A 229175-nucleotide genomic window follows, 5' to 3' on the forward strand; every position below is an offset into this window, starting at 1 on the left:
CCAGATGACGATGCTCCTGATCTACGGGCTCGCGGTGCTGGCGCTGAACATCCTGACCGGCGGAAGCGGCCAGTTCTCGCTCGGCCAGAGCGCGTTCTACGCCGTCGGCGCCTATACCTCGGCGGTGCTGATGGAGCATGCCAACGTCAACTACGCGCTGACCATTCCGATCTCCGCCGTAATTTGCTTCGGATTCGGCTACCTGTTCGGCAAGCCGGCGCTGCGGCTGTCGGGCATCTATCTCGCGCTCGCGACCTTTGCGCTCGCGACCGCGATGCCGCAACTGTTGAAGCTGAACGTTCTCGAGCACTGGACCGGCGGCGTGCAGGGCCTCGTCGTCACCAAGCCGGACGCACCGTTCGGCCTGCCGATGTCGCAGGATATGTGGCTGTACTATTTCACGCTCGCCGTGACGGTCGCGATCTACATCTTCGCGGTGAACCTGTTGCGCTCCCGCTCGGGCCGCGCCTTCATGGCGATCCGCGACAACGAGATCGCGGCCTCCGCGATGGGCGTCGACGTCGCACTCTACAAGACCTTGGCCTTCGGAGTGAGCGCCGGCATCACCGGAGTGGCGGGGGGCATGAGCGCCATTGCGGTGCAGTTCGTGGCGCCCGACAGCTATACCTTCCTCCTCGCGATCTCGCTGTTCCTCGGCATGGTGGTCGGCGGCGTCGGCTGGCTGCCCGGCTCGTTCGTCGGCGCGGCCTTCATCATCTTCGTGCCGAATATCGCGGAAAGCATCTCCAAGGGCCTCTCCGGCGCGGTGTTCGGCGTGCTGCTGTTCCTCGTCATCTACCTCGTGCCGCACGGCGCAAGGCAGGTCGCGCTTCTTGCTCAAAGAAAGCCTTCAGAGGGGACGAGCAAAGCGCGCGAGTGCTAGTATCGAAGCAAATCTCTAATCGCAGATCTTTGCTCTTCGGTAAGCGATACCTTCGCTCGCGTTTCGGCGTCGACATAGACGTGCGTGAATTTACAGACGGCCGATGCCTTGTCGGCGGCTTCGCCAAATATCGCGAGCTCGTACGTGATCGAACTGCCCCCCAGTCGACCCAACCGAATGCCGATATCGACCGTTTCCGGAAAGCCGACCGGAGCCAGGAATTCGCATTCACTGGCGATGCAAAGCCCGATCGACGTCTGACCTGGTGCACGGAGAATTCCGCGCTCGATCGCCAGAAGCGTCAAGGCCGTGTCGAACCAGCTATAGTAGGTCGCATTGTTTACGTGTCCGTAGGCATCACAATCGGCCCAACGGCTTGAGATCTTCGTCCACCAAGAGAAGTCTTTGCTCGTCGCGCGCCGGACGCTCAGACATCATAAACGCTCCACTTGCAAGGCGTGCCTGCCGAGGCTTGCCTAGCCGGTCAGACCGAGGGAGACAAGCCACGAAGCAGCGCGCCGGCGGAGATGGGGGTGAAAGGCAAGACGTATCGCAAGAAGCAAATCACCAGGCGAGGCTAACGATTCCCAACTTCGCATTGCGGCGGTCGTCACCGCTGTCGACTACGGCAACCGTGGGCGCCAAGGGGATCACATAAACCGATGTTCCGGAAGCCCCTGCGCAAGCCCGTCGATCGCGAGGAGGTGGCCCGCTTCGGGCTCGCTGCTCAACTGTCCGGTGTCGAGAAATTTGCGTGCGCTGGTGACGAACATGGTCTTGTAGTCGTTGCCGCCGAAACAGACGCAGGTCGGATTGGTCACAGGCAGCGGGACGATCGTGTCGATCCGGCCGTCCGGCCGATAGCGCACCACGCGCCCTCCCGAGAAGAACGCCGTCCAGAGCCCGCCATCGACATCGACGCAGGCGCCGTCCGGGCGTTCTCCAGAGGCCGCGTAATCCGCGAACAGCTTTCTGTCGCCGATCGTGCCGTCGTCGAGATCGAAATCGAAGCTCCAGGTGCGATAGCGCCGCGTATCCGTGAAATAGAGCGTGCGGTTGTCGGGCGAAAACGCAATGCCGTTGGTGACGATGACATCGCCGAACATGCGCGCGACCGCACCGCCGTCGACGCGGTAGAGCGCGCCGTTCGGCCGGTGCAACTCGTTGTCCATCGTCCCGATCCACAGACGCCCTCGCGCATCGACCCGTCCGTCGTTGAGCCGATTGTCGAGCCCGGTTTCGACCTCGCAGAGACGGCTCGTCAGGCCACTCGCCGCATCGCGACGAAACAAGCTCAGATCCTGCGCAAGGATATGCGCGCCGTCGGAGGTCAGCGCCTGGCTGCCGAGAAACCGGCAGTCATGGTGTACCGTCTCGTGGGCGCCAGTCGCGGGGTCGAAGGATTGGTGAAGCTGCCGGTCGATGTCGATCCACCAGAGCTTGCCCGAGCGGCCGCACCAGAGCGGCGTCTCGCCAAGCACGTCGCCGGCTGGCACCGCGATCTCGACCCTGTCGGCCGCGATGATCCGCGCCGTCACCGCAGCGCTCTCTCAGCGCAATGAGCTGTTGGCAAGCGCATGTGCGACACAGTTGTTGACATGTGCCGACAGCACATTGTTCGCCGTCTCGGCGTCGCGCCTCAGCGCGCAGTCGAGCAGCGCTCGGTGTTGTTCGGCCGGCTCGGCGCCGCGGTAGTGGAAGGCCACCATCTGGTAGCGGAAATATTTGTCGAAGGCGAGGCTGTGCGTATCCATCAGCAGGCGCGATCCGCAATTCGAGATCAGCGCCTGGTGGAATTCGCCGTCATAGCGCTTCCACTGCTCCGGCTCGCCGATGCCGGAATCCATCAGCCGCTCCGTCGAGGCGAGCTTGTGATGGGCGGAGACGACGCGTCCCTCCCACTCGACGTCCGCATTGGCGAAAGAGATCGCCATCGCGTGGGACTCGAGTAGCAGCCGCAGGCCGGCGAGCTCACGCAGATTATCGGCGGAGACCGCGGCCACCTCGAAACCCCGTTTGCCTTCGGCCGTCACGAAGCCTTCGGCTGCGAGCCGGGTCAGGATTTCGCGCAGCGTGCTAACGCTCACGCCATAGTTCTCGCGCAGCGCTTCGAGCCTCAGCCGCTGCGCTGGCGCCAGCCGGCCGAAAATGATGTCGGTCCGGATCCGGCGATAGCAGTCCTCGCTGATCGCGGATTCTTCCTTGTCAATCAAAGGCATGGTCTTGGCCTTGGGCAGCTCCTGGGCCTTGCAGCCCGCAAATCGATATCCCAGACGATAGTAGAATCATCGGATAAAATCTATTTCATATTTTGACTCGGCTATTCTCATGTGTCTATCTTTGCGAACCAAAGTCGCGGCGCCAGATCGCGGCAACATCAGGCGAGGGGAGGACGGCATGCGGACAAAGATGCTGGGATTGGCGGTCGTCGCGGTGAGTGCAGTGCTCACCGGGTGGCCTGCCGCAGCCGAAGTGCAGGAGCGGACGATCCGCTGGGGGCACCTCAACAACACGGATCATCCCGTCAGTCTCGGCGTGCAGAAATTCGCCGAAGTGCTTGGCGCCAAGAGCGGCGGCAAGCTCAAGATCCGCGAGTTTCCCGCTTCGCAACTCGGCAACGAGCTGCAGCAGCAATCGGCCGTCCGTGGTGGTACGCAGGAAATCTTCTCGGCGTCGACGACGTCGCTCGCCGGTGTCGTCAAGGACCTCGGCCTGTTCGATTTTCCCTTCATCGTCGCGACGTTCGATCAGGCGACGGCGCTTGCAGACGGCCCGTTCGGCAAGGCGATGATGGATCTCCTGCCCGAGAAGGACCTGATCCCGCTGGGCTATTGGGGGCTCGGCTTCCGCAACGTCACCAACAGCCGGGGGCCGGTCGCGAAGGTTGAGGATCTCGCGGGCCTGAAGCTGCGCGTGATCCCGAACCCGGTTTATCTGGAGACCTTCAAGGCGTTCAAGGCCAACCCGGTGCCGATGGCATTCGGCGAGCTCTATACCGCGCTCGAGAACAAGACGGTCGACGGCCAGGAGAATCCCTACAGCGTCATCCTGTCGAACAAGTTCTACGAGGTGCAGAAATACGTCTCGGCGACCAACCACACCTTCACCCAGAACATCATCATCGTGAGCAAGAAGTTCTGGGACAAGCTCTCGCCCGAGGAGCAAAAGATGTTCCGCGACACCTACGCGGAGACGGTCCAGTACCAGCGCGAGCAGACCAAACGCGCCGCCGATCAGGCACTCGGCGAGCTGAAGGCCAAGGGCATGCAATTCAACGAGATCGCGCCGGCGGAATATGCGCGGATGCAGGACGCGGTGAAGCCCGTGATCGACAAGTTTTCCGCCGAGTACGATCCGAACAAGGTCAAGCTCTTCAACGCCGAGCTCGCGCGCATTCGCAGCACGGTCAAGTGAGCGGAGGGGCAGGGCCGACATGGCAAGGCTCCTCGACGCCTACTGCGAGATCCTCAAGGCGGTGATCGCACTGTGCCTCGCCGCCATGGTGGCGCTGGTCTTCAGCAACGTCGTGCTGCGCTATGCCTTCAACTCCGGCATCGCGGTGTCGGAGGAGTTGTCGCGCTGGCTGCTGGTGTGGTTGACCTTCCTCGGCGCCATCGTCGCGCTGCGGCGGCACGCCCATCTCGGCGTCGACATGCTGGTGCGCGCGCTGCCGCCGGGCGGCAGGCTCCTTTGCTTCGTGATCAGCTATCTCCTGATGCTGTACGCGGACGGGCTGCTGACGCTCGGGAGCTGGAAGCAGGCGGTTCTGACCTTCGGCGACTCCGCGCCCGCGTCGGGAATCTCGGTCGGCCTGTTCTTCTACTCGTCGGGCCTCGTGTTCGGCGTCTCGGCGGCCGTGATCCTCGCTTACGATCTCTATCGCGTTCTGGCAGGGGCCGCCACCGGAGAAGACCTCATCGCAGTCAGGGAAAGCGACGAGCATACCTGAGCGCCGCGGTCGGATGAGATCATGACGATTGCCGTCTTCACATTCTCCCTGCTCGCCGCCATGGCGCTGGGCATGCCGATTGCCTTCGCGCTGATCGTCTGCGGCGTCGCTTTGATGCACTATCTCGACATCTTCGATTCGCAGATCGTCGCGCAGAACATCATCAACGGCGCGGACAGCTTTCCGCTGATGGCGGTGCCGTTCTTCATGCTCGCCGGCGAGATCATGAACAAGGGCGGGCTCGCCAAACGCATCGTCGACATCGCGCTCGCGGTGGTCGGTCATGTCAAGGGCGGCCTCGGCTATGTCGCGATCCTGGCATCCTGCGCGCTCGCGTCGCTGTCCGGCTCGGCCGCCGCGGATGCCGCGGCGCTTGCCGCGCTGATCGTGCCGATGATGGTCGCCGCCGGCCACAAGAAGATGTACGCCGCCGGGCTCGTCGCGGCCGGCGGCATCATTGCCCCCATCATCCCTCCCAGCATCGGTTTCGTGCTGTTCGGCGTCGCCGCCGGCGTCTCGATCTCGAAGCTGTTTCTCGCCGGCATCGTGCCCGGGCTGCTGCTTGGCGTGGGGCTCTGCGTCGCGTGGTGGTGGGTTGCCCGCAATGAGGACATCGAAAGTCCGCCGCGCAAGTCGCTGCGCGAGATCGCGAGAGCGGTGATCGACGGCGTCTGGGCCCTGATGCTCCCGGTGATCATCGTGGTAGGCCTGCGCTTCGGCATCTTCACGCCGACTGAGGCCGCGGTGGTGGTGGCGGTCTATGCGCTGTTCGTGGCGACCTGCATCTATCGCGAACTGAAGCTCTCGCAGCTATACGAGGTCATGGTCTCGGCGGCGCTCAGCACCAGCGTCGTGATGTTCCTGGTGGCGGCGGCGCTGGTCTCGTCCTGGCTGATCACGGTTGCGGAGATCGCGACCCAGGTGGTGGATCTCGTGCGTCCCTTCATGGGTAGTCCGACGCTCTTGATGCTCGCGATCATGATCCTCGTCGTCATCGTCGGCACCGCGCTCGACATGGCCCCGACGATCCTGATTCTGACGCCGATCCTGATGCCCATCGTCAAGCAGGCCGGCATCGATCCCGTCTATTTCGGCGTCCTGTTCATCATCAACAATGCGATCGGCCTGATCACGCCGCCGGTCGGCGTGGTCCTGAACGTGGTGTGCGGCGTCTCGCGGATCAGCATGGAGGAGGTCATCAAGGGCGTGTGGCCCTTCCTGATCGCGCAGCTCGTCGTGCTGCTGCTGATGGTCCTGTTCCCGCAATTGGTCACGGGACCCGCGAAATGGTTGACCGGCTAGTCACGTCTTGCGAAGGAGCGGCCCGATGGCGACGAGGATAATGATCCTGAACGGCCCCAATCTCAACTTCCTTGGCGTTCGGGAGCCGCACATCTACGGCAAGACGACGCTTCGCGAAATCGAGGCCAGCTGTGAGCAGGTGGCGCAGCTCCTCGACGTGTCGCTGTCGTTCCACCAGACCAACATCGAGGGCGAACTCGTCGGCCTGATCCAGCAGGCTCATGGCAGCATGGACGCGATCATCATGAACCCGGCGGCGTTCTCGTTCACCTCGGTCGCCCTGATCGATGCCTTGAAGATCTTCGACGGCCCCAAGTTCGAGGTCCACATCTCCAACATTCACGCCCGCGACGAGTTGCATCGGCATTCGATCACCTCGACCGCGTCGACGGCCGTGATCTGCGGGCTTGGCCCCTACGGCTACATCGCCGCCATGCTCGCGGCCGTGCAACGGCTCGGACGCATGCCCGCCGCCATCCCGGCCGCGCTGCACGGATTTGAGGCGTGACAAAACGGGAGGGGCGAATGCGTGGCTGGGGATTTCTGGCGATCTGGAGTGATATCGAGCCGGCCGATCTCGTCGACTACCGGCACTGGCTGACGCGCGAGCACACGACGGAACGGGTGACGACAAAAGGCTTCCTCGCCTGCCGGGTCTTTCGCGCGGTACGAGCCGACATCGATCGCTTCTTCATTCTCTATGAGCTGGAAACGCCGGAAGTCCTCGATGGCGAAGCCTATCTCGCCCGCCTCAACGCGCCGACCCCGTGGTCGCAGCGCATCATGCCGAAACTCGGCAATTTCATCCGGGGCGGGGGTAGTTTGGTCGCGCGCGCAGGGCGGGGCGAGGGAGCATCGGTCATGGCGCTCCGGATCGAGGTATTGCCCAAAGATCCGCAAGAGCTGGCTCAGGCGCTCGTTGCGTGCGACGGGATTGCCGCCGTGCAGATCGGCGCGACCGACAAGGCGCGCACGTCGGTGCGGACGGCCGAAAAAGGAATGAGGAAGAACGAGGGCTTCTTTGGAGCGCTTTTGCTGATCGAGGCGCTCGACGTCGCGTCATTGCAGGCGGCCTTGAGTCAGGTACGCAAGCTCGCGCCTGACATGCTCGGCGAGGCAAGCGAGCCCGAAGTCTATCAGAGCATGTTTGCGCTGGATGCCCGCATCGCGGATGTCGGCTGATGGCAATGTGCTCGCACGCCGTGTTCACCGTGCGTCGAGGGCCGGAAGGGTAGCTCGGAATGTCGCAGGCCGATCGCTCCTGGGACGTTGAGACCGACCTCCTCGTCATCGGGGCGGGCGCGGGCGGCATGACGACCGCGCTCGTGGCTGCCCTTGAAGGCCTCGACGTGATCCTGTGCGAGAAATCAGACACCGTTGGCGGCACCACCGCGACCTCCGCCGGCACGGTCTGGATTCCCGGCAACCAACAAGGACAGTGTACAGGCACGCCAGACAGAATCGACGCAGCGCGGGTCTATGTCGGCGCCTTGCTCGGCGAACACGCGGCGGACGCGCGCGTGGATGGATTCCTCCAGGCAGGCCCCATGATGCTCGACTATCTCGCGCGGAGGACGAGCGTGTTGTTTGCGGCGCCGCCGGTGCATCCCGACTACAAAGATCTTCCCGGCGCAGCGATCGGCGGTCGAGCGCTTGGGACGGTGCCATTCGACGGCCGCACGCTCGGCAAGGACTTCTGCCGCATCAGGCCGCCGCGGCGAGAGTTCATGGTTCTCGGCGGCATGATGGTGGCCAAGGCTGATATCGCGCCGCTTTTGGCGCCGTTCCGCAGCTGGCGCAACTTCAGGGATGTCATCGCCCTCCTCGGCCGGTACCTGTTCGATCGGCTTTCCCACAGGCGCGGAACGCGCCTGGTCATGGGCAATGCTCTCGTCGCACGACTGCTCGACAGCCTCCTGCGAGCCGGCGTCCATCTGCGATACGGGACGGGACTGAGTGAGCTCGTTCGCGACGGCGATGCGGTGGTGGGCGCTGTCTTCTCGTCACCCGCCGGAGCGTTGGCGATACGAGCGCACAAAGGCGTCGTGCTGGCGACGGGAGGCATTGGCTGGAGCCGCGAGCTTCGCGAGAAGTTCTTTCCGGAGGCCGCGCTCCAATTTTCGCTCACGCCGTCGTCCTGTACCGGGGACGGCTTGCTTGCGGCCGAACGCGTCGATGCGGTCATCGAGCGCGACCTCGATAGCCCGGCCCTGTGGATGCCGAGCTCGGTCATGACGCAGGCCGATGGGCACGTTTCCGTTTTCCCGCACATCATGCTGGATCGTGCCAAGCCGGGACTGCTTGCAGTGAATAGGTCGGGACGCCGTTTCGTGAATGAAGCCGATTCCTATCACGATTTCGCAGCGGCGATGCTGCGGTCGAACGCGTCTTCTGCCGCGACGGTGCCCGCCTTCCTTATCTGCGATCACGCCTTTATCCGCACCTACGGGATCGGTCTGGTTCGTCCTGGAACGAAGGACTTGAGGAAGTTTCTCAGGGCCCAATATCTGCTGGCCGCCGAGAGCATTGAGGCTCTGGCCGAAGAAATCGGCGTGGACAGCGGCGAACTCGCCCAAACGGTGGAGCGATATAATCGCTTTGCCGAGATCGGTGTGGACGAGGACTTCGGCCGCGGTTCGAGCGAGTTGAACCGGTTCAATGGTGATCCACTGGTCAAGCCGAACCCGTGCCTGCGGCGGATCGGTCCCGGGCCATACTATGCCGTCGCAGTGTGGCCGACGGATCTCGCCAGCAGTGCCGGCCTGCGCACGGACGCAACGGCCCGGGTTTTGTCGCGCCGCGGAACGGTGATCCCCGGCCTCTACGCCGTCGGTGCCGATTCCGCGTCGATCTTTCGAGGCACCTATCCGGGGCCGGGGACCATGATCGGGCCTGCAATGACATTCGGCTGGTGCGCGGCGATGCATGCATCGAGCGCTTCACCGGCTCCGGGTCCGGCGGAAAGATAACATCGTGTTAGGTCAGCGTAACAAACCAATAATTGTCTGGGGTCGCTGACGCGCTATCGTTGCACGCCCGCAAATCGAGGGGATATGTCGATGTCGACGCCGCCACGGAAACTCATCTGGTCGCTTCTGCTGCTGGCCGTCTCGAGCCAGTTCACCGCTGCGCTGGCCGAGCCGCTGGCGTGCGACGATGGTATCAAGCAGGCTTTTCATCCTGATGAGAATACCAGCGTCGTCGCCGTTCGCCTGGTAAAGAAGGGCGAGGAATTGCGCGCGCCGGACGCGCCGACGCCGGTCACGGCGGTCGCCGACCTCTGCCTGGTCAAATTGCTGGTCGGCCCCGGCGTCACTGCGGAGAAGGACAAGTCGGCGCGGTCGTATTCTGAAGGCATCGGCATCGAAGTCTGGCTGCCCACACCCGCCAATTGGAATGAGCGCATTCGCAACTATGGCGGCGGCGGCTGGGTCGGTGGCGGCCATCGCTATGCCGACAAGATCGGAAGCAAGGTGCCGGCCATCGTCAATGCCAACGTCGGCTATGCGTCCGGCACCACCGATGCCGGCCAGCCCTGGTACCAGGACGGTTCCTTCACGTTTTTATCCGACGGCAAGGTGAATGCCGAGGCGCTGCGCAGCTTTTCTGTCGGTGCGATGGTCGAGCAGGCGGTCAAGACCAAGGCGCTGGTCAATCTTTATTACGGCAAGGCGCCGAAGTTCGCCTATTACGACGGCCATTCGCAAGGCGGCCGGCAGGGCATGAAGATCGCTCAGGACTTTCCGGAGCTCTATGACGGCTATTTGATCGCCCAGCCTGCGCTCAACATTGCCAGATTCGGCACGGCCTCGATCTATCCGCAGATCGTGATGAAGACCGAGCTCGGCATCACCGCAGTCAACAAGGATCAAGCTGCTGCCTTCGCGTCCAAGGTGGATGCGGCCAACAAGCGCGCGGTGGCGACCTGCGACAAGGCGGGGCTCGGCTTCCTGCTCGATCCCTTTGCGTGCGACTACGATCCCGCACGCGATGCGGCAGCGCTCTGCGCGGGGGAGGCGGGAACCGGCGTCACCGGCAGCAGCAATGATGCTGCGACCTGCATGAGCGCCAGCGAGGCGAGGGCGCTCGGCAAGATTTGGCATGGCGCGACGCGTGATGGCAGCGTCGATACAGCACAGACCCGCGACGCCCGCAGCGGAAAGTCGCTCGGCAACAATCAGCTCTGGTGGACGTTCACACGCGGCACCGCGATCACCAGCCTGATCAAGAGCGCATCGACGGACAGTCTGGCGCTGGCCTTGCAGGACGTGCGCTATGCTGCCGATGCCAGCGCGACCTCGTCGATCCCGATCGCGAACGGCTCCACCAGCGTCCGGAACAAATGGCTCGAGCTCGACTATGCCGGCGTTGCCGATGCCGTCGACAAGAACGTGTCGCTGCAGCCGACGCTGTTCGCGGGTCTCGCCACCGACAAGGCCGATCTTGCCAAGCTGCGCGACCTCGGCCGCAAGGTGATCGTCTGGAGCGGGCTGGCCGACGACGCCATTCCGCCTGCAGGCAACGTCAATTATCATGAGCGTGTGGTGGCGGCGATGGGAGGTCATGCCGAGGTGCAGAAATTCCTGCGCATGTACTTGTTGCCGGGCGTCGCGCATTCCTCTCAGGGACGCGCTTATGCGGCGGGAGGCCGCAACGATGCGGTTCCGTTGCCGAAACTGCCTGGCAATGCCAACCAGAAGCCCGCTCGCGAGCAGGATCAATTCTTCTCCGCGCTCACGGACTGGGTCGAGCGGGGCGTAGCGCCGGAGGAGATCATGCTGGTATCTCGCGATAACACCGTGAGCTATCCGGCGTGTGTCTATCCGCTGATGACGACATGGAACGGCAGCGGGCCGGCAACGCAGCCTTCAAGCTTCAGCTGCCGCTAGTCCTGGCAGGGCGCTGACACGGCAACACCGGCGCTGCTCTAGTGCCGGACACCTTGTCGTCGCCGTCGCCCCGCGCGGCATGGCTGCCGATCGGCATTTCGAGATTGCCGTCACTCCAGGTGACGCGCCGCAATGGTCGATCAGGGGCCTCCAGCTAACTGCTGTTTCAGTCTTCCACATCATCGGCTCTCTGCGGGCGGCTTCTGCTCCGGCTGCCGGGCGCGGCCCTTGATCAGCGCGCTGTGGTCGATCGGCGCCCGAGGAATCGGAAGCCCAGCCGGGGCAACGGCGTGGACCACGCATTCGGGCTTGCGGAGCGGCGGTAGCTTTGCTAATAGTTAAACGGTCAGTCGGATTATTATTCGGTCGAGGGCCAGACGATGAACGTCGTACGACGGATGGCGCAATGGAACGAGCTGATCCGCCCCGATCGGATCCATGGCTCGCTCTACACCGACCGCTCCATCTTCGAGGCGGAGCTGCAGAACATCTGGTACCGGACCTGGGTCTATGTCGGCCACGAAAGCGAGGTCCCGAAGGCCAACGACTACGTCGTCAAGTCGATCGGCCCGCAATCCGTGATCATGACGCGCGACGAGCAGGGTAAGATCAACCTGCTGCTCAACCGCTGTTCCCATCGCGGCAATCAGGTCTGCTCCTATGAGCGCGGCAATGCGCGGTCCTTCACCTGTCCGTTCCACTCATGGACGTTCGCCAATGACGGCCGCCTGGTCGGCTATGCCTTCCCCGACGGCTACGAGGGACAGGACAGGGCCGAGCTCGCGCTCGGTCGGGTGACGCGCGTCGAATCCTATCGCGGTTTTGTCTTCGGATCGTTCGCTGCTGATGGACCGACGCTGAAGGAACACCTCGGGGGCGCCGCCGAGACCATCGACCGGCTGGTACGCACCTCGCCGGAGGGCGAGGTTGAAATCACGGCCGGCTTCCTCAAGCATCGCGTGAAGGCGAACTGGAAGTTCATCCTGGAGAACGAGTGCGACGGCTACCATCCGGCCTTCGTTCATACCTCGATCTTCGGCGTCGCCGACAGCATGATCGGCAAGCTCTATGGCGGTGCCTCGACTGCACTGACCCGCGACTACGGCAACGGCCACACGGAGATCGACCTGCGGCCCGAGTTCCGCAAGCGCGACCTGCCGATGAGCTGGTTCGGCACCAGTGAAGAGCGCTTGCCCGACTACGCGGCGCGGATGAAGGCGGCCTATGGAGACACCGCAGCGCGCCAGATCATGATCGACGGCACGCCGCATGTGATGATCTTCCCGAACCTGTTCATTGCCGAAATCCAGATGTTCGTCATTCAACCGCTCGGTGTCGACGACAGCGTGCAGCACGTCACTGCGCTCCAGTTCAAGGGGGCGCCCGACCTCAACCGCCGCCTGCGCCAGCAGACCATGGGCTCCGTCGGCCCGGCCGGCTTCCTGCTTGCCGATGATTCCGAGATGTACGAGCGCTGCCATCGCGGCGTGCTGGCGCGCAATCCGGAATGGGTCTTTCTCGGCCGCGGCGAAAAGCGCGAGCGACGGGACGAGCTCGGCTTCAAGGTCGGCCACGTCACGGACGAGGTGCCGTCGCGCGGCATCTGGGCTCACTATCGCAAGCTGATGGAGGCCGCCTGATGCTGTCGCGCGAGAGCAGCGTCACGCTGATGAGCGCCGTGACCGCTTTCCTGAATCGCGAGGCGCGCTTGCAGGACGAGCATCAATACGAAGCCTGGGAAAGGCTCTGGACCGATGACGGCGTCTACTGGGTGCCGGCCAACGGCGCCAATATCGATCCGGAGCGGGAGATGTCCATCATCTACGACAATCGCTCGCGGATAGCCCTGCGCGTGCGCCAGCTCATGACAGGCAAGCATTTCACCCAGACGCCGCAATCGAATTTGCGCCGGCTCGTCTCCAACATCGAGCTTATGGACGAGCAGCCGGGCGGCGACATTGCGGTGGCCAGCAACAGCCTGATCTTCGAATCGAGCTTGCGCGACGACACGCTGTGGGCCGCTCGCAACGAATACCGGCTGCGCCATGTCGATGGCGAATTGCGCATGGCTTACAAGAAGGTGGTGCTCGTCAACAACGACAAGGCGATCTACACGCTGTCATTCCTGGTCTAGGAGAGGTCTCGCGCCATGATCGATAGGGGACCTGTTCTGCTCGACATCGACAAGGGCATCGCGCATCTGCGTCTCAACCGGCCCGATGCCGCGAACGGGATGAGCGTCGAGCTTCTCGGCGCGCTCTGCGATGCCATCATGGCGTGTCACGGCCACCCCGATCTGCGCGTGGTGCTGCTGAGCGGCGAGGGCGCGAACTTCTGCGCGGGTGGCGACGTGCGCGCCTTCGCATCCAAGGGCGAGAAATTGCCGGACTATATCCGCCAGGCGACGGCCTATCTGCAGAACGCGGTCACCGGCTTGTTGCGGCTCGAAGCGCCCGTCATCGCCTCGGTGCATGGCTTTGCGGCGGGGGGCGGCGGGTTCGGCCTCGTCTGCGCCTCCGACATCGTCATCGCCGCCGAGTCGGCCAGGTTCCTTGCGGGGGCGACGCGGGTGGCGATGGCGCCGGATGCGGGCGTGTCCGTCACGCTATCCCGCCTGGTGGGCTTGCGGCGCGCGATGTCGATCCTCCTCACCAATCCGGTGATCCCGGCGTCCGAGGCGCTGCAGATGGGAATCGTCACCAAGGTCGTTCCTGACGGCGAACTCACGGAGGCCTCGCTGGCGCTGGCGCGCGAGCTCGCCGCCGGCGCGCCGAAGGCGCTTGCCGCGACCAAGCGCCTGGTCTGGGCCGGCACCGGGACCAGCATCGAGCAATGCCTGTCGGAGGAGGCGCGTACGGTTTCAGAGCTGTCGGGCATGGCCGACGCGCGCGAGGGCCTTGCAGCCGTCATCGAGCGGCGCAAGCCCGTCTTCACGGGACGCTGAGGCGTGGCGGACAGCCTGCCATTCGGACGTCTGGACGGCCGGCGCGCCTTCGTGTCGGGCGGCGCGCGGGGCATTGGCGCTGCGATTGCGAAGAGCTTCGTCGACGCTGGCGCCAACGTCGTGATTGCCGACCTCGATATGACCCAGGCTTCCGAGATCGGGCGGCAGATCCGCGCCATGGCGGTTCGCCTCGACGTCAGCGATGCGGGCGCGGTGCAGGCGGCGATGGCGCAGCACGGGCCGTTCGACATCCTCGTCAACAATGCCGGGATCGACCAGCACGCCTTCTTCACCGAGACCACGCCGCAGGACTGGGCGAAGCTGATCGCGGTCAATCTTACGTCCGTCCTGGCCTGCACCCAGGCCGTCCTGCCGGCAATGCAGGCTGCGAGGTACGGCCGCATCATCAACATCACATCCGAGGCCGCCCGGCTCGGCTCCAAGGGTGGGGCGGTTTACTCAGCCGCCAAGGGCGGGGTCGTCGCCTTCACCAGGAGCATGGCGCGAGAGAACGCGCGCTACGGCATCACGGCGAACGCGGTTGCGCCCGGCCCGATCCGCACGCCAATGCTGGAGCAGGCGGTCGCCCGCGGCGGCGACAAGATCCTCCGGGCGATGACCGACGCAACCTTGCTGGGCCGGCTCGGCGAGCCGGATGAGGTTGCAGCAGCCGCGCTGTTCCTCGCCTCCGACCAGGCCGCTTACATCACGGGTGAAACGCTGGGCGTGTCCGGCGGCATGGGGATCGGCGGCTGAGATGAAGGATGCGACCGGCGATATTGCGGTGACTCCCGTGGATCGTGCCGTCGAGCGGCTGCAGTCGGTCTACCGCAAATGGACGCGCGATACGGGCGTCGAGCAGATGCGGCGCGATTGGGATCGAGCGTTTGCGGGCTGCTCCGTGCCGGTGGCCTGCCGTCAGGTCTCCGCCGGCGGTGTCGATGGCGAATGGATCGTGCCGGCCGCCGCGCCGCAGGAGAAAGTCATCCTCTATCTCCATGGCGGCGGCTTCCGTGTCGGCTCGATCGTTTCGCACCGCGATCTGACCGCGCGCATTGGTCACGCCTGTGGCTGCCGCGTCGTGGCGATCAACTACCGCCTGGCGCCGGAGCATCGCTTTCCAGCCGCGCTGGACGATGCGCTCGCCGCCTATCGATACCTGCTCGACCAGGGTTTTCAGCCGGCCGACATCGCGCTCGCGGGAGACTCGGCCGGCGGCAACCTCGTGCTGGGCGCCATGCTGGCGTTGCGTGATCGCGGCGTGACCCTGCCGGCAGCCGCTGTGCTGATGTCACCCTGGACCGACCTCGCCGCGACAGGTGCAAGCTACGAAAGCCGCGCGAAGGCCGATCCGATCCATCAGCGCGCGATGATCCTCGCGCTTGCGAAAAGCTATCTGGGCCGGGATGGCGATCCGCGTCATCCGCTGGCCTCGCCGCTCTACGCCGATCTGTCCGGCTTGCCGCCGCTTCTGATCCAGGTCGGCGACCGCGAGACGGTGCGCGACGATTCGACCGAGTTCGCTGCCAGGGCCAGGGCTGCCGCCGTCAACGTCGAGCTGCAGGTCTTTGATGGCATGATTCACGTATTCCAGATGTTCCCGGAAATCCCGCAGGCCAGCGAAGCGATCGCGGCGCTCGCAAAATTCCTGCGCGGACATCTTCAAATCGATGATGGGAGGGCGGCACAATGAACGTCATGACTTCAAGTTCCCGCCAGCCTGTTGAAGCCGCATTTCAATTCTCGGAGCAGCCCAATCTGCCCGAAGAGCTTCGCATGCTGCGCGAGCAGGTACGCCGTTTCGTCGAGAAGGAGGTGGTGCCGCGTGGCGAGGCCTGGGAGCGCGACGGCAAGATCCCGCGCGAGATCTTTCGCCGCATGGGCGCGCTCGGATTCCTCGGCATGCGCCACGCGCCCGAGTATGGCGGCACCGACATGGGCCCGCTGGCCTCGATGGTGTTCGCCGAGGAGTTGGGGCGCTCGAGCTTCGGCGGGTTTACCTCGTCGGTCCTGGTGCACACCGACATGTCGGCGGTGCACATCTCGCTGCGCGGCACGCCGGACCAGAAGCAGAAATACCTGCCGGCGATCATCCGCGGCGAGACCATCTGCTCGATCGCGGTGACCGAGCCGGATGCCGGCTCCGACGTTGCGGGCCTGAAGACCCGCGCAACCCGCGATGGCGACGGCTGGGTGATCAACGGCTCCAAGATGTTCATCACCAACGCGGTTTATGGCGACATCCTGATCGTCGCGGCCCGTACCGATCCGCATGCCAAAGGCAGCCGTGGTCTTTCGCTGTTCATCGTCGAGCGCAATTTGCCCGGCATCGCCGTGACCAAGCTCGACAAGCATGGCTGGCTCTGCTCGGACACCGCCGAAATCGCCTTCCAGGACGTCCGTGTACCGGCCAATGCGCTGCTCGGAGAGGAGAACAAGGGCTTCTACGGCATCATGGAGACGTTCCAGAACGAGCGTATCTGCATCGGCGGCATCTGCGCCGGGGAATCCGCCAAGGCGATCGAGCTGACGGCGAACTACGTGAAGACACGGCAGGCGTTCGGCGGACCTCTCTGGAACCAGCAGGCGGTGCGGCTGAAGCTCGCCCAGCTCGCGGCCAAGGCCGCCGCCGCGCGCCAGCTTGCCTATCACGCCGCCGAGCTCGCCGCGGCCGGGCAGCCCTGCTTGCGCGAAGTGTCGATGGTCAAGGCGCTGTCGCCCGAGGTGTTGCACGAGGTCGTGCACGGCTGTCTGCAGTTGCACGGCGGCAGCGGCTTCATGCGTGGCACGCCGATCGAGCGTATGGTTCGGGATGCGCGGGTCCTGACCATCGGCGGCGGCGCCACCGAAGTCATGCTGGAAGAGGTCGCGAAGCGGATGTAGCCGGACACTTGCTGACTGGGGAGCACGAGCATGCAGAACACGCGTTCCGACACTGCGCGGGCGCTCTACGCGGCACTGGCGGCCGGAAACAGGGAGCAGCTCGAGATACTGCTCCATCCGGATTTCGTTGGCGAGATCGCCGAGGGAATGCCCTTCGGCATTGGCGGCCGGCACGAGGGCTCCCCTGCGATGCGCCGCAACGGGTGGGGAGCCATCGCCCGGCACTTTGCCGCACGAGCGGAGCCGGAGCGCTTTCTCGAGGTCGGAGAGGCGTGCCTGCTCGTGACCGGCCGGTATCGCGGCGAGGGCAAGTATGGAGGAACCTCTCTCGACGCCTCCTTTGCGCACCTCATCACGTTCGAGGGCGAGCGCATCACGCGCCTCGAACAATATACCGACACGGCCCGCTGGCATGATGCGGCGAGCCCTTTCAAGACCGTTCTCCTCGACATCGCAGATGGTGTTGCAACGCTTCGGCTAAATCGTCCCGACAAGGGCAATGCCATCAATGAAGACATGGCTGCGGATCTCGAAGAAGCTTCCGTGCGAATTGCCGAGACCACAGCCTTGCGCTCCGTCCTGATTGCGGGAAGCGGATCGAACTTCACCATGGGAGGCGATGTCAATCTCTTCGCCGACACGCCGTCGGCCGAGCTGCCGGGCAAGCTTCGCCGCATGATCGACGGTTATCATCGCGCCATCGATCGCTTGACGAGCATCGATGCACCGGTCGTTGCGGCGGTGCGCGGCGCGGCGGCCGGAGGCGGATTGGGCCTTCTTTACATTGCAGACATCGTGGTCGCATCCACCGACGCGCGCTTTGCGCTCGGATATGGCGCGCTGGGTCTGACGTCCGACGGCGGCAACACTTGGTTCCTGCCGCGGCTGGTCGGGATGCGGCGGGCGCAGGAACTGTTCCTGCTGAACCGCCGCTTGTCCGCGCAGGAAGCCTTGGAATTCGGCCTGGTCTCCCGCCTCGTGCCGGACGATGCGGTGGAAGCGGAAGCCATGGCCGTTGCCCGCGAACTGGCGGCGGGGCCGACGCGGGCCTTTGGCGACATGCGGCGCATGCTACGGCAGTCCTTCGAAACGAGCCTTGGCGCTCAACTCGAAGCCGAAATGCAGTCCATCGTCGGCGCGAGCCGCTCCGACGATGCGCGCGAGGGCATCACCGCCTTCGCGGCCAGGCGTCGGCCCGTCTTTAAAGGCGGATGACCGGGCGCAGCACCGGCCATCCGTCGGAGGTCGTCACTTCACGGGCTTGAAGCTGACCGTCGCCGTGTCGGCCTGCATGATCTGCAGCTTCTGGTTCGAGAAGCGGATGCCGGGTCCGAAGCTGATCGGAGCCATGACCCCTGTCTCGACATTTTTGGTCTTCTCCAGCTCGCCGATCGTACAGGCCCAGGTGGGCTGCTTGCCGCAACGCTCGATCGCCGCGATCAGGACCTTGGCCGCGGCATAGCCGCTCATCGTGTAGCGGTTGATCCCCTTGAACTCGGCTTCCGACACCAGCGGCTTTGCCTTCTCGAGGAATGCCTTGCCGGCTTCGCCGGCAAAAGGCTCGACATAGTCCACCGCGAAGATGCCGTCGCCGGCCGGCCCCATCAGCTTGAGCACCGGTTCGACGCGGCCGGGCCAGAAGATGCCGGTCACCGGCTTGACGTTGAGCTTCTCGAGTTCCTTCATCATCGCGATGTTCTCGGCGATGATACCGCCGGCCAGGAACACTTCGGCGCCGGAATCCTTCAGTTGGAGCATGTCGGACGAGAAATCCTGCTGGCCCTTCTTGTAATTGCCGCTGTAGACGACGTTCAGCTTCTTCGACTTGACCACGGAATCGAAGCCATCGCGCACCGTGATGCCGTAGTCGTCGTCCTGCGTGATGAGACCCCATTTCTTGCCGGGGTTCTTTTCCGCGAGGTAGTTGACGAGATGGATGATTCCTTCCTCGTAGGATTGACCAACCACGAACACGTTCTTGCGCGGCGGCTCCCACAGCAGCTTGACCGGCGCGACGTCGATTACGGTCGGAATGCCTGCCTTCTCCAGCACGGGCATAACGGCGATCGACTGGCCGGAGCCGGACATGCCGAGCATGGCAAAGACCTTGTCGACCTCGATCAGCTTCTTGGCACCCTGGATGGTGCGCGCGGTGACGTAGCCGTCGTCCTCCAGCACGTACTTGATCTTGCGGCCGTTGATGCCGCCGGCATTGTTGGCTTCCGCGATCGCGATCTTGTGCCCGATCGAGGCGGCGACGCCCAGCAGTGCCGGCGGGCCGGTGAGCGGTTCGACGTCGCCGATCAGGATCTCCGTGTCGGTAATACCGGGATCGGCGGCCAGCGCGCCGCCGCCGGCGAGCAGCGTTGCCGTGAGCAACAGGGATGCAGTCCTCAGATGATCTCTCATGTCTCTGTCCTCCCTCCAATATTGGTCTTTGTGTTCAGTACCGCAGCGGCCAGTTCACCCAAGCGCGGCGGATGTCGTGCCAGGCACCGACCAGGCCGCGCGGCTGAAACCGAAGGAACAGGATGATGACGAGGCCGTAGAGCATGCTCTTCAGCTCCTGCGCCCCGGTCGTGAACACCGCGTCGAGCTGCGCGCTGAATAAACTGAAGACGAGGCGCGTCGCCTCGGGAAGCAGCACGATCAGAACGGTCCCGAGCACGGCGCCGAGCGCCGAGCCGAGGCCGCCGACGATCAGGATCGCCAGGGCCTCGATCGACAGCAGGAACGGAAAGCCCTCGACGCTGACGAAGGAGAGGTAGATGCCGTAAAGGGCGCCGGCGAGGCCGGTGATGAGGGCCGAGGTGACGAAGGCGAGCAGCTTGTAGGCATGCAGGTTGATGCCCATGACGCGGGCCGCGGTGTCATTGTCGCGGATCGCGACGAACGCCCGGCCGACCCGGCTGCGCCGAATGTTGAGCGTGGCAAGCAGGGTCAGCGTGGCGATGCCAAGGCAAAGGTAGGTGAAGGCCGCGTCGCTGTCGAAGCTGATGCCGAGAATCTCAGGTCGTTGCACGGAGATGCCGCGAGCGCCATTCGTGAGCCAGCGCATCTCCAGGATCACTGTGTTGATGATGAACGAGAAGGCGAGCGTCGTGATCGCGAGGTAAAGGCCCTTGAGGCGCAGCGACGGCGCACCGACGACCAGGCTCGCCAGCGCCGGAACGAGCCCCGCGCCCAGGAAGCCGACCAGCGGCGGCATATGATATTTCGACACCAGGATGGCGTAGGCATAGGCGCCGGTGACGAGGAAGCCGACGTGGCCCAGCGAGATCAACCCGGTGTACCCGGTCAGGATGTTGAGGCCGAGCGCGCCGGTCACCGTGATCAGGATGATCATCAGGAACGTCAGCGCGTAGGCGTTCAGCACATGGGGCGCGGCGATCAGCGCCAGCATCAGCACCGCCGACCACAGCCAGACCGGTGGTGAATCGATCAGCGCAACGAGTTCGCCGTAGGTCTGCTTGTAGTCGCCGGTGCGCATCGTCCTAGACCCTCTCGATGTCGCGTTCGCCGAATATGCCGAACGGCCGGATCATCAGCACGACGATGATCATCGCGAAGCCGGCGATCTCCTTCATGCCGGAGCCGAGATAGCCGCCGGCGAGATTTTCGGTGATGCCGATGAGCAGGCCGCCAAGGCCGGAGCCGAGCACGGCGTCGAGCCCTCCCAGGATGGTGGCCGGAAACGCTTTGAGCCCGAGCTGGAACATGGCCGGCGACAGATCGTATGAAAGCGCGAAGAACACCCCGCCGATCCCGGCGATGACCGAAGAGGCCGCCCAGGCCAGCGCATGGACGCGGGTGGCGCTGATGCCCATCAGCAACGCGGTGCGGTCGTCGGCCGCAACCGCGCGCATCGCGACCCCCATCTTGCTGTAGCGGAAGAACGCCCAGATTGCCGCCAGCAGCGACAGCAAGGTCGCGATGACGGCGATCTGTCCGGTGCGGACGCCGATGCCGCCGAGGCGGACGATGTCGCGTCCCATGCCGACGTCGAGACCGTGCGGATAGGCGTCCCAGATGAAGTTGATCGCCGAACGCAGGATCACCGCCAGCCCGATGGTCACCATCACGGTCGCGAACACCGGCTCGCCCAGCATCGGCCGCATCACGACGCGCTCGATGACCAGGCCGAGCAGGATCGCGGCGAGGATGGCGCCGAAGGCGACCACGACGACGTTTCCGCTGACAGTGGTCGAGATGGTCCAGGCGATATAGGCCGTGATCATGGTCATCTCGCCCTGCGCGAAATTGACCAGTCCGGTCGATTTGTAGATGACCGCAAAGCCCATCGCGATCAGGCCGTAGATCGCGCCGATCGCAAGGCCAGAGATCAGGAGTTGCAGGAGATACTGCATTCAGTCCTCCGCCGGATAGACGATGGCGAGCTCGCGCGCGAACTTCTTCTCGATCATGGCGCGGCGCACCTTTTGCGTGGCGGTCAGCTCGCCGTCGTCATGGTCGAGCTCCTTCTCCAGGATGGCGAACCGCCTGACGTTCTCGACTCGGGCAAAGCGCGTGTTGGTGTCGGCAACGATGCGCTCCACCAGCTCGTGCACTTCGGGGAGCTGCGACAGCGACTTGTAGTTGGTATAAGCGAGTGCCCGGTCGCGCGCCCAGCGGCCGACATTGTCGTAGTCCACCTGGATGATGGCGCCGAGATACTTCTTGGCCTCGCCGACCACGATCGCTTCCTTGACGAATTCGGAATCCTTCAGCGCGTTCTCGATCTCGGACGGCGCGATGTTCTTGCCGCCCGCGGTGATGATGATGGCCTTCTTGCGGTCGACCACGGCGATTTCGCCATTGTCGAGCACCTCGACGATGTCGCCGGTGCGCAGCCAGCCGCCGGCCTCGAGCGTCGCCGTCGAGGCCTTTTCGTCGAGGAAATAGCCCTTGAAGACACCGGGACTGCGCAGCAGGATCTCGCCGTCGTCATCGAGCTTCCATTCGGTCCGCGGAAGCGGCAGGCCGCAGCCGCCGATCCGGTGGTGGCTCGCCGACTGGACGAAGGCGACGCCGCCGCTTTCGGTGAGCCCGTAGCCCTGCGAGACCGGTCGGCCGATAATGTCGAAGAAGCGCAGGGTCTCCGGCGAGATCGATGCACCTGCGCAGAGCCGATGGCGGCTATAGGCGAAGCCGAGGTGACGCTGCATATTCCGGAACATCAGGACATAGAGCAGGCCGTGAGCGGCACGATCGATGAGACTTTCCTTGCCCGCCTGCCGGCGATCGGAAAGTGTGCGACCCCAGGCGAGGCAAGCCCTGGTCAGGCTTTGCCGCAGCCTGCCGCTTTCGCCGAGCCGGAACAGAAAGCCCTGTTGCAGCTTCTCGTAGATGCGCGGTACGCCGACGAAGAAGGTTGGCGCGATCTCGCGGATATTGGTGGCGACGGTGTCGATCGATTCGGCAAAGCTCACCGTGCCGCCGAGCACCAGATGCGTCACCATGCCGTAGCAACGCTCTGCGACGTGGCACAGCGGCAGATAGCTGACAGCCTCGAACGGCTTATCCGCGATGCCGACAGCTTCTGCGTAGGTGTAGGCGGCGTAGACGAGATTGCGATGTGTCAGCATCGCGCCCTTGGGCGGGCCGGTCGTGCCGGAGGTGTAGACCAGGATGCAGACGTCGTCGGGCGCGCCTTGCGAGATCAGGCGGTCGAGTGCCGCGTTCGCGTCCGGAGTCTCGCGCGCATGGGCAAGGCCGCGCTGGCACAGCGCGTCGAACGACATCAGCGCCGGCTGGCGGTAGTGCCGCAGGCCCTTCATGTCGATGCAGACGATGGCCTCGACGTCGGGCAGTCCACCATTGTTGGCCATGGCGTCGAGCACTTTGTCGGTCTGCTCCTGGTCGCCGGTGACGACGACACGGGCGCCGGAATGCCTGACGATGTATTGCAGCTCGACCCAGGGATTGGTCGGATAAATGCCGACAGTCACGGCCCCGATCATCTGCGCGCCGAGATCGGCGTAGAACCATTCCGGCGTATTCTCCCCGGCGATGGCGATCCGATCTCCGGGCTTGATGCCGAGCGACAGCAGGCCAAGCGCCACCGCACGCGCCGTCTCGTAATAGTGGCGCCAGGAGTAAGGGTTCCAGATGCCGTAATCCTTTTCGCGCAATGCCAGCGCTTCGCCATGCATGGCAGCACGCTGTCGCAGGATTTGCGGAATGGTGATGGCGCCATCCCGGAGCGAGGCGCGGAAGGTCGCCGCGTCGCTCGTGGGCGCGCTGCGGGAGGCGGCGGCCTGGAGCGGCGGCAGCGTGGAGCGGAGGCTGTCGAGCGTCGACATCACGGTCCCGCCTGTGCTCGTGTGCCGGGGCTTTTGCCGCCGAGATAGGCTTCGGCGACGGCGGGGTGGTGTCTGATCGCGTCGGGCGTGCCTTCGGCAATCTTGCGGCCAAAATTGAGCACGTGGACGCGATCGGAGATGTCCATGACGATCCGCATCTCATGCTCGATCATCAGTACGGTGATGCCGAGCTCGTCCCTGATATCGAGCACGAAACGGGCGATGTCCTCCGTCTCCTCCTGGTTCATGCCCGAGACCATCTCGTCGAGCAGCAGGATCTTTGGCTCCGAGGCGAGCGCGCGTGCAAGTTCGACGCGCTTCTGCTGGCCATAGGACAGCGTCCCGACGACAGCGTCTCTGACATGCTCGATCTCGAGGAATTCGATGATGTGCTCGACCCGTTGCCGCGCCGCGATCTCCTCGCTGCGGGTGCGGCCGAAGAAGATGACGGCATCAAGCACGTTGGAACGCAGATGGGTGTGGCGGCCGGTCAGGATGTTCTCGACAACGGTGCCGTGCTTGAACAAGGCGAGGTTCTGGAAGGTGCGGCCGATCCCGGCGGCGGCAAACCGCCAGGGCGAGATGGTTGAAACATCGACCCCGTCGAATACGATTAGGCCGCCGCTCGGACGCAGCACGCCAGAGATCACGTTGAACAGGGTGGTCTTGCCGGCTCCGTTCGGGCCGATCACGCTGCAGATCTCGCCCGGCGCGACCGTGAGGCTGACATCGGCAATGGCCTGGAGGCCGCCGAAACGCTTGCTGAGGTTTTCTACGTGGAGGAGCGCGGTCACGACAGCCACCGCTTGCGGCGCTTGTAGTGCTTGACCTCGCGCAAGCTCTTGCGGCCGGCCGAGGAGACGCCGAGATAGAATTCCCGGACATCCTCATTGGCCGTGAGCTTCTTGGCGGTGCCGTCGAGCACGACGCGCCCCGTTTCGAGAATGTAGCCATAATCGGCGAGATCCAGCGCGCGCTGCGCGTTCTGCTCGACCAACAGCACCGTCATCTTCAGCTCGTCGCGCAGGCGGGCGATCACCTCATAGATGCGGTCGATAATCAGAGGCGCGAGCCCCAGCGAGGGCTCGTCGAGCGCGAGCAGAACCGGATCGGTCATGAGTGCGCGGCCGATCGCGAGCATCTGCTGTTCCCCGCCAGACATGTAGCCGGCGATCTGGTCACGTCGTTCGTAAAGCCGCGGGAATAACGAGAACACCTTGTCGCGACGCTCACGTGCCTCCGTACCGGTCCTCGTGTAGCCTCCCATCTGGAGATTTTCGTCGATCGTCAGCGCAGCAAAGACACGACGGCCCTCGGGTACTTGCACGATTCCGCGACGTACCAGCTCATCAGGGGCGAGCTGATGCACATCATCACCGCGAAAGCGGATGCTGCCGTTTTCGATCACGCCTTCCTCGGTGTAGAGGATGCCGGACATCGCTTTGAGCAGCGTTGACTTGCCGGCCCCGTTGGAGCCGAGCAGGGCGACGATGCCGCCTTCGGGCACCGCGATCGAGACGTCGCGAATGGCCTCGATCGCGTTGTCGTAGACGATGCGGATGTTGCGAAATTCGAGCAGGCAATCCGGCGCGGACATCGCGTGCGGCGCAGGGGAGGCTGTCGGAGTTCGAATCGTGGTCGGCATCGCGTTCAGACCCGGCTCGCCTGGGCCGCGGGCAGCCGCGCGGCGAGGATGGCGTCAGTGACGATCTTCGCCGTCTCCGCACAGGCCTGCGTACCGCCATTGCCATATTGCTTGACCGCATCGCCGACGCACCACAGGCCCTCGATGCCGGTCTCGCGCGGAAGGTCATAACCGGCGCAGCTCCGTTGCGCCGGCCAATCGTCGCGCATCACGCGGATGGAGAGGATCCTGGCCTGACCGAAATTACCGAACTGTTCGTGCAGGTCAGTCAGCGCAAGCGTGGTCTCGGCATCGGAGTCGAACTCGCCGAGCGCAGGAACCGGCACGGCATAGGCGACATAAAGATGCCAGCCTGGCGGCGCGAGCTCGGGGCAGGTGGCCGAGAGGTTCGCCATGTTGCAGAGACGGCGCGTCTTGCCGAACGTCACGATGCCGGGGTGGTTCAGCAGCGGCTCGCGGCTCGCGACATTGATGACGATGTTGGCGGCCGGACGGAGGTCGTTCCTGACCCTCGTGACATAATCGGCCGGGAAGGCGGCTTCGCCGGCAAGCGCGACGGTGGCCTTCGGCCCCGCATTGCTGACGACGAGATCGGTGTCGATCCGCGTCGGCTTGCCGTCCCGGAGCAGGGTCACGCCGCTCACCTGCCCGTTCGTCGTGTGGATCTGGGTCGCCGGGGTGCCGAGCCAGACCTCGCCATTGCGCCTGACCGCGGTCGCAAGGCTGTTCCAGACGCCGACCGTTCCCTCCGGGCAGAAGCCGAACTTCTTGAAGGCGCCCTTGCTGGTGAAATAGGTGAGGAAGGCGCGAGCCGGCAGCTCGGCGGCGTTGCAGGCGAAGATTGCCGCACAGAGATTGCGGAAGAGCGCATGCACGGTGGCGTTGCTGGTGTAGCCCTTCAGCCAGTCCTCGGTGGATTGCCGGCCGTCGGGCAGATTGCCGGAGCGGGCGTCGGCGAATTTCTCGAGGATGCGAGAGGCCTGCTTGGTCAGTTGCCCGAGCAGGAGCGACCAGCCGCCGCGGCCGACGTCGATCAGCTTGCCGTCGATGAAGAAGGAGCTTGCCGGCTCCGGCGCGCGAATGTCGAGCGGGACGCCGACGGTGCGAAACGTCTCCTCGAACACGCCGCCGAACTCGATCGCGATCGCGCCGATATTGACCTTGAAGCCGTCGATCTCCTCGGTGGAGGCACGGCCGCCCAGCCTGTCGTGATCGTCGATCAGGACGGTGTAGAGCCCGGCATGGGCCAGCCGCGCCGCAGCGCACAGGCCGCCGGCGCCGGCACCGATCACGACAGCATCGACCTTCCGACTGTCCACGCACAACCTCCCTGATGCCGCCGGGTTGGTCCCGCGTGCCTGAATTGCTTGCCTGACGAGACCGGAGGATATTATAATCCGACCGGCCGTTCAAATTATTTTTTGATCTGGATCAAATTTTCGGACGCCTTGGCCGGAGTTCTGGTGGACTTGTGTCCGCGAACTGAGCGCGATGGCCGAAGCGGTTGTATAGAGGAGCGGGGGTCGCCGGATTCGGCGGCGTTCGATTCGAGCGAGAGAGGCCGATGGCGCGGACGCGCTCCGAGAACTACGACGACATTCACCGCGGAATCATTGTGGCGGCCCGCGGCCTGTTCGCCGAACACGGCTATATGCGCGCCTCGATCGCCGATCTCGCCGAAGCGTGCAAGCTATCCCGCGGAGCGCTGTATCACTACTTCGAGTCGAAGGAAGCGATTTTGTTCGCAATCCTGGACGAGCACGTGCGCCAGATGATTGCGGATGTCGAGAACGCGATCGCGAAGCATGCCGCGACGGAGGACCAGTTCCGGGCGGCGATCCGCGCCATCGTCGATCTCAATGCGCGTTCGCCGCAGGAACAACGCCTGATCCTCAACGATCTGACGTTCCTCTCCGACGACGATCAGCAGACGATCAAGTCCCTCGAACGCCAGATCGTCGATCTGGTTTCCGGCCTGCTGCTCCAGCTCGACAATCACGGCAAGATCGTCAAGCGGACGCGGAAGGTCTACGCCATGATGCTCTTTGGCACACTGAACTTCAGCCACACCTGGTATGATCCCAAGGGCGGGATTGCGCCGGCCGAGTTCGCGGACATGATCGTGGATCAATTCCTGTATGGGATCGCCAGTCCCGCTGTGTCACGGCATCCCGCGGCGTCCGCGCGCTCTGCCAAATCCTAGCCGATCCGCCGACGCAACGGGTCAACCACTGTAACCGATCGCAACTCTCGGCTCGTGAGGGCTGCGGCACGCGAAGGCCGGGCCACCGTATCGACGCCGGTGAGGTCATCCCATGAACGCCACCTAAGAACGAGAACAACGTCATGCCGCACTTGGTGATCGAATATTCGGAAGGGGCGCTCGCTCGCGACGACGTAACAGGCTTGATGGAAGCGCTCTTTGAAGCCGCTTGGCGAACGGGCATCATGAAGGCGGAGGACGTCAAGGTGCGGGCGTGCGTCTACAACGATTTCCTGGTTGCCGGGAAGCGTGACAGCTTCGTGCATCTGTCTGTCCATTTGCTCGAAGGTCGATCGCCCGACCAGAAGGTCGAGTTGAGTACGAGCCTTCGACGGACGATGACAGAGCGATGCCCGGATGTGGTCAGCATAAGCGTGGATGTCCGTGACATGGACCCGGTCGCCTACAAGAAACGGCTAAAATGACGGGTGCTCGCCAAAAGGCGGCAGCTTCTCAGACGAGCAGGGGCTGCGCGGCGAGGGACATCTCCTTGAGGAGAGGCAGGAAGCGATCGATCATCTCACCGGTCGTGATGCGATCGACATGAGCGCCGATATTTGCGGCCGCGATGACGGCGCCATCGTAGCGGCGAATTGGCACCGATATCGACCGAAACCCCTCTTCGGCTTCCTGATCGACAAGGCTATACCCTTTGGTGCGGTCGGCAATGATCGTCGCAATCACTGCCGATTTGTCGACCAGCGTCGACTGGGTCTGAGCCGCCAGCTTCATGCCGTCGACCGTTCTCGTCAGCTCGTCGTTTGCCAATCTGCCCAGCAGAACGCGTCCCACCGACGTGCAGAAAGCCGGCAGCCGATATCCTATGTCCAGTCCGGTCGAAAATACCCGCGCCGGACTCGAGCGGGCGATAAAAACGACCTCTTCGCCATCCAGGATCGCAAGGGAGCAGACCTCCTTGGCCTTGCCGGCGACCTCGTCCATCAACGGCTGCATCACGGTGCTGATTTGGTTCGACGTCAAATAGGCCGAAGCCAAAAGCAGCACTCTGGGCGTTAGCGAAAACAACCGCTCGTTGCCCACGACGAATCCGGATTTTACGAGGGTCATCAGAATCCGGCGCACCGTCGCCCGCGGAAGATTCGCGCTCTTGGAGAGGTCGCTGAGGGTCATTGGACGGCGATCGATACCGAACGACTGTATCACGCGAAGACCCCGATCCAGGGTCTCGATGAACTCGCTGCCCTCCCGCGCCTTTTCCTCTTCTTCCGTACGCTTCAGCCTCGGCATTCTGTTGGGCGGTCCCTGTCGGCGGCCTCTCGAAAGCGAGAACCATCACAAATCCGCGCGCTAGGCGCCAGCCTTGTCTCCGGCTGTCACCAGGGATTTGAGGTCAAAGGAAGGGTCTGCGGCTTGCTCCGGTGCGGGGGAGATCCCCGCGGCAATCAGGCGTCGGGCTGCCATTTGCTCGCCTGGCCGGTTGACGCTGTCCACCGCGACCAATCGGCCCTGGCGATAGTAGAAGACCGAGAATCTTCCGCCGTCGACACAACCTCGGACCGCCTGCCGATCATATTGTCCGGCCAGCCCGACGATCTGCAGCTTGACGTCGTATTGGTCGGACCAGGACCTCGGCACATTCTCATAGGGCGCTCGAGCGCCGGCGATCGCCAATCCAGCGGCCTTCGCTTGATCCTGGGCGTTCTGCACCGATTCCAATCTCACCCAGCTTTCGCAAAAGCGGTTGAAGTGGTTGGCGCAGTCACCGGCCGCGAAAATGTCCGATGTTTCGCATTGTCCGTGCTCGTCAACGACATTTCCATTCGTGCATCTGAGCCCCGCCGAGCGCGCGATCTCGTCATTGGCGACACCACCAATCCCCACCAGCACCAGGTCGGCGTGGACAACGGCACCGTTGTCCAGCACGACAGCGGAAACTTTTCGATCGTTTCCTTTGAAGGAAGCGACCGTTTCGTCCAGCATCACGTCGACGCCAGCCCGCAAATGCGTATCAAGAAGAAAGGTCGACAAGACCGGCGAGACGGCACGTTCAAGCAGGCGGCTGCTCGCTTCCACGACGGTGACCTTCTTGCCCAGCTTTGCCGCGGAGGCCGCAACTTCCAGCCCTATGAAGCCGCCCCCGACGATGACAATCTCCGCAGCATCGGTCAGACGTGCCTTCAGGTCGACCGCATCGGTCACCGAACGCAGATAGCAAACTCCATCGAAGTCCGCGCCCTCAACCGCGATGCGCCGCGCGCGCGAGCCTGTGGCGATGAGGAGTTTTTCAAACTCCAGCGCGTTGTCGCCGGCCAGAGTGACCTGTCGCGCGCGCAAATCGAGCAGCGTGGCGCGCTGCCCAAGAACGAGATTGATCTGCTTGCCTTCGAAGAAAGCCTCGTCGCGCAAGATCAGATTTTGCTCGCTGATGCGCCCGAGAAGGAAGTCCTTGGATAGCGGCGGCCTCTGATAGGGCAGCCACCCTTCGTCGCACACGATGGTGATGGGCTGAGAATAGCCGGCGTCACGAGCCGTGAGAGCGGCTTGAACCCCCGCATATGATGCGCCGATGATGACCAGTCCCGTCATGATTGCCTCGCCGGCACATGGACCACCAGCTCGTCGAGAGGGGCGGGCACCTTCAGCTGGCAACTCAGCCGACTGTTCGGCTTTCGCTCTCCCGAGACGGCGGACAGCAACTCGAGCTCTTCTTCGCTCGGCTGAGGGACAGAGCTTGCTTGTTCTTCATCGACGTAGACGTGACAGGTCGCGCAATCGAGGCAGCCGCCGCATTCGCCGTCGATGCCGTGAATACCGTTGCGGACGGCCGCGAGCATCACGCTCACGTCGCGTCCGACCTCGATGGATTTTCCGCTGCCGTCCTGCTGGACAAATCTCACTCGCGGCATCCGACCTCCGTCCCTTACGCTTGTTCGATCTAAGAACATAAGTTCGTTAAACGGTTACAGCAATGCTAGCGGCGCCTCCATCCCGACCTGTTTGCCGCCAGTGCGGCGCCATTGGGCAGGTTCTGCGGAAATATTTTGCTTGATTGCGCGTCACACTAGAGTCATTCTGAAAAAATATCGAACGTACGTTCGTTTACCGAACAAGCGGGCAAGGTACAATGAAGCTGACGACAGCGATCGTGGGAGTCGTGCTCACATCAAGCGCGGCGTTTGCCCAGCAGCAGGAGGCCAATGCTCCCTCGCTTGCCTTGATCAACGGCAAGATTCTCACCATGGACGGTCAGTCAAAGGTTGCGGAAGCGCTTGCCGTTCGTGACGGAAGAATCCTGGCCGTAGGAGACACGGCCACGATCAAGGCGTTGACCGGAAATCGCACCCGCACGATCGACTTGCAGGGCAAGACGGTCGTTCCCGGGCTGATCGACACGCACGCGCATTTCAAGGCTGCCGGTCTGTCCGACTACGTCGTCAACATGAGCGGCGCCAAGACTGTTGCGGATGCCCTCGCAAGCATCAAGCAGTTCGCGGCGAAGAAAAAGCCCGGCGAGTGGATCATCGGAAGCGCCTGGCATCCCCCGTCACAGCTCGCGGAAAAGCGTTACCTGACACGCCAGGAAATCGACGGCGTCGCGCCGAACAATCCGGTCTATCTCCGGACCGTTGGCCACTTCTCGATGGCCAATTCGATGGCGCTCGAGAAGGCCGGCGTAACCAAGGCCACGCCAAACCCAAGCGGCGGATCGTTTGAGCGCGACAGTGCCGGTGACCTGACCGGCGTTCTGGTCGAGACGGCGATCGATAAGGTCGAAAAGACCGTTCCGGAGTGGACGGCGGACGACGAGTTTCGCCAATTCAAGCTCGCGCAAGGTGTGCTGAACTCGTTCGGGATCACCAGCGCCGTAGAAGGGGCCACCTCGCCCAGGGACATCGCGGCCCTGCAGCGCGTGGCGCAGGCCGGTGAAGCAACGCTACAGGTCGGTCTCATGTGGCGCCCGGAGCCTCCCGCCGAGAACGCGGCCTGGGAGGCCATCATGCGAGGCAACGGCGCCTCCTCGGGCTTTGGCGATGACTGGCTGAAGTTCGCCGGAATCAAGATCCTTTACGATGGCGGCATGACGCTCAAGACGGCGCTCATGCGCGAGGCCTATCCAGACTCGCATGATGACTACCACGGCATTGCCCAGCAATCGCCGCAACGCCTCAAGGAGCTGGTGTCCATTTGCAATCGCCACAATTGGCGCGTGGGTGTCCATGCCGTCGGCGACAAGGGCATCGACCACGTCCTTGATGCATTCGAAGCGGCCGACAAGGAGAAATCGATCAAGGACCGGCGTTTCGTCCTGATCCATGGAAGCTTGATAGTGCCCGAGCAAATGGAGCGCGCAAAACGCCTCGGTGTCAGGGTCGACCTCCAGAACGTGTTCATGTGGGACAAGGCGGCCACCGTCGAGCGCTTCCTGGGTGCGGCGGTCGCCAATCGGGCCGTGCCCACGAAAACTCTGATCGAGAAGGTGGGGCTGAACAGCCTCGGCGCAGGCACCGACTTCCCGGTGAACACGATCAATCCCTTCATCAACATCTACGTCATGGTAACCCGCAAGGATCTCGCCGGACGCGTTTATGGAGCGAACGAAGCCGTCAGCCGCGAGCAGGCGCTGCGCCTCTACACCAGCGCGGCATCGCACTATATGCTCGAAGAGAACGAGAAGGGGACGATCGAGGCCGGGAAACTTGCGGATCTGACCGCGTTGTCGGCGGACCTCATGACGGTCCCCGAGGAGCAGATCAAAGACATCAAAGCCGACCTGACGATCGTCGGCGGCAAGATCGTGTTTCAGCGTTAGTCCGCGTCCCGATAGCATGAGGACGCATCTAGAAGCCGGGAGAGGAGATCCAAGTCATGATGAGCCAAGAGCAGAACGACCTCATTACCCGCGTCGGACCGAAGGCGCCTGCGGGAAAGCTGATGCGGATGTATTGGCAGCCTGCTGCGCTCGTCGACGAACTCGCGGAGGGGCGCCCCATCAAGGCCGTCAAGCTTCTCGGTGAGAACTTCGTTCTGTTCAGGGACGAAACGGGGCGCTATGGCCTGCTCGATCGCGACTGCCCGCATCGGGGCGCCGACCTTGCCTTTGGCCGGCTCGAGAACGGAGGCCTGCGTTGCGCCTTCCACGGGTGGCTGTTCGACGCCACGGGGCAATGTCTCGAGACGCCCGCCGAACCTGCAAACTCCTCGCTCTGCAAAAACATCAAGCAGCGATCCTACCCCGTCCTGGAGAAGGGTGGAATCCTGTGGGCATATTTGGGTGAAGGCGAGCCGCCCGCGTTTCCGGAGATCGACTGCTTCGCGGCGCCGGACGAATACACCTTCGCCTTCAAGGGCCTGATCGAATGCAATTGGCTGCAGGCCCTGGAAGTCGGCATCGACCCGGCCCACGCATCGTTCCTTCACCGGTTCTTCGAGGATGAGGATACATCGGCGGCCTACGGCAAGCAGTTTCGCGGTGCGTCGGCCGACTCGGAGATGCCCATGACGAAGGTCCTGCGCGAGTACGACCGGCCGATCATCAACGTCGAGCACACCGAATACGGCCTGCGGCTCATCGCCTTGCGAGAAATCGACGAGCAGCGCACCCACGTTCGCGTCACCAACCAGCTATTCCCGCATGCGTTCGTCATTCCGATGAGCACGGAGATGACGATTACCCAGTGGCACGTGCCTGTCGACGACGTGAATTGCTATTGGTATGCGATTTTCACCAGCTACGCCGCGCCCGTCGACAAGGCGAAAATGCGCGCGCAGCGCCTCGAGCTTTACGAATTGCCGGAATACCGCTCGCGGAAGAACAAGTCGAACGACTACGGCTTCGATCCGCACGAGCAGGCGACCGAGACGTACACCGGCATGGGCGCGGACATCAACGTCCACGACCAGTGGGCCGTCGAGTCGATGGGCGCTATTCAGGACCGGACGCGTGAGCATCTCGGGCAATCCGACAAGGCGATCATTCAGTACCGCCGGCTGCTTCGCCAGGAGATCGAGAAGGTGGCCTCCGGGGGTAAGCCGCTGTTGTTCCTCGACGCTGCCAGCGCGCGCAGCATCCAGGGGCCGGCCACAATGGACGGCATCGGTCCGACGAAGGGCTGGGAAACCTACTGGATGGAAGTGGATGTCAAGCGTCGTCGGGGCGCTCCCTGGGCCGCGCCGGTGCCCGCCGAGCTCGCCAAGAAGGTGCCTCATCTGACCGCCGCCGAATAACCCAGGCCCGGCCCAGCTCAGCAAAGGAGATGTCGTTGAGTTTCGTCGAAAAGCACGGTCTCTGGTCGGCCGAACAGAAGGAGGCTGCCACCCGCATGCGGCGGATGGCGGAGGAGCAGGAGTTGCATACGATCCGGCTCTCCTTTCCGGACCAGCACGGCATCTTGCGCGGCAAGGCGCTGGTCGCTTCCGAGGCGCCCTCGTCGATCGAGAGCGGCTGCTCGATAACGACGACATTGCTCGCGAAAGATACCTCTCATCGCACGGTGTTCCCCGTCTTCACCGCCGGGGGCGGGTTCGGGATGCACGAGATGCAGGGGGGAGGCGACATCTTGATGGTCGCTGATCCCACCACCTTCAAGGTTCTGCCCTGGGCACCAAAAACCGGGTGGGTGCTTTGCGACCTCTACTTCTCCGACGGACGACCCGTGCCCTTCGCCTCCAGGGGCCTGTACCAATCCGTGCTGGGGCAGCTCAAAGACCGGGGCTATGATTTCAAAGCGGGCCTCGAGGTCGAATGCCACATCTTCAGAGTCGAGAATCCCCGACTGGCGCCTTGGGACGCCGGCAGTCCCGGCCAACCGGGCGAGCCTCCGGAGGTCAGCCTGCTTTCGCAGGGCTATCAGTACCTGACGGAGCAACGTTACGACCAGATGGAGCCTGCGCTCGAGCTGATCAGGCAAAACATCGTGGCGCTGGGCTTGCCGCTTCGGTCGATCGAGTTGGAATACGGGCCGAGCCAGTGCGAGTTCGTGTTCCAGCCCACCGTCGGCATTGAGCCGGCGGACACCATGGTGCTGTTTCGTACGGCAGTGAAGCAGATCTGCAACCGCCACGGCTATCACGCGACCTTCATGTGCCGGCCGCGGATACCGAACGTGATGTCATCGGGGTGGCACCTTCACCAATCGCTGGTCTCCCGAACAGACGGCGTCAACGCGTTCATGACCAGCGAACCGGCCGGCCTGTCGAAACTTGGCAAGCACTATATGGCCGGGCTGCTGGAGCATGCCAGGGCATCCGCGGTCTTCTCGACGCCGACGATCAATGGCTACAAGCGCTACCGTTCCTATTCGCTGGCTCCGGATCGGGCGATCTGGGGACGCGACAACAGGGGCGTCATGATCCGCGTGCTGGGCGGTCCCGACGATAAAGCCACCCGGCTCGAAAACAGGATCGGCGAGCCGGCCGCAAACCCCTATCTTTACATGGCGTCGCAGATTCTGGCCGGCCTCAACGGCATTGATCGCCAGCTCGATCCCGGTCCGTCGGCGGACACTCCCTACGAGACCAAGGCCAACCTCCTACCGACCTCCTTGCGCGAGGCGGTGTTCGCGTTGCGCGATGACCCCTTCTTCCGCGAGGCTCTGGGAGAGAAATTCGTCGACTACTACGTTTTCATCAAGAACGCGGAAATCGAGCGCTTCCAATCGACGGTCACCGAGTGGGAGCAGCGAGAATATTTCGAAATGTTCTGAAACAGCATCACCGAAGCGGGAGAAGAGAGATATGAGCTTGAGGTTTGGACTTGTTGGGGCCGTCGCGATTGCCACTGCCTGGATGTCGCCGGCGCAGTGCGACACGATCAAGGTGGGGATCATCGGCACCATGTCCGGTCCGTATGCCTTGTTCGGCCAGAACTTCAAGCACGGCATTGACGCCTGGGTGGCCAAGCGTGGATCGAAAGTCGGCGATCATCAGATCGAGTTTGTCTATCGCGACGAAGAATCGCCGAACCCCGCCAAGTCGAAATCATTGGCTCAGGAGTTGATCGTCAAGGAGAAGGTTCAGTACATCGCGGGACTGTACTTCACTCCGGACGCCCTGGCCGTCGCTCCACTTCTCGAGGAAGCGAAGGTGCCTATGATCGTCATGAACGCCGCGACGTCCGCGATCGTGGAGAAGAGCCCCTACATCGTGCGGACGTCCTTTACGATGTGGCAGAATACGGTCCCCGCGGCGAAGGTGGCGAAGGCCAGAGCGGCCAAGAAGGTGGCGATCGCCGTCAGCGATTACGGCCCCGGCATCGATGCCGAAGCAGCCTTCAAAAAGACGTTCGAGGCAGATGGAGGCACCATCGTCCAATCGATCAGGATGCCGCTCAATACGACCGACTTCGGCCCGATCATGCAAAGGATCAAGGATTCCGGCGCAGACATGATCTTCACGTTCTTGCCGGCCGGTCCGCCAACCCTGGGGTTCGTCAAGGCCTATATCGACAACGGGCTGAAAGCGTCCGGCGTGAAGTTGTTGTCCACGGGTGATGTCGTGACCGAGCCCGATCTTCCGACTATCGGTGACAGCGGCGTAGGCATCTTGTCGACTTACCACTACGCGGTCTCGCATGAATCTCCAGAGAACAAAGCCTTCCTGGCCGACTTGATCAAGGCTGGCGCCAAGCCTGACGACATCACCATGGCGTCGGTCGCGGCCTATGACGGTGCCCGGCTCATCTACAAGATGGTTGAGGCCACGAACGGTCAAAAGGACCCGGACAAAGCCCTTGCGGCCGTGAAGGGCATGACATGGGTCAGTCCGCGCGGCCCCGTGTCGATCGACCCGGATACCCGGCATATTCGTCAGAACGTTTATCTGCGCGAAGTCGTGAAGCAGGACGGCAAGCTCCTCAACAAGGAACTGCAAACGTTCGATGCGCAGCCGGACTGGGGCCTGGCGAAGAACTAGAGCGGATCGCTCGCGATGTAAATCTCGCGAGCAATCTCTTCATCGTGTCGGAGAAGGGCCCGGAATGAGTGGTCGGTCGCAGTCTATTCGCTTCGTCAACGGTCGCATCTATCGCGATGCCAGCGACCGGATTCCGGCCGATACGCTGGTGACGCAGAATGGCGCCATTCTTTTTGTCGGCGCTCGGGACGAGGCCCCCTCCGCGGACGTCACCGCGCATGCGATGCGACAGGAGAGCTGGCGGGGCGCTCTCCGCGCCGGCAGCGCCGCGGACCTGATCGCCTTGGAGCAGGACCCGTTCGACTCGTCCGTCGACCTGAGGTCGGTCAAGACCTTGATGACGGTGGTCCGCGGGACCATTCAGCATGACGTGTTGGGGTCGCAACATTTCAAGGCCGCGGAAGCATTCAACTAATGGCGTGGACGGGTCTCAGCATCGGGCTGGATGCCTTCTCGTACGGCATGGTGCTTTTCATCATCTCCATCGGCCTGTCCATCATGATGGGCCTGATGAGGGTCGTGAACCTTGCTCATGGCGCATTTGCGATGATCGGGGGGTATCTCGCATCTTTTGCGCTCAAGAACGCGGGAGTTGGATATCCACTCGCAATTGTCCTGGCGGTCCTCGGCACCATCGCGATCGCCTTTCCGCTCGAGTTTCTTCTCTACCGCCGGATTTATCGCAAGTCCGATGAGCTGACCCAGATATTGCTCACGATCGGCATCGCGTTCGTCATCATCGGCGTTGCCAACTACATTCTTGGCCCGACAACCAAATCCATTCCACTGCCTGCGCTGCTGAGCGGTCCCGTCGATCTCGGCTTCCGAATGATTCCGGCTCATCGGATTTTCGTGATGATTTGCGGAGTGTGCACCGCGGGCTTGCTCTGGCTGCTGATCGACCGCACCGAGTTCGGGATCCGGCTGCGTGCCGCGGTCGACAACGGTGACATGGCCGAGTCGCTCGGAATCAAGACGCAGATCCTTTTTTCCGCGACCTTCGCGCTTGCGGTTGGCCTGGCGGCGTTCGGGGGCGTGGTGGGCGCCGAACTGCTGCCCGTCGAGCCTTTCTACGCGCTCAGATATATGGTGACGTTCCTCGTCGTCGTCTCGGTCGGCGGGGCAGGATCGATCCCGGGCGCCGTGGCGGCATCGATATTGCTTGGCCTTGCGGACACGACCGGCAAGTACCTTGCACCCGAATATGGTGAGTTCTTCTTCTATCTTGCGGTCATCCTGGTCGTGTTTCTGTTCCCGAACGGCCTTTTGGGCAGGAGGCACTGACGTGACCGATCGAGCCATGGTCGATGGCGTGAGCCCGCCGCGTTTTTCCGTGCCGCTTGAGCTGCGCGCTGTCGCAATCACGCTGGCGCTCGGAGCGCTCGGCTACACGCTTTTTCCGGACGACCTCGCGTTTCTGACGCGACTGATCAGCATCACGCTTCTGGTGCTGTCGCTCGATCTGGTCACGGGGTATTGCGGCGTCGCCACCCTTGGACATGCTGCGATCTATGGTGTGAGCGCCTACGTCGTGGGTAACGCCTGCCTTGCCGGACATTCCGACCCCCTGCTGTTGTTGCTCGTGGGGGCGGTGGCCGGTGCCGTGATGGGGCTGGTCTCAGGCGTCCTTGTCACGAGGTTCAAGGGTCTCCCCCAGCTCGTGCTATCCATTGCCGTCGGACAGCTCATCGCGGCGCTAGCCAACAAACTGTCCAGCCTGACGGGCGGAAGCGATGGATTGTCCGGCATTTCGCCTGGACGAATCTTCGGGGTCTATGCGTTCGACATGTACGGTCGCACCGGCTACGTGTTCTCCGTTGCGGTTCTCATGGTCGTGTTCGTGGTGCTGCTTCGAATCGTGCACTCTCCGTTCGGTCTGCTTTGTCAGGCAATCAAGGATGACAGCCTGCGAGCTCGGATGATCGGCGCCCGCGTGTATCCCCGGCTCGTGCTGATGTACGGCGTGTCGGGCGTTGTTGGCGGAATTGGTGGTGCTCTCAATGCGATCAATACGGGCGTCGTGGGACTGGATAGCATCGGATTTGAACGGTCGGCTGAAGCTCTCGTCATGCTGGTCCTGGGTGGCGCAGGCAGTCTGTGGGGCGCGCTGATCGGATCCATCGTCTTCCAAGTGTTCGAGCACTACGTCTCGGCCGCGAATCCATTCCATTGGATGACCATGGTCGGTGCGTTGCTGATCGCGGTCGTTTTGTTCGCCCCGAAAGGCCTGGTGTCCCTGGGAGGCTTGCTTGCCGGTCGCACCGCCTCGGTGCTGAGGAGGCGCCCGTGAGCCAGCCGCTGCTCGAACTGCGAAACGTTTCGATGTCCTTCGGCGGGATGCGGGTCAACGATGATATTTCCTTCAGTATCGGGAAGGGAGAAAGGGTCGCGTTGATTGGCCCGAACGGCGCCGGCAAGACCACGCTCGTCAACGTCATCTCCGGTGACTTGAACCCTTCACAGGGTGCCGTCCACCTCGCTGGGGTTGATGTCACCGCGCTACCGATTTCCGATCGCGTCGACGCCGGCTTGATCCGGACATTTCAGATCACGAGGCTCTTCAAGAGCCTGACGGTCGCACAGAACGTCGCGCTCGCCGTGATGCAGCGAAAGGGGCTCACGAGAAGCATGTTTTCCTCCCCGATGGATCGGCCAGACGTTCGTCGGGAGTGGGAGCGGGCCCTTGGAACGCTCGGTATCGCCCATCTGGCCGACAGGCAGGTCTCGCATCTGGCGTACGGTCAGCAGCGCCTTCTTGACCTGGCAATCGGGCTTGCTCTCGAGCCGAAGGTCCTGCTCCTGGACGAGCCCGCGGCAGGGGTTCCGTCAGAGGAGTCCTCCAAGATCATCGAGGCGATCGACAGATTGCCATCTGATATCGCGGTCTTGATGATCGAGCATGACATGGACCTGGTGTTCAAATTTGCCCGCCGTGTGCTCGTTCTCGCCAACGGAAAGCTGATCTTCCAGGGCGATCCGGCAGAAGTCACGCACCATCAGGAAGTCCGTCGAGCTTATCTAGGTAGCTACGCAGATGCCCGCCACGCGTCTTGAAGTCAAAGGTCTCAGTGCCGGGTATGGCCCCACCCGTATCATCGATCACATGTCGTTCGAGGTCTTGCCCGGAGGCCGTCTCAGCATCCTTGGTCGAAACGGAGTCGGCAAGACGACCTTGCTCGCATCGCTGATGGGTCTGACGACCCATCATGGGGGAAAAGTATTCCTGGGCGAGGCTGATCTCACGGATACCAAGGCATCGACACGCGCTCAACGAGGTCTCGGCTACGTACCGCAGACACGCGACATTTTTCGGTCGCTGACGGTGGAAGAAAACCTGGTCGCGGGTCTCAAGGATCGAGGTCGAGAGGCACTTGAAGAGGTCTACGTGATGTTTCCGAGGTTGGCCGAACGTCGACGCCATTTCGGGACGCAATTATCGGGCGGCGAGCAGCAGATGCTCTCGCTCGCCAGGACGCTGCTGGGAAGGCCTTCAGTTCTCCTCTTGGATGAGCCGCTCGAGGGGCTCGCGCCGGTGATCTGCGATCAGATCATGGAAATCATCACCGCGCTGGCGAGTTCTGGTGAGATGACCATCGTTTTGGTCGAGCAGCAGATCGAACGAGCGCTGCGCTTTGCCGACCATGTCATGGTGGTTGAACGCGGCAAAGCGGTCTGGAGTGGCGAATGCGCGCACTTGCGCGACGACCCCAAGATGGTCGAGCGCCTGCTCGGTGTTGGGGTGCACTGAGGCATTCGGCTTTCTTGTCATTGAGACGATGGGCAAGTTCGTGTGCACGGATTCACCCGCCGCTGCGTGCCGCGCGCTGGCGCAGCAGCTTGGCGAACGCCTCCGCGGGCGGTGAGAGCACGAGCCCGCGTCGTTGATATATATAGTAGCGGCGGCGGATTTCCGGAGCGCGCAGCTTGATGAAACGCACGTCGAAATTCGGCGCGAACAGCCGTCCGTAGTCGGGAACGGCCGCCAGGCCGGTCCCAACGCCCACCAGCGCCAGAGCGGTGGTCAGATATTTGACCTCGACGGCGGTCTGCATGGAGAGCGAGCTGTCGTGCGCATGCAGCAGGCTCTCCAGGTGCCGGTTGAACTCACTGGAATAAATGACCCAGCGTTCGTCGCGCAGTTTTTTCCACGAGACGGCGCGTTGCCGCGCCAGCGGGTGCTGCGCTGAGCAGACCACTCGGATCGGTACATCCATCAGGAATGTGCTGGTGACATCCTCGCCGGTGGCGCGCTCCGGGCCGACGCCCAGTTCGGCCTCGCCCCGGCGGACCGTGCTCACCACATCGTCCGCCATCGCGTCGGTCACGCGCAGGCCGACATCCGGATGGGCTTGCTCGAACTCGCCCAGCACTGCCGCGACCCATGTGCATGCCAGCATCTGCGGCGCTACCACGCGCAACAGGCCGGTGCGAAGGGAGCGAAGGTCCGAAGCGCCGTCTGCGATCTGTTGCACGTCATCCAGGATGCGGCGCGCCAGGGGAAGCAATTGCTGGCCGGCCGCCGTCAACAACACGACCGCGCCGCGGTCGAACAGTTTCAGCCCGAGGGTCTCCTCGAGTTGCTGAACCAGCATGCTGACTGCCGACTGCGTCAGGTTGATCTGTCGCGCCGCCGCCGTGAAGCTGCCCGCTCGAGCGACCGCGGCAAAGGCGCGCATCTGGCGCAGGCTGAGAGTGGAGAGAATGGCGGGCCGCATCACATGTCCTCGCTCGAACGGATCGACTATCAGATTACCTGATGGTGATATTAAAAGAATTGGCTTGTGTGATGGGGGGATTATTTTTCAGAATTCCCGCATGCACATTGTCGTCATCGGAACGGGTATCGTCGGCGCCTGCACTGCGGCGTGGCTGCAGCGCGACGGCCACGCGGTGACCTTCGTCGACCCGCTCGACGCGGGCGAGGCCTGCTCCTTCGGCAATGCCGGCTCGCTTTCGCCCAGCGCCTGCCTGCCGGTGGGCATGCCGGGCATGTGGAAGAAGGTCCCGCGCTGGCTGCTGGACCCATTGGGACCGCTGACGGTGCGTTGGGCCTATGCCCCGCTCGTGGCGCCATGGCTGCTGCGCATGCTGCATCATTCGTCACGCGAAGAGGTGACACGCATCGCCACCGCGTTACGTTCGCTGCTGGCGCCCATCTTCGACTGCTATGATCCGCTGCTCGCCCATGCCGATGCCCGGGAGTTGGTGCGGCGTAGCGGTTGCCTGTACGTCTTTTCCTCTCGCGAGACAGCGGCGCAGTGGGCCTGGGGCATGAATCTGCGGCGATCGCTGGGCGTGCGGATGCAGGACGTGGAGCAGGACGAGCTGGAAAGTCTCGAGCCGGACCTGAAGGGACGTTTCCGTTTCGGCATTCTGGCGCCCGATAACGGCTCCACGTCCGATCCATCCGCCCTCGTCAAGGCGATCTACAATCGCTGCATCGGCGACGGCGCGCGTCACGTCCGCGACCGCGTCCGTGGTTTCGAGCGGCAGGGCCGGCGCGTCACGGCCGTACTGTTGGAGCAGGGCGAGCCGCTGGCGGCGGACGGCGTGGTGGTGGCAGCCGGGGCCTGGTCGGGCGCATTGGCGGCACAGCTCGACAGCCCGGTGATGCTGGAGACGCAGCGCGGCTACCACGTCACCGTGCAGAGCTCGAACCTGGCCCTGCGCCACACGGTGATGGCGGTGGAGCACAATCTGATGGTCAACCCGATGGCCATGGGTCTGCGGCTGGCCGGTACGGTGGAATTTGCCGGCTTGAAAGCGCCACCCAACATGGCGCGTGCCGACGCGCTGCTTCGTCAGGGACAGCAATTATTCCCGCACCTGGACACATCGTCCTTCACGCACTGGATGGGCCATCGTCCCTGTCTTCCCGACAGTCTTCCCGTGGTCGGTCCGGTCCGCGCGGCCGACAATGCCTGGCTCGCCTTCGGCCATGGCCATATGGGCATGTGCATGGGCGCGGCGACCGGCCGCGAGATCGCGCATCTGGTGGCCGGACGACCGACAGAGGTGGACCTGACGCCGTTTTCCCCGGAGCGCTTCCGTTGAGCGCGTCGTGGTCACTCGCAGTGGACATGGGTGGCACCTTCATCGATGCGGTGGCCTTGCGGAGCGACGGACACGTTGCATCGCTCAAGCATCCGCGCGCCGGATGCCGGCTGGCGGAGCCGGTCGTCGAGGCACTCGATCGCTTGTGCGCGCAGGCGGGCATCGGGGCAGATGACGTCGGCCGAGTCGTGCATGGCACCACCGTCATCACCAATCTGCTGCTGGAGCTGAACGAGCCGCCGGTGGCCCTTGTACTGACGCGCGGCATGCGCGACGTACCGGTGCTGGCGCGCCAGGACCGCAAGGAACTGTATGAACCGGTGATCATGCCGGCCGTGCCCGAAGCAAAGCTGTTTCCGGAGCCGCTGCGTTTCGAGATCGGCGGGCGCATCGATGCCGAGGGGCGTGAGGTGGAGCCGCTCGATCTGTCGGCCGTTGACGCTATCGCGGATGCAGTGAGCGACGCCGGCGTGCGCGCGCTGGCGGTCGGTCTGTTGTTCTCGCACCGCAATCCGTCCCATGAGCGCGCGCTGCGTGCGACGCTGCATGCGCGCCTTCCGAGCCTGCACATTTCGCTGTCCAGCGATGTCGATCCGCAGCCGCGGGAGTTCGAACGCTGGCTGACGACGGCGCTGGACGCCTATGCCAAACCGCTGGCAGCGAATTATCTGCACGCGCTGGCCGACGCATTGAAGATACGTGGCTTGCCGCCGCTGCGCCTGATGCGATCGGCCGGCGGCACTGCGCCCTGGCATGATCTCGCCGAGCAGCCGATCGGCCTTGCCATGTCCGGTCCTTCCGCGGCGCTGCAGGGCGTGGCCGCCGGCCTTGCAGCCTCCGGTCCCGCGATCGTTCTGGATATCGGAGGCACCAGCGCCGACATCAGCATTCTGCTCGACGGCAGGCCGACCTTTACCGATGCGCTGGAATGCGGCGGCTTGCCGATCCGTCAGCGCTGCGCAGATATCGCCTCCATCGGCGTCGGGGGTGGCAGCGTGGTGTCGGTGCTGCCGGGCGGCGCGCTTCGCCTGGGGCCGCGCTCGCAGGGAGCCTGGCCAGGACCGGCCGCCTTCGGTCTCGGCGGTGGCTTGCCGACGCTGAGCGATGCGCTGTGCGTACTGGACCGCTTGCCGCCCCGGCTGGCCGGCGGGATTGTGCTGGACCGCACCGCCGCGGAGGCCGCGCTCGGCGGCGTGGCCGGCGCGCTCGGCCTGTCGGTGCTTCGAACCGCTGAAGCCGTCGTGAGCGCGGCCGCCGCCGCGATGGCGGAAGCGCTCAAGACCCACGCCTTTCAACGCAACCTCGATCCGGCGGATGCGGTGCTCGTCGCCATCGGCGGCGGCGGCGCGCAGCATGCGGCCGAGATTGCCGAGCTTGCGGGCATCCGCCGCGTGCTGGTGATGCCGCACGCTGGAGTGATGTCGGCGCTGGGCATGCTCTGCGGTCCGGAAGAGGACGACGTCCGCCTGGCGGCGAGCAATAGTCCGTGGGCTTCGCTGCCGCCGCAAGGCGCAGGGCCGCATTCTCTGTTCGCGCCGATGACCACCGCCTTTGTGCCGGCGGGCTGGTCCTGGCGGCTGACGCCGGATCAGACGCTGGTGCTGGAGGCGAATGCATGATGCCGCGCGCGCGCGCCGTCGCACCTGATCCGGTCATTGCCCTGCGCATGGAGCCGCTGCGTCTGGCGCTGCAAGGCACCGCCGACCGCATGCAGCATGGCATGACGCGCGCCGCCGTGTCGTCCATCGCCCGCGAGAGCGGCGACTGTGCCGCGGCGCTGTTCCTGCCGGACGGACGCTTGCTCGCCCAGGCGCGCTCGCTGCCGTTGTTGCTGGGATCGCTGATTCCGGCAGTTGCCGGTGTGCTCGCACGCTTTCCGCAAGCGACGATGTCAGAGGGCGACGCCTATCTGCTCAACGACCCCTGGTCCGGCGGTACGCATCTGCCGGACCTGGCTCTGGTCCACCCGGTCTTCCACGATGGCGAGGTGATCGCCTTCGCCGCCGCCAATTTGCACCATCAGGATGTCGGGGGCATGGCCGCCGGCTCCATTCCACCCGACGCAACCGAAGTGTACCAGGAGGGCCTGCGCCTGCCGCCGGTGCGCTGGCGCAGCGCCGAAGGCGTGCGGCCCGATATCGACGCCATCCTGGCCGCCAACTCACGCACGCCTGACAATCTGCGCGGCGACCTGGAGGCGCAGTGGACCGCGCTGACGCAAGGCGCGCGCGAACTGAAGCAGATCGCGCGTCACACCGGACCTCGTTTTGCCGAGGTCTGCGATGCCCTGATTGCGCAGACCGAATGCATGACCCGCGCCGCCCTTGCCGCCGCGCCCGACGGCGAATGGACCTGGCGCGATCAACTCGACGGCGACGGCATCGACACCGCGCCGGTTTCCATCGTGGTGAGCTTGCGCAAGCAGCGTGACACACTGGTCATCGACTTCGAGGGGACCGCGCCGCAGGTGAGGGGGCCGCTCAATGCATCGCCGGCGGCGATGCTGTCGGCGGCTCTGTTCTTCATGCGCACGCTGGCACCGGACGCACCCAACAATGCCGGCTGCCTTGCGCCGCTGACGCTGAAGCTTCCACCCGGCAGCCTGGTCAATCCGGTGCTGCCGGCGGCGGTCAATGCGCGCACGGCGACCGTGAAGCTGGCGTGTAACGCGATTCTCGGAGCCTGGTCACAGTCGGCAGGCGGGATGGGCGTGGCGCCGCACGCCGGGGTGGCCACCGTCCTCGCGCTCAGCGGCACGCGGGTGGACGGGCGACGCTGGATGTCGACCGAAATCCTTGCCAGCGGCGCCGGCGCCAGCGTCCACGCGCCCGGCCGCGCCGGTGTCTCCACCGACGTCGGCAATGCGCGCAACACCCCCGTGGAGGTGATCGAGACCGACGCGCCGCTGCGGGTGGAATGCTACGAGATCCGCCGCGGCAGCGGCGGCGCCGGTCTGCAATGTGGCGGCGACGGCGTGCGGCGCACCTATCGGCTGCTCGAAGGCCAGGGGTGGATCGCCTATCGCGGCGAGCGCCATGTCGGCCGTGCGCGCGGTGCTCGAGGCGGCGGGGCCGGCGCAACGTCGATGGCCCGGGTCTTGCGTGTGGACGGAGCGATCGAGCTCTTGCCTGCGCGCGCCCGCATTGCGTGGTCCGCCGGCGACTTGCTGATTATCGAAACCGCGGGCGGCGGCGGCTGGGGATCCCCGGCTCCAGCCGAAGCCGCCAATCCACCCGCAAGGAGTTGCCCATGATCCGCTTCCTGATTTCGCGCCGCGCGATGCTGGCGTTGACCGGTCTCGCGATGCTGCTGCCCGCGCCGGGTCGTTCGCAGGCCAACTACCCGAACAAGGCGATCCATATCGTCGTGCCTTTCGCACCGGGCGGCAGCACCGACGTGCTCGCGCGTCGTGTGGGCGACAAACTCGCCGCGGCCTTGGGCCAGCCCGTCGTGGTCGACAATCGAGCGGGCGCCGGCGGCGCCCTCGGCGCCGATTTCGTGGCTAAATCCGCCCCCGACGGCTACACCCTGCTGGCCGGCGTCACCGGCAGCAACGCCATCGCGCAGGCACTGTACCCCAAACTGCCCTACGACGTGATCAAGGACTTCGCGCCGCTGTCGACGTTGGTGACTGCGCCGCTGGTGCTGGCCGTCACCCCCGACGTGAAGGCGAACACGGCAGCCGAGTTTCTCGCCCTCGCCAAGTCGAAACCGGGCGAGTTGAGTTTCGGCTCGGCCGGCAATGGCACGTCGATGCATCTCACCGGCGAGATGTACAAGCAGGCGGCCGACGTCTCGATGGTGCACGTTCCCTACCGCGGCAGCGCCGCCATGCTCACCGACCTGATGAGCGGTCAGATCCAGGTCGCGTTCGGCGACGTCCTGGTGCTGATGCCGCAGATTCAAGCCGGAAAGATTCGCGCGCTGGCCGTCACATCGAAAGCCAGGCCCCCCCTGCTGCCGGACGTGCCGACGCTGGATGAAGCGGGACTGAAGGGTTTCGAGGCGCTGTCATGGCAAGGCTTGTTTGCGCCGGCCGGCACGCCGCCCGAGGTGGTCGAAAAGCTGAGCGCGGAAGTGAACAAGGCGCTGCAATCTCCTGACATCAGGGACTACTTTGCGGCGCAGGGCTTCATCGTCCAGGGCTCGACCCCTGAGGCCTTCAAGGCCTTTGTCGCGAGCGAGGTGAAGAAGTGGACGCCGATTGTGAAGTATTCGGGTGCCCAGGTGAATTGAGCTGGCGCCGCCGGCGCAAGCGCGATCAGTTCGGCCTTCCAAGCAGCCTTCGGATGATCTTGCGCAGGTTTTCGGCGTACTCGTCGACGACCTGACGCCGCTCGGCCGATGGCGGCAGCTGACGGTCGTCGTTCCCGTCCGGCGACGGAGGATCCGTCTTGGACCTCCCGCGCATGATCGAGGCGATCGGCTTTGTCACTTTCACGGGAAGTCTGACCTCTGATGCACGACGGGCGTCGTTCAGGCTAGGTGCCAATTCCATCTGCGGCCTTCACACACGTTAAGTCGGCGGAGCGGGGTCGATCTGCACTGGCTTCGCGGCGCGCTAGGTGCACGAGGCGGTCGAATCGCACTTCGGGCAGCGACCGTCGGCGGCTGCGCCGAGCTGGCGGCCGAGCTCGGCCCTGAGAGCCTCCTTGTCCCATTCGGCGCCGTCGCATCTGACGATTCGCTTGGCACGTTCGAAGGCGTGGCTCTCGGCGGCGTCATCGCCGATGCGGATGATCACGTCCCAATGGAACGGGCAGGCCGTCGTCGCGCGGGTCGTCTCCAGGGCGTAGCGCACGACCTCGGTGAGATCGTCGGTGTCAATGTCGGCAAGCATGTCCGTTTCTCCTGATCGGCGTCCTCCGTTGCCTAGAAAGCGGCGCCGGCAAGGCCTCGGAATCCGAACGTCGCTCGCTCCGGCAAGGGGACCTCGAAAAGCGTTCCCGACCCCGACACAAGGCTATCGTCGGCGTCGCAAACATGTCTTGATCCAGCTCAAAGGAGGCGGCGGCACTCGACCGAACGCTTCTCGATCGGCACCCGCTCACAAGCGCTGCGCGATGTCTTCACCGCTTCCCGCGTCAATCGTTCAGGACATCTGCGTAAGTATTGGCCCGCAATTTCTAGGTCGCCGCGCCGGGCGCATATCTCCAGCATGGAGCGCAACGTCATCTTCAAATGCCCCCGCACGGGCATGAACGTGCAGCACTGGCTTCCCGGCACAGCCTCCGACGCCGCGGATACGCACGTCCCGGTCCGTTGTCCCGCTTGCGCTTCGCTGCACTTCGTGGGTGTCGCCAGCGGCAAGACGTTGAGCGAGGGCGTCGGTCGGCCTCGCGCGACCACCGCGCCAGCCGGTCTCGACGACCGGCCTGATCCATCGCGTCCTTGAACTCGTGAGCTTCGCGCGGCCGCGCGCGGATCAGCTTTTTCCGACTGATCCTCAAGGCGTCTCAGACCCAGCCGCCATCGACGATGTAATGCTGGGCGGTGCAGGCGGACGCCTCGTCGGAGGCGAGGAAGACGGTGAACTTTGCAACCTCGTCCGGCATGAGCCGCCGCTTCAGGCATTGTCGCTGCTGCAGCTCGATCTCGCCGGCCGGCGTCATCCATTTCTCGAGCTGCCGCTCGGTCATGATCCAGCCTGGCGCGATCGCATTGACGCGGATGTTGTAGGGGCCGTAGTCGCGCGCCAGCGAGCGCGTCAGCCCGATCACGCCTGACTTGCTCGCGGTGTAGGCGGCCATGCCGCCTTGTCCTGCGATCCACGACACCGAGCCGAAATTGATGATGGCGCCTGCATTGGCCGCCTTCATGTCCGGCAACACGGCCTGCGATGCGAAGAACTGGTGCTTCAGGTTCACCGCGATGCGGTCGTCCCAATAGTCCGGCGTCATCTCCTCGGTGTTGTGCCGCTCGTCATGCGCGGCGTTGTTGATCAGGATGTTGATTGGGCCATGAGCCTTGCGTGCCGCGACGACGCCGGCACGCAGCGCAGGGATGTCGGTGAGATCGACGTGCTGGAAATGCGCAGCCAGGCCCTGCTCGGACAGCTCACGCGCCAGGCGCTGTCCCTCGTCGGTCTTGATGTCGAAGAACACCACCTTGGATTTCTGCTCCGCAAAGCGCCGCACGATCGCAGCGCCTATACCGGCTGCGCCGCCGGTGACGAGCACGACCTTGCCGGCGAGGTCGGAATAGATGGCAGCCATTGGGCACCTCGGTTTGTTGCGGCCGGCGCGGCACGCCGCAACCGACTCTTTTCCAAACCTTAGCCATTCTGTTGGTGAGGTGCATAGATCAGAATTTGTGTTGCGCACCTCAAAAATTGAGGGCAGGATTGCGTCAAAGAATAAAAGACGGTCGGGAGGATGTGATGAGATTGCTCGGGAAACTGGGACTCGCCGCTGCCGCATGCCTGCTTTGGGCCAGTTCCGCGTCAGCCGACACCACGGTCAAATGGCTGCACATCGAGGTCAACCCGGCCCAGGTGAAGATCTGGGAGGAGGTCGCACGCAGCTATGAGGCGTCGCACCCAGGTGTGAAGGTCGAGATGCAGTTCCTCGAGAACGAGGCCTACAAGGCCAAGCTGCCGACCATCCTGCAATCGAAGGATCGGCCGCACATCATCTATAGCTGGGCCGGCGGGGTCCTGAAGACCCAGATCGAGGCCAGCGTCCTGGAAGACATCACCGATTCCGTGAAGAGCGGCGGCTACAGCGACACGATCGCACCGGCAGCGCTCGCGGCTTTCACCAGCAACGGCAAGGTCTATGGCCTGCCGACCGCGCTGTCGCAGGTCGGCTTCCTCTACAACAAGGACTTGATGGCCAAGGGGAATGTCGACGCGAGCAAGATCAAGACATGGGACGATCTGCTCGGCGCAGTGAAAACGCTGAGGGCCGCGGGCGTGACGCCGATTGTGGTTGGCGGTGCCGACAAATGGCCGCTGCATTTTTACTGGACGCATCTCGCAGTGCGCATCGGCGGCAAGCCGGCCTTCGATGCAGCGCTGAAGGGTGAGAATGGCGGGTTCACTGGGGAGACCTTCCAGAGATCCGGCGAGCTGTTCAAGCAGCTGGTCGATCTGCAGCCGTTCCAGAACGGCTTCCTCGGCTTCAAGAACCCGCAGGCCGTGGGCTATTTCGGCGACGGCAAGGCCGCGATGATCCTGGCCATCTCGTCGTTCTATCACACCCAGCGCGCCCTTGCCGCCGACAAGGTCGGTCTCAGCGACGACAAGCTCGGCTGGTTCGATTTTCCGACCGTACCCGGCGGCAAGGGTGAGCCGTCGGACACGCTCGGTGGCATCACCGGTTGGCTGATCACCAAGGGGGCGCCGAAGGAGGCCACCGACTTCCTCAAGTTCTTCATCTCCAAGGACGTGCAGGCGCGGCTCGCCGCGGGCAACTTCATCGTGCCCGTCGTCAAGGGCGGCGAGGCCGGTCTCAACAGCGCCTTCATGAAGCAGATCGCGGCCAATCTCGCCAAGTCGAACTATCACCAGAATTTCTACGACCAGAGCCTCGGACCGTCGGTCGGCCGCGTCGTCAACGACGTCACGGCCGAGATCGCCGGCGGCAGCATGAGCCCGAAAGACGCGGCGAAAGCCATCGAGGCGGCGTACAAGCAAGGTAACTGATTGTGGCGCGACGGATCGCGATCACCTCGCCGATCGGCGTTGCCGGTGAGGCGGCGCCCCAGGTCGCGGTTCGCGGCCCGGGCTGGGACGGACGCTTCACGGTCCTGATCCTGTTCCTGCCGCCCGCGCTGCTGCTGTTCACCCTGTTCGTGGTGCTGCCGATCGGCGAGGCCGCCTGGTACTCGGCCTTCAACTGGAACGGGTTCGGCAGGCCGACGAACTGGATCGGCTTCGACAATTACCGTTTCGTGCTGGAGACGCGGGCCTTCTGGCTCGCGCTGCGCAACAACGGGCTGATCATTGCGGTCTCGCTCGCCGTCCAGCTACCGCTCGCGCTCACGCTGGCCTTGATGCTGGCCGAAAAGTTTCGCGGCGCCGTGGCGCTGCGCATGCTGTTCTTCATGCCCTATATCCTCGCCGAGATCGCAACCGGCCTGATCTTCAGCTTCGTCTATGACGGCGACTACGGCCTCGTCGCCTCGATCTGGCGCGCCTTCGGCGCCGAGCCTCCGCATTTATTGGCCTCGACCGACACGGCGATGCTGGCGGTCCTGATCGTGGTGGTCTGGAAGTATTTCGGCTTCCACATGATGCTGTTCATCGCCGCGCTCCAAAGCCTCGACAAGAACCTGGTCGAGGCCGCCCGCATCGACGGCGCGACGCGGACGCAGACGCTGCGCCACGTCGTGATCCCCTTGCTCTATCCGACGATCCGCCTGTCGGTGTTCTTCGCCATCATCGGATCCCTGCAGCTGTTCGATCTCGTCATGCCGCTGACGCGCGGCGGACCGGCCGACTCCTCGAACACGTTGGTGAGCTTTCTCTACAACAACGGCATCTCGCGGATGCGGGTCGGCTATGGCAGCGCCATCGGCGTCATCCTGTTCGCGATCTGCGTGACCTTTGCCTTCACCTACAAGCGATGGTTCATGCGCGATGAATAGTGCCGGGGCTAGACTCGCATTCGATCCCGCCGTGCTGTTCAAGGCGCTGTTCCTCGGCCTGGTCGCGATCTTCGTCCTGGTGCCGCTGCTCGCGACCCTGCTCGGCGGCTTCAAGTCGCTCGGCGAGCTCCGTGTCAATCCGTTCGGCCTGCCCGCACAATGGGAGTGGCAGAACTATGCCGACATCCTGTTCTCGGCGCGCTACTGGCAGCTCCTGCGCAACTCGCTTGTCATCTCGACGCTGGCGGTGGCGCTGACCCTGATCACGGCTTCGATGGCCGCGTTCACCTTCGCCCATGTCAGGTTCTTCGGCTCATCGATGCTGCTCAGCTATCTGACGCTGGGCCTGCTGTTTCCCGCCGCGACCGCCGTGCTGCCTCTGTTCATCAAGGTGCGGGATCTCGGCCTGCTCGACACTTATTTCGGCGTCGCGCTGCCGCAGGTGGCGTTCAGTCTCGCCATGAGCGTGCTGCTGCTGCGCCGCTTCTTCAAGGACATTCCATACGAGCTGCTCGAGGCGGCGCTGGTCGACGGCTGCAGCTACATCAAGTTCTTCCGCTATGTGACGCTGCCCTTGTCGCGTCCGATCCTGGCGACCGTCGGCACCATCACCTTCGTCAACAGCTGGAACGCCTATCTGCTGCCGCTGGTGATGCTGAACACCGACGCGCTGTATCCCTGGCCGCTCGGCATCATGGTCTACCAGGGCGAATACTCGTCCGAATGGCACCTGATCCTGGCCTTCATCACACTCACCATCCTGCCCACGATCATTCTGTTCCTGCTGGCGCAGAAGCACATCGTGGCGGGCCTCACCGCAGGTGCGGTCAAGGGATGAGCCGCATTCTGAGGAGATAACAATGAGAAAAGTCGGCATCGGAATCATCGGCTGTGGTGTGATTAGCACCGCCTATCTCAAGGCCGCCCAGCGCTTTCCGGTCATGGAGGTCAGGGCGCTCGCCGACATGCGCAGCGAGGTTGCGGAGCGCCAGGGCGCGGCCTTCGGCTTGCCGGGAATGCGGGTAGACCAATTGTTGAAGCGCGACGATGTCGAGATCGTCGTCAATCTCACGGTGCCGCTCGCCCACACCGACGTCAGCCTGGCGGTGCTGAACGCCGGCAAGCACGTCCATTCGGAGAAGCCGCTCGGCATCAATGTCACTGAGGCGCGCAAGGTCATGGAGCTCGCCGCGCAGAAGAACCTGCGCGTCGGCTGCGCGCCCGACACGTTCCTCGGCGGCGGCCATCAGACCGCGCGCAAGCTGATCGATGATGGTGCGATCGGCACGCCCGTCGCGGGCAGCGTTTTCTTCGGCTGCCCCGGCCACGAGCGCTGGCACCCGGCGCCCGGCTTCTATTACCTGCGCGGCGGCGGGCCGATGATGGACATGGGGCCGTATTACATCACCGATCTCGTGCAATTGCTCGGTCCGGTCGCCAGCGTGATGGGCTCGACCGCGCGCCCCAAAACCGAGCGCCTCGTCACCAGCCAGCCGATGAACGGCGCGCTGATTCCGGTCGAGGTCGCGACCCATGTCGCGGGGACGCTGGAGTTCGAGAGCGGGGCGGTCGTGTCGATCACGATGAGCTTCGACGTGCCGAAACATCGGCATGCGCCGATCGAGATCTACGGCGACAAGGGCAGCATGCTGGTGCCTGACCCAAATCGTTTCGGCGGCGAGGTTCAGGTGGCCAAGACTGGCGGCGAATGGGAAGCGATGCCGCTGACGCATGGCCACGTCGAGGGCGAGTTTCGCTCCATCGGCGTCGCCGACATGGCTGGCGCGATCCTGAACGACCGACCGCATCGCGCCAGCGGCGCGCTCGCGTTCCACGTGCTGGAGGTGATGGAGGCGTTCCAGACCTCCGCCGACGAGGGCCGCCGTGTCAGGATCGAGAGCCGCGTCGAGCGGCCGGCGATGCTGCCGGCAGGGCGTGAAACCGGACAGATCGATTGAGGGTATGACCATGCGCAAGGCAATGATTGTATGGGGCGGCTGGCCGGGACACGATCCCGATCTCTGCGCGTCGATGATCCGTGGCTGGCTGAAGGCGGAAGGTTTCGAGGTGCGGATCGAAACCACGACGGCAGCCTTCGCCGATCCCGCGATCCACGATCTGTCGCTGATCATACCGATCTACACGATGTCGAAGATCGAGAAGGCGGAAGCGCTCAACCTCTGCGATGCGGTGCGCAGCGGCGTCGGGCTTGCCGGCCATCATGGCGGCATGTGCGATGCTTTCCGCGAATCGGTCGATTACCAATTCCTGTGCGGCGGGCAGTGGGTCGCCCATCCCGGCAACATCATCGACTACAAGGTCGACTTGACGAAACCGGACGATCCGATCATGACGGGTCTGAAAAGCTTCGAGCATCGGTCAGAGCAATATTACATGCATGTCGATCCCGCCATCGAGGTCCTGGCAACGACGACCTTCACCGGTGAGCACGCGCCCTGGATCGAGGGCGTCGTGATGCCCGTGGTGTGGAAAAAGCGCTATGGCGCGGGGCGGGTATTCTATTCCTCGCTGGGCCACCGCGCCTACGAGCTCGACGTGCCGGAGATCCGGACCTTGATGACCCGCGGCATGCTGTGGGCCGCGCGCGAATGACTGAAGGCGCGACCCAGCCGGTGACTCGGGCCACGCTCGAGGACGTCGCGCGCGCGGCAGGCGTTTCGCTCGCCACCGTCGATCGCGTCGTCAACCGGCGCGAGGGTGTCCGCGCCAAGACCGTCGCGCGGGTCGAGGCCGCGGTGGCAAAACTCGGCTATCGCGCCGATCTTGCCGCGGCGCGGCTTGCTCGCGGGCAGACCTTCCGCTTCGCCTTCGTGCTGCCGACCGGCAGCAACAGCTTCATGACCAACCTCACCGAACAGGTCGCGCGCACCGCGGGCTGGCTCGCCGGCCATCGCGGCTTCATCGACATCCACCATGTCGACGTGTTCGACCCCGACGTCCTTGCCGGTGCACTGGAGAACCTCTCGCCGGCCTATCAGGGCGTCGCCGTCATCGCGCTCGATCACCCCAGGGTGCGCGCCGCGATCGACGAACTCGTCGCGCGCGGGGTTGCCGTGGTGACCCTGGTATCGGATGCGCCGAGCTCGTCCCGGGTGCATTATGTCGGGATCGACAATCCGGCCGCGGGCCGCACCGCCGCCACGCTGATGGGGCGCTTCCTCGCCGGGCGCGAGGGCACCGTCGCCGTGATTGCGGGATCGTTGTCGCTGCGCGACCACACCGAACGGCAGTTCGGCTTCCACCAGATCCTGTCCAGCGAGTATGCGAACCTGTCCGCACTGCCTGTCATCGAGGGGCGCGACGACAGCGACCGCACGCGGGACCTCACGGCCGCGCTGCTCGCCCGCCATGCCGATCTCCGTGGCATCTATTGTTGCGGTGCCGGAAACCGCGGCATCGCCGATGCGCTCGAGGCCTCGGGCCGCGCGCGCGAGGTGGTCTGGATCACCCATGAGCTGACCGAACACACCAGACGGTTCCTGGTGCGCGGCACGCTCGATGCCGTCATCAACCAGGATGCCGGCCATGAGGCGCGGTCTGCGGCGCGAGTCCTGCTCGCGCATTGTTCGGGCGAGCCGATCAGCCCCGACCAGGAACGCATCCGCATCGACATTTTCCTGCGGGACAATCTGCCGTAAAATTATCCCTCGTACTGATCCGGCCCCATCGCCCAGGACGACTCGTCGTGGCCGAAGGCGTAGTTGCGATTGTTGAGCGCCGGATTGCGGTTGACCAGCCGCCGCATGAACATCGGATGGGTCGCCGAGCGCACCTCGTGCTCGACCGTGAACAGCTTCCTGCCGCTGTCGAGGTCGACGATGTCGCAGAACCGGTACTGGTATTGATTGTCCTCGCGGGAGATCAGCTTGCGCGCGAGCAGCTTGCGGTAGGGACCGGAGAAATCGGTGATGTACATCTGCACGTGGTGGCCGTCATAGTCCGCTTGCGGCCGGTCGGTCTCGCGGAACAATAGATGCTGGTTGCGGCCCGTCTTCACGGCGGCCACGGTGCCATCGCCGTTCCGCAAGCTCGCGGGCATGCCCATGACTTCAGGATAGAAGGCGCAGATGCCGGCCGCCGATCCCATGGGCACGTCGAACTCGACATAGGGAATGCCGAGCGCGATCCGGCCGAACCGCGGGGCGTCGGGCTCGTAGCAGCGCACGCGATTGCCCCACGGGCAAACCGCCTCGACATGGTCGTTGTGCTCCCTGAATGCGAACGCGGTGCCCTCGAGCTTCTTCGCGACCGACGCAAGCCGCGCCAGCAGCGCCTCGCGGCCTTCGATGACGAGGCCGATGTGTCCGCGCAGCACCTGCGGCCGGCCGCTCGGCAGATGCAACTGGCTCCGCCCGGCGTTGATCCACATGTTGGTGTCCGAGACCATCAGGTAGGGATCGCGGGTAAGCCCGAGCCCGGCGACGTAGAACAGCGTGGCGAGGCGCTGGTCCGGGACCTGGATATTGACGTGCTCGAAATGGATGGCGTTGCCGAGATCTTCTGCGGACCGGTCGAATTGTTGCGGCATGGTTGTGCTCTGCGTCGGGGATTGAAAGCGCCATACTATCGCACAATTTCCGCTCTCCGGAACGCCGGCCGATCACATCTTGCGCGCAGGCCGTTATGCGCACCGCTCGCCTTGCGGTGGCAGCCAGTCCCTGTAATCTGAGCAAAACACTGGGGAAGAAGTCGATGGGAGGAGTCCTGGAGGGCGTGCGCGTGCTCGATTTCGGGCGCTATATCGCCGGGCCCTATTGCGCCACATTGCTGGCCGAGTTCGGGGCCGACGTCATCCGGGTCGAGAAGCGCGACGGCAGCGAGGATCGGTTCGTCGCGCCGGTGGGTGAAGGCGGCGAGGGCGCGCTGTTCCTCCAGATCAACCGCAACAAGAAGGGCATCACGCTCGATCCGATGAAGGCGGAAGGCCAGGAGGTGATGCGCCGCCTGATCGCGACCGCGGACGTCGTCGTCGCCAATCTGCCGCCGCAGACCCTGCGCGCGATGAAGCTCGATTACGACTCGCTGAAAGCAATCAAGCCGGACATCATCCTGACCACGGCGACCGCATTCGGCGGGCCGGGCCCGTGGTCCGACCGCGTCGGCTTCGACGGGGTCGGGCAGGTGATGTCGGGCTCGGTGTACATGACGGGCACCGGCGATCCGCCGTACCGGGCCGCGGTGAATTGGGTCGATTTCGGCACTGCCTTGCACTGCGCGTTCGGCACGCTCGCCGCGCTGATCGAGCGCGGCAAATCCGGGCGCGGCCAGATCGTCGAGGGCGCGCTGCTCGGAACCGCTCTGTCCTTCACCAATGCCACGCTGATCGAGCAGGCCGTCATCGCCGTCAACCGCGTGCCGACGGGCAATCTCGGCCAGACCGCGGCGCCAGCCGACATCTACCGCACCAAAGACGGCTGGGTGCTCTGCCAGGTCACCGGTCATCCGCTGTTCAAGCGCTGGGCGCGGCTGATGGGCGAGGAGGATGTGTGGCTGAACGATGCGCGCTTTGCCGACGACATCAGCCGCGGCAACAACGGCCCGCTCATCAGCGAGCGGATGGCGCGCTGGTGCGCCGAGCGCACCACGCAGGAGGCCGTCGACACGCTCGGCCAGGCGATGATCCCGACCGGGCCCGTGCTCTCGCCGCAGCAGGCGCTGGATCACCCGCACATCCGCGCCGCCGGCTTCATGCAGGATGTCGACTATCCTGGCCTGCCGAAGCAGGCACCGGTTGCCCGCGCCGCGGTGCGGCTGTCGGAAACGCCGGGCGAGATCGCGCACCGCCCGCCGACCCTCGGCGAGCACACCGACCGCGTCCTCGCCGACCTCGGCTATGGTGCGGACGAGATCGCGGCGCTCCGGCAGAGCGGCGTCATCTAACTCACAGCAATTGCTTCAACGCCTTGGCGTCGGCGGGTGCTGCGCTCTTCTGGTCGTTGTCGAAATAGACGTAGACGTCGCAGCCCTGCCGCTTCCACGACTTGATGCGCCCCGCCCATTGCGCCAGCGCCGCCTTGGTATAGTGCCCGTGATAGCGCCCGCCCGGCCCGTGTCCGCGCACATAGACGAAATCCGCGGTGCGCTTCCACGGCGCCGGCGCATCGTGATGGTCGGACAGGCACAGCGAGATGTTCTCCTCAGCCAGCATGCGCAGGATGCGCGGCTGATACCAGCTCGGATGGCGGAATTCGAAGCTGTAGCGCCGCTTCCGCGACAAGAGCTTGAAGAACGAGGCGAGCCGGTCCGCATTCGCCTCGAATTGCGGCGGCAGCTGGAACAGGATCGGGCCGGCCTTGCCGCCGAGCCTGGAGATGCGATCCTCCAGCAGCTCGAGGCTGTTGACGGAGCGGTCCGACAGGCGCTTCCAGTGCGTGATAAATTTGGAGGCCTTCCAGGCGAACACGAAATCGCGGCCGGTCTGCTCCCGCCAACCCTTCACCGCTTCGGGCGTCGGCGTGCGGTAGAACACGCCGTTCAGCTCCGTGGTGTCGAACTGCCCGGCATAGTAGCGAAGCTGCTGCTTCAGCGTCACGCCCTCGGGAAAGAACGGGCCGCGCCAGGAGGCGTAGTGCCAGCCCGAAGTTCCGATCAGAACGCGTGCCATCGATGTGCCATCTCTTGCCTTTCCGGAGGGGAACGTCCTCGCAGCCGATACGTTTCCGGTGCACCAGCCAACGCAAGGACCGGAACCGATGTACGCGCTGTTCGAAGGCAACAAGCAGATCGGCAATCCCTTTCCGACCGAGAAGGAAGTGTGGGAAGCCGCCTTGATCGAGGGCCTCGTGATCGACGTGCCCGTTGCGGACGAGGAGGGCGGCCACATTCTGCCGTCCGGCTATCACGTCGAGCGCATCGAAGAGACGTTCGCGCCGCGGCCGGACTGGAAGCTGCCGCGCGAGATAAGTTAATTCGTCGCCAGCGCCGCCTTGGCCACTTCCGCCATCCAGCTTGATGCCACGGGCAGGATCGCGTCGTTGAAATCGTAGCGCGGGCCGTGCAGCTCGGCGCCCTCGCGCAACTCGCCATTGCCGATCCAGACGAAGGCGCCGGGCCGCTGCTGCAGATAATGGGCAAAATCCTCGCCGGCCATGCTGGGCGCGAGATCGCGCCGCACCGGCGCCCGCACCTTCTCCGCGGCGATGCGCGCGAGGTCGGCCTCATCGGGCGTGTTGATCACGACGCCGACACCCCAGACGATCTCGGGCGTGACCTTGACGCCGAAGCTGGTCGCGATCCCGGCGCAGGTGCGCGCGATGCCGTCGAGGATGACGTCCTTGACGGCCTCGCGGTGGTAGCGCAGCGTGCCGCGGATGGTGACGCGGCCGGCGATCTGGTTCGGCGCGGTGCCGCCTTCGATCGTGCACAGCGACAGCACGGCGGTGTCGAGCGGATCGACGCCGCGCGAGGTGACCGATTGCAGTGCGACGATGAGGTGCCCGGCCGCCACCACGGGATCGCGCGTCAGATGCGGCATGCCGGCGTGCCCGGCGTGGCCCTCGATATTGATGGTGATGCGTCCGCCGGAGGCCATGACGACACCGTCGTGCACGGCGATGGTGCCGGCCGCAAGGCCCGGCCAGTTGTGGAAGCCGAAGATCCGCTCCATCGGAAAACGGTCGAACAGCCCGGCCGCGACCATCGCGCGCGAGCCGCCAAAGCCTTCCTCGGCCGGCTGGAAGATGAAATCGACCGTGCCGCTCCAATCGGTATCAGTGGCGAGCAGCGCTGCTGCGCCCAGCAGCGCGGCGGTATGGCCGTCATGGCCGCACGCATGCATCACGCCCGATGTCTTGGAAGCATAGGGCAGGCCGGTGTCCTCGGTGATCGGCAGCGCATCCATGTCGGCGCGCAGACCGACCCGCCTCTGCGCATGGCTGCGTGTCAAGGTCGCGACGATGCCGTGCCCGCCGATGCCGGCCTCGAAGGGAATGCCGAGTTCGGTGAGCTTGTCCTGCACGAAAGCGGCTGTCTCCTTCTCCTGGAGCGACAGTTCGGGATGCGCATGCAGATGCCGGCGCCACGCGGTCAGTTTCTGGTGCAGTTCGGGGGACAAGGCAGGGGTCTCTCGCAAGGTGTCGTTGCCGTCAGCATAAAGGATTATCACCGCCATGCACCCCGCGCCCTGGAATGCCTCGCGTGCAGCAATGTCGTTTGGTGCAAGCTCCGGAGAAGGTGCGCTCCCTCCCCCGCTTGCGGGGGAGGGTTGGGGAGAGGGTGTCTCCGCGTTGGGATTCCCCCAGAGGAGAGAGCCCTCACCCGGCGCTTCGCGCCGACCTCTCCCGCAAGCGGGAGAGGTTAAGAGCATCCAGCCTAAGGCACCAGCTTCCCCAGCCCCTTCCAATCGAACCCGATCCCATGCCCGGGCCTGTCAGGCGCCAGCGCCAGCCCGTCCTTCAGCACCAGCGGATGCTCGATGTACTTGTCGAGCCCGAAGCCGTGCGCCTCCAGATAGGATCGGTTCGGGCAGGCCGCGAGCAGGTGCACGGTGACGTCGTGCGCGCCGTGGCTCGTGACCGGCAGGTTGAACGCCTCCGCCAGCCGCGCGATCTTCATGAAGGCGCTGACGCCGCCGCAATTGGTGACGTCGGGCTCGGGATAGGACACCGCGCCGGATGCGATGTAGTTCTTGAACTCCCACAGCGATCGCAGGTTCTCGCCGGCCGCGATCGGCACGCCACCGGCCTGCATAATGCGCGCATGGCCGGCGACGTCGTCGGGGATGATCGGCTCCTCGAGCCAGGTGAGGTCGAAAGGAACGAAAGCACGCGCGGCGCGGATTGCCTCCTCGACCGTCCATTTCATGTTGGCATCCGCCATCAGCGCAAAGCCGTCGCCGAGATGCTGCCGCATCGCGGAGATGCGCGCGACATCGGCCTTGAGGTCGGGCCGGCCGACCTTCATCTTGATGGCGCGAAAGCCCTTGGCGAGGTTGCCGTCGGTCTGCCTCAGCAGCGCATCGACGGAGAGATCGAGGTCGATGCCGCCGGCATAGCACGGCACGTGCGCATCGAAGCCGCCGAGCAGGCGGTACAGCGGCAGCTTGGCGCGACGCGCCTTCAGATCCCACAGCGCGATGTCGAGTGCCGAGAGCGCCAGCACCGCCGGCCCGCCGCGCCCGCCATAATGCAGCCCCCACCAGACGTGATGCCAGATCGCCTCGGTATCGTCGGCCTCGCGTCCTTCGACCAGCGGCGGGATCTCGCGCTTGAGAATGTCGGCCACAGCCCCGCCGTTGCGTCCGACCGTGTAGGTGTAGCCGACGCCCTCGGCGCCATCGGCATCGCGGATGCGGCAGGTGATCAGCTCGAACGCCGTCATGTCGCCATGCGTGGAGTCCGACAGCGTGATGGGGAGGGGGATCCGGTAGAGCCCGGTCTCAATGTTTGCGATGCGCGGCATGTGGCCTCCCTTCTTCTTATTGTAGGATGGGTAGAGCGCAGCGAAACCCATCATCATCAACGTTGGGCGATGGGTTTCGCTACGCTCTACCCATCCTACGCCCTACTACACCCTACAGACGCAACTCACCGCATCGTCGCGAGTTGCAGCGCCAGCGCGCAGGCGCGGTCGTATTCGTCGAGATTGATCCATTCGTCGACCGTGTGCGCCTCGTTCTGGCCGGCACCGAAGGTCACGGTCGGAATGCCGTGGCGGACCATCCAGTTGGCGTCCAGGCCGCCATTGGCGGCGCGCACGTTCGCCGTTCCGCCCACCGCGGACACCGCCTCGATCGCGCGTTCGACGACCGGCAGGTTCTCCTTCATGCGGAACGGATAATAGTCGGTCTCGGCCTTGAACTTGACCTTGCCGGACTTGCCTTGCGCGTTGGTGACCTTCTTGGCGGCCTTCTCGAACGCGGCCTTGTAAGCCTTGGTGATCTCCTTGAAGAATTTTCCGTCATGGCTGCGGCTCTCGCCGCGCACATGCACGTAGTCGGTGACGACGTTGGTGGCATCGCCCGCGGGGCGGCCTTCGCCGCCGGTGACCGGGCCGACATTGCTGGTACCTTGCTTCTTGCCCTTCACCACCTTGCCGAACCAGCCGCCGGCCTTCACGTCCGCGAGCGCCAGCGCCATGATCATGGTCGAGGAGATGCCGCGCTCGGGGGCGACGCCGGCATGCGAGGCGCGGCCGAAGATCTCGACGGTCCAGCGATCGGCGCCGACGGCCCCGATCACGACGTTGGAGGCCGAGCCGCCGTCATAGTTGAACGCCATCACCGGCTTGCCGAGCTCGTCGAGCTTGACGTGTCGTGCGCCATAGAGCCCGCTCTCCTCGCGCACGCAGAACAGCAGCGTGATCGGGGGATGATCGAGCTTCTGCTTGGCAAGTTCCGCTGCCAGCGTCACCAGCACGCCGCAGCCGCAGCGATTGTCGCCGCCGAGCGCAGTCTTCGCCTCATTGACAATCTTGCGCCCGGACAATTTCGGCTTGGCGCCGGCGCACAGCGGCACCGTGTCCATATGGGTCATGAACATGATGCGCGGCTGGTTGTGCAGCGCGCCGCGGCCGGGCAGGTCGACGATGAGATTGCCGGTCTCGGTCGGCACCGGAATGCGCGTGTTGGCGTCGTCGAGCCGGATCGCCTTGGCGGGCACGCCGGCCTCCTTCAGCGCGGCCGTGAGCTCCCGCCCGATCGCCGCCTCCTGCCCGGTGACGCCCTCGACAGTGAGGAAGCGCATGAGACGATCGGTGGCGGCTTTGGTGTCGACGGGCATGGACTCGAATTCCCCTGATGCGGATGGCAGCGCAGCATCTCCTGCGCTTCCGCATTTCGCAAGGGGCTCAGACGCGCTGCGTGTAGACCAAGAAAATCAGCACGCCGAGCGCCAGCGCCGCCGCCATGAACAGCAGCACCGCCGGCAGCCCCGCGAGCGCGGCCACCGCGCCGGTGACGGATTGCATCAGCGCGGTGCCGAGAAAGAACGCGAGATTGACGGCCGCAAGGGCCTTGCCGGCAACCTGCGCATCGACCAGTTGCCTGGACATGCCGAACAGCAGCGGCTGCGCCGAGGTGAAGAGCCCGATGAGCACGAACAATGCCAGATCGTAGGAGGGCGGCATGACGTTCACGCCGAACAGCCATGCAACGGCGAAGTGCGGAGCTCCCAGCGCCATCAGCGCGAGCAGCAGCGCCGCGATCGCGTGCGTGCCGGCAACCAGCTCGCGGCGGCGGCCGAGCCTGCGGTCGATCATGCCGACCAGTAGCGGGCCTGCGATCATCGCCAGCGTGAACGCGCCGAGCTGGTTGCCGGCCTCGACCCGCGTCAGTCCCTTGATCTCCATCAGCCAGGGCCCGCCCCACAGGCCGCGCAGCACCAGCGTGCTCGCCAGCGACACCATCGCCAGCGCGATCACGCCGCGCAGCGGCCGCGACAGGCCGAGCCTGACCACATCGATCATCTGCGACAGCGGCGAGGACGAGTCCTTTTGCTCGGCCGGCTGGTGCGGCACCAGCGCAAACACCGCGAGCGCCACCACGACGCCGCCGATCGCGGAAATCCAGAACCCGGCGCGCCAGCCGTAAGCGTCGATCACAAAGGCGAGCGGGCTCGCCGACAGCAGCATGCCGATATTGCCGATCGAGAGAATGGCGCCCGACCACAATCCGAACCGCGCCGCCGACAATTGCTTGGCTGCGAGCGTCATCGGGCACATCAGCATGCCCGAGGTGGCGATGCCGAGCAGCAGTTGCCCGACGGCGAAGCTCTCGGGTCCCGTCGCAAAGCCGGACGCCATCGCGCCGAACACGGTTCCCGCCAGCAGGGCGAGCGCCACCGGCCGCACGCCGAACCGGTCCATCGCCGCCCCGACCGGGATTTGCGAGGCCGCAAAGGCGAAGTGATAGACCGACGTGAGGCTCGCCAGCGCCTGCGGCTCGATGTGGAAATCCGCCGCCATCAAATCGAGGCTCACAGCCGGAATGGTGCGCAGCAATGTGGACAGCATGTGGCCGCAGGCGAGCGCGACCAGCGCGAAGATCAGCGCGCGGGTGGCGGTGCCCGCGTCGTCGGCGGCGGTGGTCATGAGCGTCCCGTCCCGGCAATACTCCGGGTGGGGTACATGATCGGGGAGCGCGTGCCAATGGCCGGATCGGCGCGTCGCCGAAGTGGACCGGTGATATCAGGGTTTATCGGGCGGCAACAGGCCGCGAACGAAGTAATATGCGCTGCACGCGCAAGGCACCGCCAGCGCCGCCCACGAAAGGGCCCACCAGATGCCGCCTTCACCGACCAGGGCGGCGAGCAGACCGAACAGCGTCACGAGCGCCAGCAGCGCCGGGATCGCCCAGGGTGAGTTCCTTGTCCGGCCTGTGTTCATCGGGCAGCCTTGGCCGAGGCTGTTTCCACCAGATCAAGGCGAGCGCCGCCTGCGCGCGATTTGGCAAGCCAGAGGTACAGGCCGCTGATCAGGATGATGATGGTGACGATGTCGAGCAGCGCCCAGATGATCTTCAGCGGCAGCCCCCCATAGTCGCCGAAATGCAGCGGCTGCGACACGAACAGGGCCGTTGCGTACCATGGCATGTCGCGAACCGCGACGACTTCGCCGCTGGCCGCATCGATGATGGCCGGCTTGAGGATGCGGCTCGTCAGCGGCGTATCCCCGGTCAGGAACGCCGCGTAATGGGTGGGGGTGGAGAACGGGGTGCCGGGAAAGGCGAGCGTCATGACGGTCATTCCCGGCACGGCCGCTCGGACATTGGCGAGCACCAGGTCGACCGGAGCCTTGCGATCGTCCGGCGCCTTGCCGCGATTTTGCGCGGCCATCTCGAGCAGCTGGTTCGACTGCCACATCAGCTCGATCGGCGCGGCCAGCGTGTTGATCACGCCCGTCAGCGTGACGATGCCGAACCATGCGAGGGTGATGATGCCGAGCAGATTGTGCAGGTCCAGCCATCGCAGCCGGTTGCTGTGCCGCTTGCGTATCTCGCCGAATCTGAGCCGCCGCGCGAACGGCCCGTACAGCACCATGCCTGACACGATCGAAAGCGTCAGCAAGAGCCCCATGCCGCCGAGGAACAACATGCCCTTCGTGCCAGCAAACAAGTCGGCATGGAGCCGCAGCATGATGTAGAGGAAACCTTCATTGGGCTGATCGGCGGCGAGGGCCTTGCCGGTCCGGATGTCGAACACCTTGTAGAAGAAGGTGTCCGGAGCAGACGTCATGCTGGCGGCCGTCGGTATCTTCAGGATCGGTTTGTCGCGATCGTAGAAGAGATACGGCACGACCTCGCCCGGCCGCCCGGCAAGCGCCTCGGCGATCATCCTGTCGACCGACGCGCGGCCGCCGGGCCCGGCGACCTCGTCGATCGCCGGGTTCGGTCCCAGCTCCTCGTGAAAGATGAGGGGCAGCCCGGTGAGACACAGCAGCAGCGCAAAGATCGTGCAGATCAGGCTGCTCCACCTGTGAATCCAGGACCACCATCGCAGCCCTCTTGCCGTCATGGCCGGCACGATGCGATCACCATCTGTAGCGCAGGCCCGCCAGCACGAGGCGGCCGTTTCCGAACTGGCAGTAGAAGTTCGAGCTGCAGCTCGTGTAGTAGCTCTTGTCGAACAGGTTGGTGACGTTGAGCGTGAGCTCCGCTCCCTTCCAGGCCCGCACCAGATTGACGAGGTCATAGCGCACGGCGGCGTCGACCACGACGTAGCCCGGGGATATCAGGCTGTTGATGTCGTCGCCATAGGAGGAACCGACCGAGCGCACGCCGCCGCCGATGGTGAGCCCGGCAAGGCCCCCGGTGAGAAACCTGTAATTGGCCCAGAGCGATTCGAAATGCGTCGGCACGGCCTGCGGGCGCTTGCCGATCGCCGTGAGATCGGTCGATTTCGTGACCTCCGTATCGAGGAAGGTCGAGGCTGCGATGATCTCGATGTTCTCCGTCAGCTTGCCACGGGCCTCCAGCTCGATGCCGCGCGAGCGGATCTCGCCCTGCTGGACGCTGAAGCCCGGCACGCTGGACGGCGTCAGCGTATTCTGCTGGCGCAGATCGAAGACGGCTGCGGTGAACAACATGTCGGCGAACGCCGGCTTGTACTTCAGGCCGCCTTCATACTGCTCGCCGGTCGTGGGCACGAAGGGCAGGCCGTTGCTGCCGACGCCGATGGTCGGCTCGAACGAGGTCGAATAGCTGACGTAGGGGGCGAGGCCGTTGTCGAAGAGATAGAGGAGGCCGGCGCGATAGGTCTGCTTGTCGCTCTCCTGCGACTGCCTCGTCGCGGAGATCCTGTTGTCGTTGGTCTGCTCGGTCCAGTCGTGCCGTGTGCCCAGGGTCAGGCGGAAGCCGCCGAACTTCATCTGGTCCTGGACGTAGATGCCGGTCTGCGTCAGCGACTGGTCGTTGTTGATGAACGGGAACAGGGTTCCCACGGGCTGGTAATAGGCGGGGTTGACGACATCGAGCGAGGTCGCCCCGCCGAACTGATATTGCCACGAGCTGCGCGCGTTCTGCTGGTCCCAGCCGGCCAGCACGGTATGCTCGACCGCAGCCGTCCTGAAGTCGAACCGCAGACGGTTGTCGGCTGCGATACCTTCGGCGCTCTCGATCGACCGGATCGCCGCGCGCGGGATCGTGCCGGTCGCGGTCAGCGGAGCCGCCATCTGCAGCGACTGGAAGTCGGTGTCGACCTTGGAATAGCGCAGCGCAGAATGGAAGCTCACCACCTCGTTCAGGCGGCGGTCGAACACGTAGCCCACGCCCGCCTGCTCGCGCTCGAAGCGGTCGAAACCGGGATCGCCAATGTTCAGATTGCGGTTGAGATAGGGCTTGTACGCGGCGGGCGCCAGCGATTGCGGATAGAGCGAGTTGAAATAGCCACCCTTCGGATCGCGCTGGTAGAAGCCCGAGACCGTGAGCTGGGTGTCGGCATCCGGGCGCCAGGTGATCGCCGGCGCCACACCGTAGCGCTGCTCCTCCACGTCGTCATAGCGCGTGCCCGACATCCGGCCGATCGCGCTGATGCTGTAGAGCCATTGACGTGCGGCATCCAGCGCTCCCTGGCTCGTGATCCCGCCCTGGACCCGGCCGTGGCTGCCGCCTTCGATGCGCACCTCGTTGTATGGAATGTCGCTCGGCTGACGGCTGACCAGATTGACGAGGCCGCCGGGGCTGATCTGTCCGTACAACACGGCCGACGGACCCTTGATGACCTCGATGCGATCGAGCAGGAACGCGTCGATCGACGTCACCGCAATAGCCTGGCCGCGCGGCAGCTTCAAACCGTCGAGGAAGCTGACGAAATTGGTCGAGGTGCCGAAGCCGCCGATGCCGCGCAGGAACACGCTGTCATAACGCGTGGTCGCGTCGCGTTCGGAGAGGACACCCGCCGTGTATTGCAGGGCGTTGCCGACGGTCTGCGGGTTCTGCGTATCGATCTGCCGGCGGGTCACCGTGGTGACCGATTGCGGTGTCTCCAGCACCGGCGTGGACGTCTTCGTCGCCGTCGACTGGCTGGTGGCAAGCACCTGGTCGCGCGTGTCCTGCCGGGTCGCCGAGCGCGTCGCGCCCGGAGCAGCCGGCGCAGGTGCGCCGGAATTCGCCGTCCGGGCGCTGCGCCGCGCAGCACTTTGCGAGCGCTGCGATGCCGCGGTGCGCGCCGTGCGTTGCGCTTGCGGTGCGTCCACCGTGACCGGCGGCAGCTGGGAGCCCTGTGCAAAGGCCGGCACGTCCAGCGCCAGGAACGTCGTAGAACCAAGCAACAGCGCCACGCCTCGCAGGGTTCGCTGCGATCCGTCGGTCATTCCCATTTCAAAACCCCACCCGATATCTGCAAGGCGGCTTAAAACAAAACGGGACGAAACTGTCCAGTTATGCAATTGGCGTTTTCGCATATTTAGAACTATTAAAAGTCCAGACTGATTCCGGGAGCGCAAAGGGAAGGCATGAAGACGGCATCGAAGACCGGCAAACGCGCCAGGAGGCTCAGCGGCGAAGGGCGCGGCGGACGGCCGACAAGGGAAGAAGCGCAGGCGATCGAGGAGCGGATCCTTGCCGTGGCAGCCGCATTGTTCGCCCGGGACGGCTATGCCGCCACCTCGATGGAGCGCGTCATCGCGGAATGCGGGGCGGGCAAGGACACCATCTACCGAAGATATCCGTCGAAAAGCGCGATCTTCGCCGCGGTGCTCGAGCGAAGCCGCCGCCGGATCATGGAGCGATTGGCCGATCTTCAGGTGAGGCAATCCGGCCACAACAGCCTGGCGCAGCTCAAGGAGCTGGCAAGCCTGCTGCTCGACCTCAATCTCGATCCGGAACTGGTCGCCTTCAAGCGCATCGCCGCGAGCGAAAGCCTCGTGACCGCCGGAAGCCAGGCCAAGCCTGAGCCTGATGCCATCATGTCGCTGTTGCGGACGTCGGTCACGAAAGCTCAAGCCGATCAGCGCCTCGTGCCGGGCGACGTCGATTTCCTGACCGACTTTCTGATCAACAGCATCATCGTCGGTCCGACGACGCTTGCGATGTTCGGCTACAAGCCGCTCGCCTCGGCCAGAGAGCGGAAGCTGTACTTCGAGAAGGCCTGGAAGCTCTTTCTTGGCGGCGCCGCCCGGCGTGACGGGTGAGGGCTGCCGCCGTCCTGTCGCGATGCTCCCGATCGTCGAGATCATGAAGGCGAGATTGGCCTCATCCGGCTTCTGCCCGACCACACTGGCCTTGACCAATTGCCTCAGCATGCCGTGCATCGCGTCAAGGTCGGCGGCGCCGAGCGCCTCGGCCAGCAGCCGCTCGCCGGCCTGCGGGTCGGGATGGGCGCGGCGGTCCTGCAGCCTGACGCGCCCCGAGTCGGTTAAGTTAATCGCAATCTGGCGTGCACCAAATGGTTGATCCGCACCAGGTCAATACCGTCATAGCGGCGACGGTTTGCGCGTTCTTCAAGGACGTTCCCGACATTCAAATCGGAACTGAAGAAGCCAAGCTGCTGGCCAAGCAAATCACTGAAGCGCTGAACGCAGCCGGGCTGCAGATTGTCCCTGAGAATCCGGCGAATACACGGCCCTAGCTCTTTGGCTGCCGGCACGAGCTTTCTGGTTTAGGGCGTGTACTCAGAAATCCGCGATGTCTGCTTATTCCCCAACAGCGGCGCAGGAGCGGACATTGCGCGAGGGCAGTGGGATGTCATCTTGCGCGGCGAGAAGGCTTCCCAGGACGCGCGCGCCCGCGAGCTGGGCGGTAAGAAGCTGCTATGAGTCAGCGCGCGCGCCGGTAATGCATGGCGACCGCGCCGCTGCGGAGCGCCTCGGCCGAGATCAGTTCGAGCCGTCGTGTGCTGGGCAGCCCGCTCTGGTAGAGGGTCGGGCCGTGGCCGGCGATCCTTGGGTGGACGAGGAACTTGTACTCGTCGATTAGATCCAGCCGGTCCAACTCGGTCGCGAGCTTGCTGCTACCGAGGAGCACGCCGGCCGGGGTCGCGTCCTTGAGCCTCAGTACGCCCCTGCGAAGGTCGCCGGCAATGAGGTGGCTGTTGGTCCACAGGAAGGTCTTTCGCGTCGACGACACTACGTACTTCGACTTGGCCTCCAGCTTGACCGCCCACTCGCGTATCGCCGGTGGCACCTCCTCGTCGCCACGGGCGACTGCCGGCCAGTAGCTCTCCATCATCTCGTAGGTGACGCGACCCCACAACATCGCCCCGGTCTCGTCCATAAGGCGGGTGAAGAAGGCGTGCGTCTCGTCGTCGGCAATACCCTCCTGGTGGTCGACGCAGCCATCCAGGGTAACGTTGATGCTGAAGGTCAATAGTCCCATGCGGCGAGTCTAAGCCATACAATGGAGAACGCCTAGGCCAATTGCTCGCCGTTGATGTCGAACTTCCGCAATGGTCAAAATGCGAAAGAACTCAGGTTGAGGAAATCTGGACCGCTCTGCCGCGATGAGCGGACCTCCGACAGACGCGGTTCAACTTCGCAGATGGGCCACAAGCGGAAGCACCAATCATTCGATGACGTCGTCGGCGATAGCAAGCAGCTTTGGTGGTACGACGAGTCCAATGCTGCGGGCCGCGTTGGTGTTGATCGAAAGTTTGAATGATGTGGGTTGCCGGAAGGGCATCTCTGCTGGATTGGTGCCCTTCAGTATCTCACCGACTTGAGCCGCTGCTTGACCGAGCGCCTGAACGAGATCCCGATAGTACGCCATAAGTCCGCCGGCAACGACGATATCCCGGAACGGATACATCGCAGGTACTTGGGCTTTCGTAACAACGCGGGCCAAGATCCCGCCGTTAGATATATGTTGAGGTTCATCGGAAACTAGCAACAAGTCTGCTTGGGCATTTTGAAGGGGAGAAATGGCGGTCTCATAAGCGCTTTCGCTCAAGGTGCTCCCGAGGTCAATCCGAAGCAGCGAGAGGTTTAGAGCCAGAGCCGATCTCTCAACAATAGCTGCTTGGGGTTGCTTCAATGCCGATGAAGACGAAAGATAAGCAAGCCGAGCTGCTCCAGGTTTGATCTCCATCAAGAGCGACAGACGTTTTCCCCAAAGCTCTATGCCGGCATCTACCGTAATGCCGGTGATGTTGGCACCAGGACGGGCCAAACTTGACGCAAGGCCCGCAGCTATCGGATCACCGATGATGGTAACGAGTGGAATAGCGCTTGTTGCTGCCTTGAGGGCCGACGTCATTGGGATCGTGGCGGTCAAAACGACCTCGGGCCGACCCTTAACGACTGAACGCGCGAGTTCCGGATAAGCGTCTATTTCGCCACTGACGCCATAGCGGTCCACAGTGAGATTGCGTCCTTCGACAAAGCCCAGCCGCGCCAACTCATCCATGAATGCAGTGTGGTAAGGGTTGTCTCTAATCTCTTCGCCCCAGTTACGGCCGGGGATTGCTATCGCAATGCGCCGTTGCCGTACCGAGGGTTGAGCATGCGAAAACATTGGCTGACCCATTGCCGCTGTAGCAACAAGCTGTTTAATGAAGCTGCGACGCTGCATGCTCCTCCAGAGGCGCCAGCCTGTCTGGTTCAGCTAGGGCAATTGCCGATCAATTTACAATTTCATCCGCGCCAATTAGGGATGGTGCGATCGTAGCACTTTAAGTCCCAGCTATGACAAGCCGCCTCCGCGGCCAAATGTCCGCAATGGGTCAAAATCGCTCCTGCCATCGTTCGAATTGGACGCAAGTACGTCTTCAATCGTCTAGAAGCGGACGCGGGATAGGAAGGGCTCTGGACTGAAAATGACCAGCTCACTAGCCGAGGAGGTCAACATGACCGTTATCCCAAGCGCCGTCCCCGTCGTCTCGAAGCACGTTCCATGGAACAAGGGGAAGATCGTCGGCGCAAAGCCGCCGCTCCGTCCGAAGCACGTCTGGTCAATCCGAACCAAGCTCCAGGTCGAAGGCCGAACGCGCGATTTGGCAATGTTCAACGTCGCTATCGATAGCAAGCTGCGTGGCTGCGACGTTGTAGCCTTGAAAGTTGATGACCTTGCGCCGGGCGGATATTCGGCCGACCGCGCGGCCGTCCGACAAAAGAAGACTGGCCGGACGGTCAAGTTTGAACTGACGGAATCGACCCGGCAGGCAATCGACGATTACCTGCGGGTTGCGGGCAAGAAGTCGGGGGATTACTTGTTTACGGGCCGGCGGCTGAGTAGACATATGACGACCCGCCAATATGCCCGCCTCCTATCCCGCTGGCTCGCCGACATCGGACTGGATCCGAACCTGTTCGGAACGCATTCCCTTCGCCGGACCAAGGCGACCTTGATCTATCGCCGAACCGGCAATCTGCGAGCCGTACAGCTGCTTCTGGGGCATACTAAGATCGAGAGCACCGTTCGATATCTCGGCATCGAGGTCGACGACGCCCTCGCGATAGCAGAACAAGTCGACGTCTGACTTCGGGGGCAGAGCAGACGCACTCTGCGCTGCCCTCACAGACCGCTCCGGGCCACAAGCGGAAGTCAACAAGCATTGGCGGCTGCGAGCCCTCCTCTTCGACAGATTGGATTCCGTTCAAGAAGCTGTCCGCAACATTGGCGTCATCGTCGGCGAAGAACCATGTTGTATCTCGCCGATGATCTTGAAGCCGTGGCGTTCATAAAGGGAGATGTTTCGCGGATTCGAACTTTCGAGGTAGGCGGCGATGCCCTCCTCGTCGCATCGTCGAAGAGCGTGCTTCATCAACAATGTGCCGAGACCTTGGCCGATCCAGTTCGGATCGGAGGCAAGGAGAGGCAGATACCAATGGGGCTCGTGTGGATGATGTTCGGCCATTCCCTGGAGCATGTGTCCAATATCATCGGCGATCTCCGGACGTAGGGATTGCGCCATGAGTGCGTCCATGGCCATTTCATCGGGCTCGACGCCGGGCGGCAGCCACAGGGCGGCCGCGCGAGCCCCTTCTGTGATGTAAGCTGTGCCATGCTCGAATGCCCGTCCGCCAAATGCCTTGACGAATTGAGGCATAATCCTGAGATATTCGGATGAATCGGGCCAAACCCAACGCGCCATCGGATCGGCTGCAAAGCCAAGTACAATGGTGCTGATAGTGCTTGCCTGAATGTTGGCGCCCGCAGATTTGATTTCCGAGTCTGCGCTCATGATATCCTCCAAGTCGTCGATGGGGTCGGCCACATTCATTCTAAGTTGGAGCGCTACGGCCGCCTCTCGACGCCGTGGCTCGCGTATAGCGGATGAGTAGTCCGACGCATCAAAGCATATCGGGCCGCTGCTGGACTAGGGCCTAATCCCGAGATGGGGCAGGAGCGCCATTTGCAGTCTATTCGCCGGATGTCTGCTTACCCTCCACGGCCGCCGATCGCAGCAGTTTCCCGACACGCGCTTTGGGCCAACAGCGGAAGTCGCGCTAATTTGATCAGCTCGTTGCCGCAGAAGTCCTTGGCTCCGATTTCAGTTCGGCGGCTCGGGCCAATGTGCCAGCCCCCCGTTGATGGAAACGCTGTTCGGGGATGAGAAAAAAGGAGCTTCCGATTTCGCGCAGCGGAGTTGATACTTTCACGGGATCACCACGTGTGCCCTGACCTTCCGCCGCCACTGTGGAGCCAAGTCGCTCGGGCGGTGGTCGCATGATGGTCGGCGCACGAGACGGAAAGTTCCACTCCGGCGGCCTGCCCCTACTGCGCCCGTATAGGCAAATCGCCGAGCGACGCTCCGACGTCGGCTTTCGGGGAGCACAAGTGTCATGGATGAAATCCTGCGTTGGGTGGCGACAGTCGGCACGATCGGCGCCGGGCTGATCCTAGCTGCCCGGGCCCGGCCACTCATTACCGGCTGGGCCTTCGTCGTGCTGAGCGGTGCATCGGTGATCTGGATCGTCGTCGGCTATCTAACAGCGGAATATGCGCTGATGGTGCAAAACGTGGTGGTGACACTTATCAACGTGTTCGGCGTCTACCGATGGCTGATCTGGAAAGGAAATGTATGAAAGCGCTCTGCCTGCGCGCTCTGCCGCCCTCCCGCGCAGTGAGGTCTCGCGCCGGAAATGACTACTTCAGCTCATTCAGAAGCTTCCAAGCATCTTCCAGCAAAGTTTTCATCCTGTGTCGCTCGGCGCGACCATCCGGTGTGCACATTCCATGTCGATATGCATTCCGGTTTCCCTTCGGAGCGCCCGATCTCGGCGCGCCGCCATGCATGCGGCAGCGGGGCTTGCCGCGTATCGCCGGCGCGCGGCAGGCGGTGCCGTCGCGTGTCCGCGCCCCGCAGCGCGGGCTCGTCACCATCGCGCGCGTGCTGCGGAGGTGACCGCCGCTCATGCGCTGGCGCCTTGCGTTGCGCCCGCCCATTCGGCTTCGCCGGCTGCGCCCGACGCGGTGTCCGGACCGGCGCCGATCAGATGTGCATGCTGCGTCACGTTGCCCACGATCGCTCGTCCGCCGTCCTGCACCGACAAATTTTGCACCGTGATCGCGCGCTCGTCGCTGTTGCGATGGCGGTTCAGCGCTTCGACCTGGGCGGCGAAGGTACGGGAGAGCCGGGTCATCGCGCGGGCGATGCCCTCCTGCTGCGCGAGATCGTCGGTGCAGGCGAGCCGGCAGGCACAGCGCATCGCCGCCATGTGCACCGACACCATCTGCGACACCAGCATCGCCTCGACGGAATCCTTCGGCGCGATGCTCCTGATCGTCGAGATCATGAAGGCGAGAGTGGCCTCATCCGGCTTCTGCCCGACCACGCTGGCCTTGACCAATTGCCTCAAGATGCCGTGCATCGCGTCACGGTCGGCGGCGCCGAGCGCCTCGGCCAGCAGCTGCTCGCCGGCGTGCGGGTCGGGATGGCGGATCGCAATGCGCCGCTTGTAGAGTTTTACGCGCGGGTTCGTTGCGGGGGCGCTGCGATCGGATGCCGCGAGCGGCGAAGTGATGGGACGCGAGAGAGCTGTCGTCATGTGCTGTGTCCTATTGGCGGCGCAGGCGCGAACGGCCGTCCGCTGCTGCGCGCGAATGCGGATTTCGGAATGTCGATGAAGGGGTTAGGCGCAACCGCGTCGGCACGGGTCCGGGCTGGCAGGCCGTGACGCTCGCGACTGTTGCGATGATGCCATTATGCCACTGTTTTGCCCGACGCGACAGAGTTTATTTCGTAAATCCGAAAAATTTCGTTCGTCCTCCGCAAGTCGCTGTTCCGACAGGGGCGGTCTACTGTGCATGGGGTTGTTTTCGCACTTTTGTTTTGGAAGCGGCACGCACGTGCCGTGCGGCGGAATGCCGGCGCCCAAACGCGATTGCGAAATCCGGCACGGCCGCTAATCATGATCTTTGACGGCGCTGCACCAACAAGCATGTACAAGCGGCGCCGAGTGGTCTGGGAGAGAACGAATGCAACGAACGGCTCGCGCGCTGGCAGTCATCGCCGGACTATGCGCCCTGGTGCTGGCGACAGAGGCTCTCGCGCAGAAATATCCGTCGCGGCCGGTCAAGGTCATGGTCGGCTTCAGCGCCGGCGGCCCGGTCGACGTCGTCGCGCGCATCATCGGCGATCGCCTCAGCAACAAGCTCGGCCAGCCCTTCGTCGTCGAGAACCGCGCCGGCGCCAACGGCATGATCGCCGCCGAAGCCGTCGCGCGTGCGGACGCGGACGGCTACACCATGCTCGCCTGCAACTCGTCAACGATCACGCTGAACAAGACGCTGTTTAGGGATATCCGCTACGACCCCGAGAAGGATTTCGCGCCGCTCACCACCGTGGTGTCGGCGCCGCTCGTCCTCGTCGTCAACCCCGAGAATCCCAAGACGGCGAACATCAAGTCGGTGGCCGATCTCGTCGCGGCGGCGAAGGCCGCACCCGGCGCGCTCGCCTACGGCTCCGGCGGCAACGGCAATCTCGCCCATCTCGCCATGGAGCTGCTCAGCCAGAAGGCCGGCATCAAGCTGATCCACGTGCCCTATCGCGGCGGTTCGGCCGCCGAGGTCGGCATCCTCGCGCAGGAGGTGCTGGCAGTGTTCGATCCGCTCTCCGCCGTGCCGTTGGTCAAGGCCGGCAAGCTGCGCGCGCTGGCGGTGTCGTCGGCCGAGCGGCTGCCGGCGCTGCCCGACGTGCCGACGGTGGCGGAAGCCGGCTATCCCGGATTCGACATCTCGTTCTGGGTCGGCTTCTTCATGCCCAAGGCAACACCCGCGCCGATCCTCGAAACCCTGCACCGGGAGATCGTCGCCGCAGCCAAGGATCCCGCGGCCGAGGAGAAGCTCGGCGCGCAGGGCGTCGTCAGCGTGCTCAGCCCGGCCGATTACGCCGCGAAGATCGCCAGGGAGACCAAGGAGCTCGCGGAGGTGGTTGCGGCGGCGAACATCAAGGCGGAATAGGGCGCGAAGCGCTATCTGCCGATCAGCAGCTGAAGCCGGTTGAGCAGCGGACGCTGTCCTGCATTGATCTTCTCCTGCGCCGCGTCGAGCGTGAACCATTCGGCGCGGTCGACTTCCGGAAAGGCCTGCCGCTTGCCGCTGCGCGGCGGCCATTCCATCTCGAACGTGTTGCTGCGAATGCTGCGCACGTCGACATCAAGCTCGGCCGCGAAGGCGGTGACGAGCTTGCCCCCGCGCTGCCTCACCTGGCCGAGCGGGGTCAGCGGCATGGAAAGCTCCTGTCCCAGCTCCTCGGCGAACTCCCGTCGCGCCGCGGCCTCTGCATCGTCTCCGTCCGCGTACTCACCCTTCGGGATCGACCATGCGCCGAGATCCTTGTTGCGCCAGAACGGCCCTCCGGGGTGGACGAGGAGCACCTCGATGTTCCCACGCTTGCGATAGGCGATGATCCCGGCGCTCTTCGATGGCATTGCGGGGTTCCGGCACGGGAAAAAGTGGAACTGCGCGTCCTAGCGCAGGTTAGTAGCCAACATTCATTTTGATCAGAGGGAGTGAACCATGATCCGCCTGTTGGCAACCACCGCATTGGGGATGGTGCTGGCGAGCGCCGCGTATGCGCAATCGCCCAGCACGAATCCGCCGTCTCAGCAGACGCCGCAGTCCCAGTCGAACTCCACCGCGCCATCCACCACCGCGCCTTCGAGCGCGACCGACAAGCAGCAGACCACATCGCAACCGCAGCAATCCACGACATCGGGAACGTCGGGTCAGACCACGCAGGCCAACCCACCATCGTCCGGCTCCGGCACCGCCAATACGGGCTCGACCGCGCAGTCGCAGAGCGGATCGGCAAATTCCAATGCGGCGGGCAACCAGCCTGCAACGCAGCAGAGCGCCAACCCGCCTCCTGCGAACACCAACCAGGCACAGGATCGGTCCAATCCGCCGCCGGCCAGCAATCAAGCCCAGCAGGCACCGGCCGCATCTGGAACCAACCAGGCCCAGCAGGCACCGACTGCGCCGACGAGCAACCAGGCGGCCGCCCAGACCGACGTCAACCTCAACAAGCAGCAGGAGACCAAGATCAGCGCGTCGATCTCGCACCTCAACGTGCGGCCGCTGACCAACGTCAATTTCTCGCTGAACGTCGGCACGGTGGTGCCGCGTGACGTGCACCTCTCGACGCTGCCGCCCGACGTCGTCGAGATCGTGCCGCAATATCGCGGCTACAGCTTCGCGCTGGTGAAAGATCAGATCGTCGTGGTCGATCCGGCGACCTACAAGATCGTGACGGTGCTGCCGTATTCAGGCCAGTCCACGGCGACAACGACGACGCGCGAGCGCAGCGCCAGCAAGTTCTCGGATCGCGACCGCGAGGTGATCCGCAAGCACGCGAAGACCCGCACCGAAGGACGCAGAGAGGCGCGGACCACCGGCAGCACGGCACGCACGGAGATGCGCGTCGGTGATCGGATCCCGGAGACTGTCGAGGTCGAGGAATTCCCGACCACGGTCTATCGCGATGCGCCGGGCTTGCGCGAATATCGCTACATCCACCGCGACACCCGGACCTATGTCATCGAGCCGCGCGAGCGGCGGGTGATCGAGGAAATCGACTAGGTCGATTCAGATCGGAGCCGCGCAAGCGAGCGGCTCCGATCGTTAGCCTGACGTCCGTTCGCGCGATGCGAGACGAACGGCGCGCGCCTTCGCGCTCTTTCCGGCAGCGCGTGCCGCGATCATGCTGCGGGCCTTGCCGGGAGCCGTGACATTCTTCCGCAATAGTGTGGCGAGCCGCTTGCGGGCGCGGTTCGTCGTTACGAGCGCCGCGAGTTGCTCACCCTTGCGAATGATGTGCGCAACCGAAGGCGTCAGGTTCACCGGAACCCAGGCGACGTCTTTTGCCTTCGAAAGACTGCCGATGCCTTCGCATGGCGCTTCGCGCGGCAGGTCGATGCGGATCGCGAGTGCCTCCGACCGTTCGGTCCAGTCTTCGGCCTTGGTGCCGGTGATGATCCGGACATAGTCACGCGTTTCGCGCGGCAGCTCGCTCTGCCTGGCAAGCCATTTCTGGATGCGGCCGGGACCGGCATTGTAGGCCGCGGCAGCAAGGCCGAGATTGCCGAAATCGTCGCGCAGCTTGCGCAGGAATTTCGCCGATGCCGGCAGTGCCTTCATCGGATCGAAGGGATCGTCGAGCCCGACCTCGGCGGCTGTCGCCGGCATGAATTGCGCGACACCCTGCGCGCCGGCATGGCTGACCTCGTTGGACTTGAAGCGGCTCTCCTGCCAGATCAGGCGCGCGAAGAACGGCACCGGAATGCCGCTGGATTCGGCGGCCTGGCGCAACGCGTGACAAAATCGTTCGGTCGGCGAGGGCTCCGCCTCTACCGCCGGCCCGGCCGCGCGCGGTGGCTCGATCACCTGCTCGTAGGCCGCGTGCGCATTGGCAAGCTCGATCGCCTGCACGCTGGCGACGAAGAGCTCGACCACCGGAACAAGTGACGAGGCATGATTGTTCTTGAGAACAGTGGTGTCGAAACGTGATGCTTGGCGGGATGCCGACGGATCGAGATCGCACATCAGAAGCAGAAACGCGGCGCAAGCCGCGACGACAAATCGCATTTGCTGGGACAACCTCGAACTGTGTGGATGAACGGCCAGCGATGCGCCGGCGATAGGAAGTTCTTAACCGTCGGATTGCGGCAAAGCTGCGATCTCGTCGGTTCCTTCGGTGTTACTACGGTGTTCCCGAACAGAAACTCTCCGCGGTTTTGCGGGCCGTTTGCGAGTGGGATGCGTGATGACGATACGATGGATGCTTGGCGCATTGATGTCGCTGTGGCTCGCCGCCCCGGCGTTCGCAGGCAATCTCGATCCGGCCGCGGTCAACGAGGCTGCGCGTCCTGCGAAGCCGCCGGCCACCGACAAGCTGAATGCAGCCGTGGTGAAGCTTCAGGTGCTGCTCGATCGCGCGCAATTTTCGCCCGGCGAGATTGACGGCAAGCTCGGCGAGAACGCGCAGAAGGCGCTCAAGGCGTTCGCGGAGCAGAACGGCATCGCATCCGACAAGGTTGTGGCGCCGGAGCTCTGGGACAAGCTGACCGCAGCGAGCGAGGGCCCGATTCTCGTCGACTACAAGATCACCGACGCCGACGTGAAGGGACCGTTCTTAATGAAGCTGCCGGCCAAGCTCGATGACATGAAGTCCCTGGACGCGCTGAGCTACACCAGCCCGCTCGAAGGACTTGCCGAGAAATTCCACATGAGCGCGGATCTGCTCAGGGCGCTCAATCCGGGCAAGACCTTCGACAAGGCCGGAGAGACGATCGTCGTCACAAACATTCCGGCGCGGCGTGAGCTGCCGCGCATCGTCCGCATCGAGGTCGACAAGGCACGCGCGACGTTGAAGGCCTTCGACGGCTCCGATCGCATGATCGCGTTCTATCCGGCGTCGGTCGGCAGTCCGGATCGCCCGACGCCAACGGGAACGCTGAAGGTCACCGCCAGCCACGAGCTGCCGACCTACCGCTACAATCCCGAGTACAAGTTCAAGAGCGTCAAGTCCAAGAGACCGTTCGACATCAAGCCGGGTCCGAACAATCCGGTGGGCGCATACTGGATCGGCCTGTCGGCGCAGGGCTACGGCATCCACGGGACGGCAGAGCCCGACAAGGTCAGCAAGTCGGCGTCGCACGGCTGCGTTCGGCTCACCAATTGGGACGCGCGTGTGCTCGGCGAGAACGTGAAGCGCGGCATGCCCGTCGTCTTCCTCGATGCGCCGACGGAATCCTCATCGAAGCGGCAGGGCACGCCCGCTGCGACGCGTGCCGCAAACTAGTCCTTGGGAAAATCCTTGCGCATCGCGATCTCCGCGGCGTCGCCGGGCGACAGCACGTTCTGATCGAAGGCGGCCTGCGGCGTCGTCATGATGTCGTAGAGCGAGATGCCCTTGATCGGCTTGCCCATGAGCTCGCGGACGCATTCGGCGAGCGTGCCGTTGTAGACGAGATAGGGCGGCCCGCGATCCTTCTGCCGCTCGCCCTTCAGCGACGGCCATTTCTTCAGCTCGGCCGGCGCGTCATAGGCGATCGGCGATCCCTCTTTGAACATGCGATTGGCCCCGGTGGCTTGATGGCCGGGAAGCCTACAGCCGCCGGGTAAACGCCCGTTAAAGAATTGGTTCAAATCAGCCGGCAATGAAGGCGAGCAGGGTGCCGTTGGCCTTGGCCGGCGGCACGCAGATCGCAGCTCCGCTCCGCACCGCGGCCGACCCCAGCGCCTTCTCGGTCGCCGCGAGATCGCCGCTGACCAGCACCAGCGCGGCGCCACCGCGCTCGAAGAGGCCGTTCAGCGGCACGCCGGGATAGCGCTTGGCGAGTTGGTCCAGCGTCAGATAGACGAAATCGGCGCGATCGCCGCCGGAGGGCACGGTGACGGCGCCGTCCGCGTCGGTCTTCGCCTCGCGGTCGATCAGGCGGGCGAGATGCGCGGCCTCCTTGGCGGGCTCCGGCGTTGCGATCAGCGTCTGCTTGATCCGCTTGGCCGCATTGGCGTGGGTCATCAGCTCGGGGATCCACACGGTCTCGCGGGTCTTGTGCTGGCAGGCGAAGATGCGCACGCCGCCCGGAGCTTCCGCCGTCGGCCACATGAAGGTGCGGAATTTCGCCGCCGAGATCGTGCCATCTGGCAGCGTGACGGGGCGTTCGAAATCGGTCGGGCCGACCGGCTCCAGGCCCCGTGCACGGATCTCCTCGGCGCCGGCGGCGCTATCGATTGCGGTGAAAGCGATGCGCTCGATGCCCTCGCCATGGCGCTCGACGAAGGCGCGGGCCGGCGCATTGTGCTCGGTCGCCACGAGCACCCCGAGCAGCTCCATGTAATCGGGGTCGAACATGATGGTGTAGTTGCCGGTGCCCATATGCGCGCTGTGGGTGCCGCGCGGCGAGACCGTGAAGCCGAGTTGCCTGTAGTTCTCGGCGGCCTTGTCGAGGTCCTTCACCATAACGACGGCGTGGTCGATACCGATGACGTTCTTGAGGGCCATTGTTCTTATCCCCGATTGCAAGCTGAATTTGCGCCGCGCCGGCGGCTGCCGGCCATGTCTACGCCGGATGTGCGGTCAAGTCATTTTCAATTCGGCGAGAGAAGCGGAATTTCATTCCGCCCAAGGCATCCTCGTCCGGCGTGCCTCAGCGCGCCTGTTCGATATAGGCCGCGAGCACGGCGCGCTCCTCGCCGGTCATCTCGGTGATGTTGCCCGGCGGCATCGAATTGGACCAGGCCGCGACCCGTCCGATCAGGCGGATGTTGCGATGGATGTGCTCGGGCGTGTCGAGCACAATGCCTTTCGGCGCGGTGACGATGCCGGCCCAGACCGGCTCGGCCGCGTGGCACATGCTGCAGCGGGACATCACGATCTCCTCGACATTGGCGGCCGTGACCGGCGCCGACAATGCGCCCGTCTTCACCTCGCGCGGTCCGGCGGCGGAGAGGAGGAGGATCGCAATCACGCCGGCCGCGGCCACGCCCCACACCCACCAGGGCGATTTGCGCCCGGCATGACGCTCGTTGAAGAAGTGGCGGATCACCGGCCCGAGCGCCAGGACGATCGCGACGATGATCCAGTTGAAGCGCGTGGCGTAGAGCAGGGGATAGTGGTTGCTGATCATCAGCACGACGACGGGAAGCGTCAGGTAATTGTTGTGGACCGAGCGTTCCTTGCTGGCCTTGCCGAGCTTCGGGTCAGGCGCCTGTCCGGCGATCAGGCTGGCCACGATCTTTTTCTGGTTCGGGATGATCAGCGTGAAGACGTTGGCCACCATGATGGTGCCGATGATCGCGCCGATCTGGTTGAAGGCGCCGCGTCCGCTCAGCACATGGGTGAAGGCGTAAGTGAGTGCGACCAGGAACAGATAGCCGCCGATGGCGAAGGGCAGTTCGCGCTGGGCGAGCCCGGTGCGGCAGGCGGCCTCATAGAGCAGCCACGCCAGCGCCAGGCTGCAGAAGCTGAACAATCCAGCCTGGAACGATGTGAGGTCGAGGATCGACTTGTCGACCAGGAACAGGTCGGCCTCGAGATAATACACCACCACCATCAGCGCGAAGCCGGACAGCCAGGTGGTGTAGGCCTCCCATTTGAACCAGGTCAGCTCGTCCGGCATCTGGCTGGGCGCGACCAGGTATTTCATGATCCGGTAGAAGCCGCCGCCATGGACCTGCCAGGCCTCGCCCTGCACGCCGCCCGGCAGGTCAGCCTTCGGCTTCAGGCTGAGGTCGAGGGCGATGAAATAGAAGGAACTGCCGATCCAGGCGATTGCGGCCACCACGTGCAGCCAGCGCAGCAGCAGGCTCGCCCATTCTGATATGACGGATCCCCACATGATCTCCTCATCCGGCGCGACCTGGATGCCGCAGCCTCCATGACCGTAACCGGCGATCGCCGCCCTCACAATGTGTCGCACCGTTCAACCGCATTTTCCAGTATGATGGACTGCGGCTGATGCACATCGTGCGGGCATGAACTGACGTGGGATTCGGCAGGCGCCAAACTCGCCGAGAGACCTTTTGCGGGTGATCGGCGTTGACGCACGACACGCCCAAGGCGGAGGACGACGAATTGAGCGACAGGATAACGTTCGCGGCGATGCTCGCAGCGCTGCTGGCTGCTGCGGCGGCGGCCGGTGCACACGCCGAGCCGGTGTTGCAGGGCAAGGACGCCTATGGCGATTGGCGCGCCGACAAGCCCGGCACGGTCAGGCTGATCCGGCCGCAGGATCTGGTCAGGCCCGGCGCCACGCGATCGGTTGCGACCTCGTCGCGCGTGGTGCCGCGTCCGCCGGAAGCCGAGCTCCAGGTGCCTTCCGGCTTCAAGATCGAGCCGTTCGCCGAAGGCCTGCGCGCGCCGCGCATCATCCGCGTGGCGCCGAATGGCGACGTGTTCGTCGCGGAAATGCGGGCGGGCACCATTCGCGTGCTGCGCGCAGGCGAGGGCGGCAAGGTCGCCACCAACGAGGTGTTCGCGAGCGGCCTGCGGCAGCCGTTCGGCATCGCCTTCTTTCCGAACGGCGACAATCCGCAATGGGTCTATGTCGCCAACACCGACAGCGTCGTTCGCTTTCCTTACAAGGCCGGCGATCTGAAGGCGCGCGGCAAGGCGGAGACGGTTGTCGCAAGCCTGCCGGATGGGGGCCATTCCACCCGGGATATCGTCTTCACGCCCGACAACAAGCGTATGCTGGTGTCGGTGGGTTCGCTCAGCAACGTCGCCGAAGGCATGGGGACGCCGCCCGGCGGGATGGAGGCATGGGCGAAGACGCAGCCGCTCGGCGCCACATGGGCCAGCGAGCTCGAGCGCGGCGCGGTGCTGGCCTTCAACCCTGACGGCAAGGAGAGGAAGATCTACGCCACCGGCCTGCGCAACTGCGTCGGCCTCGCGATCCAGCCGCAGACCGGTCTGCCCTGGTGCTCGACCAATGAGCGCGACGGTCTCGGCGACGACCTCGTGCCCGATTACGTCACGAGCGTGAGGGAAGGCGCGTTCTACGGCTGGCCGTGGTTCTATATCGGTGGCAATGAAGACCCGCGCCATGCCGGCGCGCGGCCGGATCTCAAGGACAAGGTGACGGTGCCCGATGTGCTGATCCAGCCGCACTCGGCCTCACTCGGCATGACCTTCTACCAGGGCGCGCAGTTTCCGCCCGAATACCAGGGCGACGCCTTCGCCGCCCAGCACGGCTCCTGGAACAGGTCGAAACGCACCGGTTACAAGGTGATCCGCATCCGCATGAAGGACGGCAAGCCGACCGGCGAGTACGAGGATTTCGTTACGGGGTTCGTCGTGAACGACACGGAGGTGTGGGGGCGCCCGGTGGGCGTCGCCGCGGCGAAGGATGGATCGCTGCTGATCTCGGAAGATGGCAACGGCACGATCTGGCGGGTGACGCACTGATCTTACCTTCCCCTCTAGGCAGGGCTATCGCATATGACTTGAGGCGGCGGTCTGCGCGCACGCCTCGTCCTTCGAGACGGCGCTGACGCGCCTCCTCAGGATGAGGCTAATCAGCGTCAGTGCCCGTTGAAACTGCTGCCGCGCACTCCGCCCTCATCCTGAGGAGCCCGCCTCCAGCGGGCATCTCGAAGGATGGCCGCAGGGAAAAACTTTCAAATGCGATAGCCCTGCCCCTCTAGGGGAGGGTTAGAGCAGCACGCTCGCCTCGACCTACCCCCGTCTCACGCTCGCACCACCATCCACCGGCAGCGTCACACCGGTGATGAAATTCGCCTCATCGCTCGCCAGAAACAGCGCGGCGTTGGCGACGTCCCAGCCCGTGCCCATCTTTCTGCGCAGCGGCACCTTGCTGTCGCGTTCGGCTTCGACCTCGGCGCGGGTCTTGTGCCATTCGCGGGCGCGGGTGTCGACGGCCATCGGCGTGTTCATCAGGCCGGGCAGGATGACGTTGGCGCGGATGCCGTATTCGGCGTTCTGGTAGGCGAGTTGTTCGGTGAAGGCGATCATCGCCGACTTCGTCGCTTTGTAGGCGACGTAAGGATAGGTGGTGATCGCGGCCATCGACGAGATGTTGATGATGGCGCCGCTTCTCTGCGCGCGCATGATCGGGATCACTTCCTTCGCGGCCAGAATGCAGCTCTTCAGATTGATGGCGACGACGCGATCGAACGCCTCCTCGGTCAATTGCAGCAGCTCGGCATCGCCACCGGCGAGGCTGACGCCGACATTGTTGTGCAGCACGTCGATACGTTCCCAGCGCGATTGCGCGTCCGCAACCATCGCCTTGATGTCCGCAGCCTTGGTCACGTCCGCCTTGAAGGCCGCCGCCATGCCGCCTTTCGCGGCGATCATCGCCACCGTCTCCTGCGCCGATTCCAGATGGTGGTCGACACAGAAGACCTTGGCCCCCTCGCGCGCGAAGGTGAGCGCGGTCGCGCGGCCGTTTCCCATGCCTTCGCCGGGGCTTTGCCCGGCCCCGACGACGATCGCGACCTTGTCTTTCAAGCGCATCTCGGTTCACTCCCGTCCTTGTCATTATTTTCGTGCAGACTAGCAATCGCGCTCCTGGGAGAGAAGAGCGCGCTTTCCGCGTTCATGTCATTGACATCAAACGGAATTGCATGTGGCGGCCGGTCCATCGCGCATGGCTGGCCGTTGCGGTCCAGGAACCGTTCCGGTCTCGCAGCGTTTGTCGCGGAGCCTTTCCCGCGCTAGGCTCAGTCCCCGGGCTTCCCAACCACCAGTGGCTTGCCGATGAATCTGCTCGATCCGCAAGGGCCCGTGGCTGCTGGCAACAGCACCATCCTGGTCGATTCGGTCTTCATCATGCTCGTGATCGTGGTGCCGACCATTTTCGCGATTCTGGCTTTCGCGTTCTGGTTTCGCGCCTCGAATCCGAGGGCACGCTACCAGCCGGAGTTCGTCTATTCCGGCCGCGTCGAGATGGTGGTGTGGTCTATTCCGGCGCTCACCGTGATCCTGCTCGGCGGCGTCGCCTGGATCGGCTCGCACCAGCTCGATCCCGCCGCGCCCGTGCCGGGCACCGGCAGCCCGGTGCGGATCCAGGCGGTCTCGCTCGACTGGAAATGGCTGTTCATCTATCCGGACCAGCGCATCGCCGCCGTCAACACGCTGACGGTGCCGGCCGGCGCCGAGCTGAATTTCCAGCTGACGTCATCGAGCGTGATGAACACATTCTTCATCCCGCAGCTCGGCAGCATGATCTACACCATGAACGGCATGGTGACGAAGCTGAACCTGCGCGCCGACAACGAAGGCAAGCTTCAGGGCCTGTCCGCGCATTTCTCCGGCGACGGTTTCCCGGACATGATGTTCGACGTCAACGTGATCTCGCCGCTCGCCTTCCCGGACTGGGTGGCGAACACGGCGAAGACGGACGCGGTGCTGAACGAGGACAGCTACAAGAAGCTGATGCAGCAGGGCATCGAGAAGGGCAGGCCGGTCTACCGCCTCGAAGATCCGCGCCTGTTCGATTTGATCGCGACCCAGCACATTCCGCCGGGGCCCGGGCCGGCCCTCGCGTCAGAAGCAGGCCGGTCGCACAGTGGAGGCCATGATGCTCGGTAAGCTGAATTGGTCGGCCATCCCGCTGGACCAGCCGATTCCGCTCGTCGCCGGCGCGGTGGTGCTTGTCGCGATCCTCGGCGTGCTGGGCTGGGTCGTGGTGAAGGGACATCTGCCCTATCTCTGGCGCGAATGGATCACAAGCGTCGACCACAAGCGCATCGGTGTCATGTACATCCTGCTCGCCTCGGTCATGCTGCTGCGCGGCGGCAGCGACGCCATCATGATGCGGATCCAGCAGGCTGTGGCGTATCAGTCGCAGGGCTATCTGCCGCCGGAGCACTACAACCAGATCTTCTCCGCGCACGGCACCATCATGATCTTCTTCGTGGCGATGCCGTTCGTGATCGGGCTGATGAACCTCATCGTGCCGCTCCAGCTCGGCGTGCGCGACGTCGCCTTCCCGACGCTCAATTCGGTCGGCTTCTGGCTGACGGCGACCGGCGCGCTCTTGGTCAATATCTCGCTCGTGGTCGGCGAATTCGCGCGCACCGGCTGGCTCGCCTTTCCGCCGCTGTCGGAACTGTCCTATTCGCCCGGCGTCGGCGTCGACTATTACGCCTGGTCGCTGCAGATTTCCGGCGTCGGCACGCTGGTGGCCGGCATCAATCTCGTCACCACCGTGCTTAAGCTGCGCACGAAGGGCATGAATTACCTGCGCATGCCGATGTTCTGCTGGACCACGCTGGCTTCGAACCTTCTCATCGTCGCGGCCTTCCCGATCCTCACCGCCACGCTCGCGATGCTGCTGCTCGACCGCTATCTCGGCTTCCACTTCTTCACCAACGAGGCCGGCGGCAACGTCATGATGTTCATGAACCTGATCTGGGCCTGGGGCCATCCGGAGGTCTACATCCTCGTGCTCCCGGCCTTCGGCATCTTCTCCGAGGTGGTCTCGACCTTCTCCGGCAAGGCGCTGTTCGGCTACCGCTCCATGGTGCTCGCGACCATGGCGATCTGTGTCGTCTCCTTCATGGTCTGGCTGCACCACTTCTTCACGATGGGCGCAGGTCCCAACGTCAATGCCATCTTCGGCATCGCCAGCATGATCATTGCGATACCGACCGGCGTGAAGATCTACAATTGGCTGTTCACGATGTATGGCGGCCGCATCCGTTTTGCGACACCGATGTTGTGGTCGGTCGGCTTCATGGTCACCTTCATCATCGGCGGGTTGACCGGCGTCCTGCTCGCGGTGCCGCCGGCTGACTTCATCCTCCACAACAGCATGTTCCTGGTGGCGCACTTCCACAACGTGATCATCGGCGGCGTGCTGTTCGGCGTGTTCGCCGGCTTCGAGTACTGGTTCCCCAAGGCGTTCGGCTTCCGTCTCGACGAACGCTGGGGCAAGGCCGCGTTCTGGTTCACCTTCATCGGCTTCTTCATAACCTTCATGCCGCTCTACATCGTCGGCTTGCTCGGCATGACCAGACGCATGCAGCACTACGACGTCGCGGCCTGGCGGCCCTGGATGATCGTTGCGGCGGTCGGTGTGGCGGTGCTGACGATCGGGGTGATCTGCCAGATCGTGCAGCTCGTCGTCAGCATCCGCAATCGTGAGGCGTTGCGCGACCGCACCGGCGATCCCTGGGACGGGCGCTCGCTGGAATGGGCAACCTCGTCGCCGCCGCCGGTGTTCAACTTCGCCTTCAATCCTGATGTGCGCGGCGAGGACGCCTATTGGGATATGAAGGCGCGCGCGAAGCAGCAATCGCTCGCGCATGAGACGCCGGATTATCAGGATATCGAGATGCCCCGGAATTCCCCGACCGGATTCGTCTGTGCCTTCTTCGCCACCATCATGGGATTCGCGCTGATCTGGCACATCTGGTGGATGGTGATCCTGGGCGGCTTGGGCGCTTGGGCGACCTTCGTCGTGTTCGCCTGGCGCGACCATGACGAATACGTCATTCCGGCCGAGGAGGTCGCCCGCATCGACCGCAGCAACATCCAGGAACGGCGCAACCTCGTCAGCATGGCGGGAGCAGTCTGATGGCGATGACCGCGACCGCAGGCCACGCGCACGCCGATCCCCATCATATCGGCCTCGTCATCGAGCATCCTGGCCCCGCGCCGAAGCGGATCGTGACCGCCTACGGCTTCTGGATCTTCCTGCTCTCCGACATCGTGATGTTCTCCTGCTTCTTCGCGGCCTATGCGGTGCTGTCGGGCCAGACCGCCGGCGGCCCCAAGGGCGCGGAGATCTTCGAGCAGAGGAACGTGGCGATCGAGACGGTCTGCCTGCTGCTGTCGAGCTTCACCTGCGGCATGGCCAGCATCGCCGCCGACGTGCGCAACCGGTTCTGGTTTTATCTGAGCATGACCGTGACCTGCGTGCTCGGGCTGATATTCCTCGTTCTCGAGTTCCGCGAATTCGCCGACCTCATCGCGCGCGGCTACGGCCCGTCACGAAGTGCGTTCCTGACCGCGTTCTTCTCGCTGGTCGGCTGCCATGGCCTTCACGTCTCCGCCGGCGTGCTGTGGCTGCTCACCATGATGGCCCAGGTGTTCGCAAAGGGCTTTCGCGCCGACATCTTGCGCCGGATGACGTGCTTTGCGCTGTTCTGGCACGCGCTCGACATCGTCTGGGTCGCAGTGTTCTCCGTCGTTTACCTGCTCGGGAGCGCGCCATGAGTGAGCAGACGCATGGGATGGTCAAACGCGACCTCGCGCCGGGCGAGGAAGAAGAGCATAGCGTCGGCGCAAGGATCCTCGGTTACGTCGTCGGGCTCGTGCTCGCGCTGCTGCTCACGGCGACGTCGTTCTTCATCGCCGGCACGGACTTGGTCTGGCAGCCCTCGATTCCCGTCGCGCTGATCGTGCTCGCGATCGCACAGATGGGCGTGCATCTGGTGTTCTTCCTGCACATCACCACCGGCCCCGACAACACCAACAACGTGCTGGCGCTCGCCTTCGGGCTGCTGGTGGTGTTCCTGGTGGTCGGCGGCACGGTCTGGATCATGGCGAATCTCAACGCCAACATGCCGCCGATGGACCATATCATGATGCGACAGTAGCGCGCATCGCAAAGAGTAAGTCGTGAGCTTGATGCGTTGATCTCGCCGCATCGTCATGGCCGGGCTTGACCCGGCCATCCACGCCTTGCTCCATGCACGAAGCACGTGGATGTCCGGGACAAGCCCGGGCATGATGGCCTCGGTTTGGAGCGACGCACAAAAAGAAAGAGCCGCTTGTTTGTGACAAGCGGCCCAAGTCTAGGGAGGAAACGCCCAAGCAAAGACAATCGGCCGAAGCCGGATTGCTGCCAAGGAACGCTCGCGCAAGGCGCTTGCGTAGGCTTACAAATGCAGCAACCGCCGACGAAGTTCAATTCCGGATCAATACGGTCTCGGACTACCACTCACGGGTGCGTGAGGGAGCTTGCTCACCTTGGCCGGCGGCAATTGTAGGCCTTGCGGAAGCCGGCCGCCTGGGCGTCGTCCTCCGAGCAGAACCAGCGATCCGGTGTCGTGGTCGCGGGATAGCTCGGGCATCCGCGCAGATGGTAGATGCCGATATTGCCGGTGACGCGGGCGCGCACCGCGAGCTTGCCCTTGATGCTGCAGTTGGGGGGCATGGTCAGCTCCTCCGGAAACAGCACGGCGCGGATTTCCTTGTCGCGGTCCGGGCGGCAGGCGGTGCCCAGCAGCGCGCCGTCCTTCTTGCCGCTGCGGAAATCTTGCGGCGCAACAAAACAGCCCTTCCAGATCCCGGCCGCCGACGCCTTGGCCTCGGTGGCCGCCGGCTTGACGTTGGCCTTGATCGGCTCGCGTGCGAGGGCAAAGCCGAGCTTGATCAGCTGCTCGTTCAAGCTGGCCTTGTCGCCTTCGGCCGTGCAGATGGCGCGGTGCCGCTTGCCAAAGCTCTTCTCGGGTCCGACATCGTCGCAGCGCACCGTTCGTTTGTTGATGAGCTTCGCGAGCTGGTCGCGGGCCTCGATGCCGCAGGTCCAGGCATCGGCTTTATTGTCGATGCAGACCTGGTCGAGCTCCGGCGCGTCGACGCCGTCGAGCCGATAGGTGACGTCGCCGAGCTGGACCGAGTTGCCGTCACGGGCCGTCGCGGCGCCGGTCAGCGCGGAAACTGGTCCGGACGAGGCCAGAAATCCGGACAAGGCGAGAAACGAAACGAGCGCAAAAGCGCGGGCGGCTGCAAAGAATCTCTGGAAGGACATACGGTCTCGCTATCGATGGCTCGTGCGCCCCGTTCCTAGCATCCGGATGTGGCGAGACCAATGGTCTGCGCCTCGCGAAGTGCAACATTCCGGCCCCGCGGCTTTACTCCGCCGTCGCTCTGCCCGTATCGTTTGCCGGCCTTGCGAGGCGCGAAAGGCCGAATCGCCCGGTAAGCGGCGAGGGGGGAGGACAAGGTTGCGATGAAAGACCCTGTGGATGTCCTGATCATCGGCGCCGGCGCTTCGGGCGCGGCGGTGGCGTGGTCGCTGGCCGAGACCAAGATGCACATCCTCTGCCTGGAGCAAGGCGGCTGGATGAACCCGGCGGAATATCCCAGCACGGGCCGCGACTGGGAGGCCAAGTTCTACGGCGAATGGTCGTCGAGCCCGAACGTGCGCGGCCGGCCCGAGGACTACCCGATCAACGACGACAACTCTCCGATCAAGGTCGTGAACTACAACGCGGTCGGCGGCTCGACGGTGATGTACACCGCGCACTGGCCGCGGCTGCATCCCTCCGATTTCAAGGTGAAGACGCTCGACGGCGTCGCCGACGACTGGCCGATCGACTACGAGGCATTGACTCCGTTCTTCGAAGAGAACGATCGCATGATGGGCACGTCGGGCCTGTCAGGCGATCCGCTGTCGCCGCTGACGCATCCGCCGATGCCGCAGCAGCCGATGGGCCTGTCCGGCGCCATCATCGGCAAGGCCATGAACAAGCTCGGCTGGCACTGGTGGCCGTCGGACACCACGGTCGCGACGATGGACTACGAGGGCCGGGCGCGCTGCATCAATCTCGGCCATTGCACACCGGCCTGCGCGCAAGGCGCAAAATCCTCCACCGACATCACCTATTGGCCGCATGCGATCCGCGCCGGCGTCGAGCTGCGCACGCATTGCCGGGTGCGCGAGATCACCACCGACGAGAACGGCATGGCCTCGGGCGTGGTCTATTACGACAAGGACGGCATCGAGCAGTTCCAGCCCGCGCATGTCGTCGTCATCGCCTGCAACGGCGTCGGCACGCCGCGGCTGCTGCTCAACTCGGCATCGGGCCGCTTCCCCAACGGTCTCGCCAATTCGTCGGGCCTCGTCGGCAAGAACCTGATGTTCCATCCCTATGCGCAGATCTATGGCTATGTGAATGAGCCGACTGACTCCAACCGCGCGCCGCCGACCTGCCTGTGGAGCAAGCAATGGTATGACACCGACCTGTCGCGCGGTTTCGTGCGCGGCTATGGCGTTCAGTTCGTGCGCGGCGCCGGGCCGGTGTTCGAGGCCGTGGTCAGCGAGCAGAAGGGCATCTTGCCGTGGGGCGAGGATCATCACCGCGTGTTCCGCAAGCTCAACGGCCATCGCTTAGGTTTTTCCGCGATTTGCGAGGACCTGCCCGAGGAGCACAATCGCGTCACGCTCGATCCGGTGCTGAAGGACAGCCACGGCATCCCGGCGCCGAAGGTCGACTACACCATCAGCGAAAACAGCCGGAAGATGATGGAGCACGCGCTGGCGCGCGGCCGCGAGTTTCTCGAGACGGCCGGCGCGAGCGACATCTGCGTCAACTCGCCGATCCCCTGGGGCGGCTGGCACCTGCTCGGCACCGCGCGCATGGGCACCGATCCCGAACGCTCCGTCGTCAACGAATGGGGCCGCTCGCACGACGTGAAGAACCTCTTCATCGTCGACGGCAGCATCTTCGTCACCTCGGGCGGCGTGAACCCGACCTCCACCATCCAGGCCCTCGCGCTCTACATTGCCGACCAGATGAAGCAGCGCCTCGCCAATTTGTTCGATTGAGGCTGTAATGTCCGCAGACAACCAACTGACACGCAGGCAGCGCGACGATCTCCGCGCTATCGCCGCGATGATCATCCCGGCCAGTGACGAGTACAAGGTGCCGGGCGCCGATGATCCCGCGATTCAGGCGGACATGCTAGCAACGCTCGGTCGCGATACCAAATTGGTCGCGGCGGCGCTGGATCATTTGGCGCGGCTCGCCGGCGCCCCGCTCGCCGAGCTCGATGCCGCCAGACGCGATGCGGTGGTGCACGAGTTTCGGAAGAGCGGCGGTGCCGCCGCCGCAACCCTCGTTCGTGTCGTGCTGCAATGCTATTACCGCGATGACCGCGTGCTGGGCTCGCTGGGGCTCGAGCTGCGCGCGCCTTTCCCCAAGGGCCATGTGCTTCCGGACGGGGACTGGTCGCTGCTCGATCCGGTCAAGGCGAGAGGCGGCGCGCTGCGGCGGGCGCCCTAGCCATCTGGGCAGTCCGGCCCTGCGCTCCAGGCGGGCCACTTGCGCCGGCGGGAGCAGGCCACCATCTGTGTGAGCCTTCGAGGACTCTTGCCATGTTGGACTTCACCTCAGATATCGCCGATGACACACCGTCATCGCGAACGAATGCGGCCGCCCCGGTCGATGACCGGGCGTTGCTGGACGCCTATTCCAATGCTGTGATCGACGTCACCGATCGCGTCGGCCCTGCGGTCGTGCGCGTCGAGACCGGCCCCAAGGCGCCGAACGGTCGCGAGCGCGGCGGGCTCGGCTCCGGCATCGTGATCTCGCCGGACGGGCTCGTGCTCACCAACAGTCATGTGGTCGGCACGTCGAAGGAGATCCGGCTGCGCGACGTCGAAGGCCATGTCGGCGACGCCCAGGTGCTCGGCGTCGATCCCGATACCGACCTCGCACTGCTGCGCGCCAATGGCGTGCGGCACTTGCCCTATGCCGCGCTCGGCAATTCCAAGAGCCTGCGGCGCGGCCAGCTCGTGATCGCGATCGGCAATCCGCTCGGCTTCGAATCGACCGTGACGGCCGGCGTGGTTTCGGCGCTCGGCCGCTCGATCCGCTCGGTGAGCGGGCGCACCATCGAGGACGTGATCCAGACCGATGCCGCGCTCAATCCCGGCAATTCCGGCGGTCCGCTGGTGTCATCGCATGCCGAGGTGATCGGCATCAACACCGCCATCATCAACGGCGCGCAGGGCATCTGTTTTGCGGTCGCCAGCAACACCGCGCAATTCGTGCTGTCGGAGATCATCCGCCACGGCTATGTCCGCCGCGCCTATATCGGTGTCGCCGGGCAGACCGCGCCGGTCCCGCGGCGGCACGCGGTGCTGGCCGGGGTCGAGAACAAGATGGGCGCGCTTCTGATGCAGATCGAGCCGGATGGACCGGCGGCGAAGGCAGGCCTGTTGCCGGGCGACGTCGTCATCAGGCTCGACGGCGTCGAGATCAATGGCGTCGACGATCTGATCCGCGTGCTGGACCGCGACCGGATCGGCCGCCGGCTACCCATGGACGTGCTGCGCCTCGGCCGCCTGCGGGCGATCGATATCGACCCGATCGAGCGCAAGCCGGCGCGCTGAACTGTACTGAATCGGCAAGTCAAGCGATGATGCAGAATGTGTGGCGAGCGCGTCTCCACGATCTCGTCATTGCGAGCGAAGCGAAGCAATCCAGGCTGTCTCGGCGGAAAGACTCTGGATTGCTTCGTCGCAAGGGCTCCTCGCAATGACGGGGAGAGAGCTGGGGCTTTCCCCCTCTACTCCGCCGCCGCGGCGAAGCGGCTGTTCTCGAGCTCCGCTTCCAGCCGCGCCGTCTCGGCCGCCGCCAGCTTGACGTTGGCCTCCTTGACGTGGCCGAAGCCGCGGATGGTCTCCGGCACGCGCGCAAGCCTTGCCAGCAGCGGGATCTGCTCCGCCTTCAGCCCCGTGATCCGCTGGTCGATCATCGCCAGATAATCCGCGATTAATTTCCGCTCGGTCCGGCGCTCCTCGGTGTGGCCGAACGGATCGAACGCGCTGCCGCGCAGGACCTTGAGCCTGGCGAGCACGCGGAAGGCGTGGATCATCCAGCTGCCGAACTCCTGCTTCTGCAGATGTCCGGTCGCCTTGTCGCGCTTGGCGAAGATCGGCGGCGCCAGATGATACTTCAGCGTGAAGTGACCATCGAATTTTTCGGACACCCTTTTTGCAAAACTGCCGTCGGTGTAGAGCCGGGCGACCTCATATTCGTCCTTGTAGGACATCAGCTTGAACAGGTTCTTTGCGACCGCTTCGGTGAGCTCGGTTGACCCGGGCGAAGCCGCGCTCTCCGCCTTGCGCACCTTGGCGATTGCTGCGAGGTAGCGGTCGGCATACCCCCTGTCCTGATAGGAGGTCAGGAATTCGGCGCGTGTCGCGATGATGTCGTCGAGCGATTTCGCCGGGGCGGACGCTCTCGCCTTGAACTGGAGCACGCTGCGCACGCGCGACATGTCGTGGGCGGCGAGCCGGCCCCAGGTGAAGGCGAGCTTGTTCATCTCGATCGCGGCGCCGTTGATCTCGATGGCGCGAAGCAGCGCCTCCAGCGACAACGGGATCGCGCCCTTCTGGAAGGCAAAGCCGAGCATGAAGGGATTGGTCGCGATGGAATCGCCCATCAGTGCCGCGGCAATGCCTGTCGCATCGATGATGTCGAGGTTGTTGTCGCCGATGGCGTCGCGCAGCACGGTCTGCATCGTGCCCATCTCGAAATCGAGATCGGGGTTTTGCACGAAGCTCGCGGTCGGCTGCAGATCGGCGTTGATGTAGGCCTTGGTCACGCCGCGCTCGGCGCGGCTCAGCGCCGTCGGGCCCGCCGAGACGATCATGTCGCAGCCGAGGATGACGTCGGCGCCGCCGGTGGTGATGCGAACCGCGGAGATGTCTTCCGGCCTCCGTGCGATGCGGACATGGCTCATCACCGCGCCGTTCTTCTGCGACAGGCCGGTGAAGTCGAGCGCCGAGCAACCACGGCCGTCGACATGGGCGGCCATGCCGAGCAGGGCGCCGATTGTAATCACGCCGGTGCCGCCGATGCCGGTGACGAGGATGTTGTAGGGTCCGTCCAGCTCACGTGCGGGCGGGAGCGGCAAATCGGCGAACAGCTGCCCGGAATCGACCGCAGATGTCTTCATGCGTTTCAGGCTGCCACCATGCACGGTTACAAAACTCGGGCAAAAGCCCTCGACGCAGGAAAAGTCCTTGTTGCAGTTCGACTGGTCGATCTGGCGCTTGCGGCCGAACTCGGTCTCCAGCGGCTGCACCGAGACGCAGTTCGAGGCCTGCGAGCAATCGCCGCAACCTTCGCAAACGAGCTCGTTGATGAAGGCGCGCTTGGCGGGATCGGGATAGAGCCCGCGCTTGCGGCGGCGGCGCTTCTCGGCGGCGCAGGTCTGGTCGTAGATGATGACCGTTAGGCCCTTGATATCGCGCAGCTCGCGCTGCACGGCGTCGAGCTCGCGGCGGTGGTGGATGGTCGCGCCCTGCGGGAAGTAATTGCCTTGCGGGTATTTGCTCGGATCGTCGGAGACGATCGCAAGCCGCTTGATGCCTTCGGCCCAGACTTGATGGGCGATCTGCGCGACGTTGAAGGCGCCTTCGGCGGGCTGGCCGCCGGTCATGGCGACGGCGTCGTTGTAGAGGATCTTGTAGGTGATGTTGATGCCGGCGGCCGAAGCTGCGCGAAGGGCGAGAAGCCCGGAATGGGTGTAGGTGCCGTCGCCGAGATTCTGGAAGATGTGGGTTTCGCTGGTGAAGGGCGACTGGCCGATCCAGTTCACGCCCTCGGCGCCCATATGCGAGATCAAGTCGGTGCGGCGGGTCGGCATGCTCAGCGCCATGCCGTGGCAGCCGATGCCGGCCATGGCGCGGCTGCCCTCGGGCACGCGGGTCGAGGTGTTGTGCGGGCAGCCCGAGCAGAAGAACGGCGTCCGCGCGAGCTTGATCGGTGTGCTGGTCGTGACCGGGTTGTCGAAGGCCTCGAGCCGCGCGAGGCGCTGCTCCAGTACCGGGCTGTGATGGCCCAGCTTGCGCAAGCGCGCCACCAGCGCGCCGGCGACGATGGTCGGCGTCAGCTCGCCCTCGCTCGGCAACAGCGGTGCGCCGCGCTCGTCGCGCTTGCCCGTGACCGTCGGACGCCGGGATGCATCGACGTTGTAGAGGATGCGCATCAGCTGGTCTTCGATGAAGCCGCGCTTCTCCTCGACCACCAGCACATCCTGAAGGCCTTCGGCGAAACGCTTGGCGCCGCTCTCCTCCAGCGGCCAGGTCATCGCCACCTTGTAGATGCGAAGTCCGAGATCCTGCGCGTCCTTGTCGGTGATGCCGAGGTCGGCGAGCGCCTGGCGCAGATCGAGATAGGCCTTGCCGGTGGCGACGATGCCGAGCCGGGCGGGCTTGGAATCGAGCACGATGCGGTCAAGCTGGTTGGCGCGGGCGAAGGCCTGCACGGCGGCCATCTTCGGGCCAAACAGGCGCTTCTCCGCCTCCAGCGGCGGGTCGGGCCAGCGGATGTTCAGGCCGCCGGGCGGCATCTCGAAATCATCGGGCAGCCTGATCTGGATGCGTTCAGGATCGCTGTCAATTGACGCCGAGCTCTCGACGGTCTCGCTGATCGCCTTGAAGCCCACCCAGCAGCCGGAGAAGCGCGACAGCGCAAAGCCGTAGAGGCCGAGGTCGAGATAGTCCTGGAGCGTCGCCGGGTTGATCACCGGGATCAGCGCCGCCGCGAACACCTGCTCGCTCTGATGCGCCAGCGTCGAGGATTGGCAGCCATGGTCGTCGCCGGCGAGCGCGAGCACGCCGCCGTTGCGCGAGGTGCCGGCGGCATTGGCGTGCTTGAGGGCGTCGACCGAGCGGTCGACGCCCGGGCCCTTGCCGTACCAGATGCCGAACACGCCATCGACCTTGGCGCCGGGAAACAGGCCGACCTGCTGGCTGCCCCAGACCGCAGTTGCGGCGAGGTCCTCGTTCAAGCCCGGGACGAAAGCGATGTCGTGCTGCTGAAGGTGCGACTTCGCGCGCCACAACGCGTGGTCGTACATGCCGAGCGGGGAACCGCGATAGCCCGAGATGAAGCCGCCGGTGTTGAGGCCCTGAAGCCGGTCGCGTTCGCGCTGCAACATGGGTAGGCGGACCAGGGCCTGCGTGCCGGACAGGAAGATCCGCTTCGATTCGAGCCGGTATTTGTCGTCCAGCTCGACCTGCAACAGCGTCATTTCGGAAGCCCTCGTCTTTCGTTCGGCGGGAGGTTTGCGCTGCGGGAGGGATCGCGGCTGCGCGACGCGAATTGTGACAGTCAAAAGGATGGGCCAGCGAAGTCAATACGGCTAGCCGCATCCGTGGCGCTCCTGCTAGTCATGGCTTGCGCGCGGAGGACTTCATGACTGCAAACGCATTCGACACCGAGATCACGGAGACGGCCGAGGCCCTGATCGGGCCGTGGCGTCGGCCACGCCAGATGCTGCAGGCGCAGACCTACGACGCGCACGCCTCGATCCATGACGACGCCACCGCGCAGAAGCTCGGCTTCAAGGGCGGCACCATCGAGGGCCCGACGCATTTCAGCCAGTTCGCTCCCCTCGGCGAACGGCTGTGGGGGCGCGCCTGGTTCGAGACAGGCTGTCTTTCCGCGCACTACCGCAGCGTCTGTTACGAGGGCGAAGAGGTGCAGGCGACCCTGGCAAAGCCATTGCCCGGCACGCACCAGTGCCAGATCCAGATGGTCAAGCGCGACGGCACCGAGGTGCTGCGCGGCACCGCATCGGTCGGCGATTCGCCGGTTGCGACGGCGCTTGAGGCGCGCCTCGGCGAGCTCAAGCCGCTCGCCGACCCGGTGATCCTTCGCGACGTGCAAGTCGGTGTGACCGGCAAGCGGCAGTCGGTGCGCATGGCGTTCGACCAGAACATGGGCGACCTCTATCCGTTCTCGCTGAGGCAGAAGCTCGCCGTCATCACCGAAAGCTCGCCCTACTATTCGGGCGCGGACAATCCGTGGGGCAAGCCCATCATCCCGATGGAGATGCTGAGCGTGCTGTTCCAGTACCGCTCCAAGGACGATCCGCTGCCGGCCAAGGGCCCGGCCGTCGGCCTGTTCGCCGACCAGGAGATCCGCCTGCTGAAGGGTCCGCTCTTCGAGGGCGAGGAGTACGAGATCGAGCGCGAAGTGGTCGCACTCTCGGGCAGTCGCCGCACCGAAAGCGCCTGGGTCAAGACGCGCGTGTTCGACAAAGCGGGCGCGATGGTCGCAACCATGCTGCTCAACGCGGCAACGCTGAAGGAGTCCTACGCCCCGTATGAGGAAGAGCATCGGCGGCTGTATGGGGCGGGGCGGTAGCGTGAACGTTTCGCCCACTTACTCCGCTCGTCATTCCGGGGCGACGCGAAGCGTCGAGCTATGGTGCGCAATTGCGACTTCGTCGCGCCCCGGAATGACGAACGGAGAGCGCGCGACCGCCGCTTATCCGTTGGGCAAATGCACGCCGCGAAGCCGTCGCACAGGGAATAAGCAGGCGTCGATCGCCGGCGTAACCTTCTGACCAGACAACAAATTCCCTCGCTACCCGCGCTCAACCGCAATTGTACACAATGGCACGGCGCTTGCAGAACTCCCGCTCAGGAGAGTTCTCGCGGGGCCGTCATGTTGAACTCAGCCAAGCCGACAAGGGGCGTCGTCAGCGCCGAGCCTGAGCCGATCACGCTCGACTGGCCCGCCACCGCACTCCTCATCATCGACATGCAGCGCGACTTCATGGAGCCCGGCGGTTTCGGCGAGACGCTGGGTAACGACGTCAGCCAGCTCGCGCGCGCGGTGAAGCCGATCGGCGCGGTGCTGACGGCGGCGCGCGACACCGGCATGCTGGTCATTCACACGCGCGAGGGGCATCTGCCCGATCTCTCCGACGCCCCGCCGGCAAAGATCGAGCGCGGCGCGCCGAGCCTTCGCATCGGCGATCCCGGTCCGATGGGACGCATCCTCATTCGCGGCGAGGCCGGCCACGACATCATTCCCGAGCTCTATCCGCTCGACAGCGAAATCGTGATCGACAAGCCCGGCAAGGGGGCGTTCTACGCGACCGAGCTCGGCGAGGTCCTGGAGAAATACGGCATCGAGAATTTGCTCGTGTGCGGCGTCACCACGGAAGTGTGCGTCAATACCACGGTGCGCGAGGCCAACGACCGCGGCTATCGCTGCGTCGTCATCGCCGACGGCTGCGCGTCCTATTTCCCCGAGTTTCACGAGATGGGCCTGAAGATGATCAAGGCCCAGGGCGGCATCTTCGGCTGGGTGGCGGATTCAGCCGCAGTTCTGGAGGCAATGAAGGTTTCGACCACATAGGGGGTATTATCATGAGCACATTGACGGGGGCGGCCGGCAGTTCTGATCTGAACAAGTCCGACTTCAAGCCGGCGCTATGGACGTCGGGCGACTGGAACGCGTTGTTCGGCTTCGGCACCAACATCCTCGTCAACATGCTGGTGCTCACGGGCCTGTTGCGCTTTGTGCTGAAGATGCCCGACAGCCTCGTGTTCGGCCGCATCCTGCCCGCGCTCGGGCTGATGATGTGTCTTTCCACCTTCTATTACGCCTATCTCGCCTATCGCCTCGCCCAGAAGACCGGCCGCAACGACGTCTGCGCGCTGCCGTCGGGCGTCAGCGTGCCGCACATGTTCATCGTGACCTTCGTGATCATGCTGCCGATCACGCTCAAGACCGGCGATCCGCTCAAGGGCTGGTCGGCGGGTCTCGTCTGGGTGTTCTTCCAGAGCTTCATCCTGATGATTGGCGGCTTCATCGCGCCGTTCATCCGCAAGATCACGCCGCGCGCGGCGCTGCTGGGCACGCTCGCGGGCGTCTCCGTCACCTTCATCTCGATGCGGCCAGCGTTAGAGATGTACATGACGCCGCAGATCGGTCTCGTCTGCTTCGCCATCATCCTGGTGAGCTGGTTCGGCGGCGTGAAATACTGGCGCGGCATTCCCGCAGGCCTCGTCGCCATCGCGGCCGGCATGATCATCGCCTGGGGCTCGAACCTGTTCGGGCTCGGCCTCGGCGGCCTGAGCATCGCGGGTGTCGGCGCGGCCTTCGCCAATTTCGGCTTCTCGGTGCCGATCCCGGCGTTTGGCTACGTCTTCTCCGGCTTTGAATTCCTCGGCATCATCCTGGTCACCGCCATTCCGTTCGGGATCTATGACCTCGTCGAGGCCATGGACAATGTCGAGAGCGCGGAAGCGGCCGGCGACGACTATCCGACCACGCGGGTGCTCACCGCCGACGGCGTCGTCAGCCTGATCGGCTGCCTGATGGGCAATCCCTTCATCAACGCCGTCTATATCGGTCATCCCGGCTGGAAGGCGATGGGCGGCCGGATCGGTTATTCGGCTGCGACCGGCATCATGGTGGTGGTGTTGTCCTGGTTCGGCATCATCTCGGTGCTGCTGGCGCTGGTGCCCGTCGTCGCAATCTCGCCGATCCTGCTCTATATCGGCATGCTGATCGGTGCGCAGGCGTTCCAGACCACGCCGGTCAAGCATGCGCCCGCGATCGTATTGGCACTGACCCCGCACCTTGCCGCCTGGGCCAAGCTCCAGATCGATACGATGCTGGCCTCGACCATGACTGCGGCAGCAACCGTCGGCGGGATGGCGGCGGACAAGGCCGACGCAGTCAAAACGGCTGCGATTGCCGCGCTGCCGCAGCAAGGCGTGTTCTATCACGGCCTCGAGGTGATGGGCGGCGGCTCCATCCTCGGCGGCCTTATCCTCGGCGCCGTCGGTGTCTTCATCATCGAGCGCGATTTCGAGAAGGCCTCCGCCTTTGCGCTGGTCGGCGCGATCCTGACCTATTTCGGCTTCATGCATGGCGAGGCCGTCGGCATCGGCGGCGGCTTTGGCGTGACCCCCGCGGTCGCGCTGGCCTACGCCGTGATGGCCGCCGGCCTGTTCGCCGCCAGCAAGCTCGGCGCCAGCGAGCACTATGCCGCGCATCCGGAGATGTCGGCCGCGCCGGCGGAGTAGGCCCGGCTTTCACTTGAGGAAGCGGCCGGGCGATCGCCCGGCCGCTTCTGTTTCAAGGCCGTACCGCCGGCGTTTCCATCGGCAGGCCGCGCGCCCGCGACATCAGGTACAGTTCGAGCGCAACCAGCTCGGGTGAGCCGTAATCATAGGCCTGGGCGCGGACGCCGCTCATGCAGCTGCGCAGCCGCCGCTCCAGCGACCCCAGCGTCTGCCATTCCAGTCGATACAGCGGATAGCCGGTCGGCTGTCCCTGCGTGATCGGAGCGCCCGCGAGGCGCTTGTCGAAATTGTCGTCATGGCAGTTGGTGCAGGCAAGGTTGAGCTGGCCTTCGCGCTGCATGAAGAGGCCGCGGCCCTGGTCGACAAACGGCTTGAGCTGCGGATCGTCGCCGGCGGTGATCGGACTACTACGCGACTGGTGGCCGACGAAGGCGGACAATGCGAGCAGGTCGCGGCTCTCGTAAGGTAGCGGCGTCGCCTGCTGATGATTGTCCCGGCAGAGATTGATGCGCTGGTCGAGCGTGACGGGGCGGCCGAGGTCCTTGTCGAAAGCGGGATAGCGCGCGGCAACGCCCTTCATGCTGGTGCGCGCATCGCCATGACAATCGGCGCATGCCCTGTCGGCGCTGCCGGTCTTCTTCTTCCACAGCTGCTCGCCGTCGAGCACGAACAGCATGCCGGGGTTGGCGGTGTCGTCATCCTGCATCGCGCGGGTGTCCGGACCCATGAAGGCATAGCCGGACCGGCGCGCATCGGACGGGATCTCTCCGGCGAGCAGGGCGGGGGCCGTGACGAGCAATATCGCCGCCGCTATCGCGCGCCAAGAGATCATCCGACCGTGATCGATGCCGATGCGGTGGACGAATAGCCGTTGTCGCCAATCCACTCGAACTCGAACTTGCCGCTCTCCTTGGCCACCGTGAAGAACGACAGATATGGGTTCGCCGCGATCGCCGGAAACAGGTCGGCACGAAAGATTTCGGCGCCGTTGTAGCGGCAGATGAAGCTCGTGATGATGTCGCGCGGCACGAGCTTGCCGTCCGCGGTATGGCGGAATCCTGTTTCCATGATGTGCGAGGTCAGCGTGCGGATCTCGATGATATCGCCGCGTCTGGCTTTCGAGGGAACGTTGATGAGGGCGGCCATCAGTTCATCTCCTCGGTGCAGGCCGCCAGCGTCACGACGACATCGGCGGCAACCTGCCAGAACGTGTCGTCGGACAGGCGCGCGATCGCGACCACCTTCTGGGTATCGGCGAGCCGGATCCGGGTCGAGACCTGGGCTCGGCCGGCGGATGGACCAAGATAGAAATTGCCGATGTTCGGCTGCGGGTTCTTCTCGTTGAAGACGTGGATGCTCTTGACGTGGTCGTCCGCCGTCATCGGGCTTGCAACGCTGACCGTCATCGGCACCGTGTTGCCGTTCTCGACCAGCGGCGGAATGTCGAGCCTGATCCTGCCGCTGCGAAGCTGGGCTTCGCCTACCACGTTACGGATCGCAGCGTTGAGCATCGCCGGCGTTGCTTGAAGCGGCCGCAGCGTCACGATCGGGACCGTGCCGGCGACTGTCATGCCTCCGGCAAGGTTCAGGAATTGTCGTCGCGTGGTCGGCATGAACCTAGTCCCGAAGCGTTGCAAGAAAGGCCACGATGTCCTCGATCTCCGCAGCCGACAGGATCGGCTTGCCGGCGAAGTTGCGTCCGACGCGGACGAGGCCGTCGTTGCGATAATAGGACGGCATGATGGTGTCCGGATTGAAGCGCGAGGCATCGACCAGTCGAAGCCGCAACTGGCTCGCGGACCACCGGTTCCCGGCACCGGCAAGATCAGGCGCGAGGTCGCCCTGGAACCGCGTTTCCGGAAATGGGCCGGAATGGCAGAGGATACAGGTCGTCGTGCGTGCGAGCACCAGCGCGCGTCCGCGCGCGGCATCGCCGGATGAGCCTGTGAGCGAGACTGCAATGCCGTCGCCGACGATTGTGTAGGGCACGAGCTCGTCCGCGCTCGCGCTGCAGGCGAGGCTGGCAGAGATCAGCACTGCGATATGGATCATTGCTCTAGCCAAAGGTGTCCGCCGTGATGGTTTCAAACCAGCGCTCCGCCTCCGCGGCCTCGCGGGCGCGTAATTCGCGCGGCGCGTCGACCGGGCTTGTGGCGCCGCCCTCGACCTCGGCGAAGATGTCGCCCCTGGGCTCGTAATTGCCGGCCAGCGAGAAGCCGTAACCGGGCGCGACGACGTTGTAACAGACGCCGGTCAGGCGTGGCGTGTCCGGCGCGCGGCCGGCAAGGAGATTTACGATCGCGCCAGCACAGGCCTTGCCTTGCGCGCTCGCAGCGGCTGCCGATTTTGGAATGCCGCCGCCGAGGCAGGCATCGCCAATGACGTGGACGTTCGGAACGAGTTTCGACTCGAACGTGACGGGATCGATCGGGCACCAGCCCGTCGCGTCCGCAGCGCCCGCGATGGCGGCGATGCGCCCCGCGCGTTGCGGCGGGATGACATTGGCGACATCAGGCGTGTAGTTGCCGAACTCCGTGACGATGGTTTGCGTGGTCGGATCGACCGAGGTGACGCGGCCGCCTTGCGACAGTGCGACGCGCTCGATCATGTCGCCATAGAGCTCCTTCCACGCCTTCTCGAACAGCCGCTGCTGCGAGAACGCGTCCTTGGCATCGAGGATCAGAACTTTCGAGCGCGGCTTTCTCGACTTCAGATAATGCGCGATCAGGCTCGCACGCTCGTAGGGCGCTGGCGGGCACCTGGAAGGATTGGCCGGGATTGCAATGGCGACCGTGCCGCCGTCCGCCATCGCCTCCAATTGCCGGCGCAGCAAAAGCGTTTGCGCGCCAGCCTTCCAGCCGTGCGGCATCGTCTCCGGCGCAGCACCGTCGTAGCCGGGCAGGGCCTCGAGGTGGAAGTCGATGCCGGGCGAAAGCACGAGGCGGTCATAGCCGAACGGGGTGTCATCGCCCGTTGTCACACGACGCGTTTGCGTGTCGATGCCCGTCGCAGCCTGGGCGACGATGCTGATGCCCTCGGCGACAAGTTTGTCATAGCCGAACTGCTGCGCCTCGATCTCGCGAAGGCCCGCGATCACCTCGTTGCTGAAGGGACAGGAGATGTAGGTCTTGTTCGGATCGATCAGGGTGACCTGCAATTTAGCATCGGCGCGCTTGAGCGCGCGGGCGCAAGCGGCGCCGCCAAAGCCGCCGCCGACCACGACGATGCGGCCCGCCGATTGCGCGCGCAGGATCGAAGGGGCGGCGAGCGATGTAGCCGCGACGGCGATGCCGAGGGCGACATTCCGCCGCGTCACCGGCGCAGTCATGAGACCTGTCCGGAAAATGCTGCGGCGGCCGATACGGCCGCCGCGATTTGACGTTTGAGCATGATCTTTTCGGACAACCGCTCCACACTTCTCCGGATCATGCTTTACGCTAAGGTGATGTTCTGGTCGCGCAGCGGCACATGGCGGATGCGCTTGCCGGTCGCGGCGAAATACGCGTTCAGCACCGCCGGCGCCGCGATGCCGATGGTCGGCTCGCCGACGCCGCCCCAGAACCCGCCGCTCGGCACCATCACCGTCTCCACCTTCGGCATCTCGTTGATGCGCATCGAATTGTAGGTATCGAAGTTGGTCTGCTCGATCTTGCCGTCCTTCACCGTGCAGCCGCCGTAGAACAGCGCGGAGAGGCCATAGACGAAGGAGCCGGCGACCTGCCGTTCCACTTGCGCCGGATTGACGACGTAGCCCGGATCGGTGGAGGCGACGATGCGATGCACCTTGATCTTGCTGCCCTCTGTCACCGAGATCTCGGCGGCGCCGGCGACATAGCTGCCATAGCCCATCACCTGCGCGATGCCGCGATAGACGCCTTGCGGCGCCGGCGTGTTCCAACCGATCTTCTCGGCAACCGCATTGAGTACCGCGAGGTGCTTGGGGTGGTTGCCCATCAGCTTGCGGCGGAATTCGAGCGGGTCCTGGCCTGCGGCATGGGCGAGCTCGTCCATGAAGCATTCCATGTAGATCGCGTTGTGGTTGACATTGACGCCGCGCCAGAAGCCGGGCGGGACGTGCGGGTTGCGCATCGCATGCTCGACCAGAAGGTTCGGCACCGAATAGCCGAATGCGGCTTCGCCAGATTGGGCGACGCCCTGGAATGCCGCGGGATCCATGCCGTTCTGCAACGCTTCGGGGCGGAGCGAGAACAGGATCGATTGCCCGGACAGGCGGTAGTGCAGCGCGATCAGGTTGTTGTTGGCATCGAACGCGCCAGTCATCTTGCACTGGGTGATCGGGTGATACCTGCCGTGCGCCATGTCCTCTTCGCGCGACCACAGCAGCTTGATCGGCGTGCCCGCCATCTGTTTGGCGATCATGACCGCCTGGCGGACATAGTCGGTCTGGCCGCGACGGCCGAAGCCGCCGCCTGGCATCACCTTGTGCACGTCGCACTTCTCGGCCGGCAGGCCGGACGCTTCCAGCACCGCTGCAAACGCCGCCTCGCCGTTCTGCGTGCCGCACCAGACCTCGCATTTGTCGGCCGTGTAGAGCGCGGTGGCGTTCATCGGCTCCATCGTGGCGTGGTTCTGGTAGGGATAGGAGTAGACGGCCTCGACCTTCTTGGCGGCGCCGGCAATCGCGGCCTTCGCGTCGCCGTTCTTGTTGCCGACATAGGCCGGCTGCGCATTGTCGAGGCCCTCGGCCAGCCACTTCGCGATCGACTCGCTGGAGACTTTTGCGTTGTCGCCTTCGTCCCAGACGATCGGCAGCGCCTCCAGCGCGGTCTTGGCGTGCCACCAGGTGTCGGCGACGACCGCGACCGCGGTATCGCCGACCTTGACGACCTTCTTGACGCCTTTCATGTTGGCGATCTTGGCTTCGTCAAAGCTCTTCAGCTTGCCGCCGAACACGGGGCAGTCCTTGATCGCAGCGTTCAGCATGCCCGGCAGCTTGACGTCGACGCCGTAGATCATCGCGCCGGTGGTCTTGTCGGCGGTGTCGAGCCGATTGACGCCCTTGCCGATCAGCTTCCAGTCCTTCGGATCCTTCAGCTTGACGTCCGCCGGCGGCGTCAGTTTCGCCGCGGCCTCGGCGACCTTGCCGTAGGTCGTGGTCCGGCCCGAGGGCGTATGGGTGATGACGCTGTTCGCGGCCCTGCATTCGGACGCCGGCACTTTCCACGCGTCGGCTGCGGCCTGGATCAGCATCACGCGCGCGGTGGCGCCGCCCTTGCGGACATAGTCCTGCGAGGAGCGGATGCCGCGGCTGCCGCCGGTTGAGAAATCACCCCAGACGCGCTTGCGGGCGACGCTCTGGCCGGGGGTCGGATATTCGGTCGTGACCTTGGTCCAGTCGCATTCGAGCTCCTCGGCAACGAGCTGGGCGAGGCCGGTCAGCGAGCCCTGACCCATCTCCGAGCGGGCGATACGGATCACCACGGTGTCGTCGGGCCTGACCACGACCCAGGCGCCGATCTCCGGCGAGCCGTCGGCGGCGCGGACCACGGCGGGGCCGCCGAAGGGCAGGTCGAGGCCGATGGCAAGGCCGGCACCGACCGCAGCGGTGCCGATGACGAAGGCGCGGCGGTTGAGCCGCGGCGATATATGCTTGTTCATGTGGGGATTTCCTTACGCGCTCGCGATCGTGTGGATCGCCTCGCGCACCTGCTGGAAGGTGCCGCAGCGGCAGATATTCGTGATGGCCTCGTCGATGTCGGCGTCGGTCGGCTTCGGCTTCTCGTTCAAGAGCGCGGCCACCGCCATGATCATGCCGCTCTGGCAATAGCCGCATTGCGGCACGTCCTGGGCGATCCAGGCCTCCTGCACCTTGTGCAGCGTTTTGCCCGAGGCGAGCCCCTCGATGGTGGTGATCTGCTTGCCCTCGGCCTCGCTGACCGAGATGCCGCAGGAGCGCATCGCAACGCCGTCGAGGTGAACCGTGCAGGCACCGCATTGTGCAATGCCGCAACCGTATTTGGTGCCGGTCAGACCGGCATTCTCGCGGATCGCCCAGAGCAGCGGCGTATCCGGCTCGACGTCGAGCGTGAAGGGTTTTCCGTTGATTGTTAGGTTTGCCATCGCAAGTCCCCTGATTGGCCCAATCCACCGATTGAACTCAGGGGCGCAATGTGTGCGGCAAACTGGAACGGTTCAAATCAACAGTCCGAAGTTCAAATCAACAAACCGAGCGCGGCCGGGCGCATGGCCCCCGCTCTGGGGTATGGACCGGGACGCCGTTTTGGCCCATCCCTTCGCCATCGATTCGGGTTGGCGCCTTGTTCCGAGGGCGCCAATCCGCGGCTTGAGGCGACGTCCGGCTGTGAATGCCGGTTCCAGGTCCCCGCGCCGCTTGCCCAGCGGCGACAGTTTGTCCCTATTGCCGGGGTGCAAGTCGCGGGCGCTTTGGTACACTGCGCCGACGCAAAAGGAGTTCCATGAACGTGCCGAGTCCCTGCAACGTACTGATGCTCTACCCGCTGTTCTCGGCAGAGTCCTTCTGGACCTTCGGCGAATCCTGCAAAGTGATGGGCGTCAAGCGCCCGGCCGCCCCCCTGGGCCTGATCACCGTCGCCGCGATGCTGCCCGAGAGCTGGACCGTCCGGCTGATCGATTGCAACACGGCAGCCTTCGGCGAGGAGGATCTCGCCTGGGCCGACGTCGTCTTCACCGGCGGAATGTTGCCCCAGCAGGCCGACACGTTGCGTCTGATCGAGCTCTGCCGCGCGGCCGGCAAGCCGGTCGTGGTCGGCGGTCCTGATCCCACCTCGAGCCCCCACATCTATGAGCGGGCCGACTTCCGGGTGCTCGGCGAGGCCGAGAGCGTCATGAACGAATTCATCGCGGCCTGGGAGAGCGGCGCGCGTTCCGGCCTCTTCACCGCACCGAAGTTCCAGGCCGACGTCACCAAGACGCCGGTGCCGCGTTTCGACCTGCTCAGGTTCGAGGACTATCTCTATCTCGGTGTGCAATATTCGCGCGGCTGTCCGTTCACCTGCGAATTCTGCGACATCATCGAGCTCTACGGGCGCGTGCCGCGGACCAAGACGATCGAGCAGATGTTCGTCGAGCTCGAGACGCTCTACAAGATGGGCTATCGCGGCCATCTCGATTTCGTCGACGACAATTTCATCGGCAACAAGAAGTCGCTGCGGCAATTTCTGCCGAAGCTTGCCGAATGGCAGCGCACGCACGGCTATCCGTTCGAATTCTCCACGGAAGCCTCGGTCAATCTCGCCGACGACCCGGAGCTGTTGGAGCTGATGGGTGCGGCCAATTTCTTCGGCATCTTCGTCGGCATCGAAAGTCCGGACCCGGCGACGCTGGTCGCGATGCGCAAGAAGCAGAACACGCGGCGCAACATCGCAGAGAGCATCCACAAGATCTACGCCGCCGGCATGCTCGTCACCGCGGGCTTCATCGTTGGCTTCGACAACGAGAAGGTCTCGATGGCGGAGGCGATGATCGACTTCATCGAAGAGGCGGCAATCCCCGTCGCCATGGTCGGCCTGCTCTATGCCTTGCCCAACACGCAGCTCACGCGCCGGCTGGAGCGCGAAGGCCGGCTGCATTCCGGGCACGACGTGGCGCCGACGATTGGCGCCGATCAGTGCACGGCGGGCATCAATTTCGATCCGGTCCGCCCGTTGCGCGACATCCTGACGGACTACAAGCGGGTGCTGGAACACATCTACAGCCCGGCGGCCTATGCCGCACGTGTCGACCGCCTGATGACGCTGCTCGACCGGTCCAGGCAGCGTTCCGAGCTTGCCGAAGGCGATATCCGATCCAAGCTCGGAGCCATGGAGACCGTGCACAAGGTGGTGTCCGCGCTTCCCGAGGCGCGGGGGCCGCTCTGGCAGACCTTCATGAACTGCGCCAAGCGCGACACGTCATCGGCGCGCATCGCCGTGCAGATGATCGCGGCCTATGCACATCTCGGCCCGTACTCCCGCAAGGTCATCGCGGCGATCGACCAGCGCCTGGCCGCGCTGGACAACGAGGCCGTCGCTCCGGTGGCCGTCGGCGTGACGGCGGCCTGACGGCTTACTTCACCGCGAGCCGCAGGAAGCTCATCACGCTGCCGAGCGCGGCAAAGCCCGCGCCGAGCGCCAGCGCCAGCGTCGCGCCCTCGTGGCCAGCGAGTGCGAAGCAGGCGGCGGCGAGCGCCGCGCCGGTCGTCTGCCCGGTCAGGCGCGCGGTGGCGACGATGCCGGAGGCGCTGCCGCTGCGATGCGGCGGCGCGCTTGCCATCACCGCCTTCATGTTCGGCGCCTGGAAGAAGCCGAAGCCCATGCCGCAGATCACCATCCGCCAGATGATGTCGGCAATGGCGGGATTGGCCGGCAGCGTCGCCAGCAGCGCCATGCCGAGACCGAGCAGCACGAGCCCGATGCCGCCGAGCAGGCCGACGGCATGGCGGTCGGAGAGGCGGCCCGCGATCGGCGCCATGATGCCGACCACGAGCGGCCAGGGCGTCATGAAGAAGCCGGTCTCGACCTGCGAGCGGCCGAGCACGCCCTCGAAATAGAACGGCAGCGAGACGAAGGCGAGGCCCTGGACCGCGAAGGAGCACACCGCCGTTGCCGCCGACAGCGCGAACATCGGACTGGCGAACAGGTCGATCGGCAGCATCGGTGCGGGATGGTCGGCGTGGCGGCGGGTCAGGATCACGCCAAGCACGAGGGCGGTGACCAGCTCGATGCCCACGACGATTGGCGACAGATTGTGCGCGGCGCTGCCGATGCCGGTGATGAACAGGCCGAGGCAGGCGGTGGCCAGGATCGCGCCGGCTAAGTCGAAGTCGTGATCGGCGCGCGGGGTCTTCGGCAGCATGGCAAAGCCGATGCCGATGGCGATGAGGCCGAATGGGATATTGACGGCGAACAGCCACGGCCACGGTCCGAGCGCGAGGATGGCGGAAGCGATCGAGGGCCCGAAGGTGAAGGCGGTCGCGACCACCAGCGCGTTGTGACCGAAGCCGCGGCCGAGCATGCGGCCGGGATAGACGAAACGCACCAGCGCCGTGTTGACGCTCATGATCCCGCTTGCTCCCAACCCTTGCAGCGTGCGCGCCAGCAACAGGCTGTCGAGCGACCAGGCCACCGCGCAGAACAGCGAGGCGATCGTGAACAGGATCAGGCCGCCGAGATAGATGCGCTGGTGTCCGACGATCTCGCCGAGCGCTCCGAGCGGCAAGAGCGTTGCCACCAGCGCGATCTGGTAGACGTTGACGACCCAGACCGACTGCTCCGGCGTGACGTGCAGGTCGGCTGCGATGGCGGGCAGGGCGATGTTGGCGATCGCGGTGTCGAGCGAGGCCATTGCGAGCGCAGTGAAGATCGCCGCGACCGCCCAGCGCCGCTGCGCGGCCGGCAGGCCGTCGGCGATGGGTTGGTCGGGCTCGCCCGCGGCGGCAGGTAACGTGATCGTCATTTTCGTTGGCGCGCTGCTCCGGCGGCGGGACGTTCGGCATGTACTACGGCGGCGCCGGCTTCCACAGGCGCAAGCTTGCATGCTGTGTATGCGCGAAGGTCAGGCGATGCGGCGGCGCTGCGAGTGCAGGGCGAGGCCAAAACGAAATTCGAAAAACAACCCCATGCACAGTAGGAGGCCCTTTGATCGACAAGGCATTTTCCCGCCGGGTCGCAACGGCGGCCGCGGTCGCGATCAAATTGACACGTCGGGCAAAACACTGGCAGGATTCCAACGTGCCAGGGATCGGCCGGCAGCAGGCCGCATGCGCGCCTGCTCGCCGTTTCCACCACGCCTACGTTGAGGCAGATCAACACTCCGCCCGCGCGGCCGCCCGAGTTTCCATCAGCGCATCGATGGAGGGGCGGCTGCATGCAGACTCTGCTCAGGGAAATCCGGAATACCCCTTTGCTCTGGATGTTGGCCTTCGTGCCCATCGTGCTGGTGGCCGAGGCGGTGGTGCCGCATTCCCATACCCTGCTGTTCGTGCTCGCGGTGCTCGCCATCGTGCCGCTGGCGGCGCTGCTCAGCCACGCCACCGAGGCGGTCGCCGCGAAGACCGGCGATGCCGTGGGCGGATTGCTCAATGCAACGCTCGGTAATCTGACCGAGTTGATCATCGCCATCACGGCACTGCGGGCCGGCCAGTACATGCTGGTGAAGGCCTCGATCGCGGGCGCGATCGTCACCAACGCGGTGTTCATGCTGGGCGCCTGCCTGCTGCTCGGCGGCCTGCGCTATCACGTGCAGGAATACAACCGCGCCGGTGCGCGGCTTTCGTCCGGCCTGCTGCTGATGGCGACCGTCGCCCTGCTTGCGCCGTCGGCGGTCGCCGATCTCGACCACCTGCCGCAGGGCGGGGGCATCCTCAACAGGCTCAGCCTCGGCATTTCGGTCCTGCTCATCACAGCTTATGGGCTCGGCCTGTTGTTCTCGCTGCGAACGCACAAGGAATTGTTCGCAAGCGCCGATCACGGTCACGACGACAAGGAGGCGCATTGGCCGATCGGAACAGCCGTCGGCACGCTGCTGATCGTCACCGTGCTGGTCGCGCTGGTCAGCGAGATCTTCGTGGAATCGGTGCAGAAGGCGGCGGAAACCTTCGGAATGAGTCCGGCCTTCGTCGGCTTCATCGTCGTCTCGCTGGTCGGCGCCGCCGCCGAATTCGCGGTGGCCTTCGCCGCGGCCCGCAAGGACCGGCTCGACATGGCCGTCAGCATCGCGCTCGGCAGCGCCTCGCAGATCGCGCTGTTCGTCGCACCCGCTTTGGTGCTGCTCAGCTATGTCGTGGGGCCGAAGCCGATGGACCTGCAGTTCTGGCCGGGGGCCGTCACCATGATGATGATCGCGACGGTGACGTCGGCCTTCATCACCGCCAGCGGACGCTCGGCCTGGTTCGTCGGCGCGCTGATGATCTTCATCTATGCGGTGTTCGCGCTGACGCTTTACGTCGTGCCGCCGGCGGGCCAGGGATGACGTGCGCAGGCGAGAGACACCGACCATTATAACATCCCGCCGTCAGGGCAGGAGGGTCACAACCAGATAAACAATCACGGCGGCGCCCAGACAGCGCCGCCAGGGGTTCACGCCGCGGATGATCTCGTCGGCGCCCCAGATGATGAGCCCGCCTTTCACGATGATCGTCAAGCCGAGGCTGGCCTTGCCAGCGGACGGCCATATCCAAAGCAGAGCTCCCGCGACGATCACGGCCCAAAGAACAAGGTTGGGCCACTGAGCGATGGTGATCGCGCCGGTTTCGCGGTTACGGAAGAACCAATCAAACAGGCGCCGCAAGCCGCGGGCTGTCAGGGCTTTATCTCGCCTTCTTCGCGGCCCTTCCAATAGGTCACGCGTTTGGCTCTCACCTTGATCAGAACGATGCCTGGCGTATCGATGCCCTGATCGAACCACTTGTCGAGATCGCTCGTCCAGTGCTGCTGGAAGGCGACCTTGTCCCTGATCAGTTCGGCAGTCCCTTCAACGGCGACATAAATTCCTTTGGAGAAAAGGCCAGCTTCCGAGGAGAATCCCAGCGCTACCTTTGGATTTCGTTGGATATCCGATACCGTCCGCGCCTGTTCGTAGGTGAAGTAGTACGAGGTGCCGTCGTAGGCGACGTCGCCGTTGTTGCTCATGGGACGGTTGGCAATCTCGCCGTTCTCGGTGTGCGTCGAGAGAATGGCGATGTCGATGCCGGCCATATCCTTCGCGATCTCGGCAAGTGATGTCTTGGGCATGAACTTTCCTCCATGGAGCGGGAGCAACGACTGGATTGGGCCCATGTTCCCTGAAGCTGGGGACGAAGTGCGCGCCGCGATTCAGCAAAGATTCGCTTATTGCCGGCGGCGGTCTGGCGATTGGCCGCCATGCTCACCGAAGATGGCCGCAGGTGCGGCCCTGCGCTGGTTGTGGCGCTGGCCGGCTCGTCACGATCCGACGTTACGAGCACCTTGACCTCCTCCTCACCGCACGATCGTCGACTCCGGCCAGTTCGGTGCTTGCCAGACCGTCGACCACGGCTGGTCACCCCACAACCGCGCGCCGTGACATCCACGCGGACGAGCACGAAGCTGCTGGTGCCACTGCTAAAGCCTTCGGTCGTTCCCAGGCGGTAGACGTGACGAAGGCGAGAGCTCGGACACATGTCTGTTCCGGTTACGGCCTCGAACACGCCGGTTTCCTTTTGCCAGGTGATGAGGCCCGGCCGCGGCGTAGTGCCGAACCCGAACCGAAGGGCGCTTGATCATCCGTCGAAGCGCTCCAGTTCAGCCGGTTCTTGCCGGTCAGTAGTCCCAGAACACCGGGACCCAGCGGAAGGCATCGCCGGCGGCCGCGACGTGACCGACCGATGGGAGAACGGCATGTGCGTGGCCGCCAGCAGCTCGCCGCTCTGCGCGATCTCCCGCAACAGCCGGATCCGAACGCGCGCCGCCTCCTCTGGGTCGTGCTCGAAGCCGTTGTGCCATTCGGGTTGGTCGAACCCGACGGCAAACACGGCATCGCCGGCGAATGCCAGCGCCTCACCGCCGGACGCCACGCGGACCACGCTTTTGTCCGGGCGTGACCGCCGGTGCGGCGAACGACGACATCGGGTGCAACCTTGTGTCGCGACGGCTTTTGCGGCCGCGATCAAGTTGACCCGTCGGGCAAAACACTGGCAGGACGTCAACGTGCTTGGGCTGTCGACGCGCCTACTGCCAAGATCGACGCCGCCTCGCCAAGGTACCAGTGACTTTTGAACGTCTGCGGATTCGTCTTTCCTCGGCCTTCTCCAGCCGGGTACGAAGGTTCTGAAGCTCTGTCAGTTGAGAGCTGAGCGACAAAACGCGCTGACGCAGAACCGCAATACGGTCGCACTGACCACGAGTACTCATGAAGCGCCCTAAACAGTGAATGTCTGGAAATGATCAACTGGGCGAAAAAAAGAATGGACTTAAACCTATGGGTGTTGATGACCATAGCACAGGTTCATTCACAGGATGTGAAATTTGGACGACACGCGCGGCAGGGACGTCGCCGACGCGATCGGGACACGCCAAGATCAAAGCGTCGTTGGATCGGTGATTTTGCGCGACCGCCCAAGTCGATTCCGAGTTCCTTGCGGAAAACCGCTGCTAGAGCATAAGCCCGAGCACCAACCAGCTGGCAACAGACAAACAGACGACGATTCCCAAATACGGCAATGCAATGCGCATGGTCACTCCTCGATTCCGAGACGCGACGAGAACGTGGTCAGATACGCAGATTCGGGGCGCCAGCCTATATTCCATGCGATGTATCAGCTGTGTAACGGCCTGCGGCGAGCATATTTAATTTGACTTTTGAATATAGTTGAAATTATATGAAATTGATTTAATTATTATATTTAATTTGAGCATCTTGCAGCGTCGCAAAATATCATCATCTGCGCGTGTTCTGATCGAGTTCCGAAATCATGCGAACAAGCTGGGCGATCGCTCCATTGGAGTTGCTCTTGAGAGAGGCGTGATACATGCGCCGATCCATCGATACGGCAGCCAAGGGTCGAGAAAACACCCGGATAGATGATGCGGCGGAGGCCGTCGAGCTCGGTCACGGGTTGCCCGAGACGGGCAGATGGGCCGCAAAGGACGGCTCAGCGCTCTACTCTTCACGGACTCCTTGGTGTGGTGAGACCGAGAATATCGATCCGGAGGAGACGGGTAGTTCGCTCATTTCAGCTGTCGTTCTGGTACCCCTTATCTTCGCTGGGGTAGCCCTGCTCGGTGCTTTCGACCCGTTCAAGGCACAACCGACTGCCGAAATGATTCGAATCGACGGCGGGAGCGCCGCCGGCCTCGACCAGCGGCCTGACATCGCGACTGGATCGCCAGCACTCCTTCAGAGCGAAACGTCCGAGGCTCCGATTCAGGCGGTCTCCGCAAGCACTGCGGGCCCGCCACAACGGCTCGATGCCGACGAGCGCAGTGACGCGCTCTCCGGTGAACTGGCCGGCGCGCGCAGGGAGCTCGAAGAGGCGGTCCAGCGCACGCATGCAGCGGAAACTGCCGCGGAGCAGCTGCGGCAGTCTCTTCAAAACGAGCAAGCCCGCAGCGCCGCCTTCGCGGACGAACTTGCCGGAACCCGCCGCGAAATAGAGGCTCGTATCGCGCAGGCGCGCGAGGCGGACGAGTTGGCCGCGCAGCAGAGGGATGCGGCGGCGTGGGAGATCGCTGAACTGCGGCAGTCCCTGCAGCAGGAGCGGGAAAAAAGCGCCGTCCTGGCGAAGCGAGTGAGCGCCGCGCAGGCGACAGCGGCAAGCGCTGAGCAAGAACGCTACGAGGCGCAGTCACGCGCCGCAGCCCTCGCGAGCGAGCTTGCCGGCATGACTCGCGGATCGGCTACGGCCGACGGTGCGACGGCGGAGCAAAGCGAGGCGGCGGGCGGGGAGATCGCGGAATTGCGGCAGTCCTTGCAGCAGGAGCGCGAAAGGAACACAGCCCTCGCACAAAAGGAGGACGCCGCGCGATCGGCAACGGCGAACGCCGAGCAACAACGCCGTGCCCTCGAAGAGGCACAGGCTCATGTTGCCGCGCTGGAGAGCAAGCTTGCGCAAACGCGCGGCGACATCGAATCCCTGAACGGGCATCTGCGCGAGGCGAACGATGCAGCCTCGCAGCAGAGACAGGCAGCGAACCGGGAGATCGCCGAACTGCGACAGTCGCTGGAACGGGAGCGGAGCAGGACTGAAGCCAGGGAGAGAGAGATCGCCTCGGTATCGCGCCTTACCGATCAGCGCGTCTCGGCGGCGCAAAGAAACGACGGCCCGATCTTGTCGACGGCGCAGAACGTGACGGCAGCGGAGCCGCCGACGAGTCCAGGCCAGGACGAGGTGGAGGCCCGATTGATCCCGCGTGCCAGAGCGTTGCTCGATCAGGGCAATATCGGTGCGGCGCGGATTGTGCTCGAGCTCGCTGCTGAGAAGAACAGTGCGCAGGCAACCTTCATGCTCGCGGAGACATATGATCCCGCGGTTCTGTCGGCTTGGGGTGCCTATGGAACGCGCGGCGAGGCGGCCAAGGCGCGCGAGCTCTACGCGAAGGCACAGAGAAGCGGCATTCGCGGAGCCAAGGAACGACTGGATGCATTGCATCGCTGAGAGTGGGGCTTGCATTCATGCTTGGACGAGTGGTGTGCGGTGGGCAATCCGGAAAGGAACGACATGAACAAGCTGCCAAGGTCGCTCGCGTCGCTCCTGCTCGCCGCGCTGGTGCCCATTGCCGTGCTGCTTCAACCGGCTTGCCTGGAGGCACAAACCGCAAGATCCGCCAAGGCCGATGCACAAATGCTCCGACGGCCGCTCCCTCAGGAGAGCGAAAAGGGCCGGATGAACGCCTGGACCGTCGGGCTCGCCGGCGGCCTGCTCGAGGGCGCGCCGATCCGCCTCGCGGCAGAAATGGCCCGCGTCGTCGACGACGGAGCAGAGCTGCATCTCCTGCCGATCGTCACCCGGGGCGCCACCGACAATCTGAATGCGCTGCTTTATTTGCGTGGTGTCGATACCGCGATCATCAATTCCGACGCGCTCGAGGAGTACAAGCTTCAGGTTCCGCAGATCCAAAGCCGCATCACCTACCTGCTCAATCTGTTTCCGTCCGAGTTGCACATCTTCGTGCGGCCGGAGATCACGAGCCTGCAGGACCTTGCCGGCAAGAAGGTGAACTTCAATACCCAGGGCACCGCAGCCGCCTATTCCGGACCGCTGATCTTCAGCCGCCTCGGCATCGACGTCGACAAGACGTTCATTCCGCATCAGCTTGCCCTGGAACAGATGCGCAAGGGGGAGATGTCGGCCGTCGTGTTCATCACGTCGAAACCCGTGGACGCCTTCGTACGGGGCCGCTGGGAAGCTGGATTCAAGTTCCTGCCGGTCCATTACGACAGGAAGTTCGAGGACTATTATCTGCCGGCGACCTTGAACGCCAACGAGTATCCCAATCTGATTCAACAAGGTGAGCGGGTGTCGACTCTTGCCGTGCCGACGGCTCTCGTTGCATTCAACTGGCCGCCACGCTCAAATCGCTATCAACGCGTAGCGCGCCTCGTCGAGTACCTGTTCTCCCGGATTGACCGCCTGCAGGCACCAGGCTTCGATCCGAAATGGCAGTCCATCAATCTCGCGGCGTCCGTCCCCGGGCTCGCCCGCTTCCCGGCTGCGCAGGACTGGCTGGATCGCAAGGCCCGCAGCGTACAGGCGAGGCCATGAAGAGTGCCGTTCCTCCGTTCGCCGTCGCCTTGAACGTAGCCTGCGGAATCGTTTACGCGCAAGACACGGGCGATGCCGTCGAATCACTTCGGACTTGTTCGGCGATGGAAGGGCAGGGCCGGCTGGAATGCCTGCAAGATCTGTCACGTAAGATTCCGCCGCCCGGGCGGCGGGCGTCAGACGGCGGCTGGCTGATCAGCGAGACCACCTCCCCGGTCGATTATTCGCCGATCGTCACCGCCACCACCTTTTCGGTTGGCGGCTCGGATGGAGCCCCGATGCAGCTCTCAATCCACTGCCGCAAAGGCCGCACGGAAGTCACGGTCGCCGGACCGGCGCTTTCACGGAGCGCCAACGAATACGTCATCTCCTTTCGGCTGAATGCGGACACGCCGATGCAACTCGCGGCAGCATCGCCGTCATTCGGCTCCGGCGTTGCTTTCGGGGGCGACGTCGTAAAGTTGCTGAACGCGCTACCCGAGGACGGTCACATCGTCGTGCGCCTTTTCGCCCGCACCGGTCAGGTGCAAGACGGACAATTCCTGCTCGGCGGATTCGAGAAGGTGCGTAAGAGAATGGCGGCTGCGTGCAAATGGCCACATAGCGTCGCCAGACCAGGAAGGTGATGGTCAGGGAACGGGAGACACGAGATGATCAATCTGAAGTTGGCGACGGCAGTCATCAGCGGCTTTGCGATGCTGTTTCTGGTCGGACCGAGCGCGCAGGCGCAGCAGGACAACCTGCTGATTCCGCAGTCAACCGCGAAGAGCCAGGCGAGCTATCCGAAGCATTCCGTCAGACAGAAGCAGGCGAGCAAACCGGGGCAGGGTCACGCGACCAAGCAGACGGCTGCGAACGAGACGGGGGTGGCCCAGGCGACAAAAACCGGGACTGCGAAGCAGCCGCACCGACTGATCCTGCAGGTCAACGCCAACGAACCTGCGATGATGAATCTCACCCTCAACAATGCCACCAACGTCGCGCAATATTACCGCGACCTCGGTGAACCGGTGTCGATCGAGATTGTCACCTTTGGTCCCGGGCTTCACATGCTCCGCGACGACACCTCGCCGGTGAAGCCACGCATCGAGGTGCTCGCGATGAGCAATCCCGAAATCTCCTTCAAGGCCTGCGGCAACACCCAGGACAACATGCGCAAGGCGGAGAACAAGGACATCAATCTGATTCCGCAGGCGACGGTGGTCAAATCGGGTGTCGTCCGCGTCATGGAGCTGCAGGAACAGGGCTGGAGCTACGTCAAGCCGTGAGGTCCGGCGGCAACGGGGCCGGATGCGCAGCGAGCAGAACATGTCGCCTCCTGTGCCGTGGGCTTGCGATTGCCCGATCAGAACGAGCAGTGGTAACCAAGAGCCTGGGCGAAGAAAGAAAAGGGCTCGAAGCATGGTCTGGGATCCGCAGCAATATCTGAAGTTCTCCGGCCATCGGCTCCGGCCCGCCGTCGACCTGTTGATGCGGATTCCCGATTTTGCCCCGCGCGCGATCGCCGATCTCGGGGCCGGCGCCGGCAACGTCACGAAGTTGATCAGGGAGCGCTGGCCGGAGGCACGTGTGACCGGCATCGAGGGCTCGGCCGAGATGGTCGCCGCAGGACGCAAGGCTGCGCCCGACGTGGATTGGTCACATGAGGATCTCGGCCATTGGAGTCCCGCCGGGCAGTACGATCTGATCTATTCCAATGCCGCACTGCACTGGCTGCCCGATCATGCGGCACTGTTTCCGTCGCTGATGGAGAAGGTGACGCCGGGAGGCATGCTCGCGGTGCAGATGCCGCGCAATTTCCTCGCGCCTTCGCATGTGCTGATCGGCGAGACCGCGCTCGATGGGCCATGGCGGTCCAAGGTGGAGCATCTCGTCACCCCGCCGCCGGTGGAAGGGCCGGCCTTCTATCACGATCTGCTCGCGCCGCTGTCGGCCAACATCGACATCTGGGAGACCGAATATCTGCAGGTGCTCGAAGGCGACAATCCCGTGAAGGAATGGACCAAGGGCACCTGGCTGACGCGCTATCTCGACGTGCTCCAAGGCGAGGAGAAGGCCGCGTTCGAAGCCGCCTACGGCATGCGCGTCGCAAAGGCCTATCCGAAGAATGCGGCGGGGCAGACGCTGTTCCCGTTCCGGCGCCTGTTCATGGTCGCCCAGCGCAAGGGCTGACGGCGCTGCCGCAACGCGGCATAGCACGCGTTGCCTTGGACTCGCGCGGATGCCGGCTTGCGCATCCGGCGGTCGCCACGTTAGCTTGGCAGCGCTTAGCTCTCGTTGTTACCGACGGCTGCGGCCCAATAACAACAATACCGACGGTCGGAAGCCATCGCGCTCCCGGCCGTTGCGCTTGAATGATCCAATCGGGGGGACACAAGTTGCTGCGTGTGCTGAATCGTTTTCTCGATCATCTCGAGGAATGGCTGATCGCGACGATGATCGCGGCTGCGACGTCGCTCATCTTCGTCGCGGTGCTGCACCGCTACGGCGCCGGGCTGTCGATCGACATTGCCAAATGGGCGGAAGCCCGCAACCTGGCCTTCCTCGCCGTGCCCGCGCGCGCGACGTTCGCCTGGCTTGCCGCGCTCGATTTGTCATGGGCGCAGGAGCTCTGCATCTACATGTTCATCTGGATGGCGAAGTTCGGCGCCGCCTATGGCGTGCGGACCGGCATCCATGTCGGCGTCGACGTGCTGGTCAACATCCTGCCCGGCGGCTCGCGCCGCCGCATCATCACTTTCGGCCTGCTGTGCGGCGCGCTGTTCACAGCCATCGTGGGCTATTTCGGTGCCGCCTTCGTCAGCCACATGTGGCACAGCGGCCAACAGTCCAACGATTTGGAAGCGCCGATGTGGATGGTGTATCTCACCATCCCGCTCGGCTCCGCCCTGATGTGCTTCCGCTTCCTGCAGGTCGCCTGGTCGTTCTACCGCACCGGGGAGCTGCCGCATCACGATATGGCGGGCGTCGAGGGCGTCGAGGCGGATCCGGTGCATCCGGCGCCGGTCACGCCCACCCAGGTGGTCCGGGACGAGCGCAGCCCGCTCGGCTGGATCCTGATGCTGCTGCCGGTCCTGATCGTCGCGCTGTGCTTCGCGCATGCGGCCCATGTCATCACCTTGCCGCAGGGCCTGCGCGTCTTCATCGTGTTCGCGCTGCTGATCTCCCTGATGCTGACGGGCATGCCGATCTCGATTGCGCTGGGTCTGACCGTGCTCAGCTTCATGTTCACGCTGACCGACGTGCGAACCGAATCGGTAGCGCTGAAGCTGTTCACCGGCATCGAGAATTTCGAGATCATGGCGATCCCGTTCTTCATTCTGGCCGGCAACTTCCTCACTCATGGCGGCGTGGCGCGGCGGATGATCACCTTCGCAACCTCGCTGGTCGGCCATTGGTACGGCGGGCTCGCGCTGTCGGGCGTGGTCGCCTGCGCGCTGTTCGCCGCGATCTCCGGCTCCTCGCCGGCGACCGTGGTGGCGATCGGCTCGGTGATCCTGCCCGCGATGGTCGCGCAAGGCTTTCCGAAGCGGTTCGGCGCCGGCGTGATCACGACGTCGGGCTCGCTCGGCATTCTGATTCCGCCATCGATCCCGATGGTGCTCTACGCCGTCTCCACCAACAGCTCGGTGGGCAAGCTCTTCATCGCCGGCATCGTGCCGGGGCTTGCGCTCGCCACGCTGCTCGGCATGACGACGTTCTATCGCGCCTGGCGCAATGACTATCCGCGGATGCCGAAGGCGACCTTCATGGAGCGTCTCGATGCGTTCCGCAAGTCGATCTGGGGCATCCTCCTGATCGTGATCGTGATCGGCGGCATCTACAGCGGCCTGTTCACGCCGACTGAAGCGGCCGCCGTCAGCGCGGTCTACGCCTTCATCGTCGCGGTGTTCATCTACAAGGACCTGAAGCTGCGCGACGTGCCGCGCGTGCTGCTGTCGTCGGCCAACCTTTCGGCGATGCTGCTCTACATCATCACCAATGCCGTGCTGTTCTCGTTCCTGATGACCTACGAGAACGTGCCGCAGGCGCTGGCGCAATGGATGATCGACCAAGGCCTGGGATGGATCGGCTTCCTGCTGCTCGTCAACGTCCTGCTGCTGCTCGCGGGCAACGTGATGGAGCCGTCCTCGATCATCCTGATCATGGCGCCGATCCTGTTTCCGGTCGCGGTCAAGCTCGGCATCGACCCGATTCATTTCGGCATCCTGATGACGGTCAACATGGAGGTCGGCCTGTGCCATCCGCCGGTCGGCCTCAATCTCTACGTCGCTTCGGGCATCGCCAAGATGGGGATCACCGAGCTCACGATCGCGGTGTGGCCGTGGCTGCTGACGATGCTGGGCTTCCTCGTGGTGGTGACCTACTGGCCCGGCCTGTCGCTGTGGCTGCCGCGCATGCTGGGGATGTAGCGGGGCGAGCGGTGTACCCTCTCCCCCTGTGGGAGAGGGTGGCTTCGCGCAGCGAAGCCGGGTGAGGGGTCTCTCTCCTCACGAACGGTTTTGCGAATGGAAAGAACCCCTCATCCGGCGCTTCACGCCACCTTCTCCCACAAGGGGAGAAGGGAAGAGAATACCGTCCCGGGAGGAGCAAGCATGACCGAACGCAGCATTGAGCCGAAGGATGCGACGGCCTCCGTCATCGCGCAGCATGATTCCATGCTGAGCGCGTTGCCGTTTTCCGACACACGGGACTTCGACGACGCCGCGCGCGGCTTCCTCGGCACGATCGAGAACGCCGAAATCACGAACCCGCAAGGGCGGACCGTCTGGAGTCTCGCGCCTTATGGTTTTCTCGCAGAAGACCAGGCGCCGCCGACCGTCAATCCGAGTCTGTGGCGGCAGGCGCGGCTCAACATGCAGCACGGCCTGTTCGAGGTGGTGCCCGGCGTCTACCAGGTTCGCGGGCTCGACATCGCCAACATGACGCTGATCGAGGGCGACAGCGGCGTCATTGTCGTCGACACCCTGACCTCGATCGAGGGGGCGCGCGCCGCGCTCGATCTCTACTTCAGACACCGCGGCACGCGGCCGGTCGCGGCGATCATTTTCACCCACACCCACACCGACCATTGGGGCGGCGCGCGCGGCGTGCTGGAGCAGGATGCGCTCGCCGCCGGCAGCGTGCCGATCATCGCGCCGAACCTGTTCATGGAGCACGCCGTCTCCGAGAACATCATCGCGGGACCTGCGATGCTGCGCCGGGCGCAATACCAGTTCGGACCGCTGCTCGCGAAGGGGCCAAGGGGGCAGGTTGATTGCGGGCTCGGCAAGTCGATGGCGGCAGGCTCGGTCGCGCTGCTGCGCCCGACGGACGTGATCATGGCGACCGGCGATACGCGCGTGATCGACGGCGTCGCGTTCGAATTTCAGATGGCACCGAACAGCGAGGCGCCGGCGGAGATGCACTTCTTCATCCCGCGTTACAAGCTTCTGAACCTCGCCGAGAACTGCACCCACAATTTCCACAATCTCTTGCCGTTCCGCGGCGCCGACGTACGCGACGCGCTGGCCTGGTCCAAGTATCTCGGCGAGGCGCTGCGGCTCTGGGACGGCAAGGCCGAGGCGATGTGCGGCCAGCACCACTGGCCGGTGTGGGGACGCGAGCGGATCGGCATGATGATCCGGCAGCAGCGCGATCTCTACAAGTTCGCGCATGACCAGACCATCCGGCTGATGAACCACGGTCTGAACGCCGCCGAGATTGCCGAAACGATCCGGCTGCCGAAGAGCCTGGAGGCCGCCTGGCACGGCCGCGGCTATTACGGCCACATCCGCCACAACGTGAAGGCGATCTACCAGAAATATCTCGGCTGGTACGACGCCAATCCGGTCAATCTTGACCCGCTGCCGCCGGCGGAGTCCGGGAAGAAGTACGTCGAATATATGGGCGGTGCGGACGCCATCCTCGCGCGGGCGGCGGCGGACTTCGAGAAGGGTGAGTTCCGCTTCGTCGCCCAAGTGCTCGGCCATCTCGTCTTCGCCGAACCGGACAATGCGGCAGCGCGGGCGCTGCTGGCCGACACGCTGGAGCAGCTCGGCTACGCCGCCGAAAGTGCGACCTGGCGCAACGCCTATTTGTTCGGCGCACAGGAATTGCGCCAGGGCATGCCGAAGGTGCCGGCACGCCCGCCGATGCCGCGCGAGACGCTGGCCGCGCTGCGCACCTCCCAGCTCTGGGACGTGCTCGGCATCCGCCTCAACGGCCCGAAGTCCGAAGGCAAGCACATCGTCCTGAACTGGCGCTTTTCCGACACCGGCGAAACCTTCGTGCTCAATCTGGAGAATTGCGCGTTGACTTATACCGAGAGCGTGCAGGCGGAAGGTGCCGATGCCGGCTTCACGCTGGAACGCTCCACGCTCGATGAGGTGATCGCCAAGCTGACAAGCTTCCCGGAGGCGGTCGCGGCCGGCAAGATCGAGCTGTCCGGCAATCCGATGAAGCTCGCCGAGCTGATGGGACTGATGGACGAGTTTCCAAGGATGTTCGAAATCGTCGAGCCGAAGCGGGCCGTGGTGGGGTAGGGGACCGTGCCCGCCACATACTCCGTCATTGCGAGCGCAGCGAAGCAATCCAGAATCCCTCCGCGGACAGAATTCTGGATTGCTTCGCTGCGCTCGCTGACGAGTCGATAGATATGGGCAAACAACCATGGCCGGGACAAGCCCGGCCATGACGCCTGTGGCAAGATGTGGCCTTCCTACTCCGCGCTGCTCACCAGCTTGATCCGCGGTGCCTGTGCCTCGGTCAGGCTGCGATAGGCGGCGAGGTAGTCCAGCGCCATGCGCCGCGCGGTGAAGCGCGTCTCGAACTGCTTGCGGATCGCGGTGCGGTCGAGTTGCGGAAGCCGGTTCACCACGCCCGCGGCGCTGATGATATCCTCGACGATGAAGCCGGTGAGGCCCTCGTCGATGATCTCCGGCACCGAGCCGCGGTTGAAGGCGACGACCGGCGTTCCGCACGCCATGGCCTCGATCATGACGAGGCCGAACGGCTCCGGCCAGTCGATCGGCAGCAAGAGGCCGAGCGCGCCGCTGAGGAAATCCGATTTTTCGTGATCGCTGATCTCGCCGATGAACTCCACCAAGGGATTGTTCTCGATCATCGGCCGGATCAGCTCGTCGTAGTAATCCTGGTCAGCACGGTCGACCTTGGCCGCGATCTTGAGCGGAATGCCGCAATGGGTCGCGATCTTGATGGCGCGATCGACGCCCTTCTCGGGCGCGATGCGGCCGAGCACGGCCAGGTATTCCTGTTTCGCCGGCTTCGGCGTCAGCAGCTTCTCCGGCAGGCCGTGGTGGATCGTCGTCACCCAGTTCGCCTGCGGCACCGGCCGCCGCTGCGCATTGGAGATCGAGATGACCGGCATCTTGGTGAAGGTGTTGAAGACCGGCTGATGCTCGGGAAGATCGAGCCGGCCGTGCAACGTCGTCACGAACGGGGTCGGCTGGCGGTGGAACAACGACCAGGGATAATAGTCGAGATGGAAGTGGAGGAAATCGAACTCCTCGTCGTCACATTTTTGCCGCACCCGCTCCAGCAGCACCATGTGCAGCGCGTTGGGATCGCGCACGGAACCGTCGAGCCGAAGCGCCCGCGGCCATAATGCATCGAGCTTGGCCGATGTCCGCGAGTCGCCGCTGGCGAACAGCGTCACGTCATGGCCCAGGGCCACCAGCTCTTCCGTCAACCAATGCACCACCCGCTCGGTGCCGCCATACAGCTTGGGTGGAACAGCCTCCGTCAACGGAGCTACCTGCGCGATGCGCATCTCACCATCTCCTCTGCGATCATGAAGTTGAAACCCCCGCCTGTACGGCACCGGCAAATGCCAGACGAGGGAACGTTCCCGCACCTGCGAAGTTCCTTCTCCCGAACGTTACATATTCGACACGTCGGCGGAGCGTCGCGATGCTGCCACTAGATCTTCGCAGATCGTCCGCATCCGCATGTCGTGATGGGATTGCCCGGGAACCGAGGCGAAGCGGTCGATGTTCACTCGGCCAGTAACGAAACGAAAATCAGCATAACGGGGCGACAGCCATATGGATCAGCTTTCTGGATACGCGCGCAGGCCATTTGCCTTTGTCTTGCGCTATCTCCGGCGTCGTCTCGCGTCGCATTTGGTGATCCTGGCCGCGGTCGTGGGGGCCGTTGCCTGCTCCGTAGGCACCCAGTATGGCGTCAAAGCCCTGGTCGACGCCCTGTCCGCCGGTCCCTCGTATGGCGGTGGCGTATGGCTGGCATTCATTCTGCTCATGTCACTCATTGCCGCCGACAACTTCCTGTGGCGGATCGCGAGCTGGACAGCGAGCTTCACCTTCGTCCGGGTCACGGGCGATTTACGGCGCGACATCTTTCGTCATCTGACCGGGCACGCCCCCAGCTACTTCTCGGACCGGATGCCCGGCATGCTGACGAGCCGCATCACCGCGACCTCGAACGCGGTGTTCACCGTCGAGAACATGTTCGTTTGGAATGTGTTGCCGCCGTGCATTGCCACAATTGCGGCAATCATCCTGATTGGAACCGTCAGCCCCTACATGGCGCTCGGCCTGATCGCGATCGCGGGCGGCATGGTGGTTGCGATGTTTCGTCTGGCCGCGGCCGGCAAGCCGCTGCATGACGATTTCGCCGACAAGGCCGCATTGGTCGACGGCGAGATGATCGACGTCATCAGCAACATGCCGCTGGTGCGCGCCTTCTGCGGCATCAGCCACGAGCACGAGCGATTCGACGCGACGGTGAACCAGGAGCTGACCGCGCGCAGCCGCAGCCTGCGTTATCTGGAGAAGCTGCGGCTGTTGCATGCCGTCATCACCGTGCTTTTGACGATTGCGCTGATGGCCTGGGCGATCTCGCTCTGGCAGAAGGGCCAAGCGACGACCGGCGACGTCGTGCTGGTCTGTACGCTCGGCATCTCCATCCTGAGCGCTACGCGCGATCTCGCGGTGGCGCTGGTCGACGTCACCCAGCACGTCGCGCGTCTGACAGAGGCAATCGCCACGCTGCTGGTGCCGCACGAGCTCCGCGATCACCCCGAGGCCGAGCCCCTGGTCAAGAGCGGCGCGGCCATCGCGTACAACAACGTCACCTTCGGCTATCCCGGCAGCGACAAGATCTTCGAGCGCTTCAGCCTGCGCCTCCAGCCCGGCCAGCGCGTCGGACTGGTCGGCCAGTCCGGCGGCGGCAAGTCGACGCTGTTCACGCTGCTGCAGCGGTTCTACGACGTCGACGAGGGCAGCATCACCATCGACGGCCAGGACATCTCGAAGGTGACGCAGCTGAGCCTGCGCGAGGCGATTTCCGTCGTGCCGCAGGACATTTCCTTGTTTCATCGCTCCATTCGCGAGAACATCCGCTATGGCCGCCCGAACGCGACCGACGACGAGGTGCTGCGCGCGGCGATCGCGGCGCGCTGCGACTTCGTCGAGAGCCTGCCGGAGGGGCTCGACACCATGGTCGGCGACCGCGGCGTCAAGATGTCGGGCGGCCAGCGCCAGCGCATCGCGATCGCGCGCGCCTTCCTGAAGGACGCGCCGATCCTGCTGCTGGACGAGGCGACCGCCGCGCTCGACAGCGAATCCGAAGAGGCGATCCGCGAGGCGCTGTCGCGCCTGATGCGCGGCCGCACCGTGATCGCGATCGCCCATCGCCTCGCGACGCTGCGCAATTTCGACCGTGTGGTGGTGCTGAGGAATGGTAAGATCATCGAGGACGGCTCGCCCGAGCGTCTGATGCAGGGCCATGGGCCGTATCGTGAGCTGGTCACGCAGGAAATAAGCCGGCTCGCGCAAGCCGCCGCGTAAACCAACAGTCGCGTTCTCGAGTCGGTCGCGTTTCGAAACCAGCGCAGGGGAGCAGCTCATGTCGGCCGAAGCCGTAACCAAGTTCGTCTCCGTGACGCGGACCTCGGAACAGGTCGCGGAGCAGCCTTTCTACATTCCGATGACCGGGCCCTCGGCCCGGCCGCGGCGCTCGCTCAAGCACGACGACACCTTCATCGTGCTCGACAGCCACGGCGACATCGGCGCGTCCGCCGGCGGGCCGGACGGGCTGTTCCATCATGATACGCGCTACCTCGCGCGGCTTGAGCTCGTGCTGGACGATCTCCAGCCGTTGCTGCTCGGCTCGAATCTGCGCGACGACAATTCGGCGTTGACCGTCGACCTCACCAATCCGGACATCTACCGGCAGGGCAGCCTCGTTCTGCAAAAGGACCTGCTGCACATCGTGCGCACGATCTTCCTGTGGCGCGGCACCGCCTACCAGCGCATCGGCGTACAGAACCATGGCGACCGGCGCACCAGCTTCAACCTAACGCTGCTGTTCGGCAACGACTTCGCCGACCTGTTCGAGGTCCGCGGCGAGCGGCGACCGCGCCGCGGCATCGGAACGGGCCGGCTGCTCGGACCGACCGACGTCCTGTTCGAATATCGCGGCCTCGATGATGTCGAGCGTACCACCGGACTGCATTTCGATCCGCGTCCGACGCGGCTCTCAGTCAATGCCGCAACCTGGGAGCTCGACCTGGAGCCGCACCAGGCCAAGTCGCTGTTCGTCGCCGTGTCCTGCAACCGGCCGCTCGCGGAAAAGCCGGTGCGGTTCTTCCCGGGCCTGCTGGCACACCGCCGCGAGATGCGGCACCAGACGGCTGGCGCCGCCAGCATCGAGACCTCCAACAACATCTTCAACGAGGTGCTGTGCCAGGCCATGGCCGACCTCAACATGCTGATGACCGAGACGCCGCAGGGACGCTATCCCTATGCCGGCATTCCCTGGTACTCGACAACGTTCGGGCGCGACGGCCTCATCACCGCGCTGCAGATGCTCTGGGTCGATCCGCGCATTGCCAAGGGCGTCCTGCGCCGCCTCGCGCATTTCCAGGCCGCGGCGGTCGATCCGCTCGCGGACGCCGCGCCCGGCAAGATCCTGCACGAGATGCGCGGCGGCGAGATGGCCGCGCTCGGGGAAGTCCCGTTCGCGCATTACTACGGCAGCGTCGATTCGACCGCGCTGTTCGTGCTGCTCGCAGGCAGCTATTTCGAGCGCACCGGCGACGAGGCCACGTTGATCGAGCTGTGGCCCGCGATCGAGGCGGGGCTCGCCTGGATCGACGGCCCCGGCGATCCCGATCAGGACGGCTTCGTCGAATACCAGCGCGCGACCGAGAAAGGGCTGGCGAACCAGGGCTGGAAAGATTCCTATGACGCGATCTTCCATGCCGACGGCCGGCTTGCCGAGGGCAATATCGCGCTCGCGGAGGTCCAGGGCTACGTCTTTGCCGCCAAGCAGCTCGCGGCGCGTTGCGCGCTGCGGCTCGGCAAGCCGGACCGCGTGCGCAAGCTCGAGGCCGAAGCCAGGGCGCTCGCCGAGCGCTTCGAGCAGGCGTTCTGGTGCGAGGAGCTCGGCACCTATGCTGTCGCGCTCGACGGCAAGAAGCGGCCCTGCAAGGTCAGGACCTCGAATGCCGGGCAGGTCCTGTTCAGCGGCATGGTCCGCGAGGACCGCGCGCGTCTCGTCGCCGCGGATCTGATGCGGCCGCATTTCTTCTCGGGCTGGGGCATCCGCACCGTCGCGCAAGGCGAGGTGCGCTACAACCCGATGTCCTACCATGACGGATCGATCTGGCCGCACGACAACGCGCTGATCGCGCTGGGGCTGGCGCGCTACGGCCTCAAGCATTCGGTGGCGCATGTCTTCAAGGGGCTGTTCGATGCCGCGACCTACATGGACCTGCGCCGATTGCCCGAATTGTTCTGCGGCTTCCGGCGCGAGAAGCGGCGCGGGCCGACGCTTTACCCGGTCGCCTGCGCGCCGCAGGCCTGGGCCAGCGCGACGCCGTTCACGCTGCTGGAGGCGGCGCTCGGCCTCGAGTTCGACGTGGCGCGCGGCGAGATTCGCCTGCGCAACCCGCATCTGCCGGCGTTCCTCAACGAGGTGATCCTGCACGATCTGCGCCTTGGCGAATCCGGCGTCGATCTTCGCGTCAGCCGTCACGGCGACGACGTGGCGCTGGAAGTGTTGCGCACGCGCGGTCAGATCCAGGTCTCGATCGTGCTGGCGCGCTAGAGGCGCGAGGAGGAGGTCATGCGTGCGATCGGAAGGTTGGTCCTGGGCATGGCGATCGTCGCGGGCTTGACGGTCGCCGGATCGCGCGCGGCCGAGGAGCCCCCCGCATCCCCGAGCGAAGCAAAGGCACCGGCAAATGTGCAACCGCCGGCTTCCACGGTGCCCGTCACGCCCAAGGACGCCGCGCCGCCGCCATCGGTGACCATCATCGGCGCGAGCGAGGCCCACGGTGTTCTCGGCCGCGACGTTCGCAGCGCCGCCGGCGAGGACATGGGTCGCATCGTCGACGTCATCGTCGATCGCACCGGCCATGTCCGCGCTGCGGCAATCGATTTCGGCGGCTTCCTCGGCGTCGGCAGCCGCAAGATCGTCGTCGACTGGAACGCGCTGCGCTTCGGCAAGATCGCCAACAAGAAGGACAGCATCACGCTGGAATTGACCAAGGCGCAGGTCGCGGCCGCACCGGAATACAAGGAGGACACGCCGATCGTGGTGCTCGGCGCGTCCGGCAGCCTTCAGCCGCTGCAAGCCATTCAGTGAGGTGCAGGGAGGGCTGACCGCCCGTGCTGTTGTCGAGGAAGCCGAACCATGCAGATCGCGGCGGCGTCGTCGAGCAGGACAACGTCGCGGTGCCCGCGGCTGCGGGCATTCCGGCGCCGTCGCGCCAGAGCCTGCGCGGCCTCGACTGGTTCATCTTCTTCCTCGCCGACGTGCAGACCGGATTCGGTCCCTTCATCGCGGTCTATCTGACGACGCAGAAATGGACCCAGGTCGAGATTGGGCTCGTGCTGTCGATCGGCGGCATCGTCGCCCTGATCGGCCAGATGCCGGGCGGCGCGATCATCGATGCCGCGAAATCGGAGCGCCTCGTCGCCGCCCTCGCGATCGCGACCATCGGCGCCTGCGCGCTGGCCTATGCGGTAATGCCGATCTTCCCCGTCGTGATCACGGCCGCCACGCTGCATGCGATGGCGAGCTGCGTGCTCGGGCCCGCGATCGCCGCGATCAGCCTCGGCCTCGTCGGCCCGCTCGCGATCGGCGAGCGGCTCGGCCGCAATGCGCGCTTCGCCTCGCTCGGCAACGGTGTCGCGGCGGCAGTGATGGGCACCGCGGGCTATCTGTTGTCGAGCCACTCGGTCTTCCTGGTCACCTTCCTGCTCGTGATCCCGACCCTGATCGCGCTGTCGCGCATCCGCGAGAATGAGATCGACATCAGGCGCTGTCACGGCGAGATGCCGCCTGAAGCGGCCGACCGCGGCGATCCCAATATCTGGCACCTGATCCGGCAGCGCCCGCTCATCGTGTTCGCGCTCAGCGTGCTGCTGCTGCAGCTCGCAAATGCCGCGATGATGCCGCTGATGGCGAGCGCGGTGACGGCGCGGTCGAGCCAATGGGCGACCGTGCTCGTCGCCTTTTGCATCGTCGTTCCGCAAGCGATCGTGGCGCTGCTGTCGCCGACGGTCGGGCGCAAGGCGCAAGCCTGGGGCCGCCGCCCCCTGCTGCTGATCGGATTCGGCGCACTGGCGATTCGCGGCCTGTTGTTTGCGACCGTGCGCGATCCGTATCTGTTGGTGCTGGTGCAGGTGTTCGACGGCATCACCGCGGCGGTCTTCGCGGTGATGATCCCGCTGATCGTCGCCGACGTCGCCTTCGGGAGCGGGCATTTCAACCTGGCGCAGGGGATCGTCGGCACTGCGACGGGCATCGGCGCGTCGCTGAGCACGGTGCTTGGCGGCTATGTGAGCGACAAGTTCGGCAATGCCACCGCATTCATCGGGCTGTCCGGCGTTGCCGCAGCGGGACTCCTGCTGATCTTCTTTGTGATGCCGGAGACGCGGCGCACGGGTCTGACCGCCACCAAAGAAATGGCCGGCTGAACGAATTCAGCCGGCCAAAGTGGGTGGGGAGGAAGATTGAGGATCAGGCGTCGAGATTGTGCAGGCGCTGGCGGTTGCGCAGCACGATCTGGCGGGCACCGGAGAAACCGAGAATGCCCTGCGCGTGAAGCTGCGACAGCGCGCGCGACACGGTCTCCAAGGTGAGGCCGAGATAGTCGCCGATGTCGCGGCGGCACATCGGCAGCGCCATCATGCCGGCGACGGCCAGACGGCGGTCCATTTCGAGCAGGAAGGTCGCGACGCGCTCCATCGCAGTCTTGCGGCCCAGCAGCAGCATGTGGTCCTCGGCATGGCGAAGCTCGCTGGCGGTCATGGCCCAGAGCCTGCGGGCGACCTGCACGTCGGTGCCGGCGGCCTTTTCGAGGCTGGCGCGCTTCACGAGGCGAACGGTGGTGTCGATGATGGCTTCAGCGGCGAGGCGGTGGGTGGGACCGGATTCGAGGCCGAACACGTCGCCGGGAAGATGGAAGGCGCCGATCTGGCGGCGGCCGTCGGAGAGAAGCTTGTAGCTGCGCACCGCGCCGGTGACGACCTGATAGACATATTCGGCCGCCTCCTCCTCGCCATAGATCTCCTCGTCCTTACCGTAGGAGAACTCGGTAGCGACCAGACCGACATGGCCCGCGATCGCGCCGAACTGGTCGGTAACGGGGTGGGCAGGGGCAATCTTGCCACCGATTTGGGTGTTGATCGCCTGGGTGTTGAGCGTCTGGGTCAGCATCTGCGCCATCTCCGTTGTGATGACGCTTTCCTACGCGGTATCGGGTGCTTCGAAAATTTCGCGAGATATCTTAAGGGGGGCGCCTTACGTAGAATCCCGTAGGTCAGGCGCGGGGGCGGCCCTTGATCGCGTGGCGGATGCATTTGACGAGGTTTTCGTCCAGAAGCGGCTTCAAAACCACGTCCTTGATGCCCGCCGTCGCGGCCCGGGCCGAGATGTTCTCGTCGGGGTAGCCGGTGATCAGGATCACGGGCGCGTCGCGGTGGGATTTGCGCAGCCGGCCGGTCAGGTCGATGCCGTTGATGTCGGGCATCTTGTAGTCGATGACGTAGCAGTCCGGCCCCGGCGCGGCGCCGAGATTGAGCAGCGCCGTGCCACTCCTGAAGGTCCGCACGGCGAAGCCGTCGGTCTCCAGCAGGAACCGCAGGGATCCGAGGACCGCGGCATCATCGTCGACCACAAAGATGGTTGGCTGTGGGGTGGACGATGGCCGCGCACGATGTGGGCTGACCTCAACCATGCTGTCTGGCTAGCACGGCGCCGTGAAGCCGCCTTGACCTGCCTCAATCGTTGAGCATGCCGGCGCGCATCGCCAGGCGAACCAGTTCCGAAAGGCTGCTCGCCTGCATCTTGGTCATGACGTTGGCCCGGTAGACCTCGATGGTTCGCGGGCTGATGTCGTATTCGCGGGCGATCAGCTTGTTGGAGAGGCCCGCGACCAGCCCCTCCATGACCTGGCGCTCCCGCGGGCTCAAGGATGCGACGCGGGCAGCGATGTCCTGCGCGACGGCCTCGTTCCTGGCGGCGGGCTCGGCCTGGCGGAGCGCCGACTCGATCATGGCGGTGAGACGGTCGTCATCGAATGGCTTTTCCAGGAAGTCGACCGCCCCGAGCTTCATCGCTTCGACCGCCAGCGGCACGTCGCCGTGACCGGTCATGATCACGATCGGGAACGGGCTTTGCTGCGCCTTCATCCGCTTCAAGAGCTCGATGCCGTCGAGGCCGGGCATGCGCACGTCGGAGACGATGCAGCCGAAACCGAGGCCGGGCAGGGCTTCGAGAAAGGCGAGCGCGTCGTCGAACAAGGTGACGGCGAAGCCGGCCGAATCCAGCAGGAAGTTCAGCGAGTCCCGCATCGCCGCGTCGTCGTCGATGACGTAAACATGTCCCTTGGTCGTCATGGATCAGCTCTCGTCGGTTGCCGGCAGGGTGAAGCGGAACGTCGCTCCGCCCGCTGCGTTGCTCTCGGCCCACATGCGGCCGCCATGGGCCTCGATGATCGAGCGGCTGATGGAGAGTCCCACGCCCATGCCGGTGTCCTTGGTGGTGAAGAAGGTCTGGAACAGGTTTGGAATGATGTCTTCCCGGAAGCCGATGCCGGTGTCGGAGACCTCCACCTCGATCATGCCGTCGGCGACACGGGTGTTGGCGACGACGAGCTCGCGCCGCTGCGACTGCGCCATCGCCTCGAGCGCGTTGCGGAACAGGTTGACCAGCACCTGCTGAATCTGCACCCGGTCGGCGAGAACGAGGTCGGCGTCGGGATCGAGGCTGAAGCGGAGCTGCACGTTCTGCTCGCGCGCGCCGGCGAGCCCGAGCGCGCCGGCTTCCTCAATCAGCTTGGACAGGCTCTCGACCCGCTTCTCGGATTCGCCGCGGGAGACGAAGTCGCGCAGGCGGCGGATGATCTGGCCGGCGCGCAACGCCTGCTCCGCCGCGCGGTCCAGCGCGCTTTCGACCTTCGGCATGTTGGGATCGGTGCTGCCGGCGAGGAGGCGCCGCGATCCCTTCATGTAATTGCTGATCGCCGCCAGCGGCTGGTTGAGCTCGTGGGCGAGCGCGGAAGCCATCTCGCCCATCGCGGTCAGCCGCGACACGTGCACGAGCTCGGATTGCAGCTCCTGGAGCCGCGCCTGGGTCTGCTGGTGCTCGGTGAGGTCGCGCACGAAGCCGGTGAAATAGGGCTCGCCCGCGCGTTGCGTCTTCCCGACGGACAGGTGCATTGGAAACGTCGTGCCGTCGCGGCGTTTGCCGGTCACGATCCGGCCGATGCCGATGATGTGCGCATCATTGGTTCTGAGATAGCGCGCGAGATAGCTGTCGTGACGCGACTGATCGGGCTCCGGCATGAGAATGCTGACGTTTCGGCCGATCGCTTCCTGCCTGCTGTAGCCGAACAGCCGCTCCGCGGCGCTGCTGAAGAGCTGCATGATGCCGCGTGAATCGATGACGATCATGGCATCGGGCACGGTTTCGAGAATCGAGCGAAGATGATTCTCCTGTGACCGCAGGGCCTCCTCGAGCTGCTTCTCCTCGTTGATGTCGAGGAATATCCCGCTGAGGTGACGCGGCGTGCCCGCATCGTCCCGGATCACCCCGGCCCTGGCCCGGATCCATTGACCGTTCCCGGATGCGCCGCCGATCTTGAAGGACAGGTCGAGGCCGCCGCCGCCTTCCGACGTGCGCCCGATCGCCTTCAGGAGGTGGTCCCGATCGCCCGGCTCCAACAGGGAAAGAAAGAGATCGTAGCTGACAGCCTGGTCCGGCTGCAGGCCGAACAGCCGCCTTGCCGTATCCGACCAGTCGAGCTCGCGGGTCTGCAGGTCGAGGTCCCAGGTGCCGACCCCGAATCCCTCGATGCGGACACGGAAATGCTCGCCCCGACCATCGTCTGCCGGATGGGTCATGCGGGTCGGCGCCAAGCTTTGCTCCTGTGTTCGGCGGGTCGGCAGAACGCCTTTACCGCTCCGGCAATGTCGCCCAAGGCTCGGCCAGAGGCAAGCGCGGCCGTTGAATCCACTGGCAGATTCCCCATTGCGGAGAGCGGGCCACCAGAGGCGTTGGTTTTGATCTAGCTCAGCCTGTTGCGCGGCAGCAGGTCTAAGATTTGAAAGCACTCTGTAATGCTGGAGATTCCCGATGACATACGCGACCATCATGGTCAGCCTGGCGCTCGATCAGCCCAACGAAGCGCGTCTTCAGGTCGCAGGCGAGCTCGCCGAACGATTCGAGGCCGCCATCGTCGGGGTCGCTGCGGCTCAGTTCGCCCCGCCGCTCTATTTCACCGACGGCGCAGAGGCGCAAGCGCTGATCGACGAGGGCGAAGCTTCGATCAAGCGGCGGCTGGCCGGGCTCGAAGCGCAATTCCGCGCGGCCATGACAAATCGCGGGGGACACGCGGAGTGGCGCAGCGCCATGGATTATCCGGCGCGCTTCGTGACGGCGCAGGCGCGTTGCGCCGATATCGTCGTCAGCGGTGGTCAGAGCCCGGCCTTCTCCGATGCTTTCTCGCTGGCCAGCCCCAAGGACCTGGTGATGCAGGCCGGCCGTCCGCTGCTGGTCGTTCCCGATCGGACCAACTGGCTCGACCTGCGCAACGTGCTGGTGGCGTGGAAGGATTCGCCGGAGGCGCGGCGGGCGGTAGCGGGCGCGCTGCCGATGCTGCACAAGGCGAAGGACGTCACCATCGTGGAAATCCCGGAGCGGGGCGACGACCGTTCGGCCGTGATGGCCGGTGTCAGCGACGTCGCCGCCTGGCTCGGCCGCCACGGCATCACCGCGACGGCGCGCGTCCTCGAGGCCGCAGGAAACGAAACCCCTGCTGCGCGGTTGGAGACGGTCGCCGGCGACATCGGCGCGGGCCTGATCGTCGCAGGCGCCTATGGTCATTCGAGGTTCCGCGAACTGATTCTCGGAGGCGTCACCCAATATCTGGTGACGCAAACCGTCCGCAGCGTGCTGCTGTCGCACTGACCATCGGCCGGCCAGTTTGAGGAATCGAGGAGGACGCGCCGTGTACCAATTTCTTGAACAGACCGTCGACGGCTACATGACGCGCAACGTCAAGACGGTGCAGCGCGGCCTCGACTTGTTCCAGCTCAGCGAGATGTTCGAGACCGACGATTTCAATTCCTATCCGGTCGAAGACGATGGGCAGGTGGTCGGCATCGTCACCAAGTTCGACATCCTGAAGTGCTTCGCCTTCACGCCGAGCCAGATGTTGCCGCGCTACGACGACCTGATGAGCCGCAAGATCGGCGACGTCATGACGCCCGAGTTCATCTATGTCAGCCCCGACACGCGGCTTACGCGCGTGCTCCAGATCATGGTCGAGCACCGCATCAGGAGCATCATCGTGCTGGACGGCACACAGAAGCTGGTCGGCATCATCGCGCGCGAGGACGTCATCGCGGCGCTCAAGGCGACGGCGCGGGAGTGAGGTCTGGATCCCTCGGTTCGACCTCCGTGATTTCACGGAGGTCGGACCCTTCGCTAGCGCCTCGTCCTTCGAGACGGCGCTTGCGCGCCTCCTCTGGATGAGGCTAATCGGCGCCGGCGCCTCGTGAAAAACGTTTCCACACACACTGTCCTCATCCTGAGGAGCCCGCCCAAAGCGGGCGTCTCGAAGGATGGCCGCAGGGATAAACTCTTGCGTGCGATGGCCCTGCGCGTGGGAAAGATTGGCCGCACATCGGCTCACATTAACAGAAATCCATCCATCTTGATTTCAATCAATTCCCCGCGAGGGTGGATGTGGTTTTTGGCAGCGTGTTCTTTCAGAGAGAATCCGCATGAGCCAGCCCTCCATCTCAAAATCCATGACCATCGGTGAAAGCGGCTTGGCTGTCGTATTCGCAGTCACCGCTTTCCTCTGCGTGATCGCCTCGGCCAAGGCGCTCGATGCGCCCTTCGCATTCCACGCCGCGCTCAGCGCTGCGGCGAGCGTGGCTTCGGTGTTCTTCATCGTCAACCGCTACTTCGAGCGGCCGGCGGCGTTGCCGCCCCAGGAAATCAACGGCCGCCCGAACTACAACATGGGGCCCATCAAGTTCGCCTCCTTCATGGCGATGTTCTGGGGCATTGCCGGATTCCTCGTCGGCCTCATCATTGCCTCGCAGCTGGCCTGGCCCGCGCTGAACTTCGATCTGCCCTGGATCAGCTTCGGTCGCCTGCGGCCGCTGCACACCTCGGCCGTGATCTTTGCCTTCGGCGGCAACGTGTTGATCGCGACCTCATTCTATGTCGTGCAGAAGTCCTGCCGCGCGCGCCTTGCCGGCGACCTCGCGCCGTGGTTCGTCGTGCTCGGCTACAACTTCTTCATTCTGATCGCCGGCACCGGCTATCTGCTCGGCGTCACCCAGTCGAAGGAATATGCCGAGCCGGAATGGTACGCCGATCTGTGGCTGACCATCGTCTGGGTCGTCTATCTGCTCGTCTTCCTTGCCACCATCTTCAAGCGCAAGGAGCCGCACATCTTCGTCGCAAACTGGTTCTATCTCGCCTTCATCGTGACGATCGCGGTGCTGCATCTCGGCAACAATCCCGCGCTGCCCGTTTCGGTGTTCGGCTCGAAGTCCTACGTCGCCTGGGGCGGCATCCAGGACGCCATGTTCCAGTGGTGGTACGGCCACAACGCGGTCGGCTTCTTCCTGACCGCCGGCTTCCTCGCCATCATGTACTATTTCATCCCGAAGCGCGCCGAGCGGCCGATCTATTCCTACCGGCTCTCGATCATCCACTTCTGGGCGCTGATCTTCCTCTACATCTGGGCAGGTCCCCACCATCTGCACTACACGGCGCTGCCGGACTGGACGCAGACGCTCGGCATGACCTTCTCGATCATGCTGTGGATGCCCTCCTGGGGCGGCATGATCAACGGCCTGATGACGCTGTCGGGCGCCTGGGACAAGCTGCGTACCGATCCCGTGCTGCGCATGCTCGTCGTCTCCGTCGCCTTCTACGGCATGTCGACCTTCGAAGGCCCGATGATGTCGATCAAGGTGGTCAACTCGCTCAGCCACTACACCGACTGGACCATCGGCCACGTGCATTCCGGCGCGCTCGGCTGGGTCGGCTTCGTCTCCTTCGGCGCGCTGTATTGCCTGGTGCCGTGGGCCTGGAATCGCAAAGGCCTCTACAGCCTCAAGCTCGTCAATTGGCACTTCTGGGTCGCCACGCTCGGCATCGTTCTCTACATCTCGGCGATGTGGGTATCCGGCATCCTGCAGGGCCTGATGTGGCGCGCCTACACCTCGCTCGGCTTCCTCGAATATTCCTTCATCGAAACCGTCGAGGCGATGCATCCCTTCTACATCATCCGCGCCGCAGGCGGCGGCCTGTTCCTGATCGGCTCGCTGATCATGGCCTACAATCTCTGGATGACGGTTCGCGTCGGCGAACAGGAAGTCCAGATGCCCGTCGCTCTTCAGCCGGCGGAATGAGGAGCTCAAGCAATGTCGTTCTGGACACGTCACCAAGTCTTCGAAAAGAACTCGATCATCCTGATCGTAGGCATCCTGCTGGTGGTCGCGGTCGGTGGTCTCGTCGAGATCACCCCGCTGTTCTACCTCAAGAGCACGATCGAGAAGGTCGACGGGGTGAGGCCCTACACGCCGCTGGAGCTGGCGGGACGCAACGTCTATGTCCGCGAAGGCTGCTATCTCTGCCACTCGCAGATGGTCCGCCCCCTGCGCGACGAAGTCGAGCGCTACGGCCACTTCTCGCTCGCCGCCGAGAGCATGTACGACCACCCGTTCCAGTGGGGCTCCAAGCGCACCGGCCCGGATCTCGCCCGCGTCGGCGCCAAATATTCCGACGACTGGCACGTCACCCATCTGACCAACCCGCGCGCGATCGTGCCGCAGTCGGTGATGCCCGGCTATCCGTTCCTCGGCAAGGCCGAGGTCGACCCGGATGCGATCGCCGGCGACATGCGCGCGCTCAGGACCGTCGGGGTGCCCTATAGCGACGAGCAGCTCGCCAATGCCGCCGCCGACCTGAAGGCCCAGGCCGATCCGGACAATGCCGGCACCGACGCCTTCACCAAGCGCTACGCCAAGGCGGTCGTACGCAATTTCGACGGCAAGACCGGCACGCCGACCGAGATGGACGCGCTGGTTGCGTACCTGCAGATGCTCGGCACGCTGGTCGACTTCAAGATCTACAACGAGAAAGCCAATCTTCGCTGAGAAGGCATGAACGATGAAAGCCATCCTGACCGTCCATAATCTTGCGTCCGATCTCGTGACCACGATCTGGACACCGGTGTTCGTCGCGATCTTTCTCGCGATCATCGCCTACGCATTTTGGCCCCGTAACAAGGCTGCGTTCGACAAGGCAGCGCACCTGCCCTTGCGGGAGGAGTGAGAAACCATGACCGATCATTCTAGCGACATCGATTCCGTCTCCGGCAAGTCCACGACCGGACACGAGTGGGACGGCATCAAGGAGCTCAACACGCCGCTGCCGCGGTGGTGGGTGATCACCTTCTATCTCACCATCCTCTGGTCGATCGGCTACTGGATCGTCTATCCGGCCTGGCCGCTGATCCAAAGCAACACCACCGGCCTGTTCGGCTACTCCTCGCGCGCCGACGTCGCGGTCGAGCTCGCCAACCTCGAGAAGATACGGGGTGACAAGATGGCGGCGCTGGGCACGGCCTCGCTCGCCGACATCCAGAAGGATCCGGCTCTGCTCGCGCTTGCGCGCGCCAAGGGCAAGACGGTGTTCGGCGACAATTGCGCGCCGTGCCACGGCACGGGTGCGACGGGGTCCAAGGGCTATCCCAACCTGAACGACGACGAATGGCTGTGGGGCGGTTCGCTCGACCAGATCATGCACACCATCCAGTTCGGCGTGCGGTCGGGCCATGCCAAGACCCATGAGGGCCAGATGCTCGCCTTCGGCAAGGACGGTGTGCTGAAGAGCGACGAGATCGTCACGGTCGCCAATTACGTGCGATCGCTGGCGGGCCTGCCGACCCGCAACGGCTACGATGCCGCCAAGGGCCAGAAGATCTTCGCGGAGAACTGCGCCGCCTGCCATGGCGACGCCGGCAAGGGCAACCAGGAGATGGGCGCACCTGATCTGACCGACAAGATCTGGCTCTACGGCTCCGACGAGGCGAGCCTGATCGAGACCATCGCCCAAGGCCGCGCCGGCGTGATGCCGGCCTGGGAAGGCCGGCTCGATCCCGCCACCATCAAGGCGATGGCGGTCTACGTCCACTCGCTTGGCGGCGGCAAATAGGCCGATCCGCGACCGATGACTTCCGGCGGGGGCGAAGAAAAGCGCCCCCGTTTGCGTTGGATCAACCCGCGCGGCGGTGCCGGGTCTAGGTTTAATCGCACCTTTGAAGAAGCTCGAGGCGATGAACAAGACCGTCAATCCGAACGAACTGAAGCCCGCGGACGACGTCGGGCCGCTCTATGCGGCCCGCAAGAAGGTCTATCCCCAGAGCGTCTCGGGCACGTTTCGCCGGATCAAATGGGGCCTGATGGCATTCTGCCTCGGCGTCTACTACTTCCTGCCCTTCGTGCGCTGGAATCGCGGCCTCGGCGCGCCGAGCCAGGCGGTGCTGATCGATCTTCCCAACAGCCGCTTCTATTTCTTCTTCATCGAGCTGTGGCCGCAGGAGGTCTATTACTTCACCGGCCTGTTGATCGTCGCCGCGGTGGCGCTGTTCCTGATGAACTCCGTCGGCGGCCGGATCTGGTGCGGCTATCTCTGTCCGCAGACAGTGTGGACCGACCTGTTCTACGCGGTCGAGCGCCTGATCGAGGGCGACCGGCGCGAGCGCATGAAGAAGGATGCCTCGAGCGATCCGATGAAGCTCGAGCGCATCTCCGAGATCGTGCTCAAGCATTCGATCTGGCTCTTGATCGCCTGGTGGACCGGCGGCGCCTGGGTGCTCTACTTCAACGACGCGCCGACCCTGGTGAAGGAGCTCGTCACCTTCCAGGCGCCGATGATCGCCTATATCTGGATCGGCATCCTCACCGCGACGACCTATCTGCTCGCCGGCTTCATGCGCGAGCAGGTCTGCACCTATATGTGCCCGTGGCCGCGCATCCAGGCCGCGCTCACCGACGAATGGGCGCTCAACGTCACCTATCGCTATGACCGCGGCGAGAAACGCACGTCGGTGAAGAAGGCCGCCGAGCTGCGCGCCCTCGGTCAGCAGGTCGGCGATTGCGTCGACTGCTACCAGTGCGTCGCGGTCTGCCCGACCGGCATCGACATCCGCAACGGACCGCAGATGGAATGCATCCAGTGCGGACTCTGCATCGATGCCTGCGACAACGTCATGACGAAGATCGGCCGGCCGAAGCGGCTGATCGGCTACGACAACGACATCAACATCCACCGCCGCCAGGAAGGCAAGGCGCCGATCTACCGGATCGTCCGCGCCCGCACCATCGTCTACAGCGCGATCATCGCGGCGGTCGGCGGCATCATGTCCTACACACTGGCGACCCGCAGTCTGCTCGACGTCAACGTGCTGCACGACCGCAACCCGGTCGCGGTCAAGCTCAGCGACGGCTCGATCCGCAACGCCTATACGGTGCGGCTCCTGAACAAGAGCGGCTATGACCGCGTCATCGCGATCGATGCCAGCGGCCCGGTCAATTCGACCGTTCACGTCGTCGGCGTCGATTCGGTGACGCCGGACCGGCCGATGATCGTGATCCCGCGCGATGCGACCAGCGAGCTGCGGCTTCTCGTCACCGCGCCGGCCGACAACAATCCGGAGAAGTCGATTCCGGTCCACTTCCACGTCACCGACATCGGGCTCGGTGTCGTCGCTTCCGCCACCGACAATTTCGTTTCGCCTTGAGCGATCAGGAGACTGCCATGGCTTCCAAGCCGCTGACCGGAACCAAAGTCTTCCTGATGCTGGTCGCCTTCTTCGGCCTCGTGATCGGCGTCAACGCGACCATGATGAAGCTCGCGATCGCGACGCTGCCCGGCACCGACGTCGACAGCCCCTATGCCGCGGGCCTGACCTACGAGCGCGAGATCTCGGCAGCGCAGGACCAGGCCGCACGCAAATGGAGGGTCAATGCCCATATCGAGCGCCGCAACGACGGCGGCGCCTTGGTCCAGGTCGAGGCGCGCGACGCCGGCGGCCAGCCGATCTCGGGACTGAAGTTCGGTGGCCGGCTGGAGCGGCCGACCGACAAGCGCGCCGACCTCGCGGTCGAGCTCACCGAAGCCGGCATCGGTCTCTATCGCGGCAACGCGGCGTCCGTCGCGCCGGGCCAATGGGACCTGGTGATCGAGGGCGAGGCGCGGGGGACGCGCGTGTTCATGTCGCGCAACCGCGTGATCTTGAACTGAAGGATTCCGTCATGCAGGTCACGCGCGATTTCTCTCACTACGTCCGCGATGCGGGCGAGGGCCTCCGGCACATCGATCTCGCCGTCGAGGGCGTTCACTGCGCCGGCTGCATGGCCAAGATCGAGCGCGGGCTCTCGGCCATCCCCGACGTCACCCTGGCCCGCGTCAACCTCACCGACCGACGCGTTGCGCTGGAATGGAAGGCGGGCACGCTCGACCCCGGCCGCTTCATCGATCGGCTCGAGGAGCTCGGCTACAAGGCCTATCCGTTCGAGACCGAGAGTGCGGAGGTCGCTGAGGTCGCCGAATCCCGCTTCCTGCTGCGCTGCCTCGGCGTTGCGGCCTTCGCCACCATGAACGTGATGATGCTGTCGATCCCGGTGTGGTCGGGCAACGTCTCGGACATGCTGCCCGAGCAGCGCGATTTCTTCCACTGGCTGTCGGCGCTGATCGCGCTGCCGGCGGCAGCCTATGCCGGCCAGCCGTTCTTCCGCTCGGCCTGGCGCGCGCTGTCGGCCAAGACCACCAACATGGACGTGCCGATCTCGATCGGCGTGATCCTGGCGCTCGGCATGTCCGTGGTCGAGACCATCCACCACGCCGAGCATGCCTATTTCGACGCCGCGATCATGCTGCTGACCTTCCTCTTGGTCGGCCGCTTCCTCGACCAGAACATGCGGCGGCGGACCCGCGCGGTCGCCGGCAATCTCGCCGCGCTGAAGGCGGAGACGGCGGCGAAGTTCATCGGGCCCGACGAGATCTCGCAGGTGCCGGTTGCGGCGATCAATCCGGGCGACATCGTGCTGCTCAGGCCCGGCGAGCGCTGCGCGGTCGACGGCACCGTGATCGAAGGGCGTTCCGAGATTGACCAGAGCCTGATCACCGGCGAGACGCTCTATGTCACGGCCGAGCAGGGCACGCCGGTCTATGCGGGATCGATGAACATCTCCGGCAGCTTGCGGGTGCGGGTCTCGGCCGCCTCCGAGGCGACGCTGCTCGCAGAGATCACGCGGCTGCTCGACAACGCGCTCCAGGCGCGCTCGCGCTACATGCGCCTTGCCGACCGGGCCTCGCGGCTCTATGCGCCGGTGGTGCATGCGACTGCGCTCCTGACCATTCTCGGATGGGTCCTCGCCGGTGCGAGCTGGCACGATGCGATCGTGACCGGCGTCGCCGTGCTGATCATCACCTGTCCCTGCGCGCTCGGGCTCGCAATCCCCACGGTGCAGACGGTGGCCTCGGGCGCGATGTTCAAGGCCGGTGTGCTGCTCAATGCGGGCGATGCGATCGAGCGGCTGGCCGAAGCCGACCATGTCATCTTTGACAAGACCGGTACGCTGACGCTGCCCGAGCTCGAAGTCATGAATGCCGCCGCCATCCCCGCCGACATCTTCGAGCTCGCCGGCCGGCTCGCACTGTCGAGCCATCACCCGGTCGCGGCTGCGGTTGCGCAGGCTGCCGGTGCGAAGTCTCCGATCCTCAGTGCGGTGGAGGAGGCCGGGCAGGGTGTCCGCGCGACCATCGACGGCATCGAGCTTCGGCTCGGCCGTCCCTCCTTCTGCGGTGCCGAGACGCTGGTCGGCAGCGCCGCGCTCGATCCCGAGGCCTCCATCGTGGCTTTCAGCAAGGGCAGCGACAAGTTCATCCTCTCGGTTCGCCAGGGCCTGCGGCCCGATGCCAAGGCGGTGATCGCGGCGCTGAAGGCGCGCAACATCGGCATCGAGATCCTATCAGGCGATCGCGAGCCGGCGGTGAAGGCCGCAGCGCATGCGCTCGACATCCCCGAGTGGCGCGCCGGCGTCACCCCGGCCGACAAGATCGTGCGGATCGAGGAGCTGAAACGGCGCGGCGCGAAGGTGCTGATGGTCGGCGACGGCATGAACGATGCGCCCTCGCTCGCAGCGGCTCACGTCTCGATGTCGCCGATCTCGGCGGCGCATCTCAGCCAGGCCACCGCCGATCTCGTCTTCCTCGGCCGGCCGCTGGCTCCGGTCGTCGCCGCCATCGATGCGTCGCGCAAGGCGCTGCATTTGATGCGGCAGAACCTCTGGCTTGCGATCGGCTACAACGTGCTCGCGGTGCCGGTTGCGATCAGCGGCGTCGTGACGCCCCTGATCGCCGCTGCCGCCATGAGCGGATCGTCGATCCTGGTGATGCTGAACTCGCTGCGCGCGCGCGGCGCCTCGCGGGAGATCGTGTGATGGAGATCCTGGTCATTCTGGTCCCGCTGGCCTTGATGCTCGGAGGTGCCGGCCTCGTCGCTTTCCTGTGGTCGCTCAGAAGCGGCCAGTACGACGATCTCGACGGTGCCGCCTGGCGCGCCATCGCCGACGATGAGCCGCCGCAGGAAGCACCCGCCAAGCGCTAGCGTTTCAGGGCGAAGGTGAGCAGGGCTGCGGCCGCGAGCGCCGCGCCCACGCCGAATATGCACGCCTGCCAGCCGAAAGCGTCGAACAGGCGCCCGAGCACGGCCGTACCGACCAGCCCGCCGCAGAAGTAACACGCAAGATAGATCCCGCTGGCGATGCCGCGGTTGTCGGCTGCGGCCTGCCCGACGAAACCCGTCGCGGCCGCCTGCGCGAAGAATGTGCCGACCCCGACCAGGACCATGCCGGCGAGCACTTCGCGGAGACGCGGCGCCAGCATCAAGGGCAGGCCGAGCCCGGCGACAGTGAGCGCACCCCAGATCGTGGGCCGCGTTCCCAGCCGTGCGGCCACCTTGCCGGCGAGAAGCGTCGTGACGACGGAGGGCAGGAAGACGAAATAGACGAGGCCGAGATCCATCATGCCGAGCGACAGCGGCGGCCGCACCAGCACGAAATTGACGTAGGTGAAGGTGCCGATGAAGGCGAACAGGATGCAGAAGCCGATGCCGAAGGCGGCACGCAGCTGCGGATTGCGCCAATGCGCGAGGGTGGCGGCAAGCGGCGAAGCCGCCGGCATCATCGCATGCATCGGCCGCACCCGGTCGACGGTGAAATAGACCAGCGCCGCCCCGGCGAGGTTGAGCGCCGCGAAGAAATAGAAGTTCCAGGCGAGGCCGAGGCCATCGGCCAATGCGGCCGAGATCAGCCGGCCGACGAGATTGCTCGCGACATTGCCGGTGATGTAGGCGGCAAACGCGCCGCCGGCGTCCATGGCGCTGCATTGCTCGCCGAGATAGGCGAGGGTGAGCGCGAAGGCGGACGCCATGCACAGGCCCTGCGCGACCCGCAAGGCGGTGAAGACGGCAAGATTGGGCGCGACAGCAAGCAGGCTGGTGGGGACCGCAAGCAGGGCCAGGCTGAGCAGGATGCCGGTTCGCCGGTCGATACGCGGGCTGAAGAAGCCGACCACGAGGCTGGCTGCGGCCATGCCGAAGGTGCTGGCGTTGACGGCAAAACCCATTGCCGCGGGTGTGACGCCGTAGTGCCGTGTCAGCGAGGGCAGGATCGCCTGCGTCGCGAAGAGATCGACGACCGTCAGGAATGCGGTGAGGCCGATCACGAGCGAGCGAAACGCGAGACCGGGGGAATGCGCATACTCTGTCATCGCGGTCGGCTTGATCCCGGAAAGATCGGCCATGGCATGATGATCCTGTGAAGGGTGCGGCGCCCGGCATGGGGTCCCGGGCGCCGCATTTCGTAACGAACGCGCTGGGGCTGGAGCGCGCGCGTTACATATGCTTATCGTTGGGATCCTTGCGGACGTCGCCGACATAGAGAATGACGGTCTCCTTGCCGAGGTTCTTCCACCAGTGCGAAGTGCCGTGGACTTCGGGGCGGATGTCGCCGGCCTTGTGCACGATCGGGTCGACGCAGTTGGAGGCGTATTCGACGATCTCGCCCTGCTGCACCAAGATCAGGGCCGGACGGTCGTCATGGCTGTGCCAGGGCACGATGCCGCCGGGCGCGATGGTCAGCTTGCGGAAGCGCAGCTCGCGGCCCTCGATACGGGCGGGCTGCTTGCCGAGATCGATCGCGCCGAGCGTCACGTCGGTGACGCCGACGGGCTTGTAGTCGACCATCGGCTGCGCATTCGGCTTGGTCTTGCCGGCCGGACATTCGCCGGCGAAGACCGGCGTCGCAAATGTCAGCGCGCCGAGAACGGCAACGCCTGTCCAAACCACGCGCGACATTGTGAGATGGCTAGACATGGAAAGTCTCCTCTGTTGGCCGCGAGCCCTGATGGCCGCGGGCTATGGCAGGAGCTTCGTCGAGACCCTCTCCATCTTGAAATGCCGGCTTGCTTTCGATGCGATAGCCCCGCGCTATGCCGATAGGCGGCAGCTATCGAACCGATTGGGCATCGGCATTTCCGCTTTCGCAGCATCCGGCGTCCGATGCCAGCACGCCCGATTGCGGTCGCCCCTTGCGGGCGGGCGAACCGGGAAACTAATATTCGCCCCCAAGGAAGCCGGAGCAGGAAGATGACGTCTCTCTCGCCAGCCGATGCCGAACAGCTCAGGCTCGCGTTCCAGCGCTGCCGCGACATGGACAGCACGCTGAACGAACAGCTCCGCGCCTATGCCGATGCCAGCCGCGAGGTCTTTCCGGCCTATGGCAAGGCGGTCGATCGCCTGGTCGCGCGATTGAGCGACAACGGCGGCGGCGAGACCGCCCCGCGGCCGGGCGATCCGATGCCGCCGTTCATGCTGCCCGACGAGGGTGGGCGTCTCGTGTCGCTGCCCTCGCTGCTGGAGGGCGGCCCCGTCGCGGTGATGTTCTTCCGCGGCCATTGGTGTCCCTATTGCCGGCTCAATGTCCGCGCCGTGGTCCAGGCGCTGGACCGCATCAAGGCGATGGGGGCGCAGGTCGTCGCGATCGTGCCGGAGACGCAGGAATATACCGGGCAGCTCAAGGCCGAATCCGGCGCGCCGTTTCCGATCCTGACGGATCTCGACAACGGCTATGCGCTGTCGCTCAACCTCGCGATCTGGCTGGGTGCCGAGATCCAGCAATTGCTGTCCTATCAGGACATGGCGAAATTCCACGGCAATGACGGCTGGATGCTGCCGATCCCGGCCGTGTTCGTGGTCGGACGCGACGGCATCGTGAAAGCCCGCTTCGTCGATCCGGATTTCCGCAAGCGCATGGAGATCGACGATCTGATCGAAGCGCTGGAGCGCGCCAGCCGGGAGAATTGAGGCGCGCTTTCTTCCCTTCTCCCCTTCTTGTGGGAGAAGGTGGCGCGAAGCGCCGGATGAGGGGGTGTCTATCCGCGTGCACTGATGCTCGCGGAGACATACCCCTCACCCAAGCGAGTCCGGGTCTGCCGGCGTCGCTGCCCTCTCCCACAAGGGGCGAGGGCACAGCAATGCGCATCTCACCAGGGAGAAAGCGCTAGCTCTGCTACCCCGCGATCTCGCGCCAGTCGGCGCCGCGCAGCATGCGCATCACGGCGTTGCCCACCGCGGTGCGTTGCCGGCCGGCGACCCCATAGAGATTGACGGTGCGGCGGGCGTCCAGCCCCGTGACCGCGGCGCGGGTCAGCCGCTCCGGCACTGGCGAGGTGTGCGGCACCATGGCGATGCCCATCTCGGCCTCGACCAGCTCGATCAAGTCGCGCTCGTTCGAGACCTCATGACCCTGTTCGATGTCGATGCCGTGCTCGCGCAGGCTCGCGGAGATGCGACGCGCGTGCTCGCAGAAAGTTCGGCTCAGCAGCAGCTCCGATCGCAGATCGTCCAGTTCGACCGAGCTGCGGCCGGCCAGCCGGTGCCCGTCGCCGACGACGAGCTCGAAGCTCTCGGTGAACAGCGGCCAGACATCCAGCCGGTCCCAGGCCTCGTCGATCTCGGCCGCAATGCCGAGCTCGGCTTCGCCCTTCTTCAGGAAGTCACCGACCTCCCGGGCCGAGCCGCGCAGGAAGCGGAATTCGAGCCGGTTGAACTGCCGCCTGATCTCGTTGAGATGCGGAATCAGTAAAGCGAGGTCGATCGAATGCGTCAGCGCAATGCGGAGCGCGCCGATCTCTCCGCTCCTGAACGAGGAGGCGAGCGAGCGCGCGCCGATGGCCGCGTCATAGCACTGCTTCAGCAGCGGATGCATGCGCTGGCCGAGCTCGGTCAATTGCGCGGCGGGCCGCTCGCGGCGGAACAGGTCGCCGCCAAGCTCGGCCTCGAGCTGCTTGATCGCGCGCGTCAGCGAGGGCTGCGTCACGTTGCATTCCTCGGCCGCGCGCGTGAAGTTCAAGAGCTGCGCCACCGCGAGGAAATAGCGGACCTGGTGCATTTCCATGGATCGGCTCCCAGCAGAAATCGACCGGAAATCTAGCCGATCAGGGCGGGAAATGACATCCCGCCTGCGATAGCGCGAACGTATCGACTCGGAAGCCAACCGGCATTTCCGCAAATCCCGGAGATCCCGCACATTTCGCTCCAGCCTGGCGCGGTGTCGCGCCGAGAAGAGGTCTGGATCATGAATATTCCCATCAAGACGCAGACGTCCGCTTCGTCACGCGTGCTGGCCGGCAAGGTGGCGCTTGTCACCGGGTCGACCAGCGGCATCGGTCTCGGTATCGCACAGGCCCTCGCCGCCTCGGGCGCCGACATCGTGCTCAATGGCCTTGGTGTCGCCAGCGAGATCGGCCGGACGCGCGAGCAGATCGCCGCCGAGTTCGGCGTCAAGGCCAGCTATTCGCCGGCGGACATGACGAGGCCGAAATCGATCGCCGAGATGATCGCGGCGACGGTGGCCCAATCCGGCCGGCTGGACATCCTGGTCAACAACGCCGGCATCCAGCATGTCGCGTCGCTCGACCAGTTTCCGGTCGAGAAATGGGACCAGATCCTCGCGATCAACCTGTCCTCGGCCTTCCACACCACGCGGCTCGCGTTGCCGGCAATGCGGCAGAACGGTTTTGGCCGGATCATCAACATTGCGTCGACGCACGGCCTGGTCGGTTCGCCGTTCAAGGCAGCCTATGTCACCGCCAAGCATGGCATCGTCGGCCTCACCAAGGTGACGGCGCTGGAGACGGCGGAGCAGGGCATCACCTGCAACGCGATCTGCCCTGGTTATGTCCATACGCCGCTGGTCGAGGCGCAGATCGACGGCCAGGCCAAGGCCCATGGCATTTCCCGCGATCAGGTGATCCGCGACGTGCTGCTGGCGCAACAGCCGAACAAGCGTTTTGTTACGGTCGAGGAGCTCGGCGCACTTGCGGTGTTCCTGTCGACGGACGCGGCGGCCTCGATCACCGGCGTTGCGCTGCCGGTCGACGGCGGTTGGACCGCGCATTGACATGGGCCGGCGCAGCAAGTCGAATACTCGAACGGTGCAGGCTCACCAGGAGCGAGACATGGGCACGCAGGACAATTCTCAGCATAAGCAGCACGACCTGCCGGGTCAGGTCGTGCTCGTGCTTCAGGGCGGCGGCGCGCTCGGCTCATACCAGGCCGGGGTCTACCAGGCCTTGCACGAAGCCGGCATCGAGCCGGACTGGATCATCGGCACCTCGATCGGTGCGATCAATGCGAGCCTCATCGCTGGCAACGCGCCCGAGCGCCGCCTCGCGCGCTTGCGGGAGTTCTGGAAGCGGATGGAGCAGCAGCCGGTCTGGACCTGGCGCACCGCGTTTCCCGGCTTCAACGAGAAGCTGGCCTATTGGTCGACGGTGACCCACGGCATTGCCGGTTTCTTCCGGCCCAATCCGCTGGCTCATGCCGGCGATTCCTATCCGCTGGGCGCCGATTACGCCGGCTATTATTCGACCGCGCCGCTGGAGAAGACGCTGAGCGAGCTCGTCGATTTCGATCTCGCCAACCGCTGCGCGCCGCGTCTGACGGTCGGTGCGGCTCATGTCGGCACCAGCGAAATGCGCTATTTCGACAGCCGCGACGGCGAGCTGACGGTGAAGCACGTGATGGCCTCGGGCGCGCTGCCGCCGGCTTTCCCCGCCGTGCGCATCGACGGCGAGCTCTATTGGGACGGCGGCATCCTGTCGAATACGCCGACCGAAGCCGTGTTCGACGACAATCCACGCAGGAACTCGCTGATCTTCTCCGTGCATCTGTGGAATCCGGTCGGGCCGGAGCCGACCACGATGGCGGAGGTGCTGAACCGGCACAAGGACGTGCAATATTCCAGCCGCATCGCCAGTCAGATCGTGCGACAGCAGCAGGCCCATCGTCTGCGCCATGTCATCAATCAGCTCGCGGCGCGGCTGCCCGAGAGCGAGCGCAACGATCCCGCGGTGAGGGAGCTGACGAGCTACGGCTGTCCAACCCGCATGCATGTGGTGCGGCTGCTGGCGCCGCAGCTCGAGCACGAGACCCACACCAAGGATATCGACTTCAGTCCGTCCGGGATCACGCGGCGCTGGCACGCCGGCTATGCGCACACGAAATCGGTGCTGGCGCGCAAGCCCTGGATCGGCGAATTCGATCCGCTCGCCGGCGTCGTGCTGCACGAGCATATGGACGAGATGCCGATGGCGGCGGAGTGAGGGCTCTGTCCGTCGTAGCCTCGCACGACGACGATTTTGCAGGCGCGCGGTCCGGAGTATGGTCGCCGTATCTTCGTCGCGAGGCTTGCAATTGGTCGCTGAGAAAGATCTGGAGGAGTCGCTCGATACGCTGCGTGCCAACGCGGCGGGACCGGTCGCGGGCGTATTCGGTCCGGCCTCACTGACCTGGCAGATCGACCGGGAGGCCGTGCTCTTTCTCGGCGCCGGCCGTGCGCTGCTGCTGCAACTGGCCCATCCCTGGGTGGCGGCGGCGATCGCCGAGCATTCGCGCACCCTTGCCGATCCGATCGGCCGCTTCCATCGCACCTTCGACATCGTTTTTACGATGGTGTTCGGCTCGCTGGACCGGGCGCTGCGGTCGTCCCGGCAGCTGCATCGGCGTCACAGCATGATCGTCGGCGAGATGCCCGAGACCGTGGGGCCGTTTGCGGCCGGCTCGCGCTACTGCGCCAACGACATCCCCGCGCTGCGCTGGGTCCACGCGACGCTGGTCGAGACCGCGCTCATGGCACATGATCTGGTGCTGCCGCCACTCTCGGCGGAGGAGCGCGATCGCTATTGGAGCGAGGCCAGGCTGTACGGCGCCCTGTTCGGATTGACGGGGGATGATTTGCCGGCGGACTGGTCCGGCTTCGTCGCCTACACCAAGGCAATGGCGCAGTCGGAGACGCTGACCGTCAGCCCTGCGGCGCGCGAGATCGCCGCGCAGATATTCAGCGGCGCGCGCCCGTGGCTGCGGCCGCCGCGCTGGTATCGCGCGCTCACCGCGAGCATGCTGCCCGAGCGCTTGCGCGCAGGCTTTGGTTTTGAGCTCGACGCGCGCGGAATCCGATCCGCCGACAACGCGCTGCGATGGATCAGGCGCGTCTATCCGAAATTGCCTGATCGGCTGCGCTATGTCGGCCCCTACCAGGAAGCGCAGGCACGGCTGCGGGGCGAAGCGCGGCCCGACTGGATGACACGATGTCTCAATCGCGCCTGGATCGGCCGTCCGCAGATGGATGTGGGCGGGAAATAGGGTCTTGAGGCAGGCTTTTGCAGCTTGTCATTCCGGGGCGCGCGGAGCGCGAACCCGGAATCCATTTCTCCCAGCATTCCGGCGGAACGATGGATTCCGGGTTCGCGCCAAGCGGCGCGCCCCGGAATGAAGCGGTGCCTCACACCGACGCCAGCTTGCGGTACAGCGCGCTGTAGCTGCCGGCCGAGACGCTCCAGGAGAACGAGCGCCCCATGGCGCTGCGGCGCATCGTGTCGAGCTGGTCGTGGGCCATGAAGGCCGAGAAGGCGCGCCGCACGCCGCCGAGGAAGGACTCGCGCGAGGGTTTCGAGAACAGGAAGCCGGTCTCGCCGTCGCTGATGGTCTCGGCGAGGCCGCCGGTCTGGTGACCGATCGGCAGCGAGCCGAAGCGCTGTGCGTACATCTGGCTGAGCCCGCACGGCTCGAACCGCGACGGCATCAAGGTGAAGTCGCTGCCGGCGAAGATGCGCCGCGCCTGGGCGTCGTTGAAGCCGATCGCAACCCCGATCGCGTCGGGGCGGCGGCGGTGCGCGTCGATCAAGGCCTGCTCGAGCGCCGGCTCGCCGGAGCCGGTGACCACGATCTGCCCGCCGGCATCGACGATCTCGTCAGCCGCCGACAGCACGAGGTCGATGCCCTTCTGGTGCACGAGGCGCGCGACGATGCCGAACATCGGCCCGCGCGAGACCGCCAGCCCGAACTGCTTGCGGACGTAATCCGCATTGGCCTTCTTGCCGACCCAGTCGCCGGCGCCGAATTGCTGGGCGAGCTGGGCGCAGGAGCGCGGGTCCCAGCTCTCGTCGATGCCGTTGAGGATGCCGGTGAGCTCGGCGGCGTCCGAGCGCAGGCGGAGCAGGCCCTCCAGGCCGCAGCCGAATTCGGCCGTGGTGATCTCCCGCGCATAGGTGCCGCTGACCGTGGTCAGGTGGGAGGCGTAGACGAGGCCCGCCTTGAGGAAGGAGACCTGGTCGTAGAACTCGACGCCGTCGATGTGGAAGGAGCTCTCCGGTGCGCCGATCCGCCGCAGCGAGTCCTTCGGGAAGAGGCCCTGATAGGCGAGGTTATGGATGGTCAGGATGGATGGGAGCTTGGCGCCCTGCCAAGCCAGGTAGGCAGGCACGAGCGAGGCCTGCCAGTCGTTGGCATGGATCAGGTCCGCTGCCCAATTCTTGTCCAGCTTGCCCATGGCGAGTTCAGCCGCGGCCGAGGCCAATCGCGCGAAGCGGATGTCGTTGTCGGGCCAATCGCGCCCGAGCTCGTCGCCATAGGGGTTGCCGGGCCGGTCGTAGAGCTGCGAGCACAACAGCACGTAGACAGGCAGCCCGTCCTTGGTCGCGGCACGGCCGAGCGAGCAGGCTGGCATCTCCGCGAATGCAGGACAGCGGCCGACGATCTGAATATGCGTGAGTTGCTCGATGATGTCGCGATAGCCGGGCAGCATGATCCGGATATCGGCGAAGGAGCGAAGTGCGCGGGGAAGGGCGGCGGAAACGGCGCCCAGTCCGCCGACGCGAACGAAGTCGTCCATCTCTGTGGTGACGAACAAGACCCTCAAGAACAGCCGCCCTCTTTCGACCCCCGCTCGCTGCTATGCAAGAACGGGTCCAGTTGTGCTGGAAATCCAAAGCCCGCCCACGCGGCACGTCTGCTCGGTAAACACTTTCCTACTCAGCCGCCGCCCTCTAGGGTCGCCGCATCAACAACAAACAACTTCGATGGTTCCAAAATGTCGAAGGACGCAGGTGGGCATGCAGCTAGCAGATAAGCGTGAGGGGACATTGACAAAGGTCATGGCGGGTTTGCGGGTGCTGGATTTTTCGACCACCATCGCCGGGCCCCATTGCACGCGGATGCTCGCCGACATGGGCGCCGAGGTCATCAAGATCGAGACCGACGGCGGGGAGACGATGCGGACCCGGCCTCCCCTCCGCAACGGCTGCAGCACCGCGTTCGGCCAGCTCAATGTCGGCAAGAAGAGCGTGGTCCTCGACCTCAAGTCCGAGGACGGCAAGGAGGCGGTGCGCCGGCTGGCCGCGACGTCGGACATTCTGGTCGAGAACTTCCGTCCGGGCGTGATGCGCCGCCTTCGGCTCGACTACGACAGCCTGCGCCAGGTCAACCCGAGGCTGATCTACTGCTCGATCTCGGGCTACGGCCAGACCGGCCCTTCGGCCGAGCTGCCGGCCTACGCCCCGGTGATCCACGCGGCCTCGGGCTACGACATGGCCCATCTCGCCTACCAGCCGGGCCGCAACCGTCCCGACTATTGCGGTATCTACCACGCCGACGTCGTCACCGGGACCTATGGTTTTGGCGCGATCGCGTCGGCGCTCTATCAACGCACCGTGACGGGCGCCGGCCAGCACATCGACGTCTCCATGCTGGAAACCATGCTGTCGCTGACGCTGACCGAGCTGCAGAGCTCGCAATTCGCGGTGCCGCCGCCACCGCGCCCGATGTTCGGACCGACCGAGACGGCAAGCGGCTACGTCATGATCACGATCGCCAGCGAGAAGACGTTCCAGGCCCTGATGGGGGTGATCGGCCGTCCGGACTGGGTCTCCGATCCACGTTTCGCCACCTATGCCGCGCGCCGCGAGAACTGGGCCGAGTTGATGGACGGCGTCGAAATCTGGTCGCGGCAGCTTTCGACCGATGCGTGCCTGCGCGTGCTTGGCGCTGCCGGCGTGCCGGCCTCGGCCTATCGCAGCGTGTCCGAGGCCTTGGCCGATCCGCAGCTTGCGCACCGCCAGGCACTCTCCGAGGTGCGGGACGAGGGCGGCTCGTTCCAGGTGCTCAACCTGCCGTTCCGGATGTCGGGGGCTGACACGGCGCCGGCCAAGACCGTGTCCGCGCTCGGCCAGCACACCGACGCGTTGCGCCAGGAGATCGGCCTTGCCGGCGGTCTGTCAATTCCGCCAGGCAAAACAGCCGCGACTTCCTGAGCCTTATCGCCGCCGCATGCGGCGTTCGAACTCTCGCTCGTTCCTCTTGCCGAGGCGGGCATTTGTCGCCAAGCTCGCCTCCGAGTCATTCAACGATCCGAAACATCGGACGAGGGATCCCGGGAGGAACCATGACGAACGCGGCGGCCTTGGCACGCAAGCGCGTGCCTATTTTCCTCGTTGCGGCATTTGCACTGGCAACGCCGGTACAGGCGCAGAAATCGGGCGGCAGCATCACGGTCGGCCAGGAGCTGGATATTCCGGGCTTCGATCCACTCAAGGTCGGTGTCTACGACACGTCGACCAATACGGCCGCGGCCGCGATCTTCGACACGCTCACAACGCTGAATGACAAGGGCGAGCCCGCGCCGAAGCTCGCGGTGTCCTGGACCCATTCCGAGGATTACAAGACCTGGACCTTCAAGCTCCGCGAAGGCGTGACATTTCATGACGGCACGCCATTCAACGCGCAGGCCATGAAGGAGAACTTCGACCGGCAGAAGAATCCCGCCAACAAGTGTCGCTGCGCCTTTTACATCACCAACGTGAAAGAGGTGCTGGCCCCCGACGACTACACCCTCATCTACAATCTCACCGACCCTTCGATCAACTGGCCGGCGGTTATTACCATTCAGAGTTCCAACAACGTCATCCACTCTCCAACCGCCTGGAAGACCAAGGGTGACGATTACAATCGCAACCCCGTCGGCACCGGCCCCTACATCCTGAAATCATGGACCGCTGGCGACCGCATGGTGCTGGAGAAGAACCCGAACTATTGGGACAAGGGCCGTCCCTATCTCGACCGCATCGTCCTGAAGCCGCTGCCCGATGCGCAATCGCGCTTCGCCTCCCTGCAATCGGGCGAGGCCGACATCATCTGGGACGACGAGAACGACGCCGACAACATCATGAAGGCGCAGAAGGACCCCAAGCTCACCGTTCACACCTACAAGGGCTCGGGCGCTGCGGTGTATGCCTTCAACACCAAGGTGACGCCGTTCGACGACGTGCGGGTGCGCCAGGCGCTGGTGATGGCGATCGACCGTCCGAAGATGTCGCAGGCGATCAGCAACGGCCTGAGCCGGCCGGCGAGCAATCCTTACGGCGACGGCTCCTGGGTCAAGTGCAAGGACGACGGGGCGCTGCCGTTCGACGTCGAGAAGGCCAAGGCGCTGATCAAGGATTATGGCAAGCCGGTCGAGTTCAAGATGCTGGTGACGGCAACGCCGCGCGGCCGCATGATCGGTCAGGTGCTGCAGCAGTTCTGGAAGCGCGTCGGCGCCAACATGGAGATCGAGCAGGTCGACCAGGCCACGATTCCGACGCGAGCCTTCACGCGGCAATTCCAGCTGACGCCGTGGCGCATCGTCGATCTCGCCGATCCCGATCCGCAGATGTACGCGAATTTCCGCAGCGGCAGTCCGCTGTCGCTCTCCGGATATTCGAACCCCGAGCTCGACAGGCTGCTGGATCATGCACGCGTGACCGCAGATATGGGCCAACGCAGCGAGGATTACTGCGCCATCAGCCGCCTGATCAACAAGGAGGCGATCTGGTTCTGGACCTTCCAGAACACCTATTACGCGCTGTCGAGTGCCAAGCTGAAAGGCTTTCCGAAGATGTACAACGGCGTGATGGACGTCTCCAGAACCTGGCTGGAATGATGGCGCGATGCTGAACTTCATCGTTCGGCGGCTGCTTGCCATGCTGCCGGTGCTGCTGGCCGTCTCGTTGCTGACGTTCCTGATCGCCTCGCTGCTGCCGGGCGATCTCGCGCTCGTGATCCTCGGCGACCAGGCGACGCCCGAGAACGTCGCGGCGCTGCGCCGCGACATGGGGCTCGACCAGCCGCTGTGGTGGCGTTACCTGAGCTGGCTCGGCCACGTCGTCCAGGGCGATCTCGGCCGCTCGTTCCGCACCGGGCAGACGGTGCTGCAGGCGGTCGCCGAGCGCATTCCGGTCTCGCTGCAGCTGATGCTGATGGCCGAGTTCATCGGGCTCCTGATCGGCGTTCCCGTCGCGATCGCCTGTGCCGCGCGCGCCGGCGGTGCGTTCGACCGCTTCATGACCGGCAGCGCTTTCGCAATGCTGTCGATGCCGTCGTTCCTGACCGCTATCCTGCTGATCTATCTGTTCGCGGTCGAGCTGCGCTGGCTGCCGGCGACCGGTTACGTGCCGTTCACCGAAGAGCCGCTGGCCAATTTGCGCTTCTTCGTGCTGCCGGCGCTGACGCTGGCGCTGGCGGAATGGCCGGGCATCATGCGCGTGCTGCGCTCCGACATGATCGCCACCTTGCAGGAGGATTATATCGCGCTGGCGAAAGCAAAGGGTCTCAAGCCATCGCGCATCCTGTTCGTGCATGCGCTGAAGCCGTCGTCGCTGACCCTGGTGACGGTAACCGGCATCAATATCGGCCGCCTGCTCGGCGGCACGCTGATCGTGGAATCGATCTTCGCGCTGCCCGGCATCGGCCGCCTGCTGGTCGGGGCGATCTACACCCGCGACCTCGTCATTCTCCAGGGCGTCGTGCTGCTGGTCGCCTGCGGCTTCGTTATCGTCAACTTCATCGTCGACATGCTCTATGCCGTGCTCGATCCGAGGATCCGCCATGGCCACGCTTGAGCTGTCGGTTCCGGACGAGGAGGTGGCGGCGCCGGTCGGCCGCCAGCGCAAGCTCGGCCTGTTGTTCTGGATCGCAAGCGCCTGGGTTGCGATCATCCTTTCGCTAGCGATCCTGGCGCCGGTGCTGCCGCTGCAGAATCCTGTCGACATGGACATGCTGGAGCGGCGCGCCGCCTTCTCCGCGGAGCACTGGCTCGGCACCGATGGACTCGGCCGCGACGAGCTCGCCCGGCTGATCTTCGGCGCGCGGGTGTCGCTGACGGTCGGGCTGATCGCGCCGATGATCGGCCTCGTCGTCGGTGGCGCGCTCGGCCTGCTGGCCGGCTATTTCCGCGGCCGGTTCGAGACGCTGGTGGTCGGCAGCATGGACGTGCTGCTGGCCTTTCCGCCGCTGATCTTCGCGCTCGCGGTGGTCGCCTATCTCGGACAGTCGGTCCCCAACCTCACGATCGTCCTCGGCGTGCTCGGCATTCCCGCCTTCATGCGCGTGGCGCGCGCGGCGACGCTGACGCTGGCGCGGCGCGAGTTCGTGATCGCAGCCGAGGCGCTAGGAGCGAGCCATGCGCGCATCCTGCTGCGCGAGCTGCTGCCGAACGTCATCCTGCCGCTGCTCGCCTTCTTCCTGCTCGGCGTCGCCGTCACCATCGTGGTCGAGGGCGCGCTGTCCTTCCTCGGCCTCGGCGTGCCGCCGCCGATGCCGAGCTGGGGCAGCATGATCGGGGAGGGACGTGACAGTCTGGACGTCGCGCCGCGCCTCGCCTTCCTGCCGGCGGCGGCACTGTTCGCGACCGTGTTGGCGTTCAACCTCGTCGGCGACACCTTGCGGGCCCTCACCGACCCACGTCAGGGGGCGCTGTGACCGCGCCGCTCTTGACCATCGAGGATGTCGCGGTCGAGCTGCCGACCCCGCGCGGAAACCTGCGCGCGGTCGATCACGTCGACCTTTCGCTTCAGGCCGGCCGCACGCTCGGGATCGTCGGGGAATCCGGCTGCGGCAAGACCATGCTCTCGCGCGCCGTGCTGCAGCTGCTGCCGAAGAAGGCGAAGCTGACGGGCCGGGTGATGTTCGACGGCGAGGATCTGGTGCGGCTCGAGGCTGAAAGCCTGCGGCGCCTGCGCGGACGCGATCTCGCGGTCGTGTTCCAGGACCCGATGACCTCGCTTAACCCCGTGCTCACCATCGGCACGCAGCTGATGGAGACGATCCAGGAGCATCTCGAGCTTGACGCTCCCGCCGCGAAGGCCCGCAGCATCGAGCTGCTCGCCGCCGTCGGCATTCCCGCCCCGGAGCAGCGGCTCGCGCAATATCCGCATCAATGCTCCGGCGGCATGCGCCAGCGCATCGCGATTGCGATCGCACTGTCCTGCGAGCCGAAGCTCCTGATCGCGGACGAGCCGACCACCGCGCTCGACGTCACCATCCAGGCGCAGATCCTCGATCTGCTCGCGCGCGAGCAGCGCCGCCGCCACATGGCGATGATCATCATCACCCACGATCTCGGCGTCGTCGCCGGCCGGGCCGACGAGGTCGCGGTGATGTATGCCGGCCGGGTGGTGGAGCGCGCGCCGACGCAAGCCTTGTTCAAGCGCATGCACATGCCCTACACCGAGGCGCTGCTGGCGGCGATCCCGAAGCTCGAGACCGCGCCGCATACGCCGCTGCCGGCGATCTCGGGCCGTCCACCCGATCCGACGCGCCCGCTGAAGGGCTGCTCCTTCGCGCCGCGCTGCAATTATGCCGGCGGGCGCTGTCATGAGGCCAAACCGGTCCTGACGAGCGCCGAGATGGCGGAACATCTCTATGCCTGCTTCCATCCGATCCGGATGACGGAGGGGATCGAGGCATGATGCAGCTTGCCGCGCGCCCCGCGCCGCTTCTCAACGTCGACAATCTCGTCGTCGAATACGGCCTCGGCAGCAAGATTGTTCATGCCGTTTCCGGTGTCAGCCTCGAGGTCGCGCGCGGCGAGACGCTTGGGCTGGTCGGCGAATCCGGCTGCGGCAAGTCGACGCTCGGGCGCGCGGTGCTGCAACTGCGCCGCGCCAAGTCCGGCCGCGTGATGTTCGACGGCGAGGACCTCACCGCGATGGAGGGCGAGGCGCTGCGCAGGATGCGCCGCCGCGTGCAGCTGATCTTCCAGGATCCGATTGCTTCGCTCAATCCGCGCCGGCGCATCGGCGACATCGTCGCCGAGCCGCTGATCATCGCCGGGATCAAGGATGCCGCCGAGCGCAAACGGCGCGTTCACGAGGTGCTCTCCGCGGTCGGGCTCGATCCCGATCTCGTGGCGGGCCGCCTGCCGCACGAATTCTCCGGCGGCCAGTGCCAGCGCATCTGCATCGCGCGCTCGCTGGTGCTCAACCCGGAATTCATCGTCTGCGACGAGCCGGTGTCGGCCCTCGACGTCTCCATTCGCGCGCAGATCCTCAACCTGCTGGAGGAGATGAAGGCGCGCTTCGGCCTGACGCTGCTGTTCATCGCGCACGACCTCGCCGTGGTCAAAGCGGTCAGCGACCGCGTCGCGGTGATGTATCTCGGCCGGCTCTGCGAGGTCGCTCCCTCCGAGCAATTGTTCGCGCGGCCTGCGCATCCCTACACCGCGCTGCTGTTGCAGGCGATCCCGGTGCCGGATCCGGACGTGCGTCCCGTCGAAAGTGTGGCGGCCGGCGAGCCGCCATCGCCGATTGCGCCGCCATCCGGCTGCCGCTTCCGCACCCGCTGCCCGCGCGCAGATCAGCGTTGCAGCGGGGAGATACCGGAGTTGCGGCAGGTCGCACCCGGCCAGTTCGCGGCTTGCCACCATCCGCTCGCCTGAACTAAGACCGGTTTGTCTGGTCGCGCCGACCATGGCATGGTGGCGCGACAACAAGAAGCATGCGGGAGGACGCCGATGAAGAGTTTCAAGGTTGCCGATTTCAAGGCACCGCTGTTGGAGGTCGACGAAGCGACGCCGCAGCCCTCGGGCACACAGGTGCTGATCAAGGTGAAGGCCGCCGGCGTCTGCCACAGCGACCTCCACATCTGGGAAGGCGGCTATGATCTCGGCCATGGCCGCAAGCCGCTCTCATTGAAGGACCGCGGCATCAACCTGCCGCTGACCATGGGCCACGAGACGGTCGGCGAAGTCCTCGCCTTCGGCCCCGACGTGAAGCCGACCGATCAAGGCGACCTGAAGGTCGGCGATGTCGGGCTGGTCTATCCCTGGATCGGCTGCGGCAAATGTGCCACGTGCCTCGCCGGTGACGAGAACATGTGCCTGACGCCGCGCTCGCTCGGGGTCTATTGCGACGGCGGCTATTCCGATCACATGCTGGTGCCGCATCCACGCTACCTGCTCAATCTGAAAGGCCTCGATCCTGCAACGACCGCGCCCTATGCCTGCTCGGGGGTCACCACCTACAGTGCGCTGAAGAAGGTCGAGCAGCATTTCGACACGCCGATCGTGATGTTCGGCGCCGGCGGCCTCGGACTGATGGCGTTGTCGCTGCTCAAGGCGATGGGCGGCAAGGGCGCGATCATGGTCGATATCGACGCAAGGAAGCGCGAGGCGGCAGAGAAGGCCGGTGCGCTCGCGACCGTCGATCCCAAGGCGCCGGACGCGCTGGAGCAACTTGCCAAGAAGGCCGGCGGTCCGATCCGCGCCGTGATCGATCTCGTCGGCAATGCCGCCACGACGCAGCTCGGCTTCGACTGCCTGACCAAAGGCGGCAAGCTCGTCATCGTTGGCCTGTTCGGCGGCGGCGCGACCTGGGCACTGCCGCTGATTCCGATCAAGGCGGTGACGATCCAGGGCAGCTATGTCGGAAACTTGCGCGAGACGCAGGAGCTGCTCGACCTCGTGCGGTCGAAGAAGGTGCCGCCGATCCCGGTGACGCAACAACCGCTCGCCAAGGCCAACGACGCCCTGCTGCAATTGCAGCAGGGCGCGGTGGTCGGGCGTACGGTGCTGACGCCGTAGTTCGACGCTCTCTCTTCCGTCATTGCGAGGAGCGAAGCGACGAAGCAATCCAGAATGCTTCTGTGGATGAAGTTCTGGATTGCTTCGCTTCGCTCGCAATGACGACCTGGTTGACACCTTTCCTGAGGCCTTAAATGTCCGCAAACGACGCCTTCCACATTGCCGTGCTCGCCGGTGACGGCATCGGCCCTGAAGTCATGGCGCCGGCGCTGGAGGTGCTGCGCAAGGTCGGCGAGAAGTCCGGCCTCGGCTTCCGCTTCACCGAGGCGCCGGCCGGCGCCAACCATTATCTCACGACCGGCAAGTCGATGCCGGATAGCACCATCAAGCTCTGCGAGGAGGCGGACGCGATCCTGCTCGGGGCCTGCGGCCTGCCGTCGGTGCGCTACCCCGACAACACCGAGATCGCGCCGCAGATCGAGCTGCGCTTCATCTTCGATCTCTATGCCGGCGTGCGTCCGGCGCGCCTCATTCCGGGCGTGCCGAGCCCGATCGTCGGCGCCGACCAGCGCGGCATCGATCTCGTCGTGATCCGCGAGTCCACCGAAGGCCTGTTCGCCTCGATGGGCAAGGGCGTCGTCACCCACGAGGACGCGCGCGAGACCATGGTGATCACGCGCAAAACCTCCGAGCGTCTGTTCGAGTTCTCGTTTCGCCTTGCCGAGCGGCGCAAGGCGCGCGGCAAGCCGGGCGCGCTCACCTGCGTCGACAAGGCGAACGTATTCAAGGCGTTCGCGTTCTTCCGCGGCATCTTCGACGAGATCGAGAAGAAGCATCCTGACGTGAAGACCGACCGGCTCTATGTCGATGCCTGCTCGGCGATGCTGGTCAAGCGTCCCTGGGATTTCGACGTGATGGTGATGGAGAACATGTTCGGCGACATCCTCTCCGACATCACCGCGAGCCTGATCGGCGGCCTCGGCATGGCGCCGTCCGCCGACATCGGCGACAAATACGCTGTGTTCCAGCCGTGCCACGGCACTGCGCCTGACATCATGGGGCAGGGCAAGGCCAACCCCACCGGCATGATCCTGTCCGCCGCGATGATGCTGGATTGGCTCGCCGACAAGCACGGCATCGAGAGCGCTGCGGAGGCCGGCGAGACAATCGAGCGCGCGATCGACCAGGTCTATGCCGGCGGCATCAAGCCGATGGAGTTCGGCGGCGGCAATGGCACGGCTGACATCACGAAAGCGGTGCTGGGAGCGCTGTAGGGGCTGTGCGCCTCGCCTCTCTCCACGACGAGATTACTTCCCCCTAAACCGCGGCTTGCGCTTTTCCATGAAGGCCTGCCGGCCCTCGCGGAAATCCGCGCTGTCCATGCAGGCATTGCCGATCGCCTTGATCGCCTCCATGTCGCGTGCGCTCTCATCCTTCAAGACCTGCGCGATGGTGATCTTGGCCGCCTTGATCGCGAGCGGGGCGTTCTGCGCGATCGTCTCGGCCATCGCCATGGTCTCGCCCCAGAGCTCGCCTTGCGGAAACACGCGCTCGACGAGGCCGATGCGTAGCGCCTCGGCGGAACCGATGCGCATGCCCGTATACATCAGCAGCCGCGCCCAGGACGGGCCGACCAGCGACACCAGATGCCGCAGGCCGTCATAGCCATAGGCGATGCCGAGCTTGGCGGCGGGAATGCCGAACTGGCTTTCATGCGAGGCGAGGCGGATGTCGGCGAGCATCGCGACCTGCATGCCGCCGCCGAGGCAATAGCCGTCGATGCAGGCGATGGTCGGCTTGGGATAATCGGCGAGCAGCGCGCGCTGGGCGGCGCTGCGCCTGGCGTATTGCTCGGACGCCGCCGCATTGTGCCTCACCTTCTCGAACTGGCTGATGTCGGCACCCGAGACGAACGCCTTGCCGCCGGCGCCGCGCAGGATCACGACGCGCACCGTATCGTCGTCGCGCAAGGCCGTCAGCGCCTCGCCAAATCCCTCCCACATCTCCAGCGACATCGCGTTGCGCTTGTCGGGATTGTTGAAGGTGATCACGCCGACGCCATCGGCCGTGTGCGTCAGAATCTTGCCGTCGGCGTAAGGTGTTCCGGTCGTGCTGATATCGTCTGGCATCGCGCGCTCGCTGCTCGGTGGCGAGGCGCAATGTGCGGCGCAGGCACCGCCGCGGTCAACCGGCGCGGGAGAGCAGAGCCTGCATCCGCCCGTGCTGCGATTGCATGGCGCGCCGCGTTCGACGGAGGCCGAAACGTCGAAGGAAGACCGCCAAGAAAAAGGGGCGGCCAGGCCGCCCCGAGACAGGCCGCGCACAGTTGCGCGCAGACATCTTTCGGCCGATCTCGTGCAATCCGGCCGCGCCCCCGTGACGCGGCGGATTGAACGTCGGCCGTGAAGGCCGGACCGTCGACCGGCCTTAGCTCTCGTTGGCCGCGATCGATTCCATCAGCGAGACGAGCTGACGCTGCACCGTCTGGTCCTTGATCTTGCTGTAGGCGCGCAGCAGGCGGAGGCTGAAGGCCGAATCGAGGAAGAGCAGGCTCTCGACTTCGCGGGCCTTGTTGTCGCCGTCGTAGAAGAAGGTCACGGGCACATCGAGGGCGGAGGCGATCTGCTGAAGCCGAGCCGCGCCGACGCGATTGACGCCCTTCTCGTATTTCTGTACCTGCTGGAAGCTGACGCCGAGCTTCTCGCCGAGCTCGGCCTGCGAGATCTTCATCTCGACGCGCCGCAGACGGATCCGCTTGCCAAGCTCGATGTCCGGCTTGCCCGCACTGCGCTGCTTCATTCTTTTCGCCGCTGCTTTCATCTCTGTTTTCACCTTTGTTCTTCGGTTGAAAATCCCCCGAAGAGCTGGGTCAGGGGTTCGCCCATATACGAGTCCTTGAATTCATGCGGGTGCACGAACTCTTCCTTAAACCACGGGAAGCGGGCCGGATTGAAAGCCTCGATCAGCCAGTCAATCATGTGCCGCACGCGCGGGATACGGCCGCTACCGGGGTGGTAGGACAGCCAGATATCCAGCGGTCGGTTCAGCTCGACCTCCAGTGGAATTAGTTTCCCGCCGAGCGCAATGGCGTAGCTCGGGAAGACGCCGATGCCGGCGCCGTTCGCGACCGCCCAATAGTTGGCGCTCGAGACGTTCGTCTTCATGACCAGAAGGTCACGTTCGGACACGCCCGGGAAGAAGCTCTCGAAGGATTCCTTGGCGGCGAGCTGGTCGGCGAACTGCAGCACCAGACGATGCTTGATCAATTCCGCCGCCGAGCGCGGGGCGCCATGCTTTGCGATGTATTTCTCGGAGGCCCAGAACATCAGATGCATGCGGCCGAGCCGCACCAGCTTGATGTCCAGCGCCGAGGGACGGGACAGATGAATGGCGACGTCGGCCTCGTGGCGCGAGACGTCGGCCGAGCGCATCGCGCAATGCAGGTCCACCAGGATCTTCGGATAGGCCTGCTGGAATTCGACGAGGCGGGGGGCAAGCCAGAATGTGCCGAGCCCCTCGGTGACGGCCACGCGGACCTCGCCCGACAGCGCGTTGGCCATCGAATCGCTGGCGCGCAGCACGTCGAAGGTGGCCGCCTCCATGCGCTCGACAGCGGAGACTACCAAGGCGCCCTCATCGGTCAGATGGGTGCCGTGGACGTCGCGCGTGAATAACGTGGTGCCGGTCTGGCGTTCGAAATCGTCAATTCGGCGCCGCACCGCGTTGATCGACAGAGACAGGCGCTCGGCCGCCGAGCGAAAGCTTCCGCATCGGACGACTTCCAAGAATATGCGGGCGGCGTCCCAATCGGAGAGACCGCTGAGGTTTGTCTTCGGGCGTTCCGCCAGAGGAACGCCCCTTTCCGCCAAGGAGTGCATACAATTCCCTTTGGAACGCTAAACTGGCAGAATCTGGCGCAAACCACAACCACGACGGGTTGGGGAACGACGAGTTTTGAACGTCATCCTTACTACCTTAGGGCGGTATTTGGATGCTCCCATGGGCTGGGAATTCGGGCGATGCTATCGGCTCGAGTAAGGGGTATGGCGTGAGTTCCGTTGCGAGCCGCGAGATGGCTGCGGGAGTGCCGGCGCTGACTGCAATGAACGGTCTTGCGCAGGAGTCGGTGCTCTTCGCCGTTGCTGGATCAATCGCACGCGTCAGGCGTTCGCTCCCGGAGCATTGCGGCGGTCGCCAAGGGCGCCGTATGGCGATGCGAGCGGGAACCCCGGTTCCGCAGCAGAATCACACTGAAATCAGGTTCGAAGGCGCAGTCGCCTCATGCTATCTATGGTCTTCCATGGGGGCCGAAGGGGGCGTGACAGATACGTCTCGCAGGCCGAATTAACGGAAAGAACGCCGGTGTCGCATTCAGACGAACAGTTGCAATCGGTGCTGGAAACGCTCGAGGAGTGCCGCAGGGTTCTCAATGCGTGCAACAGCCGCGAGTCGGCCGAGATGCTGTCCATCGTCATCCTCGACGTCAGGATGAAACTGAAAGGAATCGACAGTGCCGATCTCAAGGCACTGTGCGACGAAATGCTGCGGAGCGCTGCCAGCGAGCCGCCGCCCCCCTCCAAGCAGACGCAGGACCAGCCCCGGCGTCCGCTGCTCCGCGTGGTGAAGTAGCCGCGCCGCCGAATCTCGCTTTCCGGCGAGATTTGTGCGCGTCCCGATGCCGCATCTGTGATCACGGAGGGCATCGGGCGGAGCCCTGGTTTTGTGCGCCTCTGTTGCGCATTCTCCGGCATGGGCTACACCAGAGCCGGTTCGGCTCCGGGCCGGGCGCGTTCCCTGCGCGCCCTGACGGGGCCTGAGATGGCTCCGATTGCATCATGCAAAATGTTTCGATTCCGGCGGCACTGATTGCCGGCCTCGTCAGCTTCCTCTCGCCTTGCGTCCTGCCTCTGGTTCCGCCCTATCTAGTCTACCTCACGGGCGCCACGATCGAGCATGTCGAGAGCGACGAGCCGGTCGCGGCCTCCAAGCGCGCGATCATGATGTCGGCGCTCCTGTTCGTGCTCGGCTTCTCCACCATCTTCGTGGCGCTCGGCGCCAGCGCTTCACTGATCGGCGGGCTGATCCGTGCCTGGTCGGCAGAGCTGTCGATCCTCGCCGGCATCGTCATCATCATCATGGGCCTGCACTTCCTCGGCCTGACGCGCATCGGCTTTCTGATGCGGGAAGGACGCCTGCCGATCCCCAAACCGGTCGGCCTGTGGGGCGCCTATATCATGGGCCTCGCATTCGCGTTTGGCTGGACACCCTGCATCGGCCCGATCCTCGCCGCGATCCTCTCGGTCGCCGCGGCGGAAGCCACGGTGACGAGGGGCGCCGGCCTGCTCGCGGTCTATTCCGCTGGTCTCGGCATCCCATTCCTGATCGCCGCGCTGATGATCGAACAGTTCTCCGCGCTGTTCGCGCGCATGAAGGGCCACCTCGTCAACGTCGAGCGCGCCATGGGCGTCTTGATGGTGCTCACCGGCATCGGCTTTCTCACCGGCGCGGTCTCGAATGTGAGCATCTGGCTGCTGGAGACGTTTCCGGTGCTGCAGACGATCGGTTAGGGCGCGCGGGGACCGGGTTTTCACGGACGAAAAAGTAGAGGAACCGTTGAAATCCGTCAGGCATGCTGTCACGGAACGACGATTCCAAACCTTTCCGGTCCCGAGGCGTTGCATCGGGGGACAACTCGCATGGTGGAGATCACGTGACCAAGACACTGCGCTTAGAGCCCCTGTCGGACAACGCGGCGTTGGTTGCCTGGCAATTTTTGGGGCAGCCGTTGCAGGAGTGGCCGAGCTGGGTTCAGTCGAATTGCTCGCTGCAGAAGGATGCCGACGGAAAATTCGAGCTTCGGCACGAGCGGCGCAGCGGCACCCAGATCGTCTATCTCGGCGAGTGGCTGGTGAGAGATCTCGATGGCGGCGTGGACTTCTACACGGACGCTGAGATCTGGTCGCGGTTCGCTGCCAAGCGCTGACGCGCGGAGAGATTCAGTCGACGCGTCGATCGCGCCTTAGTCTTTCCTGCTCGAGCTTCGGACGATCAAAAGCCTGTGTGGCTGGTGGGGCAAAAAGCCTCGCGGTAGGACCCGCCCACAGAATGCAATCTGTAGTAATATTTCATTTTACTGCACCCTGAGGGGCAATTCTTCTGAACGTATACTGAAACGAGAATTTCAGACAATCGACATCTTCGGCGCCCCTCTCCCTTACAGCATATTGAGCAGGAGCAAGCGATGGGAACCGACGTGAATGTTCATCCCGGTCATGGCAAGGCCGGACGTCAACCGACGCGACAATTTCTGGATACGCTTTCCGGACACGACGATCCGGGCATGTTTGGCCGGATGTTTCCGACCCTGGAGCCGCTGGCTGTCGACGACGGTCCGCTGCGCGAGCTCGCCGACGCGATGAAGGATCCCGCCCCCGGCGACGCCGCGGGAAACAACCTCAACGTCCCGGCGGGTTTCACCTATCTCGGCCAATTCGTCGATCATGACATCACGCTCGATCTGACCTCCTTCGGCGAGAAGGAAGCCGATCCAACGGCGGTGACGAATTTCCGCACCCCCGCACTCGATCTCGACAGCGTCTATGGTCTCGGCCCCGACGGAAGCCGTCATCTCTACGCGCGCAATTCGGCGGGCGACAACGGCAAGACACCGGGCCCCAAGCTGCTGATCGGCAAGACCGTCAACGTCGATGACATCACCGGTGATCTTCGCAACGACCTGCCGCGCAATCCCGAGGGGTTTGCCCTGATAGGCGATCATCGCAACGACGAGAACCTGGTCGTCGCGCAAACGCATCTTGCGATGCTGAAGTTTCACAACAAGGTCTGCGATCAGCTCGCGGCGTCCGGCAAGCCGGCGGGCGAGGTCTTCGAGGAAGCGCGCCGGATCGTGACCTGGCACTACCAATGGATGGTCCTGCACGATTTCGTGGAGCGGATCACCGAGAAAGGGATCGTCGCGAAGATCCTCGAGCAGGGGCGACGCTTCTACCGCTTCAAGAAGATCCCCTACATGCCCGTCGAGTTTTCGGGCGCCGTCTATCGTCTCGGCCACAGCATGGTGCGCCAGGTCTATAGCCACAACCGGATCTTCACGCCTGGTGGCCTCGCGCCGGCGACCCTGGACCTGCTGTTCAGGTTCACCGGGCTGTCGGGCGGCATCATCGGCGATCTGGCACCAAACCCGATTCAGCCACCGCTCCCGCTTCCGGTGCTTTCCAGCAACTGGATCATCGACTGGCGGCGCTACTATAAGCTGTTGCCGAACAATCCTGCGGGCGTGGGGTTCAATCCCTCCCGCAAGATCGACCCGTTCATCGTGCCGCAACTCCATACCCTGCCTGGTGACGGCGGCAGCCTGCCGTTCCGCAACCTCAAGCGCGGCGTGTTGCTGGGATTGCCGTCCGGGCAGGACGTCGCCAAGGCCATGAAGATCAAGAATCCGCTGACGCCGGAAGAAATCTCGAAGGGGAGCGACGGCGCCGTGGCGAAAAAGCATGGCCTGCACCAGAATACCCCGCTCTGGTACTACATCCTCAAGGAGGCGGAGCAGCGGGGCAGCGGCGAAAGGCTCGGCCCGGTCGGCGCGACCCTGCTTGCCGAGGTCTTCGTCGGCCTCGTCCATGGCGACCACCAGTCGTATCTTTGGCTGAAGGGCAAGACCTGGAAGCCGACGTTGCCGTCGCAAGTGCCGGGCGAATTCACGATGGCCGACCTGCTGCGTTTCGTCGGGGATATCAGCCCGATCGACGGCATATCGACGGTCTAGACCAGACGCCCGCCAGCGTTGCAGACGATGGGCCAGACCGGCGTGCATGGCGCGCCGGTCTGGACGTTTGCAACAATGCTCAGGGCTTGAACACGTAGCCCGGCGTGATCGCCGCCGTCTCCGGGATCGGCGGCAGGTCGGCGAACAGCTCGGGACGTTCCTTCATGACCTTGAGTATGTGCTTCGGCTCGATATGCGCATTGACGTCGAAGGTCGATTTGAGGATGCCGAGCCGGGTGAGCCGGTCCTGGGCGCTCCACAGCGCGCGGTAGTTGTTCGCCGACAGCCGGCGGTCCGCCTGCTGGATGTTGAACTGCATCGCGGCCTCCGCGACCTCCTGCTTCAGGCCTGGAATCCAGCGCGTGGCGACTTGTGCCGCCAGCTTCGGGTTCTTGCGCATCCATTGGTCGGCCTCGGAGACGGCGGCGAGGAATTTCTCGATGGTCTCGCCGTTGGCCTGCACCCATGGGCGCAGCGCGACGTTGAAGCCGATATAGGAAATCACGTCGCCGCCCCGGATGATCTCGACGGCGCCCGGCACGTCCTTGCCCGCGACGATCGGCCAGGGGTCCCAGCCCGAGAACGCGTCGATGCCCTTGGCCAGCAAGGCGACGGTCATGTCCGGGGGCGGGGTGTTGACCAATGTTACGTCGTCGGGTTTCAGTCCGGCCTTCTCCAGCGTCGCCAGGATGTAGAGATGGTTGATCGTGCCGAACGACGCCGCGATCTTCTTGCCCTTCAACGTCGACAGGTCGCCCTTGACGATGCCCGAGCCTTCGCGCGCGATGATCGCCATCGTGGCATCGGAGCCGGCCTTGGTGGCGTTGCCGCTGTAATTGCCCAGCGCGACGAGGTCCATGCCGCGCAGCACCGCGCCGATCATGGGCACGCCGACCTGCACGATCTCGCTCTCGCCGGCCTGCAACGCGTTCAGCGCGTCGACGCCGGTGGCGTAGGGGCGTGCGATCGTGACGTCGAGCCCGTACTTCTCGAAGAAGCCGCGCTCGAGCGCGATGGGCAGGCCGATCTGGTCGATGCCGGTGACCATGCCGGCCTTGAGTTTCGTCGGGGTTTGGGCGCTTGCCGGCACCATGCCGGCCAGAAGCGCCAATCCAAGCAGCAAGAGTCGTTTCATAGTCTCAGCCTCCCTCTTTTATCGGCCCCACCGCCGTCACCCAATAAGGCCGGGCCACGGCATTGAGGTCCGTTCTTTTGACACCGCGCAATTCGATCGAATGCTCGTCCGTGCCCGAGACGCGTCCGTATTGCTGGAAGGCGAGCACGTGGAAGCGCTCCGGCGTGAACGGCAGCTCGATCTGCACATTCACCTTTTCCGACGTGCCCGTGAGCTCCGGCGAGATCTTTCCGGGGGCTGTGATCGTCAGCCAGAGCTGAAACAATGCCCATGCGGCCACCGCGCCGATCACGACACGGCTCTTGGGCGAGCGAAGAACGTCTGAGGCGATGCTCATGCCGCGCGCACCATCTGCAGAACGCGCGCCGAAAGCTGCTTGAATTGGTCATCCCTGACGAGATCGTCCCAGACGCGGGGACGCGGAAGGTCGATCGCGACCTGATCGAGTACGCGTCCTTTCGACAGCACGACGACGCGGTTGGCGAGAAACACCGCTTCCGGAACGTCATGGGTGATGAAGATCACCGTCGGCTTGCGCTCCTGCCAGATGCGGGTCAGTTCCTCCTGGAGCGTCATCCGCGTCTGCGCGTCGACGCTGGCGAACGGCTCGTCCATCAAGAGGACGTCGGGGTTGTTGGCGAGTGCGCGGACCACGCCGACACGCTGCTGCATGCCCCCGGAGAGCTCGTTGGGATAGCGGTGCGCCGCATGCGAGAGCCCGGCAAGCGCTAGATATTCATGCGCGATGCGGTCGCGCTCGGCCTTCGGCACGCCGCGCATCTTCGGCCCGAAGCCGACATTGTCGAGCACGGTCTTCCAGGGAAACAGCGCGAACGACTGGAACACGACGCCACGCTCGGGGCCGGGCCCGTGCACCGGCTTGCCGTCGAGCAGGATGTCCCCCTTCGAATAGGGGATGAAGCCGGCGATCATGTTCAGGATCGTCGTCTTGCCGCAGCCGGAGGGGCCGACCACCGAGATGAATTCGCCGGGCTCGACGTCGAGCGAGACGTCGTGGACGGCGGTGACATGCGCGCCCGCATAAGGGTCGAAATAGGTCTTGCCGAGATTGCGCAGCGAGAGCGTCTTCATGATGTCACCAATCCCCAACGCTGGCCGGTCGCACGCTCGAGCGGGGCGAGAATCCAGGCGTCCACGATGTACCAGAGCAGTCCGAGAATGATCATGCCGAGGATGATCTCGACGGTCGAGCCGGCGCGGCGCGCATCGAACATCATGAAGCCGATCCCTGAGGTGCCGACGATCATCTCGACGGCGATCAGCGCGCGCCAGCCGTAACCGAGTCCGTTGCGCAGGCCCGTGATGATGTTGGGCAGCGCTCCCGGCAGCGTCACCTCCCAGAGCACGCGCGCCCGCGAAGCCCCGAGGCTCAAGGCGGCGCGCGACAGATCGCGCGGCACCGATTCGACGCCGAGCACGGTGTTGAGCACGACGGGGAACAGCACGGTGTAGACGATGACGAAGGTCATCGTCGTCAGACCGAAGCCGAACCAGATCAGAAGGATCGGCAGCCAGGCGATGTCGCCGATGGCCTGAAAGAACAGCAGCACCGGCCAGCAGATGCGATGCGCCCAGCGGCTGGTGCCGATCAGGATGCCCAAGGGTATGCCGAGCGCCATGCCGACCGCGGCGCCGGTCGCGAGCCGGATCAGGCTGTCCTGGAGATAGTCGGGCAGGATGCCCTTGTAGGTCAGCGTGAAGAATGCGCGGATGACGTCGGCCGGGCCGGGGAAGAACGCGCGTGGAAACAGCCCGGCCTCGCTGACCGCGGTCCACAGCGCCAGCACCGGGATGAAGGGAATGATCGCGGCGATGCCCGGCCAGCGCCGGGTCAGGCGGGCATAGCCGGCCCAGATTTGCAGCAGGACGTTCATGCGCGCCTCACCATGCCCCAGCGCTCGATGGTCGCGCGCTCCAGCGGGACCAGCAACAGACGGTCGATCAGAAGCCAGAGCACGCCGATCACGATCATGCCGAACACGATCACCTCGGTGCGGTAGAAATCGCGCGCGACGAACAGCATGTAGCCGAGCCCGACATTGGTCGCGATCATCTCCGCGGCGATCAGGCCGCGCCAGGCAAAGCCCAGGCCGGTGCGAATGCCCGTGACGATATTGGGCAGGGCGCCCGGCAGCAGCACTTCGGTCAGCAGCGCCCAGCGGCCGGCGCCGAGCGAGGCGGCAGCGTTGCGCAGCGTGTGCGGGATGGTCCTGACGCCGAGAAGCGTGTTGTAGGCGACGACGAAGAACACGGCGTTGAAGATCACGAAGACGATCGCGCCGAAACCGTAACCGAACCACAGCGTCGCGATGGGGATCCAGGCAATGCCGGCGAGCACCGAGAAGAACCGGAACAGCGGCGTGAGAAAGGCCGCGACGGTCGGGCTGACGCCCATGGCGATGCCGAGCGGCACCGCGGTGGCAATGCCGATCAGTGTGCCCAGGCCGACGCGCAAGAGGCTGGCGCCGACATGGGCGAACAACGTGCCGTCGCGAATCGAGTCAAGCGCGGCGCTGCCGACCGCGCCGACCGAGGGAAACACGCGCGGATTGACGTTGAACAGCGGGATCACGGCAGCCCATACCGCGACCAGCGCAAGCAGCGGCGCGACGAACATTGCAGCGCCGGCCAGCGAGTTGACGCTGCGGATCAGCCGCGACGATCGGCCTTTCAGACTGCCGGTCACCTGCATTCGACCTCCCTGACGCTCAGCTATGCCTGTACCGGCATTTCCCGCTGATCATTGCCGGTATCGTAGCCGCGTCTCGCGCAATCGCATATCTGTATCGGTTGCGACCCTCCTCGCGATCCGCGCGGAACGCGGATCCGGGCTGGGCCCTCAAGTCACGGTGCATGGCGCTTTCTCTTGCGGTTTAGGCTCGGCTTCCCGACGGCGCGCAGGGTCGATCCGTCCGCTTTGCGAGCCGCTGCGGCGATAATCGTCTTTCGGTTCGACAGCTTCGATCGGGTGTAGCCCAGCAGCCGTTCCATCGCGGCGCGCGCCTTCTCCGGGTTGCCGCTCTCGATGGCCCGCGCCGCTGTTACGTGGTTCGGCAGATTGTCCTTGAACCAGCCGCCGGGGCCGCCGACGGCAACGGTGAAGACGGTGCCTAGAATGGTGTCGATCGCGCCGCGAAAGCCCTGGAGGACCGGATTGTGGGTCGCGTCCAGGATGGCGAGATGGAAAGCCTTGTCGGCAGCAAGGGCGCTGGCCTGGTCCTTTGCAGTCTGCATCGCCGCCAGGGCCGTGTCGATCCGCCAGCGGTCGTTCCTGGTTGCACGTTCGGCCGCAAGCGCTGCGGCAGCGGGCTCGATGATCGAGCGCACCTCCTGGATTGCCAGCAGAAGGTCCCGATCCGGCTCGTCCTGGCCGACCAGCCAGCTCAGCACGTCGCGGTCGAGCAGACTCCATTCGTGGCGCGGCAGCACGTGCGTGCCGTGGCGCGGCCGCACGCTGACGAGACCTTTTGCGGCGAGCGTCTTGATGGCTTCGCGCACCACGCCGCGCCCGACTCCGAAGCGGGTTTCGAGCTCAGGCTCCGGCGGCAAGGCTGTCCCGACCGGAATGAGATCCTGCGCGATCTCGCGGCCGAGCGTCGTCAGCACGGCGCGAATGCGGCCGGGCTTGATCGGCTTGTCGACGGGGCTCGGGCGCGGTCTTGCCACTCGTACGTTTCTCCCGTCCGGCCTGTCGCGGCTGGTTCGTTTGTCTTTGGCGGCCACGCCCCGGCAGCTGCAATCATCGGATGTTTAACATCGGATGAATGGATGAGGGCAAGCGCAATTGTCGCAGCACACCCCGTGTTGCGCTGCGATATGCGCTGGACCGCGCATCAAAGCGTCTCCTCCAGCGCGCAGGTCACGTGCAGACGACGCCGCGCGGCAGGGGCAAGCCCCCCTGGTCCGCTGCACCTCGGCATCGACCGCCATGCGCATGCTACGTACGTTTCCAGCACACGGCGCATCGCCTCGCTGCGATCCTGACGCTAGTTGTAATAGGCAAGCCCCCAGCGAAAACGATCAGCGGCAGCGTCGTTTCGGCCCCCGCCAGCGCACCCCTGATCGCCGGAGACCTCGCGCCTCCGCCGCGCACCGGATTGGCGAGTTGCAGTGCAGCAGGCGTTTACGTGCAGTCCTGCGACGAAGGGGTTGCTCCAGCGCACGCGAAATGACTTCCGTCCCGCCGAGGTTTTTCATACGCTTGCCTCTCGCAAGCCGCATAACGGCTGCGCTCACGGCCCGGCGACAGGGCCGGAGCATCAAAGGGAGGGGAGACGATGAGGCGAAGGTCATTTCTCGCAGGTGTCGGTGCAACCACTGCGGCAGCTGCCATCGGCATGCCGTCGATCCTGAGGGCGCAAGCCCCGATCACGCTGAACGGTGCCGTGCAGTTCAACGACGACCATGCCTTCAACCGGGCCCTGCTGCGGTTTGAGGAGCTGGTGAAGAAATATTACGGCAAGCCCGTCAACTTCACCCTGCACAGGAACTCCTCGCTCGGCCTCGAGAAGCAGTATTTCGAGTACATGTCGCAGGGCAAGGCAGTCGATTACGGCATCGTCTCGCCGGCTCACATGTCGACCTTCGCCAAGGCCGCTCCGTTCATCGATGCGCCCTTCGTGTTCAAGGGCATCGAGCACATGAACAAGGTGGTCGAAGCCAATATCCTGGCGCCGGTCGCCGACGAGGTCGCCGCCAAGGCGGACGTGGTTCTGATCGGTTATGCCGGCGGCGGCATCCGCAATATCTTCGCCAACAAGCCGCTCAAGAACCTCGCCGACCTCAAGGGCCTCAAGGTGCGCGTGCAGGGCGCGCCGATCTGGTCGAAGACCTTTGCGGCCGTCGGCATGAGCCCCACCGTGATCGCCTACAACGAAGTCTACAACGCGATCCAGAACGGGGTGATATCAGCCGGCGAGAACGAGGCAGCCGGCGTCGAGGCGATGAAGTTCTACGAAGTGGCGCCGCATCTCAACCTGACCCAGCACGCCGTGTCGATTCGGCCGATCTGCTTCTCCGTTAAGACGCTGAAGACCCTGCCGAAGGATCTGCAGGACGCGATCATGAAGGCGGGCAAGGAGGCCGGCGATTACGGCCGTCAGCTCGAGTCGAGCGAAGAGGTCGTCAAGCTCGACACGCTGGAGAAAGCCGGCAAGCTCAAGCGCGTTCCTTTCGAGGAGCGGGATGCCATGAAGAAGCTCGCCGACCCCGTGATGGCCACCTACGCCAAGGAGATCGGCGCGGAGGGCATTTTCGAGAAGATCAACGTCGTCTGAGGCCGCCCCGTCCGCCGACAGCATTCCGGGCAGGCCCCGCTTCCTGCCCGGACATGGCGGATGAGCGCCGTACGGAGCTCCAATGTCCGAAATGCACGTCCCGTCCACACCGTCGCTGTGGCGTCGCGTCACCGCGGCCTATGCGAAATTGTTGGAATTCCTGCTTGCCGCCTGCGTCGGCATCCTGGTCATCCCCGTCACATTGCAGATCGTCTCGCGCTACACGCCGTTCATTCCCTCCTACATCTGGACCGAGGAGATGGCGCGATTCCTGTTCATCTGGACGATCATGATCGGCGCCATGGTGGGTATCCGCGAGGCTCAGCATTTCGAGGTCGACGTCTGGCCCGATTTGTCGCGGCGGTCGGAGGCTGCGGTGCGGATCATCGCGCGGCTCGGCGTGCTGGCACTGGCCCTCGTGTTCGTGTCGGCCGGAATCGAATTCACACGCTTCGCCTGGAACAGGACGTCGGAGCTGGCCGATCTGCCGCTCTGGCTGATCCACGTCGCCTGGCCGGTGGCAGGCGTGACCTGGATCGTGTTTGCGGGCGAACAGATCCTTGATGAAATGCGCGTTCTGGTCGGGGCACAGAGATGAGCGGCAGCGTACTTTCTGCCGGACAGGCCGCCATGGTGCTGTTCGGGGTTTTCATCGGCCTGCTGATCGTTCGCGTGCCGGTTGCCTTCGCGCTCGGCCTTGCCTGCGTGCCGATCCTGCTGATCGAGCCGCGCCTGTCGCTGATGACGCTCGCGCAGGAAACCTTCAACGCCTACAATTCCTTCATCCTGCTCGCGGTGCCGTTCTTCCTCTTGACGGCGAACCTGATGAGCATCGGTGGCATCACCGATCGCCTGGTGGCGCTGTCGCGCTCGATGGTCGGGCACTGGCCGGGGTCGCTGGCGCAGATCAACGTCGTGCTGTCGCTGTTCTTTGCCGGCATCTCCGGCTCCTCCACTGCGGATGCGGCGAGCCAATCGAAGATCTTCATCGATGCGCAGACCAAGGAGGGCTACGATCTCTCGTTCTCCATTGCCATCACGGCGGCCTCCGCGGTTCTTGCGGTCGTCATTCCGCCCTCGATCCTGATGATCGTGTGGGGCGGGCTGATCTCGACCTCGATCGCAGCGATGTATCTGGCCGGTATCGTGCCCGGGCTGCTGATCGCGGGCGCGCAGATGGCGACGGTGCACGTCTATGCGGTGCGCCGCGGCTACCCGACCTATCCGAAGTCGACCTGGGTCGACATGCGATGCGCCATCTGGCGGTCGATACCGGCGCTGATGACGCCGTTCATCATCGTCGGCGGCATTCTGCTCGGCTGGTTCACCGCGACGGAATCCGCCTGCGTTGCCGTGCTCTATTCCGTCGTGCTCTCGGCGTTCTTCTACCGCGAGACGGGAATCCGTGAATTGTACAGAGCCTTGCTCGACACTGGGCGCCTCGCCGGCGTGGCGCTGTTCTGCGTCGGCACCGCCAGTGCGTTCGGCTGGCTGCTGGCCTATTACAAGATCCCGCAAGAACTGCTGGCGAACGTTTCGACATGGGGCATGGGTGCCGTCGCGGCCGGCTTCTTCATCGCCTTCTGCTTTCTGGTGGTGGGCTGCTTTCTCGACGCCATCCCCGCGATCATCATCGTCGGCACCGTGCTGGAGCCGCTCGCCAGGTCCGTCGATCTGCATCCGGTCCAGTTCGCGATCATCTCCATCGTCTCGCTGGCCTTCGGGCTGGTGACGCCGCCCTACGGCCTCTGTCTGATGATCGCCTGTTCGATCGCGGGCGTGCGGCTGCGCTATGCCCTGAAGGACACGCTGATCATGCTGATCCCAATGCTGCTCGTGCTGGCGGCCGTGATCATTTGGCCCAGCGTGTCGCTGTTCCTGCCGCGCCTGATCGTGCCGGAAATGCTCAAGTGAGCGCGATGCGTGATCCCGCGGCCGGCGGCCGCGGGATCGTCGCGGTCGGCTACAGATTGCTTTCAGTGATGGCGGCGTACACCATGCTGCGCAGCTCGCGGCGGATCGGATAGGCGCTCGACGGCAGCACCTGCGTCATGAAGATCGCGATCAGGTCCTCTGCCGGATCGATCCAGAACGAGGTCGTGGCGGCGCCGCCCCAATTGTATTCGCCCGGGCTGCCGGCGATCAGCGTCTCGGCCGGGCGCATGGTCACGGCGAAGCCGAGACCGAAGCCGATGCCGTTATAGGTCGCTTCCGAGAACAGCGAGCGCGAGACTTCCGGCAGTGCACGGCCGCCCGGAATGTGGTTGGTCGTCATCAGCGCCAGCGTCTTCGGCCCAATCAGCCTGACACCGCCGAGCTCGCCGCCATTGAGCAGCGCGCGGCAGAAGGTCAGATAATCGGCGACCGTCGAGCACAGCCCGCCGCCGCCGGAGATGAACGAGGGCGGCGACAGGAACGAGCTCGTCGCCGGGTCGTCCTGCAGCGTCAGCCCCTCGCGGCGCTGGCCCGCATGGAAGGTCATGCCGCCGCCGGGATCGGCGGAATAGCAGGCCGCAAAGCGATGCGCCTTCGAGGCCGGTACGTGGAAATCGGTGTCGATCATGCCGAGCGGATCGAGAATGCGCTGCTTGAGAAACTGCTCGAAAGGCATCCCCGAGATCTTGCCGACGAGATAGCCGATCACGTCGGTTGAGACGGAGTAGTTCCAGGATTCGCCCGGCGAGAATTCCAGCGGGATCTTGGCCAGGCCCTCGATCATGGTCTGCAGCGTGCCTGATTTTTCGACCTCGCCGATCTTTTCGGCGCGATAGGCGGCATCGACGTTGGAGCGTTGCTGGAAGCCATAGGTGAGCCCAGACGTGTGGCGCAAGAGGTCGACGATCAGCATCGGCCGCGACGGCGGCCGGGTCAGGAAGGCCGGGTAGGTGCCGGCGACGAACACGCCGAGGTCCCTCCACTCCGGAATGTATTTGGCGACGGGCTCGTCGATCGCGACGAGGCCCTCCTCGACCAGCATCATGAAGGCGACGCTGGTGAGCGGCTTGGTCATGGAATAGATGCGATAGATCGTATCGTCCTTCACCGGCACCTTGCGCTCGACATCGGCAAAGCCCTGCATCGAGCTGTGCGCGACCTTGCCGCGGCGGTAGACCAGAAGATGCGTGCCCGGGAAACGGCCGGCATCGATGTACCGGCGCTTGAGATGCGCATCGACACGGTCGAGCGCGGCCTTGGACATGCCGACGGATTCAGGTGAGGCGGGGGTGGGGGCGAGCATCAGTTCCTCCGGGCGTTTTGTCGTTGATACCGAAATGGCGGCCGCATTCCAAGCCGGTTGCGCTTAACGAGGCCGGGCCCGCTGGTGTAGACTCGGTCTCGGAACAAGGAGCCCGCCCGGGCCAACGAGAACAACGCGAGGGCAAACGCACCATGACAGAGTTCACCGAGACCGAACTCACCGAAGCCGTCGTCAGGAGCTTCGACCACACGCCCGATCCGCGTGCGAAATTCCTGCTGCAGGAATTGGTGAAGTCGCTGCACGATTACGTGAGCAAGACCGGACTTACCTTCGAGGAATGGGAATACGCCATCGATTTCCTGACCCGGACGGGGCAGAAATGCACCGATACCCGCCAGGAATTCATCCTGCTGTCCGACGTGCTCGGCGTCTCCATGCTGGTCGATGCCGTCAATCACAGGGATCGCGACGGTGCCACGCAGACCACGGTGCTCGGTCCGTTCTATGTCGGCGAGCACAAGGTGACTGCGCACGGCACCGACATCTCGCCGAACAACCAGACCGGCGAGCGGATGTTCGTGCAGAGTCGCGTCACGGATCTGAAGGGCAAGCCGCTCGCCGGCGTTCCCGTCGACGTCTGGCACGCCGATGACGACGGCTTCTACGATTCCCAGAAGCCGAACTACGATGAGGTCGGCGCCTCGGCGCGGGCGCGCTTCATCACCGATGACGATGGCCGCTTCTTCTTCCGCACCATCCTGCCGTGCAGCTATCCGATCCCGACCGATGGTCCGGTCGGCGAGATGATCGTGCAGACCGGCCGCCACCCGATGCGCCCGGCGCATGTGCACTTCCTGGTCAATGCCAGAGGCTATGAGCCGCTGATCACGCACGTCTTCATGGACGGTGACAAATATCTCGACTCCGACGTGGTGTTCGGCGTGAAGGACGACCTCGTCGCCAAGGTCGAGCCGCGCAACGATCCCGCAATGCCGGATGGCACCAAGGCGGACGGGCGGTGGCATCTGATGACTTACGAATTCCACCTCAAGCCCGGCGGCGGCATGGCACCGAAGCCGCTCGGGGTGAAGGCGACCGAGCCGGCGTGAGGGGCAGGAAATCGGCGCGCGCAGCGACTATCTGTCGAGATAGGCGGCAAGCTCCTCGGGGCTGCCCTTTGGAAAGGCCTCCTTCAGGAAGTCGAGGAAGGCGGAAACACGTGCGCTCAGCAGTCGCCGTGACGGGTAGAGCGCCCACAGCTGGATCTCAGGGGCGTCGATGTCACCCCAATGGCTCAACGTGCCAACGGATAGATCGGGACTGATGAGGGAGAGGGGAAGGCATCCCGCACCGACGCCGGCTTTGACCGCGTCACGGACCATCATCAGGGATGCCAGGCTGAGCACTGGATCGACGGCAAAACGCAATAGACCAGTCGGCCCCGTCACGTTCCAGGCGACACTCCGGTCACCCGTCCCGCGGACGACGGCGGGCACGGCGAGTTTGTCCTTTGGTTTTTTCAGGTGGGGGCTCGCCACGACCACCAGCCGGTCGCGCAGGAAGATGCGACCTACGAGGCTCTCATCCGGATCGGGACCGACTCGAATGACGAGGTCATAACCCTCCTCGACCATGTCGACGGCCCGGTCTTCCGTCGTTATTTCCAGGCGGACCTCCGGATATTTCAGGGCGAAGCCGGCGGCCAGCTTTCCCATGGCGATCTGAGAGAACAGCAACGGTGCGCTGATGCGCAACTTGCCGCGCGGCCTGTCGCCTCCGGAAGCGATCGCTGCGGCGGTCTCGTCGAGCTCGGTCAGCAACGTCCCGGTCCGCTCGTAAAGCGCGCGTCCTTCCTGGGTGAGTTTCAAGGTACGCACACCGCGCTCGAACAGGCGCAGGTTGAGCGCCGCCTCCAGCTCCGCGACCCGGCGGGACAAGGTAGCCTTCGGACGACCCGCGGCACGCGCGGCGCGTCCGAACCCGCCATGTCGGGCGACCAGATTGAAATCGGCGAGGGCTAGGAGATCCATGTGTTCCACCAGTGAGACGGTCTGTCCAAATATACCTTCTATCGGTCAGATTGTGGATCACTAGTTTCGGGGTGTCTTCAAACCCAACCGGAGTGACCCCCATGACCATCCTCGTTACCGGCGCCACCGGCACCGTTGGCCGCCACGTCGTCGAACAACTCGTCAAGCGCGGCGCCGACCTGCACGCGCTCGTCCGCGATCCCGCCAAGGCGAACTTGCCTGCAGAGGTCACCGTCGTGCAGGGCGACCTCCTCGACGTCGACGCGCTACGCGGCGCCTTCACGGGAGTCTCGACCCTGTTTCTGCTTAACGGAGTCGTCGCGGATGAATTCACGCAGGCGCTGGTCGCGCTCAACGTCGCCCGGGAGGCAGGCGTCGAGCGGGTCGTATACCTGTCGGTGATCCACAGCGATCGCTACGTCAACGTGCCGCACTTTGCAGGCAAGTTCGGTGTCGAGCGCATGATCGAACAGATGGGCTTCAACGCCACCATCCTGCGCCCGGCCTACTTCATGAACAACGATCTCACGATCAAGGACGTCGTGCTCGGTTATGGCATCTATCCGATGCCCATCGGCAGCAAGGGCCTCGCGATGATCGACGCACGCGACATCGGCGAGATCGCCGCGATCGAGCTCATTCGGCGCGAGCGGGCTGCAACGCCGCTTCCGCTCGCAAGCTTCAATCTCGTCGGTCCCGATGAGCTGACCGGCGCGAAGGTGGCCGCCATCTGGTCCGAGGCGGTGGGCCGTACGATTGCCTTTGGCGGCGACGACACTGCTGGCTTCGAAAAAAATCTGAGGCAGTTCATGCCAAGCTGGATGGCCTTCGACATGCGTCTGATGAGCGAGCGCTTTCTCACGGAGGGAATGATCCCCGAGGCAGGCGATGTCGAGCGCCTGACCAAGATGCTGGGTCGTCCGTTGCGCTCCTATCGCGACTTCGTCTCCGAGCTCACGGCCTCTGCCTGAGGGCAGCGGCACTCCCCGATCACGTCAAGGAATTCCATCATGATCTATTCGACCGCTAACGTGCCGGTGAATCCGCAAGGCGAGACGCCACTGAGCCGCACGCAGGTCTGGCGCGGGCTGGTTCTCAAGGCACGCGATGCCCGCCTGTTCCTTCCGCCCAATCTCTGCACCCACTGTGAGGTCGTGGAGGAGAGCGCGACACACCTCGTGCGCGAAGCCACCATCGCAGGCGACGATCTGCGTGAAATCGTCAGCTTTGAGCCGGAGCGCAAGGTGACTTTCTTCCAGGCCGCCGGTCCGCGCGAAGGCGCGATCATCAACGAACTGTTCGAAGATGAAGCGGGAGCGCTGCGATTGCGGTTCTATTGCTACACCGGCCTGCGCGGCAAGACACCGTTCGGGCCAGAGGAGCAGGCAGAGCAGGCGCAGTTCGACAGCGACAACGGCTACAAGGCCGCTCTGCTCGCGACGCTGAAGCGGACCCGCGAACTGCTCGCGGAAGGCAAGCTCTGATACGACCATCAATCTGCGGGATCGCCTCTTCGGAGGCGTCCCGCAGTCCAAGTGACTACCACTCGAAATCAGGACTCGCAGCTCGCATGCTCGCGGATCTCTCCACGCCTCAGCGCGCGTGCAGCAGCGCCAGCAGCACGACGACGGCGCAGGCGAGCGCGGCCGAGGTCAGCTTCCAGAACATCAGGGGGTTGCGCTCGAGGAGGGGCGTGATGCGCGTGTTCAGATAAGCCGGATTGGGATTTCTGAGCTCGAACACGAACTCGGACATGTCCTCGTGGCGCTTGTAGGGATCGGGATGCAGCGCTTTCCTGAGCGCGCCGTCGATCCAGCCCGGGATGCCGCGCTCGGCATCGATCGCGGGGCGGTATCGCAATTTCCACGCGTCCGATCGTCCGCGGATTTTTGCAAGCTGGGCGCCGTAGGGCAGATGCCCGGTCAGCATCTGGTAGCAGATCGCGGCCAGCGAGAACATGTCGGACCGGGGGGAGCCGCCCTCGCCCAGGAAATATTCCGGCGCCGTGTACTGGACCGTGCCGAGAATTTCCGCGTCGGCCGATCTCGGCGCGGCTTCGGCGACGCCTGCGACCCTCACCGATCCGAAATCGATGATCTTCGCGGTGTCGGTCTTGTCGATCAGGACGTTGTCGGGCCTGAGGTCCTGATGCAGCATCTCCATGCGATGGAAGGCGCGCAGCCCGGTGGCGATCTGCTCGATGATCCTGCGCACCGTCTCCAGATCGGGACGCGGATTGTCGAGCATCCATTGCCGCAACGTCCGCCCCTCGACGAACTCGGTCGCGACGTAGAGGTAGTTGCGTCGCGTCGAACGCGATCGAGGCTTGAGCACGTACGGACTATCGATCCGCCGTGCGATCCACTCTTCCATGAGGAAACGTTTCAGGTAGGCTTGGTTGTCGCGCAGGTCGATCGACGGAATCTTGAGCGCGACCGTTTCCTCGGTCTGCGCATCGACCGCGAGATAGATGTGGCTGCGGCTGCTGCCGTGAATCTCCCGGATGATCCGGTAGCCGTCGAACATCGCGCGCGGCTCCAACAGAGGCGGCAGCGGCAGCGTCGAGGTCCGGTCGAAGACGCCCGTTTCCTCCGGCACCGCATCGATCCGCAGGATCTGCACGGTGATGTTGTCGTCGCTGCCGCGCCGGTAGGCTTCCTCCACGATCGCCTTCGCCGCGCCGTCGAGCCCGGCTGCGTGCTCGTTGATTGCACTGGTGACGAAACGCGCATCGACGAACTCGTACGCGCCGTCGGTCGCCAGCAGGAAGGTGTCGCCGGCCTGAATCTCGACCGTCTGATAGTCGATCTCGAGCTGCGGATTGATGCCGAGCGCGCGGCCGAGATAGGTCTGCTCCGAGGACACGATGATGCGGTGATCGTCGGTCAGCTGCTCGAGCGCCTTGCCGGCCAGACGGTAGATCCGGCAGTCGCCGACATGGAAGATGTGCGCGGTCGCCGCCTTGATGACCATGGCGCTGAGCGTGCAGACATAGCCCTTGTCGCGGTCATAGGCATATTGGCTCTTGCGCGTCTGCGCATGCAGCCAGGAATTGGTCGCCTCCAGCACGCGGCGGGCGGAGGTCTTCACCGTCCACGATTCCGACGTGCAGTAATAGTCCATCAGGAAGCTCTTGACCGCCGACTCGCTGGCGATCTGGCTCACCGTGCTCGAGGAAATTCCGTCGGCGAGAACCGCCGCGATGCCCTTCAGGCTGAGCAGCGGCTCTTCCGGAATCAGGACGCCGTGAAAGTCCTGATTGACGGGCTTGCGGCCCCTGTCCGAGTGCTGGCCGACCGAGATCTGGAGTCCGCGGGGCATCGTCATCACCGGGAGAAGGGGAGCCTCACCGTGCTTGGGCGAGGCTCCCCTGTCGAGACCTATTCGATCACGCGGCGACGCGGGGCTTTGCAAGCTTCTCCGCCTGGCGCTTCGGCAGGGTCATGACGTGAGTGGCATAGAGGGTCATGCCGGTGAAGGCGAGGCCGCCGACGAGGTTGCCGAGCACGGTCGGGATCTCGTTCCAGATCAGATAATCCATGATCGAGAACTTCGCGCCGAGCAGCAGGCCCGACGGGAACAGGAACATGTTCACGACGGAATGCTCGAACACCATGTAGAAGAACACCAGGATCGGCATCCACATCGCGATGACCTTGCCGGGGACGGAAGTCGAGATCATGGCGCCGACGACGCCGGTCGAGACCATCCAGTTGCAGAGCATGCCGCGCAGGAACAGCGTCGCCATGCCGGCAGCACCGTGCGCGGCATAGCCAAGGGTTCGGCCCTCGCCAATATTGCCGATGGCGGCGCCGACCTTGTCGGGCGCCTGCGTGAAGCCGAAGGTCGTGACGAAGGCCATCATGAAGGCGACGGTGAAGGCGCCGGCGAAATTGCCGACGAAGACGAGTCCCCAATTGCGCAGCACGCCGTTGAGCGTAACGCCCGGGCGCTTGTCGATCAGCGCGAGCGGCGAGAGCACGAACACGCCGGTCAGGAGGTCGAAGCCCAGGAGATAGAGCATGACGAAGCCGACCGGGAACAAGAGCGCGCCGACCAGCGGCTGGCCGGTGTTCACGGTGATCGTGACGGCAAACCAGGCTGCGAGGGCCAGGATCGCGCCGGCCATGTAGGCGCGGATGATGGTATCCCGGGTGGACATGAAGATCTTGGACTCGCCCGCATCCACCATCTTGGTGACGAATTCCGAAGGCGCGAGATACGACATCAATGGTTCCTTTTGCTACGTAAGTGAGATCGACACGCCCCGACGAGGGCGCGGCTGAACGTCATCGGCCGTGCGGGCAGCCTGCCGCGCACGAGGGCTATGGAAAGTCTGGAAGCCTTGGGAATCGCGTCACGAGGACTCTGAAGCCGGAGACCGCGAAGCAGGTGAGCTTCCGGGATGCAGCCGCCAGAGGCTGCATCAAATGCGGCCAAGCCGCGGTCGTCGTTGACGGCAATTAGGAAGCAAGTTGCGTGCCGCTGCCGGGCGCCGGAAATATAGAGCAATTTCAACGCGATCCCGCTTTGCTCGATCTGGCTCTGCCGCCTTCACGGCCTTTTGCTTGAGCTTCTGCACAAGATTTGTGCGCCGCACAAAGAATGTGCAAACCGCAAATTTCGCATGCGGAACCGAGCTGCGACAATCTGGCGCAATCGTTCCAATGCTTTGTAAAATCATCTCTTTTTGCGGCGGCAAGCTTGGCATGAAGCTTGAATACTTCCGGCCGACGCCATTGAAGCCGTCCCGCGAGACATCTCATCCGATTTGCTGACGCCACCAGACGGGGGTTCCCCCGTCGCGCGTTCGCATGCGCCAAGGACGGCGCGCCGGACGGACGGGCTGCTCGCGCGCACAGCCGCAAATCATTCCGCAACGACGCCAAAGGACGACACTGCCTATGACCAAGCGCATCCGCCGGCCCTCGGAAACGACCGGCCTCAGCCGCCGGCAATTGTTGAAGGCCACCGGCTCAACCGCCGCACTGCTCGCCGCCGCCAAGCTGAATTTCCCCGCCGGCGCCTTCGCGCAGGACGGAGGCCCCGAGGTCAAGGGGGCCAAGCTCGGCTTCATTGCGCTCTCCGATGCCGGCCCGCTGTTCGTCGCCAAGGACAAGGGCCTCTTCGCCAAGCACGGCGTGCCCGACACCGACGTGCAGAAGCAGGCGTCCTGGGGCACCACGCGCGACAACCTCGTGCTCGGCTCCGAGGGCAACGGCATCGACGGCGCGCACATCCTCACCCCGATGCCGTACCTGATCTCCGCCGGCAAGGTGACGCAGAACAACCAGCCGACGCCGATGTACATCCTGGCGCGGCTCAATCTCGATGCGCAGTGCATCTCGGTCGCCAAGGAATATGCCGACCTCAAGCTCGGCACCGATGCGGCGCCGTTCAAGGCGGCGCTCGAGAAGAAGAAGGCGTCCGGCAAGGCCGTGAAGGCTGCGATGACCTTCCCCGGCGGTACCCACGATCTGTGGATCCGCTACTGGCTCGCCGCCGGCGGCATCGATCCCGACAAGGACATCGAGACCATCGTGGTGCCGCCGCCGCAGATGGTGGCGAACATGAAGGTCGGTACCATGGACTGCTTCTGCGTCGGCGAGCCCTGGAATCTCCAGCTCATCCACCAGGGCATCGGCTACACCGCCGTCAACACCGGCGAGATCTGGAATAAGCATCCGGAGAAGTCCTTCGGTATGCGCGCGGCCTTCGTCGATAAATATCCGAAGGCCAGCAAGGCGATCCTGATGGCCGTGCTGGAAGCCCAGCAATGGGCCGACAAGGCGGAAAACAAGCAGGAGCTGGCCGCCATCATGGCCAAGCGGCAGTGGATCAACTGCCCGGTCGAGGACGTCTACGATCGCACCGCCGGCAAGTTCGACTATGGCATCCCCGGCAAGGTGGTCGAGAACTCGCCGCACGTCATGAAGTACTGGCGCGATCATGCCTCCTATCCGTTCCAGAGCCACGATCTCTGGTTCCTCACCGAGGACATCCGTTGGGGCAAGTATGAGCCGAACTTCGATACCAAGGCGCTGATTGCCAAGGTCAACCGCGAGGACATGTGGCGCGATGCGGCCAAGACCCTCGGCGTCGCCGCTGCCGACATTCCGGCCTCCGCCTCGCGCGGAAAGGAGACCTTCTTCGACGGCAAGGTGTTTGATCCGGAAAATCCGGCTGCCTATCTGAAGTCGCTCGCGATCAAGCGCGTCGAAGTCTGATGGAGCCCTGCGGCCGCCTTTAGGGGCGGCCGCATCGTCCCTGCCACGCCGGAGAGAGATAGCGATGAACATGACTGCCACGAAGATCGAGGTTGAGACCGCGACGCCTGCCGCAACGATTGCGCCGGTCGTCACGCTGACGCCGAAGCGTCCCCCGCGCACCGAGGCTTACGCACGCATGGTACGCGAGACCGCCGTGCGCGTGATCCCGCCGCTGGTCGTGATCGCGCTGCTGACGCTGGTGTGGGAGCTGGTCTGCCGGAGAGCTGGCTCGGCGCTGCCGCCGCCCTCAAAAGTGTTTGCGGATACCAAGGAGCTGATCTTCGATCCGTTCTTCGACCGTGGCGGCATCGACAAGGGCCTGTTCTGGCATCTGTCCGCCAGTCTCCAGCGCGTCGCCTTCGGCTACTCGCTCTCGGCCATCGCCGGCATCGCGCTCGGCGTGCTGGTCGGGCAGTCGGTCTGGGCGATGCGCGGGCTCGATCCGCTGTTTCAGGTACTGCGCACGATTCCGCCGCTCGCTTGGCTGCCGCTCTCGCTCGCGGCCTTCCGCGACGGCCAGCCTAGCGCGATCTTCGTCATCTTCATCACGTCGATCTGGCCGATCATCATCAACACCGCGGTCGGCATCCGCAACATTCCGCAGGACTATCGTAACGTCGCGGCGGTGGTGCAGCTCAATCCGCTGGAATTCTTCGCAAAGATCATGATCCCGGCGGCGGCGCCCTACATCTTCACGGGCCTGCGCATCGGCATCGGCCTGTCGTGGCTTGCGATCGTCGCCGCCGAAATGCTGATCGGCGGCGTCGGCATCGGCTTCTTCATCTGGGACGCCTGGAACTCCTCGCATATCAGCGAGATCATCCTGGCGCTGTTCTATGTCGGCATCATCGGCTTCGTGCTGGACCGCCTGATTGCGGGGCTCGGCAAGGTCGTCACCCGCGGCACCGCGCAGAACTGAGGAGAGGGACATGACCGCCTATCTGAAGCTCGACCACATCGACAAGGTCTTCACCCGCGGCGCCGCCACCACGGAGGTGCTGAAGGACATCAACCTCACCATCGAGAAGGGCGAATACGTCTCGATCATCGGCCATTCCGGCTGCGGCAAGTCGACCCTGCTCAACATCATCGCAGGACTGACCGGCGCCACCACGGGTGGCGTGCTGCTGGAAAACCGCGAGGTGAACTCGCCGGGGCCCGATCGCGCCGTGGTGTTCCAGAACCACAGCCTGCTGCCGTGGCTGACCGTCTACGAGAACGTCAGGCTCGGCGTCGACAAGGTCTTCGCCAAGACCAAGTCCCGCGCCGAGCGCGACGCCTGGGTGATGCACAATCTCAACCTCGTGCAGATGGCCCATGCCAGGGACAAGCGTCCTTCGGAAATCTCCGGCGGCATGAAGCAGCGCGTGGGCATCGCCCGGGCGCTGGCCATGGAGCCAAAGGTGCTGCTGCTGGACGAGCCGTTCGGTGCGCTCGACGCGCTGACCCGCGCGCATCTGCAGGACTCGGTGATGGCGCTGCATCAGAAGCTCGGCAACACCATCCTGATGATTACCCATGACGTCGATGAGGCCGTGCTCCTGTCGGATCGCATCGTGATGATGACCAACGGACCGAGCGCGCGCATCGGCGAGGTGCTGGAGGTGCCGCTGGCGCGGCCGCGCAAGCGGCTCGACCTCGCGACCAACGCGACCTATCTGAAGTGCCGCCAGCGCGTGCTCGAATTCCTCTACGAGCGTCATCGCTTCGTCGAGGCCGCGTAGATCACGCGTTCACGCGAGATATGCCCGCGCCCAATTAATCGACATCAAGCTCAATCCTTGTGCGTCGCACAGGGATTGAGCGAAACGCAAATTTAGCGTGCGGAAAAGCCCTGCAAACAATTCGGGCAATACGAATAACATCCTGAAATCCCTGTGTTTCCTGGGTGCGCGCAATTGGCACGGAAATTGAAGCGTCTTTGCGCGACGCCAACGACGACGTCCCTCAACATCATCAATCAGCATCGTGATCTCGCCACCGGGGGTGAAGCCTCGGAGCGCGCCTCCGTGATCGGAGGCAGAGCCTGCAACGACGCAGCGGTGAGCCTGGAAGGGATACTCAATGTCAAAAAATCCGACCCTGAACTCCAGCTGGATTTCAGACTGGCGCCCCGAGGATGAGGCGTTCTGGAACACGACTGGCAAGTCGATCGCGCGGCGCAACCTGATCTGGTCCATCGTCGCCGAACATATCGGCTTCTCGGTCTGGCTGATCTGGAGCATCGTCACCACCAAGCTGCCGCAGGCCGGCTTCCACTACACCACCGACCAGCTGTTCCAGCTCGTCGCCGTGCCGGGCCTGATCGGCGCCTTCATGCGCTTTCCTTACACCTTCGCAGTGACGACGTTCGGCGGCCGCAACTGGACCATCTTCAGCGCGGCGATCCTGTTCATCCCGACGTTGTCGCTTGCCTATTTCGTCAGCCAGCCCGATACGCCGTTCTGGCTCATGCTGCTGGTCGCCTCGACCGCGGGTCTCGGCGGCGGCAATTTCGCCTCCAGCATGACCAACATCTCCTTCTTCTTTCCCGACCGGATGAAGGGATGGGCGCTCGGCCTCAACGCGGCCGGCGGCAATATCGGTGTCTCCAGCGTGCAGCTCCTGACCCCGATCCTGATGACGCTCGCCGTCTTCAACCTGTTCCAGGCGACGCCCGTCGACGGCATCTTCCTGCAGAATGCCGGCCTGATGTGGGTGCTGCCGATCGGCATCGCGGTGTTCGGCGCGGTGTTCTTCATGAACAACCTCACCACGGCGAAATCGTCGGTGAAGAACCAGCTCGCGATCGTCAAGCGCAAGCACACCTGGATCATGGCGTATCTCTATATCGGCACGTTCGGATCCTTCATCGGCTACTCGGCGGCGTTTCCGCTGCTGCTGAAGACGCAATTCCCGAACGTGACGATCTCGATCGCCTTCCTGGGACCGCTGGTCGGCTCGCTGTCGCGCCCGCTCGGCGGCTGGCTCGCAGACCGGGTCGGCGGCTCCATCATCACGTTCTGGAACTTCATTGTGATGGCGGGCGCCACGGTCGGCGCGCTCTACTTCGTGGGGCACAAGGATTTCATCGGCTTCCTGTCGATGTTCCTGATCCTGTTCGTGACGACGGGCATCGGCAACGGCTCGACCTACCGCATGATCCCCTCGATCTTCCGCGAGGAGAACCTGTTCAAGGTGCGCGGCAAGGGCGATGCGGCACGCGGCGCTGCCCTGAAGACCGCGAGCATCGAGAGCGGCGCGGCGGTCGGCTTCATCGGCGCGGTCGGTGCCGTCGGCGGCTATCTGATCCCGAGCGGCTTCGGCAAGTCGATCGCCATGACCGGCGGGCCGCAGCTCGCGCTCGTGGTCTATCTCGGCTTCTACGCCTCCTGCCTCGCTCTGACCTGGTGGTTCTACCTGCGTCGCAGCCCGCAGGGTGAGGGCGCGCCAAGCCTCGCGGAGGCGCGTGTGTGAGCACGACAAACTGGCACGAATGTCGCTTCTCCCCGTACGCGGGGAGAAGTCTCTCTGATGACGTTTGATCCATGAACTTTGTCCGCAATGGCGCGGACGAAGGCAGACCGAAACAGACAGGAGAACATCATGACGCCCGAGCAGATTACCCTCGTTCAGCAGAGCTTCGCCAAGGTCGCGCCGATTTCGGAAGCCGCCGCGGTGCTGTTCTACGACCGCCTGTTCGAGGTGGCGCCGTCCGTGCGCGCGATGTTTCCCGAGGACATGACCGAGCAGCGCAAGAAGCTGATGGGCATGCTCGCCGCCGTGGTCGGCGGCCTGTCGAACCTGGAGTCGATTCTTCCCGCGGCCTCCGCGCTCGCCAAGCGTCACGTCGACTATGGCGCCAAGGCCGAGCACTACCCCGTGGTCGGCGCGACCTTGCTGTGGACCCTCGAGAAGGGCCTTGGCGAGGCCTGGACGCCCGAACTCGCCACAGCCTGGACCGACGCCTACGGCGTGTTGTCCGGCTACATGATTTCCGAGGCCTACGGCGCGCAAGCGCAGGCCGCCGAATAGGAGATGCGTTGTGAGTGAACCGCTGGTCATCGTCGGCAACGGTATGGCGGCCGCGCGTCTGGTCGACGAGCTCGCCAAGACCGCGCTCGGCCGCTACGCGGTCGCCGTGATCGGCGAAGAGCCACGGCTCGCTTACAATCGCGTGCTCCTCTCCTCCGTGCTGGCGGGCGAGACCGGCTCGCACGAGATCGAACTGCGGCCGGCCGGTTGGTGGCGAGACCGCGGCGTCACGGTGCGCTACGGCTATCGCGTCAGCGAGATCGATGTCGGCCGCCGTGAGCTCAAGATCGCGGGCGAGGAGAGCATGGAATATTCCAAGCTCGTGCTCGCCACGGGATCGACGCCGCTGCGGCTCAACGTGCCAGGCGCCGATCTCTCAGGCGTGCACACGTTCCGCGACACTCGCGACGTCGACCTGCTACTGACACTGGCCGCGGCCAGGAAGCGCGTCGTCGTGGTCGGCGGCGGCCTGCTCGGGCTGGAAGCGGCCTACGGTCTCGCCAAGGCCGGCGCGCCCGTGACGCTGCTGCATCTGATGGATCGGCTGATGGAGCGTCAGCTCGACGCGCCCGCGGCCGATCTGCTCAAGACGCTGGTCGAGCGCAAGGGTATCCGCGTCATGCTCAATGCCGCGACGGCCCGCATCCACGGCGACGGCCACGTCCAGGCGGTCGAGCTCGCCGATGGCAGCCGTATCGAGGCCGATGCGGTGATCTTCGCCGCCGGCATCAAGCCGAACGTCGCGCTGGCGAAAGAGGCGGGGATCGCGGTCAACCGCGGCGTCGTCGTCGACGACGTGATGCAGACCTCTGCGTCCGACATCTTTGCGCTCGGCGAATGCGCCGAGCATCGCGGCACCTGCTATGGCCTGGTCGAGCCCGCCTACGAGCAGGCGCGCGTGCTGGCGCGACATCTGGCCGGCCGGCCCGCCGCCTATCAGGGCAGCGTGGTCTCGACCAATCTGAAGGTCTCCGGCGTCAGCGTGTTCTCCGCCGGCGACTTCATGGGCGGGGAGGGCAGCGAGAGCCTCGTGCTGTCGGATCGCAGGCGCGGCACTTACAAGAAGCTCGTCATCGCCGACGGTCGGCTCACCGGGGCGGTGCTGATCGGCGATACGATCGATGCGCTCTGGTACCTCGAGCTGATCCGCAATCGCGACAAGGTCGCTTCGATCCGCACCGACATGATGTTCGGCCGCGCGCTGGCGCAGCCTTCGAAAGCGGCGTGATATGACGGCGATCGATCCAAATCTCCGCACCACCAAGACCACGTGTCCCTATTGCGGCGTCGGCTGCGGCGTCCTGGCGACGCCCGACGGCAAGGGCGGCGCGGCGATCGCGGGCGACCCCGATCATCCCGCCAATTTCGGCCGGCTGTGCTCAAAGGGCTCCGCGCTCGGCGAGACCGTCGGCCTGGAAGGGCGGCTGCTCTATCCCATGATCCGCTGCAAGGGCGTGCTGGAGCGCGTCGCCTGGAGCGATGCGCTGGACCACGTCGCCCATCGCATGCAGCACATCGTGGCGCGCGACGGAGCCAACGCGGTCGCGTTCTATCTTTCCGGCCAGCTCCTCACCGAAGACTATTACGTCGCCAACAAGCTGATGAAGGGGTTTGTCGGCACCGCCAATGTCGACACCAATTCCCGGCTCTGCATGTCGTCCTCGGTTGCCGGCCATCGACGCGCTTTCGGCGCCGACACGGTGCCTGGCTGCTATGAGGATCTCGATCAGGCCGATCTGCTCGTCTTCGTCGGCTCGAACGCGGCCTGGTGTCATCCGGTGCTGTTCCAGCGCATGGTGAAGAACAGGCAGGAGCGCGGCGCCCGCATGATCGTGATCGATCCGCGCCGCACCGATACCGCCAGCGATGTCGACCTGTTCCTCGGCCTCAAGCCCGGCACCGACACCGCGCTGTTCTCCGGCCTGTTCGTGCATCTCGCCGACAATGGCGTGCTGGACCAGGATTACATCGCGCAGAACACGTCTGGCTTCGATGATGCGCTGGCGCGCGCGCGCAACATCGCCGGCAGCGTCACTGCGACCGCGCTCGCCACGGGCCTCTCCGAGCCGGACGTTGCCGCCTTCTTCAGGATGTTCCGCGACACCGAGAAGGTGGTCACGCTCTATTCGCAAGGCGTCAACCAGTCGGCACAGGGGACCGACAAGGTCAACGCCATCCTGAACTGCCATCTCGCCACGGGGCGCATCGGCAAGCCGGGCGCCTCGCCGTTCTCGCTGACCGGCCAGCCCAACGCGATGGGCGGCCGCGAGGTCGGCGGCCTCGCCAACATGCTCGCCGCCCATATGGGCTTCACGCCGCCCGACATCGACCGCGTCAGACGGTTCTGGAAGGCGCCGCGCATCGCCACCCATGAGGGGCTGAAAGCGGTGCAGCTGTTCGAGGCGATCAACCGCGGCGAGGTCAAGGCGCTCTGGGTGATGGGCACCAACCCCGCGGTGTCGTTGCCCGATGCCGACATGGTGCGCGATGCCCTGAAGAAGCTCGAACTCTTCGTGGTGTCCGAGAACGTGCTCTCCAACGATACGGTCGCGGCCGGCCCGCACGTGCTGCTGCCGGCGCTGGCCTGGGGCGAGAAGTCGGGCACGGTGACCAATTCGGAGCGGCGCATCTCGCGCCAGCGCGCGTTCCTGCCGGCGCCGGGCGAAGCGCGTCCCGACTGGTGGATCCTGAGCGAGACTGCAAAGCGTCTCGGCTTCGGCGACAGCTTCAATTACAAATCGGCCGCCGATATCTTCCGCGAGCATGCCGCGCTCTCGGCGTTCGAGAACAATGGCAGCCGCGATTTCGACATCGGCGCGCTGACCTCGCTGTCGGACGAAGCCTTCGATGGTTTGAAGCCGGTGCAATGGCCGGTGCGCGAAGGCGGGACGCCCGGCGAGCGCTTCTTCGCGCAAGGCGGCTTCTTCACCAATGACGGCAAGGGCCGCTTCGTTGCGCCGGAGGTGCCGGCGCTGCGCGGCGAGACCGGCCCGTCGCGTCCCCTGAGGCTCAACACCGGGCGCATCCGCGACCAGTGGCACACCATGACCCGCACGGGGATGAGCCAGCGCCTGGGCGCGCATCTGCCCGAGCCTTTCGTCGAGATCCATCCCGACGACGCCGGCAAATACGGCATCGTCCATGACGGCTATGCCCGCATCACCACCGATTACGGCCAGTGCATCCTGAAGGTCGTCGTCAGCGATCGGCAGCAGCGCGGCACCCTGTTCGTGCCGATCCATTGGAGCGCAATGAACGCCTCGCACGGCCGCGTCGGTGCGCTGGTAGCACCGTTCACCGATCCGTTCTCGGGACAGCCGGAAGCCAAGGCGACGCCGGCCGCGATCGCGCCTTACGAATTCGTCTTCCGCGGTTTTGCACTGTCGCGCAAGCCGCTCGATCTGCCGCAGAACCTGTTGTGGACGCGCGTGACCGTCAGCGGCGGCTTCGGCTATCTCTTCGCCGACAACGCGGATCTCGCCCGCTGGCCCGCCTGGCTCGAGAACCTCGCCGGCGAGGACGTTGCCGAATATCGCGATTTCGGCGGCGGGGTTTTTCGCGCGGCTTCGTTTGTTGGGGATCGAATCGAGACCTGCCTGTTCGTCGGCCCGGCGCACGATGCCGGCGACTGGGAGGTGGTGAAGAGCCTGTTCGCGGCCGATCAGGTCACCGACGAGCAGCGTCGCATGCTGCTCTCAGGCAAGTCCTGCGAAGGCGCGGCCTCGACCGGCCCCATCGTCTGCGCCTGCTTCGGCGTCGGCCGCGGCACCATCTGCGACAGCATCGCTGGCGGCGCGCGCACGACCGCCGAAATCGGCGCCAAGCTCAAGGCCGGCACCAATTGCGGCTCCTGCATCCCCGAGCTGAAACGCCTGATCGCCACGACGGAAGTGCCTGCACAGCAGGCGAAGGTCGCAGGCGTGGCGGGGTAGGGAGGGCGTTCTCAGTCGTCGCTGCAGCTTCCCCTGTCATCGCTCGGCTTGACCGGGCGATCCAGTATCCCAGAGACGACAGTGATGGAATCGAGAAGCCGCGGCGTACTGGATTCCCCGCTTGCCGCCTACGCTAAAGCTTCGGCGCGCCCAAGAACCGAAACCTCGGCGAAGCCTTGGCGTAGCCGGGTCGCGGGGAATGACAGTGAGGGGGAGGCGCCACGCGCCCACGCCAATCGACGCGCTCGCTATTGTGCCGTATGCTGCCGCGCTGTCCCCTCAACGCGCACAAGAACAACCATGTACCTGGAAACGCCGCCGCGCCTGATCGAGACCAGGCTGTTCACCGCCATGCCCGAAAAGTTTCGCCGCAAGGGCGTGCGAACCGATTGGGCCGATGCCAACCGGCCGAACATACCGACCGAGAGCTTCATCGAGGGGCCGTCCTTCGACAAGGACGGCAATCTCTACATCGTCGACATTCCGTTCGGCCGCATCTTTCGTATCGCGCCCGACGGCGAATGGTTGCTCGTGATCGAATATGAGGGCTGGCCGAACGGGCTGAAGATCGCAGCCGACGGACGCATCCTGATCGCGGACTACAGGCACGGCATCATGGAACTCGATGCCGAAGCCGGCCGCGTCAAGCCGGTCGTGACCGGGCGCAATTCGGAATCGTTTCGCGGCTGCAACGACCTGCATCTCGCCTCCAACGGCGATATCTATTTTACCGACCAGGGGCAGACCGGCCTGCACGATCCGAGTGGCCGGGTTTATCGGCTGGCATCGAACGGCCGCCTCGATTGCCTGCTCGACACCGGGATAAGCCCCAACGGTCTCGTGCTCGACCCGACCGAGACTGTGCTGTTCGTCGCGATGACGCGCGACAACGCGGTGTGGCGGCTGCCGTTCATGAAGGACGGCAGCGTGTCCAAGGTCGGCCGCTTCTGCTCGCTGTTCGGCACGAGCGGTCCTGACGGCATGACCATGGATGCCAAGGGCCGCCTGTTCGTCGGTCATGCCTCGCTCGGCCATGTCTTCGTGTTCGCGCCGAACGGGGAACTGATCGCGCGGATCAAGTCGTGCGCGGGACCGAACTGCACCAATGTCGCGGTCGGTGGCGAAAACAAGGATCGGCTCTATATCACGGAGTCGGCGACGGGCAGCGTGCTGGTTGCCGACATCAGTGATCTCTAGAGCCTCTGAGGGAATAACATGAACACAAAACCCTTTGGCAAGACCGGCGCAAACGTCTCCGTCATCGGACAGGGCACCTGGTATCTCGACCACGGCGACCGCAAGCGCGCGATCGCGGCGCTGCAGCGCGGGCTCGATCTCGGCATGACCCACATCGACACCGCCGAGATGTACGGCGATGCCGAGCTCGTCATTGCGGATGCGATCGCAGGCCGGCGCGATGAACTGTTCCTCGTTTCGAAAGTGCTGCCCAGCAACGCCTCGCGCCGCGGCACCATCACCGCCTGCGAGCGCTCGCTGAAGCGACTGAAGACCGACCGGCTCGACTGTTATCTGTTGCACTGGCGCGGCTCCTATCCGCTGGAGGACACCGTCGCTGCGTTTGAAGAGTTGGTGCAATCAGGCAAGATCAAATCCTGGGGCGTCTCCAATTTCGATGCCGACGATCTCGACGAGATTCTCGAAGTCTCCGGCGAGGGCCGGATCGCCTGCAACCAGGTGCTCTATCATCTGAAGGAGCGCGCGATCGAGCATGCGGTGGTCCCGTGGTGCGAACGGCACAATGTTGCCGTCGTGGCCTACTCGCCGTTCGGCCACGACGATTTCCCCGCAAGCAGCAGCAAGGGCGGTGCCGTGCTGGCGCGCATCGCGGAAGCGCATCGTGCGACGCCGCGTCAGGTCGCGCTGAGCTTCCTCACCCGTGCCACTACGGTGTTCGCGATCCCAAAGGCCTCGTCCGCGGAACATGCCGGCGAGAATGCGGCGGCGGGCGATCTCGTGCTGACGAAAGACGAGGTTGCCGCGCTCGACGCGGTATTTCCGCGCGGGCCGAAGCCGCGCGGCCTGCCCATGCTGTAGTGCACAACGGGCAATATTAACGGAGCATTGACGCGCGCGGCGGCTCGCGCATATCGGCATCCTGTTTTCGGAAGTTGTGAACGCGGGGCATTTGTCATTTTTTACGGCTGTTCTCGATTCGCATTTTGCCCGGGTTCCAGCCGTGACACCGCCGCCCGCCGCAGCCGCAAGGCTCGACAGTATTCCCATGCCTGTGCCGGAGAAGAAGCAGGAGGCTCGCCGCGCCCCTGCGCGCGTCGATCATCCCTTCAAGGGCATCGCGCTGATCCTGCTCTCGACGGTGTTTCTCGGCTGCTCCGACGTCACTGCGAAATATCTTTCGACCAGCCTGCCCTCGATCGAGATCACCTGGATCCGGTTCCTGACCTTCACGCTGCTGTTCACGCCCGTGATGCTGCCCGCCTCGCCGTTCTATGCGATGCGGACCAAGCGTCCCGGCCTGCACGTGATGCGCGGGGCGGCCCTACTCGGCTCCTCGTTGTTCTTCATCACGGGCCTCGGCTTCCTGCCGATCGCGGAGGCGTCCGCCACCGGTTTCGTCGCGCCGCTGTTCGTCACGGCGCTCTCGATCGTGTTTCTCGGCGAGAAAGTCGGCATGCGCCGCTGGCTCGCCACCGCGCTCGGCTTGATCGGCGTGCTGATCATCCTGCGCCCGGGCACCAGCGCGTTTCACCCCGCCGCAGTCTTTCCGTTGGTCTCGGCGGCGTGCTGGGCCGGCACGCTGATCCTGACGCGGATGATGAGCGGACGCGAAGCCGTCGTCACCACCATGGCTTATTCCTCGCTCACCGGCCTTGCCATCCTCACCGCGATCGTGCCGTTCGTCTGGGTGACGCCGTCCTGGACCGCGATCGCGCTCGGTATCTTCATCGGCGTCGCCTCGACCGCGGGCCAGTGGATCGTCGTGCTCGCCTATCGCTACGGCGATGCCTCGGTGCTGGCGCCGTTCTCCTACTCCCAACTGTTGTGGGTCAGCATTCTCGGCTTCTTCATCTTCGGCGAGGTTCCGAGCATCTGGACCGTCGTCGGTGCAGCCTTCATCGTCGCCAGCGGTCTCTACATCGCGCATCGAGAGCGCGTCCGCCGCGCCCAGCTGCTGGTGCTGGAAGAGCGCTCGCCGAACGCCTGACGCAAGTTCGCAGCTGCCGCGTCGTGCTATCGACGGCTCCAACGATCAGGGAGGAGCCGGATGCGCGCCGCGATTTTCAGGAACGGTGAAATTGTCGTAGGCCGGATGGCCGAGCCGACGCCGGCCCCAGGCCAGGTTCTGGTCAAGACGCTCGCCTGCGGCATCTGCGGCTCCGATCTGCACGCGCGCCAGCACGCCCATCGCATGGTGGAGATGGCGCGGAAGACCGGACGCAAGCCGATGGATCTCAGCCGCGACGTCGTGTTCGGCCACGAGTTCTGCTGCGAGATCGTCGACTACGGCGCCGGCACATCGCGCAAGCTGAAGCCGGGAACCCAGGTCTGCTCGCTTCCCGCGCTGGTGACGCCGCAGGGCATCGAAGGGATCGGCTATTCCAACGACAATATCGGCGGCTATGCCGAGGCGATGCTGCTGAGCGAAGCGCTGCTGCTCGAAGTACCCAATGGCCTCGCGCCGGAGCATGCCGCGCTCACCGAGCCGCTCGCCGTCGGCGTTCATGCCGTCGCCAAAGCCAATATCCGTGGCGGCGAGGTGCCGCTCGTGATCGGCTGCGGCCCGGTCGGGCTTGCGGTGATCGCGGCGCTGCGGATCAAGGGCCTGCATCCGATCATCGCGGCCGACTATTCGCCGGCGCGGCGCGCGCTCGCCGCAAAACTCGGCGCCGACATCGTCGTCGATCCCCGCACGTCGCAGCCTTATGCGACCTGGGCCGAGCACGCGCAGATGTCGGAGGCCGAGAAGGCGGCGCGGCCGCCGTTCCAGGCCATGCTGCCCGCGCTGAAGCCCGCCATCATCTTCGAATGCGTCGGCGTGCCCGGCCTGTTGCAGCAGGTATTCGAGGGTGCCCCGCGCTATGCGCGCATCGTCGTGGTCGGCGTCTGCATGGAGAGCGACAGAAGCGAGCCCATGCTCGCCATCATGAAGGAGCTCAACGTCCAATACGTGCTCGGCTACACCCCGGAGGAGTTTGCTGCGTCGCTGCGCCTGATCGCGGAAGGGCAGGTTGACGCGGCCGCGATGGTCACCGCCGAAGTCGGCCTCGACGGCGTCGCCAAGGCCTTCGCCGATCTCGCCAACCCCGAAGCCCACACCAAGATCATCGTGCAGCCGTGGCGGTAGGAGTGTCAATATTTCGCCGGCACGTACATCTCCGGCGGGACCGGGCCTCGCTGATAGTCGGGATGTCGCACGCGCGGCGGCAGCGTCACCGGCGCCCGCACGACCTCCTGGTACGGGATCTGAGTCAATAGATGTGCGATGCAGTTGAGCCGGGCGCGCTTCTTGTCCACGGCGTCGACGATCCACCACGGGCTATCCGGCAGATGCGTGTGCTCCAGCATCGTCTCCTTGGCCTTGGTGTACGCCTCCCAGCGACTGCGGGACTCGACGTCCATCGGGCTCAGCTTCCACTGCTTGAGCGGATCCTTGATCCGCATGGTGAAGCGGAACTGCTGCTCGTCGTCGGTGATCGAGAACCAGTATTTGACCAGGATGATGCCGGAGCGGATCAGCATGCGCTCGAACTCCGGCACCGTCTTGAAGAACTCCTGATACTCGTTCTCCGAGCAGAAGCCCATGACGCGCTCGACGCCGGCGCGGTTGTACCAGCTGCGATCGAACAGCACGATCTCGCCGCCGGCCGGCAGGTGCGCGACGTAGCGCTGGAAATACCATTGCGTGCGCTCGCGCTCGTTCGGCGCCGGAAGCGCCGCGACGCGGCAGATGCGGGGATTGAGGCGCTGGGTGATGCGCTTGATCACGCCGCCCTTGCCGGCGGCGTCGCGGCCTTCGAACAGCACCACGACCTTCTTCCTCTCGCTCTGCACCCAATCCTGGAGCTTGATCAACTCGCCCTGGAGGCGAAGCAGTTCCCGGAAATAGAGCCTGCGATCAACCGTCGGTTTCAGGGTTCCGGTCTCGTCGAGGAGCTCGTCGAGACGGGCATCATCCAGCTCCATCTCAAGTTCCTCGTCGAGATCGTCGGCCATTTCCTGGATGATGCGCTCGCGCTTGGAGATCTCGGATTTGCGATCGGCTGCGGTCATGGGTCCTTCTCTCCGCTAGGATGCCAGTTACCAACGACCATCGGCGGGCTTTGTTGCGCCCATGTGACAACCCGCCAATACCTCGGAGCCAGGTCACACCGGCAGCGCGATCGAGTACTTAACCTGGCTGAGCGCAAAGCTGGACTCGATTGAGGCAATGCCGTCGAGCCGGGTCAGCTTGGTCTTCAGGAACGTCTCGTAGGAGGCGAGGTCGGCGGCGACGACGCGGAGCAAATAGTCGCGATTTCCGGTCATCAGATAGCATTCCAGCACCTCGTCCCATTTCGAGATGGCGCGGGCGAAGCGGTTGAGATCCTCCTCCTTCTGCCGTGCCAGCTTGATCGAGATGAAGACGCTGACGTGCAGTCCCAGCGCCTTCTGGTCGACGGTTGCGACATAGCGCGAGATGACACCGCGCTCCTCCAGGAGCTTGACCCGCCGATGGCAGGGCGAGACCGAGAGCCCGACCTTGTCGGCGAGCTCCTGCATGGTCAGGCGGCTGTCGTTCTGAAGGTGGCTGAGGATCTTGCGGTCGATGGCGTCGAGCTCGGGCATTGGGATGAAACCTGCATTTTGTCCGCTACGTTGGTAAAGTATCCCAATATCGGCGGGTATGGCGCGAAAAATTGAGAAGTTTGACGCACCGCGCAGGCGTATGATCGGTGCATATTTCCCGGAGCATCGCCATGCCCGTTGATCCCGCCCGTCTCGAAATCCTGACCGCCCTCAGCCGCAAGGCGCTGTGGCTGTCGTCCTGGATCATCCACCACGCCAACCACATCCGCTCCAATGCGGATGGCCTCAAGGTCGGCGGCCACCAGGCCTCGTCCGCCTCGCTCGCCACCATCATGTCGGCGCTGTACTTCCACGTGCTGCGCCCTGAGGACCGCGTCGCGGTGAAGCCGCATGCGAGCCCGGTGTTCCACGCCATCCAGTATTTGTTCGGCCGGCAGAGCCGCGAAAAGCTGGAGGATTTTCGCGGCTTCAAGGGCGCCCAGTCCTATCCCTCGCGCACCAAGGACGTCGACGACGTCGATTTCTCCACCGGCTCGGTCGGCCTCGGCGTCGCGCAGACGCTGTTCTCTTCGCTGGTGCAGGACTACGTCAAGGCGCATGGCTGGATGAAGGACCGCCGCGAGGGGCGGATGATCGCGCTCGTCGGCGATGCCGAGATGGACGAGGGCAACATCTTCGAGGCGCTCGCGGAGGGCTGGAAGCACGGCCTGCGCAACACCTGGTGGGTGGTCGACTACAACAGGCAGTCGCTCGACGCCGTCGTGCGCGAAGGTCTATGGGAAAAGTTCGAGACCATGTTCCGCAATTTCGGCTGGGACGTCGTCATCGTGAAATACGGCCGCCTGATGCGCGAAGCCTTCGCGGAGCCCGGCGGCGAGGCGCTGAAGACGTGGATCGACAATTGCCCGAACGCGCTCTATGCGGCGCTGTGCTTCCAGGGCGGCGCGGCCTTTCGAAAGCATCTGCATGACGAGATCGGCGACCAGGGCCCGATCACCAAGTTGATCGAAAAGCGCAGCGACGAGGAGCTCTTGGCGCTGATGTCGAATCTCGGCGGCCACGACATGGCGAGCATGCTGGAGGCGTTCGACGCGATCGATCACGACCGCCCGGTCTGCTTCATCGCCTACACCATCAAGGGCGTCGGCCTGCCGTTTCAGGGCCACAAGGACAACCACGCCGGCCTGATGACTGTTACGCAGATGGAGAAATACCGCGACAGCCAGAACATCCGGCCCGGACACGAATGGGACAAGTTCGAAGGGCTGCCGCAGGATGCAGCCGAGCTCGAGGCTTTCCTCGCGCGGGTGCCGTTCAACCAGGATGGCCGCCGGCTCACGGCGCCCGTCGTCGAGGTGCCGCAACAGCTCGCCTTCAAGCCGTCGCCGCAGATGTCGACCCAGCAGGGCTTTGGCCTCGTGCTGAACGAGATCGCGCGCAGCGACAGCGAGCTGGCCAGGCGCATCGTCACAACCTCGCCGGACGTCACCGTCTCCACCAATCTCGGCCCCTGGGTCAATCGCCGCGGCCTGTTCGCGCGGGCCGAGAAGGCGGATCTATTCCGCAGCGAGAAAATTCCCTCGACCTACAATTGGGATGCTTCGCCGAAGGGCCAGCACCTGGAGCTCGGCATCGCCGAGATGAACCTGTTCATCATGCTCTCGGCGCTCGGCCTGTCGCACCAGATCAACGGCGAGCGGCTCTTGCCGGTCGGCACGCTCTACGATCCCTTCATCGAGCGCGGGCTCGACGCGCTGAACTATGCCTGCTACCAGGACGCCCGCTTCATGGTGGCGGCGACGCCGTCCGGCATCACGCTCGCCCCCGAAGGCGGTGCGCATCAGTCGATCGCGACGCCGCTGATCGGCATGGCGCAGGACGGGCTGGCTTCCTTCGAGCCTGCCTTCGTCGACGAGCTCGCCGTGATCATGGCTTTCGGCTTCGAGCACATGCAGCGCGAGCCGGGCGAGGGCGGCTCGGTCTATCTGCGGCTCTCGACGCGCTCAATCGAGCAGGCGCAGCGGATCATGACACCGGAGCTGCGACAGGGCATCACCGATGGTGCCTATTGGCTGCGCAAGCCGGGGCCGAATGCCGAGGTCGTGATCGCCTATACCGGCGCGGTCGCGCCCGAAGCGATCGAGGCGACCGGCTTCATCGGCGAGAGCCGCCGCGACGTCGGCCTGCTCGCGATCACCTCGGCCGATCGTCTCCATGCGGGGTGGACCGCCGCGCGGAAATTGCGGCGCGACCGCCGCGGCGTGCAGCATCTCAGCCATATCGAGAAGCTGCTGGCGCCGCTGCCTCGCGACTGCGGGATCGTGACCGTGATCGACGGCCATCCCGCCGCGCTCGGCTGGCTCGGCAGCGTCCGTGGCCATCGCGTCGAGGCGCTCGGTGTCGAGCAGTTCGGCCAGACCGGCAGCATCGCGGACCTTTATCGGCACTACGGCATCGACGCCAACGCCATCATCGATGCGGCCGAAAGCCTCACCACCGGCGCGCCGGTGCTGCATCGGAAGATGGCGGTGTAGTCGAGGTAACTGCCTCGTCATTCCGGGGCGGCTCGGAGAGCCGAACCCGGAATGACGGCTGAGAGAATCTTGCCACGTTCCCGCCATCGGCTCATATAACCTCCGCTCGCCGCAACGCTGGCCCCGCATATGGCGGGTTCAATTGCCGGCGCTTTCGTGCAAGGATGCCTGCCGAAACGCCCCCTCCAAGCCCCCAAGAAGAGGTTAATGATGGTCAATCGCATGCAATTCTACATCGACGGCGCCTGGGTCGATCCCGCCGTCAAGAAGTCCACCGCCGTGATCAATCCGGCGACGGAAGAGGCGATGTACGAGGTTGCGCTCGGCTCCAAGGCCGATGTCGACAAGGCGGTCGCCGCCGCCAAGCGCGCTTTCGCGACTTTCTCCCAGACCAGCCGCGAGGAGCGCGTCGCGCTGCTCAGCAAGGTCATCGAGATCTACAAGGGTCGCCTCAAGGAGATCGGCGCCGCCGTCTCCGACGAGATGGGCGCACCGCTGCCGATGGCGGAGAAGCTGCAGGCCGGCGCCGGCCTCGGCCATCTCATGACCACACTCGACGTGCTCAAGAACTATCATTTCGAGGAGCCGGTCGGCACCGCCATGGTGCTGCGCGAGCCGATCGGCGTGGTCGGCATGATCACGCCCTGGAACTGGCCGCTGAACCAGATCGCCTGCAAGGTGGCGCCCGCGCTCGCCGCCGGCTGTACCATGATCCTGAAGCCCAGCGAGTTCACGCCGACCTCGGCGCTGATCTTCGCGGAAATCCTCCATGAGGCCGGCGTGCCCAAGGGCGTGTTCAACCTCGTCAACGGTCTCGGCCCCGAGGTCGGCGCCGCCATGAGCGAGCACCCCGACATCGACATGATCTCCTTCACCGGCTCGACCCGCGCCGGCATCGACGTTGCGAAGCGCGCAGCGCCCACCGTGAAGCGCGTCAGCCAGGAGCTCGGCGGCAAGTCGCCGAACGTCATCCTCGAAGGCGCCGACCTCACGAAGGCGGTGACCGGCGGCGTGATGCACATGTTCAACAATTCCGGCCAGTCCTGCAACGCGCCCTCGCGCATGATCGTGCCGCTCTCGAAGATGAAGGAGGTCGCCGCGATCGCCAAGGCCGTCGCCGACAAGACCAAGGCCGGTGATCCCCGCGCCGAAGGCACCACCATCGGCCCGGTGGTCAATCGCGGCCAGTGGGACAAGATCCAGGGCCTGATCAAGAAGGGCATCGACGAGGGCGCAACCCTCGTCGCCGGCGGCCCGGGCCTGCCCGAGGGCGTCAACAAGGGCTTCTATGTCCGCCCGACCATCTTCGCGGACGTCACCCCTGACATGACGATCGCGCGCGAGGAGATCTTCGGGCCGGTGCTGACCATCATCGGTGCCAAGGACGAAGCCGACGCGGTCAAGATCGCCAACGATACGCCGTATGGCCTCGCCGGCTACGTCACCGGCCCGACGGTCGAGGACGCCAAGCGCGTCGGCCGCCAGATCCGCGCCGGCAACGTCAACCTGCAGGGCGTGCCCAACGACCGCACCGCGCCGTTCGGCGGCTACAAGCAGTCCGGCAACGGCCGCGAATGGGGCAAGTTCGGCCTCGAGGACTTCCTCGAGGTGAAGGCGGTCGCCGGCTTCAACGCGGCGTAAGCGTTAGCCCGAGCAAACCAAACGCCGGAGCGGACAACCGCTCCGGCGTTTTTCGTTTTGCTCCGTCGTCATTCCGGGGCGTCCCGAAGCGACGAACCCGGAATCCATTTGGCCGCAGATTCTGCCGCACGATGGATTCCGGGCTCGCGCCGAAGACGGCGCGCCCCGGAATGACGGCGGAGAGAGGTGCGCGCTATCCCCCAACCGCTCCCTGCGTGTTCACATACAGCGCATAGATCGACTGGCTCGCGGCCATGAACAGGCGGTTGCGCTTGACGCCGCCGAAGCAGACATTGGCGCAGCGCTCGGGCAGGGCGATGCGGCCGATCATGACGCCGTCGGGTGCGAACACCACCACGCCGTCGAGCTCGGGATCGCCCATGCCCCAGCCGCACCAGAGATTGCCGTCGATGTCGCAGCGCATGCCGTCGGGCGTGCCCGGCCCGGCATCGATATGGACGCGCTTTTTTGCGATCGTGGTCCCCTCGGGCGAAACGTCATAGGCGAGGATCTTGCGGTTCGGCACGCCCCGCGATTCCACGACATACAAGATCTTTTCGTCCGGCGAGAAGCACAGCCCGTTCGGCCCGAGCACGCCCTCGGCGACGATGGTCGCCTTGCCGGTCTCGGGATCGAGTCGATAGACGTTGGGCTCGATCTCGGGCTCGGCCTTGTAGCCCTCGTAATTGCCGAGCAGGCCGAAGGTCGGATCGGTAAACCAGATCGAGCCGTCCGATTTAACAACGACATCGTTCGGCGAGTTCAACCGCTTGCCGTTGAATTGATCCATCAGCACGGTGATGCTGCCGTCATACTCGGTGCGCACCACGCGCCGGCCGCCGTGCTCGCAGGTGATGAGCCGGCCTTCCCGGTCGCGCGTGTTGCCGTTGGCAAAATTCGAGGGCTTGCGGAACACGCTGACGGCGCCGGTCTCTTCCTCCCATTTGAGGATGCGCTGGTTCGGGATGTCGCTGCACAGCAGATAACGCCCGTCACCGAACCATACCGGCCCCTCGGCCCAGCGCAGGCCGGTCGCCAGCCGCTCCACCGCCGAAAGCTTCAGCCAGTATTTTTCGAAGCGGGGATCGAATGCCCTGATCGCGGGATCGGGGTAACAGGTCGCCGGCCGCCAGCCTGGCCGTTCCTCCGTGTGGGACGATGCCTCATTCATGCCGGTTCTCTCGTTTCGTTCCCTCTGGACAATCCTGCTATCATTAGGGACACGTGATCGCAAATTCGGTCACCAACGGCGAGGGACGACATGCCGCGTATTCTGATGACGGGAGCTTCGGGCGGGATCGGCACGAGCCTGCGGAAGCTGTTGCCGCCGATCTACCCGGATCTCCTACTGTCCGATATCAAGCCGCCGGCTGATCTCAGCCCCGATGAAAAATTCAAGGCCGCGGACCTCGCCGACCTCGCGCAATGCGAGGCGATCTGCGAGGGCGTCGACGGCATCCTGCATTTCGGCGGCTATTCGGTCGAAGGCACCTGGGATCAGATCCTCCAGGCCAACATCATCGGCGGCTACAATCTGTTCGAGGCGGCGTACCGCAAGGGCGTCAAGCGCGTGGTGTTCGCCTCGTCGAACCACGCCGTCGGCTTCTATCCGCGCCATCACAAGATCGGCACCGACGTCACCCCGCGCCCCGACGGCCGCTATGGTGTCAGCAAGGTGTTCGGCGAGGCCGTCGGCGCGCTCTACGCCGACAAGCATGGGCTGAAGGTGACTTGCCTTCGCATCGGCAATTTCGGCGACATGCCGCTCGACAAGCGCCGGCTCTCGATCTGGCTCAAGCCCGACGATCTCGTGCAGCTCTGCCGCATCGGACTCGAGCATCCCGACATCCATTTCGAGATCTTCTACGGCGCCTCCTTCAACGAGCGCGCCTGGTGGGACAACCACCGCGCCTACGAATTCGGCTATCGCCCGACAGGCCGCGCCGAAGATTTCCGCGAGCACGCCATGGCCGAGCAGGCCAAGCTGAAGCCTGATCCGGTCGGCGATTACTTCCAGGGCGGCACGTTCTGCAGCATGGAGTTCGACGCCGATCCGGGTCGTGTGATCGACTGGAATAAGCGGTAGAGAACGGTGGCAGTTCAGCGCAAGTCGTTCGGGACGTGCTGTAACGACATGAATGATGCGCTTACTCTGCCGCAGAAGCGCTTCTTCTTTGTCCAACAGGATACCGGTGTCCTGTATCTGACTGTGGGAGGCGTCAACACAGATCGAGGAATGGGTTGGTTCGACCAAGCGGTCCTTTTCTGTCCGTTTTGCGGAACGCAGCTTCAAACGCGCGACGAGATCAGGCCAGCAACGATCTAGCGCTTGGTGCTACAGCCCATGCTGTTGCCACGGCGCAGGCACGCCCCCTTGCCCCATTCTTGGAGGCCGCGACGAGCTTCGCTCGCGCTCAGAGGGTTTGGCGGAGGGGATTCTCATCGCGCGAACGCTGAGCGTGGACATGTAGTCTCTCACCACGCGTCATTGCGAGCGCAACGAAGCAATCCAGAATCTTTGCGCGGAGGGATGCTGGATTACTTCGCTGCGCTCGCAACCCCGTGCTGTGGGAGCATTGCTCGCCCATACGCCGGTGACTCGCCGCGCTTCCTTTGACCTGGGTCAACACGCTCCGGAGATCGTCTGGCTCTCGATAAGCTGCGATCCTGTTCGAGAGCCACGACAATGAAACTCAAATTGTCAGTCTTCGCAATGCTCGCGACGATCGTGCCGGGGCCGTCGAAAGCCGCACCCCTCAGCGACGCCGAAGCGACGTTCCTCGATCAACTCGTCACCGCATCCGTGGTGCTCGAACAGCGATGCGACGGTTACGAGGTCGATGGCAGCGGCAGCGTTCAACTCGGCGCCCGACTGCTCGGCAGCCCCGAGGCGGCGATGGCGATCATCGACGCCTATGCTGCGGCCATCAAGGCTCGCGATGGCGACAGCTACGATCCCCGCAAGTTCCGTCCCGAGGTGTCGGACGCGGCGAGCAGAACGTTCAGACGCGTCCGTACGGATTTGATCAGAAACCCGAACAGGGCTTGTGCCGACTATGGTGAGGCGAGCGTGGATCGCGGGCTGTTGAGACGTTACTGAACAATCCTCAGCGTACGGCCGCAGCCCCGCCGATTCCTCTGCGTGCCAGGCGTCAGAAATGCAGGTTGACACGCAACAGTGCCTGGTGCCGCTCGAACTGATCGAGGTTGAGGCTGCGAACCTCGCCGATCGCCTGGCCGGCAACCTGCATCTGCCAGGTGCCGGAGACGCCGACCTCCTTCGAGATGTTGTAGGAGAAGGTTGGGCCAGCAAAGACTGCGTCTCCCAAAAAGCGGTCGAGGCCGCCGCCGTCATAGGCCCGCGCGTAGCGTACGCCGAGGCCGAGCACGAAGTCGGGATGCACTGCATACGAGATCGCGGCCTGGAGCTGCATCTCGGAATCGTGTCGCCAAAGATTGGTTGAAATTTCGCGGGTTCCGCCGGTCCCGTACCAGACGTTGAACGCGGCGAACAGCCTGTCCTTGACCAGCTCGCGATCGAACAGCGCGGCAAACTCTGCGCCATATTGCGCGATGTGCATGCCGCTGCCGTCGTCGATCCGGCTCCAGCCGGGCTGCGCATGGAGGGTCAGCCCAAAGGGCGCGACGGCGCGATCGAGCAGCTTGTAGCGCAGTTCGAGCGCCACCCCGCCGAAAGCGAGGTCGCGATGATCGGCAAGTCCCGGAACGCCATTGATGTGATGTCCGGTCAGCGCGAATCCCGGCGCGATCCGGAAGTTGTCCGAGACCGTATATTTGACCTGATTGAGATTGGCCCAGGCTGCGTAAGTGCCGGAACGCTTGCCGAACGCGCCGACATTCTCGAACTCGACCTCCATTTCGCCGGGCTTGCCGATGTCGGAGCCCATGCTGAACCCGAAGATGTGCTCGGTGTCGATGTCCGAATGAGCCGACGGCAAACCTCCCGCCAGCTTGCTGACGCCGGGGGCCGGTGCTGAGCCGGGCCAGGCAAGGGCGAGGCCGCGTGGACCGTCGTCGGCAGAGGCGGAGACGCAACTCGCCAGATGACCGGCGACGACAATTGCGGCCGCTATTGCGCCCCGGAAGCTCAACTTTCTCAGCACGACATCCACCAACCCGCGCGAACCAAGGACACTGATCGACGCAAGGAGCTTGGTTCACGCGAAGCCCTTGCTATTGCAAGTCATTCGCAACAAAGATTCCACAGAATGGCCGGGCGTGCAACTACTTGCTAATCATTCTTAGTTGCGTTCGATGGAATTCACTTCGGCTGGCGGCGGGTCGGGTCCAGATCCACGCTGGAGAGGCTGGAAACGGGAGATTCCCTGCGCGTTCGGCGCCGTCCCGTGCGGCAATGCCGTGCGGTGCCCAGGAGTGCCAGAAACCAAGCGTCAGGCCTGCAAGTCGAGTTATTGACAATCAGGGCGCTGGCCTTACCACCACGACAAAAGCTGAAGGGAGCGCCCTGATGACGAGTGGCTTGCGCAAGGGTCTGACGAGCTATGGCGATGCCGGTTTCTCGCTGTTCCTGCGCAAGGCGTTCATCAAGGCCATGGGCTATTCTGACGACGCGCTGGAGCGCCCGATCGTCGGCATCACCAACACCTATAGCGACTACAATCCCTGCCACGGCAACGTCCCGCAGATCATCGAAGCTGCCAAGCGCGGCGTGATGCTGTCGGGCGCGATGCCGTTCGTGTTCCCGACCATCTCGATCGCGGAGAGCTTTGCGCATCCGACCTCGATGTACCTGCGCAATCTGATGGCGATGGACACCGAGGAGATGATCCGCGCCCAGCCGATGGATGCGGTGATCGTGATCGGCGGCTGCGACAAGACGCTGCCGGCGCAGGTGATGGCCGCGATCAGCGCCGACCTGCCGACTGTGGTCATCCCCGTCGGGCCGATGGTGGTCGGTCATCACAAGGGCGAGGTGCTGGGGGCCTGCACCGATTGCCGCCGTCTCTGGGCGAAATATCGCGCCGGCGACATGGATGATTCCGAGATCGAGGCGGTGAATGGCCGCCTCGCGCCGTCGGTCGGCACCTGCATGGTGATGGGCACGGCCTCGACCATGGCCTGCATGATCGAGGCGATGGGCCTGTCGCTCCCGATGAGCGCGACGATTCCGGCGCCTCATGCCGAGCGCTTCCGTCTCGCCGAGGCCAGCGGCAAGGTTGCCGCGGAGATGGCCAAGACCAAGGGTCCGAAGCCGAGCGAAGTGTTGACGCCGGCCTCGTTCAAGAACGCGCAAGTCGTGCTGCAGGCGATCGGCGGCTCGACCAACGGCTTGATCCATCTGACCGCGATGGCGCATCGCTCGCCGCACCGGCTCGATCTCGCAGCGTTCGACCAGATCGGCCGCGAGGTGCCGGTCCTGGTCGATCTCAAGCCATCCGGCGAGCACTATATGGAGCACTTCCACCACGCCGGCGGGGTGCCGAAGCTGCTGGCGCAGCTCGGCGATCTCGTCGATCTCGATGCCAGGACCATCAGCGGCCAGACGCTGCGTGAGATCGCGGCGAATGCGGAGGACGTGCCGGGCCAGGATGCCATCCGCCCGCGCGACAATCCGATCAAGAAGGAGGGCGGCCTCGCCATCCTGCACGGCAATCTCGCCCCGCGCGGCGCGGTCATCAAGCAATCGGCCGCGAGCCCGAAGCTGCTGCAGCACACCGGGCGCGCCGTCGTGTTCGAATCCGTCGAGGACATGACCTTGCGGGTCGACGATCCCGATCTCGACGTCAACGCCGACGACGTGCTGGTGCTGCGCAATGCCGGCCCGAAGGGCGCGCCGGGCATGCCGGAAGCCGGCTATCTGCCGATCCCGAAGAAGCTCGCGCGCGGCGGCACCAAGGACATGGTGCGCATCTCGGATGCGCGCATGAGCGGCACCGCGTTCGGCACCATCGTGCTGCACATCACCCCGGAATCCGCCGTCGGCGGACCGCTGGCGCTGGTTGAGAACGGCGACATGATCCGCCTCGATGTGGCCAAGCGCAGCATCGAGCTCCTGGTCGATGCCGCCGAGCTGGAGCGGCGCCGCGCTGCGTTGAAGCCGGTGGCCGCGCCGGAAGAGGCGCGGCGCGGCTACGCCTGGCTGTTCAACGAGACCATCCTGCAGGCCGACGAGGGCTGCGATTTCGACTTCATGCAGAGGACGGGCCCCGCGAAGGGCTGAGCCGCCGCCTCGCTACTTGCTCTTGCTCGTGAACTTCTTCACGGCGGTGCGGAATTCTTCCGTGTTCATCGCCATGATGATCTTGTGCTCCTCGGCGTCTAACTGTTGCTTCACCGGCGTGGTCGCGGCCTGGTAGACCAGCTGCTTGGTGCCGGCGATCGCTGCCGGTGGGTTCTGCGCGAGACGTTCGGCAAGTTTTCGCGTCGCAGCCTTCAGCTCGGCGGCGGGAACGGTCTTGGCGACGAGCCCCCATTCATGGGCCTGCTGGGCGGTAAAATTGTCCTCGGCGAGAAGAATCTGCAGCGCGCGGCGCGATCCCACCGTGCCGACGATGCCGACGGTCGAGCCGCCGTCCGGCGACACGCCGATCTTGGCATAGGCCGGCGTGAACTTGGCGTCATCCGCGGCGATGCAGAGGTCGGTGACGAAGGCGAGGCCCATGCCGGCGCCGGCCGCCGAGCCGTGCACGCTCGACAGCGAGATCTTCGGCATGCGCCTGATGATCTCGATGAAGGCGTGATAGTGCTTCAATAGCTCGCCGACCACGGGCGTCACCGTGCCGGCTTCGGCGGCGGCGCCGATCGTCTGCAGATCACCGCCGGCGCAGAACGCGCGGCCTTCACCTTCGAGCACGACGACGCGGATGTCGTCGGCGCCTTCGAGATAGGCCGCGAGCTGCTCGAGCTTCTGCGCAATCGCAAGGTCGATCGCATTGAACGCGGCAGGGCGGTTCAGCGTGATGGTCGCGATTGGGCCGTCGATCCCCAGCAGGGCGGGATCGTCGGGCTTTGAGACGGGAGCGGTCATCTGGATTTCTCCGGCAGGAGGTCGAGGCTCGAACTAAATCGCAGAAGGGCAGGGGTGACAATCCCCGAACCGCCGCTCTTGCGCCGGGCGGAACGATAGGCTCAAATGGAGCCGCTTTCGCCAAGGGACGGACACGAGCGCCGGCTCCTCGCAAGGCCAGCAACCAAAATCAGCGAGAGAGGAGGCGGCATGGGTCACGCTCGTGTCTTCCGGAAATGGGCTGTCCGATGACCGGCCCGGTGATCATCGTCGGTGCCGGCCATGGCGGCTACCAGATCGCGGCGTCGCTGCGCCAGGCCGGCTTTGCCGAGCGCATCTGCCTGATCAATGACGAGCCGCATCTGCCCTATCAGCGGCCGCCGCTGTCCAAGGCCTACATCAAGGGCTCCGCGGGTCCGGAGAGCCTGATGTTCCGGCCTGAGAAGTTTTACCAGGACCAGACCATCGAGCTGATCGCGGGCCGCGCCGCCTCGATCGACCGCTCCGCGCGTAAGGTGCATCTCGCATCCGGTGAGACGCTGGACTATTGGCACCTCGTGCTGGCGACCGGCGCGCGCAATCGCCTGCTCGATCTACCCAATGCCAATCTGCCCGACGTGAAATACTTGCGCATCCTCGACGACAGCGAGGCGCTGCGCGCGATCATGCCGTCGAAGACGCGCGCCGTGATCATCGGCGCCGGCTTCATCGGCCTCGAATTCGCCGCGACCGCCCGCATCAAGGGCCTCGAGGTCGACGTGCTCGAGCTCGCCCCGCGCGTGATGGCGCGGGCGGTGACGGCGGAGGTCTCCGAATATTTTCAGGCGCGCCACCGCGAGGCCGGCATCCGTATCCATCTCGGTGTGCAGGCGACCTCGATCGAAGCCGAGGCCGGCAAGGTCACCGGCGTGTCCTTGAGCGACGGGCGGCATCTGCCGGCCGACCTCGTCGTGGTCGGCGTCGGTGTGCTGCCGAACATCGAACTCGCGGCCGAGGCAGGGCTGCCGGTTGCCGCCGGCATCATCGTCGATGAATATCTGTCGACGGCTGATCCGAACATTTCGGCCATCGGCGATTGCGCGCTGTTCGCAAGCCCGCGCTTCGGCGGATCGCTGCGGCTGGAATCGGTGCAGAACGCCACCGATCAGGCCCGCTGCCTCGCGGCAAAGCTGACCGGGGATAAGAAACCGTACGACAGCCATCCCTGGTTCTGGAGCGATCAGGGCGACGACAAGCTCCAGATCGCGGGGCTGACGACTGGCTACGACCGCGTCGTGCTGCGCGGCGATCCCGCCAAGAAGGCGTTCTCGGCGTTCTGCTATCACGGCGACAAGCTGCTCGGCATCGAGTCCATCAACCGCGCCGGCGATCACATGTTCGGCCGGAGATTGCAGGCCATGGACCGCACCATCACGCCGGAGCAGGCCGCCGACGAAAGCTTCGACCTCAAGAGTGCGCTGGCGTGATCCCTGTTCTCCCTCTCCCCGTTCTTACGGCGAGCGGGTCGGGGTGAGGGACTTTCTCCGCAGGATGTGATAGTCACGAGACCTGTACCCCCTCACCCGGATTGCATCTGCGATGCAATCCGACCTCTCCCCGCAAGCGGGGCGAGGTGAAGAGAGCGCACCGTCTACAGCACCGCCGCCGCGTCCGCCGCCGTCGGCATCGATGGCCCGGCGCCCATCCGCTGCACGCTGATCGAGGCGGCGGCGTTGGCGAAGACGAGGGCGGTGCGCAAGGCTGCGCCCTCGGCCAGTTGCGCGGCCAGCGCGCCGACGAAACAATCGCCGGCGCCTGTGGTGTCGACCGCTGTCACCGCGCGCCCCTGCACGGCCATCTCCTCGCGTCCGGCGAGCGCGAGCACGCCGCGCTTGCCGAGCGTGACGCAGATGGTCTGGTCCTCGCGCGCCTGAAGTTTTCGCGCGACATCGGTGATGCGGGCGGCCGCGTCGCTCTCGGAGAGCTCTACGCCTGCGAGAAAGCCGAGCTCGGTCTCGTTCAAGACGAGGATGTCGACCAGCGCCAGCAGCTCGACCGGCATCTTCTGCGCCGGTGCCGGGTTCAGCACCGTCACCGCCCCCGCCGCGCGGGCGCGGTGGAAGAAGGCATCGATCGTCGGCAGCGGAATTTCGAACTGGCTGACGGCGACGTCACCCTTCAGCAGCGGCACGACGCTGACGTCGTCAGCGCCGACCAGCCCGTTGGCCCCGGGAACGACGATGGTGTTGTCGGCCTCGGCCACCGTGATGATGGCCGTCCCGGTGTGCGCCTCGGCCGTCTCCACGATATAGCCGAGATCGATGCCCTGCCCGCCGAGAAAGGCCTTCAGCTCGGCGCCGAACGAGTCCCGGCCCAGCCGTCCGATCAGCGTGGTCCGCGCCCCTAACCGCGAGGCGGCCACCGCCTGGTTCGCGCCCTTGCCGCCCGGGAAATACAGCACCTGGCGGCCGGCGACGGTCTCGCCGATTCGTGGATGGCGATCGGCCGTGGCCACCACATCCATGTTGATGCTGCCGGCGACGAAGACGCGCCCCATCTCTTTCTAGACCCTGACCTCGAACTCGTGCCTGACCTTGGCGATGTCGACCAGCGTCGGCAAGCCGGCCTCGTTGCCGAGGCGCTGGATCTTGAAGGTGGACGCGGCGCGGGCAAAGTCGAAATGCTCGCGCCAGCTTTTGCCGGGATGGGCGAGGTAGGAATAGACATAGGCGCCGTGGAAGACGTCGCCGGCGCCGTTGGTGTCGATCACGCGCTCGCGCGGAATCGGCATCGCCGGCATCACCTGCACCGTCCCGGTTTCGTCGTACCAGAACAGGCCCTTCTCGCCCATGGTGACGCCGCCGATCTTGCAGCCGCGGCCCTTGAGGTAGTCGAGCATCTTCTCCGGCGTCAGATCCATCTGCTCGCACAGGCGCTCGGCGACGATGGCGACGTCGATGAATTCCAGCAGCTCATGGGTGTTGGTGCGCAGGCCGCCGCCGTCGAGCGAGGTCAGGATGCCGGCCTCGCGGCACACCTTGGCGTAGTGGATGGCGGCATCCGGCTGGTGGCCGTCGACATGCAGCGCGCGGCAGCCGCCGAGATTGAGCATCGGAAAGGGGTGGATGTGCTCGTCGTCGCGGCAGCGGACGATGGCGCGCTTGCCGTCCTTGGGCATGATGAAGGAGAGCGAGGACTGGTTGACCTTGCGCCCATGCAGCGAGATGCCGTACTTCGCGCACATGTCCTGGAACATGCGCCCCAGCCAGTCATTGGCTGCGGTCGCGATCAGGTCCGGCACGATGCCGAGCTTGGCGCAGCAGAACGCCGCCGTCACCGCATTGCCGCCGAAGGAGACCGCGTAGTCACGCGCCACGTGCTTCTCGTCGCCGGTCGGCATGTGGTCGGTGATGAAGACGACGTCGATATAGGTCTGTCCGATGAAGAGAGCCTGCATTGCTTGTCCGTGATGCGCTTGTGGTCCCGGCCGGCGGATTACTCTAGCACCGGTTCCGCTCCGGAGGGACGCTGAAATTATTCGCAAAACTGCCGCCCGAAGCGCTTGAGGTCAGCATCTTGGGGGAATACGACCATCACTGGCCAATGCCAAGCCCGGACAAACGCCGTCTTTCGCTCCCGGGGTTCCCCGTCCATCAAAAGGGTGCAAAATGATCACCGGCCTCGATCACGTCGTCGTTCTGGTGAGCGATATCGGTGTGGCCAGGGCGGCCTATCAGACGCTGCTCGCCCGCGCGCCGGCCTGGCAGAATTCGGGCGAGGGCGCCGACCGGGTGCTGTTCACCCTCGACAACATGACCGTCGAGCTGATGGCCCCTCACGGCTTCAGCGTCACCGCCGACCGCATGCGCGCACTGCTCGGCGACCAGGAAGGCATCCTCGCCAGCCTGTGCTTTCGTGTCGCCGACATCGGCAAGATGCACCGGCGGCTGGAGCGGGTGGCCCTGAGGCCCGACCCGGTCGCCGAGGTCGAGAGCAGCGACGCCGCCACCGACGCCGTGCTGCACTGGAAGCGCACGCGGGCCGCGACGGAGCTGACGCGCGGCGTGCGCATGTTCTTCCTGGAGCTGGCCGACGAGCGTCCGAAGTCCGCCGTGACCGACATCGCGCCGATCGAGGGGCTCGACCACGTCGTCGTCACCACGGAGGATTCCGAGCGCGCCGCCGCGCTCTACGGCGCCCGGCTCGGCCTTGATCTCGCGCTCGACCGCTCGCACCAGGACTGGGGCCAGCTGATGTTCTTCCGCTGCGGCGACCTCATCGTCGAGGTGGTGCGCCGCCCGGTCGCGGGCGGCGATGCCGCGCATGACCGGCTCTGGGGCCTGAGCTGGCGGGTCGGCGACATAGACGCCACCCGCGCCCGCCTGATCGCGAGCGGACTCGACGTCTCAGAGGTCCGCACCGGCCGCAAGCCGGGGACGCGCATCATGACCGTCCGCAACGGCACCTGCGGAATCCAGACCGTGCTGCTGGAGCGTTCGCCGAAGCCGGCGGAGTGATTCTGTCATTCCGGGGCGATGCGTAGCATCGAACCCGGGCGCCCCGGAATGACGAAACGTTCTCAAACGCTCCCCCGCGTGCTACACGCGTACCGAGAGCACCCAGCGAGCACCCGGTTTGGCGAAGGCAAAGCGAACTCTGAAATGGCAGCGCGACCCCGAGGGGATGCGGCTGCGCATTCTCGAAGCCGCCAAGCAGGAGTTTTCCGCCCATGGCCTTGCCGGCGCGCGCGTCGACCGCATCGCGGCCAAGGCCGGCGCCAACAAGCGCATGCTCTACTATCACGTCGGCAACAAGGACGAGCTCTATCTCGCCGTGCTCGAAGGCGCCTATGACAAGATCCGCAGCGAGGAGCGGGGGCTCGACCTCGAGCATCTCGATCCCCCCGAGGCGATCCGCCGCCTGATCGAGTTCACCTGGAACTACTTCCTGCGCAATCCCGAATTCCTCTCGCTGCTGCAGACCGAGAACCTCGCGCGCGCCAAGCACCTGAAGAAATCGACCAAGGTCAAGTCGATGCACTCGCCCTTCGTCGAGATGATCCGCACCGTGGTGCGCCGCGGCGTCGATAGCGGCGATTTCCAGGTCGCGGTCGATCCGGTGCAGCTCTACATCTCCATCGCGGCGCTCAGCTTCTTCTATCTCTCCAATTCGGCAACGCTCAGCGTGATTTTCGGCCGCGATCTCCTGGACAACAAGGCCAAGGACGAGCGGCTGGCGCACATGATCGGCCTCGTGCTGGCGGCGCTGACGGGCCAATCCGCGGCGCTGTTTGAGGTCGCCAAGGCGCCGAAGTCGCGGGCTGCGGCGGTGCAGACGGTGTAGCCCGTGGCCATGATGGGGCGCCTTGCTCCGTCATTGCGAGCGCAGCGAAGCAATCCAGAATCTTTCCGCGGCGGCAGCCTGGATTGCTTCGCTGCGCTCGCAATGACGACGTGGAGGCGGGCGTGCACCTCACTCCGCTCTCGTGCCCCCGGACGCAGCGCGGCACCGCTTCGCGTTGCAGCGCGTCCGGGACACGGCAGGCGATAGTCCCGTTCCCGAAGCTCCCGGATCCGGCTGGAGGCACAAAACGTCACAGGGAAAGCTCTGGACAGTATTTATCCAACGGGTTAATTTCTCCCCATAGCGAAGAAGACTGCCGGGAGTGAAAATTGGCCGAGCCCAAGCCGCAAAACGCTGTTTCCAAGCTGCTGAATGCAGCCTGGGTTCGGCCGTTCTTGTTCCTGGTCTTCATCGTCGTCGCCTGGGATCTCGCGATCCGGCTGTTCAGAATCCCCGCGTATCAAATCCCGGCGCCGCTCGATGTCGTCGCCGTGCTGCGCACCGAATGGCCGGAACTGCTGCGCCAGTCCTGGCCGACCACCTATGCCACCGTCTGCGGCTTCCTGCTGTCGGCGCTGTTCGGCATTCCCGTCGCGATGCTGATCGCGGGCTCGAAGACGGTGGAGAGCTATATCTATCCGCTGCTGGTGTTCTCGCAATCTGTGCCGAAGATCGCGATCGCACCGCTGTTCGTGGTCTGGTTCGGCTTCGGCATCATTCCCAAGGTGATCTCGGCGTTCCTGCTCGGCTTCTTCCCGGTGGTGGTCTCCGCGGTACAAGGCTTCAAGTCGGTCGATCCCGACATGGTCGATCTCGCTCGTGCCATGCAGGGCAGCCGCCTGCAGGTGTTTCGCGCGGTGAACCTGCCGCATGCGCTGCCGGCGATCTTCTCCGGCCTCAAAGTCTCGGTGACGCTGGCCGTGGTCGGCGCGGTGGTCGGCGAGTTCGTCGGCTCCAATTCCGGCATCGGCTACGTGATGCAACGCTCGATCGGCACCTTCGACCTGCCGACGATGTTTGCAGCGCTCGTGATCCTGGCGCTGCTCGGCGTGGTCCTGTTCTGGATCGTCGACCGGATCGAGAAGCTGGTCATTCCCTGGCATGTCAGCCAGCGCGAAGACGTGATTTTCGCTTCGTAACCAAAGAACGAACGGCCACCAACGGCCGACGCAACAACGACAGGGAGAGTGACGATGAGGAAGTGGATTGGAGCTGCATCCGTGGCACTGATGGCGTTCGCAGCCATGCCGGCGCAGGCAGCCGACAAGGTCGTGCTGATGCTGAACTGGTACGTCTATGGCGAGCACGCGCCGTTCTATTACGGCAAGGCCAAGGGCATCTACGCGGCCGAAGGCATCGAGCTCGAGATCCAGGAAGGCCGCGGCTCGGCTGCAACCACGCAGGCCGTCGCCGCCAAGACCGCGGACTTCGGCTATGTCGACGTCCCCACCATGATGCGCGCCGCGATCAAGGGCGCGCCCGTGGTTGCGACCGGCGTGCTGCTGCAGACCTCCCCGATGTCCGCGATGGGCTTCGCCGAGAAGAACATCAGGAAGCCCGAGGACATCAAGGGCAAGACGGTGGCGATCACGCCGGCCGACTCCATGACCCAGATCTGGCCGCTGTTCCTGAAGAAGACCGGCCTGAAGGAGAGCGACTTCAAGACGGTCGCCGGCGACGGCCAGACCAAGCTCAACGCCGTCATCAACGGCCAGGCCGATCTCCTGCTCGGCTACGTCATGGACCAGTCGATGAAGATCAAGGACGCCACCGGCAAGGAGGTCTATCCGATCAAGTTCGCCGACTACGGCATCAACATGGTGTCCTCGGGTGTCATCGCCAACACCGACTATGTGAAGGCAAATGCCGATCTCGTCCGCCGCTTCATGTCGGCGACGACGAAAGCGGTCGAGGCCGCCGAGAAGGAGCCGAAGGCCGCGGCGCAATCGATCCTCGATGCCAACCCCAAGGGCGGCAAGATCGACACGCTGACGCAGGGTTTTGAGCTGACCATCCCGCTCTACCGGACCGCGGAGACCAAGGGCAAGCGGCCGTTCCAGGTCACTGACCAGAACATGACCGAGACCGTCAATCTGCTGGTCGAATATGGCGGCCTCGATGCCAAGGCCAAGGAGAACCCGAAGGCTTTCTACACCAGCGATTACCTGCCGAAGAGCGGCTCGTGAAACCTGCGACTGTCATGAGTGAAACCGCGCAGCCGGCCGCTCATCTGAGACTGGTGAGCGACCGGGCTGCCGGCGATGCGTCGGGCATCAAGCTGTCGGGCGTGTCGAAGATCTACCGGACGCGCGACGGCGACGTGCCGTCGTTGCGGCCGCTCGACTTTCACATCAACGACGGCGAGTTCTTCGTCGTGGTCGGCCCAAGCGGCTGCGGCAAGTCCACGCTGCTCAAATTGATCTCGGGCCTGCTGGCGCCGACCACGGGCGAGATCCTGGTCGAGGGCCAGAAGGTGACGACGCCGCATGGCAATGTCGGCATCGTGTTCCAGAACGCGCTGCTGCTGCCCTGGCGCAACATCCTGGGCAATGTGATGCTGCCGATCGACATGAAGCGCCTGCCGCGGCAGGAATATCTCGACCGCGCCAAGTCGCTGCTGAAGCTGGTCGGCCTCGAAGGCTTCGAGAAGAAGCTGCCCTGGCAGCTCTCCGGCGGCATGCAGCAGCGCGCCTCGATCTGCCGCGCGCTGGTGCACGACCCGAAGATCATGCTGATGGACGAGCCGTTCGGCGCGCTCGATGCGCTGACGCGCGAGCGCATGAATGTCGAATTGATGCGGATCCAGCGCGAGACGAAGAAGACCGTGCTCCTGATCACGCATTCGATTCCGGAAGCCGTGTTCCTCGCCGACCGCGTGCTGGTCATGACCGAGCGCCCCGGCGCGATCGCCGCGATCTACGACGTCCCGCTGCCGCGCCCGCGCTCGCTCGATGCGATGGCCGATCCGGTGTTTACGGAGCTCGTGCAGCGCATCCGCAAGCATTTCTTCTCGCAGGGTGCATTGGATTAGGGCATGCGATTGGTTTGGGCTGCAACCGCGACGACGGTGCGCTCCCTCCCCCGCTTGCGGGGGAGGGTTGGGGAGAGGGTGTCTCCGCTGGCAAGACTCCCCAAGAGGAGAAAACCCTCACCCGGCACTTCGTGCCGACCTCTCCCGCAAGCGGGAGAGGTGCACCGCCGCCTTGGCCAAATGTTCGGGACCAACTAACACCATGTCCCCCCGCCTGAAGCTGCGAGACATCGCCTTCTTCGAACGTCCCGTGCAGTTCGCGCGGCCGTTCCGCTTTGGTGCGATCACGATCAATGCGACACCGCAGCTGTTCGTGCGGGTGGAGATCGAGGTGGAGGGCAGGGGAACGGCGGTCGGTGCCAGTGCCGAATTGCTGGTGCCGAAATGGTTCGACAAGCGGCCGGAGCTGTCGCCGGCGCAGACGGTGGACGAGTTGCGCCGTTCGCTTCAGATCGCGCGCCAGCTCTATCTGGTGGAGACAGGTTTTCGGCCGGCGTTCGGTCTGCATGCCTCGTGCATCAGTGCCCAAATCAGGGCATGTGCGAACGAGAACATTCCGCCACTTGCGGCGGGCTATGGTCCGGCGGAAATTGACAAAGCGATCCTCGACGCGCTGCTGCGCGCAGTCGGCACCAGCTTCTTCGACGGAATGTCCGGCAACATCGCAGGGATCGATGGGCGCATGTCGCTCGACCTGACTAGTGCCGACATCGCGGCATTTCTGAAAGCGTGCAGCCCCTTGCCGCGCGTCGCCATCAGGCACACCGTCGGCCTCGATGACCAAATCGAGGGCGAGGGTGGCATTGCCGACGCAGGCGAAAATGCCGGCGCTCGCTACTTCAAGCTCAAGCTGTCGGGCAATCCGGAAGCAGACGCGTCGCGATTGACGCGCATCGGCAAGGAGCTCGGCACGCTCGGATACGACTACAGCGTCTCGCTCGACGCCAATGAACAATACGCCGATCTTGTAGCCCTGCGCACACTGATCGATCGGCTTGATCGCGACGCGACGCTAGGCCCAATCGCGACCCGGCTTCTCTACATCGAGCAACCCATGCCGCGCGACATCACGTGGCAGACTGCGCTCGGAGCGCTTGCCGAGCGGGCTTTCATTATCGACGAGGCCGATGATTCCTATGATGCTTTCTTAAAGATGAGGCCTCTCGGCTATCGCGGCATCTCCTCGAAATCCTGCAAGGGTCTCTACAAATCGATCCTCAACGCGACCCGCGCTGCAAAATGGACGACGGGTGCCGAGACATTCTTCGTCACCGGCGAGGATCTCACCTGCCAGGCCGGCCTTGCCGTGCAGCAGGACCTCGCCCTCGGGGCCTTCATCGGCGTCACCCACGCCGAGCGCAACGGCCATCACTACGTCGACGGCTTTGGCGAGACGCCTCTCGCCGAAGCTGCGGCCTTTGCCGCTGCGCATCCGGATCTCTATGCCGACACCGGGCAGGGCATCCGCCTTTCCATTCACGACGGCGATCTCCTGACGGGATCGCTCAACACAGCGGGCTTTGCGACGTCAGTCCATCCGGACTGGTCGGCGCTGCGTCCGCTCGAACAGCCGACATCACTTCAGGAGTATCCGGCATGACCACCCAACGCCTCGGCCTCATCATGAACGGCGTCACCGGCCGCATGGGGCTCAACCAGCATCTGATCCGTTCGATCGTCGCCATCCGCGACCAGGGCGGCGTCCGCCTGAAGAACGGGGACCGCGTCATGCCCGATCCAATCCTGGTCGGCCGCAATGCCGAGAAGGTCGAGGCGCTCGCCAAGCGCTACAACATCACGCGTTGGACCACCGATCTCGATGCCGCGCTCGCCGACAAGAACGACACCATGTTCTTCGATGCCGCGACCACGCAGGCGCGTCCCGGCCTGCTGACCCAGGCCATCAACGCCGGCAAGCATGTCTATTGCGAGAAGCCGATCGCGACCAATTTCGAGGAGGCGGTCGAGGTCGTGAAGCTCGCCAATGCCAAGGGCGTCAAGCACGGCACCGTGCAGGACAAGCTGTTCCTGCCGGGCCTGAAGAAGATCGCCTTCCTCCGTGACTCCGGCTTTTTCGGCCGCATCCTCTCGGTGCGCGGCGAGTTCGGCTATTGGGTATTCGAAGGCGGCTGGCAGGAAGCGCAGCGGCCCTCCTGGAACTACCGCAGCGAAGATGGCGGCGGCATCATCCTCGACATGGTCTGCCATTGGCGCTACGTGCTCGACAACCTCTTCGGCAACGTCCAGAGCGTCAGCTGCATCGGCAGCACCGACATTCCTGAGCGCTATGACGAGCAGGCCCAGAAGTACAAGGCGACCGCGGACGATTCCGCCTACGCCACGTTCCAGCTGGAGGGTGGCATCATCGCCCACATCAACATGTCCTGGGTCACGCGCGTCTACCGCGACGACCTCGTCACCTTCCAGGTCGACGGCACGCTCGGCTCGGCGGTCGCGGGCCTCTCCGACTGCATGATCCAGGCGCGGCAGGCGACCCCGCGGCCGGTATGGAACCCCGACGAGAAGCGGCTGCACGATTTCTACGGCGACTGGCAGAAGCTGCCGGATAACGTCTCCTATGACAACGGCTTCAAGGAACAGTGGGAGATGTTCATCCGACACGTCTACGAGGATGCTCCCTACAAGTTCACCCTGCTCGAAGGCGCCAAGGGCGTGCAGCTCGCCGAATGCGCGCTGAAGAGCTGGAAGGAGCGGCGCTGGATCGACGTCGCACCCATCAAGGTTTGAGGTCAGTCGGATAATCCCGATGTCTACTGAGCCGTCATTGCGAGCGAAGCGAAGCAATCCAGAATCTTTCCGCGGAGGCAGTCTGGATTGCTTCGCTTCGCTCGCAATGACGGAGAGAGGACCAAAATGAACAAGCCTGTCCAACCATTGTCATCCCTGTCGCTGAAGCTCCCCAAGCCCGATCGCTCGATCGAGACCTATCGGTTAGCTGCCTCGCGCACGTTCCCCGCAAAGCTCGAAGGGCCGCTGAACCGCATCGCGTTCTCGGCCGTGCACACCGTCGCCGATCCCCTCGCCGACAACGATCCCTGGCTGTCAGCTGCGGTCGACTGGGACAGGACCATCGCCTTCCGCGAGCACGTCTGGGACCTCGGTCTCGGCGTTGCCGAAGCCATGGACACTGCGCAGCGCGGCATGGGGCTGGACTGGCCGACCTCGCGGGAGCTGATCACGCGCTCGGTCGCCGCCGCCAAGCGGCGCAACGCGCTGGTGTTCTCGGGCGCCGGCACGGATCATCTCGCGGTGGAGGACGCGAGGAGCCTCGACGACGTCATCCGTGCCTATGAGGAGCAGATCTCGGCGGTCGAGAAGGTCGGCGGCCGCATCATCCTGATGGCCTCGCGCGCCCTCGCAAAACTCGGTCGCAACGCCGACGATTACGCCAAAGTCTATGACCGCATGCTCTCGCAGGTCCGTGAACCCGTCATCATTCACTGGCTCGGCGACATGTTCGATCCGGCGCTGGCGGGATATTGGGGCACTGGGGATCTCGAGAAGGCGATGGATACTGCGGTCGCCATCATCAACGGCAACGCCGCCAAGGTCGACGGCGTCAAGGTCTCGCTGCTCGACAAGCAGCGCGAGATCGATATGCGCCGGCGCCTCGACCAGCGCATCAAGATGTATACCGGCGACGATTTCAACTACGCGGAGCTGATCGCCGGCGACAGCGAAGGCTTTTCGCACGCGCTGCTCGGCATCTTCGATGCCATCGCGCCGGCGGCATCCTACGCGCTGTCGCGGCTGGCCTCGGGCGACGAAGCGGGCTTTCACGACGTGCTGGGCCCGACGGTGCCGCTGTCACGCCACATCTTCAAGGCGCCGACGCGGTTCTACAAGACCGGTGTCGTGTTCATGGCCTACCTCAACGGTCACCAGGATCACTTCACTATGGTCGGGGGTCAGGAGAGCACCCGCTCCACGCTGCATCTGGCCGAGCTGTTCCGTCTCGCCGACAAGGCCGGTCTGCTCGCCAACCCCGAACTCGCGACGCAGCGGATGAAGACCGTGCTGGCCTCGCATGGACTTGAATCCTGATGCGCGATTTCTCGTCCGACCATCGCTGGCTGTCGCTGAACACGGCGACGGTCCGCAAGCAGGGGGATCTCATCGAGATCATCGACGCCTGCGCACGTCACGGCATCCGCGCCATCGATCCCTGGCGCGACCAGGTCGCGAACGTCGGGCTCGACCGCGCCGCGCGCGCGGTGCGCGAGGCCGGCCTCGAGCTATCAGGCTATTGCCGCGGCGGCATGTTCACCTCGGATGCCGCGCGCCGGGGCGAGATGCGCGACGATAACAGGCGCTGCGTCGATGAAGCCAAGGCGCTGGGCGCGCCCTGCATCGTCCTCGTCGTCGGCGGCCTGCCGCAATATTCGCGGCCGGGCAGTGAGGCTTCGAAGGATCTGGTGGCAGCGCGCGGACAGGTCGAGGAAGCGCTCGCCGACATGCTCGACTACGCCAAGCAGGCTAAGCTGCCGCTGGCGATCGAGCCGCTGCATCCGGCCTATGCGGCCGACCGCGCCTGCGTGAACACGACCAAGCAGGCGCTCGACATCTGCGACCGGCTCGACCCCGGCCGCACCGGCATGCTCGGCGTTGCGCTCGACGTCTATCACATCTGGTGGGACCCGGAACTGATGGACCAGATCGCACGCGCCGGCCGGGATCGCCTGCTCGCGTTCCACGTCTGCGACTGGCTGGTGCCGACCAAGGACATTCTCAACGACCGCGGCATGATGGGCGACGGCGTCATCGACATCAAATCGGTGCGCCAGGCCGTCGAAGCCCAGGGCTTTGCCGGCTATTCCGAAATCGAGATTTTCTCCAACGATTGGTGGGGCAAGCCGATGGACGAGGTGCTGCGCACTTGCATCGCGCGGCACAGGACGGTGGTGTAGTTGCCTCGAGTGTCTCGTGAAAAGTCAGACGATTGCGCTATCATCGATTTCACCCGTCGAATCCCGGACTATCACTCGTCAATTCGATCTGCGAAACTCTGTAGACACAAATGCGCTTGCGACCAAGCAGGCGCGGAGGGAGGTTCGCAGTGGAGAAAGTGCGACGCTTGCGTGCGATGAGCTCATTGTGCCGTCAACAGGCCGCCTACAACAGCATGAACAAATGGAAGCTGCTCGCAGAAGCAGAATACTGGGATCATCTGGCAGACCTCGAGCTGTCTTCCCATTTCCAACAATGCAACGCCATTGTCTCGGATGAGGGTAGAGCGGTCCCAAGCGATCACAGACGCGAAGTCTGAGCAGAAGACGATTCCGCCGCGTGAGGACAGAAAGGCCGTGTACTCATAAAGGTCCGGCTGATCGTCCGGAGCATTACTGCTTGTGGACCCACAGCGGAATTGCCTCGTGTTCAGACCCAATAACGCAGGTAGAGGGCTGCCGTATCACCCGTGTGCTCGCTGTACGGCAACGTCTGAAGCTTGAAAGGCGCGCGATCATGGTCGGGAAAGCTCCTCTATGAGCGCCTTGGCGGAACGAAGGTCCGGCGTTTCGAAACCTTCCGTAAACCAGCCGTAAACCGAGCCAAGAAGGCGCCGCGCGTCGGCCTTCCTGCCCTGGTCGCGCCAAAGCCGAGCCAAACTCATTGCGGCACGTAATTCAAAGGACTTTGCGCTCTGGCTTTGGGCGACCTTGAGTGCAGTTTGCAAATACCCCTCGACCTCGTCAGCTGGAGCACCACCAATCCGGTGCAGTTCGCCATCGATGCATGCAAGTTCTGCGTCCCACATATGCTCGTCGCTGCGCGCGGCAACGACCTTTGCTTCGGCAAGGGCGGCGACGCCGTTGTCGTAGTCACCTGAGTGGAGGTAGGTGGTCGCGAGCATCCATAAGTACCGAACCTGGTACCAACTGGCTCCGAGCCTGTTCCGCTCGTTCAGACTGAGGCGCATGAGCGCCAGGCCGCCCTCCACGTTGCCCTCTTGCGCCATCGCCCAGCCCCGCAGGATGAGGCCGCTCACGCGCCAATAGTTCAAGCTGTTCTGATCGGCGAGATCGATGATGGCCTCGGCGTGCGCATGGACGGCCGCCACGTTACCCATCAGCTCCGCAATGGCCGCCCCGCCATAGACCTGCACATGCGCGGTAAGGTTCGTCTGATTCAACTCAATAGCGTATTGAGATGCGGCACGGCTAGTCCGCTGAGCCTGTTCGGGATAACCCAGAATCCAAAGCCCAATCGCCAAGTAGGGTAGCGCCGAGGCCTTCGGGTCATGTACGTAGTGCACAGGCGGCGGCCGATGCGCCCCTGGATGATAGCGACTCAAGATCGTTTCGAGCTCCGAGCGTGCGGTTAGAAAATCACCGGCATGCATGGCGGTGAGCGCCGCCAGACGATGCGCAGCCAATTCCAGTGCTGTGTCACCGGTGCGCTCGGCGGAGCGCTGCGCTTCGGCAACGAGACTCTGCATGGCAGCAAAGTCGCCGCGCACGAAGTGGAAAATGAATTTGCCGCTAAGGGTGGAGAACAACGCACTCGTGTCGTCGAGTTCATAGCAGAGCGCATGAGCCCTGCTGAAGGCTGTGCCAAGCTGCGGAGCCGTGTATCCGTGAATGGCAATCAGTGGACCTCCGATTGCTGTTTGCAGAGCGAGTTCCTGACGATCGCGCTCCGGCCCTTGTGGATTGGACTTGAGTGCCTCCAGCCCCCTTGTGAGATGAGTGATCGCTTCGAGATTTGCGGAACGCCCAGCCGCAATGCGGCCGGCCCGCAGCCAATAGTCCACCGCCTTTCCTGCCAGCCCACCCTCGGTGAGATGCAGAGCGATCGTCTCCGGCTCCGCTTCAGCACGGGCAGGGTAATGTTGTTCGAGAGCTGCAGCTATGCGGGCATGGATCTGCTGCCGCTTGCTCTTTAGAAGGCTCTCGTGCGCGATGTCCTGCACCAGCGCATGTTTGAAGCTGTAGCCAACATTCGGAGGCACGCCACGACGGAATATCAGTTCCGCTGCCAATAGATCATTGAGAGCGTGCTGGAGCGTGTGTTCGTCGAGCGCCGTTACGAGGCGGAGAAGATCGTGTCCGAACTCGCGTCCGATGCAAGCTGCAATCTGGGCAACTTCCTTGACCGGCGCCAACCGATCAAGGCGGGCCATCAACGAGTCCTGCAGCGTCGTCGGGATCGCTAGCGGCGGCAGCGGGCCGATCAATTCATAGCGGCTGCCCTGGTCTTTGAGCAGCCCGGATTCGACGATGGCCTTGGTGAGCTCCTCGACGAACAACGGCACGCCATCGGTCTTGGCCAAAATCTGCTCAAGCACCTCCTGGGGGAGTATTTTGCCGCCGGTAATCCGGTCAACGACTGCCGCCCCTTGCCTACGTCCCAATCGGCTTAGAAAGAGCGCTGTCACGTGTCCATGAGCCGTCCAGCGCGGAACGAACTCGGGCCGGAAGGTAACGATCATCAAAATCGGAAGCCACTGCATCTCGTCGACAAGCCGATCGAGAAATTCGAGCATGGTAGGGTCCGCCCAATGGACGTCCTCGTAAATGGCAAGGACCGGCTGTCTTGCCGCCAAGCCTTGTATCTGTTCCAGAAGGGCCTCGAACGTTCGCTCCTTCTTCTGGTGTGGACTGAGTGCAAGGGGCGGGTATCTGTCCCGTGTCGGGATTGCCAAGAGGTCCGCGAGAATGGGCGCGCTCTCCTGCACATCGTCCGTACCAAGAGCGAGCATGGCCTCGAGTTTATCGAGCTGTTCATCGGAAGCGTCCTCCCGCTGTATTGCCGCTGCCCGTTCAAGGAGGCCAACGACGGGATACAAGGCGGTGTTGGTATGAAATGGTGAACAGAAATGTCTCAGTGGCGTGTGGGGCACACCTGCGACCCGCTCACGTAAGGCCCGCACGAGCCGCGATTTGCCAATGCCGGCTTCGCCGCCGAGGAGGACGATCTGTCCTTCCCGCTCTTTCGCCCGCTCCCAGCGATCCAAGAGCAATGCAAGTTCTTCATTCCGCCCGACCAGTGCGGTCGTTGCCATGCCGTGCTGGGCGTCGAACCTGCTCTCTGCTGCGCCTTCACCAATGACAAGCCACGCCTGCACCAGTTCCGGGAAACCCTTAAGAGGCACCGTGCCGAGGTCGTGGTACGTGAAAGCTTCGCCGAGGAGGCGGCGGGTTGACTCGGCAATCACCACATCACTTGGCTTGGCCAAATCTTGCAGTCGGGCGGCCAGGTTTGGTGTTTCGCCGATGACTGCGCGCTCGCGAGCCTCTCCCTCGCCAATCAACTCGCCGACTACGACCAGCCCGGTTGCGATGCCGACCCGAGCGGCGAGCGCTGCACCACCCGGTTCGGTAAGCGATGCGACCGCCTTGGTCACTCGAAGCCCAGCGCGAACGGCGCGCTCCGCCTCATCTTCGTGCGCCCGCGGCCAGCCGAAATAAGCGAGAACGCCATCGCCCAAGAACTTGGCTATGTGGCCTTCGAATCGGTCGATCTCGCCGACCACGGTGTTGTGGTAGGCCTGCAAGAGGTCACGCACCTCCTCGGGATCGCGCCCTGAAGCAAGTGCAGTCGAGCCGACCAGGTCGACGAACATGACTGTGAGCTGTCGACGCTCCGCGTCCGAAGGGATCGATGGCTTCACGTAGTCGGCAGATCGATCGGCCTCGACCGCCACCGGAGTGATCGGTCGAGCGAGTGCATGGATTGCTCTTTGCAGAACCTTGCGCGGGCCGAGTGGCAAGCCAAGCTCCCGCAGGTCGGCTTCGGTCAGTTCTGGCAAAACCTCGGACGTGATTTCAGCGTCACAAAAGGTCTTTATGTAGCGCTCCAGCCCGAGACCGCGAAGCCATTGCGCGATATCCACGAGAAGCCTCCTCGTGCCGGATCAGGCGACGGTCAGCTCAATTGAAAGTATGCAACTTCAGCTTCAGTGAACCATCTTCCTGTCGCTCAAACACGTGGGTTGCGATGCCGCCTGCAGGTTGGCGGCTGCCATCCGCTGTCTTACCGTTGGCACTCCAATGGGCCGTGCCGTAGACGATCTTCTCATCTCCACCGGCGTCTATGACGACCAACCTGTGATCGGTGAACCCGCTTGAAAACAGCCCAGCAAAGAAACTCTCGATCTCTGCCGGACCGGATATCACCTGATGCGTCGGCGGCAACAGTTTGGCGTCTGACACGTAAGTCGCCGCGATGGCCTTGGCATCTGCTTTGTTGAATGCTGAATCCCATGCGGCGTACGCCGCAGCAATGTCGTGTTTTATGGAGGAAGCTAGTGCTGTCATGATCCCTCCCTCAAACTCTGTTTCGAGGTGCAGCCGACCAAGACTTCCGCCGGTCCGATTTTTGGACGGCTCACGGAAGATATTAAATTTAATTGCTGGGAAAGAATCAACTGCAATCGAAAATTGGACCGTGGAACCCCGCATATCAGTAAGCGGATTTCGCGGGCGCAGTTGCAGGAGAGAATTTCCAAGTGTGAATTTGAGGTAGCTCTACCTCTCCATGCGCGGAATTTCCAAATCCAGGAGAGCCGTCTGGCGGAGCGCTCCACCCACTCGAAACGGAAGTGTTGGCTGCTTCCTGCATTCCGAGGCGGCTCGAACTGCTTGGCAAAACGGATACGCATCGGTCGCGAGCTCGCCTTCACATGAGAACGATTGCGTCACCCCGCTTGGTCGACCGATGCGCAACCGAGAGAACGCGACGCCCTCATTGGCCTGCGACCTGTTGCAGCCTGTTGAAGCGCGCCTTCTGCTCGCTGCTCAGCGTGGCATAGAACTCGTCCAGGGCGGGTTCGACCAGCTTGGCGGCCGTCAGCATGGCCTCGAGCCGGTGCTGCATTGCCTCGAGCCGTCCGACAGGTGTCAGCGGCACATCGTTCGGGCAGGCCGCCTGCAGGCTTTCAACGCCCTTCGCCGTCGCTTCACTGAGGCGGTCGAGCGCCTCCTTCTGCTTGCCGGCCGGGTGGAGCACAGCCTCGATCCTCTGGATCGGCAACTGCGTCAGCCCGGACTTCGGATCGCCACAGCCTTCGGTACTGGCTTGCTGCTGCGACGAGCGCTCGCCGACATTGGGGCCGAGCGCGTTGAAGTGGGCCTGCTGCTCGTCACTGAGCGAGTTGTAGAAATTCTCCAGTGCCGGTCGGACGATCTTGACGGCTTCAAGCGTCGCGCTGATGCGGTTCATCATCGCGCGCAAGCGGCCAGGGGGAGTCAGCGCATAAGTCTCCGCGCAGGAATCCTTGAACACATCGGCAGCATTGGCCGCCGCCGTCTTGAGCTCGTCCAACAATACACGTTGCTCCGGCGTCGGCCGCACCGCCCGTGCGATATCGGCAAGCGGCCAGGCGGTCACGCCTTTGTCCGGTGTGGCGCACAATTGCTGAAGCGTCTGCGGGCTCACGCTGGCACGCTGGCGCGCGCGGTAGCTGCTGCCGGCTTGAGGGTAATCATACGGGTTGGTGCTGGCATAAGCGGAGTAAGGGCCGTCACCGCCCCAGAACACGGTGTCGACGAAGTCGTCATAGGCGTAGGCCCAATATCCGGGCTCGTAGCCATAGGACCAGAACGTGTAGTTGAAGATGTCGGAATAGGCGTAAGGCCAGAACACGGGCCCAAGCCAGGCCACGAACACCGCGGGATGACGGTGACGCCAGGCCTGCCGGGGGGCCCAGCCGCTTTCGCGCGTGACGAGAGCCGCTTGGGTCAGCGCAGTAGACTGCTCGCGGAAGCGTTCCGCAAACCGTCCGCGCTCGGCGGCCTGCGCGGCGGCTGCAAGTGCCGGAGCGCGCTCCGCCGGAGCCTGCAACCCAAGCCGCTGCTGGCGCGCCAGGTCAA

General features: G+C 64.5%; 209 protein-coding genes and 2 pseudogenes (1 of these 211 running past the window's edge). 129 read left to right on the forward strand and 82 right to left on the reverse strand.

Annotated elements, in window-relative coordinates; translation table 11 throughout:
- On the forward strand, nt 1–883 hold an 883-nt coding region (locus tag P0R31_RS15995), incomplete at its 5' end, for a branched-chain amino acid ABC transporter permease (RefSeq protein ID WP_275514843.1).
- Here the strand turns inward: P0R31_RS15995 and P0R31_RS16000 are convergent.
- The 3 genes from P0R31_RS16000 to P0R31_RS16010 all read right to left on the reverse strand — a co-directional run bounded on the left by P0R31_RS16000 (nt 880) and on the right by P0R31_RS16010 (nt 3102).
- Nucleotides 880–1314, reverse strand: a complete 435-nt coding sequence (locus tag P0R31_RS16000; RefSeq protein WP_343299323.1) for an acyl-CoA thioesterase — start codon at nt 1312–1314, stop codon at nt 880–882. The genes P0R31_RS15995 and P0R31_RS16000 overlap by 4 nt on opposite strands.
- A gap of 219 nt (nt 1315–1533) precedes the next feature.
- Nucleotides 1534–2421, reverse strand: a complete 888-nt coding sequence (locus tag P0R31_RS16005) for an SMP-30/gluconolactonase/LRE family protein (protein WP_275514844.1) — start codon at nt 2419–2421, stop codon at nt 1534–1536.
- A 12-nt stretch (nt 2422–2433) separates the two neighbouring features.
- Nucleotides 2434–3102: a GntR family transcriptional regulator gene (locus tag P0R31_RS16010; RefSeq protein WP_275514845.1), complete on the reverse strand. Its 669-nt coding sequence runs from the start codon at nt 3100–3102 to the stop codon at nt 2434–2436.
- A gap of 178 nt (nt 3103–3280) precedes the next feature.
- On the opposite strand from P0R31_RS16010, the gene P0R31_RS16015 reads away from it, so the two are divergent.
- The 14 genes from P0R31_RS16015 to P0R31_RS16080 all read left to right on the forward strand — a co-directional run bounded on the left by P0R31_RS16015 (nt 3281) and on the right by P0R31_RS16080 (nt 18065).
- A complete protein-coding gene (locus P0R31_RS16015) occupies nt 3281–4297 on the forward strand; it encodes a TRAP transporter substrate-binding protein (protein WP_157282056.1) in 1017 nt (338 codons plus the stop codon).
- A 19-nt stretch (nt 4298–4316) separates the two neighbouring features.
- Nucleotides 4317–4832 carry a TRAP transporter small permease gene (locus P0R31_RS16020; RefSeq protein WP_275514846.1) on the forward strand — a complete coding sequence of 172 codons (516 nt, stop codon included), beginning with the start codon at nt 4317–4319 and terminating at the stop codon, nt 4830–4832.
- 21 nt (nt 4833–4853) lie between these two features.
- Nucleotides 4854–6134, forward strand: coding sequence for a TRAP transporter large permease subunit (locus P0R31_RS16025; protein WP_275514847.1), 1281 nt, complete (start codon nt 4854–4856; stop codon nt 6132–6134).
- 25 nt (nt 6135–6159) lie between these two features.
- On the forward strand, nt 6160–6642 hold the full coding sequence (locus tag P0R31_RS16030) for a type II 3-dehydroquinate dehydratase (protein ID WP_275514848.1): 483 nt from the start codon (nt 6160–6162) through the stop codon (nt 6640–6642).
- A gap of 17 nt (nt 6643–6659) precedes the next feature.
- The gene (locus P0R31_RS16035; protein WP_275514849.1) at nt 6660–7316 is read left to right on the forward strand and encodes a hypothetical protein; all 657 of its coding nucleotides are present in this window, start codon (nt 6660–6662) and stop codon (nt 7314–7316) included.
- 59 nt (nt 7317–7375) lie between these two features.
- Nucleotides 7376–9103, forward strand: a complete 1728-nt coding sequence (locus P0R31_RS16040; protein WP_275514850.1) for an FAD-dependent oxidoreductase — start codon at nt 7376–7378, stop codon at nt 9101–9103.
- A gap of 90 nt (nt 9104–9193) precedes the next feature.
- Nucleotides 9194–11023 (forward strand): tannase/feruloyl esterase family alpha/beta hydrolase, encoded by a 1830-nt coding sequence (locus P0R31_RS16045; RefSeq protein WP_275514851.1) that lies wholly within the window; start codon nt 9194–9196, stop codon nt 11021–11023.
- 380 nt (nt 11024–11403) lie between these two features.
- Nucleotides 11404–12663, forward strand: coding sequence for an aromatic ring-hydroxylating oxygenase subunit alpha (locus P0R31_RS16050; RefSeq protein WP_275514852.1), 1260 nt, complete (start codon nt 11404–11406; stop codon nt 12661–12663).
- Entirely contained in the window at nt 12663–13157 is a 495-nt protein-coding gene (locus tag P0R31_RS16055) for an aromatic-ring-hydroxylating dioxygenase subunit beta (RefSeq protein ID WP_275514853.1), read from the forward strand. Before P0R31_RS16050 ends, P0R31_RS16055 begins: the two co-directional genes overlap by 1 nt.
- 15 nt (nt 13158–13172) lie before the next feature.
- On the forward strand, nt 13173–13967 hold the full coding sequence (locus P0R31_RS16060) for an enoyl-CoA hydratase/isomerase family protein (RefSeq protein ID WP_275514854.1): 795 nt from the start codon (nt 13173–13175) through the stop codon (nt 13965–13967).
- Nucleotides 13968–13970: 3 nt separating this feature from the next.
- Nucleotides 13971–14723: an SDR family NAD(P)-dependent oxidoreductase gene (locus P0R31_RS16065; RefSeq protein ID WP_275514855.1), complete on the forward strand. Its 753-nt coding sequence runs from the start codon at nt 13971–13973 to the stop codon at nt 14721–14723.
- A 1-nt stretch (nt 14724) separates the two neighbouring features.
- Entirely contained in the window at nt 14725–15660 is a 936-nt protein-coding gene (locus P0R31_RS16070) for an alpha/beta hydrolase (protein ID WP_275514856.1), read from the forward strand.
- A gap of 5 nt (nt 15661–15665) precedes the next feature.
- Entirely contained in the window at nt 15666–16850 is a 1185-nt protein-coding gene (locus P0R31_RS16075) for an acyl-CoA dehydrogenase family protein (protein WP_275514857.1), read from the forward strand.
- A gap of 30 nt (nt 16851–16880) precedes the next feature.
- Nucleotides 16881–18065 carry an enoyl-CoA hydratase-related protein gene (locus tag P0R31_RS16080; RefSeq protein WP_275514858.1) on the forward strand — a complete coding sequence of 395 codons (1185 nt, stop codon included), beginning with the start codon at nt 16881–16883 and terminating at the stop codon, nt 18063–18065.
- A 33-nt stretch (nt 18066–18098) separates the two neighbouring features.
- Here the strand turns inward: P0R31_RS16080 and P0R31_RS16085 are convergent, their stop codons facing one another.
- The 7 genes from P0R31_RS16085 to P0R31_RS16115 are packed head-to-tail and all read right to left on the reverse strand — an operon-like array spanning nt 18099 to nt 26116.
- Nucleotides 18099–19259, reverse strand: a complete 1161-nt coding sequence (locus tag P0R31_RS16085; RefSeq protein WP_275514859.1) for an ABC transporter substrate-binding protein — start codon at nt 19257–19259, stop codon at nt 18099–18101.
- A 34-nt stretch (nt 19260–19293) separates the two neighbouring features.
- Nucleotides 19294–20340: a branched-chain amino acid ABC transporter permease gene (locus P0R31_RS16090; protein ID WP_275514860.1), complete on the reverse strand. Its 1047-nt coding sequence runs from the start codon at nt 20338–20340 to the stop codon at nt 19294–19296.
- Between the two features lie 4 nt (nt 20341–20344).
- Nucleotides 20345–21217, reverse strand: a complete 873-nt coding sequence (locus tag P0R31_RS16095; protein WP_275514861.1) for a branched-chain amino acid ABC transporter permease — start codon at nt 21215–21217, stop codon at nt 20345–20347.
- Entirely contained in the window at nt 21218–23152 is a 1935-nt protein-coding gene (locus tag P0R31_RS16100) for an AMP-dependent synthetase/ligase (RefSeq protein ID WP_275514862.1), read from the reverse strand.
- On the reverse strand, nt 23152–23946 hold the full coding sequence (locus P0R31_RS16105; protein WP_275514863.1) for an ABC transporter ATP-binding protein: 795 nt from the start codon (nt 23944–23946) through the stop codon (nt 23152–23154). The genes P0R31_RS16100 and P0R31_RS16105 overlap by 1 nt, the downstream gene beginning before the upstream one ends.
- Nucleotides 23943–24797 (reverse strand): ABC transporter ATP-binding protein, encoded by an 855-nt coding sequence (locus tag P0R31_RS16110; protein ID WP_275514864.1) that lies wholly within the window; start codon nt 24795–24797, stop codon nt 23943–23945. The genes P0R31_RS16105 and P0R31_RS16110 overlap by 4 nt, the downstream gene beginning before the upstream one ends.
- Nucleotides 24798–24802: 5 nt before the next feature.
- On the reverse strand, nt 24803–26116 hold the full coding sequence (locus P0R31_RS16115) for a phytoene desaturase family protein (protein ID WP_275514865.1): 1314 nt from the start codon (nt 26114–26116) through the stop codon (nt 24803–24805).
- 245 nt (nt 26117–26361) lie between these two features.
- Here P0R31_RS16115 and P0R31_RS16120 point away from each other — a divergent pair, with 245 nt between their 5' ends.
- Nucleotides 26362–27000 carry a TetR/AcrR family transcriptional regulator gene (locus P0R31_RS16120; protein WP_275514866.1) on the forward strand — a complete coding sequence of 213 codons (639 nt, stop codon included), beginning with the start codon at nt 26362–26364 and terminating at the stop codon, nt 26998–27000.
- Between the two features lie 143 nt (nt 27001–27143).
- Nucleotides 27144–27485 (forward strand): 5-carboxymethyl-2-hydroxymuconate Delta-isomerase, encoded by a 342-nt coding sequence (locus tag P0R31_RS16125; protein WP_225123771.1) that lies wholly within the window; start codon nt 27144–27146, stop codon nt 27483–27485.
- A gap of 28 nt (nt 27486–27513) precedes the next feature.
- Here P0R31_RS16125 and P0R31_RS16130 read toward each other — a convergent pair whose 3' ends face one another.
- Genes P0R31_RS16130 through P0R31_RS16140 form a run of 3 tightly spaced genes read right to left on the reverse strand, consistent with a single transcriptional unit; the run spans nt 27514 to nt 29855 of the window.
- Nucleotides 27514–28308, reverse strand: coding sequence for an IclR family transcriptional regulator domain-containing protein (locus tag P0R31_RS16130; RefSeq protein ID WP_275514867.1), 795 nt, complete (start codon nt 28306–28308; stop codon nt 27514–27516).
- A 60-nt stretch (nt 28309–28368) separates the two neighbouring features.
- Nucleotides 28369–29607, reverse strand: a complete 1239-nt coding sequence (locus P0R31_RS16135; protein WP_275514868.1) for an NAD(P)/FAD-dependent oxidoreductase — start codon at nt 29605–29607, stop codon at nt 28369–28371.
- Nucleotides 29604–29855, reverse strand: a complete 252-nt coding sequence (locus tag P0R31_RS16140) for a 2Fe-2S iron-sulfur cluster-binding protein (RefSeq protein WP_249782341.1) — start codon at nt 29853–29855, stop codon at nt 29604–29606. The genes P0R31_RS16135 and P0R31_RS16140 overlap by 4 nt, the downstream gene beginning before the upstream one ends.
- A 290-nt stretch (nt 29856–30145) precedes the next feature.
- Here P0R31_RS16140 and P0R31_RS16145 point away from each other — a divergent pair, with 290 nt between their 5' ends.
- The 9 genes from P0R31_RS16145 (at nt 30146) to P0R31_RS16185 (ending at nt 39679) form a co-directional block, all read left to right on the forward strand.
- Nucleotides 30146–31831: an amidohydrolase gene (locus P0R31_RS16145; protein ID WP_275514869.1), complete on the forward strand. Its 1686-nt coding sequence runs from the start codon at nt 30146–30148 to the stop codon at nt 31829–31831.
- A gap of 56 nt (nt 31832–31887) precedes the next feature.
- Nucleotides 31888–33246, forward strand: coding sequence for an aromatic ring-hydroxylating dioxygenase subunit alpha (locus P0R31_RS16150; RefSeq protein ID WP_275514870.1), 1359 nt, complete (start codon nt 31888–31890; stop codon nt 33244–33246).
- Nucleotides 33247–33281: 35 nt separating this feature from the next.
- The gene (locus P0R31_RS16155) at nt 33282–34724 is read left to right on the forward strand and encodes a glutamine synthetase family protein (RefSeq protein ID WP_275514871.1); all 1443 of its coding nucleotides are present in this window, start codon (nt 33282–33284) and stop codon (nt 34722–34724) included.
- A 31-nt stretch (nt 34725–34755) separates the two neighbouring features.
- Nucleotides 34756–35931 carry an ABC transporter substrate-binding protein gene (locus tag P0R31_RS16160; RefSeq protein ID WP_430516834.1) on the forward strand — a complete coding sequence of 392 codons (1176 nt, stop codon included), beginning with the start codon at nt 34756–34758 and terminating at the stop codon, nt 35929–35931.
- A 64-nt stretch (nt 35932–35995) separates the two neighbouring features.
- Nucleotides 35996–36346 (forward strand): hypothetical protein, encoded by a 351-nt coding sequence (locus tag P0R31_RS16165; RefSeq protein ID WP_275514872.1) that lies wholly within the window; start codon nt 35996–35998, stop codon nt 36344–36346.
- Nucleotides 36346–37215, forward strand: a complete 870-nt coding sequence (locus tag P0R31_RS16170; protein WP_275514873.1) for a branched-chain amino acid ABC transporter permease — start codon at nt 36346–36348, stop codon at nt 37213–37215. The genes P0R31_RS16165 and P0R31_RS16170 overlap by 1 nt, the downstream gene beginning before the upstream one ends.
- A 16-nt stretch (nt 37216–37231) precedes the next feature.
- Nucleotides 37232–38221, forward strand: coding sequence for a branched-chain amino acid ABC transporter permease (locus tag P0R31_RS16175; RefSeq protein WP_275515032.1), 990 nt, complete (start codon nt 37232–37234; stop codon nt 38219–38221).
- A gap of 32 nt (nt 38222–38253) precedes the next feature.
- The gene (locus tag P0R31_RS16180; RefSeq protein WP_275515033.1) at nt 38254–38985 is read left to right on the forward strand and encodes an ABC transporter ATP-binding protein; all 732 of its coding nucleotides are present in this window, start codon (nt 38254–38256) and stop codon (nt 38983–38985) included.
- On the forward strand, nt 38966–39679 hold the full coding sequence (locus P0R31_RS16185; RefSeq protein ID WP_036004155.1) for an ABC transporter ATP-binding protein: 714 nt from the start codon (nt 38966–38968) through the stop codon (nt 39677–39679). The genes P0R31_RS16180 and P0R31_RS16185 overlap by 20 nt, the downstream gene beginning before the upstream one ends.
- A gap of 52 nt (nt 39680–39731) precedes the next feature.
- Here P0R31_RS16185 and P0R31_RS16190 read toward each other — a convergent pair whose 3' ends face one another.
- Entirely contained in the window at nt 39732–40646 is a 915-nt protein-coding gene (locus P0R31_RS16190; protein ID WP_275514874.1) for a LysR family transcriptional regulator, read from the reverse strand.
- A 100-nt stretch (nt 40647–40746) separates the two neighbouring features.
- Between P0R31_RS16190 and P0R31_RS16195 the strand changes: the two genes are divergently transcribed.
- From P0R31_RS16195 to P0R31_RS16210, 4 genes are read left to right on the forward strand one after another with little or no spacing between them, the layout of a single operon-like run.
- Nucleotides 40747–41985 (forward strand): NAD(P)/FAD-dependent oxidoreductase, encoded by a 1239-nt coding sequence (locus P0R31_RS16195; protein WP_275514875.1) that lies wholly within the window; start codon nt 40747–40749, stop codon nt 41983–41985.
- A complete protein-coding gene (locus P0R31_RS16200) occupies nt 41982–43604 on the forward strand; it encodes a hydantoinase/oxoprolinase family protein (RefSeq protein ID WP_275514876.1) in 1623 nt (540 codons plus the stop codon). The genes P0R31_RS16195 and P0R31_RS16200 overlap by 4 nt, the downstream gene beginning before the upstream one ends.
- Entirely contained in the window at nt 43601–45238 is a 1638-nt protein-coding gene (locus tag P0R31_RS16205) for a hydantoinase B/oxoprolinase family protein (protein WP_275514877.1), read from the forward strand. The genes P0R31_RS16200 and P0R31_RS16205 overlap by 4 nt, the downstream gene beginning before the upstream one ends.
- Nucleotides 45235–46221, forward strand: coding sequence for a Bug family tripartite tricarboxylate transporter substrate binding protein (locus P0R31_RS16210; RefSeq protein ID WP_275514878.1), 987 nt, complete (start codon nt 45235–45237; stop codon nt 46219–46221). Before P0R31_RS16205 ends, P0R31_RS16210 begins: the two co-directional genes overlap by 4 nt.
- 25 nt (nt 46222–46246) lie before the next feature.
- On the opposite strand, the gene P0R31_RS16215 is transcribed toward P0R31_RS16210, so the two are convergent.
- From P0R31_RS16215 to P0R31_RS16225, 3 genes are all read right to left on the reverse strand, one after another.
- Nucleotides 46247–46426, reverse strand: coding sequence for a hypothetical protein (locus P0R31_RS16215; RefSeq protein ID WP_275514879.1), 180 nt, complete (start codon nt 46424–46426; stop codon nt 46247–46249).
- A gap of 120 nt (nt 46427–46546) precedes the next feature.
- Nucleotides 46547–46825 carry a hypothetical protein gene (locus tag P0R31_RS16220; RefSeq protein WP_275514880.1) on the reverse strand — a complete coding sequence of 93 codons (279 nt, stop codon included), beginning with the start codon at nt 46823–46825 and terminating at the stop codon, nt 46547–46549.
- A gap of 616 nt (nt 46826–47441) precedes the next feature.
- Nucleotides 47442–48200: an SDR family NAD(P)-dependent oxidoreductase gene (locus tag P0R31_RS16225; protein ID WP_275514881.1), complete on the reverse strand. Its 759-nt coding sequence runs from the start codon at nt 48198–48200 to the stop codon at nt 47442–47444.
- Nucleotides 48201–48364: 164 nt separating this feature from the next.
- Between P0R31_RS16225 and P0R31_RS16230 the strand changes: the two genes are divergently transcribed.
- Genes P0R31_RS16230 through P0R31_RS16255 form a run of 6 tightly spaced genes read left to right on the forward strand, consistent with a single transcriptional unit; the run spans nt 48365 to nt 54233 of the window.
- Nucleotides 48365–49630 carry an extracellular solute-binding protein gene (locus tag P0R31_RS16230; protein WP_275514882.1) on the forward strand — a complete coding sequence of 422 codons (1266 nt, stop codon included), beginning with the start codon at nt 48365–48367 and terminating at the stop codon, nt 49628–49630.
- Nucleotides 49631–49632: 2 nt separating this feature from the next.
- Nucleotides 49633–50574: a carbohydrate ABC transporter permease gene (locus tag P0R31_RS16235; protein ID WP_275514883.1), complete on the forward strand. Its 942-nt coding sequence runs from the start codon at nt 49633–49635 to the stop codon at nt 50572–50574.
- Entirely contained in the window at nt 50567–51412 is an 846-nt protein-coding gene (locus tag P0R31_RS16240) for a carbohydrate ABC transporter permease (protein ID WP_275514884.1), read from the forward strand. Before P0R31_RS16235 ends, P0R31_RS16240 begins: the two co-directional genes overlap by 8 nt.
- Before the next feature lie 22 nt (nt 51413–51434).
- A complete protein-coding gene (locus tag P0R31_RS16245; protein WP_275514885.1) occupies nt 51435–52532 on the forward strand; it encodes a Gfo/Idh/MocA family protein in 1098 nt (365 codons plus the stop codon).
- 10 nt (nt 52533–52542) lie between these two features.
- A complete protein-coding gene (locus P0R31_RS16250; RefSeq protein WP_036004213.1) occupies nt 52543–53187 on the forward strand; it encodes a ThuA domain-containing protein in 645 nt (214 codons plus the stop codon).
- Nucleotides 53184–54233, forward strand: a complete 1050-nt coding sequence (locus P0R31_RS16255; protein ID WP_275514886.1) for a LacI family DNA-binding transcriptional regulator — start codon at nt 53184–53186, stop codon at nt 54231–54233. Before P0R31_RS16250 ends, P0R31_RS16255 begins: the two co-directional genes overlap by 4 nt.
- A 2-nt stretch (nt 54234–54235) precedes the next feature.
- On the opposite strand, the gene P0R31_RS16260 is transcribed toward P0R31_RS16255, so the two are convergent.
- Nucleotides 54236–55123: a VOC family protein gene (locus tag P0R31_RS16260; RefSeq protein ID WP_275514887.1), complete on the reverse strand. Its 888-nt coding sequence runs from the start codon at nt 55121–55123 to the stop codon at nt 54236–54238.
- Between the two features lie 164 nt (nt 55124–55287).
- Between P0R31_RS16260 and P0R31_RS16265 the strand changes: the two genes are divergently transcribed.
- The gene (locus P0R31_RS16265) at nt 55288–56475 is read left to right on the forward strand and encodes a CaiB/BaiF CoA transferase family protein (protein WP_275514888.1); all 1188 of its coding nucleotides are present in this window, start codon (nt 55288–55290) and stop codon (nt 56473–56475) included.
- Nucleotide 56476: 1 nt separating this feature from the next.
- Here the strand turns inward: P0R31_RS16265 and P0R31_RS16270 are convergent, their stop codons facing one another.
- Nucleotides 56477–57199, reverse strand: coding sequence for a DUF72 domain-containing protein (locus tag P0R31_RS16270; protein ID WP_275514889.1), 723 nt, complete (start codon nt 57197–57199; stop codon nt 56477–56479).
- Nucleotides 57200–57287: 88 nt separating this feature from the next.
- Between P0R31_RS16270 and P0R31_RS16275 the strand changes: the two genes are divergently transcribed.
- Complete coding sequence (locus P0R31_RS16275) at nt 57288–57503, forward strand: hypothetical protein (RefSeq protein WP_275514890.1); 216 nt, start codon at nt 57288–57290, stop codon at nt 57501–57503.
- Here P0R31_RS16275 and P0R31_RS16280 read toward each other — a convergent pair.
- The 7 genes from P0R31_RS16280 to P0R31_RS16310 all read right to left on the reverse strand — a co-directional run bounded on the left by P0R31_RS16280 (nt 57500) and on the right by P0R31_RS16310 (nt 66339).
- Complete coding sequence (locus P0R31_RS16280; protein ID WP_275515034.1) at nt 57500–58648, reverse strand: amidohydrolase; 1149 nt, start codon at nt 58646–58648, stop codon at nt 57500–57502. The genes P0R31_RS16275 and P0R31_RS16280 overlap by 4 nt on opposite strands.
- Before the next feature lie 257 nt (nt 58649–58905).
- Nucleotides 58906–59994, reverse strand: a complete 1089-nt coding sequence (locus P0R31_RS16285) for a mandelate racemase/muconate lactonizing enzyme family protein (protein ID WP_275514891.1) — start codon at nt 59992–59994, stop codon at nt 58906–58908.
- Between the two features lie 125 nt (nt 59995–60119).
- Nucleotides 60120–61313, reverse strand: coding sequence for a M20/M25/M40 family metallo-hydrolase (locus tag P0R31_RS16290; RefSeq protein ID WP_275514892.1), 1194 nt, complete (start codon nt 61311–61313; stop codon nt 60120–60122).
- 67 nt (nt 61314–61380) lie between these two features.
- The gene (locus P0R31_RS16295) at nt 61381–62622 is read right to left on the reverse strand and encodes an MFS transporter (RefSeq protein ID WP_275514893.1); all 1242 of its coding nucleotides are present in this window, start codon (nt 62620–62622) and stop codon (nt 61381–61383) included.
- Nucleotides 62623–62718: 96 nt separating this feature from the next.
- A complete protein-coding gene (locus P0R31_RS16300; protein WP_275514894.1) occupies nt 62719–62916 on the reverse strand; it encodes a hypothetical protein in 198 nt (65 codons plus the stop codon).
- The gene (locus P0R31_RS16305; RefSeq protein WP_275514895.1) at nt 62913–64043 is read right to left on the reverse strand and encodes a PepSY-associated TM helix domain-containing protein; all 1131 of its coding nucleotides are present in this window, start codon (nt 64041–64043) and stop codon (nt 62913–62915) included. Before P0R31_RS16305 ends, P0R31_RS16300 begins: the two co-directional genes overlap by 4 nt.
- Nucleotides 64044–64059: 16 nt before the next feature.
- Complete coding sequence (locus tag P0R31_RS16310; protein ID WP_275514896.1) at nt 64060–66339, reverse strand: TonB-dependent siderophore receptor; 2280 nt, start codon at nt 66337–66339, stop codon at nt 64060–64062.
- A 141-nt stretch (nt 66340–66480) separates the two neighbouring features.
- Between P0R31_RS16310 and P0R31_RS16315 the strand changes: the two genes are divergently transcribed.
- The 3 genes from P0R31_RS16315 (at nt 66481) to P0R31_RS16325 (ending at nt 67595) form a co-directional block, all read left to right on the forward strand.
- Nucleotides 66481–67158, forward strand: coding sequence for a TetR/AcrR family transcriptional regulator (locus P0R31_RS16315; RefSeq protein ID WP_275514897.1), 678 nt, complete (start codon nt 66481–66483; stop codon nt 67156–67158).
- A 99-nt stretch (nt 67159–67257) separates the two neighbouring features.
- Complete coding sequence (locus tag P0R31_RS16320) at nt 67258–67386, forward strand: hypothetical protein (RefSeq protein ID WP_275514898.1); 129 nt, start codon at nt 67258–67260, stop codon at nt 67384–67386.
- 26 nt (nt 67387–67412) lie between these two features.
- Nucleotides 67413–67595 (forward strand): hypothetical protein, encoded by a 183-nt coding sequence (locus tag P0R31_RS16325; RefSeq protein ID WP_275514899.1) that lies wholly within the window; start codon nt 67413–67415, stop codon nt 67593–67595.
- Between the two features lie 188 nt (nt 67596–67783).
- Here P0R31_RS16325 and P0R31_RS16330 read toward each other — a convergent pair whose 3' ends face one another.
- Nucleotides 67784–68341, reverse strand: a complete 558-nt coding sequence (locus P0R31_RS16330) for a dihydrofolate reductase family protein (protein ID WP_275514900.1) — start codon at nt 68339–68341, stop codon at nt 67784–67786.
- A 186-nt stretch (nt 68342–68527) separates the two neighbouring features.
- Nucleotides 68528–69532: an ABC transporter substrate-binding protein gene (locus tag P0R31_RS16335; protein WP_275514901.1), complete on the reverse strand. Its 1005-nt coding sequence runs from the start codon at nt 69530–69532 to the stop codon at nt 68528–68530.
- 274 nt (nt 69533–69806) lie between these two features.
- Here P0R31_RS16335 and P0R31_RS16340 point away from each other — a divergent pair, with 274 nt between their 5' ends.
- Nucleotides 69807–70439 (forward strand): tyrosine-type recombinase/integrase, encoded by a 633-nt coding sequence (locus P0R31_RS16340; protein WP_275514902.1) that lies wholly within the window; start codon nt 69807–69809, stop codon nt 70437–70439.
- Nucleotides 70440–70556: 117 nt separating this feature from the next.
- Here the strand turns inward: P0R31_RS16340 and P0R31_RS16345 are convergent, their stop codons facing one another.
- Entirely contained in the window at nt 70557–71144 is a 588-nt protein-coding gene (locus P0R31_RS16345; RefSeq protein ID WP_157287049.1) for a GNAT family N-acetyltransferase, read from the reverse strand.
- Between the two features lie 601 nt (nt 71145–71745).
- Here P0R31_RS16345 and P0R31_RS16350 point away from each other — a divergent pair.
- A complete protein-coding gene (locus tag P0R31_RS16350) occupies nt 71746–71988 on the forward strand; it encodes a hypothetical protein (protein ID WP_051056887.1) in 243 nt (80 codons plus the stop codon).
- Between the two features lie 61 nt (nt 71989–72049).
- Here P0R31_RS16350 and P0R31_RS16355 read toward each other — a convergent pair whose 3' ends face one another.
- Complete coding sequence (locus P0R31_RS16355; RefSeq protein ID WP_343299322.1) at nt 72050–72349, reverse strand: HGGxSTG domain-containing protein; 300 nt, start codon at nt 72347–72349, stop codon at nt 72050–72052.
- Nucleotides 72316–72951 (reverse strand): hypothetical protein, encoded by a 636-nt coding sequence (locus tag P0R31_RS16360; RefSeq protein ID WP_275514903.1) that lies wholly within the window; start codon nt 72949–72951, stop codon nt 72316–72318. Before P0R31_RS16360 ends, P0R31_RS16355 begins: the two co-directional genes overlap by 34 nt.
- Before the next feature lie 430 nt (nt 72952–73381).
- On the opposite strand from P0R31_RS16360, the gene P0R31_RS16365 reads away from it, so the two are divergent.
- Complete coding sequence (locus tag P0R31_RS16365) at nt 73382–74365, forward strand: Bug family tripartite tricarboxylate transporter substrate binding protein (RefSeq protein WP_275514904.1); 984 nt, start codon at nt 73382–73384, stop codon at nt 74363–74365.
- A gap of 11 nt (nt 74366–74376) precedes the next feature.
- Here P0R31_RS16365 and P0R31_RS16370 read toward each other — a convergent pair whose 3' ends face one another.
- A complete protein-coding gene (locus P0R31_RS16370; protein ID WP_275514905.1) occupies nt 74377–74835 on the reverse strand; it encodes an NUDIX domain-containing protein in 459 nt (152 codons plus the stop codon).
- A gap of 88 nt (nt 74836–74923) precedes the next feature.
- On the opposite strand from P0R31_RS16370, the gene P0R31_RS16375 reads away from it, so the two are divergent.
- Nucleotides 74924–75985 carry a DUF1236 domain-containing protein gene (locus tag P0R31_RS16375; protein WP_275514906.1) on the forward strand — a complete coding sequence of 354 codons (1062 nt, stop codon included), beginning with the start codon at nt 74924–74926 and terminating at the stop codon, nt 75983–75985.
- Nucleotides 75986–76027: 42 nt separating this feature from the next.
- On the opposite strand, the gene P0R31_RS16380 is transcribed toward P0R31_RS16375, so the two are convergent.
- Nucleotides 76028–76990, reverse strand: a complete 963-nt coding sequence (locus P0R31_RS16380; protein WP_275514907.1) for a lytic transglycosylase domain-containing protein — start codon at nt 76988–76990, stop codon at nt 76028–76030.
- A 178-nt stretch (nt 76991–77168) separates the two neighbouring features.
- Between P0R31_RS16380 and P0R31_RS16385 the strand changes: the two genes are divergently transcribed.
- Complete coding sequence (locus tag P0R31_RS16385) at nt 77169–78206, forward strand: L,D-transpeptidase family protein (protein ID WP_275514908.1); 1038 nt, start codon at nt 77169–77171, stop codon at nt 78204–78206.
- Here the strand turns inward: P0R31_RS16385 and P0R31_RS16390 are convergent.
- From P0R31_RS16390 to P0R31_RS16400, 3 genes are all read right to left on the reverse strand, one after another.
- Nucleotides 78203–78478 carry a hypothetical protein gene (locus P0R31_RS16390; protein ID WP_036004252.1) on the reverse strand — a complete coding sequence of 92 codons (276 nt, stop codon included), beginning with the start codon at nt 78476–78478 and terminating at the stop codon, nt 78203–78205. The two genes, P0R31_RS16385 and P0R31_RS16390, sit on opposite strands and share 4 nt — an antisense overlap.
- A gap of 76 nt (nt 78479–78554) precedes the next feature.
- The gene (locus tag P0R31_RS16395; RefSeq protein WP_275514909.1) at nt 78555–79412 is read right to left on the reverse strand and encodes a VOC family protein; all 858 of its coding nucleotides are present in this window, start codon (nt 79410–79412) and stop codon (nt 78555–78557) included.
- Nucleotides 79413–79557: 145 nt separating this feature from the next.
- Entirely contained in the window at nt 79558–80748 is a 1191-nt protein-coding gene (locus tag P0R31_RS16400; protein WP_271545631.1) for a urate hydroxylase PuuD, read from the reverse strand.
- A gap of 263 nt (nt 80749–81011) precedes the next feature.
- Here P0R31_RS16400 and P0R31_RS16405 point away from each other — a divergent pair, with 263 nt between their 5' ends.
- Nucleotides 81012–82316, forward strand: a complete 1305-nt coding sequence (locus tag P0R31_RS16405; RefSeq protein ID WP_430516835.1) for a PQQ-dependent sugar dehydrogenase — start codon at nt 81012–81014, stop codon at nt 82314–82316.
- A gap of 270 nt (nt 82317–82586) precedes the next feature.
- Here P0R31_RS16405 and P0R31_RS16410 read toward each other — a convergent pair whose 3' ends face one another.
- Nucleotides 82587–83387: an SDR family NAD(P)-dependent oxidoreductase gene (locus tag P0R31_RS16410; RefSeq protein WP_275514910.1), complete on the reverse strand. Its 801-nt coding sequence runs from the start codon at nt 83385–83387 to the stop codon at nt 82587–82589.
- A gap of 243 nt (nt 83388–83630) precedes the next feature.
- On the opposite strand from P0R31_RS16410, the gene P0R31_RS16415 reads away from it, so the two are divergent.
- From P0R31_RS16415 to cyoD, 4 genes are read left to right on the forward strand one after another with little or no spacing between them, the layout of a single operon-like run.
- Entirely contained in the window at nt 83631–84464 is an 834-nt protein-coding gene (locus P0R31_RS16415) for a cytochrome ubiquinol oxidase subunit II (RefSeq protein ID WP_275514911.1), read from the forward strand.
- Nucleotides 84454–86454, forward strand: a complete 2001-nt coding sequence (gene cyoB / locus P0R31_RS16420) for a cytochrome o ubiquinol oxidase subunit I (RefSeq protein ID WP_275514912.1) — start codon at nt 84454–84456, stop codon at nt 86452–86454. Before P0R31_RS16415 ends, cyoB begins: the two co-directional genes overlap by 11 nt.
- Entirely contained in the window at nt 86454–87095 is a 642-nt protein-coding gene (locus P0R31_RS16425) for a cytochrome (ubi)quinol oxidase subunit III (protein WP_036026017.1), read from the forward strand. The genes cyoB and P0R31_RS16425 overlap by 1 nt, the downstream gene beginning before the upstream one ends.
- Nucleotides 87092–87478: a cytochrome o ubiquinol oxidase subunit IV gene (gene cyoD, locus P0R31_RS16430; RefSeq protein WP_275514913.1), complete on the forward strand. Its 387-nt coding sequence runs from the start codon at nt 87092–87094 to the stop codon at nt 87476–87478. Before P0R31_RS16425 ends, cyoD begins: the two co-directional genes overlap by 4 nt.
- A 368-nt stretch (nt 87479–87846) precedes the next feature.
- Here cyoD and P0R31_RS16435 read toward each other — a convergent pair whose 3' ends face one another.
- Nucleotides 87847–88635, reverse strand: coding sequence for a thermonuclease family protein (locus P0R31_RS16435; protein WP_275514914.1), 789 nt, complete (start codon nt 88633–88635; stop codon nt 87847–87849).
- Between the two features lie 201 nt (nt 88636–88836).
- On the opposite strand from P0R31_RS16435, the gene P0R31_RS16440 reads away from it, so the two are divergent.
- From P0R31_RS16440 to P0R31_RS16450, 3 genes are all read left to right on the forward strand, one after another.
- Complete coding sequence (locus tag P0R31_RS16440) at nt 88837–90435, forward strand: GMC family oxidoreductase (RefSeq protein ID WP_275514915.1); 1599 nt, start codon at nt 88837–88839, stop codon at nt 90433–90435.
- 7 nt (nt 90436–90442) lie between these two features.
- Nucleotides 90443–90892, forward strand: a complete 450-nt coding sequence (locus P0R31_RS16445) for a hypothetical protein (protein WP_275514916.1) — start codon at nt 90443–90445, stop codon at nt 90890–90892.
- 92 nt (nt 90893–90984) lie between these two features.
- Nucleotides 90985–92004, forward strand: coding sequence for a S1C family serine protease (locus tag P0R31_RS16450; protein ID WP_275514917.1), 1020 nt, complete (start codon nt 90985–90987; stop codon nt 92002–92004).
- A gap of 176 nt (nt 92005–92180) precedes the next feature.
- Here the strand turns inward: P0R31_RS16450 and P0R31_RS16455 are convergent, their stop codons facing one another.
- On the reverse strand, nt 92181–95657 hold the full coding sequence (locus tag P0R31_RS16455; RefSeq protein WP_275514918.1) for an indolepyruvate ferredoxin oxidoreductase family protein: 3477 nt from the start codon (nt 95655–95657) through the stop codon (nt 92181–92183).
- A gap of 164 nt (nt 95658–95821) precedes the next feature.
- Here P0R31_RS16455 and P0R31_RS16460 point away from each other — a divergent pair, with 164 nt between their 5' ends.
- From P0R31_RS16460 to P0R31_RS16470, 3 genes are all read left to right on the forward strand, one after another.
- Nucleotides 95822–96775 (forward strand): hypothetical protein, encoded by a 954-nt coding sequence (locus tag P0R31_RS16460; RefSeq protein WP_275514919.1) that lies wholly within the window; start codon nt 95822–95824, stop codon nt 96773–96775.
- Between the two features lie 303 nt (nt 96776–97078).
- Complete coding sequence (locus P0R31_RS16465; protein WP_275514920.1) at nt 97079–97777, forward strand: cysteine hydrolase family protein; 699 nt, start codon at nt 97079–97081, stop codon at nt 97775–97777.
- Nucleotides 97778–97788: 11 nt separating this feature from the next.
- Nucleotides 97789–99456 carry a regulator gene (locus tag P0R31_RS16470; protein ID WP_275514921.1) on the forward strand — a complete coding sequence of 556 codons (1668 nt, stop codon included), beginning with the start codon at nt 97789–97791 and terminating at the stop codon, nt 99454–99456.
- Nucleotides 99457–99508: 52 nt separating this feature from the next.
- Here the strand turns inward: P0R31_RS16470 and soxA are convergent, their stop codons facing one another.
- The 7 genes from soxA to P0R31_RS16505 all read right to left on the reverse strand — a co-directional run bounded on the left by soxA (nt 99509) and on the right by P0R31_RS16505 (nt 105537).
- Nucleotides 99509–100288 carry a sulfur oxidation c-type cytochrome SoxA gene (gene soxA, locus P0R31_RS16475; RefSeq protein WP_275514922.1) on the reverse strand — a complete coding sequence of 260 codons (780 nt, stop codon included), beginning with the start codon at nt 100286–100288 and terminating at the stop codon, nt 99509–99511.
- Nucleotides 100285–100602: a thiosulfate oxidation carrier complex protein SoxZ gene (soxZ, locus tag P0R31_RS16480; protein ID WP_275514923.1), complete on the reverse strand. Its 318-nt coding sequence runs from the start codon at nt 100600–100602 to the stop codon at nt 100285–100287. Before soxZ ends, soxA begins: the two co-directional genes overlap by 4 nt.
- Complete coding sequence (locus P0R31_RS16485; protein WP_275514924.1) at nt 100602–101069, reverse strand: SoxY-related AACIE arm protein; 468 nt, start codon at nt 101067–101069, stop codon at nt 100602–100604. The genes soxZ and P0R31_RS16485 overlap by 1 nt, the downstream gene beginning before the upstream one ends.
- 4 nt (nt 101070–101073) lie before the next feature.
- Nucleotides 101074–101520: a sulfur oxidation c-type cytochrome SoxX gene (gene soxX / locus P0R31_RS16490; RefSeq protein ID WP_275514925.1), complete on the reverse strand. Its 447-nt coding sequence runs from the start codon at nt 101518–101520 to the stop codon at nt 101074–101076.
- Entirely contained in the window at nt 101513–102784 is a 1272-nt protein-coding gene (locus P0R31_RS16495) for an NAD(P)/FAD-dependent oxidoreductase (protein ID WP_275514926.1), read from the reverse strand. The genes soxX and P0R31_RS16495 overlap by 8 nt, the downstream gene beginning before the upstream one ends.
- 104 nt (nt 102785–102888) lie before the next feature.
- A complete protein-coding gene (locus P0R31_RS16500) occupies nt 102889–105075 on the reverse strand; it encodes a xanthine dehydrogenase family protein molybdopterin-binding subunit (RefSeq protein ID WP_275514927.1) in 2187 nt (728 codons plus the stop codon).
- Nucleotides 105076–105087: 12 nt separating this feature from the next.
- Nucleotides 105088–105537, reverse strand: coding sequence for a (2Fe-2S)-binding protein (locus tag P0R31_RS16505; protein WP_275514928.1), 450 nt, complete (start codon nt 105535–105537; stop codon nt 105088–105090).
- Nucleotides 105538–105893: 356 nt separating this feature from the next.
- On the opposite strand from P0R31_RS16505, the gene P0R31_RS16510 reads away from it, so the two are divergent.
- Nucleotides 105894–107498 carry a B12-binding domain-containing radical SAM protein gene (locus P0R31_RS16510; protein WP_275514929.1) on the forward strand — a complete coding sequence of 535 codons (1605 nt, stop codon included), beginning with the start codon at nt 105894–105896 and terminating at the stop codon, nt 107496–107498.
- 4 nt (nt 107499–107502) lie between these two features.
- On the opposite strand, the gene P0R31_RS16515 is transcribed toward P0R31_RS16510, so the two are convergent.
- The gene (locus P0R31_RS16515; RefSeq protein WP_275514930.1) at nt 107503–108891 is read right to left on the reverse strand and encodes an MFS transporter; all 1389 of its coding nucleotides are present in this window, start codon (nt 108889–108891) and stop codon (nt 107503–107505) included.
- Nucleotides 108892–109302: 411 nt separating this feature from the next.
- On the opposite strand from P0R31_RS16515, the gene cax reads away from it, so the two are divergent.
- The gene (gene cax, locus P0R31_RS16520) at nt 109303–110406 is read left to right on the forward strand and encodes a calcium/proton exchanger (protein ID WP_275514931.1); all 1104 of its coding nucleotides are present in this window, start codon (nt 109303–109305) and stop codon (nt 110404–110406) included.
- Between the two features lie 42 nt (nt 110407–110448).
- On the opposite strand, the gene P0R31_RS16525 is transcribed toward cax, so the two are convergent.
- From P0R31_RS16525 to P0R31_RS16535, 3 genes and pseudogenes are all read right to left on the reverse strand, one after another.
- Complete coding sequence (locus tag P0R31_RS16525; protein WP_275514932.1) at nt 110449–110724, reverse strand: hypothetical protein; 276 nt, start codon at nt 110722–110724, stop codon at nt 110449–110451.
- A gap of 11 nt (nt 110725–110735) precedes the next feature.
- Nucleotides 110736–111167 carry a pyridoxamine 5'-phosphate oxidase family protein gene (locus P0R31_RS16530; protein WP_275514933.1) on the reverse strand — a complete coding sequence of 144 codons (432 nt, stop codon included), beginning with the start codon at nt 111165–111167 and terminating at the stop codon, nt 110736–110738.
- Nucleotides 111168–111713: 546 nt separating this feature from the next.
- Nucleotides 111714–112035 (reverse strand): annotated as a pseudogene (locus P0R31_RS16535) (MBL fold metallo-hydrolase); the annotation flags it as partial.
- A gap of 886 nt (nt 112036–112921) precedes the next feature.
- On the opposite strand from P0R31_RS16535, the gene P0R31_RS16540 reads away from it, so the two are divergent.
- From P0R31_RS16540 to P0R31_RS16570, 8 genes and pseudogenes are all read left to right on the forward strand, one after another.
- Complete coding sequence (locus tag P0R31_RS16540; RefSeq protein ID WP_275514934.1) at nt 112922–114547, forward strand: hypothetical protein; 1626 nt, start codon at nt 112922–112924, stop codon at nt 114545–114547.
- Nucleotides 114548–114610: 63 nt separating this feature from the next.
- On the forward strand, nt 114611–115654 hold the full coding sequence (locus tag P0R31_RS16545) for a TAXI family TRAP transporter solute-binding subunit (RefSeq protein WP_275514935.1): 1044 nt from the start codon (nt 114611–114613) through the stop codon (nt 115652–115654).
- A complete protein-coding gene (locus tag P0R31_RS16550; RefSeq protein WP_275514936.1) occupies nt 115651–116280 on the forward strand; it encodes a hypothetical protein in 630 nt (209 codons plus the stop codon). The genes P0R31_RS16545 and P0R31_RS16550 overlap by 4 nt, the downstream gene beginning before the upstream one ends.
- 24 nt (nt 116281–116304) lie before the next feature.
- Nucleotides 116305–116922: a hypothetical protein gene (locus P0R31_RS16555; protein ID WP_275514937.1), complete on the forward strand. Its 618-nt coding sequence runs from the start codon at nt 116305–116307 to the stop codon at nt 116920–116922.
- A 133-nt stretch (nt 116923–117055) separates the two neighbouring features.
- A complete protein-coding gene (locus P0R31_RS16560; protein WP_275514938.1) occupies nt 117056–117826 on the forward strand; it encodes a methyltransferase domain-containing protein in 771 nt (256 codons plus the stop codon).
- A 263-nt stretch (nt 117827–118089) separates the two neighbouring features.
- Nucleotides 118090–118566, forward strand: a pseudogene (locus tag P0R31_RS40860) (TRAP transporter small permease); the annotation flags it as partial.
- A gap of 219 nt (nt 118567–118785) precedes the next feature.
- Nucleotides 118786–120066 carry a TRAP transporter large permease gene (locus P0R31_RS40865; RefSeq protein WP_343299324.1) on the forward strand — a complete coding sequence of 427 codons (1281 nt, stop codon included), beginning with the start codon at nt 118786–118788 and terminating at the stop codon, nt 120064–120066.
- A gap of 183 nt (nt 120067–120249) precedes the next feature.
- Nucleotides 120250–122178: an alkyl/aryl-sulfatase gene (locus P0R31_RS16570; protein ID WP_275514939.1), complete on the forward strand. Its 1929-nt coding sequence runs from the start codon at nt 120250–120252 to the stop codon at nt 122176–122178.
- Nucleotides 122179–122354: 176 nt separating this feature from the next.
- Here P0R31_RS16570 and P0R31_RS16575 read toward each other — a convergent pair whose 3' ends face one another.
- Complete coding sequence (locus tag P0R31_RS16575) at nt 122355–123425, reverse strand: glycosyltransferase family 4 protein (protein WP_275514940.1); 1071 nt, start codon at nt 123423–123425, stop codon at nt 122355–122357.
- A gap of 274 nt (nt 123426–123699) precedes the next feature.
- Here P0R31_RS16575 and P0R31_RS16580 point away from each other — a divergent pair, with 274 nt between their 5' ends.
- From P0R31_RS16580 to P0R31_RS16595, 4 genes are read left to right on the forward strand one after another with little or no spacing between them, the layout of a single operon-like run.
- Nucleotides 123700–125463, forward strand: coding sequence for an ABC transporter ATP-binding protein (locus P0R31_RS16580; protein ID WP_275514941.1), 1764 nt, complete (start codon nt 123700–123702; stop codon nt 125461–125463).
- A gap of 58 nt (nt 125464–125521) precedes the next feature.
- Entirely contained in the window at nt 125522–127726 is a 2205-nt protein-coding gene (locus P0R31_RS16585; RefSeq protein WP_275514942.1) for an amylo-alpha-1,6-glucosidase, read from the forward strand.
- 18 nt (nt 127727–127744) lie between these two features.
- Nucleotides 127745–128266 (forward strand): PRC-barrel domain-containing protein, encoded by a 522-nt coding sequence (locus P0R31_RS16590; protein ID WP_275514943.1) that lies wholly within the window; start codon nt 127745–127747, stop codon nt 128264–128266.
- Nucleotides 128267–128289: 23 nt separating this feature from the next.
- Nucleotides 128290–129603, forward strand: coding sequence for an MFS transporter (locus P0R31_RS16595; protein WP_275514944.1), 1314 nt, complete (start codon nt 128290–128292; stop codon nt 129601–129603).
- Nucleotides 129604–129646: 43 nt separating this feature from the next.
- Here the strand turns inward: P0R31_RS16595 and P0R31_RS16600 are convergent, their stop codons facing one another.
- The 4 genes from P0R31_RS16600 to fixL all read right to left on the reverse strand — a co-directional run bounded on the left by P0R31_RS16600 (nt 129647) and on the right by fixL (nt 133047).
- Complete coding sequence (locus P0R31_RS16600) at nt 129647–130345, reverse strand: helix-turn-helix domain-containing protein (protein ID WP_275514945.1); 699 nt, start codon at nt 130343–130345, stop codon at nt 129647–129649.
- A 103-nt stretch (nt 130346–130448) separates the two neighbouring features.
- A complete protein-coding gene (locus P0R31_RS16605) occupies nt 130449–130865 on the reverse strand; it encodes a response regulator transcription factor (protein ID WP_275514946.1) in 417 nt (138 codons plus the stop codon).
- A 43-nt stretch (nt 130866–130908) separates the two neighbouring features.
- Nucleotides 130909–131526: a response regulator FixJ gene (fixJ, locus tag P0R31_RS16610; protein WP_275514947.1), complete on the reverse strand. Its 618-nt coding sequence runs from the start codon at nt 131524–131526 to the stop codon at nt 130909–130911.
- Between the two features lie 3 nt (nt 131527–131529).
- Complete coding sequence (fixL, locus tag P0R31_RS16615) at nt 131530–133047, reverse strand: sensor protein FixL (RefSeq protein WP_275514948.1); 1518 nt, start codon at nt 133045–133047, stop codon at nt 131530–131532.
- Nucleotides 133048–133264: 217 nt separating this feature from the next.
- Between fixL and P0R31_RS16620 the strand changes: the two genes are divergently transcribed.
- The 10 genes from P0R31_RS16620 to ccoS all read left to right on the forward strand — a co-directional run bounded on the left by P0R31_RS16620 (nt 133265) and on the right by ccoS (nt 142832).
- Entirely contained in the window at nt 133265–134098 is an 834-nt protein-coding gene (locus P0R31_RS16620) for a universal stress protein (protein WP_275514949.1), read from the forward strand.
- 40 nt (nt 134099–134138) lie between these two features.
- Entirely contained in the window at nt 134139–134564 is a 426-nt protein-coding gene (locus P0R31_RS16625; protein ID WP_271545560.1) for a CBS domain-containing protein, read from the forward strand.
- Between the two features lie 352 nt (nt 134565–134916).
- Nucleotides 134917–136566, forward strand: coding sequence for a cytochrome-c oxidase, cbb3-type subunit I (gene ccoN / locus P0R31_RS16630; protein ID WP_275514950.1), 1650 nt, complete (start codon nt 134917–134919; stop codon nt 136564–136566).
- Nucleotides 136567–136578: 12 nt separating this feature from the next.
- On the forward strand, nt 136579–137313 hold the full coding sequence (gene ccoO, locus P0R31_RS16635; RefSeq protein ID WP_275514951.1) for a cytochrome-c oxidase, cbb3-type subunit II: 735 nt from the start codon (nt 136579–136581) through the stop codon (nt 137311–137313).
- 13 nt (nt 137314–137326) lie between these two features.
- Nucleotides 137327–137491: a cbb3-type cytochrome oxidase subunit 3 gene (locus tag P0R31_RS16640; RefSeq protein WP_025034779.1), complete on the forward strand. Its 165-nt coding sequence runs from the start codon at nt 137327–137329 to the stop codon at nt 137489–137491.
- A 6-nt stretch (nt 137492–137497) separates the two neighbouring features.
- Nucleotides 137498–138373 (forward strand): cytochrome-c oxidase, cbb3-type subunit III, encoded by an 876-nt coding sequence (gene ccoP, locus P0R31_RS16645; RefSeq protein ID WP_275514952.1) that lies wholly within the window; start codon nt 137498–137500, stop codon nt 138371–138373.
- Between the two features lie 121 nt (nt 138374–138494).
- Entirely contained in the window at nt 138495–139961 is a 1467-nt protein-coding gene (gene ccoG, locus P0R31_RS16650; protein WP_275514953.1) for a cytochrome c oxidase accessory protein CcoG, read from the forward strand.
- Nucleotides 139962–139978: 17 nt separating this feature from the next.
- Complete coding sequence (locus P0R31_RS16655; RefSeq protein WP_275514954.1) at nt 139979–140464, forward strand: FixH family protein; 486 nt, start codon at nt 139979–139981, stop codon at nt 140462–140464.
- An 11-nt stretch (nt 140465–140475) separates the two neighbouring features.
- Nucleotides 140476–142665 (forward strand): cation-translocating P-type ATPase, encoded by a 2190-nt coding sequence (locus P0R31_RS16660; RefSeq protein WP_275514955.1) that lies wholly within the window; start codon nt 140476–140478, stop codon nt 142663–142665.
- Complete coding sequence (gene ccoS, locus P0R31_RS16665; protein ID WP_008550618.1) at nt 142665–142832, forward strand: cbb3-type cytochrome oxidase assembly protein CcoS; 168 nt, start codon at nt 142665–142667, stop codon at nt 142830–142832. Before P0R31_RS16660 ends, ccoS begins: the two co-directional genes overlap by 1 nt.
- On the opposite strand, the gene P0R31_RS16670 is transcribed toward ccoS, so the two are convergent.
- Entirely contained in the window at nt 142829–144028 is a 1200-nt protein-coding gene (locus P0R31_RS16670) for an MFS transporter (protein WP_275514956.1), read from the reverse strand. The genes ccoS and P0R31_RS16670 overlap by 4 nt on opposite strands.
- A gap of 91 nt (nt 144029–144119) precedes the next feature.
- The gene (locus P0R31_RS16675) at nt 144120–144599 is read right to left on the reverse strand and encodes a cupin domain-containing protein (protein WP_275514957.1); all 480 of its coding nucleotides are present in this window, start codon (nt 144597–144599) and stop codon (nt 144120–144122) included.
- Between the two features lie 273 nt (nt 144600–144872).
- Here P0R31_RS16675 and P0R31_RS16680 point away from each other — a divergent pair, with 273 nt between their 5' ends.
- Complete coding sequence (locus tag P0R31_RS16680) at nt 144873–145589, forward strand: peroxiredoxin-like family protein (RefSeq protein ID WP_275514958.1); 717 nt, start codon at nt 144873–144875, stop codon at nt 145587–145589.
- 205 nt (nt 145590–145794) lie between these two features.
- Here the strand turns inward: P0R31_RS16680 and P0R31_RS16685 are convergent, their stop codons facing one another.
- A complete protein-coding gene (locus P0R31_RS16685) occupies nt 145795–146682 on the reverse strand; it encodes a LysR family transcriptional regulator (protein WP_275514959.1) in 888 nt (295 codons plus the stop codon).
- A 180-nt stretch (nt 146683–146862) separates the two neighbouring features.
- Between P0R31_RS16685 and P0R31_RS16690 the strand changes: the two genes are divergently transcribed.
- From P0R31_RS16690 to P0R31_RS16700, 3 genes are all read left to right on the forward strand, one after another.
- Complete coding sequence (locus tag P0R31_RS16690) at nt 146863–147687, forward strand: 3-hydroxybutyrate dehydrogenase (protein ID WP_275514960.1); 825 nt, start codon at nt 146863–146865, stop codon at nt 147685–147687.
- Between the two features lie 58 nt (nt 147688–147745).
- Nucleotides 147746–148891 (forward strand): patatin-like phospholipase family protein, encoded by a 1146-nt coding sequence (locus P0R31_RS16695; RefSeq protein ID WP_275514961.1) that lies wholly within the window; start codon nt 147746–147748, stop codon nt 148889–148891.
- A 91-nt stretch (nt 148892–148982) separates the two neighbouring features.
- Complete coding sequence (locus tag P0R31_RS16700) at nt 148983–149930, forward strand: oxygenase MpaB family protein (protein ID WP_275514962.1); 948 nt, start codon at nt 148983–148985, stop codon at nt 149928–149930.
- Between the two features lie 139 nt (nt 149931–150069).
- Here the strand turns inward: P0R31_RS16700 and glgA are convergent, their stop codons facing one another.
- Nucleotides 150070–151485, reverse strand: a complete 1416-nt coding sequence (glgA, locus tag P0R31_RS16705; protein WP_275514963.1) for a glycogen synthase GlgA — start codon at nt 151483–151485, stop codon at nt 150070–150072.
- 193 nt (nt 151486–151678) lie between these two features.
- On the opposite strand from glgA, the gene P0R31_RS16710 reads away from it, so the two are divergent.
- From P0R31_RS16710 to P0R31_RS16745, 8 genes are all read left to right on the forward strand, one after another.
- Nucleotides 151679–152875 carry a CaiB/BaiF CoA transferase family protein gene (locus P0R31_RS16710; RefSeq protein WP_275514964.1) on the forward strand — a complete coding sequence of 399 codons (1197 nt, stop codon included), beginning with the start codon at nt 151679–151681 and terminating at the stop codon, nt 152873–152875.
- 131 nt (nt 152876–153006) lie between these two features.
- Nucleotides 153007–154542, forward strand: a complete 1536-nt coding sequence (locus P0R31_RS16715) for an ABC transporter substrate-binding protein (RefSeq protein ID WP_275514965.1) — start codon at nt 153007–153009, stop codon at nt 154540–154542.
- 7 nt (nt 154543–154549) lie between these two features.
- The gene (locus P0R31_RS16720) at nt 154550–155500 is read left to right on the forward strand and encodes an ABC transporter permease (protein ID WP_275514966.1); all 951 of its coding nucleotides are present in this window, start codon (nt 154550–154552) and stop codon (nt 155498–155500) included.
- Nucleotides 155487–156359, forward strand: coding sequence for an ABC transporter permease (locus P0R31_RS16725; RefSeq protein WP_275514967.1), 873 nt, complete (start codon nt 155487–155489; stop codon nt 156357–156359). The genes P0R31_RS16720 and P0R31_RS16725 overlap by 14 nt, the downstream gene beginning before the upstream one ends.
- Nucleotides 156356–157348, forward strand: a complete 993-nt coding sequence (locus P0R31_RS16730; protein ID WP_275514968.1) for an ABC transporter ATP-binding protein — start codon at nt 156356–156358, stop codon at nt 157346–157348. Before P0R31_RS16725 ends, P0R31_RS16730 begins: the two co-directional genes overlap by 4 nt.
- A complete protein-coding gene (locus tag P0R31_RS16735) occupies nt 157345–158316 on the forward strand; it encodes an ABC transporter ATP-binding protein (RefSeq protein ID WP_275514969.1) in 972 nt (323 codons plus the stop codon). The genes P0R31_RS16730 and P0R31_RS16735 overlap by 4 nt, the downstream gene beginning before the upstream one ends.
- 75 nt (nt 158317–158391) lie before the next feature.
- Complete coding sequence (locus tag P0R31_RS16740) at nt 158392–159459, forward strand: alcohol dehydrogenase (RefSeq protein ID WP_036037755.1); 1068 nt, start codon at nt 158392–158394, stop codon at nt 159457–159459.
- 134 nt (nt 159460–159593) lie between these two features.
- Nucleotides 159594–160673: an isocitrate/isopropylmalate dehydrogenase family protein gene (locus P0R31_RS16745; protein ID WP_275514970.1), complete on the forward strand. Its 1080-nt coding sequence runs from the start codon at nt 159594–159596 to the stop codon at nt 160671–160673.
- 33 nt (nt 160674–160706) lie between these two features.
- On the opposite strand, the gene P0R31_RS16750 is transcribed toward P0R31_RS16745, so the two are convergent.
- The 3 genes from P0R31_RS16750 to P0R31_RS16760 all read right to left on the reverse strand — a co-directional run bounded on the left by P0R31_RS16750 (nt 160707) and on the right by P0R31_RS16760 (nt 163277).
- Nucleotides 160707–161528, reverse strand: a complete 822-nt coding sequence (locus tag P0R31_RS16750; protein ID WP_275514971.1) for an enoyl-CoA hydratase — start codon at nt 161526–161528, stop codon at nt 160707–160709.
- 298 nt (nt 161529–161826) lie between these two features.
- Nucleotides 161827–162198: a helix-turn-helix domain-containing protein gene (locus P0R31_RS16755; protein ID WP_020608151.1), complete on the reverse strand. Its 372-nt coding sequence runs from the start codon at nt 162196–162198 to the stop codon at nt 161827–161829.
- A gap of 29 nt (nt 162199–162227) precedes the next feature.
- Entirely contained in the window at nt 162228–163277 is a 1050-nt protein-coding gene (locus tag P0R31_RS16760) for a LysR family transcriptional regulator (protein WP_197961404.1), read from the reverse strand.
- Between the two features lie 484 nt (nt 163278–163761).
- Here P0R31_RS16760 and P0R31_RS16765 point away from each other — a divergent pair, with 484 nt between their 5' ends.
- The 4 genes from P0R31_RS16765 (at nt 163762) to P0R31_RS16780 (ending at nt 167185) form a co-directional block, all read left to right on the forward strand.
- Nucleotides 163762–164028, forward strand: coding sequence for a hypothetical protein (locus tag P0R31_RS16765; RefSeq protein ID WP_025034806.1), 267 nt, complete (start codon nt 163762–163764; stop codon nt 164026–164028).
- A 206-nt stretch (nt 164029–164234) separates the two neighbouring features.
- A complete protein-coding gene (locus tag P0R31_RS16770; protein WP_036004503.1) occupies nt 164235–164966 on the forward strand; it encodes a cytochrome c biogenesis CcdA family protein in 732 nt (243 codons plus the stop codon).
- A 143-nt stretch (nt 164967–165109) separates the two neighbouring features.
- The gene (locus P0R31_RS16775; protein WP_036025895.1) at nt 165110–165382 is read left to right on the forward strand and encodes a hypothetical protein; all 273 of its coding nucleotides are present in this window, start codon (nt 165110–165112) and stop codon (nt 165380–165382) included.
- A 258-nt stretch (nt 165383–165640) separates the two neighbouring features.
- Entirely contained in the window at nt 165641–167185 is a 1545-nt protein-coding gene (locus P0R31_RS16780) for a peroxidase family protein (RefSeq protein ID WP_275514972.1), read from the forward strand.
- A 79-nt stretch (nt 167186–167264) separates the two neighbouring features.
- Here the strand turns inward: P0R31_RS16780 and P0R31_RS16785 are convergent, their stop codons facing one another.
- From P0R31_RS16785 to P0R31_RS16810, 6 genes are all read right to left on the reverse strand, one after another.
- Nucleotides 167265–168320 (reverse strand): ABC transporter substrate-binding protein, encoded by a 1056-nt coding sequence (locus P0R31_RS16785; protein ID WP_275514973.1) that lies wholly within the window; start codon nt 168318–168320, stop codon nt 167265–167267.
- A gap of 4 nt (nt 168321–168324) precedes the next feature.
- Nucleotides 168325–168612 (reverse strand): hypothetical protein, encoded by a 288-nt coding sequence (locus P0R31_RS16790; RefSeq protein WP_275514974.1) that lies wholly within the window; start codon nt 168610–168612, stop codon nt 168325–168327.
- Between the two features lie 41 nt (nt 168613–168653).
- Nucleotides 168654–169412 carry an ABC transporter ATP-binding protein gene (locus P0R31_RS16795; RefSeq protein WP_275514975.1) on the reverse strand — a complete coding sequence of 253 codons (759 nt, stop codon included), beginning with the start codon at nt 169410–169412 and terminating at the stop codon, nt 168654–168656.
- The gene (locus P0R31_RS16800) at nt 169409–170215 is read right to left on the reverse strand and encodes an ABC transporter permease (RefSeq protein WP_036004520.1); all 807 of its coding nucleotides are present in this window, start codon (nt 170213–170215) and stop codon (nt 169409–169411) included. The genes P0R31_RS16795 and P0R31_RS16800 overlap by 4 nt, the downstream gene beginning before the upstream one ends.
- A complete protein-coding gene (locus P0R31_RS16805; RefSeq protein ID WP_275514976.1) occupies nt 170212–171033 on the reverse strand; it encodes an ABC transporter permease in 822 nt (273 codons plus the stop codon). Before P0R31_RS16805 ends, P0R31_RS16800 begins: the two co-directional genes overlap by 4 nt.
- A 152-nt stretch (nt 171034–171185) precedes the next feature.
- Nucleotides 171186–172007: a FadR/GntR family transcriptional regulator gene (locus P0R31_RS16810; protein WP_275514977.1), complete on the reverse strand. Its 822-nt coding sequence runs from the start codon at nt 172005–172007 to the stop codon at nt 171186–171188.
- Between the two features lie 611 nt (nt 172008–172618).
- On the opposite strand from P0R31_RS16810, the gene P0R31_RS16815 reads away from it, so the two are divergent.
- The 3 genes from P0R31_RS16815 to P0R31_RS16825 all read left to right on the forward strand — a co-directional run bounded on the left by P0R31_RS16815 (nt 172619) and on the right by P0R31_RS16825 (nt 175531).
- A complete protein-coding gene (locus P0R31_RS16815; RefSeq protein WP_275514978.1) occupies nt 172619–173617 on the forward strand; it encodes a TRAP transporter substrate-binding protein in 999 nt (332 codons plus the stop codon).
- An 82-nt stretch (nt 173618–173699) separates the two neighbouring features.
- Nucleotides 173700–174215: a TRAP transporter small permease gene (locus P0R31_RS16820; protein ID WP_275514979.1), complete on the forward strand. Its 516-nt coding sequence runs from the start codon at nt 173700–173702 to the stop codon at nt 174213–174215.
- Entirely contained in the window at nt 174212–175531 is a 1320-nt protein-coding gene (locus P0R31_RS16825; protein ID WP_275514980.1) for a TRAP transporter large permease, read from the forward strand. Before P0R31_RS16820 ends, P0R31_RS16825 begins: the two co-directional genes overlap by 4 nt.
- Nucleotides 175532–175580: 49 nt before the next feature.
- Here the strand turns inward: P0R31_RS16825 and P0R31_RS16830 are convergent, their stop codons facing one another.
- Nucleotides 175581–176855, reverse strand: a complete 1275-nt coding sequence (locus P0R31_RS16830) for a serine hydrolase domain-containing protein (protein ID WP_275514981.1) — start codon at nt 176853–176855, stop codon at nt 175581–175583.
- 152 nt (nt 176856–177007) lie between these two features.
- On the opposite strand from P0R31_RS16830, the gene P0R31_RS16835 reads away from it, so the two are divergent.
- Nucleotides 177008–177925: a dioxygenase gene (locus P0R31_RS16835; RefSeq protein ID WP_275514982.1), complete on the forward strand. Its 918-nt coding sequence runs from the start codon at nt 177008–177010 to the stop codon at nt 177923–177925.
- Between the two features lie 27 nt (nt 177926–177952).
- On the opposite strand, the gene P0R31_RS16840 is transcribed toward P0R31_RS16835, so the two are convergent.
- Nucleotides 177953–178846 carry a LysR family transcriptional regulator gene (locus P0R31_RS16840; RefSeq protein WP_275514983.1) on the reverse strand — a complete coding sequence of 298 codons (894 nt, stop codon included), beginning with the start codon at nt 178844–178846 and terminating at the stop codon, nt 177953–177955.
- Between the two features lie 101 nt (nt 178847–178947).
- On the opposite strand from P0R31_RS16840, the gene P0R31_RS16845 reads away from it, so the two are divergent.
- The gene (locus P0R31_RS16845) at nt 178948–179817 is read left to right on the forward strand and encodes an SDR family oxidoreductase (protein ID WP_275514984.1); all 870 of its coding nucleotides are present in this window, start codon (nt 178948–178950) and stop codon (nt 179815–179817) included.
- A 39-nt stretch (nt 179818–179856) separates the two neighbouring features.
- Nucleotides 179857–180330, forward strand: a complete 474-nt coding sequence (locus tag P0R31_RS16850; RefSeq protein ID WP_275514985.1) for an SRPBCC family protein — start codon at nt 179857–179859, stop codon at nt 180328–180330.
- A 109-nt stretch (nt 180331–180439) separates the two neighbouring features.
- Here the strand turns inward: P0R31_RS16850 and P0R31_RS16855 are convergent, their stop codons facing one another.
- Nucleotides 180440–182173 carry a bifunctional protein-serine/threonine kinase/phosphatase gene (locus P0R31_RS16855; protein ID WP_275514986.1) on the reverse strand — a complete coding sequence of 578 codons (1734 nt, stop codon included), beginning with the start codon at nt 182171–182173 and terminating at the stop codon, nt 180440–180442.
- 61 nt (nt 182174–182234) lie between these two features.
- Complete coding sequence (locus P0R31_RS16860) at nt 182235–183074, reverse strand: formate/nitrite transporter family protein (RefSeq protein WP_275514987.1); 840 nt, start codon at nt 183072–183074, stop codon at nt 182235–182237.
- A 676-nt stretch (nt 183075–183750) separates the two neighbouring features.
- On the opposite strand from P0R31_RS16860, the gene P0R31_RS16865 reads away from it, so the two are divergent.
- From P0R31_RS16865 to P0R31_RS16915, 11 genes are all read left to right on the forward strand, one after another.
- Nucleotides 183751–185073, forward strand: coding sequence for a CmpA/NrtA family ABC transporter substrate-binding protein (locus P0R31_RS16865; RefSeq protein WP_275514988.1), 1323 nt, complete (start codon nt 183751–183753; stop codon nt 185071–185073).
- 64 nt (nt 185074–185137) lie between these two features.
- On the forward strand, nt 185138–186034 hold the full coding sequence (gene ntrB / locus P0R31_RS16870; RefSeq protein ID WP_275514989.1) for a nitrate ABC transporter permease: 897 nt from the start codon (nt 185138–185140) through the stop codon (nt 186032–186034).
- Nucleotides 186035–186044: 10 nt separating this feature from the next.
- A complete protein-coding gene (locus tag P0R31_RS16875; RefSeq protein WP_172783961.1) occupies nt 186045–186839 on the forward strand; it encodes an ABC transporter ATP-binding protein in 795 nt (264 codons plus the stop codon).
- A 340-nt stretch (nt 186840–187179) separates the two neighbouring features.
- Nucleotides 187180–188571 (forward strand): MFS transporter, encoded by a 1392-nt coding sequence (locus P0R31_RS16880; RefSeq protein ID WP_275514990.1) that lies wholly within the window; start codon nt 187180–187182, stop codon nt 188569–188571.
- A 129-nt stretch (nt 188572–188700) separates the two neighbouring features.
- Nucleotides 188701–189129: a globin family protein gene (locus tag P0R31_RS16885; RefSeq protein WP_275514991.1), complete on the forward strand. Its 429-nt coding sequence runs from the start codon at nt 188701–188703 to the stop codon at nt 189127–189129.
- A gap of 10 nt (nt 189130–189139) precedes the next feature.
- On the forward strand, nt 189140–190357 hold the full coding sequence (locus P0R31_RS16890) for an NAD(P)/FAD-dependent oxidoreductase (protein ID WP_275514992.1): 1218 nt from the start codon (nt 189140–189142) through the stop codon (nt 190355–190357).
- 1 nt (nt 190358) lies between these two features.
- A complete protein-coding gene (locus tag P0R31_RS16895) occupies nt 190359–193061 on the forward strand; it encodes a nitrate reductase (protein ID WP_275514993.1) in 2703 nt (900 codons plus the stop codon).
- Between the two features lie 300 nt (nt 193062–193361).
- Nucleotides 193362–194258 carry an SMP-30/gluconolactonase/LRE family protein gene (locus tag P0R31_RS16900; RefSeq protein ID WP_275514994.1) on the forward strand — a complete coding sequence of 299 codons (897 nt, stop codon included), beginning with the start codon at nt 193362–193364 and terminating at the stop codon, nt 194256–194258.
- 18 nt (nt 194259–194276) lie between these two features.
- A complete protein-coding gene (locus P0R31_RS16905; protein WP_275514995.1) occupies nt 194277–195116 on the forward strand; it encodes an aldo/keto reductase in 840 nt (279 codons plus the stop codon).
- A 187-nt stretch (nt 195117–195303) separates the two neighbouring features.
- Nucleotides 195304–196245 (forward strand): DMT family transporter, encoded by a 942-nt coding sequence (locus tag P0R31_RS16910; protein ID WP_275515043.1) that lies wholly within the window; start codon nt 195304–195306, stop codon nt 196243–196245.
- A 60-nt stretch (nt 196246–196305) separates the two neighbouring features.
- Nucleotides 196306–197385 carry a zinc-binding dehydrogenase gene (locus P0R31_RS16915; RefSeq protein WP_275514996.1) on the forward strand — a complete coding sequence of 360 codons (1080 nt, stop codon included), beginning with the start codon at nt 196306–196308 and terminating at the stop codon, nt 197383–197385.
- A gap of 5 nt (nt 197386–197390) precedes the next feature.
- On the opposite strand, the gene ppk2 is transcribed toward P0R31_RS16915, so the two are convergent.
- Nucleotides 197391–198311, reverse strand: a complete 921-nt coding sequence (gene ppk2 / locus P0R31_RS16920) for a polyphosphate kinase 2 (protein WP_275514997.1) — start codon at nt 198309–198311, stop codon at nt 197391–197393.
- Between the two features lie 93 nt (nt 198312–198404).
- Entirely contained in the window at nt 198405–198866 is a 462-nt protein-coding gene (locus tag P0R31_RS16925; protein ID WP_027571162.1) for an Lrp/AsnC family transcriptional regulator, read from the reverse strand.
- Between the two features lie 131 nt (nt 198867–198997).
- Here P0R31_RS16925 and P0R31_RS16930 point away from each other — a divergent pair, with 131 nt between their 5' ends.
- Together P0R31_RS16930 and P0R31_RS16935 are read left to right on the forward strand one after the other, a co-directional pair.
- Nucleotides 198998–201361 carry a transketolase gene (locus P0R31_RS16930; RefSeq protein WP_275514998.1) on the forward strand — a complete coding sequence of 788 codons (2364 nt, stop codon included), beginning with the start codon at nt 198998–199000 and terminating at the stop codon, nt 201359–201361.
- Nucleotides 201362–201571: 210 nt separating this feature from the next.
- The gene (locus tag P0R31_RS16935; protein WP_275515045.1) at nt 201572–203002 is read left to right on the forward strand and encodes an aldehyde dehydrogenase family protein; all 1431 of its coding nucleotides are present in this window, start codon (nt 201572–201574) and stop codon (nt 203000–203002) included.
- A gap of 193 nt (nt 203003–203195) precedes the next feature.
- Here P0R31_RS16935 and P0R31_RS16940 read toward each other — a convergent pair whose 3' ends face one another.
- A complete protein-coding gene (locus P0R31_RS16940; protein WP_275514999.1) occupies nt 203196–204173 on the reverse strand; it encodes an SMP-30/gluconolactonase/LRE family protein in 978 nt (325 codons plus the stop codon).
- A 90-nt stretch (nt 204174–204263) separates the two neighbouring features.
- On the opposite strand from P0R31_RS16940, the gene P0R31_RS16945 reads away from it, so the two are divergent.
- Both P0R31_RS16945 and P0R31_RS16950 read left to right on the forward strand, forming a co-directional pair.
- Nucleotides 204264–205088 carry an NAD-dependent epimerase/dehydratase family protein gene (locus tag P0R31_RS16945; RefSeq protein WP_275515000.1) on the forward strand — a complete coding sequence of 275 codons (825 nt, stop codon included), beginning with the start codon at nt 204264–204266 and terminating at the stop codon, nt 205086–205088.
- A gap of 600 nt (nt 205089–205688) precedes the next feature.
- Entirely contained in the window at nt 205689–206102 is a 414-nt protein-coding gene (locus tag P0R31_RS16950; RefSeq protein ID WP_275515001.1) for a hypothetical protein, read from the forward strand.
- 52 nt (nt 206103–206154) lie between these two features.
- Here the strand turns inward: P0R31_RS16950 and P0R31_RS16955 are convergent, their stop codons facing one another.
- Nucleotides 206155–207126: a transporter gene (locus P0R31_RS16955; protein ID WP_275515002.1), complete on the reverse strand. Its 972-nt coding sequence runs from the start codon at nt 207124–207126 to the stop codon at nt 206155–206157.
- A gap of 365 nt (nt 207127–207491) precedes the next feature.
- Here P0R31_RS16955 and P0R31_RS16960 point away from each other — a divergent pair, with 365 nt between their 5' ends.
- A complete protein-coding gene (locus P0R31_RS16960; protein ID WP_275515003.1) occupies nt 207492–209204 on the forward strand; it encodes an IlvD/Edd family dehydratase in 1713 nt (570 codons plus the stop codon).
- Between the two features lie 12 nt (nt 209205–209216).
- Here P0R31_RS16960 and P0R31_RS16965 read toward each other — a convergent pair whose 3' ends face one another.
- Nucleotides 209217–210011 carry an enoyl-CoA hydratase/isomerase family protein gene (locus tag P0R31_RS16965; RefSeq protein ID WP_275515004.1) on the reverse strand — a complete coding sequence of 265 codons (795 nt, stop codon included), beginning with the start codon at nt 210009–210011 and terminating at the stop codon, nt 209217–209219.
- A 227-nt stretch (nt 210012–210238) separates the two neighbouring features.
- Between P0R31_RS16965 and P0R31_RS16970 the strand changes: the two genes are divergently transcribed.
- The gene (locus P0R31_RS16970) at nt 210239–211456 is read left to right on the forward strand and encodes an NAD(P)/FAD-dependent oxidoreductase (RefSeq protein WP_275515005.1); all 1218 of its coding nucleotides are present in this window, start codon (nt 210239–210241) and stop codon (nt 211454–211456) included.
- Nucleotides 211457–211620: 164 nt separating this feature from the next.
- Here the strand turns inward: P0R31_RS16970 and P0R31_RS16975 are convergent, their stop codons facing one another.
- On the reverse strand, nt 211621–212526 hold the full coding sequence (locus P0R31_RS16975; RefSeq protein ID WP_275515006.1) for a ribokinase: 906 nt from the start codon (nt 212524–212526) through the stop codon (nt 211621–211623).
- 6 nt (nt 212527–212532) lie between these two features.
- Complete coding sequence (locus P0R31_RS16980; RefSeq protein ID WP_036043087.1) at nt 212533–213426, reverse strand: sugar kinase; 894 nt, start codon at nt 213424–213426, stop codon at nt 212533–212535.
- A 211-nt stretch (nt 213427–213637) separates the two neighbouring features.
- Here P0R31_RS16980 and P0R31_RS16985 point away from each other — a divergent pair, with 211 nt between their 5' ends.
- The 9 genes from P0R31_RS16985 to P0R31_RS17025 all read left to right on the forward strand — a co-directional run bounded on the left by P0R31_RS16985 (nt 213638) and on the right by P0R31_RS17025 (nt 223271).
- Nucleotides 213638–214486 carry a VOC family protein gene (locus P0R31_RS16985; RefSeq protein WP_275515007.1) on the forward strand — a complete coding sequence of 283 codons (849 nt, stop codon included), beginning with the start codon at nt 213638–213640 and terminating at the stop codon, nt 214484–214486.
- Nucleotides 214487–214604: 118 nt separating this feature from the next.
- Nucleotides 214605–215312 carry a TetR/AcrR family transcriptional regulator gene (locus P0R31_RS16990; protein WP_275515008.1) on the forward strand — a complete coding sequence of 236 codons (708 nt, stop codon included), beginning with the start codon at nt 214605–214607 and terminating at the stop codon, nt 215310–215312.
- Between the two features lie 329 nt (nt 215313–215641).
- Nucleotides 215642–216451 carry an ABC transporter permease gene (locus P0R31_RS16995; protein ID WP_128263494.1) on the forward strand — a complete coding sequence of 270 codons (810 nt, stop codon included), beginning with the start codon at nt 215642–215644 and terminating at the stop codon, nt 216449–216451.
- A 54-nt stretch (nt 216452–216505) separates the two neighbouring features.
- Nucleotides 216506–217498 carry an ABC transporter substrate-binding protein gene (locus P0R31_RS17000; protein ID WP_275515009.1) on the forward strand — a complete coding sequence of 331 codons (993 nt, stop codon included), beginning with the start codon at nt 216506–216508 and terminating at the stop codon, nt 217496–217498.
- A gap of 14 nt (nt 217499–217512) precedes the next feature.
- On the forward strand, nt 217513–218343 hold the full coding sequence (locus P0R31_RS17005) for an ABC transporter ATP-binding protein (RefSeq protein ID WP_275515047.1): 831 nt from the start codon (nt 217513–217515) through the stop codon (nt 218341–218343).
- Between the two features lie 202 nt (nt 218344–218545).
- A complete protein-coding gene (locus P0R31_RS17010; RefSeq protein ID WP_275515010.1) occupies nt 218546–219943 on the forward strand; it encodes a hypothetical protein in 1398 nt (465 codons plus the stop codon).
- Nucleotides 219940–221091: a Gfo/Idh/MocA family protein gene (locus P0R31_RS17015; protein WP_275515011.1), complete on the forward strand. Its 1152-nt coding sequence runs from the start codon at nt 219940–219942 to the stop codon at nt 221089–221091. The genes P0R31_RS17010 and P0R31_RS17015 overlap by 4 nt, the downstream gene beginning before the upstream one ends.
- A gap of 126 nt (nt 221092–221217) precedes the next feature.
- Nucleotides 221218–222408, forward strand: coding sequence for a dihydrodipicolinate synthase family protein (locus P0R31_RS17020; protein ID WP_275515012.1), 1191 nt, complete (start codon nt 221218–221220; stop codon nt 222406–222408).
- Entirely contained in the window at nt 222408–223271 is an 864-nt protein-coding gene (locus P0R31_RS17025; protein WP_275515013.1) for a sugar phosphate isomerase/epimerase family protein, read from the forward strand. The genes P0R31_RS17020 and P0R31_RS17025 overlap by 1 nt, the downstream gene beginning before the upstream one ends.
- Nucleotides 223272–223825: 554 nt before the next feature.
- Here the strand turns inward: P0R31_RS17025 and P0R31_RS17035 are convergent.
- The 3 genes from P0R31_RS17035 to P0R31_RS17045 all read right to left on the reverse strand — a co-directional run.
- Nucleotides 223826–227197 carry an adenylate/guanylate cyclase domain-containing protein gene (locus P0R31_RS17035; protein ID WP_275515015.1) on the reverse strand — a complete coding sequence of 1124 codons (3372 nt, stop codon included), beginning with the start codon at nt 227195–227197 and terminating at the stop codon, nt 223826–223828.
- Between the two features lie 37 nt (nt 227198–227234).
- The gene (locus P0R31_RS17040) at nt 227235–227621 is read right to left on the reverse strand and encodes a YybH family protein (RefSeq protein ID WP_275515016.1); all 387 of its coding nucleotides are present in this window, start codon (nt 227619–227621) and stop codon (nt 227235–227237) included.
- A 427-nt stretch (nt 227622–228048) separates the two neighbouring features.
- Nucleotides 228049–229175: the 3' portion of a Spy/CpxP family protein refolding chaperone gene (locus tag P0R31_RS17045; RefSeq protein ID WP_275515017.1), read on the reverse strand. The gene runs 460 nt beyond the window's last position; the window shows 1127 of its 1587 coding nt (coding positions 461–1587); its start codon lies off the right edge, out of view; its stop codon occupies nt 228049–228051.

Origin of the sequence: Bradyrhizobium yuanmingense (assembly GCF_029167105.1) — a bacterium.
GTDB lineage: Bacteria > Pseudomonadota > Alphaproteobacteria > Rhizobiales > Xanthobacteraceae > Bradyrhizobium > Bradyrhizobium yuanmingense_A.

Coding starts and splice junctions, on each gene's coding strand:
- P0R31_RS16010 (WP_275514845.1), bottom strand. CDS start 3,102: ATGCCTTTGATTGACAAGGAAGAATCCGCGATCAGCGAGGACTGCTAT.
- P0R31_RS16015 (WP_157282056.1), top strand. CDS start 3,281: ATGCGGACAAAGATGCTGGGATTGGCGGTCGTCGCGGTGAGTGCAGTG.
- P0R31_RS16020 (WP_275514846.1), top strand. CDS start 4,317: ATGGCAAGGCTCCTCGACGCCTACTGCGAGATCCTCAAGGCGGTGATC.
- P0R31_RS16025 (WP_275514847.1), top strand. CDS start 4,854: ATGACGATTGCCGTCTTCACATTCTCCCTGCTCGCCGCCATGGCGCTG.
- P0R31_RS16030 (WP_275514848.1), top strand. CDS start 6,160: ATGGCGACGAGGATAATGATCCTGAACGGCCCCAATCTCAACTTCCTT.
- P0R31_RS16035 (WP_275514849.1), top strand. CDS start 6,660: ATGCGTGGCTGGGGATTTCTGGCGATCTGGAGTGATATCGAGCCGGCC.
- P0R31_RS16040 (WP_275514850.1), top strand. CDS start 7,376: ATGTCGCAGGCCGATCGCTCCTGGGACGTTGAGACCGACCTCCTCGTC.
- P0R31_RS16045 (WP_275514851.1), top strand. CDS start 9,194: ATGTCGACGCCGCCACGGAAACTCATCTGGTCGCTTCTGCTGCTGGCC.
- P0R31_RS16050 (WP_275514852.1), top strand. CDS start 11,404: ATGAACGTCGTACGACGGATGGCGCAATGGAACGAGCTGATCCGCCCC.
- P0R31_RS16055 (WP_275514853.1), top strand. CDS start 12,663: ATGCTGTCGCGCGAGAGCAGCGTCACGCTGATGAGCGCCGTGACCGCT.
- P0R31_RS16060 (WP_275514854.1), top strand. CDS start 13,173: ATGATCGATAGGGGACCTGTTCTGCTCGACATCGACAAGGGCATCGCG.
- P0R31_RS16070 (WP_275514856.1), top strand. CDS start 14,725: ATGAAGGATGCGACCGGCGATATTGCGGTGACTCCCGTGGATCGTGCC.
- P0R31_RS16075 (WP_275514857.1), top strand. CDS start 15,666: ATGACTTCAAGTTCCCGCCAGCCTGTTGAAGCCGCATTTCAATTCTCG.
- P0R31_RS16080 (WP_275514858.1), top strand. CDS start 16,881: ATGCAGAACACGCGTTCCGACACTGCGCGGGCGCTCTACGCGGCACTG.
- P0R31_RS16085 (WP_275514859.1), bottom strand. CDS start 19,259: ATGAGAGATCATCTGAGGACTGCATCCCTGTTGCTCACGGCAACGCTG.
- P0R31_RS16090 (WP_275514860.1), bottom strand. CDS start 20,340: ATGCGCACCGGCGACTACAAGCAGACCTACGGCGAACTCGTTGCGCTG.
- P0R31_RS16095 (WP_275514861.1), bottom strand. CDS start 21,217: ATGCAGTATCTCCTGCAACTCCTGATCTCTGGCCTTGCGATCGGCGCG.
- P0R31_RS16100 (WP_275514862.1), bottom strand. CDS start 23,152: ATGTCGACGCTCGACAGCCTCCGCTCCACGCTGCCGCCGCTCCAGGCC.
- P0R31_RS16110 (WP_275514864.1), bottom strand. CDS start 24,797: ATGCCGACCACGATTCGAACTCCGACAGCCTCCCCTGCGCCGCACGCG.
- P0R31_RS16120 (WP_275514866.1), top strand. CDS start 26,362: ATGGCGCGGACGCGCTCCGAGAACTACGACGACATTCACCGCGGAATC.
- P0R31_RS16125 (WP_225123771.1), top strand. CDS start 27,144: ATGCCGCACTTGGTGATCGAATATTCGGAAGGGGCGCTCGCTCGCGAC.
- P0R31_RS16130 (WP_275514867.1), bottom strand. CDS start 28,308: ATGCCGAGGCTGAAGCGTACGGAAGAAGAGGAAAAGGCGCGGGAGGGC.
- P0R31_RS16135 (WP_275514868.1), bottom strand. CDS start 29,607: ATGACGGGACTGGTCATCATCGGCGCATCATATGCGGGGGTTCAAGCC.
- P0R31_RS16140 (WP_249782341.1), bottom strand. CDS start 29,855: ATGCTCGCGGCCGTCCGCAACGGTATTCACGGCATCGACGGCGAATGC.
- P0R31_RS16145 (WP_275514869.1), top strand. CDS start 30,146: ATGAAGCTGACGACAGCGATCGTGGGAGTCGTGCTCACATCAAGCGCG.
- P0R31_RS16150 (WP_275514870.1), top strand. CDS start 31,888: ATGATGAGCCAAGAGCAGAACGACCTCATTACCCGCGTCGGACCGAAG.
- P0R31_RS16160 (WP_430516834.1), top strand. CDS start 34,756: ATGAGCTTGAGGTTTGGACTTGTTGGGGCCGTCGCGATTGCCACTGCC.
- P0R31_RS16165 (WP_275514872.1), top strand. CDS start 35,996: ATGAGTGGTCGGTCGCAGTCTATTCGCTTCGTCAACGGTCGCATCTAT.
- P0R31_RS16170 (WP_275514873.1), top strand. CDS start 36,346: ATGGCGTGGACGGGTCTCAGCATCGGGCTGGATGCCTTCTCGTACGGC.
- P0R31_RS16175 (WP_275515032.1), top strand. CDS start 37,232: ATGGTCGATGGCGTGAGCCCGCCGCGTTTTTCCGTGCCGCTTGAGCTG.
- P0R31_RS16180 (WP_275515033.1), top strand. CDS start 38,254: ATGTCCTTCGGCGGGATGCGGGTCAACGATGATATTTCCTTCAGTATC.
- P0R31_RS16185 (WP_036004155.1), top strand. CDS start 38,966: ATGCCCGCCACGCGTCTTGAAGTCAAAGGTCTCAGTGCCGGGTATGGC.
- P0R31_RS16190 (WP_275514874.1), bottom strand. CDS start 40,646: ATGCGGCCCGCCATTCTCTCCACTCTCAGCCTGCGCCAGATGCGCGCC.
- P0R31_RS16195 (WP_275514875.1), top strand. CDS start 40,747: ATGCACATTGTCGTCATCGGAACGGGTATCGTCGGCGCCTGCACTGCG.
- P0R31_RS16205 (WP_275514877.1), top strand. CDS start 43,601: ATGATGCCGCGCGCGCGCGCCGTCGCACCTGATCCGGTCATTGCCCTG.
- P0R31_RS16210 (WP_275514878.1), top strand. CDS start 45,235: ATGATCCGCTTCCTGATTTCGCGCCGCGCGATGCTGGCGTTGACCGGT.
- P0R31_RS16220 (WP_275514880.1), bottom strand. CDS start 46,825: ATGCTTGCCGACATTGACACCGACGATCTCACCGAGGTCGTGCGCTAC.
- P0R31_RS16225 (WP_275514881.1), bottom strand. CDS start 48,200: ATGGCTGCCATCTATTCCGACCTCGCCGGCAAGGTCGTGCTCGTCACC.
- P0R31_RS16230 (WP_275514882.1), top strand. CDS start 48,365: ATGAGATTGCTCGGGAAACTGGGACTCGCCGCTGCCGCATGCCTGCTT.
- P0R31_RS16240 (WP_275514884.1), top strand. CDS start 50,567: ATGAATAGTGCCGGGGCTAGACTCGCATTCGATCCCGCCGTGCTGTTC.
- P0R31_RS16245 (WP_275514885.1), top strand. CDS start 51,435: ATGAGAAAAGTCGGCATCGGAATCATCGGCTGTGGTGTGATTAGCACC.
- P0R31_RS16250 (WP_036004213.1), top strand. CDS start 52,543: ATGCGCAAGGCAATGATTGTATGGGGCGGCTGGCCGGGACACGATCCC.
- P0R31_RS16255 (WP_275514886.1), top strand. CDS start 53,184: ATGACTGAAGGCGCGACCCAGCCGGTGACTCGGGCCACGCTCGAGGAC.
- P0R31_RS16260 (WP_275514887.1), bottom strand. CDS start 55,123: ATGCCGCAACAATTCGACCGGTCCGCAGAAGATCTCGGCAACGCCATC.
- P0R31_RS16265 (WP_275514888.1), top strand. CDS start 55,288: ATGGGAGGAGTCCTGGAGGGCGTGCGCGTGCTCGATTTCGGGCGCTAT.
- P0R31_RS16270 (WP_275514889.1), bottom strand. CDS start 57,199: ATGGCACGCGTTCTGATCGGAACTTCGGGCTGGCACTACGCCTCCTGG.
- P0R31_RS16275 (WP_275514890.1), top strand. CDS start 57,288: ATGTACGCGCTGTTCGAAGGCAACAAGCAGATCGGCAATCCCTTTCCG.
- P0R31_RS16285 (WP_275514891.1), bottom strand. CDS start 59,994: ATGCCGCGCATCGCAAACATTGAGACCGGGCTCTACCGGATCCCCCTC.
- P0R31_RS16290 (WP_275514892.1), bottom strand. CDS start 61,313: ATGCCCGTCGACACCAAAGCCGCCACCGATCGTCTCATGCGCTTCCTC.
- P0R31_RS16295 (WP_275514893.1), bottom strand. CDS start 62,622: ATGACCACCGCCGCCGACGACGCGGGCACCGCCACCCGCGCGCTGATC.
- P0R31_RS16300 (WP_275514894.1), bottom strand. CDS start 62,916: ATGAACACAGGCCGGACAAGGAACTCACCCTGGGCGATCCCGGCGCTG.
- P0R31_RS16305 (WP_275514895.1), bottom strand. CDS start 64,043: ATGACGGCAAGAGGGCTGCGATGGTGGTCCTGGATTCACAGGTGGAGC.
- P0R31_RS16310 (WP_275514896.1), bottom strand. CDS start 66,339: ATGACCGACGGATCGCAGCGAACCCTGCGAGGCGTGGCGCTGTTGCTT.
- P0R31_RS16315 (WP_275514897.1), top strand. CDS start 66,481: ATGAAGACGGCATCGAAGACCGGCAAACGCGCCAGGAGGCTCAGCGGC.
- P0R31_RS16325 (WP_275514899.1), top strand. CDS start 67,413: ATGGTTGATCCGCACCAGGTCAATACCGTCATAGCGGCGACGGTTTGC.
- P0R31_RS16330 (WP_275514900.1), bottom strand. CDS start 68,341: ATGGGACTATTGACCTTCAGCATCAACGTTACCCTGGATGGCTGCGTC.
- P0R31_RS16335 (WP_275514901.1), bottom strand. CDS start 69,532: ATGCAGCGTCGCAGCTTCATTAAACAGCTTGTTGCTACAGCGGCAATG.
- P0R31_RS16340 (WP_275514902.1), top strand. CDS start 69,807: ATGACCGTTATCCCAAGCGCCGTCCCCGTCGTCTCGAAGCACGTTCCA.
- P0R31_RS16345 (WP_157287049.1), bottom strand. CDS start 71,144: ATGAGCGCAGACTCGGAAATCAAATCTGCGGGCGCCAACATTCAGGCA.
- P0R31_RS16350 (WP_051056887.1), top strand. CDS start 71,746: ATGGATGAAATCCTGCGTTGGGTGGCGACAGTCGGCACGATCGGCGCC.
- P0R31_RS16355 (WP_343299322.1), bottom strand. CDS start 72,349: ATGGGCGGGCGCAACGCAAGGCGCCAGCGCATGAGCGGCGGTCACCTC.
- P0R31_RS16360 (WP_275514903.1), bottom strand. CDS start 72,951: ATGACGACAGCTCTCTCGCGTCCCATCACTTCGCCGCTCGCGGCATCC.
- P0R31_RS16365 (WP_275514904.1), top strand. CDS start 73,382: ATGCAACGAACGGCTCGCGCGCTGGCAGTCATCGCCGGACTATGCGCC.
- P0R31_RS16370 (WP_275514905.1), bottom strand. CDS start 74,835: ATGCCATCGAAGAGCGCCGGGATCATCGCCTATCGCAAGCGTGGGAAC.
- P0R31_RS16375 (WP_275514906.1), top strand. CDS start 74,924: ATGATCCGCCTGTTGGCAACCACCGCATTGGGGATGGTGCTGGCGAGC.
- P0R31_RS16380 (WP_275514907.1), bottom strand. CDS start 76,990: ATGCGATTTGTCGTCGCGGCTTGCGCCGCGTTTCTGCTTCTGATGTGC.
- P0R31_RS16385 (WP_275514908.1), top strand. CDS start 77,169: ATGACGATACGATGGATGCTTGGCGCATTGATGTCGCTGTGGCTCGCC.
- P0R31_RS16390 (WP_036004252.1), bottom strand. CDS start 78,478: ATGTTCAAAGAGGGATCGCCGATCGCCTATGACGCGCCGGCCGAGCTG.
- P0R31_RS16395 (WP_275514909.1), bottom strand. CDS start 79,412: ATGGCCCTCAAGAACGTCATCGGTATCGACCACGCCGTCGTTATGGTG.
- P0R31_RS16400 (WP_271545631.1), bottom strand. CDS start 80,748: ATGTGGGGATCCGTCATATCAGAATGGGCGAGCCTGCTGCTGCGCTGG.
- P0R31_RS16405 (WP_430516835.1), top strand. CDS start 81,012: ATGCTCGCAGCGCTGCTGGCTGCTGCGGCGGCGGCCGGTGCACACGCC.
- P0R31_RS16410 (WP_275514910.1), bottom strand. CDS start 83,387: ATGCGCTTGAAAGACAAGGTCGCGATCGTCGTCGGGGCCGGGCAAAGC.
- P0R31_RS16415 (WP_275514911.1), top strand. CDS start 83,631: ATGAATCTGCTCGATCCGCAAGGGCCCGTGGCTGCTGGCAACAGCACC.
- cyoB (WP_275514912.1), top strand. CDS start 84,454: ATGCTCGGTAAGCTGAATTGGTCGGCCATCCCGCTGGACCAGCCGATT.
- P0R31_RS16425 (WP_036026017.1), top strand. CDS start 86,454: ATGGCGATGACCGCGACCGCAGGCCACGCGCACGCCGATCCCCATCAT.
- cyoD (WP_275514913.1), top strand. CDS start 87,092: ATGAGTGAGCAGACGCATGGGATGGTCAAACGCGACCTCGCGCCGGGC.
- P0R31_RS16435 (WP_275514914.1), bottom strand. CDS start 88,635: ATGTCCTTCCAGAGATTCTTTGCAGCCGCCCGCGCTTTTGCGCTCGTT.
- P0R31_RS16440 (WP_275514915.1), top strand. CDS start 88,837: ATGAAAGACCCTGTGGATGTCCTGATCATCGGCGCCGGCGCTTCGGGC.
- P0R31_RS16445 (WP_275514916.1), top strand. CDS start 90,443: ATGTCCGCAGACAACCAACTGACACGCAGGCAGCGCGACGATCTCCGC.
- P0R31_RS16450 (WP_275514917.1), top strand. CDS start 90,985: ATGTTGGACTTCACCTCAGATATCGCCGATGACACACCGTCATCGCGA.
- P0R31_RS16455 (WP_275514918.1), bottom strand. CDS start 95,657: ATGACGCTGTTGCAGGTCGAGCTGGACGACAAATACCGGCTCGAATCG.
- P0R31_RS16460 (WP_275514919.1), top strand. CDS start 95,822: ATGACTGCAAACGCATTCGACACCGAGATCACGGAGACGGCCGAGGCC.
- P0R31_RS16465 (WP_275514920.1), top strand. CDS start 97,079: ATGTTGAACTCAGCCAAGCCGACAAGGGGCGTCGTCAGCGCCGAGCCT.
- P0R31_RS16470 (WP_275514921.1), top strand. CDS start 97,789: ATGAGCACATTGACGGGGGCGGCCGGCAGTTCTGATCTGAACAAGTCC.
- soxA (WP_275514922.1), bottom strand. CDS start 100,288: ATGATCTCTTGGCGCGCGATAGCGGCGGCGATATTGCTCGTCACGGCC.
- soxZ (WP_275514923.1), bottom strand. CDS start 100,602: ATGGCCGCCCTCATCAACGTTCCCTCGAAAGCCAGACGCGGCGATATC.
- P0R31_RS16485 (WP_275514924.1), bottom strand. CDS start 101,069: ATGCCGACCACGCGACGACAATTCCTGAACCTTGCCGGAGGCATGACA.
- P0R31_RS16495 (WP_275514926.1), bottom strand. CDS start 102,784: ATGACTGCGCCGGTGACGCGGCGGAATGTCGCCCTCGGCATCGCCGTC.
- P0R31_RS16500 (WP_275514927.1), bottom strand. CDS start 105,075: ATGAACAAGCATATATCGCCGCGGCTCAACCGCCGCGCCTTCGTCATC.
- P0R31_RS16505 (WP_275514928.1), bottom strand. CDS start 105,537: ATGGCAAACCTAACAATCAACGGAAAACCCTTCACGCTCGACGTCGAG.
- P0R31_RS16510 (WP_275514929.1), top strand. CDS start 105,894: ATGAACGTGCCGAGTCCCTGCAACGTACTGATGCTCTACCCGCTGTTC.
- P0R31_RS16515 (WP_275514930.1), bottom strand. CDS start 108,891: ATGACGATCACGTTACCTGCCGCCGCGGGCGAGCCCGACCAACCCATC.
- cax (WP_275514931.1), top strand. CDS start 109,303: ATGCAGACTCTGCTCAGGGAAATCCGGAATACCCCTTTGCTCTGGATG.
- P0R31_RS16530 (WP_275514933.1), bottom strand. CDS start 111,167: ATGCCCAAGACATCACTTGCCGAGATCGCGAAGGATATGGCCGGCATC.
- P0R31_RS16540 (WP_275514934.1), top strand. CDS start 112,922: ATGCGCCGATCCATCGATACGGCAGCCAAGGGTCGAGAAAACACCCGG.
- P0R31_RS16545 (WP_275514935.1), top strand. CDS start 114,611: ATGAACAAGCTGCCAAGGTCGCTCGCGTCGCTCCTGCTCGCCGCGCTG.
- P0R31_RS16550 (WP_275514936.1), top strand. CDS start 115,651: ATGAAGAGTGCCGTTCCTCCGTTCGCCGTCGCCTTGAACGTAGCCTGC.
- P0R31_RS16555 (WP_275514937.1), top strand. CDS start 116,305: ATGATCAATCTGAAGTTGGCGACGGCAGTCATCAGCGGCTTTGCGATG.
- P0R31_RS16560 (WP_275514938.1), top strand. CDS start 117,056: ATGGTCTGGGATCCGCAGCAATATCTGAAGTTCTCCGGCCATCGGCTC.
- P0R31_RS16570 (WP_275514939.1), top strand. CDS start 120,250: ATGACCGAACGCAGCATTGAGCCGAAGGATGCGACGGCCTCCGTCATC.
- P0R31_RS16575 (WP_275514940.1), bottom strand. CDS start 123,425: ATGCGCATCGCGCAGGTAGCTCCGTTGACGGAGGCTGTTCCACCCAAG.
- P0R31_RS16580 (WP_275514941.1), top strand. CDS start 123,700: ATGGATCAGCTTTCTGGATACGCGCGCAGGCCATTTGCCTTTGTCTTG.
- P0R31_RS16585 (WP_275514942.1), top strand. CDS start 125,522: ATGTCGGCCGAAGCCGTAACCAAGTTCGTCTCCGTGACGCGGACCTCG.
- P0R31_RS16590 (WP_275514943.1), top strand. CDS start 127,745: ATGCGTGCGATCGGAAGGTTGGTCCTGGGCATGGCGATCGTCGCGGGC.
- P0R31_RS16600 (WP_275514945.1), bottom strand. CDS start 130,345: ATGCTGACCCAGACGCTCAACACCCAGGCGATCAACACCCAAATCGGT.
- P0R31_RS16605 (WP_275514946.1), bottom strand. CDS start 130,865: ATGGTTGAGGTCAGCCCACATCGTGCGCGGCCATCGTCCACCCCACAG.
- fixJ (WP_275514947.1), bottom strand. CDS start 131,526: ATGACGACCAAGGGACATGTTTACGTCATCGACGACGACGCGGCGATG.
- P0R31_RS16620 (WP_275514949.1), top strand. CDS start 133,265: ATGACATACGCGACCATCATGGTCAGCCTGGCGCTCGATCAGCCCAAC.
- ccoN (WP_275514950.1), top strand. CDS start 134,917: ATGAGCCAGCCCTCCATCTCAAAATCCATGACCATCGGTGAAAGCGGC.
- ccoO (WP_275514951.1), top strand. CDS start 136,579: ATGTCGTTCTGGACACGTCACCAAGTCTTCGAAAAGAACTCGATCATC.
- P0R31_RS16640 (WP_025034779.1), top strand. CDS start 137,327: ATGAAAGCCATCCTGACCGTCCATAATCTTGCGTCCGATCTCGTGACC.
- ccoP (WP_275514952.1), top strand. CDS start 137,498: ATGACCGATCATTCTAGCGACATCGATTCCGTCTCCGGCAAGTCCACG.
- ccoG (WP_275514953.1), top strand. CDS start 138,495: ATGAACAAGACCGTCAATCCGAACGAACTGAAGCCCGCGGACGACGTC.
- P0R31_RS16655 (WP_275514954.1), top strand. CDS start 139,979: ATGGCTTCCAAGCCGCTGACCGGAACCAAAGTCTTCCTGATGCTGGTC.
- P0R31_RS16660 (WP_275514955.1), top strand. CDS start 140,476: ATGCAGGTCACGCGCGATTTCTCTCACTACGTCCGCGATGCGGGCGAG.
- ccoS (WP_008550618.1), top strand. CDS start 142,665: ATGGAGATCCTGGTCATTCTGGTCCCGCTGGCCTTGATGCTCGGAGGT.
- P0R31_RS16670 (WP_275514956.1), bottom strand. CDS start 144,028: ATGGCCGATCTTTCCGGGATCAAGCCGACCGCGATGACAGAGTATGCG.
- P0R31_RS16675 (WP_275514957.1), bottom strand. CDS start 144,599: ATGTCTAGCCATCTCACAATGTCGCGCGTGGTTTGGACAGGCGTTGCC.
- P0R31_RS16680 (WP_275514958.1), top strand. CDS start 144,873: ATGACGTCTCTCTCGCCAGCCGATGCCGAACAGCTCAGGCTCGCGTTC.
- P0R31_RS16685 (WP_275514959.1), bottom strand. CDS start 146,682: ATGGAAATGCACCAGGTCCGCTATTTCCTCGCGGTGGCGCAGCTCTTG.
- P0R31_RS16690 (WP_275514960.1), top strand. CDS start 146,863: ATGAATATTCCCATCAAGACGCAGACGTCCGCTTCGTCACGCGTGCTG.
- P0R31_RS16695 (WP_275514961.1), top strand. CDS start 147,746: ATGGGCACGCAGGACAATTCTCAGCATAAGCAGCACGACCTGCCGGGT.
- P0R31_RS16710 (WP_275514964.1), top strand. CDS start 151,679: ATGCAGCTAGCAGATAAGCGTGAGGGGACATTGACAAAGGTCATGGCG.
- P0R31_RS16715 (WP_275514965.1), top strand. CDS start 153,007: ATGACGAACGCGGCGGCCTTGGCACGCAAGCGCGTGCCTATTTTCCTC.
- P0R31_RS16720 (WP_275514966.1), top strand. CDS start 154,550: ATGCTGAACTTCATCGTTCGGCGGCTGCTTGCCATGCTGCCGGTGCTG.
- P0R31_RS16725 (WP_275514967.1), top strand. CDS start 155,487: ATGGCCACGCTTGAGCTGTCGGTTCCGGACGAGGAGGTGGCGGCGCCG.
- P0R31_RS16735 (WP_275514969.1), top strand. CDS start 157,345: ATGATGCAGCTTGCCGCGCGCCCCGCGCCGCTTCTCAACGTCGACAAT.
- P0R31_RS16740 (WP_036037755.1), top strand. CDS start 158,392: ATGAAGAGTTTCAAGGTTGCCGATTTCAAGGCACCGCTGTTGGAGGTC.
- P0R31_RS16745 (WP_275514970.1), top strand. CDS start 159,594: ATGTCCGCAAACGACGCCTTCCACATTGCCGTGCTCGCCGGTGACGGC.
- P0R31_RS16750 (WP_275514971.1), bottom strand. CDS start 161,528: ATGCCAGACGATATCAGCACGACCGGAACACCTTACGCCGACGGCAAG.
- P0R31_RS16755 (WP_020608151.1), bottom strand. CDS start 162,198: ATGAAGCAGCGCAGTGCGGGCAAGCCGGACATCGAGCTTGGCAAGCGG.
- P0R31_RS16760 (WP_197961404.1), bottom strand. CDS start 163,277: ATGCACTCCTTGGCGGAAAGGGGCGTTCCTCTGGCGGAACGCCCGAAG.
- P0R31_RS16770 (WP_036004503.1), top strand. CDS start 164,235: ATGCAAAATGTTTCGATTCCGGCGGCACTGATTGCCGGCCTCGTCAGC.
- P0R31_RS16780 (WP_275514972.1), top strand. CDS start 165,641: ATGGGAACCGACGTGAATGTTCATCCCGGTCATGGCAAGGCCGGACGT.
- P0R31_RS16785 (WP_275514973.1), bottom strand. CDS start 168,320: ATGAAACGACTCTTGCTGCTTGGATTGGCGCTTCTGGCCGGCATGGTG.
- P0R31_RS16795 (WP_275514975.1), bottom strand. CDS start 169,412: ATGAAGACGCTCTCGCTGCGCAATCTCGGCAAGACCTATTTCGACCCT.
- P0R31_RS16800 (WP_036004520.1), bottom strand. CDS start 170,215: ATGAACGTCCTGCTGCAAATCTGGGCCGGCTATGCCCGCCTGACCCGG.
- P0R31_RS16805 (WP_275514976.1), bottom strand. CDS start 171,033: ATGCAGGTGACCGGCAGTCTGAAAGGCCGATCGTCGCGGCTGATCCGC.
- P0R31_RS16815 (WP_275514978.1), top strand. CDS start 172,619: ATGAGGCGAAGGTCATTTCTCGCAGGTGTCGGTGCAACCACTGCGGCA.
- P0R31_RS16820 (WP_275514979.1), top strand. CDS start 173,700: ATGTCCGAAATGCACGTCCCGTCCACACCGTCGCTGTGGCGTCGCGTC.
- P0R31_RS16825 (WP_275514980.1), top strand. CDS start 174,212: ATGAGCGGCAGCGTACTTTCTGCCGGACAGGCCGCCATGGTGCTGTTC.
- P0R31_RS16830 (WP_275514981.1), bottom strand. CDS start 176,855: ATGCTCGCCCCCACCCCCGCCTCACCTGAATCCGTCGGCATGTCCAAG.
- P0R31_RS16835 (WP_275514982.1), top strand. CDS start 177,008: ATGACAGAGTTCACCGAGACCGAACTCACCGAAGCCGTCGTCAGGAGC.
- P0R31_RS16840 (WP_275514983.1), bottom strand. CDS start 178,846: ATGGATCTCCTAGCCCTCGCCGATTTCAATCTGGTCGCCCGACATGGC.
- P0R31_RS16845 (WP_275514984.1), top strand. CDS start 178,948: ATGACCATCCTCGTTACCGGCGCCACCGGCACCGTTGGCCGCCACGTC.
- P0R31_RS16850 (WP_275514985.1), top strand. CDS start 179,857: ATGATCTATTCGACCGCTAACGTGCCGGTGAATCCGCAAGGCGAGACG.
- P0R31_RS16855 (WP_275514986.1), bottom strand. CDS start 182,173: ATGACGATGCCCCGCGGACTCCAGATCTCGGTCGGCCAGCACTCGGAC.
- P0R31_RS16860 (WP_275514987.1), bottom strand. CDS start 183,074: ATGTCGTATCTCGCGCCTTCGGAATTCGTCACCAAGATGGTGGATGCG.
- P0R31_RS16865 (WP_275514988.1), top strand. CDS start 183,751: ATGACCAAGCGCATCCGCCGGCCCTCGGAAACGACCGGCCTCAGCCGC.
- ntrB (WP_275514989.1), top strand. CDS start 185,138: ATGAACATGACTGCCACGAAGATCGAGGTTGAGACCGCGACGCCTGCC.
- P0R31_RS16875 (WP_172783961.1), top strand. CDS start 186,045: ATGACCGCCTATCTGAAGCTCGACCACATCGACAAGGTCTTCACCCGC.
- P0R31_RS16880 (WP_275514990.1), top strand. CDS start 187,180: ATGTCAAAAAATCCGACCCTGAACTCCAGCTGGATTTCAGACTGGCGC.
- P0R31_RS16885 (WP_275514991.1), top strand. CDS start 188,701: ATGACGCCCGAGCAGATTACCCTCGTTCAGCAGAGCTTCGCCAAGGTC.
- P0R31_RS16895 (WP_275514993.1), top strand. CDS start 190,359: ATGACGGCGATCGATCCAAATCTCCGCACCACCAAGACCACGTGTCCC.
- P0R31_RS16900 (WP_275514994.1), top strand. CDS start 193,362: ATGTACCTGGAAACGCCGCCGCGCCTGATCGAGACCAGGCTGTTCACC.
- P0R31_RS16905 (WP_275514995.1), top strand. CDS start 194,277: ATGAACACAAAACCCTTTGGCAAGACCGGCGCAAACGTCTCCGTCATC.
- P0R31_RS16910 (WP_275515043.1), top strand. CDS start 195,304: ATGCCTGTGCCGGAGAAGAAGCAGGAGGCTCGCCGCGCCCCTGCGCGC.
- P0R31_RS16915 (WP_275514996.1), top strand. CDS start 196,306: ATGCGCGCCGCGATTTTCAGGAACGGTGAAATTGTCGTAGGCCGGATG.
- ppk2 (WP_275514997.1), bottom strand. CDS start 198,311: ATGACCGCAGCCGATCGCAAATCCGAGATCTCCAAGCGCGAGCGCATC.
- P0R31_RS16925 (WP_027571162.1), bottom strand. CDS start 198,866: ATGCCCGAGCTCGACGCCATCGACCGCAAGATCCTCAGCCACCTTCAG.
- P0R31_RS16930 (WP_275514998.1), top strand. CDS start 198,998: ATGCCCGTTGATCCCGCCCGTCTCGAAATCCTGACCGCCCTCAGCCGC.
- P0R31_RS16935 (WP_275515045.1), top strand. CDS start 201,572: ATGGTCAATCGCATGCAATTCTACATCGACGGCGCCTGGGTCGATCCC.
- P0R31_RS16940 (WP_275514999.1), bottom strand. CDS start 204,173: ATGAATGAGGCATCGTCCCACACGGAGGAACGGCCAGGCTGGCGGCCG.
- P0R31_RS16945 (WP_275515000.1), top strand. CDS start 204,264: ATGCCGCGTATTCTGATGACGGGAGCTTCGGGCGGGATCGGCACGAGC.
- P0R31_RS16950 (WP_275515001.1), top strand. CDS start 205,689: ATGAAACTCAAATTGTCAGTCTTCGCAATGCTCGCGACGATCGTGCCG.
- P0R31_RS16960 (WP_275515003.1), top strand. CDS start 207,492: ATGACGAGTGGCTTGCGCAAGGGTCTGACGAGCTATGGCGATGCCGGT.
- P0R31_RS16965 (WP_275515004.1), bottom strand. CDS start 210,011: ATGACCGCTCCCGTCTCAAAGCCCGACGATCCCGCCCTGCTGGGGATC.
- P0R31_RS16970 (WP_275515005.1), top strand. CDS start 210,239: ATGACCGGCCCGGTGATCATCGTCGGTGCCGGCCATGGCGGCTACCAG.
- P0R31_RS16975 (WP_275515006.1), bottom strand. CDS start 212,526: ATGGGGCGCGTCTTCGTCGCCGGCAGCATCAACATGGATGTGGTGGCC.
- P0R31_RS16980 (WP_036043087.1), bottom strand. CDS start 213,426: ATGCAGGCTCTCTTCATCGGACAGACCTATATCGACGTCGTCTTCATC.
- P0R31_RS16985 (WP_275515007.1), top strand. CDS start 213,638: ATGATCACCGGCCTCGATCACGTCGTCGTTCTGGTGAGCGATATCGGT.
- P0R31_RS17000 (WP_275515009.1), top strand. CDS start 216,506: ATGAGGAAGTGGATTGGAGCTGCATCCGTGGCACTGATGGCGTTCGCA.
- P0R31_RS17005 (WP_275515047.1), top strand. CDS start 217,513: ATGAGTGAAACCGCGCAGCCGGCCGCTCATCTGAGACTGGTGAGCGAC.
- P0R31_RS17010 (WP_275515010.1), top strand. CDS start 218,546: ATGTCCCCCCGCCTGAAGCTGCGAGACATCGCCTTCTTCGAACGTCCC.
- P0R31_RS17015 (WP_275515011.1), top strand. CDS start 219,940: ATGACCACCCAACGCCTCGGCCTCATCATGAACGGCGTCACCGGCCGC.
- P0R31_RS17020 (WP_275515012.1), top strand. CDS start 221,218: ATGAACAAGCCTGTCCAACCATTGTCATCCCTGTCGCTGAAGCTCCCC.
- P0R31_RS17025 (WP_275515013.1), top strand. CDS start 222,408: ATGCGCGATTTCTCGTCCGACCATCGCTGGCTGTCGCTGAACACGGCG.
- P0R31_RS17040 (WP_275515016.1), bottom strand. CDS start 227,621: ATGACAGCACTAGCTTCCTCCATAAAACACGACATTGCTGCGGCGTAC.